The 230686-nt window shown below is 55.2% G+C and carries 201 protein-coding genes, 2 tRNA genes, 1 other RNA gene and 3 pseudogenes (1 of these 207 cut by a window edge); 123 read left to right on the forward strand and 84 right to left on the reverse strand.

Annotation, left to right across the window (positions count from 1 at the left end; translation table 11 throughout):
• Nucleotides 1–304 (reverse strand): hypothetical protein (locus tag CFT65_RS19120; protein WP_216360433.1); only part of this gene is annotated, 304 nt, incomplete at its 3' end.
• 334 nt (nt 305–638) lie between these two features.
• Here CFT65_RS19120 and CFT65_RS11085 point away from each other — a divergent pair.
• From CFT65_RS11085 to xrt, 19 genes and pseudogenes are all read left to right on the forward strand, one after another.
• A pseudogene (locus tag CFT65_RS11085) lies at nt 639–1749 on the forward strand (IS3 family transposase).
• A gap of 730 nt (nt 1750–2479) precedes the next feature.
• On the forward strand, nt 2480–3799 hold the full coding sequence (locus CFT65_RS11090) for a hypothetical protein (protein ID WP_141103814.1): 1320 nt from the start codon (nt 2480–2482) through the stop codon (nt 3797–3799).
• A 376-nt stretch (nt 3800–4175) separates the two neighbouring features.
• Nucleotides 4176–5312: a glycosyltransferase gene (locus CFT65_RS11095; protein ID WP_088828097.1), complete on the forward strand. Its 1137-nt coding sequence runs from the start codon at nt 4176–4178 to the stop codon at nt 5310–5312.
• Nucleotides 5312–6340 carry a polysaccharide deacetylase family protein gene (locus tag CFT65_RS11100; protein WP_088828098.1) on the forward strand — a complete coding sequence of 343 codons (1029 nt, stop codon included), beginning with the start codon at nt 5312–5314 and terminating at the stop codon, nt 6338–6340. Before CFT65_RS11095 ends, CFT65_RS11100 begins: the two co-directional genes overlap by 1 nt.
• Nucleotides 6337–7362 carry an O-antigen ligase family protein gene (locus CFT65_RS11105; protein WP_088828227.1) on the forward strand — a complete coding sequence of 342 codons (1026 nt, stop codon included), beginning with the start codon at nt 6337–6339 and terminating at the stop codon, nt 7360–7362. The genes CFT65_RS11100 and CFT65_RS11105 overlap by 4 nt, the downstream gene beginning before the upstream one ends.
• A gap of 494 nt (nt 7363–7856) precedes the next feature.
• A complete protein-coding gene (locus CFT65_RS11110) occupies nt 7857–8750 on the forward strand; it encodes a glycosyltransferase (RefSeq protein WP_088828099.1) in 894 nt (297 codons plus the stop codon).
• A gap of 383 nt (nt 8751–9133) precedes the next feature.
• Nucleotides 9134–10275, forward strand: a protein-coding gene (locus CFT65_RS11115; RefSeq protein ID WP_088828050.1) for an IS3 family transposase whose coding sequence is annotated in 2 segments (ribosomal slippage) — nt 9134–9386 and nt 9386–10275 — 1143 coding nt in all. Because the reading frame shifts where the segments join, the coding sequence is not laid out codon by codon here.
• Between the two features lie 151 nt (nt 10276–10426).
• Nucleotides 10427–11428 (forward strand): class I SAM-dependent methyltransferase, encoded by a 1002-nt coding sequence (locus CFT65_RS11120; protein ID WP_088828228.1) that lies wholly within the window; start codon nt 10427–10429, stop codon nt 11426–11428.
• A gap of 299 nt (nt 11429–11727) precedes the next feature.
• Entirely contained in the window at nt 11728–12855 is a 1128-nt protein-coding gene (locus CFT65_RS11125; protein WP_088828102.1) for a glycosyltransferase family 4 protein, read from the forward strand.
• 160 nt (nt 12856–13015) lie between these two features.
• Nucleotides 13016–14539 (forward strand): oligosaccharide flippase family protein, encoded by a 1524-nt coding sequence (locus CFT65_RS11130; protein ID WP_088828229.1) that lies wholly within the window; start codon nt 13016–13018, stop codon nt 14537–14539.
• Nucleotides 14540–14555: 16 nt separating this feature from the next.
• Nucleotides 14556–16523, forward strand: a complete 1968-nt coding sequence (gene asnB, locus CFT65_RS11135) for an asparagine synthase (glutamine-hydrolyzing) (RefSeq protein WP_088828230.1) — start codon at nt 14556–14558, stop codon at nt 16521–16523.
• Nucleotides 16524–17714, forward strand: coding sequence for a hypothetical protein (locus CFT65_RS11140; RefSeq protein ID WP_088828231.1), 1191 nt, complete (start codon nt 16524–16526; stop codon nt 17712–17714). It begins immediately after the preceding gene.
• On the forward strand, nt 17711–18382 hold the full coding sequence (locus CFT65_RS11145) for a hypothetical protein (protein WP_088828232.1): 672 nt from the start codon (nt 17711–17713) through the stop codon (nt 18380–18382). The genes CFT65_RS11140 and CFT65_RS11145 overlap by 4 nt, the downstream gene beginning before the upstream one ends.
• Nucleotides 18383–18419: 37 nt before the next feature.
• Nucleotides 18420–19310 (forward strand): glycosyltransferase, encoded by an 891-nt coding sequence (locus tag CFT65_RS11150; protein WP_088828233.1) that lies wholly within the window; start codon nt 18420–18422, stop codon nt 19308–19310.
• A 25-nt stretch (nt 19311–19335) separates the two neighbouring features.
• A complete protein-coding gene (locus CFT65_RS11155; protein ID WP_172408486.1) occupies nt 19336–20475 on the forward strand; it encodes a GNAT family N-acetyltransferase in 1140 nt (379 codons plus the stop codon).
• 86 nt (nt 20476–20561) lie between these two features.
• Nucleotides 20562–21686 carry a hypothetical protein gene (locus CFT65_RS11160; protein WP_088828235.1) on the forward strand — a complete coding sequence of 375 codons (1125 nt, stop codon included), beginning with the start codon at nt 20562–20564 and terminating at the stop codon, nt 21684–21686.
• Nucleotides 21687–22799, forward strand: coding sequence for a sugar-transfer associated ATP-grasp domain-containing protein (locus CFT65_RS11165; RefSeq protein WP_088828236.1), 1113 nt, complete (start codon nt 21687–21689; stop codon nt 22797–22799).
• Between the two features lie 58 nt (nt 22800–22857).
• Nucleotides 22858–23730 carry a glycosyltransferase gene (locus tag CFT65_RS11170; protein WP_088828237.1) on the forward strand — a complete coding sequence of 291 codons (873 nt, stop codon included), beginning with the start codon at nt 22858–22860 and terminating at the stop codon, nt 23728–23730.
• A 163-nt stretch (nt 23731–23893) separates the two neighbouring features.
• Complete coding sequence (gene xrt, locus CFT65_RS11175; RefSeq protein ID WP_088828238.1) at nt 23894–25441, forward strand: exosortase; 1548 nt, start codon at nt 23894–23896, stop codon at nt 25439–25441.
• 248 nt (nt 25442–25689) lie between these two features.
• Here the strand turns inward: xrt and CFT65_RS11180 are convergent, their stop codons facing one another.
• From CFT65_RS11180 to prsK, 3 genes are all read right to left on the reverse strand, one after another.
• Nucleotides 25690–28389, reverse strand: coding sequence for a tetratricopeptide repeat protein (locus tag CFT65_RS11180; protein ID WP_088828239.1), 2700 nt, complete (start codon nt 28387–28389; stop codon nt 25690–25692).
• 51 nt (nt 28390–28440) lie between these two features.
• Complete coding sequence (gene prsR / locus CFT65_RS11185; protein WP_088828240.1) at nt 28441–29814, reverse strand: PEP-CTERM-box response regulator transcription factor; 1374 nt, start codon at nt 29812–29814, stop codon at nt 28441–28443.
• Nucleotides 29815–29916: 102 nt separating this feature from the next.
• Complete coding sequence (gene prsK / locus CFT65_RS11190; protein ID WP_088828241.1) at nt 29917–32052, reverse strand: XrtA/PEP-CTERM system histidine kinase PrsK; 2136 nt, start codon at nt 32050–32052, stop codon at nt 29917–29919.
• Nucleotides 32053–32319: 267 nt separating this feature from the next.
• On the opposite strand from prsK, the gene CFT65_RS11195 reads away from it, so the two are divergent.
• Nucleotides 32320–33063 carry a PEP-CTERM sorting domain-containing protein gene (locus CFT65_RS11195; protein ID WP_088828242.1) on the forward strand — a complete coding sequence of 248 codons (744 nt, stop codon included), beginning with the start codon at nt 32320–32322 and terminating at the stop codon, nt 33061–33063.
• A 72-nt stretch (nt 33064–33135) separates the two neighbouring features.
• Here the strand turns inward: CFT65_RS11195 and CFT65_RS11200 are convergent, their stop codons facing one another.
• The 3 genes from CFT65_RS11200 to CFT65_RS11210 are packed head-to-tail and all read right to left on the reverse strand — an operon-like array spanning nt 33136 to nt 35818.
• Nucleotides 33136–34083, reverse strand: a complete 948-nt coding sequence (locus CFT65_RS11200) for an SDR family oxidoreductase (RefSeq protein ID WP_088828243.1) — start codon at nt 34081–34083, stop codon at nt 33136–33138.
• Nucleotides 34083–34898 carry a lysophospholipid acyltransferase family protein gene (locus CFT65_RS11205; protein WP_088828244.1) on the reverse strand — a complete coding sequence of 272 codons (816 nt, stop codon included), beginning with the start codon at nt 34896–34898 and terminating at the stop codon, nt 34083–34085. The genes CFT65_RS11200 and CFT65_RS11205 overlap by 1 nt, the downstream gene beginning before the upstream one ends.
• Nucleotides 34895–35818, reverse strand: a complete 924-nt coding sequence (locus CFT65_RS11210; RefSeq protein WP_088828245.1) for a D-hexose-6-phosphate mutarotase — start codon at nt 35816–35818, stop codon at nt 34895–34897. Before CFT65_RS11210 ends, CFT65_RS11205 begins: the two co-directional genes overlap by 4 nt.
• Before the next feature lie 118 nt (nt 35819–35936).
• Here CFT65_RS11210 and CFT65_RS11215 point away from each other — a divergent pair, with 118 nt between their 5' ends.
• The 15 genes and pseudogenes from CFT65_RS11215 to CFT65_RS11285 all read left to right on the forward strand — a co-directional run.
• A complete protein-coding gene (locus tag CFT65_RS11215; RefSeq protein ID WP_088828246.1) occupies nt 35937–36686 on the forward strand; it encodes a 2OG-Fe(II) oxygenase in 750 nt (249 codons plus the stop codon).
• Between the two features lie 107 nt (nt 36687–36793).
• Nucleotides 36794–36890, forward strand: an RNA gene (gene ffs, locus CFT65_RS11220) — signal recognition particle sRNA small type.
• Between the two features lie 174 nt (nt 36891–37064).
• A complete protein-coding gene (dnaX, locus tag CFT65_RS11225; protein ID WP_088828247.1) occupies nt 37065–39017 on the forward strand; it encodes a DNA polymerase III subunit gamma/tau in 1953 nt (650 codons plus the stop codon).
• Between the two features lie 3 nt (nt 39018–39020).
• Nucleotides 39021–39344 (forward strand): YbaB/EbfC family nucleoid-associated protein, encoded by a 324-nt coding sequence (locus CFT65_RS11230; RefSeq protein WP_088828248.1) that lies wholly within the window; start codon nt 39021–39023, stop codon nt 39342–39344.
• Between the two features lie 31 nt (nt 39345–39375).
• Nucleotides 39376–39978 (forward strand): recombination mediator RecR, encoded by a 603-nt coding sequence (gene recR, locus CFT65_RS11235; protein ID WP_088828249.1) that lies wholly within the window; start codon nt 39376–39378, stop codon nt 39976–39978.
• Between the two features lie 31 nt (nt 39979–40009).
• A complete protein-coding gene (locus CFT65_RS11240; RefSeq protein ID WP_088828250.1) occupies nt 40010–41167 on the forward strand; it encodes a ribonuclease D in 1158 nt (385 codons plus the stop codon).
• Nucleotides 41164–41457 (forward strand): YcgL domain-containing protein, encoded by a 294-nt coding sequence (locus CFT65_RS11245; protein WP_088828251.1) that lies wholly within the window; start codon nt 41164–41166, stop codon nt 41455–41457. Before CFT65_RS11240 ends, CFT65_RS11245 begins: the two co-directional genes overlap by 4 nt.
• On the forward strand, nt 41454–41900 hold the full coding sequence (locus CFT65_RS11250; protein ID WP_088828252.1) for a YcgN family cysteine cluster protein: 447 nt from the start codon (nt 41454–41456) through the stop codon (nt 41898–41900). Before CFT65_RS11245 ends, CFT65_RS11250 begins: the two co-directional genes overlap by 4 nt.
• The gene (locus tag CFT65_RS11255; protein WP_088828253.1) at nt 41900–42244 is read left to right on the forward strand and encodes a hypothetical protein; all 345 of its coding nucleotides are present in this window, start codon (nt 41900–41902) and stop codon (nt 42242–42244) included. Before CFT65_RS11250 ends, CFT65_RS11255 begins: the two co-directional genes overlap by 1 nt.
• 43 nt (nt 42245–42287) lie before the next feature.
• Nucleotides 42288–44432 (forward strand): VWA domain-containing protein, encoded by a 2145-nt coding sequence (locus tag CFT65_RS11260; RefSeq protein WP_228705841.1) that lies wholly within the window; start codon nt 42288–42290, stop codon nt 44430–44432.
• A gap of 17 nt (nt 44433–44449) precedes the next feature.
• A complete protein-coding gene (locus tag CFT65_RS11265; protein ID WP_088828255.1) occupies nt 44450–45292 on the forward strand; it encodes an AAA family ATPase in 843 nt (280 codons plus the stop codon).
• Nucleotides 45293–45326: 34 nt separating this feature from the next.
• Nucleotides 45327–46505 carry a vWA domain-containing protein gene (locus CFT65_RS11270; RefSeq protein ID WP_088828256.1) on the forward strand — a complete coding sequence of 393 codons (1179 nt, stop codon included), beginning with the start codon at nt 45327–45329 and terminating at the stop codon, nt 46503–46505.
• 424 nt (nt 46506–46929) lie between these two features.
• Nucleotides 46930–47400, forward strand: a complete 471-nt coding sequence (locus tag CFT65_RS11275; protein WP_228705842.1) for an AraC family transcriptional regulator — start codon at nt 46930–46932, stop codon at nt 47398–47400.
• A gap of 6 nt (nt 47401–47406) precedes the next feature.
• Nucleotides 47407–47742, forward strand: a complete 336-nt coding sequence (locus CFT65_RS19515) for a hypothetical protein (RefSeq protein WP_416376652.1) — start codon at nt 47407–47409, stop codon at nt 47740–47742.
• Nucleotides 47703–47879 (forward strand): annotated as a pseudogene (locus CFT65_RS11285) (MotA/TolQ/ExbB proton channel family protein); the annotation flags it as partial. The gene CFT65_RS19515 and the pseudogene CFT65_RS11285, both read left to right, overlap by 40 nt.
• A gap of 86 nt (nt 47880–47965) precedes the next feature.
• Here the strand turns inward: CFT65_RS11285 and CFT65_RS19455 are convergent.
• A complete protein-coding gene (locus tag CFT65_RS19455; RefSeq protein WP_172408487.1) occupies nt 47966–48154 on the reverse strand; it encodes a hypothetical protein in 189 nt (62 codons plus the stop codon).
• Between CFT65_RS19455 and CFT65_RS11295 the strand changes: the two genes are divergently transcribed.
• The 3 genes from CFT65_RS11295 (at nt 48153) to CFT65_RS19275 (ending at nt 49051) form a co-directional block, all read left to right on the forward strand.
• Complete coding sequence (locus CFT65_RS11295; protein WP_088828258.1) at nt 48153–48392, forward strand: hypothetical protein; 240 nt, start codon at nt 48153–48155, stop codon at nt 48390–48392. The two genes, CFT65_RS19455 and CFT65_RS11295, sit on opposite strands and share 2 nt — an antisense overlap.
• Nucleotides 48385–48645 carry a hypothetical protein gene (locus CFT65_RS19270; protein ID WP_228705843.1) on the forward strand — a complete coding sequence of 87 codons (261 nt, stop codon included), beginning with the start codon at nt 48385–48387 and terminating at the stop codon, nt 48643–48645. The genes CFT65_RS11295 and CFT65_RS19270 overlap by 8 nt, the downstream gene beginning before the upstream one ends.
• Nucleotides 48646–48781: 136 nt before the next feature.
• Nucleotides 48782–49051 (forward strand): hypothetical protein, encoded by a 270-nt coding sequence (locus CFT65_RS19275; RefSeq protein WP_228705844.1) that lies wholly within the window; start codon nt 48782–48784, stop codon nt 49049–49051.
• Nucleotides 49052–49095: 44 nt separating this feature from the next.
• Here CFT65_RS19275 and CFT65_RS11305 read toward each other — a convergent pair whose 3' ends face one another.
• Nucleotides 49096–49581, reverse strand: coding sequence for a MaoC/PaaZ C-terminal domain-containing protein (locus CFT65_RS11305; RefSeq protein ID WP_088828259.1), 486 nt, complete (start codon nt 49579–49581; stop codon nt 49096–49098).
• A 188-nt stretch (nt 49582–49769) separates the two neighbouring features.
• Between CFT65_RS11305 and CFT65_RS11310 the strand changes: the two genes are divergently transcribed.
• The 3 genes from CFT65_RS11310 (at nt 49770) to CFT65_RS11320 (ending at nt 56778) form a co-directional block, all read left to right on the forward strand.
• Complete coding sequence (locus CFT65_RS11310) at nt 49770–51446, forward strand: long-chain fatty acid--CoA ligase (RefSeq protein ID WP_088828260.1); 1677 nt, start codon at nt 49770–49772, stop codon at nt 51444–51446.
• Between the two features lie 124 nt (nt 51447–51570).
• Nucleotides 51571–55506 (forward strand): ATP-dependent RNA helicase HrpA, encoded by a 3936-nt coding sequence (hrpA, locus tag CFT65_RS11315; RefSeq protein WP_172408488.1) that lies wholly within the window; start codon nt 51571–51573, stop codon nt 55504–55506.
• A gap of 150 nt (nt 55507–55656) precedes the next feature.
• Nucleotides 55657–56778, forward strand: coding sequence for a beta-ketoacyl-ACP synthase III (locus tag CFT65_RS11320; protein WP_088828261.1), 1122 nt, complete (start codon nt 55657–55659; stop codon nt 56776–56778).
• Nucleotides 56779–56790: 12 nt separating this feature from the next.
• Here the strand turns inward: CFT65_RS11320 and CFT65_RS11325 are convergent, their stop codons facing one another.
• Nucleotides 56791–57198 carry an acyl-CoA thioesterase gene (locus CFT65_RS11325; protein WP_088828262.1) on the reverse strand — a complete coding sequence of 136 codons (408 nt, stop codon included), beginning with the start codon at nt 57196–57198 and terminating at the stop codon, nt 56791–56793.
• Between the two features lie 89 nt (nt 57199–57287).
• On the opposite strand from CFT65_RS11325, the gene CFT65_RS11330 reads away from it, so the two are divergent.
• The 5 genes from CFT65_RS11330 to dinG are packed head-to-tail and all read left to right on the forward strand — an operon-like array spanning nt 57288 to nt 64125.
• The gene (locus CFT65_RS11330) at nt 57288–58076 is read left to right on the forward strand and encodes a VacJ family lipoprotein (RefSeq protein WP_088828263.1); all 789 of its coding nucleotides are present in this window, start codon (nt 57288–57290) and stop codon (nt 58074–58076) included.
• Between the two features lie 29 nt (nt 58077–58105).
• On the forward strand, nt 58106–59593 hold the full coding sequence (locus CFT65_RS11335; RefSeq protein WP_088828264.1) for a DUF3336 domain-containing protein: 1488 nt from the start codon (nt 58106–58108) through the stop codon (nt 59591–59593).
• A 1-nt stretch (nt 59594) separates the two neighbouring features.
• Nucleotides 59595–61277, forward strand: a complete 1683-nt coding sequence (locus CFT65_RS11340) for an ExeA family protein (protein WP_088828265.1) — start codon at nt 59595–59597, stop codon at nt 61275–61277.
• A gap of 2 nt (nt 61278–61279) precedes the next feature.
• Complete coding sequence (locus CFT65_RS11345; protein WP_088828266.1) at nt 61280–61921, forward strand: general secretion pathway protein GspB; 642 nt, start codon at nt 61280–61282, stop codon at nt 61919–61921.
• Nucleotides 61921–64125 (forward strand): ATP-dependent DNA helicase DinG, encoded by a 2205-nt coding sequence (gene dinG, locus CFT65_RS11350; RefSeq protein WP_088828267.1) that lies wholly within the window; start codon nt 61921–61923, stop codon nt 64123–64125. The genes CFT65_RS11345 and dinG overlap by 1 nt, the downstream gene beginning before the upstream one ends.
• Nucleotides 64126–64395: 270 nt before the next feature.
• Here dinG and CFT65_RS11355 read toward each other — a convergent pair whose 3' ends face one another.
• Nucleotides 64396–67134, reverse strand: a complete 2739-nt coding sequence (locus CFT65_RS11355; RefSeq protein ID WP_088828268.1) for a LuxR C-terminal-related transcriptional regulator — start codon at nt 67132–67134, stop codon at nt 64396–64398.
• Nucleotides 67135–67380: 246 nt separating this feature from the next.
• Between CFT65_RS11355 and cysB the strand changes: the two genes are divergently transcribed.
• Nucleotides 67381–68358, forward strand: coding sequence for an HTH-type transcriptional regulator CysB (gene cysB / locus CFT65_RS11360; protein ID WP_088828269.1), 978 nt, complete (start codon nt 67381–67383; stop codon nt 68356–68358).
• 27 nt (nt 68359–68385) lie between these two features.
• On the opposite strand, the gene CFT65_RS11365 is transcribed toward cysB, so the two are convergent.
• Nucleotides 68386–69126 carry a phosphoadenylyl-sulfate reductase gene (locus CFT65_RS11365; RefSeq protein WP_267283784.1) on the reverse strand — a complete coding sequence of 247 codons (741 nt, stop codon included), beginning with the start codon at nt 69124–69126 and terminating at the stop codon, nt 68386–68388.
• Between the two features lie 213 nt (nt 69127–69339).
• Here CFT65_RS11365 and thrH point away from each other — a divergent pair, with 213 nt between their 5' ends.
• The gene (thrH, locus tag CFT65_RS11370) at nt 69340–69954 is read left to right on the forward strand and encodes a bifunctional phosphoserine phosphatase/homoserine phosphotransferase ThrH (RefSeq protein WP_088828271.1); all 615 of its coding nucleotides are present in this window, start codon (nt 69340–69342) and stop codon (nt 69952–69954) included.
• Between the two features lie 66 nt (nt 69955–70020).
• On the opposite strand, the gene pabB is transcribed toward thrH, so the two are convergent.
• The gene (gene pabB, locus CFT65_RS11375) at nt 70021–71361 is read right to left on the reverse strand and encodes an aminodeoxychorismate synthase component I (protein WP_088829537.1); all 1341 of its coding nucleotides are present in this window, start codon (nt 71359–71361) and stop codon (nt 70021–70023) included.
• A gap of 237 nt (nt 71362–71598) precedes the next feature.
• On the opposite strand from pabB, the gene CFT65_RS11380 reads away from it, so the two are divergent.
• Both CFT65_RS11380 and CFT65_RS11385 read left to right on the forward strand, forming a co-directional pair.
• Nucleotides 71599–72189 (forward strand): hypothetical protein, encoded by a 591-nt coding sequence (locus CFT65_RS11380; protein ID WP_088828272.1) that lies wholly within the window; start codon nt 71599–71601, stop codon nt 72187–72189.
• Nucleotides 72190–72345: 156 nt separating this feature from the next.
• Nucleotides 72346–73302 (forward strand): DUF6160 family protein, encoded by a 957-nt coding sequence (locus CFT65_RS11385; protein WP_088828273.1) that lies wholly within the window; start codon nt 72346–72348, stop codon nt 73300–73302.
• 135 nt (nt 73303–73437) lie between these two features.
• Here CFT65_RS11385 and CFT65_RS11390 read toward each other — a convergent pair whose 3' ends face one another.
• Nucleotides 73438–74055: a hypothetical protein gene (locus CFT65_RS11390; RefSeq protein WP_088828274.1), complete on the reverse strand. Its 618-nt coding sequence runs from the start codon at nt 74053–74055 to the stop codon at nt 73438–73440.
• A 188-nt stretch (nt 74056–74243) separates the two neighbouring features.
• Between CFT65_RS11390 and CFT65_RS11395 the strand changes: the two genes are divergently transcribed.
• The 10 genes from CFT65_RS11395 (at nt 74244) to CFT65_RS11440 (ending at nt 85351) form a co-directional block, all read left to right on the forward strand.
• The gene (locus tag CFT65_RS11395) at nt 74244–75278 is read left to right on the forward strand and encodes a DUF58 domain-containing protein (protein ID WP_088828275.1); all 1035 of its coding nucleotides are present in this window, start codon (nt 74244–74246) and stop codon (nt 75276–75278) included.
• A 5-nt stretch (nt 75279–75283) separates the two neighbouring features.
• On the forward strand, nt 75284–77350 hold the full coding sequence (locus CFT65_RS11400; protein WP_228705895.1) for a transglutaminase TgpA family protein: 2067 nt from the start codon (nt 75284–75286) through the stop codon (nt 77348–77350).
• Nucleotides 77343–78374 carry a DNA polymerase III subunit delta' gene (locus CFT65_RS11405; protein ID WP_088828277.1) on the forward strand — a complete coding sequence of 344 codons (1032 nt, stop codon included), beginning with the start codon at nt 77343–77345 and terminating at the stop codon, nt 78372–78374. The genes CFT65_RS11400 and CFT65_RS11405 overlap by 8 nt, the downstream gene beginning before the upstream one ends.
• Before the next feature lie 117 nt (nt 78375–78491).
• Nucleotides 78492–78842, forward strand: a complete 351-nt coding sequence (locus tag CFT65_RS11410; RefSeq protein WP_008171779.1) for a PilZ domain-containing protein — start codon at nt 78492–78494, stop codon at nt 78840–78842.
• A 13-nt stretch (nt 78843–78855) separates the two neighbouring features.
• Nucleotides 78856–79806: an alpha/beta fold hydrolase gene (locus CFT65_RS11415; RefSeq protein ID WP_088828278.1), complete on the forward strand. Its 951-nt coding sequence runs from the start codon at nt 78856–78858 to the stop codon at nt 79804–79806.
• On the forward strand, nt 79799–80713 hold the full coding sequence (locus tag CFT65_RS11420; protein ID WP_088828279.1) for a DUF4892 domain-containing protein: 915 nt from the start codon (nt 79799–79801) through the stop codon (nt 80711–80713). The genes CFT65_RS11415 and CFT65_RS11420 overlap by 8 nt, the downstream gene beginning before the upstream one ends.
• A 5-nt stretch (nt 80714–80718) precedes the next feature.
• Nucleotides 80719–81921 (forward strand): patatin-like phospholipase family protein, encoded by a 1203-nt coding sequence (locus tag CFT65_RS11425; protein WP_088828280.1) that lies wholly within the window; start codon nt 80719–80721, stop codon nt 81919–81921.
• Nucleotides 81922–82016: 95 nt separating this feature from the next.
• Nucleotides 82017–82919 carry a 50S ribosomal protein L3 N(5)-glutamine methyltransferase gene (gene prmB, locus CFT65_RS11430; RefSeq protein ID WP_088828281.1) on the forward strand — a complete coding sequence of 301 codons (903 nt, stop codon included), beginning with the start codon at nt 82017–82019 and terminating at the stop codon, nt 82917–82919.
• Between the two features lie 37 nt (nt 82920–82956).
• A complete protein-coding gene (gene aroC, locus CFT65_RS11435) occupies nt 82957–84051 on the forward strand; it encodes a chorismate synthase (protein ID WP_088828282.1) in 1095 nt (364 codons plus the stop codon).
• Nucleotides 84052–84145: 94 nt separating this feature from the next.
• Nucleotides 84146–85351 (forward strand): MFS transporter, encoded by a 1206-nt coding sequence (locus CFT65_RS11440; protein ID WP_088828283.1) that lies wholly within the window; start codon nt 84146–84148, stop codon nt 85349–85351.
• 3 nt (nt 85352–85354) lie between these two features.
• Here CFT65_RS11440 and CFT65_RS11445 read toward each other — a convergent pair whose 3' ends face one another.
• Complete coding sequence (locus CFT65_RS11445) at nt 85355–86227, reverse strand: LysR family transcriptional regulator (RefSeq protein WP_088828284.1); 873 nt, start codon at nt 86225–86227, stop codon at nt 85355–85357.
• A gap of 157 nt (nt 86228–86384) precedes the next feature.
• Between CFT65_RS11445 and leuC the strand changes: the two genes are divergently transcribed.
• From leuC to cobA, 20 genes and pseudogenes are all read left to right on the forward strand, one after another.
• Nucleotides 86385–87803, forward strand: a complete 1419-nt coding sequence (leuC, locus tag CFT65_RS11450) for a 3-isopropylmalate dehydratase large subunit (RefSeq protein ID WP_088828285.1) — start codon at nt 86385–86387, stop codon at nt 87801–87803.
• Between the two features lie 16 nt (nt 87804–87819).
• Nucleotides 87820–88467, forward strand: coding sequence for a 3-isopropylmalate dehydratase small subunit (leuD, locus tag CFT65_RS11455; protein WP_088828286.1), 648 nt, complete (start codon nt 87820–87822; stop codon nt 88465–88467).
• A 124-nt stretch (nt 88468–88591) separates the two neighbouring features.
• Nucleotides 88592–89665, forward strand: a complete 1074-nt coding sequence (leuB, locus tag CFT65_RS11460) for a 3-isopropylmalate dehydrogenase (protein ID WP_088828287.1) — start codon at nt 88592–88594, stop codon at nt 89663–89665.
• A gap of 129 nt (nt 89666–89794) precedes the next feature.
• Nucleotides 89795–90910, forward strand: a complete 1116-nt coding sequence (asd, locus tag CFT65_RS11465) for an aspartate-semialdehyde dehydrogenase (RefSeq protein ID WP_088828288.1) — start codon at nt 89795–89797, stop codon at nt 90908–90910.
• Between the two features lie 314 nt (nt 90911–91224).
• The gene (locus tag CFT65_RS11470; protein ID WP_088828289.1) at nt 91225–94512 is read left to right on the forward strand and encodes a FimV/HubP family polar landmark protein; all 3288 of its coding nucleotides are present in this window, start codon (nt 91225–91227) and stop codon (nt 94510–94512) included.
• 106 nt (nt 94513–94618) lie between these two features.
• On the forward strand, nt 94619–95518 hold the full coding sequence (truA, locus tag CFT65_RS11475) for a tRNA pseudouridine(38-40) synthase TruA (RefSeq protein WP_088828290.1): 900 nt from the start codon (nt 94619–94621) through the stop codon (nt 95516–95518).
• Between the two features lie 5 nt (nt 95519–95523).
• Nucleotides 95524–96153, forward strand: coding sequence for a phosphoribosylanthranilate isomerase (locus CFT65_RS11480; RefSeq protein ID WP_088828291.1), 630 nt, complete (start codon nt 95524–95526; stop codon nt 96151–96153).
• The gene (gene trpB / locus CFT65_RS11485) at nt 96146–97354 is read left to right on the forward strand and encodes a tryptophan synthase subunit beta (protein WP_416376656.1); all 1209 of its coding nucleotides are present in this window, start codon (nt 96146–96148) and stop codon (nt 97352–97354) included. The genes CFT65_RS11480 and trpB overlap by 8 nt, the downstream gene beginning before the upstream one ends.
• Nucleotides 97355–97373: 19 nt before the next feature.
• A complete protein-coding gene (gene trpA, locus CFT65_RS11490; protein WP_088828293.1) occupies nt 97374–98186 on the forward strand; it encodes a tryptophan synthase subunit alpha in 813 nt (270 codons plus the stop codon).
• 46 nt (nt 98187–98232) lie between these two features.
• Complete coding sequence (accD, locus tag CFT65_RS11495; protein WP_088828294.1) at nt 98233–99159, forward strand: acetyl-CoA carboxylase, carboxyltransferase subunit beta; 927 nt, start codon at nt 98233–98235, stop codon at nt 99157–99159.
• Nucleotides 99143–100468, forward strand: coding sequence for a bifunctional tetrahydrofolate synthase/dihydrofolate synthase (folC, locus tag CFT65_RS11500; protein ID WP_088828295.1), 1326 nt, complete (start codon nt 99143–99145; stop codon nt 100466–100468). The genes accD and folC overlap by 17 nt, the downstream gene beginning before the upstream one ends.
• 124 nt (nt 100469–100592) lie before the next feature.
• Nucleotides 100593–101264, forward strand: a complete 672-nt coding sequence (locus CFT65_RS11505) for an SPOR domain-containing protein (protein ID WP_088828296.1) — start codon at nt 100593–100595, stop codon at nt 101262–101264.
• A 92-nt stretch (nt 101265–101356) separates the two neighbouring features.
• On the forward strand, nt 101357–101926 hold the full coding sequence (locus CFT65_RS11510; RefSeq protein ID WP_008171742.1) for a CvpA family protein: 570 nt from the start codon (nt 101357–101359) through the stop codon (nt 101924–101926).
• A gap of 34 nt (nt 101927–101960) precedes the next feature.
• Nucleotides 101961–103487, forward strand: coding sequence for an amidophosphoribosyltransferase (gene purF / locus CFT65_RS11515; protein WP_088828297.1), 1527 nt, complete (start codon nt 101961–101963; stop codon nt 103485–103487).
• Nucleotides 103488–103513: 26 nt separating this feature from the next.
• Nucleotides 103514–104755, forward strand: coding sequence for an O-succinylhomoserine sulfhydrylase (locus CFT65_RS11520; protein WP_088828298.1), 1242 nt, complete (start codon nt 103514–103516; stop codon nt 104753–104755).
• Between the two features lie 6 nt (nt 104756–104761).
• A complete protein-coding gene (locus CFT65_RS11525; RefSeq protein WP_088828299.1) occupies nt 104762–107344 on the forward strand; it encodes a DNA translocase FtsK in 2583 nt (860 codons plus the stop codon).
• Between the two features lie 12 nt (nt 107345–107356).
• Nucleotides 107357–108004, forward strand: coding sequence for an outer membrane lipoprotein chaperone LolA (gene lolA, locus CFT65_RS11530; RefSeq protein ID WP_088828300.1), 648 nt, complete (start codon nt 107357–107359; stop codon nt 108002–108004).
• Entirely contained in the window at nt 108004–109341 is a 1338-nt protein-coding gene (locus tag CFT65_RS11535; RefSeq protein ID WP_088828301.1) for a replication-associated recombination protein A, read from the forward strand. Before lolA ends, CFT65_RS11535 begins: the two co-directional genes overlap by 1 nt.
• 87 nt (nt 109342–109428) lie before the next feature.
• The gene (gene serS, locus CFT65_RS11540) at nt 109429–110703 is read left to right on the forward strand and encodes a serine--tRNA ligase (RefSeq protein WP_088828302.1); all 1275 of its coding nucleotides are present in this window, start codon (nt 109429–109431) and stop codon (nt 110701–110703) included.
• Nucleotides 110691–111557 (forward strand): annotated as a pseudogene (gene cobA, locus CFT65_RS11545) (uroporphyrinogen-III C-methyltransferase); the annotation flags it as partial. The gene serS and the pseudogene cobA, both read left to right, overlap by 13 nt.
• Nucleotides 111558–111584: 27 nt before the next feature.
• On the opposite strand, the gene CFT65_RS11550 reads toward cobA, so the two are convergent.
• Nucleotides 111585–112661, reverse strand: a complete 1077-nt coding sequence (locus CFT65_RS11550) for a 3-deoxy-7-phosphoheptulonate synthase (RefSeq protein WP_088828304.1) — start codon at nt 112659–112661, stop codon at nt 111585–111587.
• A gap of 175 nt (nt 112662–112836) precedes the next feature.
• Here CFT65_RS11550 and CFT65_RS11555 point away from each other — a divergent pair, with 175 nt between their 5' ends.
• Nucleotides 112837–114660, forward strand: a complete 1824-nt coding sequence (locus tag CFT65_RS11555) for a DUF1631 family protein (protein ID WP_088828305.1) — start codon at nt 112837–112839, stop codon at nt 114658–114660.
• 25 nt (nt 114661–114685) lie between these two features.
• On the forward strand, nt 114686–115090 hold the full coding sequence (locus CFT65_RS11560) for a PilZ domain-containing protein (RefSeq protein ID WP_088828306.1): 405 nt from the start codon (nt 114686–114688) through the stop codon (nt 115088–115090).
• A 72-nt stretch (nt 115091–115162) separates the two neighbouring features.
• On the opposite strand, the gene CFT65_RS11565 is transcribed toward CFT65_RS11560, so the two are convergent.
• From CFT65_RS11565 to gloB, 7 genes are all read right to left on the reverse strand, one after another.
• On the reverse strand, nt 115163–115948 hold the full coding sequence (locus CFT65_RS11565; protein WP_088828307.1) for an enoyl-ACP reductase FabI: 786 nt from the start codon (nt 115946–115948) through the stop codon (nt 115163–115165).
• Between the two features lie 65 nt (nt 115949–116013).
• The gene (locus CFT65_RS11570) at nt 116014–117618 is read right to left on the reverse strand and encodes an ABC transporter ATP-binding protein (protein WP_088828308.1); all 1605 of its coding nucleotides are present in this window, start codon (nt 117616–117618) and stop codon (nt 116014–116016) included.
• 1 nt (nt 117619) lies between these two features.
• Entirely contained in the window at nt 117620–118648 is a 1029-nt protein-coding gene (locus CFT65_RS11575) for an ABC transporter permease (protein WP_088828309.1), read from the reverse strand.
• Nucleotides 118645–119730, reverse strand: coding sequence for a microcin C ABC transporter permease YejB (locus CFT65_RS11580; protein ID WP_088828310.1), 1086 nt, complete (start codon nt 119728–119730; stop codon nt 118645–118647). Before CFT65_RS11580 ends, CFT65_RS11575 begins: the two co-directional genes overlap by 4 nt.
• Nucleotides 119731–119745: 15 nt before the next feature.
• A complete protein-coding gene (locus CFT65_RS11585) occupies nt 119746–121569 on the reverse strand; it encodes an extracellular solute-binding protein (protein ID WP_088828311.1) in 1824 nt (607 codons plus the stop codon).
• Nucleotides 121570–121581: 12 nt separating this feature from the next.
• Nucleotides 121582–123282, reverse strand: coding sequence for a lytic transglycosylase (locus CFT65_RS11590; protein ID WP_088828312.1), 1701 nt, complete (start codon nt 123280–123282; stop codon nt 121582–121584).
• Nucleotides 123283–123450: 168 nt separating this feature from the next.
• Nucleotides 123451–124245: a hydroxyacylglutathione hydrolase gene (gene gloB / locus CFT65_RS11595; RefSeq protein WP_088828313.1), complete on the reverse strand. Its 795-nt coding sequence runs from the start codon at nt 124243–124245 to the stop codon at nt 123451–123453.
• A 96-nt stretch (nt 124246–124341) separates the two neighbouring features.
• Here gloB and CFT65_RS11600 point away from each other — a divergent pair, with 96 nt between their 5' ends.
• The 5 genes from CFT65_RS11600 to CFT65_RS11620 all read left to right on the forward strand — a co-directional run bounded on the left by CFT65_RS11600 (nt 124342) and on the right by CFT65_RS11620 (nt 128919).
• Nucleotides 124342–125136 (forward strand): class I SAM-dependent methyltransferase, encoded by a 795-nt coding sequence (locus CFT65_RS11600; RefSeq protein ID WP_088829538.1) that lies wholly within the window; start codon nt 124342–124344, stop codon nt 125134–125136.
• 28 nt (nt 125137–125164) lie between these two features.
• Nucleotides 125165–125608: a ribonuclease HI gene (rnhA, locus tag CFT65_RS11605; RefSeq protein WP_088828314.1), complete on the forward strand. Its 444-nt coding sequence runs from the start codon at nt 125165–125167 to the stop codon at nt 125606–125608.
• 23 nt (nt 125609–125631) lie between these two features.
• Entirely contained in the window at nt 125632–126342 is a 711-nt protein-coding gene (gene dnaQ / locus CFT65_RS11610) for a DNA polymerase III subunit epsilon (RefSeq protein WP_088828315.1), read from the forward strand.
• Nucleotides 126343–126560: 218 nt separating this feature from the next.
• On the forward strand, nt 126561–128267 hold the full coding sequence (locus CFT65_RS11615; protein WP_088828316.1) for a chemotaxis protein: 1707 nt from the start codon (nt 126561–126563) through the stop codon (nt 128265–128267).
• Nucleotides 128268–128271: 4 nt separating this feature from the next.
• A complete protein-coding gene (locus CFT65_RS11620) occupies nt 128272–128919 on the forward strand; it encodes a multidrug transporter (RefSeq protein ID WP_088828317.1) in 648 nt (215 codons plus the stop codon).
• A 64-nt stretch (nt 128920–128983) separates the two neighbouring features.
• Here the strand turns inward: CFT65_RS11620 and CFT65_RS11625 are convergent, their stop codons facing one another.
• The gene (locus tag CFT65_RS11625; RefSeq protein ID WP_088557218.1) at nt 128984–129298 is read right to left on the reverse strand and encodes an SCP2 sterol-binding domain-containing protein; all 315 of its coding nucleotides are present in this window, start codon (nt 129296–129298) and stop codon (nt 128984–128986) included.
• A gap of 231 nt (nt 129299–129529) precedes the next feature.
• Here CFT65_RS11625 and sohB point away from each other — a divergent pair, with 231 nt between their 5' ends.
• Nucleotides 129530–130591 (forward strand): protease SohB, encoded by a 1062-nt coding sequence (gene sohB, locus CFT65_RS11630; RefSeq protein WP_088828318.1) that lies wholly within the window; start codon nt 129530–129532, stop codon nt 130589–130591.
• A gap of 23 nt (nt 130592–130614) precedes the next feature.
• On the forward strand, nt 130615–131613 hold the full coding sequence (locus CFT65_RS11635) for a YhdH/YhfP family quinone oxidoreductase (protein WP_088828319.1): 999 nt from the start codon (nt 130615–130617) through the stop codon (nt 131611–131613).
• Between the two features lie 85 nt (nt 131614–131698).
• On the opposite strand, the gene CFT65_RS11640 is transcribed toward CFT65_RS11635, so the two are convergent.
• The 4 genes from CFT65_RS11640 to metH form a co-directional block, all read right to left on the reverse strand.
• On the reverse strand, nt 131699–132205 hold the full coding sequence (locus tag CFT65_RS11640; RefSeq protein ID WP_088828320.1) for a DUF934 domain-containing protein: 507 nt from the start codon (nt 132203–132205) through the stop codon (nt 131699–131701).
• The gene (locus CFT65_RS11645; protein WP_088828321.1) at nt 132198–133850 is read right to left on the reverse strand and encodes a nitrite/sulfite reductase; all 1653 of its coding nucleotides are present in this window, start codon (nt 133848–133850) and stop codon (nt 132198–132200) included. The genes CFT65_RS11640 and CFT65_RS11645 overlap by 8 nt, the downstream gene beginning before the upstream one ends.
• A gap of 327 nt (nt 133851–134177) precedes the next feature.
• Nucleotides 134178–134414, reverse strand: coding sequence for a DUF2970 domain-containing protein (locus CFT65_RS11650; RefSeq protein ID WP_088828322.1), 237 nt, complete (start codon nt 134412–134414; stop codon nt 134178–134180).
• Between the two features lie 33 nt (nt 134415–134447).
• Nucleotides 134448–138146: a methionine synthase gene (metH, locus tag CFT65_RS11655; protein ID WP_088828323.1), complete on the reverse strand. Its 3699-nt coding sequence runs from the start codon at nt 138144–138146 to the stop codon at nt 134448–134450.
• Nucleotides 138147–138378: 232 nt separating this feature from the next.
• Here metH and nfuA point away from each other — a divergent pair, with 232 nt between their 5' ends.
• The 3 genes from nfuA (at nt 138379) to CFT65_RS11670 (ending at nt 140797) form a co-directional block, all read left to right on the forward strand.
• Nucleotides 138379–138966, forward strand: coding sequence for a Fe-S biogenesis protein NfuA (nfuA, locus tag CFT65_RS11660; RefSeq protein WP_088828324.1), 588 nt, complete (start codon nt 138379–138381; stop codon nt 138964–138966).
• Between the two features lie 218 nt (nt 138967–139184).
• Nucleotides 139185–140384 carry a hypothetical protein gene (locus CFT65_RS11665; RefSeq protein ID WP_216360434.1) on the forward strand — a complete coding sequence of 400 codons (1200 nt, stop codon included), beginning with the start codon at nt 139185–139187 and terminating at the stop codon, nt 140382–140384.
• Between the two features lie 41 nt (nt 140385–140425).
• A complete protein-coding gene (locus CFT65_RS11670; RefSeq protein ID WP_088828325.1) occupies nt 140426–140797 on the forward strand; it encodes a hypothetical protein in 372 nt (123 codons plus the stop codon).
• Here CFT65_RS11670 and CFT65_RS11675 read toward each other — a convergent pair.
• The 5 genes from CFT65_RS11675 to CFT65_RS11695 all read right to left on the reverse strand — a co-directional run bounded on the left by CFT65_RS11675 (nt 140784) and on the right by CFT65_RS11695 (nt 142972).
• Nucleotides 140784–141110, reverse strand: a complete 327-nt coding sequence (locus tag CFT65_RS11675) for a TusE/DsrC/DsvC family sulfur relay protein (RefSeq protein WP_088828326.1) — start codon at nt 141108–141110, stop codon at nt 140784–140786. The genes CFT65_RS11670 and CFT65_RS11675 overlap by 14 nt on opposite strands.
• Nucleotides 141111–141113: 3 nt before the next feature.
• Entirely contained in the window at nt 141114–141395 is a 282-nt protein-coding gene (gene tusB, locus CFT65_RS11680; protein WP_088828327.1) for a sulfurtransferase complex subunit TusB, read from the reverse strand.
• Between the two features lie 5 nt (nt 141396–141400).
• Nucleotides 141401–141751: a DsrE family protein gene (locus CFT65_RS11685; RefSeq protein ID WP_088828328.1), complete on the reverse strand. Its 351-nt coding sequence runs from the start codon at nt 141749–141751 to the stop codon at nt 141401–141403.
• A 2-nt stretch (nt 141752–141753) separates the two neighbouring features.
• Nucleotides 141754–142170, reverse strand: a complete 417-nt coding sequence (tusD, locus tag CFT65_RS11690; protein ID WP_088828329.1) for a sulfurtransferase complex subunit TusD — start codon at nt 142168–142170, stop codon at nt 141754–141756.
• A gap of 103 nt (nt 142171–142273) precedes the next feature.
• On the reverse strand, nt 142274–142972 hold the full coding sequence (locus CFT65_RS11695) for a Bax inhibitor-1/YccA family protein (protein ID WP_014577154.1): 699 nt from the start codon (nt 142970–142972) through the stop codon (nt 142274–142276).
• A gap of 211 nt (nt 142973–143183) precedes the next feature.
• On the opposite strand from CFT65_RS11695, the gene CFT65_RS11700 reads away from it, so the two are divergent.
• Nucleotides 143184–143274: transfer RNA gene (locus tag CFT65_RS11700), tRNA-Ser, on the forward strand.
• Between the two features lie 284 nt (nt 143275–143558).
• Here the strand turns inward: CFT65_RS11700 and CFT65_RS11705 are convergent.
• Both CFT65_RS11705 and CFT65_RS11710 read right to left on the reverse strand, forming a co-directional pair.
• A complete protein-coding gene (locus tag CFT65_RS11705; RefSeq protein WP_088828330.1) occupies nt 143559–144182 on the reverse strand; it encodes a hypothetical protein in 624 nt (207 codons plus the stop codon).
• Between the two features lie 21 nt (nt 144183–144203).
• Nucleotides 144204–145345, reverse strand: a protein-coding gene (locus CFT65_RS11710) for an IS3 family transposase (RefSeq protein WP_088828050.1) whose coding sequence is annotated in 2 segments (ribosomal slippage) — nt 144204–145093 and nt 145093–145345 — 1143 coding nt in all. Because the reading frame shifts where the segments join, the coding sequence is not laid out codon by codon here.
• Between the two features lie 460 nt (nt 145346–145805).
• Between CFT65_RS11710 and CFT65_RS11715 the strand changes: the two genes are divergently transcribed.
• The 4 genes from CFT65_RS11715 to CFT65_RS11725 all read left to right on the forward strand — a co-directional run bounded on the left by CFT65_RS11715 (nt 145806) and on the right by CFT65_RS11725 (nt 152863).
• A complete protein-coding gene (locus CFT65_RS11715; RefSeq protein WP_088828331.1) occupies nt 145806–147026 on the forward strand; it encodes a HEPN-associated N-terminal domain-containing protein in 1221 nt (406 codons plus the stop codon).
• Between the two features lie 103 nt (nt 147027–147129).
• A complete protein-coding gene (locus tag CFT65_RS18955) occupies nt 147130–147546 on the forward strand; it encodes a hypothetical protein (RefSeq protein ID WP_141103818.1) in 417 nt (138 codons plus the stop codon).
• A gap of 159 nt (nt 147547–147705) precedes the next feature.
• Nucleotides 147706–152208 carry an ATP-binding protein gene (locus tag CFT65_RS11720; protein ID WP_216360435.1) on the forward strand — a complete coding sequence of 1501 codons (4503 nt, stop codon included), beginning with the start codon at nt 147706–147708 and terminating at the stop codon, nt 152206–152208.
• A 103-nt stretch (nt 152209–152311) separates the two neighbouring features.
• Nucleotides 152312–152863: a hypothetical protein gene (locus tag CFT65_RS11725; RefSeq protein WP_088828332.1), complete on the forward strand. Its 552-nt coding sequence runs from the start codon at nt 152312–152314 to the stop codon at nt 152861–152863.
• A 206-nt stretch (nt 152864–153069) separates the two neighbouring features.
• On the opposite strand, the gene CFT65_RS11730 is transcribed toward CFT65_RS11725, so the two are convergent.
• The 8 genes from CFT65_RS11730 to CFT65_RS11770 all read right to left on the reverse strand — a co-directional run bounded on the left by CFT65_RS11730 (nt 153070) and on the right by CFT65_RS11770 (nt 165621).
• Nucleotides 153070–156291: a type I restriction endonuclease subunit R gene (locus tag CFT65_RS11730; RefSeq protein WP_088828333.1), complete on the reverse strand. Its 3222-nt coding sequence runs from the start codon at nt 156289–156291 to the stop codon at nt 153070–153072.
• Complete coding sequence (locus CFT65_RS11735) at nt 156288–157559, reverse strand: restriction endonuclease subunit S (RefSeq protein WP_216360436.1); 1272 nt, start codon at nt 157557–157559, stop codon at nt 156288–156290. Before CFT65_RS11735 ends, CFT65_RS11730 begins: the two co-directional genes overlap by 4 nt.
• Nucleotides 157556–159115, reverse strand: coding sequence for a type I restriction-modification system subunit M (locus CFT65_RS11740; protein WP_088828334.1), 1560 nt, complete (start codon nt 159113–159115; stop codon nt 157556–157558). The genes CFT65_RS11735 and CFT65_RS11740 overlap by 4 nt, the downstream gene beginning before the upstream one ends.
• 717 nt (nt 159116–159832) lie before the next feature.
• A protein-coding gene (locus CFT65_RS11750) for an IS3 family transposase (protein ID WP_088826071.1) occupies nt 159833–161040 on the reverse strand; the annotation gives its coding sequence in 2 pieces (ribosomal slippage) (nt 159833–160713 and nt 160713–161040; 1209 coding nt in all).
• A 44-nt stretch (nt 161041–161084) separates the two neighbouring features.
• On the reverse strand, nt 161085–163112 hold the full coding sequence (locus tag CFT65_RS11755; RefSeq protein ID WP_088828336.1) for a hypothetical protein: 2028 nt from the start codon (nt 163110–163112) through the stop codon (nt 161085–161087).
• A complete protein-coding gene (locus CFT65_RS11760; RefSeq protein WP_088828337.1) occupies nt 163109–163300 on the reverse strand; it encodes a helix-turn-helix transcriptional regulator in 192 nt (63 codons plus the stop codon). The genes CFT65_RS11755 and CFT65_RS11760 overlap by 4 nt, the downstream gene beginning before the upstream one ends.
• A gap of 120 nt (nt 163301–163420) precedes the next feature.
• The gene (locus tag CFT65_RS11765; RefSeq protein ID WP_088828338.1) at nt 163421–164326 is read right to left on the reverse strand and encodes a hypothetical protein; all 906 of its coding nucleotides are present in this window, start codon (nt 164324–164326) and stop codon (nt 163421–163423) included.
• On the reverse strand, nt 164323–165621 hold the full coding sequence (locus CFT65_RS11770; protein ID WP_088828339.1) for a tyrosine-type recombinase/integrase: 1299 nt from the start codon (nt 165619–165621) through the stop codon (nt 164323–164325). Before CFT65_RS11770 ends, CFT65_RS11765 begins: the two co-directional genes overlap by 4 nt.
• 566 nt (nt 165622–166187) lie before the next feature.
• Between CFT65_RS11770 and CFT65_RS11775 the strand changes: the two genes are divergently transcribed.
• On the forward strand, nt 166188–167282 hold the full coding sequence (locus CFT65_RS11775) for a histone deacetylase (protein ID WP_172408489.1): 1095 nt from the start codon (nt 166188–166190) through the stop codon (nt 167280–167282).
• Between the two features lie 14 nt (nt 167283–167296).
• Here CFT65_RS11775 and CFT65_RS11780 read toward each other — a convergent pair whose 3' ends face one another.
• Nucleotides 167297–168604, reverse strand: a complete 1308-nt coding sequence (locus CFT65_RS11780; RefSeq protein ID WP_088828341.1) for an ATP-grasp domain-containing protein — start codon at nt 168602–168604, stop codon at nt 167297–167299.
• 254 nt (nt 168605–168858) lie between these two features.
• On the opposite strand from CFT65_RS11780, the gene CFT65_RS11785 reads away from it, so the two are divergent.
• Nucleotides 168859–169056 carry a hypothetical protein gene (locus CFT65_RS11785; protein ID WP_088828342.1) on the forward strand — a complete coding sequence of 66 codons (198 nt, stop codon included), beginning with the start codon at nt 168859–168861 and terminating at the stop codon, nt 169054–169056.
• 29 nt (nt 169057–169085) lie between these two features.
• Here CFT65_RS11785 and hemH read toward each other — a convergent pair whose 3' ends face one another.
• From hemH to CFT65_RS11805, 4 genes are all read right to left on the reverse strand, one after another.
• Entirely contained in the window at nt 169086–170195 is a 1110-nt protein-coding gene (hemH, locus tag CFT65_RS11790) for a ferrochelatase (RefSeq protein WP_088828343.1), read from the reverse strand.
• Nucleotides 170196–170232: 37 nt separating this feature from the next.
• Complete coding sequence (locus CFT65_RS11795; protein WP_088829542.1) at nt 170233–170664, reverse strand: TIGR01244 family sulfur transferase; 432 nt, start codon at nt 170662–170664, stop codon at nt 170233–170235.
• A 96-nt stretch (nt 170665–170760) separates the two neighbouring features.
• On the reverse strand, nt 170761–171186 hold the full coding sequence (locus CFT65_RS11800) for a YeeE/YedE family protein (RefSeq protein WP_088828344.1): 426 nt from the start codon (nt 171184–171186) through the stop codon (nt 170761–170763).
• 4 nt (nt 171187–171190) lie between these two features.
• Nucleotides 171191–171628 (reverse strand): YeeE/YedE family protein, encoded by a 438-nt coding sequence (locus tag CFT65_RS11805; RefSeq protein ID WP_088828345.1) that lies wholly within the window; start codon nt 171626–171628, stop codon nt 171191–171193.
• A 347-nt stretch (nt 171629–171975) separates the two neighbouring features.
• Between CFT65_RS11805 and CFT65_RS11810 the strand changes: the two genes are divergently transcribed.
• On the forward strand, nt 171976–172389 hold the full coding sequence (locus CFT65_RS11810) for a phasin family protein (protein ID WP_088828346.1): 414 nt from the start codon (nt 171976–171978) through the stop codon (nt 172387–172389).
• A gap of 12 nt (nt 172390–172401) precedes the next feature.
• Here CFT65_RS11810 and CFT65_RS11815 read toward each other — a convergent pair whose 3' ends face one another.
• The 10 genes from CFT65_RS11815 to CFT65_RS11860 form a co-directional block, all read right to left on the reverse strand.
• Nucleotides 172402–173031, reverse strand: a complete 630-nt coding sequence (locus tag CFT65_RS11815; protein WP_088828347.1) for a TetR/AcrR family transcriptional regulator — start codon at nt 173029–173031, stop codon at nt 172402–172404.
• An 18-nt stretch (nt 173032–173049) separates the two neighbouring features.
• Entirely contained in the window at nt 173050–173862 is an 813-nt protein-coding gene (gene xthA / locus CFT65_RS11820; protein WP_088828348.1) for an exodeoxyribonuclease III, read from the reverse strand.
• Nucleotides 173863–173943: 81 nt separating this feature from the next.
• Nucleotides 173944–174684: a hypothetical protein gene (locus CFT65_RS11825; protein WP_088828349.1), complete on the reverse strand. Its 741-nt coding sequence runs from the start codon at nt 174682–174684 to the stop codon at nt 173944–173946.
• A complete protein-coding gene (locus CFT65_RS11830) occupies nt 174681–175202 on the reverse strand; it encodes a DUF2878 domain-containing protein (RefSeq protein WP_088828350.1) in 522 nt (173 codons plus the stop codon). Before CFT65_RS11830 ends, CFT65_RS11825 begins: the two co-directional genes overlap by 4 nt.
• Nucleotides 175199–176473 carry an SAM-dependent methyltransferase gene (locus CFT65_RS11835; RefSeq protein WP_088828351.1) on the reverse strand — a complete coding sequence of 425 codons (1275 nt, stop codon included), beginning with the start codon at nt 176471–176473 and terminating at the stop codon, nt 175199–175201. Before CFT65_RS11835 ends, CFT65_RS11830 begins: the two co-directional genes overlap by 4 nt.
• Nucleotides 176461–177345, reverse strand: a complete 885-nt coding sequence (locus CFT65_RS11840) for a DUF1365 domain-containing protein (protein WP_088828352.1) — start codon at nt 177343–177345, stop codon at nt 176461–176463. The genes CFT65_RS11835 and CFT65_RS11840 overlap by 13 nt, the downstream gene beginning before the upstream one ends.
• Nucleotides 177346–177347: 2 nt before the next feature.
• Nucleotides 177348–178613, reverse strand: a complete 1266-nt coding sequence (locus CFT65_RS11845) for an NAD(P)/FAD-dependent oxidoreductase (protein ID WP_088828353.1) — start codon at nt 178611–178613, stop codon at nt 177348–177350.
• Nucleotides 178610–179410, reverse strand: a complete 801-nt coding sequence (locus CFT65_RS11850; protein ID WP_088828354.1) for an SDR family NAD(P)-dependent oxidoreductase — start codon at nt 179408–179410, stop codon at nt 178610–178612. Before CFT65_RS11850 ends, CFT65_RS11845 begins: the two co-directional genes overlap by 4 nt.
• Nucleotides 179407–179874 (reverse strand): nuclear transport factor 2 family protein, encoded by a 468-nt coding sequence (locus tag CFT65_RS11855; protein ID WP_088828355.1) that lies wholly within the window; start codon nt 179872–179874, stop codon nt 179407–179409. Before CFT65_RS11855 ends, CFT65_RS11850 begins: the two co-directional genes overlap by 4 nt.
• A complete protein-coding gene (locus tag CFT65_RS11860) occupies nt 179871–180827 on the reverse strand; it encodes an acyl-CoA desaturase (RefSeq protein WP_088828356.1) in 957 nt (318 codons plus the stop codon). The genes CFT65_RS11855 and CFT65_RS11860 overlap by 4 nt, the downstream gene beginning before the upstream one ends.
• Before the next feature lie 115 nt (nt 180828–180942).
• On the opposite strand from CFT65_RS11860, the gene CFT65_RS11865 reads away from it, so the two are divergent.
• The gene (locus CFT65_RS11865) at nt 180943–181971 is read left to right on the forward strand and encodes an NAD(P)/FAD-dependent oxidoreductase (protein WP_088828357.1); all 1029 of its coding nucleotides are present in this window, start codon (nt 180943–180945) and stop codon (nt 181969–181971) included.
• Here the strand turns inward: CFT65_RS11865 and CFT65_RS11870 are convergent.
• Nucleotides 181961–183445, reverse strand: a complete 1485-nt coding sequence (locus tag CFT65_RS11870; protein ID WP_088828358.1) for an HD domain-containing protein — start codon at nt 183443–183445, stop codon at nt 181961–181963. The two genes, CFT65_RS11865 and CFT65_RS11870, sit on opposite strands and share 11 nt — an antisense overlap.
• A 114-nt stretch (nt 183446–183559) precedes the next feature.
• On the opposite strand from CFT65_RS11870, the gene CFT65_RS11875 reads away from it, so the two are divergent.
• From CFT65_RS11875 to CFT65_RS11905, 7 genes are all read left to right on the forward strand, one after another.
• The gene (locus tag CFT65_RS11875) at nt 183560–184768 is read left to right on the forward strand and encodes a PP2C family protein-serine/threonine phosphatase (RefSeq protein WP_088828359.1); all 1209 of its coding nucleotides are present in this window, start codon (nt 183560–183562) and stop codon (nt 184766–184768) included.
• A 14-nt stretch (nt 184769–184782) separates the two neighbouring features.
• The gene (locus CFT65_RS11880) at nt 184783–185274 is read left to right on the forward strand and encodes an STAS domain-containing protein (protein ID WP_064230439.1); all 492 of its coding nucleotides are present in this window, start codon (nt 184783–184785) and stop codon (nt 185272–185274) included.
• Between the two features lie 63 nt (nt 185275–185337).
• Nucleotides 185338–186405, forward strand: coding sequence for an NAD(P)H-dependent glycerol-3-phosphate dehydrogenase (locus CFT65_RS11885; protein ID WP_088828360.1), 1068 nt, complete (start codon nt 185338–185340; stop codon nt 186403–186405).
• A gap of 43 nt (nt 186406–186448) precedes the next feature.
• Nucleotides 186449–186898, forward strand: a complete 450-nt coding sequence (locus tag CFT65_RS11890; RefSeq protein ID WP_088828361.1) for a SixA phosphatase family protein — start codon at nt 186449–186451, stop codon at nt 186896–186898.
• Between the two features lie 46 nt (nt 186899–186944).
• Nucleotides 186945–187841, forward strand: coding sequence for a radical SAM protein (locus tag CFT65_RS11895; protein ID WP_088828362.1), 897 nt, complete (start codon nt 186945–186947; stop codon nt 187839–187841).
• Between the two features lie 24 nt (nt 187842–187865).
• Entirely contained in the window at nt 187866–188432 is a 567-nt protein-coding gene (locus CFT65_RS11900) for a DUF1285 domain-containing protein (RefSeq protein WP_088828363.1), read from the forward strand.
• Nucleotides 188433–188630: 198 nt separating this feature from the next.
• Complete coding sequence (locus tag CFT65_RS11905) at nt 188631–189092, forward strand: FKBP-type peptidyl-prolyl cis-trans isomerase (protein WP_088828364.1); 462 nt, start codon at nt 188631–188633, stop codon at nt 189090–189092.
• 230 nt (nt 189093–189322) lie between these two features.
• Here CFT65_RS11905 and CFT65_RS11910 read toward each other — a convergent pair whose 3' ends face one another.
• Nucleotides 189323–190975 (reverse strand): electron transfer flavoprotein-ubiquinone oxidoreductase, encoded by a 1653-nt coding sequence (locus CFT65_RS11910; protein WP_088829543.1) that lies wholly within the window; start codon nt 190973–190975, stop codon nt 189323–189325.
• A 418-nt stretch (nt 190976–191393) separates the two neighbouring features.
• Here CFT65_RS11910 and CFT65_RS11915 point away from each other — a divergent pair, with 418 nt between their 5' ends.
• From CFT65_RS11915 to CFT65_RS11925, 3 genes are all read left to right on the forward strand, one after another.
• The gene (locus CFT65_RS11915; protein ID WP_088828365.1) at nt 191394–192143 is read left to right on the forward strand and encodes an electron transfer flavoprotein subunit beta/FixA family protein; all 750 of its coding nucleotides are present in this window, start codon (nt 191394–191396) and stop codon (nt 192141–192143) included.
• Nucleotides 192144–193085, forward strand: coding sequence for an electron transfer flavoprotein subunit alpha/FixB family protein (locus CFT65_RS11920; protein ID WP_088828366.1), 942 nt, complete (start codon nt 192144–192146; stop codon nt 193083–193085).
• 109 nt (nt 193086–193194) lie between these two features.
• A complete protein-coding gene (locus CFT65_RS11925) occupies nt 193195–194034 on the forward strand; it encodes a putative RNA methyltransferase (protein WP_088828367.1) in 840 nt (279 codons plus the stop codon).
• Between the two features lie 10 nt (nt 194035–194044).
• On the opposite strand, the gene CFT65_RS11930 is transcribed toward CFT65_RS11925, so the two are convergent.
• Entirely contained in the window at nt 194045–194518 is a 474-nt protein-coding gene (locus CFT65_RS11930; protein ID WP_172408490.1) for a hypothetical protein, read from the reverse strand.
• Between the two features lie 28 nt (nt 194519–194546).
• On the reverse strand, nt 194547–194876 hold the full coding sequence (locus CFT65_RS11935) for a hypothetical protein (protein WP_088828368.1): 330 nt from the start codon (nt 194874–194876) through the stop codon (nt 194547–194549).
• Between the two features lie 207 nt (nt 194877–195083).
• On the opposite strand from CFT65_RS11935, the gene CFT65_RS11940 reads away from it, so the two are divergent.
• Both CFT65_RS11940 and CFT65_RS11945 read left to right on the forward strand, forming a co-directional pair.
• Entirely contained in the window at nt 195084–195500 is a 417-nt protein-coding gene (locus tag CFT65_RS11940) for a hypothetical protein (protein WP_014577128.1), read from the forward strand.
• Between the two features lie 58 nt (nt 195501–195558).
• Nucleotides 195559–196800, forward strand: a complete 1242-nt coding sequence (locus CFT65_RS11945; protein WP_088828369.1) for a saccharopine dehydrogenase family protein — start codon at nt 195559–195561, stop codon at nt 196798–196800.
• On the opposite strand, the gene cydC is transcribed toward CFT65_RS11945, so the two are convergent.
• Genes cydC through CFT65_RS11965 form a run of 4 tightly spaced genes read right to left on the reverse strand, consistent with a single transcriptional unit; the run spans nt 196797 to nt 202565 of the window.
• Entirely contained in the window at nt 196797–198413 is a 1617-nt protein-coding gene (cydC, locus tag CFT65_RS11950; RefSeq protein WP_088828370.1) for a thiol reductant ABC exporter subunit CydC, read from the reverse strand. The genes CFT65_RS11945 and cydC overlap by 4 nt on opposite strands.
• Nucleotides 198406–200118, reverse strand: a complete 1713-nt coding sequence (gene cydD, locus CFT65_RS11955; RefSeq protein WP_088828371.1) for a thiol reductant ABC exporter subunit CydD — start codon at nt 200116–200118, stop codon at nt 198406–198408. The genes cydC and cydD overlap by 8 nt, the downstream gene beginning before the upstream one ends.
• Nucleotides 200119–201120: a cytochrome d ubiquinol oxidase subunit II gene (gene cydB / locus CFT65_RS11960; RefSeq protein ID WP_088828372.1), complete on the reverse strand. Its 1002-nt coding sequence runs from the start codon at nt 201118–201120 to the stop codon at nt 200119–200121.
• A gap of 2 nt (nt 201121–201122) precedes the next feature.
• On the reverse strand, nt 201123–202565 hold the full coding sequence (locus CFT65_RS11965; protein ID WP_088828373.1) for a cytochrome ubiquinol oxidase subunit I: 1443 nt from the start codon (nt 202563–202565) through the stop codon (nt 201123–201125).
• A 183-nt stretch (nt 202566–202748) separates the two neighbouring features.
• On the opposite strand from CFT65_RS11965, the gene CFT65_RS11970 reads away from it, so the two are divergent.
• From CFT65_RS11970 to CFT65_RS11980, 3 genes are all read left to right on the forward strand, one after another.
• The gene (locus tag CFT65_RS11970) at nt 202749–203390 is read left to right on the forward strand and encodes a class I SAM-dependent methyltransferase (RefSeq protein ID WP_088828374.1); all 642 of its coding nucleotides are present in this window, start codon (nt 202749–202751) and stop codon (nt 203388–203390) included.
• 75 nt (nt 203391–203465) lie between these two features.
• A tRNA-Leu gene (locus tag CFT65_RS11975) sits at nt 203466–203552 on the forward strand.
• A gap of 141 nt (nt 203553–203693) precedes the next feature.
• Nucleotides 203694–204056: a hypothetical protein gene (locus tag CFT65_RS11980; protein WP_088828375.1), complete on the forward strand. Its 363-nt coding sequence runs from the start codon at nt 203694–203696 to the stop codon at nt 204054–204056.
• Nucleotides 204057–204094: 38 nt separating this feature from the next.
• On the opposite strand, the gene CFT65_RS11985 is transcribed toward CFT65_RS11980, so the two are convergent.
• Genes CFT65_RS11985 through CFT65_RS19050 form a run of 3 tightly spaced genes read right to left on the reverse strand, consistent with a single transcriptional unit; the run spans nt 204095 to nt 206009 of the window.
• Nucleotides 204095–204898: an enoyl-CoA hydratase-related protein gene (locus CFT65_RS11985; protein ID WP_088828376.1), complete on the reverse strand. Its 804-nt coding sequence runs from the start codon at nt 204896–204898 to the stop codon at nt 204095–204097.
• A gap of 53 nt (nt 204899–204951) precedes the next feature.
• Nucleotides 204952–205830, reverse strand: a complete 879-nt coding sequence (locus tag CFT65_RS11990) for a DMT family transporter (protein WP_088828377.1) — start codon at nt 205828–205830, stop codon at nt 204952–204954.
• Between the two features lie 35 nt (nt 205831–205865).
• Entirely contained in the window at nt 205866–206009 is a 144-nt protein-coding gene (locus CFT65_RS19050) for a hypothetical protein (RefSeq protein ID WP_162841257.1), read from the reverse strand.
• Between the two features lie 186 nt (nt 206010–206195).
• Between CFT65_RS19050 and CFT65_RS11995 the strand changes: the two genes are divergently transcribed.
• Nucleotides 206196–206987: an enoyl-CoA hydratase gene (locus CFT65_RS11995; RefSeq protein WP_088828378.1), complete on the forward strand. Its 792-nt coding sequence runs from the start codon at nt 206196–206198 to the stop codon at nt 206985–206987.
• Nucleotides 206988–207012: 25 nt separating this feature from the next.
• On the opposite strand, the gene CFT65_RS12000 is transcribed toward CFT65_RS11995, so the two are convergent.
• From CFT65_RS12000 to CFT65_RS12010, 3 genes are read right to left on the reverse strand one after another with little or no spacing between them, the layout of a single operon-like run.
• Nucleotides 207013–207531, reverse strand: coding sequence for a DUF192 domain-containing protein (locus CFT65_RS12000; protein WP_228705845.1), 519 nt, complete (start codon nt 207529–207531; stop codon nt 207013–207015).
• Nucleotides 207528–208289 carry an ABC transporter permease gene (locus CFT65_RS12005; protein WP_008171593.1) on the reverse strand — a complete coding sequence of 254 codons (762 nt, stop codon included), beginning with the start codon at nt 208287–208289 and terminating at the stop codon, nt 207528–207530. Before CFT65_RS12005 ends, CFT65_RS12000 begins: the two co-directional genes overlap by 4 nt.
• A 26-nt stretch (nt 208290–208315) precedes the next feature.
• Nucleotides 208316–209236, reverse strand: coding sequence for an ABC transporter ATP-binding protein (locus tag CFT65_RS12010; protein WP_008171591.1), 921 nt, complete (start codon nt 209234–209236; stop codon nt 208316–208318).
• Nucleotides 209237–209339: 103 nt separating this feature from the next.
• Here CFT65_RS12010 and CFT65_RS12015 point away from each other — a divergent pair, with 103 nt between their 5' ends.
• Nucleotides 209340–209831: a hypothetical protein gene (locus CFT65_RS12015; RefSeq protein ID WP_088828379.1), complete on the forward strand. Its 492-nt coding sequence runs from the start codon at nt 209340–209342 to the stop codon at nt 209829–209831.
• Nucleotides 209832–209920: 89 nt separating this feature from the next.
• Complete coding sequence (locus CFT65_RS12020; RefSeq protein ID WP_088828380.1) at nt 209921–210229, forward strand: hypothetical protein; 309 nt, start codon at nt 209921–209923, stop codon at nt 210227–210229.
• Between the two features lie 167 nt (nt 210230–210396).
• Here CFT65_RS12020 and CFT65_RS12025 read toward each other — a convergent pair whose 3' ends face one another.
• Genes CFT65_RS12025 through CFT65_RS12035 form a run of 3 tightly spaced genes read right to left on the reverse strand, consistent with a single transcriptional unit; the run spans nt 210397 to nt 213394 of the window.
• Nucleotides 210397–211863 (reverse strand): PhnE/PtxC family ABC transporter permease, encoded by a 1467-nt coding sequence (locus CFT65_RS12025; protein ID WP_088828381.1) that lies wholly within the window; start codon nt 211861–211863, stop codon nt 210397–210399.
• Between the two features lie 14 nt (nt 211864–211877).
• Nucleotides 211878–212528, reverse strand: coding sequence for a phosphonate ABC transporter ATP-binding protein (locus CFT65_RS12030; protein ID WP_088828382.1), 651 nt, complete (start codon nt 212526–212528; stop codon nt 211878–211880).
• Nucleotides 212528–213394: a putative selenate ABC transporter substrate-binding protein gene (locus CFT65_RS12035; RefSeq protein WP_088828383.1), complete on the reverse strand. Its 867-nt coding sequence runs from the start codon at nt 213392–213394 to the stop codon at nt 212528–212530. Before CFT65_RS12035 ends, CFT65_RS12030 begins: the two co-directional genes overlap by 1 nt.
• A 155-nt stretch (nt 213395–213549) precedes the next feature.
• Between CFT65_RS12035 and senB the strand changes: the two genes are divergently transcribed.
• Nucleotides 213550–214536: a selenoneine biosynthesis selenosugar synthase SenB gene (gene senB, locus CFT65_RS12040; protein WP_088828384.1), complete on the forward strand. Its 987-nt coding sequence runs from the start codon at nt 213550–213552 to the stop codon at nt 214534–214536.
• Here the strand turns inward: senB and selD are convergent.
• The 5 genes from selD to CFT65_RS12065 all read right to left on the reverse strand — a co-directional run bounded on the left by selD (nt 214533) and on the right by CFT65_RS12065 (nt 220685).
• Nucleotides 214533–216809, reverse strand: a complete 2277-nt coding sequence (gene selD, locus CFT65_RS12045; protein ID WP_088828385.1) for a selenide, water dikinase SelD — start codon at nt 216807–216809, stop codon at nt 214533–214535. The genes senB and selD overlap by 4 nt on opposite strands.
• On the reverse strand, nt 216809–217477 hold the full coding sequence (locus tag CFT65_RS12050; RefSeq protein ID WP_088828386.1) for a helix-hairpin-helix domain-containing protein: 669 nt from the start codon (nt 217475–217477) through the stop codon (nt 216809–216811). The genes selD and CFT65_RS12050 overlap by 1 nt, the downstream gene beginning before the upstream one ends.
• 41 nt (nt 217478–217518) lie before the next feature.
• Nucleotides 217519–217917: a hypothetical protein gene (locus CFT65_RS12055; RefSeq protein WP_088828387.1), complete on the reverse strand. Its 399-nt coding sequence runs from the start codon at nt 217915–217917 to the stop codon at nt 217519–217521.
• Between the two features lie 172 nt (nt 217918–218089).
• The gene (locus CFT65_RS12060) at nt 218090–219610 is read right to left on the reverse strand and encodes a bifunctional GNAT family N-acetyltransferase/carbon-nitrogen hydrolase family protein (RefSeq protein WP_088828388.1); all 1521 of its coding nucleotides are present in this window, start codon (nt 219608–219610) and stop codon (nt 218090–218092) included.
• 145 nt (nt 219611–219755) lie between these two features.
• Nucleotides 219756–220685 carry a hypothetical protein gene (locus CFT65_RS12065; protein WP_228705846.1) on the reverse strand — a complete coding sequence of 310 codons (930 nt, stop codon included), beginning with the start codon at nt 220683–220685 and terminating at the stop codon, nt 219756–219758.
• A 199-nt stretch (nt 220686–220884) separates the two neighbouring features.
• Here CFT65_RS12065 and CFT65_RS12070 point away from each other — a divergent pair, with 199 nt between their 5' ends.
• Nucleotides 220885–221439 (forward strand): PaaI family thioesterase, encoded by a 555-nt coding sequence (locus CFT65_RS12070; RefSeq protein ID WP_088828390.1) that lies wholly within the window; start codon nt 220885–220887, stop codon nt 221437–221439.
• Between the two features lie 3 nt (nt 221440–221442).
• On the opposite strand, the gene recQ is transcribed toward CFT65_RS12070, so the two are convergent.
• On the reverse strand, nt 221443–223311 hold the full coding sequence (gene recQ, locus CFT65_RS12075; RefSeq protein WP_088828391.1) for a DNA helicase RecQ: 1869 nt from the start codon (nt 223309–223311) through the stop codon (nt 221443–221445).
• A 218-nt stretch (nt 223312–223529) separates the two neighbouring features.
• Between recQ and CFT65_RS12080 the strand changes: the two genes are divergently transcribed.
• Nucleotides 223530–224726, forward strand: coding sequence for a 1-acyl-sn-glycerol-3-phosphate acyltransferase (locus CFT65_RS12080; protein WP_088828392.1), 1197 nt, complete (start codon nt 223530–223532; stop codon nt 224724–224726).
• A gap of 33 nt (nt 224727–224759) precedes the next feature.
• Entirely contained in the window at nt 224760–225419 is a 660-nt protein-coding gene (locus CFT65_RS12085; RefSeq protein WP_088828393.1) for an alpha/beta hydrolase, read from the forward strand.
• Nucleotides 225420–225439: 20 nt separating this feature from the next.
• Here CFT65_RS12085 and glgP read toward each other — a convergent pair whose 3' ends face one another.
• The 3 genes in view from glgP to glgB are tightly spaced (at most 41 nt apart) and all read right to left on the reverse strand, a layout consistent with a single transcriptional unit that may run on beyond the window.
• Nucleotides 225440–227995, reverse strand: coding sequence for an alpha-glucan family phosphorylase (gene glgP / locus CFT65_RS12090; RefSeq protein WP_172408491.1), 2556 nt, complete (start codon nt 227993–227995; stop codon nt 225440–225442).
• Between the two features lie 41 nt (nt 227996–228036).
• Nucleotides 228037–229491 (reverse strand): glycogen synthase GlgA, encoded by a 1455-nt coding sequence (gene glgA, locus CFT65_RS12095; RefSeq protein ID WP_088828395.1) that lies wholly within the window; start codon nt 229489–229491, stop codon nt 228037–228039.
• Nucleotides 229488–230686, reverse strand: partial view of a 1,4-alpha-glucan branching protein GlgB gene (gene glgB / locus CFT65_RS12100; RefSeq protein ID WP_088828396.1) — the 3' portion only. Its footprint extends 688 nt past the window's final position; 1199 of the gene's 1887 nt are visible here — the last part of the coding sequence; the start codon falls outside the window, past its right edge — the gene reads right to left on this strand; its stop codon occupies nt 229488–229490. The genes glgA and glgB overlap by 4 nt, the downstream gene beginning before the upstream one ends.

The following is a 230686-nucleotide window of genomic DNA, read 5'->3' on the forward strand; positions in this document are numbered from 1 at the left end:
TTATCAGCTTTTGAATCACTCTCGGTAATCGTTGGGTCCGCGGAATGCGACGAATCTGAAAACCTGGGGTAGATTCATTGGTGGGTTTCTGGTCCAAGTTTCTGGCGATTATCGTGACGGCGTTGCCGGCTTCGTTGAGTGACTTTGCAAGCTTTTCTACGCGGACGTCCCAAGGTAGTCCTCTTTGTATACGATAAATATCTCCAAACCCAGCTAACTCCCTGTAACAGTGCTCGATATGCAAATGGGCAAATAGTGTACCAGTAACAGTTAGCTGCCAGCACGCGGTTCCCTGTTTGGTCATGGGAGCCATGCGCCGCAATGATAGGCTTTAAACCTCTGTTCCTGGCATCACCGTCTCTCTGCTTGAATTTTGCTTGGCCGCAGGTCAAGACCATTCATTCAATTATGGACAACTAGGTAGAGGTGTTGCTCAGACCTGTTAAGTCCTCCCCATTTAAACTGGGAATTCTGGCACGATAGAGTCGTGGTTCAGAGGTTATGCCATTAGGCGACCTGTAGTGGTTCAATGATTCCGGACACCAATGTAGGTGGTAATATCGCCACCATAAACGAGGTGTCTGATGACCAGAAAGTGACGTTCTTTTTCTCCTGAGTTCAAACAGGAAGCAGCCAGCCTGGTGCTGGATCAAGGTTACACGATTCCCCAGGCGAGCGTGTCCCTGGGAATTGGTGAAAGCGCTATCCGGCGCTGGGTTAACCAACTGACCGAGGAGCGTGACGGTGTCACCCCGAAGGGCAAGGCGTTAACCCCGGAGCAGCGCCGTATTGAGGAGCTGGAAGCCCTCTGCAAGCGCCTTGAACAGGAGAAAGACATACTAAAAAAGGCTACCGCTCTCTTGATGTCGGACGACATGAATCGTACGCCCTGATAGACCAGTTGAGTGAGCAAATGCCTGTTGAAATGGTCTGCAATGCGTTTGATATCAGCCGTTCCAGCTATTACGAGTACCGCCAACGGCGGAAGCACGTGGATGTTGAGCGTCAGGCCCTGAAGGCTCAGGTAAACCGTCTCTTTACCTAGAGCCGAAGCTCTGCCGGCAGTAGAACGATCAAGGGCATGCTCAATGACGACGGCGTTGTCATCGGGCGTTTCAAGGTTCGACGATTGATGAGTGAACTGGGGCTGATCTGTAAGCAGCCGGGTCCTCACGCCTACAAACAGGCGACCGTTGAGCGACCGGATATCCCGAACCATCTGGCTCGTGAGTTTACGGTAGACCGGCCGAATCAGGCGTGGTGTGGTGACATCACCTACGTATGGAGCGGCCAGCGGTGGAGCTATCTGGCTGTCGTTCTAGATTTGTATGCCCGACGCGTCGTTGGTTGGGCGATGTCATCCAGCCCCGATGCGGATTTGGTGGTCAAAGCTCTAGACCACGCCTGGGAACAGCGTGGTCAACCAGAAAAAGTCATGTTCCACTCGGATCAGGGAAGCCAGTATGCCAGTCGAAAGTTCCGTCAGCGGCTCTGGCGCTATCGAATGACACAAAGCATGAGCCGACGCGGTAACTGCTGGGACAACGCACCGATGGAGAGACTGTTCCGGAGTTCTGAAATCCGAATGGATACCGGCCCTTGGGATATCGGAATCTGCCTGAGGCCAAAAAAGATGTGGGTGGCTATCTGATGGACTACTACAACCGGCAACGACCCCACACATTCAACGACGGCATTTCGCCCGTTGCGGCTGAGGAAAACCTTAAAATACTGTCCGGGATTAGTTGACCACTACACAAGGATTTTCGCTTCGCCCCAAACGCAATAAGACAGCCAAGCACTTTCAGCCGCTTCAGCAGGCCAATCTTCCCAACCACCTTTGGGGTGTGATTTCGTTTCATTTGCGCCGTTCTAAGGCCGGTTTCTGCGTCTGCTGACGATCCTTGAGCTGTTTACCCGCAAATGCCTTGGCATCATGGCATATTTTCCGGGTGGCTCGGAGGTCTTCGAGGCCGACAACTGTTCCGAGTTCGCCGGCAAAGTCATGGACTGATTGGCGTATGAGAGTAAAATAAAAACCGACTTCTTACGACTGGGTAAGCCCATCAAGAATGCAAGTGTGGAATCCTTCAATGGGTGACTTCTACAGGAACCCTGAACGACAACAGTTTCTTGTTGTTGGCATACGCCAAGGAAGAAGATCGAAGCGTGGAGGATGTTCTACAACCAAGTCCGCCCCATCCCGCATTGGAGTGGTCCATGCCGTTGGGCAATCTAGAAAATGCGGCTTCTCGGCGCGAACAGCAACAACTGGAGTCGGATTTTCCGGCTCTGGCTGAACCTAATGTGGAGTCAGGGCCAGGCTTGCCAGATGATCAATTCTTAACGGTAACTGTCCTGAGTAATCGGTTTATATTGTGTTAAGTTTTGTGGGATGTTTGTCGTAGTGGGAACTTGGATAAAGTACTGAGTCTAAGGATTGCTATTGTTCGGCAGGCGGCAAACTTTGGAGCATTTCATGACTATGTATGAATCAAGCAAGCATAAGGTGGCTATATTTCTCGTGAGCGGTCTTTTTGCTCTTCCTTTTCATGTTCAAGCGGACCCTGTGGTGTCAGCGGTTGTTCTGCAAGACACAATGAATCGCATTTCAGTATTCGGGAAAGACTTTGGCAGCAAGAAGCAAGCCGCCCCCATACTCGTTGATCGTGTAGACATTGCCTACGAAAATGGACTAAAGAATAGTGTTTATTCTGACGTAGACGGTTCAGAAGCCGTGATTAGATCTACAGATTCGAATGAGAGCCTATGGGAAAAATCAAGCTTGAACGTTCATGTGGATAGTACCCGCGTTAAGCGGCATCCTGCTTCGCGGTCACATTATTTTTTTGAAGGAGAGAACAACTTCCTAGGCTGGCCTAACGCCTACGGGGGCCTTGATACTCCGGCCGACAATCGGCAGCTGTATGTTTCCTGGTGGTACAAGCCAAAGGTCGACCCAGGCTCCTACTGGGCTTTTACGACTGAAACTCTCATCGGAACTTTTCAGGAGTCCGAGACGTTGCTTGTAGAGGGCGGTTATGAGGGTGTTTTTCTCGGTATCGACAGCGATGGTTTAATTAACGCTGGATTTTCGGGAGTGTCAAAACAGAGTCTTGTAGGTGCTCGAATTGAAGGTGAAAAATCTGGCGCAACGGTAACTTTTCCCACAGAGTTCCGGGGCGGCAGCGGCAGCGGCTTTGAGACTCCGGGCTCTCAGAAGTTCCTTAGGATCTGGGAGGACCCATACGGTAAAGACGGTATTCGTTTCTCTTGGACACAGATGCACCAAACCGGTATGGGCGTTGTTAATTGGGACTCCCAACCACTCAAAGGAAACCAGTGGAATCATCTTGAAGTAGAGCTCGACACGGTTACAGGTAGAGTTGCCCTGGCCATTAACGGGAACTTTTTTGGCGGCTTCGACTTTGATCCCGCCCGGGACGCTGAGGGTAAATGGAGCCCGACAGTTGCGGCGTTGGGCTTAAATGGAAAGGTTGGAAAGCTTCAAGAAGGTGAGATTGACGATATATACATAGACAGGTCGCTGCAACGAGTAATCATCGGCGACTCACCAGAGTACAGCAAGCTGACACAGTATGAGGTTCAAAGGCCGATTTCTTGGGAAGACGGTGAGATTGAATTGGCACTGTTCCTTGGGGAGTTTGAGGATCGGGGAACGCTGGGTGGTCTCTATGTATATGTGTTTGATGATCAGGGTAATGTCAATCAGAAGGGGTATGAAATTTGTGAAGATTGTAAGGCTCCCCCATCCTCAACACCTCTCATAGTGGAGTAGTAACAGCCTACGCCTATTGGAATAGTTTTTGTTGAAGATGGCTTAAATAGTCAAAGCTATGATGTGTTGTAAGGGCCAGCGAAAGGGGGCTACACAAATTTACTCATATTCTGGGCGAAGAAATGATGGTCAGTCCGCATCTCTTAATCTAGCCGTTCTGAAACTCGCGGTGAGTTGGTTGCAATGCACAATTTGCAAACGAGGACCTGCTTTCCATTTTCGACTAGGCGAGAGTGCTACTGGCTGGAAGGTGGTAATCTAGAGGCCAGCGATATTTGGCAGCCTCGGGTTTGCTGGACACTGCCCATGGGCGATCTGTTATTTTGGGTTGAGAGTGGGTTTTAGCGCTACGCATTAACAGCAGGATGCATAGTTGATGTCACACCAGGAAGTTCCCCAGCCGATCCTTTTTGTTATAGACCATTTCCGTAATCCCAATGCCGGTACGGAAGGCCAGATGCTTAATCTTATTAAAGGGTTAGACAGAGCTAGGTTTGAGCCCATTCTTTTGGTGTTTCGTGATTCTGAGTATCTCCGGAAATATGGTTTCCCCTGTGACTATCATGTTCTGGGGCACACACGTTTATTCGCTCCTGTAACCTGGGCTGCATTGTGGAAGCTCGCCTGGAAGTTCAGAGCTTCCGAGATTCGCCTCGCCCATGTGTTTTTTAATGATCCCTCCGTCATTTGCCCTCCTATATTCCGGCTGAATGGTATAAAAACCATCATTTCCAGGCGCGACATGGGGTATTGGTACACTCTGGCCTATCGCGTAATGCTCGCTATATCTGGGCGGTTTGTTTCCACTGTTATCACAAACAGTGATGCGGTGAAGCAGGTGACGATAAGGGCGGAACCGTTCGATCTATCACAGGTTCATGTGATTTATAATGGCTATGGTGCGGGCGAGACATTTTGTGAGGTGCCGGCTGACCTTACGGAGCTGCGCACTAAGCATCTGAACGCCGTCTTCGTAGGGTTGGTCGCTAACATACGCCCAGTCAAGCGGATGGAAGATGCCGTTAAGGCGATTGGTCAGCTTCATCAAAGCGGCCACGATGTGCACCTCATATTGATCGGAGACGGGAGCCAGGCAAACCTCCGGTTACTGGCCTCGGAGCAGGGCGTAGCTGAAAGGGTTCATTTTCTCGGTCCAAGAGCGGACGTAAAAGCCTGCCTCAAGGCTCTGGATATTGGCCTGTTATGCTCAGAGTCTGAAGGGTTTTCGAATGCCATTGTTGAGTATATGCAGGCGGGATTACCGGTGGTTTGCAGTAATGTGGGCGGAAACCCGGAGGCGGTCGAGCATGGCGAAACCGGGTATCTGTATCCCTGCGGTGATGTTGCAGCACTGGCGAGCCATCTGCGGAGGTTGAGTGACAGTGGTGAATTACGTCAGCGAATAGGCGACAATGCTTTTAGGTGTGCCAGGGAGCGTTTCAGTATGGAGACTATGGTGGCAAAGCATCAGGAAATATATGACGGGCTTATCGGACCCGAGAGGAGCGGCTAATGGAGCTGTTGTCGAGATCAATCCGTAAGATTGGCCCGATGGGTGGGTACCAATTTGCTCGGCAGATCTGTCGAAATCAGCCCCGTATCCTGATGTACCATCGTTTCTCAGACTCACCGGTAAAAGGCTGGGCAAGCTCTGAGTGTTTCGAGCAGCAGGTCAGGCATATTCGGGAACGCTACAACCCCTATTCCCTGGTCGGGCTGATGAAATATCATCGTGAACATGGCCGTATGCCTCCGCATGCGGTCGTGATTACGGTGGATGATGGCTACCGAGACTTCTATGAGCACGCCTTTCCCATTCTTCAACGCCATGGCGTTCCCGCAACCTTGTTTGCAACAACGGGCTTCATCGACAGACGGCTATGGCTATGGCCGGACAAGATTACCTGGATTCTGGACCAGCTCTCCCATGTCAGCCGGGAATTCACTATTGGTTCCTTCAAAGTGAGCGAAGGTGCCTTAAATGGTGAATCTCGAAGCGAGCTCTGGAAACGGTTGATTGCCCACGCCCTCTCGCTGCCAGACGAAGTGAAACATGAATTCATATCCGGCCTGGCCTGCGCGCTGGGGCTTGTCTTTCCCGATGAAATACCGGAGTCTTTTGCACCATTATGCTGGAATGAGCTGAAGAGAATGCAAGAAGCGCACATTGAGATTGGTGGGCATACGGTAACCCACCCATCTTTGGGGCGGGTCACTGAGGCTCAGGCAAGGGATGAAATATTCGGTTGCCGTGATGCATTGAATCAACATCTCGGGCAGCAGGACCGCACCTTCTGCTACCCCAACGGCCAACCGTCGGATTTTCAGCCTTTCCTGCCGGATCTCGTTCGAGAGGCTGGCTTCCTGGGAGCAGTAACGGCTTTCCCGGATGCCCAAGGTATCAGCGACAGGTATCTGATGCGTCGGCACGCCAGTGGAGATAATATGTTTCAGTTCCATAAGGCTGTTTCGGGCTTTGAGCTCTTGGGGCATCGTGTAAAAGGTGATCGAAAGTTTGAGCTGGAATTTTCACCGACATGAAACAGGAAATGATGGTTTCTGTTCAGGATGAAAAGCGGAGCGCCCTTACAAAACTGGATGCAACGGTCGTAAACCAGTTCAGCTTTGTTCTGTATCTGTATTTTATCCTCGATTTCTTTCTTCGCTTCTCTGTTCGGATTCCTGGCTACGCTGTGATCCGACCAACATTAGCGGCCGTCGTCGCCATCAGTCTTCTACTGTTTTTGCAGCGTGACAAGCTAAAAGGCCGCTTCCAGGATCCGATTTTCAAAGCAATTTTTGTGCTATTCGGTTATCTCGTTATCAGCCTGCCATTGGTGGAATGGCCCGGGAGTGTCGTTCGCACAAACATTGATCCCTTCGTCAAAGCCGTTGCTTTTCTTTTCTTCACTGCCTTGATTATTGACACGGATAAGAGACTGAAATGGTTTATCGGAGTGTTTGTTTTCTGCCAGGTGTTTCGTGTGTTGGAACCGCTGTATCTCCATATTACACAAGGTTACTGGGGGAGCTCCACTCATCTGGGTGGGGGAGAATTTGCGGCTCGACTCGCCGGGGCTCCGGCGGATGTGATCAACCCAAACGAGTTGGGTTTTGTGATCGTTACTGCCATTCCGTTCCTTCACTATCTGCTGTGGCCTTCAGGCCGGAAATCTAAACTGTTGTACCTGGCCATTATGCCAGCGATGTTGTACGCACTGATTCTCACCATGTCCAGGGGAGCGTTTATTGCGCTATTGGTTGTTGCGTTTCTGGTGTTTAAAGAATCAAGGCATAAAATGAAGCTGATTTTTTTGGCTGTGGTTATTGTTGTAGGTGCTTTGAGCGTAATGACACCTATTCAGAAAGATCGGTATTTGTCCCTGGTTGATAGCGATACCGCAGGGCTGCGACTGCGGAAGGGCGTCTTAAAGGAATGGTGGGGGAGTTCAAGCTGGGCCTTACGCGGCCTGTTGTGGGTCATGGTCTTGGAACGACACCTGAAGCCAAAGCTAACAAATTGGGAAGACAGAGAGCCAGCCATAACCTTTATGCTGAGTTGATTATTGAGTTGGGACTGATCGGCTTTGCGATTTTTCTAAATTTTCTTTACCGGATTACCCGTAAGCTTTCCGTCGTTCGGTCGCAATTTGCGGCCTTGAACAGAAGGGACCAATCTTATTACTCGCGGTTGAATAAGTGCCTTATTGCGGTGTTTTGGATGTATGCGGTTTACAGTCTGAACTATTGGGGGTTGTCTCAGTACTACTGGTATCTTTTGGGGGGCTTGGTGATTGCGTTTGGGCGTCTCGTTGGACAGGAATTGCCTTCAACCAGTGATACAAAGTCACAAAACGACCAATCGAAAAAGTCCAGTTCCAGTTATACCTTAGCCGACCGTTTACGAAGATAAGGTCTTGCTGTCTTGTGATACATTGTGGGTTTTAACGAGCCAGAACCCGCTTCAAAATCTCGTGTGTAGCCAAGAAAAAATGGCTTTTAGATGTTAAATTATTTATCGAAATTTTAGACTAACCAACCGATAGCAGGTCGAAAAATGGACGGTTCAGGGAAGACATTAGTTTCCGTGGTTGTGCCGGCATTCAACCGAGTTGAGTATATTAGAGAAACGGTGGAATCGGTGCTTTCGCAGGACTATCCGCGGGTGGAGCTTATCGTCGTTGATGACGGTTCTACAGATGGAACGTACGAGATTCTTCTTGAATATGCGGAGAAGGGAGATCTGAAGCTTTTAACCCATCCAAACCGCGCTAATCGAGGGCAATCAGTCGCATTGAATCGGGCGCTTGAGAATGCGTCCGGTGAACTTATAGCCATACTTGATAGCGATGACATTTTCTTGCCAGGCAAGCTCCGCGCTCAGGTGGATTATCTTCAGGCTCACCCAGAGGTTGGGCTTGTTTATGGTATGGGTGAAGCGGTAGATGAAAAGGGGCGGTGGCTCTATAACATTCATTCGCCGAATCATATTGAGCCGAATGACCCAAATACGGTGTTGCTGGATTGTTATTTTTCTTTGCCGGTGAACGCTTTGGTGCGCCGATCTATCTATGAGCAGGTTGGTGGTTTCGAGGAAGGGTTTCGGGCCGCTCAAGATCATGACATGTTGATCAGGATCGCTGAAAAAACCAGGTTCGCATTTATTCCGGTCAAGGTTTTTCAGTATCGCCGCCATGGTGATTCGATTAGCCATAAAGGCCTGCGGAAACGCTGGGAGAATGGTTTCGAGATTCTTCGCCGTGCTCAGGCTCGCTATTCTTACAATACATCTACCATTCGAAAGCGGCGCGCGTTACTTAATTATCGAATGGCGCAGGTGTGCTGGCGTGAGAACAGGAGTTTTGCTGCGATCGGGCATTTGCTTAGATCAGGAGCGCTCGATCCGGTCCGCGCACTGAAGGTGCTTACCGGTAAGGAAAAGGTTAGGTAAGGAATCGGTCCCTATAACGCTTTGAAGTTACGCGCAGTAATGAACGGAGTTACGGGGCAATGAAGGTTTTGGTGACTGCTTTGAAGCCCGGGAGGCGGCACAGGTACTTTTTTCCGTTGTGTGTACGGTCAGCCAGTCTTTGAGGGCAATAGCTTTACCCCCAGCTCCTGATATCAAGAAAGAAACTGGAGTGCCAGCTGATGTTCCATTGCTCGGTTTTTTTGGGTGCTTCATGAGTCCCAAGAGGACCCAACTCCTGATGGATGCTATGGATGCTATTCAAAGGCGACTGAAAGTAAGTCCTATTGACCCTACCCCAGAATTTAGGTCCATTTAAAACTGGAAAATCCGGCATGATAGAGCCTTGAGCAGGAGATCATGCCATGAAGCGATCCCGTTACACCGAAGAGCAGATTGCCTTCGCCCTGAAGCAAGCCGAGCTGGGTACGCCGGTCCCGGAAGTCTGTCGGAAAATGGGCGTCTCGGATGCCACGTTCTACAACTGGCGCAAGAAGTATGGCGGCCTGGGGCCATCCGAGCTGAAGCGACTCAAGCAGCTGGAGGAGGAGAATCATCGCCTTAAGAAGCTGGTAGCGGACCTAAGCCTGGACAAGGCCATGCTTCAGGACGTGGTGGCAAAAAAGCTCTGAGACCGCCTCGTAAACGCCAACTGGTGGCTGACCTACAAAAGCGATATGGGGTCAGCGAACGCCAAGCGTGCGCGGTCTTGCAGTTTTCCAGGGCGTCTAATCGCTATCAATCGGTGGCGAGGGACTCGTCGGCGCTGTCGATGAGGATCCGTGAGATCACGCTCACGCGGCTTCACTACGGTTACCGGCGTGTGCACGTCCAGCTGCAACGGGAGGGTTGGCGTGATAATCACAAACGGGTTTACCGGTTATATCGGGACCAGGGGTTGTCACTTCGCCTCAAGCGTCCGAAGCGTAACAAGGCCGCCAAGAACCGACAGCCGCTACAGCAGGCCAACCATCCCAATCACATCTGGGGCATGGATTTTGTCTCAGACGCGCTGTTTGATGGTCGACGTCTGCGTCTCCTGACGATCATTGATCTGTTCACCAGGGAGTGCCTCGGCATTGTGGTTGGGCAGAGCCTGAAGGGCCACGATGTTCAGGAAGCCCTGACGGCGATTGCGCGCTTCCGGGGCAACCCGGAGGTGCTAAAGACCGACAACGGTTCGGAGTTTGCCGGCAAGGTCATGGATCGCTGGGCCTATGAGCGAAACATTGAAATCGACTTCTCACGGCCCGGGAAGCCTACCGACAACGCAACGGTAGAATCGTTCAATGGACGACTCCGGCAGGAATGTCTGAATGAAAATTGGTTCTTGTCACTGGCCGACGCCATGGAGAAAATCGAAGCATGGAGGACTTTCTATAACCAAGTCAGACCCCATTCCGCATTGGAGTGGTGCACGCCCTCGGACTACGCCAGAAAACATGCGGTTTCACGAAGAAAACAGAAGCAACTGGAGCCGGATTTTTCCAACTCTGGGTGGACCTAATTCGGGGTCAGGGTCAGGAGCCGGATTTTTCCAACTCTGGGTGGACCTAATTCGGGGTCAGGGTCATATGCCTCATGTAGTCATGTTTGGCTGGCGCGGTTCAGCTTCCTGACTATGTGCTTGACCGCGCAGATAAACGAGGGAAAAGCCTATGAAGACTAACTTTAATTGCCCTGTGTGCGAATCCAAAGGATGGATGTCGCTTGAGGCATATAGCATGAGGGAACGAACGGTTCCTAAGTTTTCACGGTGGCAGAGGATAGCCGAACTCGGAAAAATTGCGGCAAGAATTCTGGTGTTTGCCCGGCCAGCAAAAAAAATCTTGGAGCGAAAGTTCCTATCGAAATACGAACTCGATCGGCAGAAAATTTTCCGCGATATTTGGGGTGGGGGTAATTTATTGACCTCAATTTTATGTGAAAAGTGTGGATTTGTCTGTTATGACCCAAGGCCGACGAGCGAGGATATATCTGCCAAATATGAATCTTTGAAGGCACGCGATCCAAATGTCGGTGGACAGAATCTTGCCGATCCCGTTATGGTCAAAATGGATCGGGATAGGTCTTTTACTGTATATGAAAAGGTAAAATCGCACACAAAGGGTAATTCGGTGCTCGACTATGGTGGCGGAAACGGAAAGATTATGAATTCCTTTATTGAGCATGGTTACGCTTGCTATATAGCTGATTATTCAGACGTGCAACTTCCCAATGTGGAAAAGGTTGCTAACGATATTGAAGGCTTAGAGCATCGATATTCAATTATTATTTTGTCGCATGTCTTGGAGCATGTTGCCGAGCCGGGGGAGCTAATTTCTAGGCTTAAGGATCATTTGGAGGATGACGGAGTGGTTTATGCTGAAATTCCGATTGACATTCTCGGGGGCATACGACTGGAAGGAGACCCAGTTACACACATCAATTTTTTTACGCGAGAAAGCCTTGCGACTTTATTCAATAGGAACGGATATCAGGTTGTAAGCGGAAATACAGAGTACGGGACCTACGGAAGACACCAGTTAGAAGTAGGCTGGCTTCTGGCACAAAAGGGTGATGAAGCGCCCTCCTACAAGCCAACATCTGCTAAAAAACTATTGTGGCCAAGCCGCTGGTACGCACTCAAGAAGTTGCTGGTTGAGGCGAGTAAATCGTAGAACTTGATATCTGAATGCTTTCTTATAATGAATATCCATCATTCGATTCCTGTTTTAAGTGAATTCGAAAAAATGGGAGATACGCGCAGGATAAGTTACTCGTTGCTAAGATTTCGAATGGCCAGGTCTGTTGGCGCGAGAATAAAAAGCTTTTCTGCGCTAGGGCATCTGCTAAGGTCTGAATCGCTTGGCCCGGTTTCGGTGCATTAGGTGCTTACCTGCAAGGCGAAAGTTAGCTAGGATAGCGACCCCTCTGAAACCTTGAAGTTAAGGGAAGTAGTGAAAGGAGTTACGAGCCAGTGAAGATTTTGATGACCGCTTTGCAGCCGGGAGGCGGTATACGCACTTTTTTCCGCTATGTGTACAGTCAGCCTGTCTTTGAGGGCTATAGCTTTACCATTTTAGCGCCAGATCAGGGGGGGTTAGAAGCTTTCTTGTCAACATTTCTCCCGGCAGGCCGTATTGAACTGGTCTCCGCTGATCCCGGTAAAGCCGGTTTTATGAGGCAGGTACGGAAAATGGCGAGGCAACACTCGTATGACCTTGTGCACTCTCATGGCTTCTCGGCCGGCTTGCTTACCCAGCTGGCTTTGACTGGTAACACTACGCCTCACTTGATGACGGGGCATGATATGTTCACCAAACCTTTGTTTCTCGGTTTCAGGGGCCACGTAAAACGCCTGTTGATGGCGCAATTGTTTAATCGAATGGCTGCGGTTCATACCGTCACTGAGGATGCAAAGCGTAATTTTTTAGAGTTCTTCCCAAGTGTTGCCGATGAGAGAGTCCACCCGATTCTTCACGGGGTAGACGCCAAATTTTTCCAGTTCGGAACAGCTTCGGATATCAAGAAAGAAATTGGCTTGTCAACCGACGTGCCACTGATCGGTTTCTTTGGGCGGTTCATGAGCCCCAAGGGCTTCAGAGTGTTGGTCGAGGCCATGGATATTGTTCGAAGACGTCTGAAAGTAAGTCCTATGCCTCATATAGTCACCTTTGGCTGGGGTGGCTTTATTCGTGAAGATTATGCTTATCTTAAAGAATTGGGGCTAGGCGACTATTTCCACCAGATGGCGCAAACCGATAACATGCCCGGTGCGTTGAAAGGGGTAGACCTGATCGCCATGCCTTCTCGCTGGGAGGCTTGCGGACTTCTTGCCATGGAGGCATTGGCGGCAGGGGTGCCAATCGTTGGAAGTGACTCTATCGGACTTCGTGAAGTGCTAGACGGTAGCCCAGCCAGACAGGTGCCTGTCGGTAATGCTGCGGCACTAGCGGAGGCCTTGGTGGCAGAGATTGATGACATCGAGCGTCGACGGGAAGTCTTCCAGGCATACCAGCCAGCCGCCGTAGCGCGTTTTGGCATTGAACGTCCCGCTCGACATCTCGCAGAGCTATACGTCACGGTCGCAGCCAGTGATAAGTGATGTGTTCCGTCTTGCTCCGGACAATACCGGCTTAACTGTCTTGGTGATGATGCTACTCGCCGTGTCAATTCCCTTTATTGTCTTTACGATGATATCTGCCATCGAAAGTCGAATACCCGATGATTGCTGACAAAACCGCTTAACCGAGATTGTTTAATCGATGTTACAACGAGTTTTAATTAATACCGGGTCTAACGTTGCTCAACTTATGGTTAGCATGGTGGCGACGTTCATCATGGCGCCAATTTACCTGAAGATGATGGGGCACCACGACTATGGCTTGCGGGAAATGGTGCTCGCTCTGGTCGGCTATATGGGGATGCTGGACTTGGGCATGCGCCCAACGGTGAGTCGGTTTGCGTCCATGCATAACGCGCAGAATGATCGGGAATCCTTACTAACTGTTTATGGTACCAGTCTCGTATTTATGACGCTGGTTGGTGTAATTCTTGGATTGTTCTTCTGGCTTTGGGCGCTTTCCTTCCCTGACATACTTAACCCGGAAGGCATGGAAGGTAACACAAAGTATACATTGTTTCTGCTGCTGGTAGGCGCACAGTTGGTGTTTCTGTTTCCGGGCTTTGTTTGTGAAAGTTTTCTTGAAGGCCTGCAACGCTATTACTTCAAGAACCTGGTTAATATTTTTTCTATTGTTTTAATTTCAGTTCTGGCCTATCACTACATCACTCCGGAAAACGCTCTGGCACTCCTGGCCTTGTTGGCCGCTGTTGGTACGCTAATTAAGTTAATTATTTTTGCCGCCATACTCATGCGACCAATGGTGGGTGCAATTTATCCAAATTTGCGTCTGTTTTCGCGTGAAAAATTCAGAGAGATGCTGGCTTTTGGTTTTAAATCTTTTATTCAGGGTGCGGCCGGAAAAGTAGAAAAGATGTCTGACCGAATTGTTATCGGTACAATCATGAGTCCGGCAATGATACCTGTTTATACGATACCGGCCACACTCGTAACCTATATGGCAACAATAAGCATGACGTTGAGTCATACGTTTATGCCGCTGTTCAGCGATCTTGATGCAAGGGGCGAGCGCGAAAAAAGTAAAATTGTGTATCTTCTGGCTAGCAAGTTGCTGGTCGCGTTGGTTATACCTATGGGGGTAGGCATTTGTCTCGTAGGAGGGCCCTTCATTGCCATTTGGATGAGCGGGCAGTTTGACCCAGACTTGGTCGACGCAATTCTCATTCTATTGGTTATCTACATGGGTGTTCCAAAGCTCAACCCATTTGCCAGCCGCTATCTGACAGCTATTAACAAACACGTTATTTTTGCGAAGGTGGCACCTCCGGCAGCGCTTGTTAATCTGGGCCTAAGCATCTGGTTGGTTCTGGAGTATGGCGTTATCGGTGCGGCGTTGGGTTCGGTGTTGCCGGTATTTGTGGTAATGCCAATATTCCTCAAGGTTGTTGCTGATAATTTAGGAATCACCATGCTTCAGTACGTGAAGCATGCCATTCTGCCGGCCATTATTCCGGTGATGGTTATGGGCGGTGGCTTGGCCTGGTGGCGGGTAGAGTACGGGTTGGCTGGCTACCTCGATATTGTCGCCGCCGTTGTGGCATCTGGAGTTGTGTATGGCGTATTGTACTGGTTTATTTCCATCGGTAAGGACGAACGTGACGTACTAATGAGGCTGATGCCTGCGCGTTTCAGACAGGGTGTATGAAAAGGGAGTTTTCTGAATGTGCGGTTTCGCAGGATTTTCCGGCCCCGATTTGCCTGGTACCAGAGACCAGTGTGAAACGGTACTGAATAGCATGGGGCATGCTATTTTGCACCGGGGGCCAGATGCGGGCGGTGTCTGGTTTGACGGACAGTTGCGTTTGGGGCTGAGCCACCGACGCCTTTCTATTATCGACCTGTCTGAACTTGGTGCCCAGCCGATGGCATCTGAATCTGGCCGTTACGTGATCTCCTTTAACGGTGAGATCTATAATTTCCGCAGCCTCAGAACGGAACTGGAGAGTGTCGGCGCCCGGTTCCGCGGCCATTCCGATACGGAAGTCATGCTTGCCGCCTTCGAGGCGTGGGGTGTGGAGCGGGCATTGGGTCGCTTTAACGGGATGTTTGCCTTTGCCTTGGCAGACAGACACCAGCGCAAGCTTTATCTCGCCCGGGACCGGATGGGAGAGAAGCCACTGTATTATGGCTGGCAGGGGCGTTCCCTTCTGTTTGGTTCAGAACTCAAGGCCCTTGCGTGCCATCCCTCCTGGAAAGGGGAAGTTAATCGTGGTGCATTGCCGTTGTTGTTGCGTCACAACCTCATTCCAGCGCCCCATTCCATCTATTCCGGTATCTATAAACTGCTCCCCGCGTCATTCATTAGTCTGGACTTGGATCAGCTAGTGCCCGGGGAGCTGCCTGAACCCTCTCGCTATTGGCGCCTCGAAGAGCAGTTTGATAATGGCCGGGACTGGACTTTGGAGGGTGCCTCTTCCCATCTCGAAACGTTGCTTGAGGACGTGGTTGATGATCAGATGGTTTCAGACGTCCCTTTGGGAGCGTTTCTGTCCGGTGGTGTGGATTCCTCTACTATCGTGGCGCTGATGCAAAAACAGGCCAGTCAGCCGGTTAGAACGTTCAGCATTGGTTTCAATGAAGAGGGGTTTAATGAAGCTGTACACGCGGCGGCGGTGGCAAACCACCTGGGCACGGACCATACTGAGCTATATGTTACAGAGCAGAATGCAAGGGATCTGGTACCGCGTTTGCCGCAGATCTACGATGAACCGTTCGCGGATTCTTCTCAGCTGCCCACTTATCTTGTCAGTGAAATGACCCGCAAACACGTGACTGTGGCGCTGTCCGGTGATGGTGGTGATGAATTGTTCTGCGGGTACACTCGTTACCCAAGCATGCTTCGTGGTTGGGAGCGGCGCGGTTCCCTTGGCTCCCGCTTGAAAGAACTCTCCGGTCGGCTGCCGCCTGGCATGACCGCACTGGCCATCCGTGCTCTGGTGCCATCCCAGAAAGGGCGTAGTGCGGAAGCAATTCGGTTCCGTCTCGCGCGAGCCAGAGCTATTACGTCTGCCAGGACCTTGTCTGAGTTTTACCGGCAATCTGTGTCTTTCTGGCCCGATCCTGCCATGGCATTAGTGGAGTCAGGTGAGGGCAGTTATGGGCTGATGGGCACGCTTCCGGCCCAGGTGCCGGACAATGATCTGAAAACCCTGATGTGGCGGGACCTGAACTGGTACCTGCCAGACGATATACTGACCAAGGTGGATCGTGCCGCCATGGCCTGCAGCCTGGAAACTCGTATTCCAATGCTGGACCATCGAGTAGTGTCGTTTGCCATGGGACTGCCTGCATCTCTTAATATGAACGGGAAAGTCGGTAAGCAGGTGCTTCGGTCAGTACTTTTCCGCCATGTGCCGCGGAAACTGATTGATCGGCCGAAACAGGGTTTTGCCGTTCCGGTGGCAGCTTGGCTCAGGGGGGCTTTGCGGGAGTGGGCGGAAGAGTTGCTGGAACCGGCCAGACTGCGTGAACAGGGGTATTGGAAGGCAGACATGGTTCGGCAGGTGTGGCATGAACATCTTTCAGGCCGGGAAGACTATAGTTTTGAGTTGTGGGGTATTTTGATGTTTCAGGCATGGCTCGCGAACATGGGCAGTGCGGACCTTTTGTCATCGAACAGGTCCGCGTGAATGTCTGAATTTCCGTGCGTGATCATTACCGGAGCAGATACCCCTACAGGCCTTATGACCGCGCGCGCGCTGAAAGGCTTGCCGGTCACGGTCAATGGCATTTTTCAGGAGAGAGGCGCACCCTCGATTAAATCGATGCATTGGGATCGATTGGTTTATTTACCAGGAAGCCCGGAAGAACAGCTTGATGCACTGATAAAAAAAGCAGAAGCGGCCGAATTTCCAGGCCGTCCTATATTACTTTTTTCCCAGGATAGCCATGTAATCTCCGCTTGGGCGCGGCTTGAGGAGCTGGATCGATATTTTATTGTGCCGATTCCGCCCCAAAAGGAGGGCGAAATAATGATGGATAAAACACGGTTCCATCAATGGGCGCTTGAGAATGGGGTCGATGTGCCTCGATCTGAAATCGTGGCAAGCCTTGATGGTCTGATTGATTTGGCGGCAGATTTAAGTTTCCCCTGCATACTGAAACCTCTCGTGCGCACCTCAGCCTGGGATAGCGCGCATAAGAATAAGAAGTTTTTCTTGTTGAATTCAGAGAAAGAGTTGCAAGAATTTGTTCGCTCCGCCGACCCATTTCGTCTCTCCAACCGTTTCATTCTTCAGGAATGGGTTCCCGGGGGTGACTCTGAGGTGTTTTTCGTGCTTTTCGCTTTTGATGAAAACGGGGTGATGTTAGCCGAATATGCTGGTCAGAAGCTATGGCAATGGCCGCCATTGGGTGGGTCAACAGCAGTTTGTCGATTGATCGAAGCACCTCAGTTGATTTCGCATGCAAGATCAATTGCAATCAGGTTGAAAATGACGGGCCTCGGCTCTATCGAGTTCAAGCGGGATCCAAGAACCGGAAAGTTTCTGGTTACTGAGCCAACAGTGGGTCGAAACGACTATCAGTCAGGGGTGGCTTTGAATTATGAAAATAATCCTACCGCAGCTCTGGTAAAAACATACCTGGGACTCGACGGAGGGAGCGGATTTGCCAAAAAGACCAAAGCTAATTGCGTTTGGGTGGATGAGTTGTCAGCCTACCGGTACGCCAAGTCGATAGGGCCGCTCAAGGCTAGTGTTCGGTTAATCAGAGCGCTTGGTTTTATTCGCCATTTTCAGTTTTTGTATTTTGATCGGCGGGACACAAAACCGTTTCGAGCGCATCTAAAAAAAGCGCTTTCAAAGAAGCATCCAGTATGAGAGCGGTTAGAAGCTTTTTGCGGCGGGCATTTCGTTTTGATCTGGATGCCTACTTCCTGTTTTCTGATTCACTGGAAAGCGGGCTGTTGGCGGAATATGCGAACGTTTACCCCAAAAATTTGACAGTTGAATATTATATCGTTGAAAAGCCCTCAGAAGATGCATTGTTAATCAAGCTCTGCAAAGAGGGGGGGTATTTGGGATCAACAGACCAGCTGGTAAGGAAAAACCTGGCACTTACTTCCGGCCGGGTAGACAGGTGTATCGTTGCGAAGCATGAAAACCAGTATGTGGCAATGAGCTGGGTAGCTTTGGGTCAGCGTGTTGAATGGCCACCATTTGCGCAAGTTCCCCTCACTCAAAAGAGCGCGGGCCTCCTGCACCTCAGCTACGTAAAACCGGAATATCGTGGACATTGTTTGCAAAGATTTCTCGATTTGCAGCGTAAAAAGCTGCTGGCGGAGCATGGGTTTGAACAGTCGGTGAGTTTTGTCGGGGTCAATAACCTTAGTTCGGTGAGAAACTCTATGGCATGCAATGAGAGTTTCAAATTGATATATCACCTCTCCTTTGAAGTTCCAGGTTTGAAGAAAATCAATTTCTTTCCGAAATGGAATCAGGAGAACTGGAAATCGTGCAGGGCGCATGCAAATAGATGGATTCCGTGACCACAAAAGCAAATAAACTGTAAGCGGGTGAAGAGCAATGCTAAAGGACGAGCCACTGATCAGTATTATTACGCCGACCTATAACCGTGCGGACTTTGTCGCGCAGGCTGTGCAAAGCGTTCTAGATCAGACCTATCAAAACTTCGAGCATCTCATTGTGGACGATGGCTCTACCGACAATACCCGGGAAGTACTGGACCCGTTTCTTGCTGATCCACGCTTGCGATACTTTTACCAAGAAAATCAAGGCCAGAGCGTGGCGCGAAACCTCGCGCTTGAGCACGCCCGCGGCGAGTTCATATGTTTTCTTGATTCGGATAATGTGTGGCTGCCAATTAATCTCGAATCACAGCTAGAAGCATTTCAAGAGACACCAGACGTTGATATTGTCTATGGGGACGGCATAACTATCGACAAACAGGGCAACGAACTCGGCCGGAAAAATATAAAGAGACACTCGGGGTGTATCGCCTTCCAGATGCTTAAAGATAATTGCGTTGGTATGAATATGACGATGGCTCGACGTAAATGCTTTGAGGAAATGGGGGGCATGAGCGGAAAGCGTAGAGTGGCGGATGACTATGACCTTTGGCTGAAGTTTTCATCCCGTTATCGTTTCCGATATGTACCCCGTTATCTGGCCTATTATCGGGTGATGGATGATCAGATTTCCTCAGACAAGGAGGCCCGTTTCGAAACTAACGAGTCAATCATTCGGGATTTTCGAGAGAATTACCCCAAGGTTTTAACTGAAGCGCAATTTGATGAAGCGTTCGCGTTTTTTTACTCACGCAAGGCGCGCTACCTGGCACGGTCGGGGCATAAGTGGCTTGCCATTCGAAACGTTGCGACGGCTTTAAAATATCGGCCTTTTGTGATGGTGCCATGGCGCAGCCTCGCTGCAATTTTGCTCAAGGGCGGGCGGTAAAATGCGCTCCAACACAGACACTTTTATGGGTGAGCCCCATATTTTTGTGGAGCGCCTTACCGCTGATGATTTCAGCAAGCTCGCAGGGGAATGGCAGGAAGTGTTGGAAAGTAGCGAGGCTGACCCGCTTTTTATGAGTTGGCCGTGGCTTTTTTCCTGGTGGGAAATCTGGGGCAAAGATCTGGGGTTGGAATTGGCGCTCTTTGGGGCTTACGACGCCAATTCACGTCTTGTTGGTCTCGCGCCGTTTTATTTACATGATTTTTCATCTCCTTTTGGGCTGCGAATTCGACGCGCTCACTTTTTGGGCAATGCCTGGCATATTAGCCCGACTGTTCGCACAGAGTATTCAAGCCTCATAATCAAGAAAGGAATGGAGGCGGTTGTCACAAATGCTCTTTTGTCAGAAGTAACCCGGCTCGACTGGCATGAAATGGTCGTATGTGACCAGTTGTTGCCTGAGCTTTCCCGCTGGAAAAGGGGATTATTACTTGGAGGTAGAAAAATTGCTCTGGTACCTCGGGCGAGGGATATCGGGGTACGCGTACCGACAGAAGGGTCATTCCGCGAGTGGCTCCGTAAGCTCGGAGCTAACACACGCCTTAAACTTTATAATCGACGAGAGTACATCAAACAGAAGAGGGGAGATCTCGTTTTAACTCGTGTCACAGAGAAGCAGATGGCGGGCTTTTTCGAGCATTTAAATGAGTTCCATCGGCATAGATGGGGAAAGAGCTGTTTCGATGACAAAGCTGTCGCGTTTCACAAAAAGGTCATTGCTCGACTTCAACATCACCAATTGGGATTGACAGCTTTGGAGTTTAACGGGGAAACCGTATCGGTCCTTTATGATATTTTGGCTGGCTCCAGTAGGTACAACTTGCAAGCGGGATTTCAGGAGGGTTTTGATCGGAAGGTGGCCTTGGGAACTCTACATCTCGGATATGCTATTGAGGAATGTTTTAGTGCCGAGAGCGTCCGTTCCTATGATCTACTTGCCGGTTATGGCAAAAACAGCTTTTATAAAAGCCGCTTCCAGGGAGAAACGGTTCAGTTTGTAACCGTTCAGTTTGCGCGTCACCCGCTCATGCGAGGAATTTATCGGGCGCAGGCTTTTCTCCCGGGGGGGGTTCGCAGATCACTAAACCGACTTGCCCGGTTATGAAGTCGGATCCGCCGACGGCATTAAAGTTCGGGCTTTAAGGTAAACTAACGACCTGTTGTTTTGGTTAAAGGAATTAGGCGAAACTCATGATAATTAGCAACATCAACTCCAGAAAAATAGAAAACCAGGTGGAGGTTTCTGCCTTAATAGATGGGTATCGGCTTTGGTATCGCTTTCCCGCTAATTTTTCAGCATCGCTTTCGGTCGAACCGTTCTTGGTGGCATCATTTTTTGTGGCATCCCGGTCAGGTCAGCCTGTGGAGGTTAAAGACTCAAAGACGGCCTCGCCTCGTCTTCTTGCAAACTTTAAACGCCTGCAGTGCATCTTCGGAACCTGGAAACGAGACCTAAGACCTTTCACCGTTAATGTTCAGGCCGCTGAACTGCATGCCGACAACGCAATGGTTTGTAGTTTTTTCTCGGGTGGCGTGGATAGTCTGTATACTCTTATTAACAATGAAAGTGAAATTACTCATCTGGTTTACATCAACGGGTTCGATTTTCATGTATCGCCGGAAGAGTTTGCGATTAATGTCCAGAGACTAAGAGATTTGTCGGCACCTTTCGAAAAGGAAATTATTCCTGTAGAAACGAATTTTTTTGATTTTGATAAACTGTATGGTGTTGGACGTCACTGGAGTCATGGTGCCAGCCTTGCAAGTGTTGCTTTACTGCTTCAGCCTGCTAAATGCATTGTGCCTACCACCTTTACTTATCGGGACTTGCGGCCTTGGGGAACGCATCCGTTGACCGACAATCTCTGGTCTACTGAAGTTACAGAGATCCTTCATGATACCGCAGACCGTGAACGCCCCGAAAAAATCAGGAAAATCGCGGAGCGGTCTCAAGCCGTACTCGATAGCCTGGTGGTGTGCTGGACGTATCCGGACAAGAATTGTGGTCAGTGTATAAAGTGTATAAGAACAATGATCATATTGAAAATACTTGGCATAGAAACTAATAGTTTTCCAGGTTCTATTTCTCCTGAATATGTTTCTAGATTATCTCCATCGGAGCATTATCGAGCTTACTTTGAAGATTTACTGAGGTTTGCGCGAGAACAAGGCGATGAATCTATGGTAAAAGCTCTGCAAAAATCCCTGTCAGTTTCTATGACCAAGAAAATTGTAAAATTATTTGATGATAGATATTTAAATGGAAGTATTAGGTCCGGTTTCCGATACTTACAAAAGAAGGCGTCAAAGGCATAAATGAAAAGATTATGGAATCGATATAAAGATAATATCCTCATTATTCAAGAGTCATATCGAGTTGCTGGTCTCTGCGTAAAATATTATGGCGGCTTTAGAGTTCGAGCGTTTTTAAAGGCCTTGCGTTTCACATGGGAAACCAAGATGCGTCCGATGGAGGCACTTGAGTACGGTGCATTTTCTTCCGGGGCACGTCAATACTCAGACTACCTAAGTAAAAGGACGTGCTCGGTCCTACAGTCGCGCCTTAACCCCCAAGACTGGTTTTGGGTGACTGAGGATAAGGGGATCTTTCAGTCTTTTTGCGATGCAAATAAAATACAGACGCCTAAGTGTCTGGCTCTTCTTTTCCGCAATTCGCCGGGCATTTCCTCAGGGCGCCCGGTGCCCGCAACCAAAAGCGCGTGGGCAGAGGTAATATCCCGGCTTGATCTGGATAAAGTTGTTATTAAACCGTGCCGGCATAGTTACGGACGTGGTCTCCTGGTGCCTTTGCTCCGTGAAGACCGGATAGAAGTCAACAACATCAAATTTGACTCTGCGCAAGAGCTGGCAAATTATATGTTCGACCTGCCAGAGTTGACGAGCTGGATTGTTCAGGAACGAATTCAATCACATTCTGCGCTATCCGAGTTTTCTGGAACAAAACATCTTCAAACTATGAGAATTTATACCCACGTTGATAAACGTGGGAAGATTTTTATTATTGATGCTTTTCTAAAGGTTATTGGTGGGGATGCTGCGATCGACAACTTCCAGCATGGCTCGCTGGGCAATTTTATAGCACCGATAGATATAGAGTCAGGCCAGCTTGAGTCTGCGATTACGAGAAGTCCGGATATGCTGTGGTATAGATTTGATGTTCACCCCAGAACCAAACGAAAGTTTCAGGAATTTACGATACCGTTATGGGAGCACGCAAAAGAATTAGTCATTAAAAATGCTGAATGTTTTAAACCTATTCGATCATTGGGATGGGATGTTGCAATTACAGAGGACGGCCCTGTGGTTATCGAAACGAACATGCGTTGGGACCCGCCAAACTGGAATCCAGAGACTATATATAATGTCCGTAAAGTGCTTGAAAACCCGGATAGTGTGTTTGCGAAGTAAGTCAACTACGTTATGAAATGAACCTTTACGCCGAAGTGGAAGTTGTTGGGGACTTGCAATGGCAACCGTTAGCGTAGTGACGCCAACCTACAACAGGGCCCGGTTCCTGCCGGATGCCGTTGCGAGTGTCCTGGCGCAGACTTACGCGGATCTTGAGCTCATTGTTGTGGATGATGGCTCTGTTGATAATACGCGCAAAGTGCTGGAGCCGTTCCTGTCTGACGGGCGGGTGCGGTATTTCTACCAGGAAAATCAGGGCCAGAGCCATGCCCGCAATCATGCCATCGAGCAGGCGACGGGAGATTTTATCGCGTTTCTCGATTCTGACGATCTCTGGGCGCCATACAAACTGAAGAAGCAGTTAGCGATTCTCAAGGCAAATCCCGACGTCGATGTTATCCATGGTGACGAGGCCATGATTGATGAGCAGGGCTCAGTTATAAGCTTGGAGAACATGAAGCGTTATTCCGGTTACATCACACGTTACCTGTTGGCTGACAACAGCGTTAGCATTGCCACGGTTCTGGTGAGGCGGCGATGTTTTGATGAGATGGGTGGATTTGATACGTCAATGGGCGTGGCTGATGACTACGAGCTGTGGCTGAGGTTTTCCGCAAGATACCTTTTCCACTACGAACCGTGCATTGTCGCCTCATACCGCGTGATGGCGGATCAGATTTCCTCTGACAAGCGTAGGCGTTTCGCGGCAAACGAAAAGATTATTCGTACATTCCTGGCGCGGCATGGTGAGGTGCTTTCTGTGCGTGATCGTCGTTGGGGGTTGGCTCGATTTTTCTGTCGTAAGGCGCGATATTTCGCCAGCGTGGGAGAACGGTACGTTGCCACCGGTGCTGTGGCCCGCGCATTTTGGTATGCGCCACTGGCTCCGGTTGTCTGGCGAGCGCTCTATCGTGTAATCGTGCCGAGGTGACAACTATTAATGCGAGGGTAGTCGGATTCTATCCAAGAGACCGTTTCTCCATTCATCTCCAGAGCAATCCTGACCAGGGCCGGGTTGTGATTCAGTCGTGGCAAAAAAGGCTACATGCAGGCACAATGTTTTAATTCGGCTTAGAGGTAAGGGATGTAAGCTCATGACGATTGAAGGGATTCGCGATCGCAGTTTGGTTAACAAGATACTTCCGTTCCTGGTAATATTTGCCTTTCTTTTCCTGCTTATCTGGCCCACCGTCGGAGGAATTGTCAGCCGCTGGTTCAAGTTTGACGAATCCTACTCCCATGGCTTGTTGCTTCTGTTGGTTTCCGCTTTTCTTATTGTTCGAACGCTTAAAAGAGAGTCGCCGGTTGCCGGGTTTTATCCGATGTGGCTATTGCCTTTTGCCATTGCGTTAATTGCCTACGGCCTTGGCGATATTCTGCGCGTTCAAGCGTTGCAAGAGTTGACTGTTGTTCCCCTGTTATTGGGGACGCTTGCTATTTTGCTGGGTTGGCACCAGGTGAAGGCGTTTATTATTCCAGTCGGTATTCTTTTCTTTACCGTGCCGGTATGGGATTACCTGTCCTGGACCCTTCAGGTCATTACGGTTGAGATAAACCGGCTGTTGCTGGGTTTTTTTGATATTGATTTTGAGGTGGAAGGGGTATTTGTATACCTGATTGGCGTTGGTGCCTTTGAGGTGGCGCACGGTTGCTCTGGCTTACGATACCTCCTGGTTGGTCAGTCCCTGGCTGCGTTGTATGGAGAGCTTAATTTCAGGCGTCTGCGTTCAAGGGTCGTGTTTTTTCTGACGGCGGTTGGCTTTGCGTTATTGGCTAACTGGATTCGGGTTTTCGTAATCATTTATATGGGCTACGTAACCAACATGGAAACGAGTCTGATCCGTGACCACGACAACTTCGGTTGGTGGGTGTTTGCGGCGACTCTTGTGCCGCTATTCTTAATTGGCCGAAAACTGGAAACGACCAATGCGGAACAGGCACCTCGGGCCGAAGGTGCGATGCCTTCTACTGGCAAAGGTGGTTACCGCCGAATTTGGTCCGGTGTTTTAGCCACCTCCGCACTGCCAATTATGATTCTGGGGCTTCTATCTTCCACTGCTGGAGAAATAAAGCCCTCACCGGATTCATTTGATCTTAGTTTGAACACCGAGCGTTATGGGCAATTGTTCGGGAATCGACTGAGTGGCTGGAAACCGCAAGTGCGCAACCCTGATCTCGTCTTTGTTCAGACAATGTTTGACCGGGAGGCTGTTACCGGTGACTCGGGACCAGAGCAGCAGCTGTTTGTAGGTGTGTACAGTTATGGGTATCAACGCCACAGAGCGGAGCTTGTTCAATACCACAACCGTATCTATGACCGCGATGAGTGGTTACCAGAAAGGTTCTTTAAAGTGACATCGCCCTCCGGCATCCCCCTCCAGGGGGTATCTTTGCGAAGCTTGTCATCCGGAAAACACGTGCATCTGGCGTACGGCTATTATGTTGCGGGCTTGTGGGAGACCGACCAGTGGCGCGCAAAGCTTGCTCAGGTCGTCAGCTTTTTTAGTCCCCGGACGGACGCATCTCTGATTGTTTTCGGCACCGCCTGTGAAGACTGCGATGGTGAGACCGCAGTCGGTGAGTTGGTGCGCGACGTTATGGGGCCGATTGTTGAACAGGTTGACCAGCACTTCCAGCAATAAGGCGAAATATCTTTTATCGCTGGCTGGGATACTTGGGGCTTTAGAGAATCTCTGCAAGTTCGGCAGTCGCTGCCCAGGATAACATACACCCGAGCCTCAGAAGCCTTACCATAGCGATGAACCACCTTCCTTGCGCATAAGTACGACGTGTACAGTATTGTTGCGAGGGCGGAGCGCGCCACCACCTGATTCCAGGAATGTTTCGATATGTGGTGGCGGTAGTTATATCCTTTGTTTATTTTCTGACTTCAGCCTTGGCTACCAAACTTCTCCAATACTCGTTTTGCATCCGCATCGCGACCGTTGGCGCGATAGGCCTCTGCCAAATGCATGGCGATTTCCTCAGAATCAGGTTGCAGTTCGTGGGCTTTTTCCAGAACCGGGAGGCTTTCCTCTGTCTGCCCGCCCTGTAACAGAATCCAGCCATAGGTGTCGGCAATAGCCGCGTTATCGGGGGCAAGTTCGAATGCTTTTTTGGCCAGTTCAATGGCTCGGGCATCCCCTTTCTGGTGATAGATCCACGCCAGGTTGTTAAGAGCGACCACGTTACGAGGAGTTACCTCAAGCAGTTCTTCATAGGGTGGTATCGCTTTCTCAGGTGCGTCATTTTCCTGGTGAAGCATCGCCAGATTCATCAGAATCTGAGGGTTGCGAGAGAACTCCTGGCGTGCGTTTTCGAGTGCTTCAACAGCCTGGGTGCGCTGCCCGGATTGGACGAGCGCTCGGGCATGGGCAACTTCCAGTTCGGCGGATTGTTCCAGCTCAAGGCCAAGCTGGTAAAGCTCGGCCGCCTCCTTGTACTCGCCCTGTCTCTCAAAATAACGGGCTTCTACGAGGAAGGGGGCTGCGGACTCGGGATGTTGTTGCTTGACGTCTCTCAGGATGTCCCGGGCCTCCTTGGTATTGCCTTCCGTGAACTGGATGGCGGCGGCCTGAATACCGATCTCCTCGTTCTCTGGAAAAAGTATGCGCCCGCGGCGCAACACATCAGATGCCTGCTGCAATTGGTTCCGCTGGGCCATCTGAGTGGCAATGCCGTGATATATGGAGGCAACCACTGATTCAGCCGGGGCAGGGCGTGATTCGTCCTCACGCTCTAGCAGGTTTGCCGTCAGTTCATCGGCCAGTTGTGTGTTGTTGTTGATCAGCGCCGATTCGAGCAATATCAGCCTGGGACCATAAGCGTCCGGTTTTTGCGCCTGGATGCGCTCCATGAGTGCGGTCAGCTCCTCACGTGGCATTACTGAAGTGATTCCCTGAAGTGCCTGGCGGTTGTCGGGAGCGACCTCAATGGCGCGCCGGTAGTAGTCTTTTGCCTGCTCCGTTTCTCCGAGCAGCTGTGCGAGATTGCCGAGAGCATTAAGACCAGTGGGGTTTTCAGTATCCGCTTCTACCGCTCTCTGATAATACTGCTTTGCCTCATCGATATTCTCGGCGTTGGCGGCAACATTGCCCCGGGTCACCAGGGCGGCCGGACTTTTCGGTTGCGCCTCCACCCAATCGGACGCCGCAGCGATTGCCGCATCGCTGTTATCCGAGGACACGTGCGCTTGGACTATCAGCAATCTTGCCTGTTCTGATTCGGGATCGTTCTCCAGTACCCGGTTAGCCTGTTCGATAGCACGGGCGATCTCACCGGTGCGTACCAGATAGGTCGCATACCTCAGCCGAAGACTGTTGTTGTCAGGCGCAAGTTCCAGGGATTTCTGGATGAACTGTTCACCGCTTTCGGTATCTCCGCTGATCAGTGACGCAATACCGACGAGCGCTAGGGTTTCCGGGTCTGAATCCTGATTATCCAAATTGGCGAGAACTTCCCGCGCCCCCTCCGGGTTGCGCAATTGCAGGCGGGTAGCGGCGAGGAGCTTCCGCGCCTGATCGGAATTGCCCATATCGGCAACCGGCGCGAGGAGGGCTTCAGCTTCTTCGGCCTGGCCCTGGCGAAAGCGGATTAATCCCAACATCAGTGAGGCCTGTTGGTGGCCCGGTGCCTGCGTCAGGACTTCCTCAAGGTAGCGGGCGGCATTATCCAGTTCGCCGTTGTTGAAGGCCTCCTGGGCAGCGTTCAGGTTGCTCATCATTGTTCCCGGCGCTGACTTGGCAAGAATCTCCTCGTAAACAAAGGCCTCCGACGATTTGCCCTGTTCCCGCAAGACGTTAACCAAGGCCGACATGCTTTCAAACTTCTGGTAGGTCATAACGTCGTACTGGCCGATGGTCTCCAGCGCATTTATCAATGCCTGTTCAGCTTCTGGCCAATTCTGTCTGTCTTGTGCAATGCTGCCCTTGAGGAGCCACAGTTCGACGTGGTCCGGATCAAGTTCTTCGGCTTGAGCAATGTATTCATCCGCTTCACCTGGTTTGTTCTGACGGTATGCCGCGCTTGCCAGACCGATTAATGGCCGGACTGCATTAGGGTCAATGCTCTGTGCAGAGGAATACGCTTCTGCGGCCTGATCAATGCGGCCTGCCGCCAGGTGAATCTCCCCCCTGAGCAATGCACCTTCCAGCTGTTGAACGCGGTCCGGGTCTTCAATCCCATTAAGGGCAGACAGCGCCTCCTCGTACTCGCGTTGCATCAGGCGGGCTTCCGCACGAATCAGCGCCGCATCGTTGGCATTCTGTTGGCTGATGGACTCTTCGCCAATATCCGAAAGTAACTGATCAAGCATGCGTTCCGCATTCTGGGCATCGCCCGCGGTAAGAAGATTGTTAATGATGACAAGATATGGCTCTACTCGGTCCGGTCGCAGTTCAATCGCACTGCGGGCCTCGAGAGTACTGGCCTTCAACTCCCCCTGGCGCTGGAAAAACCGGGACTGATCCATATGACTAAGATACTGGATGTCCTCCGGGGTCATTTCTTGTTCCTCTTCGCTGCAACCTGCGAGAGAGAGAGAAATGGCAACTATAAGGAGGGTGGCACGTAATGCTGAAACTGGTTTCATGGCCCTGTTCCTTTTCCTTTTGAGTCTTATTTTGGATTCCCTGCTTGCTATTCAGGCACTTGGTGATTCAGATGAAGTTTGTATCCGGTATTTATCGGTCAAGTTGTATAGGGTTGGCCGGGTAATGCCCAGCAGGCGGGAGGCCTGGGCCATATTGAAATTACAGGACTGGAGCGCCTGTAAAATGGCTGCCCGTTCGGCGTTTTCCCGCACTTGCCTCAGGTTGAGCTGCTGGTCCTGGCTTTGTTGACCCCCGTCGAGCTCAAGATCTTCGGCGGTCACCCGCTTACTGTCCGCCATAATGATGGCTCGCTTTACCTTGTTGATCATCTCTCGAACGTTGCCCGGCCATGCGTAATTGTTAATGGCGTTGATGGCATCTTCACTAAAGGAAAGGTTGGGGCGGTCCATTTGCTTCCCTAGCGATTTCAGGAGGGATTGAGCGATAACCAGGGCGTCACCCTCACGTTCCCGAAGTGCGGGCACGTCCAAGGTGATTTCGCTGATCCGGTAGTACAGGTCTTCCCTGAAGTCCTCGCTGTCAATCAGTTGCCTTACATCTCTGTGGGTTGCGCAGACCACGCGAACATCGACAGAGATGGCGTTTACTGAGCCCACACGGTCGATTACCCGCTCTTGCAGGAAACGCAGAAGTTTGGCCTGGAGCGCCATGGGCATGTCGCCAATTTCATCCAGAAACAGGGTGCCACCGTTGGCGCTTTCAATCTTCCCTTTCTTGGATTGCGTGGCTCCGGTGAATGAACCTTTTTCGAAGCCGAACAGCTCGCTCTCCAGTAGGTTCTCGGGAATAGCGGCGCAATTGATGGCCGCAAAAGGTTTACTTGAGCGCGGGCTGAGGTCGTGAAGAGCCCGTGCCAGGAGTTCCTTGCCAGTACCGGTTTCTCCGGTGATCAGGGTGGTGACGTCAATGGGGGCGACTTTTTCCAGTGTGCGGCAGACAGCCAGCATCTGTGGGCTGGCAGCTACGATGCCCTTGATACTGGTTCCGTTGCCTGATTGAGCGAGCTCCCGATTTTCATGTTCAAGCTCTGCCAACCGGAAGGCGCGGTTAACCACAAAAGTAAGAATATCCGCATCCAGTGGTTTCTGGTAAAAGTCGGACGCCCCCATGCCGATTGCTTTCACGGCATTTTCTTTGTCTTCACGACCAGTAACAACGATAACCTTTGTCATCGGTGCCAGTTGGAGAATGTCTTCAAGCAGTCTGAAACCTTCAGTTGCCCCACCTGGGTCTGGAGGGAGCCCGAGATCCAGTGTTACCACCTCAGGCTCTTCTCGTCGCAGACAGGCCAAAGCAGATTCCCGATCTGATGCTACTGACACATCAAGGTCTTCACTGAAACACCAGCGCATCTGGCTTTGAAGGCCGGGATCATCTTCTACGATTAATAGTCGTCTGGTCACAGCAGCAACAAGTCCTTTTTATGTACGTTTCCACAATTCTGATTCTCAACTGAACATTGACACTTTGCAATGCCGGTTTTTACTCCTGTTCAATCGTGGCATTTAATTGGCGCTCTGCATCGGATCCGGTGTGCTGGAAACCGGTTTTATTGCCGTAATATCCTGGGCCGTGTTTTTCTCTGTGGCCAAGGGGATCCTCACCGAAAAACAGGAGCCGATACCCGGCTCACTGGTTACATCAATATTGCCTCCGATTTTCCGGATATATTCCCGAGCCTGGTAGGCACCAATTCCCATACCGGTGAGCCCTTTGGTGCTCTCGAACGGCTTGAACAGCTGGCTGGAGATGAACTCTTTGGTCATGCCTGTCCCCGTATCCTGGATGAACAACACCACGTTACCTTTGGCGATTTTCAGCGTAATCGATATTTCCCCATCGTTCGGGGTAGCGTCCTGGGCATTCTGGATCAGGTGGCCAAGTACGCTACGAAGTTGTTCCACATCGGCTTTTATCGTGGCATCGGGAGTATCGCCTTCAAGGTGTGGAGCAGGTTTCTGATGATGATGGTGTTCGATGAGCTCTCTGACAATGCCTGTCAGGTTCAGCAATTTAAGCTGGTCTTCATCATCGCTACCCGGTCTTCGGATATGGTCCACCAGGCTCGACATTTTGCGAACTGCATGGTCTGTTGTGTTGATCATGTCGTCGATGAAAGCCGGGTTATTTCGATGCTTGGGGGCGTTCTTCACGAGAAGTGATAACTGGGCAATCACCGTTTTGAGATCGTGGACCATAAAGGCTGAGGCTTTACTTACTGCCTCAAACTGCATGGCTCGGGAAAGCCGGTTCTGGGCATCGGCCTGGGCCAGCAGGTTGCAGGTCTGGCGAGCAACAACTTTGATCAGATCGAAGTTCTCCCAGTTCAGCTCGACCCTGGTGTAAGGATTGCCAACCAGGGCCATGCCATACAGATCGTTGCCCAGGTAGAGCGGAATGATCAGCCATGCATCCGGGGTTTTCGCGATGGCATCCGGTATATCAAGCAGGTTGTAGCTGACCGGATCTGCGCGGTATTCGTGCAAGTCAACGATCCATTCGCGGTCTGAGAAAAAACGCACGAGTTCCGCATCATGGTCAATTATTGTGTGTTTGGGCGTGGACAGATTGATAGATGCCTTCAGAATGTAGGCGTCCCTTTCGCCTTTTAGCCAGATTGCTCCTCCGTTACTTTCAACCAGGCCTGCGAGAATACGGATTACCCGTTCTGGCAGCGGGGGATCGTTGCTCAGGTCGGCCAGCTCCCGGGTCATTTTCAGCCATTCCTCTCGATAATCGTACTTGTAGTCGAAGAAGTTCTGACTGATCAGAACCATGAGTCTGGCTCTGATGCGCCTCGAGAGGAGCAGTGTCGCAAGGAACACGAGAGAGATGGTCAGGAAAAGGACTTGCAGTGCTTCGCCCCAGCTGCCGCCGAGGGCGCGAACATAATACCCGCCCATTGCCAGGAACAGCAGGTAACCGCCCGCAAATACCAGGGTGCTGGCATGAAAAAAGGCGGTTCGTGAGAGTTGAAATTCAATGGGCTGCTTGCGGGTATTGATCACGTTTACCGCGAACAGGGGTACCAGAGCGGCATTTATGAAGCCGCGGGCATTCCAGAAGGAGTCTGAGATCTGGCCAAAGAGCAGGGCATCGGTATACATGAAGAAATCAAATGCAAAGATGGTGATCACCCCGATGCACAGGTATTTCATACTGGAGCGGCCGAGACCCGTGGAGTTTCGCCAGATTTGCTCGATAACGGAGAGGCCAAGAAGAGAGAGCCCGATCTGGCCGAGAATCTTGGCTTTGCCACTGAATAACTCCAGACCAAGCACATACTCGAGTAACGCGAATACCATCAAGCCAATGATGAGAACACAAGCGGCCACCGCGATCATTGAGCGCACACGGTTGCTTATTCCTGAAGATTTGAAGGAGTCCCTCAGGATTGCGAACAGCAGCAGCAACCAGGAGGCATCCCGGAGGAGTTCGAGAAGGTAACGGATCAGGAAATCGGGTTGACCGAAGAGGCTTTGAGTAACCAGCGCCGCGGCCCATAGGAAGGAAATAATAGTTGCAAGAAAGAGCGCGCGGTCGACGTTGCGGCGCAAATAGCGAGTACCAACGACGATCGCCAGCAGTGCAAAGCAGATAGCAGCTGCTCCGTGGCTTATAACGCCCAAGTCCCTGAACATCTCGAGTTTCCCGTGGTTAATCCGCTCCTATATTGGGCGGATTATTGAGGGTGATCAAGCAGGTCGACTGTAACGAAAGTTGAACACCTATTTCCAGTCGTGTCGGTATTTTTTACATATGCAAGTTGCCTTCGGCTATTTTGCACGGCGTGTGAATATTAACCAGTTGGCCAAGTTGAAAATATCAGTTTATGGCCTGTTACCTGCAAACCGTGGAATCAGGTGAGTTTCGAAACTCGAAGGTGGTACAAGCCGAAGGAAGTAGTTATGAATAACAGGAAGATGTTGAAAGCTTGGTCTGCGGGTATTTTGTTGTCTACGGCGTCAACGTTTGCTAGTGCAACGCCGGTCACAATGGATCTTGATTACACTGGTTTCCCGGAAGGCTACCAGGGCGGGACAATTACAAACGATGGTAACGCAACAAATGTTCGTGCCGGTATGTTCCGTTTCTCGGTGAGTAATTTGCAGGGGACCTCACCGTTCCCGTTGTCGGCCGATGATGTTATTGATGCGTTTTGTGTCGATATCGATACGTACCTTGATACTACGAACACCATTTCCTACTCGCTGGAAGACGCAGGTACTTACTTCGGCGATGCGAATAAAGTGGATCAGATTGGGCGGCTTTATACTGGCTTCGAGTCTTTGGTGAGCGGAGCTGATCGGTCAGCCGCTTTTCAGCTGGCGCTTTGGGAAATCATCAATGAAGATGCGGGCTCTCTGGATCTTTCGAATGGATCGTTTTCCTCCAGCGCATTCGACTCCGCTCGTGGTATCGGCGAAGGCTGGCTTGGGTCTTTGAATGGTTTTGAGAATAATTATCAGCTTTATGTCCTCTCCTCGGAGCTGTTGGAGTCTAATGGAGGTTTGGAAAAGAAATCGCAGGATCTGCTCGTCTTTTCGCCAAAACCGCCGGTTAAAGTCCCTGAGCCGGGAACCCTCGCTTTGTTGGCCCTTGGAATCTTTGGACTTGTGCTGAGAAAGAAGGCCGGTCCTAAAAAGAACTGATACCGTCAGCTTCTTTGACACCCTTGAGAAAACCCCGCAGCCGAAACTGCGGGGTTTTCTTTTGAGGGCAGACTAAACCGGCCTCTTATTCTCCCGATAGAACCGGAAAATCTCCTTCAGTGGCCGCTTGGGCTCAAAACCGAATTCGTTAACAAACGCCCGCCCGTCAATCACCACCGGATACTTGAAGAACGCCATCAGGTATGAAGGAAAACTCTTGAGCTTCAAGGTGCCCAGTATCATCTTCGGAACCATCGGTGGAATGGAAGGCACGGGAATCCGCTTGCAGCCACAGAGTTTCAGGGCGTGTTGATAGGCGACCCAGTCTTGCGGCGCCACGTTGTACACGCCCCGTATCGGCTTGCTATAGGCCAGGACGATGGCATCGGCCATGTCATCGATATGGATAAATTGCATCATCGGTGAAAAGCCGGCCAGCACCGGCGCCCGCTCGCTGGCCAGCAGGGTGCTGATGGTGTTGCGCACGCCCGGCCCCACGATGTTGCAGGGGCGCAGGATGGTGATGTTCAGTTCCGGGTAGCGCCACAGGTAGATGTTGGCGAGGTTCTCGAGTTCCACGGAGTCGATCAGGTCGGCACTGAGCCCGGCGCTCTTCAGCGGTGCGGCTTCGTCGATAAGTGCTGGGTTGTAGGCCACCGCTCCGTACACGTGGAACGTTGAAAGCACGACCACTCGCTTGATGCCGTATTTATGGCTCAGGTCCAGCAGTTTCTGGGTGCCAAGCACATTGGCATTGTAGCGCCGCATGCGGGTGAGCTGGCTGGACATGATCCGGCCCATATGGATTACGCCATCAAACTGGTAGCGCCGGAACAGGTCTTCGAATACCCGCTTGTTGAAATCAATGCAGTAGCTGGGGATGTCGTCGCCCAGGTACACCTGTTCTCGGAAATCCACGGCGACCAGGTCGCAGGTATCCCTTAGCTGTTCGATGACCTGTTGGGCGAGGGCGCCGGCGGCACCGGTGATCAGAATGTGGGGTCTGCGTTGTTCGGTCATCAGAAAAGCCTTTTTCGTTCGCTCAGTCCCTTGTCGATCAGCCGGCTGATTTCCGCCTTGACCATCTCCACTCGTTCGGTGACCTGTTCTTCGGGAATTTCCAAGTCGTCAAAGTACATGGGGGCTCCGAAATTCAGGTGTACTTTTGCCGGCAGCACCACGGGCATGGCCACCGGGGCGTAGGGAATGCCCAGGGCCTTTGCCAGGGGCTTGATGTTGGCGATGGCCGGGATGGTTTCCTCACAGCCCACCACACCCACGGGCACGATCGGTGCCTTGTACTTCATGGCCAGGTGCATGAAGCCATTGCCAAACCGTTTAAGCTGGTAGCGATCGTGGTAGAGCTTGCCGGAACCGCGGATGCCTTCAGGGAACACGATGACGGCTTCGTTATTCGCGAGCATCTTGGCGCAGTTCACCGGGTCGCCGAGCACAGCGCCCACTTCATTCAACAAGTTTCCCAGCCAGGGCACGGTCGGAAAAAAGCGTTCAATCATTGCCCTTGGAATCCGGGCATCTTTTTCCCGGGAGGCGAGGGCATAGCCGATCAGCAGGCCGTCGATGGGCAGCTGCCCGCTGTGGTTGGCGATGATCAGCACCGGCCCATCCGCGGGAATGTTTTCGACGCCGTGGGCCTGCACCCGGAAATACTTCTCGTAAATCTGTTTGGTGAGCGAAAGCCCGTATTTCATGGCTTCGTTATTGTAGCCCCAGGGGTCGTAGCCCAGGCTCCCGATGGGTTTGCGGATGCGGTTGATATGCTCCTCCAGTTCCGCGGGAACCAGTCGGGTTTTGAGAAACGATGCCAGGCTCATGATTTCCTTCCGATGAAAACGCCTAATGTGTGGCTTTGCCCTTTATTGAGCACCCGATAATCGCTCGCCGCATTGGCGGTTTCGACACACAGCATGGACTGCCAGGCCGTATCGGGAAAATCCGAAAGCGTGGCCGCCTTGGCCGGACCGGGGTTCCAGACCACGGTGGAGTCGCTGCCAACGGCTGAGAGCTTGCGGCCAGTTCGGGGTGTCACAATGGTCATGGGTTCGCCGCTTTCGTAGATCCGGTCGGTTTCGCCCTCAAAATACACAGGGCCTTCCTGGTTGCGATATTCCCAGTTATCCAGGGTGTCGATGTATTGGCTGTTGCCAAGGCCCAGGACCCGGGTTCGGGCTAGGTCGCTGGTGGGGAAATAGGTATGGAGCGCTTGGGTAAAAGCGAGCGGGTCGTTCCCCAGATTCGTAGTGGTCAGCGCCAGTTGGCAACCCCTGATGGAAAAGCTGAACGTGAGCAGGGCGAGCGCATGGCCGATCCAGGCATCGCTGAAATCCTCATTGGCATCCAGGGACAGGCTGATTTCCACTTCGTGGGCGTTTTCCCGGACATCCTCCAGTTTCCAGAGTGCGGTGCGGGCGAACCCGTGGGCTTTCTCGGTTTTGATCCGTTTTCGCACTTCCGGCGCGTTGCGGGCTGGATCGCCAAACCAGGGCCAACACACCGGAATGCCACCACGGATAGCGCGGCCAGGTTCGTATCGGGCGGTTGGGCTCATCCACAGCCAGTCAGATTCGTTCTGGGGCTTGAAGTTTGTCAGGTGGGCGCCCTGAATAAACAGTGTGGCCTGGAACAAAGGGTGGTGTACCTCAAGGGCTTCCAGTTGCCCGATGGTTTTCCAGCGCGTGAAGGACCATTGGCCCGGAGAAAGTGAGAGCGGTGGCCTGTTACTGCTTTCTGACATGGTTATCTACTAAGTGAAACCGGTTAAGTGTATTTGCCTACACAGAGAGTAAATTAAAACTGCCGCTCCGGCGAGAATTGCGCCTAAAATACGCTCAAAATACGTACGAGGCCCGCCGATGGAAACGCCGGTAATTATCCCGATCCATGACCTCCTGATCACGCCTTTGCATAGCGCCCAAGATGCTGTAGCAGGCAGCGATGTTCAGTCGATGGACCTTGCGCCGGATCAACGCGAGCCGTTGTCTGAGGACTGGCTGGATGAACTGGCTTCGGGGTTGAGCGAGCACGGCTGGATGTCGCTGGACGTGCGGTCACGGCTGGGAACCAATCTGCTGGCGGCGCTGAAACAGGAAGTGCAGATTCTGGATCGTACCGATGCCATGAAAAAAGCCGGCATCGGACGCGGCAATGATCTGGTGCGTGACCGCTCGGTACGCCGGGACAAGATCGCCTGGCTGCAAGGCGTTACTGCACCCCAGGCGGCGTTGTTCGAGTTTTTCGAGTCGATTCGCCAGGGCCTGAACCAGAGGCTGTTTTTGGGCCTTAAGCGGTTCGAGACCCACTATGCCACCTACCACTCCGGTGATTTCTACAAACAGCACCTGGACAGCTTTCGGGGCAGGGCGTCCCGGGTGGTCAGTGTGGTGCTGTATCTGAACGAAGACTGGCAGGCAGCCGACGGCGGAGCGCTTCAGGTGTTCAATCGCGACAACGACCATGAAGTGTGCGGAACCGTGTTGCCCGAGTCGGGGCGAATGGCTGTGTTTATGAGCGAAGAGATTCCTCACGAGGTGTTGCCGGCAAACCGCACCCGTTACAGTCTGGCCTGCTGGTTCCGACAGGATGAGGTGCCGCTGCCTTTGTAAGGCGGATCCGGGCGGGCGTGCTGATTTGTCATTGTAGTGTGCAAACCCTTTTGCTAATATGCGCGCCGCTTTCAGGGAATTGTTCTGAAACGCCGTTATGGTGGCTCCATTGGTGCCTCCGCAACATGAAACCGTGAACCCGGTCAGGCCCGGAAGGGAGCAGCCGAAGCGGTGGAATTGTGTGCCGGGGTGTCGCTGATGGAGTCACCCCCAGTTTTTTCCTTCCGTAATACTATTGCCCTGATTTTTCTTTGATATCTCTGTTGAAGTCTCTCTGCTTTTACCGCCTTTTCCTTCGGTTTTCGAAACCGACTCTGCTTCTTATAGATCTGTGTCCATGCTAAGGTTAAACCCGTTTTTCACAGCAGTTGGCGGAACATGAGCTACCAGGTACTTGCCCGTAAATGGCGCCCACGCACCTTTGAGGATATCGTGGGCCAGGAACACGTGCTCCAGGCGTTGATTCACGCCCTGGAAAGCCAGCGTCTTCATCACGCTTATCTGTTCACGGGGACCCGTGGGGTAGGCAAGACCACCATCGGTCGTCTGCTCGCCCGCTGCCTGAACTGCGAAACCGGCGTTACTCCGAATCCCTGCGGTGAATGCTCAAGCTGCCGGGAGATTCAGGAAGGCCGGTTTGTGGATCTGATCGAGATTGACGCCGCCTCCCGGACGGGCGTCGATGATATGCGTGAGCTGACCGATAACGTCCAGTACTCACCCACCCGTGGCCGCTATAAGGTGTACCTCATTGACGAGGTGCACATGCTGACGAACCAGTCATTCAATGCCTTCCTGAAGACCCTTGAAGAGCCACCGGAACACGTCAAGTTCCTGCTGGCGACGACCGACCCCCAGAAGCTGCCGGTTACGGTGCTTTCCCGGTGCCTGCAGTTCAATCTCAAGCGGATGACGCCAGAGCACATCGCCGGCCACCTCCGGCATGTTTTGGGTGCCGAGGGGATTCCGTTCGAGGAGCCGGCCCTGTGGCTCCTGGCCCGGGCTGCCGATGGCAGTATGCGCGATGCCTTGAGCCTGACCGATCAGGCCATCGCCTTTGGCAACCAGAAGCTGTCAGCAAGTGATGTCAGCAATATGCTGGGCACCATTGATCAGCGCGATATCGAGCGAATCGTGAATGCACTCGTTGAAGGCGACGGCCCGGCCTTGCTGGCGGAAATCGGCCGGATTTCCGACTTTGCGCCGGATTACAGCGTGATCCTTGCCGATCTGCTGTCACTCTTTCACCGAGTCACCATGGAGCAGGTGGTGCCGGGCAGTGCCGATAACGCGCTAGGTGATGCTGAGCAGGTCCAGGCCCTGGCCCGTAAGCTCAGTGCCGAGGACGCCCAGCTTTTCTATCAGTCTGCGCTGATCGGTCGCAAAGACCTTACCATTACGCCCGATGCCCGGATGGGTTTCGAAATGACCCTGCTCCGGATGCTTGCCTTCCGGCCCGGCGCTGACCGGCGAGAGCCGCCCGCAATAAGCTCCGGTGGCCAGCCTGCCGCCTCTGAGCCACGGGATGAGCCCGACCCGGCACCGCCACCGGAGCCGGCTACGCAAATAGAGCCGAAACAGCCCGAATCGCAGGCACTAAACTCTGAGCCGCCGGCGGAAGTGGCGCCAGAGCCGGATCGGGAGAACAGCGAAGTTCCTGCACGGCCGGAGCCTGAACCTGCATCTGAGCCCGAGATCCCGGAGGCTCCGCCTGTTGCGGCGGAGAATGCATCCTGGCTGGCCAGTCTGGATGCCCAGGCCGAGGCGGCTGGAGAGTACGAAGAGAGCTATCCGTTAACTGATGAAACTCTGGTTGCAGAAGAGCAGGCGCCCGAAGTTGCCGCAGAACCAGTCGTTCAACCTGCGCCGGCTCCGGAACCGGCTTTTTCAGAGCCGGAGCCGGCGAAAGAGCCAGCAGTTGAGCAGGAGCCTGTGCCGGAGGGAGAGTTTGTCTGGCACCGCGATTTCCGGAGTCTTGGCATTGTGGGTATGCCCGGTAATCTCGCAAGTCATGGCGCCATGTCGCGGGACGGCGATGTAATCACTCTGACCATCGATGAGGGTCACGCCAGGCTGTTGAATGGCCGGCACGAGGAAAAGATTCTCGCTGCCTTGAGAAACCGCTTTGGCGACTCCATTCAGTTACGTACAGAGCAGGGCAATCCTGGGGCACACACCCCGGCGGCCTATGAGGAACGCCAGCGAAAGGCTCGCCAGGAAGAGGCGGAGGCGTCCATTCGTCAGGATCCGCTCGTAAAGTCTATTGTTGAACGATTCGAGGCGCGGGTAGTTGAAAACAGTATCCGGCCGGCCGAGACAAGCAGGAGATAAGCTATGATGAATAATATGGGCGACATGATGAAAAAAGCCCAGAAAATGCAGGAAGAGATGCAGAAGGCCCAGGAAGAAATCGCCAAGGCAGAAGTCACCGGCGAAGCGGGCGCCGGGCTGGTCAAGGTCACCATGAATGGCCGCCACGACGTTCGTAAAGTGGACATCGACCCATCTCTGATGTCAGAAGAAAAAGATATTCTGGAAGATCTTCTGGCCGCCGCGGTGAACGATGCCGTTCGGCGTGTTGAGGAAAATCAAAAGGAGAAAATGTCCGGTATGATGTCGGGCATGGGTCTGCCGCCCGGTTTCAAGATGCCGTTCTGAATTTCATCCTGCAGTCGTTTGAGGACTTTTCATGGCGTTCAGCCCGCTGGTTGATGAGCTTGTAGAATCCCTTCGTTGCCTGCCTGGAGTTGGCCAGAAAACTGCCCAGCGCATGGCTTTCCATTTGCTGGAGCGTGGCCGGTCCGGTGGCACCCGGCTTTCCGAGGCACTGAGCCAGGCCATGAACGGTGTCCGGCGCTGCCAAAGCTGCCAGAACTTTGCCGACACCGAGATCTGCGGGATCTGTGAAAATCCCCAGCGGCGTACGGGTACCCTTTGTGTGGTGGAAAGTCCGTCGGATCTGCTGGCCATTGAGCAGGCGGGTGACTATCGCGGCAGCTATTTCGTTTTGATGGGGCACCTGTCACCCATTGATGGCGTAGGGCCGGAAGAAATCGGCATTGAACGCCTGCTGAAGCGGATCCGGGATGAGGGTGTGACTGAACTGATCCTGGCGACCAACCCGACGGTGGAGGGCGAGGCGACCGCCCACTACATAGCCGATCGGCTTGATGGTCAGGGAATTCTGATTACCCGTCTGGCCCATGGCATTCCCGTTGGTGGAGAGCTGGGCTATGTTGACGGATTTACCCTGACTCACGCATTCCGCGGCCGCAAACCGCTGTCCGACTGAACCTGACCGAATAAACCTACCAGGCACGTTTATGGATATTTCTGCCCAGACCACTGCGGCTGTTGACGTTCCCCCGGCTCCGGCCAGCATCCATTGGCTCCGGGAGCCGGAAGCGCTGAACCAATGGCTGGATCGCGCACCGGGCAAGCCTCTGGCTCTGGACACCGAATTTGAGCGGGTAAACACCTTTTACCCGATACCGGGATTGGTTCAGCTTGGTCTCGACGGTGAATTCTGCCTGGTAGACCCTTCCGTTGCGGAACAATCCCGACGTTTCCGGGAAGTCCTTGCGGACCCGCATACGCCCAAGCTTCTGTATGCCATGAGCGAAGATCTGGAGCTGTTTCGCCAATGGCTCAATCTTCACCCTGCCGGTGTGATTGATCTCCAAATCGGGGCTGCGATGGCCGGCGCAGGATTTTCTCTGGGCTACGCGAAACTGGTGGAAACCCTGTTCGGCGAGACCCTGGACAAGTCTGCAACCCGCTCTGACTGGCTGGCAAGACCACTAAGCGAAGCCCAGCAACGCTACGCGATCGACGATATCCGTTTTCTGGAGCCAATGTACCAGTGGGTCAGCAAATTGTTGCGTGATCGCAGACTGGAGGAGGCCCTGGTTGAGGAATCGGCTCGCTTTGCCGATGAGCTGGCGGGGCAGGAAGATCCGGATAACCACTATCTGAAACTGCGGGGTGGCTGGACGCTTTCGGCTCAGCAACAAGGAGTACTCAGGGAATTGGTTCGTTGGCGTGAACTGGAATGTCAGCGGCGGGACCGACCCAGGAACCGCGTGCTGGCGGATGCGTTACTGATTGCCATTGCGGAAAGGCTGCCAGGCTCCCTGAAGGAGCTTTCCAACATTCAGGGCGTACCCTCTGGCGCAGTCCGTCGGTACGGCGATACCCTCATTGAACTTGTTAGCCGGGGATCGACCGCGGATAATTCGTCCCTTGAGAGGATCGCGCCACCCTTGTCCCGGGATCAGCAGGGGTTCTTTAAACAGTTAAAGCGTTTTTTCAAAAGAGCGGCGGAAGATGCTGATATTCCAATAGAATTGCTGGCGCCCAGAAAGCGTCTTGAGAAGGTTGTGCAGCATCCCGATCTGGCGGAGCATGAATTTTTCCAGGGTTGGCGGGCGCAGATACTCGCGCCGGTTCGCGATGATATCGAGGAATTACTGAAGTCATGAAAGAGCGGGAATTTGTCTCTGTTTTCCGGAGCAGCAAGAAGAATGACACCTATCTTTTTGTTCGCCGCGGACAGAAGTGGGAAGAGCTTCCCGAGAGCCTCCGGGGTATTTTCGGGCAGCCGGTTCATTCCATGGATCTGGTGCTGACACCGGACCGGAAGCTTGCAAGAACCACCGGAAAGCAGGTGCTGGAAGCCATCGGCGAGAAGGACTTCTTTCTGCAGATGCCGGAAGAGCAGGAAGGCTACGTGGTGGAATTCAAACGCAAGCTGGATCAACGCAATCCATGATTGCCCAGGTGCCGTTCTGGCAGCGTAAACGCCTGCATGAGATGACGCCGGTGGAATGGGAGTCACTCTGCGACGGTTGCGGTAAGTGTTGTCTGAACAAGCTGGAAGACGAAGACACCGGCGAGGTTTACCACACCGATCTGGTGTGTCGTTACATGGACGAGGATACCTGCCAGTGCACCGTTTATGAGGAACGGCTGCAGAAAGTGCCGGGCTGCACGGTGCTGACACCGGGCACCGTCAACGACTACCATTGGTTGCCTTACACCTGCGCCTACCGGACCCTGGCTGAGGACCGGCCCCTGGCCGACTGGCATCCGCTGCGAAGCGGGGATCCGGATTCGGTGCATAAGGCAGGCGTTTCGATCCGACACAAGGTGATGTCAGAGGACCGTGTGCCGGAAGAAGACTGGGAAGAACACATCATTCACTGGATTCTGTAATGATAGATACCGATGCACAACTGGCCTACGGGATTTTCTGGGCCGCCTATGCCATAGCCTTTGTCGTGTTTTTTTACATGATGAAGAGCTTGACACGTTTTCTTCCGTTTTATGGGGTGCGGACCCTGGTTCTTGCTGCTCTGGTGGCTTTGCTGCTTACCCCGGTTGAATCTCCCGATCTGGCTGGCTGGTGGATTCCTGCCTGGCTGTTTGGCGGTTACGAAATGATCCTTGGTGACGCGGATGCGTCCGGCCGTGCCCTGTTCAATCTCGGTCTGGCGGGATTGGTGATGCTGCTGGTCTGGGTGCTGGATCTTGTTCGCTACCGTCTCGTTAGCAAGTAGTTTGAAAAACTAAAAGAAGAAAAGGATGGATGCCTTGAGAGAGATGACATCGAGATGGTTCGGCCTGTTTGCACTTTGCTTTGCGCTCAGCCTGCCAGCCGGGCTTCACGCCCAGGAGAGTGATGACGTTCAACTGCCGGAGCAGTCGGACGTTCGGATCATTGTCGATATTTCGGGCTCCATGAAAGACACCGATCCGGAAAACCTGCGCCAGCCCGCCGTTCGTCTGCTCGCCCGGCTGTTGCCGGAGGGTGCCACTGCCGGTGTCTGGACGTTCGGCCAGTACGTCAACATGCTGGTGCCGCACCGTGAGGTAACCGAAGGGTGGCGCGAAACGGCCATCCAGCGTTCAGCGGAAATCAATTCCGTCGCCCTTAGAACCAACCTTGGTGCGGCTATTGAGACGGCCAGCGATGACTATTTCACCGATGGCGATCTGAGTCGCACTCATTTTATCCTGCTGACAGACGGCAAGGTGGATATCTCCGACGATCCGGCGGCCAATACGGTAGAGGAAAATCGGATTCTGGACACGATTGTTGCGGACCTAATCAAACGGGGCGCCACATTCCACCCGGTGGCTCTGTCCGAGGCTGCCGACACCGATTTCCTGAAAGCCCTGGCGACAGAATCCGGCGGCCGTTTCCAGGTTGCAGACACCGCGGATGCTCTGAACCTGGCTTTTCTGCAGGCACTGAACACGGCGGTTCCCCAGGAGCAGATTCCCATTGAGGGCAACGGGTTTACCGTGGACGAGGGCGTTCGTGAATTTACCGCCCTGATTTTCTGGGGGAACTCGGAGACCTCGGCAACACGGGAGCTTGCACTGGTTCGCCCAGACGAACAGACCGTGAATCTCGCCGAATTCCCCGATAATGTCCGGTGGGCAAGGGAGGTCGGTTATGACCTGATCACGGTCAATGAGCCGTCGGCCGGGCAGTGGCGTATCAATGGCGAGCTTGGCGAGGGTAGCCGGGTAACTGTGGTCAGCGATCTCAGGATGGTAGTTAATCCATTATCACCGTCGTTTACCGGGGACGACCCACTCAACATCCGGGTTGGCTTTTTCGAAGAAGGGGAGAAAATCACCAATCCTGATTTTCTGGGCGTGATCGAGGTCAGCCTCAGTATCACTTCGGAAGATGGCAGGAGTGGAACCAAGGTATTGTCCGCAGAGCAGCCGCCGGAAGATGGCACCTATCGGGATACCGTGAGTCGTTTGCCAGCGGCCGGCCTCTATACCTTTGACGTGGTTGCCGATGGCCAGACCTTCAGCCGAAAGTTCAGCGCTACCGTCGGGTTTACGGTACCTGAAGGCACAGAGCCGGTTGTGCAGCCAGCGGAGTCGCCGGAGCCTGAGGTAACCGAGCCGGAACCGGTCCCAGAGCAGTCTGAGCCGAAAGCGACAGTGTCCGAGCCGGTGCAATCCGAGCCTGAACCGGCGATTGCATCGCCCATCGATGTGAGTCAGGCCGAGGAGCCAGCGCCGACTGCCCAAGAGCCAGCACCGGCACCGGAAGAACAGGAAGAAGCTGAAACCGCCTTTGCCGTACCTTTGTGGATGATCGGTGCAGCGGGTGGTGGTCTGGTGGTGATTGGCGGCCTGGTTTGGTTTGCCCTTCGCCAGAGGAAGCAGCGCCAGAACAAGCAGGCCGAGGCGGCGGCTGAACGCGAAACGCTGGAAGATTTGGATGAAGAGCCCGAGCCAGAACCTGAGCTGGAAATGGAGCCTGAGCCCGCGGCGGAACCAGAAGAAACGGTGGAACCCGAACCGGATGAGGATCTCGAGGGGGAGGAGATTCCTGACGTCACCGAAGAAGCTCCAGAAGACGATATGGCTGAACTGGAGGCCGTGATCGATGAGCATGAGGCCACTCTGAAGTCTGAAGATGTAGCGCTCGAGGAGCGCGATGCCGAATCGGTCGTAGAGCCGGAAGAGGACATTCCGGTAGCAGATACTCGAGTGGACGAAGAGCCCGCCGAGTTGGACGAGGATATCCCCGAGCTGGAGGATGTCGCAGATCCCTCCGACGCTGATGCGCCGGAAGAAGATGACGAGGAAGAGTTCGGGCTCGAGGATTTCGATTTGTCCGAGTTCGACGATTTACCCGATTATGATCAGGATGAGTCCGGGTTGCCCGATGACGATCCGAAGAAGAAACCTGATCAGAAAGACCCGAAAAAGTAACCAACAGGATTCAGAGCATGAAGTTTACCGGTACCGAGAAGTACGTAGCCACCGATGACCTGCAAATGGCCGTCAACGCAGCGATTGCGCTTCAGCGCCCGCTGTTGATCAAGGGCGAGCCGGGCACCGGGAAGACCCTGCTGGCTGAGGAGATGGCGGCAGGCCTTGATATGAGGCTGATTCCCTGGCACATCAAATCAACCACGAAGGCCCAGCAGGGGCTGTATGAGTACGATGCGGTTTCCCGTTTGAGGGATTCCCAGTTGGGTGATGAAAGGGTCAAGGACATCGGCAACTACATCGTTAAGGGCAAGCTCTGGGAGGCTTTTGAGGCCGACGAGCAGGTGGTTTTGCTGATCGATGAGATCGACAAGGCGGACATCGAGTTTCCCAACGACCTCCTGCTGGAACTTGATCGGATGGAGTTCTTTGTCTATGAGACTCAGAAGTTGGTGAAGGCAAAGAAACGCCCGATTGTGGTGATCACCAGTAACAACGAGAAAGAACTGCCGGATGCGTTCCTGCGCCGTTGCTTCTTCCACTACATCAGCTTCCCGGACCACGACACTATGCAGAATATCGTGGATGTGCATTTCCCGGGTTTGCAGCAGGAAATCGTTCGCGATGCCCTGGAAGTTTTCTTTGATGTGCGCAAGGTACCGGGCCTGAAAAAGAAGCCATCCACCTCGGAGCTGATTGACTGGCTGAAACTGCTGATGGCTGATGAGCTGTCGGCGAAAATGTTGCAGGAGAAAGATACCAGCTCGGCGTTGCCGCCTCTGTACGGTGCCTTGGTGAAAAATGAGCAGGATGTGCACCTGTTGCAGAAGCTCGCATTCATGGCCCGTCGCCGCAGCTGATTCTCGGCAAGCTCATTGGCAAGAGTCACGTTTTATGTTGATTGATTTTTTTCTTGAAGTCCGGCGCGCGAAGGTGCCTGCCAGTCTGAGGGAGTTTCTGGATCTTCTGGAAGCCCTGCAGAAACGGCTCGCCTTTGCGGATATGGAGGAATTCTATTACCTGTCCCGTCTTTGCTTGGTTAAAGACGAGCGCCACTTCGACAAGTTTGACCGTGCCTTCCAGGCGTACTTCGAGGGCATCGAGAACCTCGACGAGCTGCTGGAAGCCCTGATTCCGGACGACTGGCTTAGAGCCGAGTTTGAGAAGCACTTGTCTGACGACGAGAAGGCCAAAATCGATTCTCTTGGAGGCCTGGAGGAGCTGATCGAGACCTTCAAGAAGCGAATGGAAGAGCAGGAAGAGCGCCATGCCGGCGGCAATAAATGGATCGGCACCGGCGGTACCTCACCATTCGGTGCCAACGGCTACAACCCGGAGGGTTTCCGGATCGGCCAGAAGAAAGGTCGCCACGGCAGGGCCGTCAAAGTCTGGGAAAAGCGCGAGTTCAAGGATCTGGACGATAGCGTTACCCTAGGCATCCGCAACATCAAGGTTGCGTTGCGCCGGCTGCGCAAGTTCGCCCGCCAGGGTGCGGCGGACCAGCTCGATATGGACGATACCATCCGTTCCACCGCCCGCAATGCCGGTTATCTGGATCTGAAGATGGTGCCCGAGCGGCACAACGCTGTGAAAGTGCTGATCTTCTTCGATGTGGGCGGCTCCATGGACCCCCACGTTCGTGTCTGTGAGGAGCTGTTCTCGGCCGCACGGCTTGAGTTCAAGCACATGGAATATTTCTATTTCCACAATTTCGTCTATGAAAGTGTCTGGAAGAACAATATCCGCCGGATGAATGAAACCACCAGCACCTGGGACATTCTTCACAAGTACACGCCCGACTACAAAGTGATCTTCGTGGGCGACGCCACCATGGCGCCGTATGAGATTTCCCATCCCGGTGGCTCGATTGAACACTGGAATGAGGAGGCGGGCGCCACCTGGTTTCAGCGTATCACCGAGCACTTCCGTAAGGTTGTGTGGATCAATCCCCTCCCGGAGAGTTACTGGGGTAGCGGTGGCTCGTTGGGCATGACCAAACAGCTTGTTAACGATCACATGTACCCGTTAACCGTGGAAGGCCTTGAGTCGGCCATGAAGCAGCTGAGTAAATAAAAAAAGCCGATGCGGTTGAGGGCATCGGCAAAGCTCGGCATATCAAGCGGGGTTGCCTGAAGGCACTCCCGCCGCTTTCCAGTCAGCAAATACAGGGCCAGTTGACTTAAAAGCTGCTAAAACAGTCGTTTAAAATTCAGCTTATCCGCTGAATCGTCCTGGCGCCCCGATACCCCTCCTGACCCTGTCAAATAACTCGACACTCTTCCGACCGCTCAAGCCTTCGCTGTGCGTTTTCCATTTGGCGATCTGTATACCGTTCTTGGCGGTTACCAAGTGTTACGCTTTCTGCCGATCTGTTACAGAAGTTTGCATGAGTTACAGAGGCTACAAGGGCAGGAGCCTTATGTTCGGCACACAATAATCGCAAAGGCGCCGGATAGCACACCAAAGGTTAGTCGCCATCGGGTCACTGATTCTGGCATTGCTGGCTGCCTCGGCGGCAGCCGCCGACGGGCTTGACGAGGAACTCGAACGCCTGAATGCTGGAATCGCCAGCCATTCCGAGCGGGTATTCGCCCTTGAACAGAAGGTCCTTCATCCAGCCAATACCCGACTGGCAGTTTTTCTGACACTTCAGAGCCGGGATGCCCTCGATCTTGATTCTGTCGAGCTTTTCGTCAATGGCCAGCCCGTGGCTTCCCACCTGTATTCCGATAGAGAGCGGGCCTCGCTTGAACGTGGCGGGATCCAACAGTTGTTCACCGGGAATCTGGAAAATGGCGAGTACGAGCTGAAAACGGTGATTACTGCCCGCTCCGCCGATGATGATTTTGTGCGTCGGGAGTCTACCCATCGGTTCAGGAAACGCCCCGGCGTGCTGCGGTTGCAGATGAGCCTGGAGGCCCGGGCGCCCGATTACGAACCTCGGGTTTCTTTCATGGAGTGGGAGTAGGGCGCGATGATTTTCCGGGTCCTGCTGATTCTATTATCTCTGACTGTTTCCGGTTATTCCTTGGCGGCTACACCGGTATTGCCGGACGACGTACGCACCAGTCTAAAGCAGTTCCGGAATGCCGGAGATGTTGGCGTCGATCTTGGGAATGGCCGACAGCAAGCGCTCTATGAAGCTGCGGAGAAGGCGCGAACCGCGGGCCGAACTGATGATGCCGGGGGAATCCTGGCCGGTATGAAAGAAGGATACTGGGCGGCTCTGGGTTACCTCAATCTTGCCAGCGATTACGCGAAAACTGATAGAAAGCCAGCCTGCTGTCCGAAAGTATTTCCGTGGCCATGAACACCACAGCCTTCGGCCTGATGTCGGCCATCCCTTTGCTCATGTTTCATGCGGTACTGCAGACCCGTACCAACGAAATCGTGGACAGTTTTGAAATGGCCGGGGTGAAGCTGCTGAATATCGTGTCTGAAGCATGAGACGCCGCCACCGAAGGTTAAGTACATCGCCGGAACTGGATATCACGGCCTTTCTCAATCTCATGATTGTGCTGGTACCTGTTCTGTTACTTGGCATGGTGTTCAGCCAGGTCCGCATGATCGAGCTGAATTTTCCGGGCATGGAGGCCGGCCAGGTGCCGGAACCTGGGGAATTCCGGCTCGTCGTTACCCTGATTCCCGATGTCTCTTTGATGGATGCGCCGAGGACAGACAGCTTGCTGCAAACGCCAGTGCTGAATCAGGGGAGGGCGCATGAAAACGTCCCGGAAGGCAAAAAGAATTCGTCGGCATTACGGCCGGATGCACAAGCCCGGCGGCCTGAACCTGATGTCGCTGGCGGTTGGGAGTCTGGCAGTCCAGGTGACTGCTGAGGCCATCATGGCGGGTCGGGATACCGATTACCGTTTGCTTCGCAAGGTAATGCAGACCTGTGTAGATGAACAATATCGACGGGTGCGGCTTGCCGTGGAAGGGGAGGTCCGCAATGGCTGATAACGGAGTTCCCCCTTCGGGTGGCTCCGGGCTGCCATGGAGTCGTGATCTCGGCGAGAGTCGACAATTTGCGGGTATTTTGCTGGTGATGCTGACGCTGTTTCTGCCGCCGGCGTTCCTTATCCCAATGCTGGATGTGACGGAAATTGAGCGCAGCGAGGCCGAGAAGATCCCCCCCCAGGCTGGCTCGCCTGGTGGAGAGGCCGCAACCGGTGGCGACCTCGGAGCCAGTCCGGCCCGATCCAAAACCTGAACCGACCGTAGCCCGTGAGTTTGCGGTCAATACAAAGCCGGCGGCGGAAACAACAAAATCGCCCGAAAATTCTCAGCAAGTCCTCAGTGGAAGCGGTGGTATTGAGGACGCTCCGGCGCCGGAAACCACCGTCGCTGTGGCTGAGCACAAGGTCAAAACGGTTGATGCGCCCGTGGAAGAATCCCGGGAAGTGGCAGACAAACCGGCAAAGCCCGAGCCGTCTATTTGCGAGCGGGCAATGAGCAATATCCGGAAAGTATTCGATGCCCAGAAAACGGAGCTCTATTCCATGTATCGGCGTGAGCTGCGGCAGGATCCAACTCTTGAAGGCAAGGTTTTGCTGGAACTGGTGATCGAGCCGGATGGGTCGGTTGTCAGATTCCCGATTGATTTCCTGCCCGGCTGAACCAGTAATCGGGCGACCAGCGAGGGCTGCCCGATTTGGAGTTCTCAGCTTTCGATGGTGATTTTCGGCAGGCGGGGTTTGTGCAAAGACACTTTTTTCGTTGGCGCGATCACCTTCGCTTCCCCGGTGACCACCTTCTGATCGTTCTGATTGCGCACGTCGCACGCCACCACAACCCGACCTTTCGGTTCCTTGCGAAGGACTTTCAAGTGGACGGTCAGGGTGTCGTCCAGTTTAACCGGACGCTTGAACGACAGGCTCTGCTCCAGGTAAACGGTGCCGGGGCCAGGCATCACGGTTGCCAGCGCTGCCGAGATCAGGGAACCGCTCCACATGCCATGGCCGATGCGCTCCTTGAACATGGAGCCTGCGGCGAATTCGGAGTCCAGGTGTACCGGGTTCACATCACCGGAGACTGCGGCAAAGAGGACCAGTTCCTCCTCGGAGAGGGTCCGCGTAAACGTGGCGGTATCGTCCTCGTTCAGCTCGTCATAGGTGATATTTTCCAGGGTATCAAGGGTATCGCTCATCGCGCGCTCCGCACTTTTGTCATTTGAGTACAGCTGTTCAGGTAAGAATCTCGAAAACTACCTCATCGGTTACAAAACTGCTATTCTCTCCCCACTTTTTTGAGGCTGATACTTTTGTAGGGTTGATTTTTTGAACAACCTGACATCGGTAAATCATTACAATCAAAAGCGCCAAACAGGAGATGGTGATGGATTTTGAGCAGTTCTATCAGGATAAATACCCCGCCGGCGTGCTCCGTGAGGTGGACCTGAACAAGTACAAAAGCATGGTGGATGTGTTCGAGCAGTCGGTCAAAAAATTTGCTGACCGCCCCGCATTCAGTGCTGTTGGCGCAACTCTCACTTACCGTGACCTCGACACCCAGAGCCGTAACTTTGCGGCCTGGCTTCAGAACAAGACAGAACTGAAACCCGGCGACCGTATTGCCGTGCAGATGCCCAACGTCAGCCAGTATCCGGTGGTTGTGTTTGGTGCCATGCGGGCGGGCATGATTGTGGTGAATACCAACCCGCTGTATACCACGCGGGAGATGGAACACCAGTTCAACGATTCCGGTGCCAAAGCCCTGGTGGTTCTGGCCAACATGGCCGAGAACGCCGAGAAGGTACTGCCCCATACCGGTATCGAGCACGTGATTGTGACCGAAATCGCGGACATGCACTCGCCGATCAAGCGCACTCTGATGAATGCGGTGGTCAAGCACGTTAAAAAGATGGTGCCGCCGTTCAATATTCCCCAGGCGCATAAACTCCCGGCAGTCCTGAGTGCGGGCGCCCGTGAAAAATTCACCCCGGTTGAATGCAAGCAGGACGACATTGCCGTCCTCCAGTACACCGGTGGCACGACCGGTGTGGCGAAAGGGGCGATGCTGACCCACGGTAACCTGGTGGCCAACCTGCTGCAGACCCGCCCGATGATGGAAGACATGGTGGTTGAGGGTCAGGAAGTGGTTATTGCGCCCCTGCCGCTATACCACATTTATTCGTTTACCCTGAACTGCGGCATCATGCTTGAGGCCGGTGCGCACAACGTACTGATTCCTAACCCCCGGGATATCCCTGGCTTTGTTAAAGAGCTGAAAAACCATAAGTTTACTGCATTCCTCGGTCTGAACACGCTGTTTGTTGCACTTTGCAACAACGAAGAGTTCCAGGACCTGGACTTCAGCAGCCTTAAACTGACTTCCTCTGGCGGCATGGCACTGACCAGCGACACCGCCAAGATGTGGGAGCGAGTCACGGGCTGTGAAATCTGTGAGGGCTTCGGTATGACTGAAACCTCCCCGGTTGTGACATTTAACCCCCATAGCGCTATTCAGATCGGTACCATCGGTCTTCCGATTCCATCCACATTGGTAAAAACGCTGGATGAAGAGGGCAATGAGACGCCTCTCGGCGAGCCCGGCGAGCTTTGTGTGAAAGGCCCGCAGGTTATGCGTGGTTACTGGCAGCGCCCGGAGGATACCCAGAAATCCTTCACCGAGGATGGCTACCTGCGCACTGGTGATATTGCCCTGATCCAGGAAGACGGCTACATCCGCATTGTCGATCGCAAGAAAGACATGATCATCGTCTCGGGCTTCAACGTGTTCCCGAACGAGATTGAAGATGTGGTCAGCAGCCATCCGAAGGTGGTCGAGTGTGCCGCCGTTGGCCTGCCCGATGCCAAGAGCGGCGAGGCGGTCAAGGTTTACCTGGTGCCGACGGCTGAAGGCGTGACGGAAAACGAACTAAAGGAATTCTGTCGCGAGAGACTTACGGCTTACAAGGTACCGAAGAAGTTCGAGTTCCGAGACGAACTGCCGAAGACCAACGTGGGCAAGATCCTACGCCGTGAACTGCGGGACGAGGCGAACAACAAGTAAGCCTCTATGGCAGTTGATCAAGGAAAACCCTGCTTCGGCGGGGTTTTTCCGTTTTTAAGAATCCGACTTTCCCGATAGACTGTCGCCCAAATCGAATCCGAGTGAGCGCTATTCCGGCAATTCAATGACAGACACCCGTTCCGATACTCCGAGCACACCGACTCCAAAACCCGATGCCGAGGCGGCCGTCAAAGCGATGATGGAGCAGCTGGACGCCTGCAATCAGCAGGAAGCGGCCCGCATCGTTAAAACGGTTGCCCGAACCAAGGGAAAGCCCGGCCAGAAAGACCGGGAGAAAATGGCCAAGTGGCTGGATCGGGGGCTGGAAAAGGTCCAGCAGCGCCATGCCCTGCACAAGCCGGCCAGTTTCCCCGAAGGCTTGCCGGTTTCCGAGCGTGTCGATGATATCCGTGAGGCCATCGAAAACCATCAGGTGGTGATCATTGCCGGGGAAACCGGTTCCGGTAAAACCACCCAGATCCCTAAAATCTGCATGAACAGTGGCCGGGGTATCCGGGGCCTGATCGGTCATACCCAGCCCCGCCGGATTGCCGCTCGCAGTGTCGCCGCTCGCATTGCCGAGGAAATCGGTGAGCAAACCGGCCAGCAGATCGGGTATCAGGTCCGTTTTACTGACAACACCTCCGAGCAGTCCCGGGTAAAGGTGATGACCGATGGTATCCTGCTGGCGGAGGTTCAGCATGATCGGTTTCTGGATCGCTACGACACGATCATCATCGACGAAGCCCACGAGCGCAGCCTCAACATCGATTTCCTTCTCGGCTACCTTCGCCAGCTCCTGCCCAAGCGCCCGGATCTGAAGGTCATCATTACCTCGGCGACCATTGAGGTAGAACGATTCAGTGAATTCTTCGACAAGGCGCCAGTGATTGAGGTGAGTGGTCGCACCTATCCGGTGGATGTGCGTTACCGGCCCCTGACTGGAGATGAAGACGACCGGGATCAGGGCTGGACCGATGGCGTACTTGGCGCCCTCGACGAAATCGAACAGCACGAGCGCAGCCAGAAACAGCCACCCGGTGACGTCCTTGTGTTCCTGCCCGGAGAGCGGGAGATCCGCAATCTCAGCAAGGTGCTGCGCCATGTGGATCTGCGGCACACCGAGGTGCTGCCGTTGTATTCCCGATTGAGTAATGCCGAGCAGAACCGGGTGTTTCAGTCCCACAAGGGCCGACGGATTGTGCTCTCCACCAACGTGGCCGAGACCTCGTTGACGGTGCCGGGTATCCGTTACGTGATCGATACCGGGGTGGCCCGGATCAGCCGCTACAGTGTCCGCTCTAAGATTCAGCGCTTACCGGTGGAACCGATTTCCCAGGCCAGTGCCAACCAGCGGGCAGGCCGTTGTGGCCGGGTGGCCCCTGGTATCTGTTTCCGGCTTTACGACGAGACGGATTTCATCAATCGCCCGGAATACACCGATCCGGAAATACTGCGTACCAACCTGGCCTCCGTCATTCTGCAAATGGCCACTTCGGGTCTTGGTGAAATCCGGCAGTTTCCGTTCCTTGAGGCGCCCGATAAGCGCCAGGTTAACGATGGCTACAAACTTCTGGAAGAATTGGGAGCGGTGGATGACAAGCGCCGCGTCACCCGGCTCGGTCGAACCATGTCGCGGCTGCCCCTGGATCCGCGCCTGGCCAGGATGCTGGTCACGGCCGCCGAACTTGGCAGCCTGTCGGAAACCCTGGTGATTATTGCCGGGCTGAGCGTTCAGGACCCACGGGAGCGCCCCCAGGACAAGCAGCAGGCTGCGGATCAGGCCCACGCGCCTTTTAATGACAAAGAATCCGATTTTCTGACGTTGCTGAATGTCTGGAACTTCTACGAAGAACAGCGTCAGGAGTTGTCCCAGAACCAGCTCAAGAAGGTTTGCCAGAAGAGCTTTCTTAGCTGGATGCGGATGCGGGAATGGCGGGATATTCATCGCCAGCTCACCTTGATTTGCCGCGAACAGAAACTCTCGGTCAACAAGGATGCGGCCAGTTACGAAGCCCTCCACAAGGCGATACTGGCGGGTCTCCTTGGCCAGGTGGCGGTGAAGGTCGAGAAAAAAGAATACCTGGCGACACGAAACCGCAAAGTGCTGATCTTTCCCGGCTCCAAGGTGGCCAAGACCGGCCCGAAGTGGATCGTTGCCACCGAGATTGTGGAGACCAGTCGGGTGTTTGCGCGAGTGGTGGCCGCCATTCAACCTGAATGGATTGAGCCTATCGCCGGTCATATCGTCAAACACCATTATTTTGAACCCCACTGGGAGCAGAAGCGGGCCCAGGTGATGGGCTATGAAAAGGTCACACTTTACGGCCTGGATATTGTCGCCAAGCGTCGTATTCCCTACGCCAAAGTGGATCCTGCGGAATGCCGTAACCTGTTTATCCGGCGAGCACTGGTGGAGGGGGATTACCGGTCAAAGGCGCCGTTTATCGCCCGAAACCGGGAAATGCTCGACACCGTTGAGAATCTGGAGAAGAAGACTCGTCGCAGGGACCTGCTCGTTGACGATGAAGTGCTGGTGGCCTTCTATGATGAACGCCTGCCTGCAGACATCATCAGCGGCCGCCATTTCGAGAGCTGGTGGAAGGGGCTCTCGGCGGAGCAATTGAAAGAGCTGGAGCTTACCGAAGCCGACATTCTCCAGCGACCGGTGGATGCCCAGGCCGCGGACCTGTATCCCGATTATCTGGAGTGGGAGGGCGTTCGGTACCCGTTGAGCTATGAGTTCGAACCCACCAGCGAAAAGGACGGCGTCACGCTTCAGGTTCCTTTGATGGCCCTCAAACAGATTCCGTCCCGTCGCCTGGAATGGCTGGTGCCGGGGCTGTTGAGGGAGAAGTGCATTGCCCTGGTGAAATCTCTGCCCAAGGCGTTGCGCCGGAACTTTGTGCCGGTACCTGATTTCGTGGATGCGGCGCTCGAGAATCTTCAGCCCTCCAACGAGCCGCTTACGCTGCAGCTGGGTGAGCAGTTGCGCCGCATGACTGGCGTCCAGATTGATCCTGAGGCCTGGTCGGACACCGAATTACCCAAGCACCTGCGGATGAACCTTCGCGTTATGGGTGACGGCGGTCGCACCATTGCCGAGAGCCGTGAAACGGCTGATCTGCAGCACCAACTTGAGGGTCAGGCCGAGCAGGCGCTTGAGTCGGCGACAAAGGATGATTCGCGCACAGAGCCAAGCGGTGAGTACACCGACTGGCAGTTCGGAACATTGCCCGAACAGGTTCAGACAGAAAAGGGTGGCATGCAGGTGACCGTCTATCCGGCGCTTGAGGATCTGGGCAAGCAGGTGCGCCAGATACGCTGTCTGGACCGATTGACCGCTGAAGACACCACCCGAAAGGCAATCGCCCGCCTGATCCTGAACCGCTTCGGCAGGACGCTCGATGATCTGGAGCGGAAACTGCCGCATTTCAAGCAATCGGCGCTCATGTTTGCTCCGGTGGGCCAGTCGAAAGTGTTGCTGGACGATCTGCTGTTGGCGACAGCCATGCAGCACTTTCTCCCGGACGCGGTTCCACGGACTGCAGAGGACTTCAACCGTGTGTTTGACGCTCACCGGGGTGATTTCATTCCGGCCCTGGAGCAGGCAGACGAGCGATTGTATCAGGCCATGTCCGGTTACCAGAAAGTGGCAAAACAGTTGAAAGGCAAAATCAACCTGGCGTTGGCCAACAGCATGGCCGACCTGAAGTTTCAGCTACAGAACCTGGTGTACCCCGGATTCCTGGTGGAAACGCCGCCCGAGTGGCTGGCGGAGTTCGGGCGTTACTTTGAGGCCGCCCTGGTTCGGCTGGAGAAGATGCCACGGGAAATGGGGCGGGAGCGTGAGTTTCTTCACGCTATTGAGCCACTCTGGTCCCGATACGCTGTCAAGCGGGACGAACAAAAGCGACAGGGCGTTCGAGACCCCGAACTGGTGGTTTACCGCTGGATGCTGGAAGAGTTCCGGGTGTCGTTTTTTGCACAGCAACTGGGTACGGTGATGACGGTGTCGGTAAAACGCCTGGACCGGCAGTGGGAGAAAACGCGGGTCTGAGGGAAACTGGTGCGCACCAATCCGGTGCCGCTGACTGATACCTGACGGGCAAAACCCCGATACTGTGTTAGTATTTCTGGCAGTAGGTCAACGAATTAACCAGACGGGACGACAGACATCCCGTTTTCACAATCATGACGTGGGGTTAGCGTGATTAAAGCCGTTATTAGCGGGACCGGTCTCTACACACCGCCAGCAACCATTGATAATGACGAACTGGTCGAAGCCTTCAATCAGTACGTTGAACTGTTCAACGCCGAGAACGCAGACAAAATCGCCAGTGGCGATGTGACGCCTCTGCAGCCATCCTCCTCTTCGTTTATCGAGAAAGCGTCCGGCATCAAGTGCCGCCATGTTATCGACAAGGATGGCATTCTCGATCCAAAACGCATGAAACCCTACATTCCCGATCGCATTAACGAAGAGCCCTCGGTGCAATGCGACATGGCCATTACCGCTTGCCGTGAGGCCCTTGAGCAAGCGGGCAAGTCGGCACAGGACGTCGATGCCGTGATTGTTGCCTGTTCCAACCTGCAGCGGGCCTATCCGGCTGTTTCTATCGAAGTTCAGGAAGCGCTTGGTATCGACGGGTTCGCCTACGATATGAATGTCGCTTGCAGCTCAGCCACGTTCGGCCTTCAGGCGGCAGTCAATTCCGTCGAGAACGGCAGTGCCCGTGCCGTTCTTGTGGTCAGCCCGGAAATCTGTTCCGGCCACCTGAACTTCCGGGATCGGGACAGCCACTTCATCTTTGGTGACGCCTGCACGGCCATCCTGGTTGAACGCGAAGAAGACACCCGTGAGGGCCAGGGGTTCGAGATTCTTGGTACCAGCCTGAAAACCAAATTCTCGAATAACATCCGGAACAATTTCGGGTTCCTCAACCGCGCCGATGATTCCGGCGTAGGCAAGCCGGACAAGCTCTTCGTTCAGCAAGGCCGTAAGGTATTCAAAGAAGTTTCGCCACTGGTTGCCGAGACAATCCAGAAACAGCTGCAAAGCCTTTCCCTGGCCCCGGATGATCTCCGTCGCATGTGGCTGCACCAGGCCAACCTGAACATGAACCAGTTGATAGCGCGCAAGGTACTGGGTCGGGATGCCACCGAGGAAGAGGCACCGGTCATTCTGGATGAGTACGCGAACACCAGCTCTGCCGGTTCGATCATCGCCTTCCACAAGAACAAGGATGACCTTGTCAGTGGTGATCTGGGGGTAATCTGTTCGTTCGGAGCAGGTTATTCCATCGGCAGCGTGGTGGTACGCCGCCGATAGGAGTGAGCTGGGTCAAGACGTTGCCAGTGCCCTGAGGGTGTCTGGCAGTGGAGCCGATGAGCGCGTCTTTCGGTCGAACCAGACGATTTTTGCATAGCCTTCCGCATATACGGCGCCGGTATCGACATCTGTCAGCAAATGGTAGGTGTCGAGACTGGTGTTACCTGCCTTGTCAGCGTATGTTTTCACCTCAACCGTTGCCGGGTGGTTCAATTCCTTTAGAAAGGTTGCGCTGGTCTTTATAATGACGGGGCCGGTGGGCTCGTCAGGCCCGCCCAGATCCAGTGATGCCAGCCACACAATGCGCGCTTCCTCAAAGAATCGGAAGTAGACTGTATTATTGGCGTGGCCGTATGCATCCATGTCTCCCCACCGGAGGGGCATGGTGATTGTGTTTACAAGATTTCCCGGTACTGACATCGGTTTCTCCGGAACAACGGTTTAATAATAAAAAGTAGCGCCGGTATTTTCGACGAATTGAAACGAATTAAACAACCCAAGAGCAGATGATGAAATACTTTTTTATCCGGCGCTGGCTTTTTACTCTGGCCATGTTGTTGTCCCTGTCTGCACTTCTGCCAGCGGGCCAGGCTATCGCCCAGAACATGCAGGAACCCGCTCCAGAGGGGTCGGTTCCGGTTGATCCCACAGATCCCTGGGAAAACTGGAACCGCAAGGTTTACAACTTCAACGAGACCATCGACCGCTGGTTCCTGAAACCGGTGGCGCAGGCCTATCGGACTTTCACTCCGCGGATTGTCGACCGGGGCGTTACCAATTTTTTCAACAACCTGACAGAACTGAGGAACTTCACCAACAGTGTCCTTCAGCTGAAAGGGGAGTCTGCGGTGGTTGCCGTGGGGCGCTTCACCTACAACACCACCTTTGGACTGGGTGGTCTGTTCGATGTGGCAACTGCCTTTGACCTGCCGGAACGGCCCGAGGATTTTGGCCAGACTCTGGGATACTGGGGGGCGGGTTCAGGGCCTTATCTGATGCTGCCTTTCCTCGGCCCCTCCACACCGCGGCACTTTACCGGGTTTGTGACCGACGGCTTCGCGTTGCCTTCGGCGTGGGATGAAGTGGAAAATCCTGAAGTGTACTATGCCAGGGCTCTGCAAATTGTCGACCGCCGGGCGGATCTGATACCCGCTGAAAGCTTCATCTCTGGCGACAGCTACGTGTTTGTGCGGAATGCCTTTCTGCAACGTCGCGAATTCCTGATTAATGACGGGAAGGTGGTTAATGATCCGTTTGCCAGCGGTGATGATGAGGACTTGATGCTTGATGATTTTTAAGCGTCAGCCGGATTGAAAGGAGATCGACGGTGCTCAAGGATCCAAGAATAGCCAAGTTCCGGAAAATGCTGGCCGAGGCGCCGAACTACGAGGTATGGAAAGCGGCAGCCCTGGAACTGGACTTTTTGGAGGGCAATGCCGAGTGGAAAGAGGATTTTGCCTCTGACCTCTATCATTATGAAGTCATCTACGACCGGCTGAGCAACCTCAAACAGTATCGCCAGCAGAATGACGTGGAACGCCTCAAGCGCGCTCTCCGTGAAGGTTTGCACCATGACCTTGGCAATATGGGCAATCCCGCACTTTATACGCGATCACGCGTCGGCACCAAGCATCTGATCGAGGAGTACATCACGCAGGTCTGTGAAGCGCTGGACTATCTTTGTGATCAACCGGTTCCGGGTTTTCCAGTTGCGGACAAGCTTCAGTTCTTCCGGGACACCCTCACAAGTTATGGCCGCCCGGCACTATTGCTCAGTGGCGGCGCGACTCTTGGCGTGTTCCACTTCGGCGTGATCAAGGCGCTCTGGGAAAAGGGACTTTTGCCCCAGGTTATTGCCGGCTCGAGTATCGGTGCCATCATCGCGGGTATTCTTGGTGTGCACACAGACGCGGAAATCCCTGAAATGCTGGTACCGGAGAACCATAACCTGAAAGCCTGGAAGTGGCGGGGTCTGCTCAGCGCGGTGCGTGGAGACGGGCTCATGGATCAGGAAGAGCTTCGCAACTGCCTGCGGGGCAATATCGGTGAATACACCTTTGAAGAGGCCTATCAGCGTACCGGGCGCTCCATTAATGTGAGTGTCTCACCGGTGCAGGCGCACCAGAAGGCCCGCTTGCTCTGCGGATACACTTCGCCTTATCTGATGGTCTGGAGTGCGGTGTTGGCCAGCGCCGCGGTGCCGGGTATATTCCCGCCGGTTACCCTGATGAAAAAAGACATTCAGGGCAATGCGTTACCGTATATGCCTCGTCTCAAGTTTGTGGATGGCTCGGTTGTAAGCGATTTGCCCATTGAGCGTCTCGTGCACCTGTACGATGTGAATTATACTATCGTGAGTCAGACCAATCCCCATGTAGTTCCTTTCCTGAGCCAGCGGGGGCGGGATGAAAAACTGTCCCTCGCTAATCTGCCTATGCATCTTCTGAAATCCGAGATCCAGTTTCATGGCCAGGGAGTGTTCGATTACCTGCGAAAAAGGGTCAGGCCGGAACTTCTGCGCCAGATGTCCGGTCAGCTGTACACCATTATGGCCCAGCGGTACTCCGGAGACGTCACTATTGCACCCTCGTATTCGTTCAAAGACTACAGCAGGATGCTGGCGAATCCCGATCCGGGCTACGTGCGGCAGATGATATTGGACGGCGAACGGGCCACATGGCCAAAAATCTCCATGATCCGCTCCCACGCTCGCATCTCGAAAACCCTTGAGCGTTGTGTGCGACGGCTCAAGCAACAGAATCGGCGCACTGCCGAGCTCAGACTGATCAGTAACGCGGATTCCGGTACGTCCTGATATGTACTACGACTTTTTCGGCTTTCGCGAACCACCATTTTCCATTGCCCCGGATCCTCGTTACCTGTACCTCAGCGACCGCCACAAGGAAGCGCTGGCACACCTGATGTATGGGGTCCAGGGGCAGGGTGGTTTCATCGTGATCACCGGTGAAGTTGGAACCGGGAAAACAACGGTTTCCCGGTGCTTTATCGAAAATGTTCCCGATAATGTGGATATCGCGCTGATCCTGAATCCAAGGCTCTCTGCGCGGGAATTGTTGTCGTCCATCTGCGATGAGCTGGAAATCCCCCACGAGATCAGTGCAACCATCAAGGAACTGGTGGATCTGATTAACCAGGACTTGCTCAAGGCCCATGCGGCAGGGCGCCACAAGGTTCTGATGATCGATGAGGCCCAGAACCTTTCGGCCGAGGTACTGGAACAGCTCCGGCTTCTGACCAACCTTGAGACGGCAGAGAAGAAGCTGCTTCAGATTGTCCTGCTCGGCCAGCCCGAGTTGCAGGAGATGCTGGCACTCCCCGAGCTGCGCCAGCTGAACCAGCGGGTTACCGCTCGCTACCACCTGGATGCCATCGGTCGGGCAGAGCTGCCGGCTTACCTTCGTTACCGACTCAGCGTGGCCGGCATGCGAGGCGACATTTTCTCGGAGCGGGCAGTAAATCGCCTCTATCGGGAAAGTCAGGGCATTCCCCGACTGATCAACCTGATCAGCGACCGGGCCTTACTGGGCGCTTATGCCGAGGGAGAGCATGAGATCACGACCGATCACATCCGCCAGGCAGCAAAGGAAGTACGCGGACAGCCCCTCGGCCCCTCGCCCTCACGCCAGTCGCCGGACAGGTCCCAGTACCTGATCGTTGCGGCTTCGATTCTCGTGGCCATCATTGGCACTGCCTGGCTGTTCGAGCGGTGGTCCACCGACGGTGTGGTTTTTAACGGCCAGTCGTCTGTTGAACCCCTGAAGGGATCGGTTGAACGGGTGGATGAGCAGCAACCCGAGCAAGTGGAGGAAACGCCAGAAACCTTGCCGGAAGTGCCGTCAGGGCCCGGTGAGCTGGCCGTACCGGATCAGCTTATGGATTCAGTCTCGGCGTTCCAGGTGCTTTTCGGGATCTGGGGGCGGGACTATCAACCTGCGGAGGCTCCCGTGGCCTGTGACTGGGCCAGAGAGAATGGGCTGGGGTGCCTGAATCGCCAGGGCAGCCGCCGAAGCCTGGAGTTTCTGGATCGCCCTGCGATGCTCCAGCTCCAGGATGACACAGGCAACACAGGCTTTGTCGTCCTCCGCCATCTGAACGGCGATACGGCAGAAGTTGCCATGCCGGCTGGCAATCAGACTGTGTCTTTTGCCAGTATCGAGCGACACTGGTTCGGTGAATATCGAGTACTATGGCGCTTGCCGGAATACCTGACGGGGGACGGCTTCTACAGTAATGGTGGCGGCGAACAACTCTGGATTGGCGCACGAATGATGGACCTGGCGGACCGGCACAGTAAATCCCGTACCGAGAGTGACCGCGTTAAACGCATGGACGCGGAAGAGCAGGTTCGCTGGTATCAGGCATTGCGGGGGCTCACTGTCGATGGCATTGCCGGCGCCATGACCATCATCCAGATCAACAATGATCTGGAAGCCTCTATCCCTCGTCTCAAGCCCCTGCAGTCGGAAGGTCGAGAGTAATCATGTCTTACATTCTTGACGCATTGCGAAAATCCGAAACCGAGCGGCGGCAGGGTCGTGTTCCGGACCTTGGCCAGCAAGTGCAGCTTATTCATCGGCCAAAGAAGAAGAGGGTGTCACCGGCTCTCTGGGTGTCGCTGGCATTGATGCTGAACGCCGGAGTCCTGGCCTTTGTTTTCTGGCCGGTAACGCCTGCAACCCAATCAGAACCGGCATTGGAAGATCCCGTCGCGGAGACGGGGGCCATCCCGGAGCCTGATCCTGCTGAGTCAACTCCACCGCCGACAGCGACGGAACCAACTGTCGCCGAGAGCAGGGAACGGGCGACCGTCATCGTTCCCTCATCAGCAATATCCGAAACCGCAGCACCGATGGTGGAACCCGAGCAGGCAGGCAGAGTACCTCATCTGGTAGAGTTGCCGCTTTCATTCCAGAAGAGCGTCCCCGATTTGACCTTTAACAGCCATATCTACTCCTCATCACCTGCATCGCGCAGGGTTATGATTAACGACACTTACCTGCGAGTGGGTGACGTCTTCGAAGGTCTGCGGGTAGACGACATAACAGAAGAGGGCGTGGTACTGAGTCGAGACGGCCGACGTTTCCGGGTTGGTGTGGTGCGGGACTGGGTGAGCCCCCGCTGATGGCACTGACCGACGAGATCAAGCAATCGATCCAGCAAGGGTATCGGGATGTGCTGGCCGGCAAGGACATACGGGCACGCTATGGGCAACGCCTGATGATTGCCGAAATTGCCAGGTACATGGGCGACATCACTGAGAATGATGGTCAGAGAACCTCCCCGGCCTCGGCTTGTGTTGTGGAGGCCGGCACCGGTACGGGCAAAACCCTGGCCTACTTGATCGCCGCCATTCCGGTGGCAAAAGCCCTGGGCAAAACCCTGGTGATATCCACCGCGACCGTAGCCCTTCAGGACCAGATTGTGCTCAAGGACCTTCCGGACCTGAAGAAGCACAGCAAGATGGACTTCAACTGGACGCTCGCCAAAGGCCGGGGTCGCTATCTTTGCATGTCCCGCCTGGAAGCCCGCCTGCACGACGAGGGAAATACCGACAGTGACACCATGCCCCTGTTCCTGTTGGATGGCCCGAAAAATGAAGAACCCGGCACCCGGGCATTCTTTGAAGAGATGCTGGCCAGCTACGGCTCAAGGGAGTGGGACGGTGACCGGGACCATTGGCCGGAGCAGATCCCGGACGATGTCTGGCGACAGGTAACCACGGATCATCGCCAATGCACCAACCGCCATTGCAGCTATTTTGACAGCTGTGCGTTTTTCGATGCCCGCAAAGACCTTGATGATGCCGATATCGTGGTTGCCAACCACGACCTGGTGCTGGCCGACCTGGCATTAGGCGGCGGGGCGATTTTGCCGGAGCCGGAGAATGCCCTCTACATTTTCGATGAGGCTCATCATCTTCCTGACAAGGCCCTGAATCACTTTGCCGCATCGCTCCCACTTAATGCCACCCGCCAGTGGCTGAAACAGCTTTCCCAGGCGCTGGTTAAAATGCAGCCTTACCTGGCCGCCGGAACTCAGGCCGCGAAATCCCTGGACCGAATCAGTTCTGCGTCAAGGGAAGTGGATCTGGTGCTGAACCGGGTTTACGAGGAAGCCGAGCAGAATACCGGGTGGGAGTTCAACGAAGAGCGCAGAACGGCCCAGTGGCGTTATCCGGAAGGCGAACTGCCGGAAGCCATGGCGGAGCTCGCAGCCGAGAGTCGTATTGCAACCGCCAATATGGTTCGACAACTGGGCGTTCTGGCGGATGAACTGCAGGGTGCCTTCGACGAGCGCAAGGAACATGAGATTGACCGGGAAACGGCGGAAGCCTGGTATCCGGTGATTGGTTCGTTTCACGCCCGGGCAGAAGACCAGTTAAGGCTGTGGACAGCCTGGTGCGAACAGGGCAACGTGAAGCCCGCCGGTGAGGCAGAAGCAGACACTGAAGCCGGGGAGGAGGCTGACGCAAGGCCAAAGACACAGAAAAGCCCGCCACCGGCCCGCTGGGCAGTGCGACAACGCTGGGATCACGCGGAAGACATTACCCTGTACAGTTCACCGGTATTGGCGGACAACCTCTTGTACTCCAGGCTCTGGTCCCGGGCCTACGGTGCTGTTCTCACCAGTGCCACACTGACTGCACTTGGCCGATTTGATCGGCTGAATGCCCGGGCGGGATTACCCCAGGGCAGCCGCTTCCTCGTGGTCCCGAGTTCTTTCCGGTATGGCGAGATGGCCACGGTAGAGGTGCCTGCTATGTCCGCCATGCCAACGGATGACGGCTTCGCTGATGAGCTGGTTAAACGACTGCCTGATTTGTGGGCGGGCGAGAAAGCGACTCTGGTATTGTTCACTTCCCGGCGTCAGATGCAGCAGGTGCGGGACGCACTGGCCCCGGAATACCCGGATTTGATCATCACCCAGGACGATATGGCCAAGGGCGAAGTGCTCAGGCAGCATTGCAGCCGGGTGGACGAGGGCCGTCCGAGTGTTCTGTTTGGTGTTGCCAGCTTTGCCGAGGGCATCGATCTTCCCGGCAAGTATCTGCACCACGTTGTGATTACTCGTTTGCCGTTTTCAGTGCCGGACGACCCCATTGAGGCGAGCCTGGCCGAGTGGGTGACCCAGCGAGGCGGCAATCCATTTATGGAAATTACCGTTCCGGACGCTTCAATAAAACTGGTTCAGGCGGTGGGTCGACTGCTTCGGACCGAGCAGGACACCGGCAGAGTGACGATTCTGGATCGCCGTATTATTGCCCGTCGGTATGGCCAGCTATTGCTCGATGCCTTGCCGCCGTTCCGTCGAATTATCGAACGCTGAGTTCCCGCTCTGGATCATTCAGCCATAAAAAAAGAGCCAGCCCCGAAGGGGGTGGCTCTCATCAAGAGGGTTCTTTCGAACCCGGGCGTCGAAACAACGCGGAACAAGAAATCTGAAGGCCTGAAGTTTCAGAATTCCTGGTGAGGCTTCCCTCACCGTGGAAATAATAATAGGGGATTAGAGGGCGTAGACGGATCGTCCAAAGGGCGTAGCGGGCGTAGATTGCTGAGGTATAGTGTGACGCGCGTCACAAATTCGATTGCTTCGGTATCAGGGTTCCAGTAGCCCCAGTTCCCGGGCCCGGGCCAGTGCTTCGGTCCTGCGGCCAACGCCCAGTTTGCCGTAGAGGTTGCGAATGTGGGCTTTTACGGTAGCCGGCGCGACCTTCATTTTTGAGGCAATTTCCTTGTTGGCATGCCCCGCATGAATCAATTCCAGCACCTCCAGCTCTCGCTGGCTGAGTGGTTCGGGTAGTGCGTCCGTCTTGAATGCCGGCCGTCCAGCGGGATTGGAAGCAGAGTCTTCGCTGGTTTCAGGATGCGCCTGGCGCAATTCTCTTTGCTCCAAGAGCATTTCCCGGACTTTGCCGTTCCAGCTGCCGGGGACATTCAGCGCGGGCAGGTCCAGCAGTAAGGCTCGCAGTTCCGGACTTTCTTCGGCAAACAGCCGCATGAATCCGGCCTCGGCAGCCAGGTTTACCGCCCGCGTCAGCATCTGTTCCGATTCGTTTTTGCGCTTCTGCTTTGCCAGCGCCTCGCCATAGACCAACAGTATCTCCACCAGGTGACGGTTATGGGCATTGCGTTCAGCCGGATTCAGCAAGGCGCTGAGTATTTCCTGGGCCCGCTCCGGCTGATCCAGAGCCACCAGCACCCGGGCTTCGCTGATCCGGCTCTGTTCAAGATGAAGCGGGTTGGTGAACTCGGCACCGGCCCGGGAATCCAGGCTGGCACGGGCTTGTTCAGGGTGTCCGGCAGCAAGATAGCACCGCGCCAAAAGGGCGGTGCTGGCAGGTGGCTCAAAAACAATCTGCTCACGGCGTTTTCGACCTGTCAGCGAAGCGTCTTCAAGGGCCTCAATGGCGTCCTGAAGGTTACCCTCGCTAAAGGCAAGGTGACCTCGAACATATTGGATGATCACGTGCTGTCCGGGTTCCGTACCCCGCTCAAGATGCTCAAGCAGAGGCTGTAAGTGGGTGGCGGCGAGCTGGGGATGGTTGCGCTCCCGTTGGATTTCACACAGGGTGCTGTTCTGCCAGCAGGATATAAGCCTTGGTTGGCTGGGGTCCGAGTAGTGCCGGTCCACCCATTGCCGGATGTCGGTGCAGGTTTCCAGCGCCAGATCGATATCGCCCCGATTGTACTGAATCCACGCCAGCAGGCCGCCGCTGGAGAGCACGGTGCTGGGTTTATGCTCGACCTGTCCGTAGCGAACGGCTGACTGCAGTGCGTCCTCGGCTTCGGTAAGCTCACCCTTGCTATAGTAATCCAGGCCTAGCCCGTAATAGGTCACGGACTTCAGCGGGATGCGAGTGTGGTCTATCTCCCTGAGTACCTGTCGTGTAAGATCGGCGGCGCGTTTGTCATCACTCCGGGTCCGGGCCAAATACGAGCGCATCAGCGAGTTCTCGCTCTGCAGCCCAAGAGCCCCTTCCGCATCCGGATGTGAATCGGCTACCTGGCGGTCCAGCAGATCCTCGAGTGCTGATAGCAGCGGTTCCAGAGTGTCCACCCGGTTGGCAAAGAATAGCCCCCAGATCCGGAGCATCTGGAGTTGTGGATTGTCGTTTACCAATTCCTGGGGCAGCGCATCGAGCCAGTCCAGCACGGGGAGGTGATAGCCACCATGGATCAGATTGTTGCCATGTTCGGCCAATACACGGGCGAGCCACGGCCAGTCCTTCTGGCGGACAATCTGGGCAATGGCTTCCTGAACATGGCCATGGGCCAATAGCCATTTCACGGTTCGTTGCCAGAGACGTGTTGCCTTCTCTGGTTCCGTGTGACTGATCCTGAGCAACAGCGCATCCCGGAACAGATCGTGGTAGCGGAACCACTCGTTCCGGGTATCCAGCGGAATCAGGAACAGGTTTTGACTCAGGAGCGTTTTGAGCATTTCCTGGCTGTCGTTGGACTCACGGATTGAGTCACAAAGGGAAGCGCAGAGCCTTGGGCAGCAGGCGGTTTCAAGTAGAAAAGTCGCAATATCCCGGGGTTGCTGTTCCAGCACTTCGCTCAGGACATAATCGCTGATATAGCGCTCATCCAGATTTATTTGGTTTCCCGATACGGCTGCGTCTTTCCCGGAGAACGTCGCCGAAAGCGCGGAAAGCTGCATGGCGGCTACCCAGCCTTCGGTTTTTCGGCAAATGGCGTGGATATCCGCGTCGGTGATATCCAGGCCCAGGCCCATGGTGTCGCGGAAAAACTGCCGGCACTCTTCCTCAGAGAAGGCCAGCAGGCCGGGGTGGATGTCCTCAATCCAGCGGCGGACGCGCCAGCGTGGGAGCGGCAGGGGCGGCTCCGTTCGGGAGGGCAGGGTTACCAGGACTCCTGGCGGCAGATAGTCGATGAAATAGGCAAACTGCCTGTGGATGGCCGGGTTTCCAATAAAGTGGAAATCGTCCAGTACCAGGGCCCAACTGCTGCCGTCCTGCGCCAGGATATTGATCAGGCCGGTAATGGCCTCGGTAAAGGTTTTATCGGATTGGTGGGCCAGCTGTTTACGCAGCTCCGCCGCACCGGTCAGTCCGGCCTGTTCGAAGGCCCCGATAACGTACTGCCAGAATCGCCTGGGCTCATCATCGTGTTCATCCAGAGAGAGCCAGGCTGTGGGTGAGGAAACCCGCGAGCACCATTGCGCCACCAGTGTAGTCTTTCCAAAGCCTGCCGGCGCAATCACCAGGTTCAGCCGTTTGGGGCCCAGGGACTCAAGCAGGTCGCTCAGCCGCTCACGCTTGACCGCGCGCGAATCTGACGTTGGCCTGAGAAACTTGGTGGTGAGCAGCATGGATTCCCTGAATACTGGAGTGTGGAATTGCCCAGACAGGGCACTAGGGATTGTGTCCTTTGTAATCACCAAGTCAAGGGCTGAGAAGCCACTTTAATCACGCCAAGGTTTTATCAGGGGCTGCGTAAATGCAATTTTGGTCTAAACTGTGTGAAAGAAGTTGTCTATATTAAAAAAGAATGAAAACCTGTATTTTTATTCGTATTCTTCTACAGGTATTTCGGTCTCCAGGGAGCAGCAGATTTAATGAAATTACAACAATTGCGCTATATCTGGGAAGTTGCGCATCACGATCTGAATGTGTCCGCAACCGCTCAAAGCCTGTTTACGTCACAGCCTGGCATCTCCAAACAGATACGACTGCTGGAGGACGAACTGGGGCTGGAAGTGTTTGCTCGCAGCGGCAAGCATCTCACCCGTATTACGCCAGGCGGTGAAATCATTATTCGGGAGGCGGGAGAGATCCTGCGACGGGTTGAGGGCATCAAAAAGATAGCCCAGGAATTCAGCAACCAGCGCAAGGGCGATCTGAGCATTGCTACCACCCACACTCAGGCGCGGTATGCGCTGCCACCAATTATCAGCGGCTTCATTGAAGAGTACCCGGACGTTTCCCTGCACATGCATCAGGGCACGCCCATGCAGATCTCCGAGATGGCGGCCAGTGGAGCGGTGGACTTTGCCATTGCGACCGAGGGCATGGAGCTGTTCAACGATCTGATCATGATGCCCTGCTACAAGTGGAATCGGAGCGTCATCGTGCCAAAAGATCATCCCCTGGCGAAACTATCCGAGCTGACGCTACCGGATCTGGCGGAATATCCGCTGGTGACCTATGTCTTTGGTTTCACTGGCCGGTCCAAACTCGATGAGGCGTTCCAGTCCCAGGGGCTCACCCCGAAGGTGGTGTTCACTGCAGCGGATGCGGACGTCATCAAGACTTACGTAAGACTGGGTCTCGGTGTCGGAATTGTCGCGAGCATGGCATTCGATCCCAAAACCGACAGGGATCTGGTCGCCCTTGATGCTCGGAAACTGTTTCGCCCCAGCGTCACGCGAATTGGTTTCCGAAAGGGGACTTTCCTGAGAGGGTATATGTATGAGTTCATCCATCGATTTGCGCCCCATCTCACCAAGGAAAAAGTGGACGAGGCTGTTTCCCACCAGGGCAGCCGGTCTGAAATCGAAGCGTTGTTCAAGGATATCGAGCTACCCACTCATTAATGGGTGAGCGGGTAGCGTAAGCCCGGGTTATTCCCGGGCGATCAAATTGCCTGCGTGAAGACCGCATTCCTTCTGGGTGGCTTCTTCCCACCACCAGCGACCCTCTCTTTCGTGCTGCCCGGGTAGGACAGGGCGAGAGCAGGGCTGGCAGCCGATGCTTACGAAGCCTTTTTCGTGCAGCTCGTTGTAGGGTGCCTCGGACATACGGATGTAATCCCACACCTCTTTCGACGTCCAGTTCGCCAGCGGATTGAACTTAACCAGTGTCTTTTCATCAGTTGAGAAAGCGGTGTCTTCCTGAACAATCGGTACATCGTTGCGTGTGCCCGGGCTCTGATCTTTGCGCTGCCCGGTAATCCAGGCATCCACGGTTGCCAGCTTGCGGCGCAGAGGATTGACCTTTCGAATGCCGCAGCACTCGCTGTGCCCATCCTCGTAGAAGCTGAACAGGCCTTTCTTGTTCACCAGATCCTGAATTTCCTGAGCATCTGGAAACAGAACTTCGATCTCGATGCCGTAATGCTTGCGAACGCGCTCGACAAACTCGTAGGTTTCCGGGTGCAGGCGGGCTGTATCCAGAGTGAAAACCTTCAGGTTGTCAGTCAGTTTGTGTGCCATCTCAATCAGTACAACATCCTCGGCACCACTGAAGGAAATGGCGATGTTGTCGTATTTTTTCAGGGCAGTTTTAAGAATCGAACGGGGGCTCTGGCCTTCGAGCTCGTCCCGCAAGGTTTGAATATCGGTCATGGCCCGGCATTGCCTTATCTGAGTGTGCAAGGGGATCTAACTGAGCGAAAAGGCTACCATTAAATCCTTCATACGCTGAAGGAATGACCATCTATATGGTTATTCCGTGGTTAAAAGCCCGGGATTACACTTTACGATGCAATCCCGCCCGGTTTTTCTTATCATACGCTCCGAATAGTGGCAGACCGACAAACCGTAGTCGCCCTTAACCAATCGAAGCAGGAGATCGTTGTGGAACTGGCATGCCTTGACCTTGAAGGAGTATTGATCCCGGAAATCTGGATCGCGTTCGCCGAAAAGACCGGCATTGAAGAGCTCAAGGCGACCACCCGCGATATTCCGGATTATGACGTACTGATGAAGCAGCGCCTGAAGCTGCTGGACCAGCACGGTTATGGCCTTCCACAAATCCAGGAAGTGATCGGCGAGCTGGACCCGCTGCCCGGCGCCCGGGAGTTCCTGGATTGGCTGCGTGAGCGTTTTCAGGTGGTGATTCTGTCTGACACCTTCTACGAATTCGCCATGCCTCTGATGAAAAAACTGGGCTATCCAGCCCTGCTTTGTCACAAGCTGGAAGTCGCAGACGATGGCCAGATCACCAATTACCTGCTGCGCCAGCGTGATCCCAAGCGCCAGTCGGTGAGGGCATTTCAGTTGCTGAATTACCGCGTGATTGCTGCCGGTGATTCCTATAACGACACCACCATGTTGGGTCAGGCCGAAGCCGGTATCCTGTTCCATGCGCCGCAGAACGTGATCGACGAGTTTCCGCAGTTTCCTGCGGTGCATAACTTCGATGATCTCAGGCAGGAGTTTCTCAAGGCGAGCGCTATTCACAACGCCTGATCCAAAAGCTGAAAGCGGGGTCAGAAGAAAGCCTGCTTCTGACCCCATTTTGACTTCATCTCAAGTTCATTCAATAACCAATTCTTCCAGAAACCGCATTAAAGACCCCACTTTTGCGAGCGTCTCCTGATACTCAGCCTCGGGATCTGAATCCGCAACAATACCGCCACCGCCCCAGCAACGAATGGTTCCCTCGCCATCGCACAGCATGGTTCGTATCGCGATATTGCTGTCCAGCGTGCCATCCAGTCCGCGATAGAAGATCGAACCGCAGTAGGGGCCACGCCAGTGGGGCTCGAGCTCCTGGATGATTTCCATCGCCCTGATCTTGGGCGCACCAGTGATTGAACCGCCCGGAAAAGCGTCAAACAGGGCCTTCATAGGTGTTACACCCTCGGCCAGCTCCGCCCGGATGTGGCTGACCAGATGATGAACGTTCCGGTAGGACTCCAGTGCAAATAGTTTGTCGACTTTCACGCTGCCTGGCTTCGCGTTCAGGCTAAGATCGTTCCGGAGCAGGTCGACGATCATCAGGTTTTCGGATAGATCCTTCTCGGAGCCTTCCAGTTCAGACGCAAAGGCTGCATCGCTCTCCGGAGTGCCACCCCTCGGCCGGGTGCCCTTGATTGGGCTGGTTGTGACGGTTCGGTCGTGTATCTCGAGAAAGCGCTCGGGAGAGACCGACAGGATAGAGGCGCCTCCGGCGCGGATGAAGCCGCTGTAGGGCGTAGGGTTAGCATCTGAAAGGGCCTGGAACGCCTGCCACGGATCCCCCTTGAATTGGCCAGAAAATTCCTGCGAGAGATTCGCCTGATAACAATCACCGGCTTCAATATACCGACGAACTGTTTCTACGCTCGCCTTGAATGCGTCCGGCGCTTGCGTGGGCTGAAATCGCGAATCCATCGACCATCCGGCGGTGGCGTCTGGTTTGTTCCCACCGAGCCACTGCTCCAGTGTATCCCGCGTCTCATCAGGGCACTCCGGATGAATCCAAAGCCAATACTGCCCGGTTTTGCGATTATGACTGGCCGTCCAGAGGTAGAATCCTGCGGACACGAGGGGAACTTCGAGGAATGGGCAGAGCTCCCGCAGTCGGCTTTCCCTGACATATCCGAGTTCATAGCCAAGAAATCCAATCCATCCCCCGGAAAGGCATTCCGGGTTGGGTTCCTGTTCGATCTGGAACTGGCTTACAAGGCTTTCCATGCTCTGAGCAAGCTGATCAGAGCAGAAATTTATGTGCACAGGGTATTGAAGCACTTCGGTTGCAAGAGCTCTGGCAGAAAAACCGCTGAAGACTCCTCGGGCCGGACCGTTTCCGACACTCCCGATATAGGCGAAATCCGATTCCCGGCAGGCATGGCTTAGCAGGCGATGGTAGCCCTCCTGATTGAGTTCACGCATGGTTGCCGGGTTCAAGGTCCCTCCGCAATGTTCGAGAATTGATAAACAGCACACAAAACGGGCGTTGTAGGTTTTGGGGACTCGCTGATCTAATGAAAATGCTCTCTGCGAACAGCGTCGGTCAAGTAATTGATGGGCATTCTATCCCAGTCGGAAGAGTCTCCCCAGCATAAAAATTAGATTGGAAGCCTTCTCCTGTGAGGGAGGCAAGAGCATTCCAGATGACATGGAGTAAATATGACGATGTATGGAATACGCAATACGTGTGTTTTTCTAGTGTTTCTTTTTCTAGCTTGGTTTTCGGCAACAGCGGGCGCCCAGGAAAACCGAGGGAGCGATGCTGGGATTTTGTCGGACGGTAAGCTCACGAAAGAGGAGCTTGCGGCAGCAATGTTAACAGCAGAAAAAGACCTTACGTCCATGCTGAAAGCATCCATGTCTAATGTGGAGCAGGAGTTGGAGAGTTCTGCGATTTTCGGGCCAGGAGCATGGATGGTTTTAAAGGATCGTAAACTGAAAAAAGTCACTATGGGCGAGGAGTCTGAAAATGCTCCGCCTTCAGCGAAGCTCCAAGTGTTCCGGGCTAGCCTTCGATCGTTGGCTCGTCACAATAAGATCGATGCCGCGTTAATTGTCTATCCCGGCACCATAACCAAAGAGGGTAAACAGGAGAGGGTTGTGGTAGTGGAGCATGAACATCGACTGGGCGTATCCGGCTTAAAATTGATTCCTCTTGAATTAGACCATGGTAAAGCCTCATTCGGAGCTGCTATTTCGCAGGACAAGTCATTTCAAATCTTTTACGACCAGAAGAAGAACGGAGTCTGAGTGTTAGGAGGAGCTTTCAGTTTCGTAGTCCGGAACTGTGCGTTCATTCACGGACTAGGACTGTAAAACAATCTTAAATGGAATTGTGAGGTTACAGAACTTCACAAAATTAAAACTCGGAAAACAATCAAAAAGAGTTTACTCAAGGAGTTAATAATGAAAGGCCTGAAGAAACTTGCTCTTGCTACAGCCGTAGCTGCTGCTCCTTTCGCAGCAAATGCAGACCTCAAAGCGCTGGATGACAGCGCAATGGGCAACGTAACTGGTCAAGCAGGTGTGACTATTGAGCTGGAAACTCGCGTTTCCATTGGCGAGTTCACCTACACCGACGAAGGCACCTTCGCGGTATCTGACATCGAAATCGGCGGTGCGAATGCCAGTGGTCTCATTCCTACAGACCCCAACACAGGTGACCCTGTTGCTGTTCCAGATTTGGCAACTCAAAGCAATCTATTGGATGACCTGAAGATCGATATTGATGTTGCGGCAGATGGCGATGCCGTTATTCATGTTGGTTCAAACACTGGTGCGCCCATTGATTGGGGTATGCAGGTAGGCGCGATGTCACTGCGTGCTGCAGACAATTCTGAAAACACCACGCTCATTTCAGACATGAAAGCTTGGGGTCTGTTGGGTGCGCTTGATATTCGTGTTGATACCACGGACGTTGCTGCTGGTGCTAATACTGGCACCCTTAATCTTGATGTCGCCTTCACTGTCGAGCAAATGGACTTCGAAGTAGACTTCCTGGCGGTTGGTATTACCGGCCTGAGCATCCAAGGTGCGAACGCAGGCGGTCTGACATACACAGACGCAGAGATTTCCGCCCTTCTGAATGATGCGAACGGTGAGGACCCAGTACTTGAAGGTACCCTGGCGGCACTTGCTTCTGGTAATAACGGCGCCAACAAATCCTTCGCGGTTGCCCGCCTGGATGTTTATAAAGGTAGCAATCTTGACGGATCACGTGCGGATGTCCTGCGCGTAGACGTTGACGATGTACTGATGGATGTAAACATCCAAGAGACCCGTGTTGGTGGAACGAACATCGGTACTATCGGTATCGACAACCTGCGCATCTCTGACACCAGTTTGGCTGTATACGGTCACTAATCTGACCTAACACCAAAGTTGGTGAGACGCCCCGCTCTGCGGGGCGTTTGTATTGGTCAGAGGAAACCCCGAACCAATAAAAAAACGGCAACCAATCCTGGCTGCCGTTTTCAAATCGAATGAATTTATTCTGCGTTACTGATCCGGCACCGCAATAGAAAGATCAAACCCACCACCGGGCCTTGGACTTAAAGTAATCGGCCCCTCGTTAATAGCCTGTGGAACCTGTATCTGATCAATCCCCGGCGGATTACCAATACTGAAATTCACATTCTGCCCATCAAACCCAATTCCCAGTTGATCGTTAAGAAACGTCTGTGTAAAAGGCTCCTCCGGAATCTGTGCCTGCTGTCCAAAGATTATCGGCGGAATCGTTGGGGTAAACTCAGCCGGAGGCTGCGCCCGGGCGAGTTCTTCCTGGGGCAGGAGTAGGGCCCGCCGGAGAAATTCCTCTTCGGCGTTCTCCAGAGCATCGGTCTTGCCGTCATCAACGTATCGTTGCAATGCGTCCCGGTAGGCTTCCTCTTCCGCTTCGGTCAGGACTGGTTCACCCGGGGAAATGGTGAGGGAGCGCAGGATGCGTTGCCGGTCGGCGTCGGATTTCTTCCGTTCTTTGGGCACAACAATAACGGCGGAATCCTTCACGTAGGTTTCCACCATTTCGTCAGAGGTCATGGTCTGAACGCCTGCAAAGGCAGGTAAAGCAACAACCAGACCGCTGATGGCGGTGGTGAGCAGGTGTCGGCGTTTCATATTCAGGCCCCTTTTGTTTAAAAAATACGCTCCCTGAATCGAGTATTCGGTTTGTAGGACAAGAGTTCAAGCTGGAAAATCCGGGATTGTGATCAGAATCTTTGATTTTTCGGTATTGTTACTAATCACAGCAAAATCATGGTCGAATACCGTGAACTTTCTGGGCAGTGCAGGGCCTCAGTGACACTATGAAAAATCCGTTCAGAAATCGCTTTAGTCGCTGGATTAACCGACGGATTCCGCGGTCCGATGTCCAGACCTTCAGTCAGAAAAACATCTTCATATTGCCTACCGGCGCCGGGGTAGTGTTTGGACTGTTACTGGTCATCATGCTGCTTACAGGCATCAATTATCAGAACAGTCTGATTTATCTGAGTACCTTCTTGTTGGGAGCCGTCTTCGTTGGCGCTATGCACCAGACCCACCGAAACCTGTCTGGTCTTGAACTGAGCCTTATTCAGCCGGGAGAAGGCTTTGCCGGTGATGATATTCCTTTCCGGTTTCGCCTTAAGGCTGGGCGGGATGACGCCATTGCCATCCTGCTCTCCTGCGAAGAATCCGATCTTGCACCGGTGCACATCCATTCAGGCCAGGCCCAGGACGTCACCCTGCCGGTTCATTCCGCTCATCGGGGCTATTTGCGCCCGGACCGGGTTCGTATTGAAACCCGCTTTCCGTTCGGTCTGCTGAAGGCGTGGTCCTGGGTACGGCCAGTATCGGCCGGTGTTGTGTTCCCAAGGCCGATCCCTGCGCCGGAGGCGTTCAGCACCGTCGAGGATGGCGAAGAGTCAGCAGAGGCACGATCCGTTGAAGGCAATGACCACGCGGATATCCGGCCCTGGCGAGAAGGCGATCTCAGCCAAAGGGTGCTCTGGAAGCGGTTTGGGCGAACCGGGCAAATGGTGGTTGCCGATTGGGAGGGTGAGCAGGGCAGTCCCTATTGGCTGGATTTCAATGCCTACCCTGGTGCGGACCATGAGCTGCGGCTGAGTTACCTAGCGTTTCTGGTAAACGAAAGGGGCAGAAGTGGTGTACGGTTCGGATTGAATCTTCCCGGGCAAATCATTGAGCCTGATTCCGGCCCGGCCCATGTAGCTCGGTGTCTCAGGGTATTGGCGACCTGGGGCAAGGAGCGGCCCCGGGACTCAATCGCCGAGCCCCATGGAACCCGAAAGAACCAGACAGGAAATGCATCCCAGTGGGCTGCGGAGGGGCGGGCTTGAGTTTTCTGGACCGCCTGAGAGGCGCCGAATCGGACGACACCACAGCGATCAATCTGCCCTCCAGGGCTCTGCTCTGGCTGATTGCCAGTTTTGCCTTGCTGTTGTCGCCCCAGTGGGACCGATTACCGCTGTGGTTGATTGCCGCCTGTGTGGTGTTAGCCGCCTGGCGCTGGTTGGCGCAATACGGGCGGGTTAGGCTTCCCGGCCGCCTGTTACGCACCGGCATCATGCTGGTATTGATTGGCGTATATGTAGCGACAGTCCAGGGGCGGTTTACGGTGGACACTGCCGCTTCGTTCTTTGTGCTGGCGGTGGGTCTCAAATGGCTGGAAACGCGGTCAGTCAGGGACTTCTATGTTCTGTTTTTTATCCTTGTCTATCTGGCCACCGTGAATTTTCTGTTCCATCAGGAGATTCTGTGGGCACTGGTGAACTTCACCGGGATAGCATTGCTGCTGGTTGGCTTACAGGTGCTGAATGCGCCTGAGCTTCCGGGTGGGCTGACCTCTGGCTGGCGCAGGCTGGGTGGGATGTTCCTCAAGACATTGCCGATTGTTGTTCTTTTGTTCGTGTTCTTCCCGCGGATGTCGCCTCTCTGGAGCGTACCGCTGGTTTCAGGTGAGGCGCGCACGGGCATCAGCGACACCATGCGACCCGGCGATATTTCGAATCTTGCCCAAAGCAGCGAACGGGCTTTCCGGGTCACGTTTGGAGGCGAAATGCCGGCCTATCGAGACCGGTACTGGCGAGGCCTGATTCTCGACTATCTGGATAGGGAGACATGGCGCCAGGGCGAGCGGGAGGGTTTTCGCCCTCTGGGCCGAGTAGCGGTTGACGGGGGGATAGGAGAGCTTGAAGCAAACCAGTATGACGTGCTTCTGGAACCGACCGATCAGCGCTGGGCGTTTGCTCTGGAGAATTCCCGAGCTGTCTCTGACAATGTTATCGAGGACAGCGCCGATCTTTTCCGTTTTCGCCGGCCGGCTGACAGTCCTGTGCGTTATCGTTTGGCTCTTGAGGGAGAGGCCCAGGCGGCTCAGGCACAAAGCCCCGCCGAATTGCGGCAGTACCTTCAGTTGCCCCGGGAAGGCAACCCGAGGGCCCGGGAGCTGGCAGGGGAGCTTCGCCGCGGCATGGGTGACGAGCAGATAATTCGGAGTCTGCTAGAGCGATTCCGTGAGCAGGAATATTTCTACACACTCAGGCCACCTGCCATGCCCGATGACGGCATTGACTCCTTGTTGTTTGACGAAAAACGCGGTTTCTGCGCCCACTACGCGGGGGCAACCACCTTCGTATTGCGGGCTGCCGGCATTCCCTCACGTGTCGTGGTTGGCTACCAAGGTGGAGAGAGCGGGGCCGGGGGCGATTACCTGATCGTGCGCCAGTACGACGCCCATGCGTGGGTTGAAGCCTATATAGATGGGCGAGGCTGGGTGAGAATTGATCCTACGGCCGCCATTGCGCCGGACCGCATTGAATTGGGCCTGAGAGACGCGATGGCTGAGGAAGGATCCTTTCTGGAGAACAACTGGGCTTCGCCCCAGCGTTATGCGGATGTGGCCCTGGTGCAATGGGCGAGTCTTCAGTTGGATCGCATCAATTATCAGTGGCAGCGCTGGGTCGTCGGCTATCAGGGCCAGAGCCAGATGGATCTGATGTCCAGGCTGCCTGGCGGTTTCGGCATGCGCGAACTGGGGTATATGACAGCGGGTATCGTTGGCACCGGCTTGCTGATTGCCGGACTGATTTCTGCATTTCAGATGCGCCGCGGAGAACGGCGTGATGCGTTTCGGAGAGTGGTCGATACCTGGCACCGGCTATGTGCCAGTGCCGGCGTGCCCGTCCGTCACGGTGAAACGCCGTCGGTTCTTGCATCAAGACTGGCAAAAGCCGAACCGGCTGCGGCAGATTCGGCCAGGCTTTTTGCCCGTATGGTGAACAGCCATTACTATAGCGCGGGTAAAGACGAGGAAGGCAGTGAACAGCTGAAGCGTATGCGCCGCTTGCTTGCTACCATGAAGCGCCAACTCCACAGATCCAGAACTCGCACAGGAAAACCCAGTGACTGATATTGCCCAAGACATGCCCTGGCTGCGCCGCGCCTGGCAAACGGTCCAGAGCCGGGTAGCAGAAGACCGCCTACCACACGCGCTCATCCTTGTGGGTGAGCGGGGTGTGGGTAAGCGGGCCTGGGCAGAAGCTGTCGGTGGATTGTTATTGTGTGATCAGCCTCTGAACAGGGATTCGGGTCAGCCGATTGCTTGTGGCCACTGTAAGCAATGTGAGCTGCTGGCCGCTGCCAGCCATCCCGATATCCGGATCTATGCGCCGGAGAAATCCCGTATGGTGAAGGTGGATCAGGTGAGGGCGCTGTCGTCTTTTGCGGTGGCTTCTCCGCAGGTGGCGCATCACAAGGTGGCTATCATCGATCGTGCGGACCAATTAAATATCAATGCGGCCAATGCGTTGCTCAAGACCCTGGAAGAGCCGCTGTCCGACGTGACCCTTATTCTGTTACAGGAAAGTGGGCGCCCGGTCCTGCCTACCATTCGGTCTCGATGCCAGACATTGACTGTTCCGGTGCCTGCTAACGGAGAAGCAAACCAGTGGCTCGCAAGGCGTGTTCGGGATCTTCCCGAAGACGCGCAGCCGTCTGCAGCTGTTCTGGCCAAAGGCCTGATGCTGGCTGGGAACGCGCCGAGACTGGCCCTCGACTATGCAACCGGCGACTTTATCAGTCTGCGTGATACCGCTCTGGAACGCTTCAAGGAATTCATGAAATCCAGAATTCCGGTAGGTGAAGCAGCCAAGGCGTTCAAGTCGATGGGCCTGGAAAATACCCTGTGGTTGTTTGAAACCTGGGCCGCAGATCTGGCCCGCCTGGTAGCCGGCGGCAATGCTCGGGACACCGAAGCGGCGGATATGCTCGGTTTCCTGGCCAGAACCACCCCGGCCTGGCGGGCCCATGAACTGCTCGACATGGTAAAGGATTCAAGGGCAGCGGGCGTTTATAACGCCAGTCCGGAGCTGGAAGCGAGTCGGCTTCTTATCGCCTGGCAAAAGCTGATGCCAGTCAAACGGCCGGCGGTATAGATGGCCGTTGCCTGCAGTATTGCGCCTTTGAGGCCAACAGCTGCTATGATTCCGGAATGAAAGGGATTTTCAGATCCCGCAAAACGTTCAAAACGATCTAAGAGAAAGGTGTCAGTTATGGGGCCCGGATTTGGTGCGCGCAGTGGCATTCTTACCCTGACAATAAAAGACAAGGCAGTACTCTACGCAGCATACATGCCTTACATCCGCCAGGGTGGTCTGTTCATCCCGACCCAGAAACAGTATCAGTTGGGCGACGAGGTTTTCCTGCTTCTGAATCTGATGGATGAGCCGGAAAAAATTCCCGTTGCCGGCAAAGTAATCTGGATAACGCCGAAAGGTGCCCAGGGCAATCGCGCGGCTGGGATCGGTGTCCAGTTTAATGGTGACGACGAAACCGCCCGCACCAAAATCGAATCCTATCTGGCAGGCTCGCTGAGTTCCGATCGCCCAACCCACACGATGTAAAAGCGGGGCCTGCATGAACGATATGGCAATGCCCATGGAAACTCTCGAAGGCCGGGCAGGGGGCAATCCAGCCGTGGAAACCGCTCAGTCGTTTCGGGAATCCGAATGGAAACTCAGGCACATAACCCTGGCAGGTCTCAGTTGGCCAACCGCTCCTGACAAGCAGGAAAACACGCCGATCATTATGCTGCACGGCTGGCTCGATAACAGCCTTACCTTCGTGAAGCTGTCACCGGAGTTGACCAATCTAGGTCCTGTTTATGCGCTTGATTTTGCTGGCCATGGCCAGTCGGGGCACAGGCCTGAGGGGCAGAGTTATCTATTGATGGACTACGTGGCGGATCTGGCGGAGCTCGTTGAACGCTATTTCCAGGAGACCCCGGACGGCAGGGTAAACCTGGTCGGTCACTCACTTGGTGGGATTGTGGGCGCCCTCTATGCGGCTGCATTTCCGGAAAGGGTGAGAAATCTGGTGATGATTGATAGCCTGGGCGCTCTCAGCCGTCCGGCTGGCGAAACCATTCCCCAGCTCCGAAAAGCCATCAAAAAGCGTATTGCCGGCTCTGGCAGGCAGGTGGTCTATCCGGATGTTGCTACTGCAGCGAAAGCCCGTGAAGGCGGACTGAGCCCGCTTAGCCCAGAAACAGCGTTGACGCTGATCCCCCGGAATATGAAACCTGAGGGCGACGGCTACGTCTGGCAGACCGATTCCCGCTTGCGGCACCCGTCACCATTGATGATGACGGAAGAGCAGGTTCTGGCCTCTCTGGAGGCCATCGACACCCGGGTGCTTTTTATCAGAGCCGATCAGGGACTTCTGTCGTACAGAAAGGATCTGGACCAACGTGTTGAAGCTATTGCCAACCTCCAGATAGTGAATGTGCCGGGAGGTCACCATTGCCATCTGGATGGGGAGACCGGCCCGGTTGTAACAGCCATCAGACAATTCCTGGAAAATGAGTAATCGCTTGCTGAAATCACTGTTCGCCCGTTTTATTACCCTGGCTTTCTGTTCCCTGGTGTTGCCTTCCGCTGGTATGGCCGCCCCGGAAGAGTTGCCCCCGCCTTTTCCACAGTCGACTCTTGAGAATACTGTGAGGATCGAGACTTCGGGCCACCTGATCTTGTTCAGCCCGCTCAGGGAGGTTAATAACGAAATCCGGTCCGAAACCATGGCCAGACTCCCGGTGAATGGAGAAGGCAGACTGTACCAGATTGCGCGGGATTCCAGTCGGGAGAGGGCTCGGGATCATTATCTGGGAATCCTGCGGCAGAGAAACGCCCAGATTCTTTTTGACTGCGAAGGTATCCGGTGCGGGCGCAGTAATGTGTGGGCGAATCAGGTCTTCGGGCAGGCTGTGCTGTTGGGGCGGGACGCGACACAGGATTACCTGGTGGCAGGTACCGTTGCTGAAAACGGTGAACGCTGGTTAACGCTGATTTACACGGTTACTCGGGGGAACCTTCGGGAATATGTCTGGGTGGAACACTTGCGGGTTGAGCCCGGGGCGCCCATACCGGGGTTTGGCAGTGTGTCCAAACGTGTTACCGGGCCGATCATCGTTCCCTGGCAAGGGGGTGTGACCTACCGTTTCAACTGGCAGGCGACTGATCGCAGGCAGGTAACAGATCTGGCACGGCAAGAAGGCACAATTGTTGCGTTGGTAGGCTATTCTGTACTGGAGGACAACGAAACCTTCTCCGAGGCCATGGACCGTGCGCGCCAGGCCACCGAATCTCTGTCTGAAGTGTTATCGAAAACTGGAGTATCCAAAAGCCAACAGGAGATCATCATCGTTGGTCCTGCGGGGATTTCCGGTGGCCCGGATCGACAGGGTGACCGGGTAGAAGTGGTTGTGATTTCGAGGTAAGGATCATGGGCTTATCTAAGGACGACGACCAGGATCGCAGGGATAAGCCCCCGGCGGGCGAAGCCAGGGATGACTTGTCCAAGGTGCTGCAAAGCTCTGACGTTTCGGCGACCCACTCGCCAGCAAACCCTGCAAAAGGCAGCGCTCCGAAAAAGCCGAGAAAAACCGTTGCCTTGACCCTTGGAAGTGGCGGTGCAAGAGGCTATGCCCACATCGGAGCGATTGAGGTTCTCGTGGAACGGGGCTACGACATTGTTGCCATCTCCGGCTGCTCCATGGGAGCGCTGATTGGCGGCATGTTCGGCGCTGGAAAGATGCAGGACTACAAGGACTGGGTCACGGGGTTGGGCCAGTTTGACGTTCTAAAGCTTCTGGATGTCACCTTCAATTCCGTAGGAGCCATTCGCGGCGAAAAGATTTTCTCTGTGGTTCGCGAGATGCTGGGTGATACCCGGATCGAAAATCTGCCCATTGCGTTTACCGCGGTAGCGACCGACCTGCTTGCCCACAAGGAAATCTGGTTCCAGGAAGGACCCCTTGATCAAGCCATTCGGGCGTCAGTGGCGATCCCTAGCGTTGTTACACCTCTGGTCCTGAACGGCCGGGTTCTGGTTGACGGTGCCTTGCTCAATCCGCTGCCCATCATCCCGACCATATCCTCCCATGCCGATCTGGTTGTTGCGGTTAACCTCAGTGGCGAGGATGACCGGCGGCGACGTATTCCGGACGCTGCTTTCTCCCCGGGTTACGGCGAAAATACGGATATGGACGAGTGGGTGGACACGATCCGCGAGAAGGCATCGCGCTGGTTTGATTGGGACGCCCTGAAGTCACTGACCGCTCGAAAGCCGGACAATGGCGACAGTCCGGAAGAAAAAATCAGCCGGGCGGTAACCAAGAAAGAGCACGATAAGAAACCGACTGACAAGAAAAGCCAGGAAGAACACGAAACTATCGACTGGGACAAGCTGGGCATCGGCAAATTCGACGTGATGAACCTCACCATCGAGACCATGCAGAGTGCCCTCGTACAGTACAAGATCGCCGGCTATCCGCCGGATTTGCTGGTCAACGTCCCCAAGAATGCCTGCCGAAGCTATGATTATCACAAGGCACCGGAACTTATACAGTTGGGCAGGGAGCGGATGGCGGCCGCTCTCGACCGGTTTGAGGAAAGTCGTAACAGTTCTGGTCCACTGGCAATCTGATGGATTTTCCGGCACTGGCTCCCGGTGGGCTGCAGTCGAAAGGATAAACAGCGTATAATCCTGCGCTGACACGCTCTCGCACAGGATTTACGTTTGTGACCAGCCCTATTGACGACCTTCACAGCGTCCGGGATTACCTCCGTTACGCCTCCTCACAGTTTGCTGCTTCGCCCCTGTTTTTCGGCCATGGCACGGACAATGTCTGGGATGAAGCCGTTCAGTTGGTCATGCGCAGCCTGCACCTTCCCCTTGAAAACAACACATTGTTCCTCGATGCCCGTCTTACCCGGCAGGAGCGAGAGCTGGTTGTGGAACGAATCCGTCGGCGCGTGGATGAGCGGGTACCTCTCGCTTATTTGCTCGGTGAAGCCTGGTTTATGGGTATGCCATTCCATGTGGACGAACGGGTGCTGGTACCGCGTTCTCCCATTGGTGAGCTGATTGAGAATGGCTTTCAGCCCTGGCTGGGCGACAAGCCGGTGGAGCGCATTCTTGATCTTTGCACCGGGAGCGGGTGCATTGGCATCGGAGCTGCGTTCGTTTTTACTGAGGCGGAAGTGGACCTGTCGGACATTTCTCCGGATGCACTTGAAGTGGCTGAGTCCAATATTGAGCTACATGGAGTCCGCGACCGGGTCCATACCGTACAATCCGATGTCTTTGAAAATATTGAAGGCCGCTACGATGTGATCGTGAGCAATCCGCCCTATGTGGATGCAGACGATCTTTCCAGCATGCCGGACGAATACTGTCACGAGCCAGCACTGGGCCTGGCCGCCGGTAAAGATGGTCTGGATATCGCTCACAGGATCATTGCCAGTGCGGCGGAGCATCTTACTCCTGGAGGGCTACTGGTAGTGGAAGTCGGTAATAGCTGGGTCGCTATGGATGAGGCTTACCCGGATCTGCCGCTTACCTGGCTGGAGTTCGAGAATGGGGGCGATGGCGTCTTTCTGATCACCGAGCCGGACCTGCGTCAGTGGCAGGCTTCCAGTTAATCTGAATTTTCATAAAAGCTGAACAAGATACTGAATTATGTCGGGAAACTCTTTCGGAAAACTGTTTACGGTTACTTCTTTTGGCGAGAGCCACGGGCCAGCGCTGGGGTGTATCATTGATGGCTGTCCCCCGGGGCTCGAGCTCTCGGAAGCGGACATGCAGCGGGATCTGGATCGCCGTAAGCCGGGTACCTCCCGGCATACGACCCAGCGCCGTGAAGCGGACGAGGTGAGAATCCTGTCTGGCGTTTTCGAGGGCAAGACCACAGGTACGCCGATCGGCCTGCTGATCGAAAACACCGATCAGCGCTCCAAGGATTATTCCAAGATCTCAGAACAGTTTCGGCCGGCTCACGCCGACTACACCTACATGCACAAATACGGTGTTCGCGACTATCGCGGTGGTGGCCGTTCTTCTGCCCGCGAGACCGCCATGCGCGTTGCTGCCGGTGCGGTTGCGAGGAAATTCCTTGAGCAACGCCTGGGAATACGGATTCGCGGGTATCTGTCCCAACTCGGCCCCATCAAGGCTGAGAAACTGGATTGGGATCAGGTTCATCAGAACCCGTTTTTCTGCCCGGATGCCGACAAGGTTGCAGAAATGGAAGCCTATATGGATGCGCTCCGTAAGGAGGGCGATTCCATTGGTGCCCGGATTAACGTGGTTGCCGACGGTGTTCCTCCCGGCCTGGGCGAGCCAATCTTTGACCGCCTGGATGCAGACCTTGCCCATGCATTGATGAGCATCAATGCCGTTAAGGGCGTAGAGATTGGCGCCGGTTTTGATTGTATCGATCAGAAAGGCACCGAACATCGCGATGAGATGACGCCGGAAGGGTTCCTGTCGAACAATGCCGGGGGTGTTCTGGGTGGCATTTCATCCGGCCAGCCGATTGTCGCCAGTATTGCTCTGAAGCCCACGTCGAGTTTGCGCCTGTCGGGTCGCAGTATTGATGTGAATGGTGATCCTTGTGAGGTAATTACCACCGGGCGGCACGATCCCTGTGTCGGGATTCGGGCGACGCCGATTGCCGAGGCGATGATGGCCATTGTGTTGATGGACCATTATCTGCGGCATCGTGGGCAAAATGCGGATGTGTCTGTTTCTACGCCGGTGATTGGTCAAGTCTAAGCCGGCTTTGGTGAAGCGGTTTCGGCGGGGCTGGCCTTTTCGATCGGCGAGCCGTCCATGTAGGTCGGATTAGCCAGAGGCGTAATCCGACAGCATGCCGAGACCCTGCCGTCGAAAATCCGGTTCTTTGGTACCTGTACGAGGTCTCGTTATCTACTGGCGCCTTTCCAACCTCTACTTCTGGTTTTTCGCCCTCCTCGGCGGGCTTCTGCCCTATTGGTCCCTTTACCTTGAAGGCCAGGGCTTTTCCTACCTCCAGATCGCCACGCTCATGGCGACCATTCAGCTCACCAAAATCGTTGCTCCCAGTATATGGGGCTGGTTAGGGGACAAAACCGGCCAGCGGGTTCGTCTGGTCCGGTTCGGCGCCATTACCGGTTCGCTGTTCTTCGCCGGTGTATTCATGGAGCCAGGGTTCTATGGCCTGCTGTTGGTAATGCTGGCGTTTACCTTTTTCTGGAATGCGATCCTGCCGCTCTATGAGGTGATCACGCTTCGTACCCTTGGCGAAAACAAAGAGAAATACGGGCGGGTTCGGCTTTGGGGCTCAGTGGGATTTATCGGGGCGGTGGCGCTGGTGGGCGGTTTGCTGGAGCTGGTGCCAATTCAGAATCTGCCGTGGTTGTTGCTGCCGGTGTTTGCAGGCATAGCCGTATCTGCGTTTCTGGTGCCTGCGGAGCGGGGAAAGCGGAAGCCGCCTGCGCCGAAGGGCAGTTTGAAGGCGATTGTCACACACCCGGCGGTGGTGACGTTCTTTCTGATGAACTTCCTGCTTCAGGTTTCGCACGGAGCCTACTACACCTTCTTCAGTATCCATCTGGAACAGCATGGTTACAGCAAGCTGTCGATTGGCCTGCTGTGGTCGCTGGGCGTTTTTGCGGAGATCGCACTGTTTCTGGTGATGCACCGGCTAACGCGTAATTTCACGGTTCGGCAGATTGCGATTGGCGCGCTTACTCTAACCATGATCCGTTGGGTGCTGATTGCAGAGCTGACCGATATTGTCGCCGTTCTGCTGTTTGCCCAGCTGCTTCACGCGGCATCTTACGGGGCATTGCATGCTATTTCAGTTCAATATATTCAGGGCTTTTTTGGCAAACACCATCATGGCCAGGGGCAGGCGCTTTACAGCGGGCTTACCTTCGGTGCTGGCGGGGCGCTCGGGGCCTGGTTGTCGGGCTTTCTGGTGGATGGGTTCAGTACCTCAGCGGCTTTCTGGGGTGGTGCTGCCGCGATGGCCATTGCCATCGTGATCACCTGGCGAGGCCTTCGGCCGCCGCCTGCTCATGGAGATGGCTGAAATTCAGCCGCTTTCTTCTGCCTGGACAATATCCAGCAGTGCCTTGCCCGCGTTGCTAAGTTGCCGCCCCGATAACCCGATTCCACCGAGTACGCGAGAAACCGGCTTGCCCACCTCCAGTACTCTCAGGCTGTCATCAACCATGCGCAGGGGGAGAACGCTCCAGCCCAGGCCAACGCTGGTCATCATTTTGATGGTTTCGAGGTAGTTGGTTGGCATTTGTGGATTCAGGTGGAGATTAGCCTCCAGAAACAACCGGCTTACAACCCGATAGGTTGCGGTACTGGTATCCGGAAGCAATGCGGGGTGATCTGCAAGGTTCGATAGCTCAGGTTTTCTCAGCGACGCCAGAGCGTGCTCCGCGCCCGCCACAAAAGCCATCTCGTCCGGCCATTGGGCAAAAACATGAAAGCTCGGCTCCATGCTGTCGCTCAACGTCACGAATGCCAGCTCGGCGTTCCGTTTTCGCATCTGCTCGTAGGCGGCGTCGGATTCCATGAATTGCAGGTTGATGGACACCTGCGGGTATTCCCGTTTGAACCGCCGGAGCCAGTTCGGTAAGTGGTGCAGGCCGATGTGATGGCTGGCGATGATCTGCAGTTCGCCTTCCACCTGCCCGGAGTCCGGTGACAACGCCACCCGGGCATTGTGGATTTCATCGAGGATCCGACGTGCATGGGGAAGCAGGCGGCTGCCGGCATCGGTCAGACGAATCTGGCGATGGCTCCGGTCTATCAGGCTGGTGCCAAGCTGGTTTTCCAGGGCGGCCAGGCGTTTCGAGATCGCGGGTTGCGTCAGGTGCAGGGTTTCCGCGGCTTCTGAAAATGAGCCCTGGTCGACAATGGTCAGAAAAGCTTTTAATGCGTTTGAATCCATGCCTGTAACCCCTCCATGTGAACTTCACGGAATCTTAAATCATAACCATAAGGAATGCGATAAATAAAAAACATGAATTGAGGTTATCCGGCCCCAAGCGGTAAGATAGGCACATCAGACGTCAGAACCAGAAACCCCCAGAGAGTGAGAGAGAACCATGGCGGGCAAAACCTTATACGATAAATTGTGGGACGATCATCTCGTCAAACAGCGCGACGACGGCTCCGCGTTGATTTATATAGATCGTCAGTTACTGCACGAAGTGACATCACCCCAGGCATTTGAGGGCCTGCGTCTGGCCGGGCGTAAGCCCTGGCGGATCGATGCCAACATTGCGACGCCGGACCATAACGTGCCCACCACCGACCGTGACCGGGGTGTTGAGGGTATCGTTGATCCGGTTTCGCGGATCCAGGTGGAAACACTGGACAAGAACTGCGACGAGTTCGGGATTCTCGAATTCAAGATTAAGGACCAGCGCCAGGGCATCGTGCACGTTATCGGGCCCGAGCAAGGCGCGACTTTACCGGGTATGAGCATTGTTTGTGGGGATTCCCACACATCTACCCACGGTGCCTTCGGTTGCCTCGCTCACGGTATTGGAACCAGTGAAGTTGAGCATGTTCTGGCCACCCAGTGCCTGGTGCAGCAGAAAATGAAGAACATGCTGGTGAAGGTCAATGGCAAGCTGGGTCCGGGCGTCACTGGTAAAGATGTGGTTCTGGCCATCATCGGCAAGATCGGGACTGCGGGTGGTACCGGGCACGCCATTGAGTTTGGCGGCGAAGCCATCCAGGGCCTGAGCATGGAAGGTCGGATGACCATCTGCAACATGTCCATCGAAGCCGGCGCGCGGGTTGGTATGGTGGCGGTTGATGACACCACCATCGACTACGTTCGTAATCGTCCGTTCGGGCCCAAGGGCGACCAGTGGGATGCAGCGGTTGATTACTGGCGCACCTTGCATAGCGATAGCGATGCTGTCTTCGACAAGGTTGTTGAGCTGGAAGGCTCGGAAATCCAGCCGCAGGTGAGCTGGGGTACGTCTCCGGAAATGGTGGCCGGAATTGATGGCAAGGTGCCTGATCCGGAACAGGAAGCTGATCCTATCAAGCGTGAAGGCATCGTGCGCGCTCTGAAGTATATGGGTTTGCAGCCGAATATGGCGATTACCGATATCAAGCTGGATCGTGTGTTCATTGGCTCCTGTACCAATAGTCGCATTGAGGATCTGCGCGAAGCCGCGGCCGTGGTGAAAGGGCGGAAGGTGTCGCCGATTCTGAAGCAGGCCATGGTGGTGCCTGGTTCCGGGCTGGTGAAGGCCCAGGCGGAGCAGGAAGGTCTGGACAAGATCTTTATCGAGGCCGGTCTGGAATGGCGTGATCCCGGGTGTTCCATGTGTCTGGCCATGAACGCCGACAAACTGGGGCAGGGAGAGCACTGTGCTTCCACCTCAAACCGGAACTTCGAGGGCCGTCAGGGCTTTGGCGGGCGTACCCACCTGGTGAGCCCGGCCATGGCTGCCGCTGCTGCGGTAAACGGCCATTTCGTTGATGTCCGCGAGCTGATGAACTGATCCACAGGAGAGAACCATGCGCGCACTCAAGCAACATCAGGGCGTAGTCGCCCCCATGGACCGTTCCAACGTGGATACGGACATGATTATTCCCAAGCAGTTTCTGAAGTCCATCAAGCGTACAGGCTTCGGCCCGAACCTGTTTGATGAACTGCGTTATATGGATGAAGGCAAGCCGGATCAGGATTCTTCCACCCGACCGATCAATCCGGATTTTGTTCTGAATCAGGACCGCTACAAGAACGCCAGTGTACTGTTGGCGCGACGCAATTTCGGCTGCGGTTCAAGCAGGGAGCACGCGCCCTGGGCTCTGGAGGATTTTGGTTTCCGGGTGATTATCGCTCCGAGTTTTGCTGATATTTTTTATAACAACTGCTTTAAGAATGGGTTGTTACCTATTGTTCTCCCAGAGGAAGTTGTTGATCGATTGTTCCAGGAAGTGGAGCAGAGCGAGGGCTATCAGTTAGCAGTCGATCTGGAAGCCAGGACTGTGACCACTCCGTCCGGCGAGACCTTCTCGTTTGAGGTGGATGATTTCCGTCGTCATTGTCTGCTGAACGGTCTGGATGATATTGGCGTCACTCTGGAGGATGCTGAGCTGATCCGGTCCTATGAAGAAAGCCGCCGGAAGACGGCGCCCTGGCTGTTTGGTGCCGGTGGGTGAATATGCTGTCGGATTACGCTGGCGCTAATCCGACCCACCTGTGATCACGCAGGATTATCAGTAAATGTAGGTCGGATTAGCCTACGGCGTAATCCGACACAAAGGAATGGAACAAGGAAACAACATGTCCAGAACAATTCTAATGCTTCCCGGGGACGGCATCGGCCCGGAAATCGTTGCTGAAGCGGAAAAGGTACTTCACAAAATCAACGATCATTTCAGTCTGGGACTCAGCTTCGAGGCTGGCCTGGTGGGCGGTGCGGCGATTGATGAAGCTGACACACCGCTGCCGGATGAAACCCTCGAAAAGGCCAGCAGAGCCGACGCGATCCTTCTGGGTGCCGTTGGCGGTCCTCAGTGGGACAGCCTGCCCATGGCCAAGCGCCCGGAGAAGGGGCTGCTGGGGTTGCGCTCTAACCTGCAGCTGTTCGCTAACCTGCGCCCGGCAATTCTTTATCCGCAACTGGCCTCCGCCTCTTCGCTAAAGCCGGAAGTGGTTTCCGGGCTGGATATCATGATTGTCCGTGAACTGACTGGCGGCATCTATTTTGGCCAGCCGCGCGGTGTGCGGGAGCTTGAGAGCGGTGAACGCCAGGGTTACAACACCTACGCCTACACCGAATCGGAAATTCGTCGTATTGGGCGGGTGGCTTTTGAGGCAGCCCAGCAGCGGGGCAGGAAGCTGTGCTCCGTGGACAAGGCCAATGTGCTGGAAGTGACTGTTCTGTGGCGGGAAATCATGAACGATTTGCGCCGGGAATATCCCGATGTGGAGTTGTCTCACATGTACGTGGATAACGCCGCCATGCAGCTGGTCCGGGCACCCAAGCAGTTCGATGTGATTGTGACTGGAAACATGTTTGGTGATATTCTTTCGGATGAAGCGGCTATGCTCACCGGCTCTATTGGCATGTTGCCGTCGGCGTCGCTGAACTCGGAAAAGCAGGGCATGTACGAGCCCTGTCACGGTTCTGCGCCCGATATTGCCGGCCAGGGTATTGCCAATCCGCTGGCTACCATCCTCAGTGCCGCCATGATGCTGCGGTACAGTCTGAATGAGGAAAAAGCTGCCGAAGCCATTGAAGCGGCGGTCAGTAAGGTTCTGGATCAGGGGCTGCGAACTGCGGACATCATGTCTGAGGGCGCAAAGAAAGTCTCCACCCGGGAAATGGGTGCGGCGGTTCTGGCTGCGCTTTAATCGTCAGGCCCTGACCAGCGTATTTGAGACCCGACGGTAACGGGACGCAGTTGCCGCGGGATCATCCATCCTGTCCCTGCCAGCGATAAAGGTAGAGGGCGGGCATAAAACGAGGTCTAAAGATCGCACATGAAGCGAGTTGGACTTGTAGGTTGGCGTGGCATGGTGGGCTCGGTCCTCATGCAGCGCATGCGTGAAGAAAACGATTTCGCCGATATCGAACCGGTGTTTTTCACCACATCCCAGGCTGGCAAGCCTGCGCCGGACGTGGGAAAAGACGACGTTCCGCCTCTGCAGGACGCGTTTGACGTCGAGATTCTGAAAACCATGGATGTAATCGTGACCTGTCAGGGTGGCGACTATACCGGTGCGGTTTATCAGAAGCTCCGGGATTCGGGCTGGAAAGGCTACTGGATCGATGCAGCGTCCACGCTACGGATGGTCGACCACTCCGTGATTGTTCTGGATCCGGTCAACCGTAACGTAATTGATGCCGCGCTCGAGCAAGGCGTCAAAGACTACATCGGTGGTAACTGCACCGTCAGCCTGATGATGCTGGCCCTTGGTGGCCTGTTGGAGCAGGATCTGGTCGAGTGGGTATCGCCCATGACGTATCAGGCGGCTTCCGGTTCCGGGGCTCAGAACATGCGCGAGCTGCTGAACCAGATGGGCGACCTGAACAAGAGCGTCAAAACCGAGCTGGACGATCCTTCCTCCGCGATTCTGGAAATCGATCGCAAGGTAACCGAAACCATGCGTTCGGATGGCTTCCCGACCGAGCACTTCCAGGTGCCCCTGGCCGGCAGTCTTATCCCGTTCATCGACAAGCAGCTCGATAACGGCATGAGCAAGGAAGAGTGGAAGGCGGGCGTCGAGACCAACAAGATTCTTGGTCGCTCCGATAACCCGATTCCGATCGACGGTATCTGTGTGCGGATTGGCGCCATGCGCTCCCACAGTCAGGCGCTGACCATCAAGCTGAAGAAGGATCTCCCGGTTTCTGAAATCGAGTCGATCCTCGCTAAAGCCAATGACTGGGTAAAGGTGATCCCCAATGACCGTGACACGACCATTGAGGAACTGACCCCGGCGAAGGTGACGGGTACTTTGAGCGTGCCCATCGGCCGTATCCGCAAGCTGACCATGGGGCCGGAATACATTTCCGCGTTTACCGTGGGTGATCAGCTGCTGTGGGGGGCCGCCGAGCCGCTGCGCCGTATGCTCCGGATCCTTCAGGAGCGTTAAGAATTGTTACACAGAGGCAATAAATGCCAACTGTGTCCGGTTTCGGTAAACCGATGAGGGGGCGGAGGCTGATTTCAGTCTCCGCCCCTGTTATTTTCAAGAGGGCTAGGCAGTTCCGTGCGATTGATAAAAAAATGGTACAAGGACTGCGGCTGATTGATTGATAAAAGAGGTTTTATCAACAATACTTGCCGGACTGAAAATTAAAAAGAACACATAATAACGAGAATTATCCAGACGGAAGTCATCCAACCTCGTCCGATTCTGTTTGTAAAAGAGCAGTAACGAATAACGGAGACTGGAAAGGAAAAAGCATGAAGGTACGCAAGCTTGCGGTTGCCCTGGCTCTGGCGGGAGGGCTCGGATCCGGCGTCGCACAGGCCCTTGGGCTGGGTGAAATTGAACTTCAGTCCTATCTGAATGAGCCACTGGACGCAGAGATCGTTTTGCGCCAGAGCAGTGGTGTCAATCCAGCGGACGTGTTCGTGAATATTGCGTCGGAACAGGCGTATGAGCGGGTGGGGCTGGATCGCAACCAGTTTCTCAGCAAGCTCAGGTTCCAGGTGGTCACCGGCAACGACGGCAGTCTCATTGTCAATGTTTCCTCGCGCGAACCACTGAGGGAGCCGTACCTCAACTTCCTGCTCGAGTTGACCTGGCCAAGCGGCCGCCTAATGCGGGAATACGCTGTACTTGTGGATCCGCCCGTATACGCGGAAGAGTCTGGCGTGCAGGAACAGGTCAGCACTCCAACAGTCTCCACCACTCAGACAGCCAATCAGCCGACCACCAGTCGCAGTGCCGAGTCCGTTCGTCGGCAGGCTCAGGCTGAGCGGTCCCTCAGCACCGGATATCAGGCCGACACCTTTGGGCCCACCGGAGCTTCAGACACTCTGTGGACGATTGCATCCCGGATGCGTCCTGATAGCAGTGTCTCCATGCAGCAGGTCATGCTGGCAATTCAGGACCTGAACCCCAACGCCTTCATGGGTAACAACATTAACCGGCTGAAGCGGGGAGAAGTTCTGCGCGTTCCGTCTCTGGATCAGATCCAGAGTCGTACTCGTGCTGAGGCTACCCGTCTGGTTGCCCAACAGAATCAGGAATTCCAGTCGCCGCAGCGTACCGTGGATGCAACCGCCGAGCAGCAGCCACCAACCGCGCCCCGGCAACAGGCTGATGCCGGAGGTGATGAGCTGAAGCTTGTAGTCTCCGAGGATACAGGTAGTGAATCCAGCGAAAGTGGCTCTGCGGGAGGCGACAGCGAACTCCCGGGCGGCGTTGATGCAGGCACAGCCGTCGCGATGGAAGAGCTTGAAAGCGCCCGTCGCGAAAACGATGAGCTGAACAGTCGCGTGGAAGATCTGCAGGATCAGGTGCAGACTCTACAGCGCCTGCTTGAGCTCAAGAATACTCAGCTTGCTGAAATGCAGCAGACAACCGGTGATGAAACGGCAGAGCAGACTGCACCTGTTGAAGGCGAAGGTGCGGATTTGACAGCTGAAGACGCTGTGGCTCCGGAAGCAACTGCGGCAGTCGAAGAAGCTGCTGAAGGTGAAGCTCCCGTAGCTGTTGATGCCGACATGACGGAGGCTGAGCCGGAACCGACTGAAGGTTCAGCCGAATCTACCGATATGGCCGAATCTGAGGCCATGGTCGATGAAACTGAGGGAATGGCTGATTCCGTCCAGGCAGCTGATGATCAGGGTGTTGCTGAAGCCGGTGAGGCGTCAGAAGAAACAGGCATGGCAGATGCGGAAGAGCCGTCCGGTTCAGACGCTGCCGAAACCGGTGAGGAGACCGTTGCAGCGGCGCCAGCTTCATCAGAACCCGGTCAGGCCGAGCAACCTGCTCCCAAAGCGGCGCCTCAGGCACCTGCGGCGGATAAAGGTTTCCCCGGTAACGTTATTGATGCCATTACCGGTAATCCGATGTATCAGATTGCCCTCGGTGGTGGTCTGATTCTTCTCCTTTTGCTTCTTTTGCTGCTAGCGCGTCGCAATGCCAATCGCGAAAAGGCGTTCTATGATCAGCTGAACAAAGAAACCGACGAAGAGACGGATTCCTTTGATCTAAGCCTGGATGAAGAAGATCAGCAGGCAGTCCCTGGTGACGCCCTGATGGAGGCTGACTCATACATTGCTTACGGTCAGCATGATCAGGCCGCGCAAACACTGGAAACCGCAATTTCCCGTGAGCCCAGTCGCTCCGATCTGCGCCTGAAGCTGCTCGGTGTGTACGCGGATACTCAGGATCGCGAATCCTTCGAGAAGCAGTTTGGTGAAATCGAGGCTCTGGAAGACGAAGAGGCGCTGACATCGGCCAACGAGCTGCGCACGCGCCTGGAAGAGGCGGAGTCGATGCCAAGCATCGATGATCTCGAATCACAATTGCGTTCAGACTCTTTTGCAACTTCCTTCGACTCCGAAGAAGCGGCTGAGGAGCCAGCCGGAAAGCAGGAGAAACCGGAATCTGAGGAGCTTCTGGCCGATCAGTTCGATGCCGAGCAGGAAGAGCCCAGGGAGAATGAGTTCGGAGACTTCGACTCGGATCTGTCAGAGACTGATCTGTCCGATTTCGAGCTTGATGAATTTGAAGAGCAGGAGGCCACGAAATCTTCCGAAGGTGAAGTTGCTGAGGGCGATAAGGAAGAAAGTCGGGACGACATGATCGAGTATGATCTGTCGGGCCTTGAGCTTGAATCTGATGAAGAAAAGGCTGCGACCGAAGATGGCTCGGAACTGGAAGAGTCCGGGGGCTGGGACCTGTCTTCGGAGTTTGAAGAAGACTCTGAAGAATCAGCTGTTGTAGAACAAAAGCTGGACGAGTCCGAAGATGACCTGAGCCTTGATCTGGAAGAGGATGATCTTGCTGAAGGTGATCTGGAAGACGAGCGGGCAACGGCTGAGCCAGAAGCGGCGTCTGAAGAGCTCGCAGAGCCGGATGCCGAAGCGGACATCGATTCCCTGGATGAGTCTTTCCTGGATGAGCTCGATGCCGAGTTGGACAAGGTCGCCGGCGAAGAAGATGAGCTGGGCGGTAGTGAGATTGAAGAGTCCTCGCTGGACGATCTGGAGCTTGATGTCTCTGATGAAGATCTGGCACTGATGGAGGAGTTTTCGGACTCTGCCGATTCAGCGAATACTGATGAGAGCGAAGAAGCGTCGCTTGACGAGGAGCTTGGTCTTGAGGACACGCTTGGTGAGGGCGATGCGGCAGAAGCTGAGCCCGAGCAAGCTGTCGAAGGTGCCGAGGAGCTCGAGCAGCAAGGAATCACCGACGAACTGGAGGAGCCGGAAGCGCCTGTTAGTGAGGAGGCATCGGCCGACGAGGATCTGGATCTGCCAGTGGCCTCTGACGAGGTTTCCGAAGGATCAGGTAAGTCACAGGTCGCTGATATTGAAGAAAGTGAACTGGGTGACGAAGACGACTTCGACTTCCTCGCAGGAACTGATGAAGCGGCTACCAAGCTCGATCTTGCGCGTGCTTACATCGAGATGGGTGACTCTGACGGAGCTCGCGATATCCTCGAGGAAGTCGCACTGGAAGGAAACGAAGATCAGAAAGCGGAGGCCCAAGACCTCCTTAAAAATCTGTCCTGATCCGTTATAATCGGGCCTGACAGGCAGCAAGCGCCGGCCGCTGGGTGAATACCCGGCGATAAGCCGGCGCTTTGTTTTTATAGAACCATTCTTTCCGGAATTGCACTTGTTTCTCGAAGCCCAGCAACTCACCACAGATAATGCCGTAGGGGAAGGCCGCGTTGCGCTAGCCTTTGAATATGATGGTCGCAGTTTCCATGGTTGGCAGCTGCAGAAATCCGGTGTTCGCTCTGTAGAAGCGGAACTGACCAGAGCGGTGGCAAAGGTTGCCGATCATCCGGTTGATCTGGTGTGCGCTGGGCGCACCGATGCCGGCGTTCATGCCAGTTATCAGATTGCTCACTTCGACACCCCGTCTGTTCGCAATCTTCGCTCCTGGGTCATGGGTATCAATACTGCCTTACCCGAAGACATTTCAGTGCACTGGGCCGGGAATGGTATCGGCGATTTTCACGCCCGATTTTCCGCAACTTACCGGCGTTACCGTTACATCATCTATAACCACCCCGTGCGCCCCGGTATTCAAAGAGGCCAGGTAAGCTGGACCTTCCGCCCACTGGATGCCGAATGCATGCACCAGGCGGCCCAGGTATTGGCCGGAGAGCACGATTTTTCCTCGTTTCGTGCTGCTGGCTGCCAGTCCCGAACACCCATTCGGTTTCTCGAGCGGATTGCGGTAACCCGGAAGCGGGAATTTGTCGTAATAGACGTGCAGGCCAATGCGTTTTTGCATCACATGGTCCGGAATATTGCCGGAGCGCTGATGGCGGTTGGTTCGGGAAAGCAGCGACCGGAATGGATTCGTGAGATACTGGTCGCCCGAGATCGGACAGCTGCAGGTGTAACCGCGCCTCCCCATGGTCTGTATCTGGTCGACGTGGGCTATCCTGCCGAACTTGGGATACCCGCAGCCGAATGTGGCCCAGGTTTTCTGCGGCCATGGTTCAGCAGGGCCGAAAACAGTCCGGTCACACCAACACACATCCATTTCAAACAGCGGGTTTAGAGCCAATGAACGCAAGGGTCAAAATTTGCGGTCTCACCCGTCCCGAGGATATTGACGGGGCCGTTCAATGCGGCGCTGATGCCTTGGGCCTGGTGTTCTATGAACCTAGCCCTCGGTCTGTGTCTGTTCAGCAGGCGGCGGAATTGGCGAAACGCGTTCCGGCATTTGTTTCGGTTGTCGGGTTATTCGTCAACCCCACTCAGAAGGATGTTGAGGCTGTGCTGCAGAAGGTGTCGCTGGACCTTCTCCAGTTTCACGGAGACGAATCCGCCGGCTTTTGTGCCGGGTTTGGGCGCCGCTGGATCAAGGCCATTCGGGTCCGTGAGGCAGGGCAGATTGAAGCCGCCTTTGAGGAGTTCCACAACGCATCCGGCCTGTTGGTAGACGCCTGGGATCCGGACCGGTACGGGGGTACTGGGAAGTCGTTCAACTGGGATCTGATCCCCGATCATCGGCCGCTCCCGATTATATTGGCCGGTGGTTTGTCATCTGATAACGTATTTGCCGCTGTGAAGCAGGTGAGACCCTGGGCTGTGGATGTCAGTGGCGGTGTTGAACAGGACAAAGGCATAAAGGACATCCAGAAAATTTCTCATTTTATTAAAGAGGTTCACCGTGTCTGTAAAACTGACTGAAGAAATGCTGAGTGGACTGCCGGACGCACGGGGCCACTTTGGGGCCTTTGGTGGGCGGTTTGTTTCCGAGACTCTGATGGATTCCCTGATGACTCTCGAAAAAGAGTACGCCCGCCTGAAAAAAGATCCGGAATTCCAGGCGCAGTTTGATAAAGAACTGGCGGACTACGTTGGCCGGCCGACGCCTTTGTATTTTGCCGAGCGCCTCAGCCGCGAAACCGGGGGCGCCCAGATCTGGCTGAAGCGTGAAGATCTTTGTCACACTGGCGCTCACAAGGTGAACAACACCATCGGCCAGGCCTTGCTTGCAAGCTTCCTCGGCAAGAAGCGGATTATTGCCGAAACCGGTGCCGGCCAGCACGGTGTGGCCACCGCCACGGTGTGTGCGCGTTTGGGGCTTGAGTGCCATGTGTTCATGGGTGCCGAGGATGTCCAGCGCCAGTCTCTGAACGTGTTCCGTATGAAGCTGCTGGGTGCAACCGTGCATTCTGTCCAGGGCGGCACCAAGACCCTGAAAGATGCCATGAATGACGCTATGCGTGACTGGGTGGCGAATGTCGATGACACCTTCTACATCATCGGTACCGTCGCTGGTCCACACCCCTATCCGCTGCTGGTCCGTGACTTCCAGTCAGTGATCGGACGTGAAACCCGTCGCCAGGCTCTGGAGAAAACCGGAAAGTTGCCGGATGCGCTGGTGGCATGTGTCGGTGGCGGCTCCAACGCCATCGGGATGTTCTACCCGTTCCTGGCTGATGAGTCGGTTGAGCTTTACGGTGTAGAAGCGGGCGGCCTGGGTATTGAAACCGGCAAGCACGCAGCGCCCCTCTGTGCTGGCCGTCCTGGTGTGCTTCATGGTAACCGCACCTACCTGATGGAAGACGAGAATGGCCAGATTGCAGGCACTCATTCGGTCAGTGCCGGCCTCGACTATCCAGGTGTCGGACCCGAGCACAGCTGGTTGAAGGATATTGGCAGGGCGCACTACGTTTCCGTGACTGATGACGAAGCCATGGAAGGATTCCGGAAACTGACCAGGGTAGAGGGCATTATGCCGGCTCTGGAAACCGCTCACGCAGTCGCTTATGCCATCAAACTGGCGGCAACCATGGATAAAGACCAGACTGTCGTTATCAACGTTTCCGGGCGTGGCGACAAGGACATCAACACGGTTGCCAAGCTTGAAGGCATCGAGATCTGAAGAATAAACAGGAGCAGGCATGAGCCGAATTGAAGGGGTCCTCAAGGCCCTGAAAGGACAAGGTCGAAAGGCACTTATTCCCTACATAACCGCCGGTGACCCCCATCCCGATGTCACAGTAGACCTGATGCATACGCTTGTGAAAGCAGGCGCCGACATTATTGAACTGGGCGTACCGTTCTCTGATCCGATGGCAGACGGTCCGGTTATCCAGTTGGCCTGCGAACGGGCACTGGTTCATGGCACCTCGCTGCGACAGGTAATAGCGATGGTGAAGGAGTTCCGGAAGTCGGACGATAACACCCCGGTGGTGTTGATGGGCTATCTGAATCCGATGGAAGCCATGGGCTACGAGCGCTTTGCCGACGCTGCAAAGGATGCCGGTGTGGACGGCATCCTGACCGTGGACCTGCCGCCGGAAGAAGCGGATGAAGTTGCGCCGTTATTTACCCAGCGTGATCTCGACGCCATCTTCCTGCTGTCGCCAACGACCACCGATGACCGGATCCGGGCAATCAGTGAGCACTCATCCGGTTATGTGTACTATGTTTCTATCAAGGGTGTAACAGGATCCGCCTCCATTAACGTGGACGAAGTTGCCGCCAAGGTGGGCCATATTCACGAACTGACGGCGCTTCCCGTTGGTGTCGGCTTCGGCATCCGCGATGCGGAAACGGCAGCAGCGGTGGGTCGGGTATCCGATGGTGTAATTGTTGGCAGCGTCCTGGTCGATACAATAGCCAGAAATCAGGCAGATACCGACCAGCTTAAACGGGCATTGACGGATCTGCTCCACCCGATGCGTGAAGCACTGGACAGTCTCGCCTCCTGATTGAAGGGGAGGAGGGCAAACAGGCGTCAAAGGACAGGATGAGACCATGAGTAACTGGCTGGACAAGATCATGCCGAGCAAAATTCGCTCGGATTCCAAGCAGAGAACCGGAGTGCCAGAGGGGTTATGGAAGAAGTGCCCCAAATGTGGCGCCTTTCTCTACAAGCCGGAACTTGAGAAAAACCTGGATGTTTGCCCCAAATGCAACCACCACCTGAGGGTTGCGGCCCGCCGTCGTCTGGACGTTTTTCTTGACCCGGAAGGGCGGGAAGAAATTGCCTCTGAGCTCGAGCCTTGGGATCGGCTTAAGTTCAAGGACAGTAAACGCTACAAGGACCGTCTGTCCCAGGCCCAGAAAGGCACTGGTGAGAAAGACGCACTGGTAGCCATGAGAGGCACGACGCTCGGTGTACCTCTGGTTGCCTGTTCTTTTGAGTTTGGCTTCCTCGGCGGCTCCATGGGTCAGGTGGTCGGCGAAAAATTCGTTCAGGCAGCCAATGTTGCCCTCAAGGAGCGAATCCCACTGGTCTGTTTCTCGGCCAGTGGCGGTGCCCGGATGCAGGAAGCCATCCTGTCGCTGATGCAGATGTCGAAAACGGCCGCCGTGCTAGAGCGGATGAAGCTTGAAGGTATTCCCTACATTTCGGTAATGACAGATCCGGTTTTCGGTGGCGTTTCTGCCAGTCTGGCCATGTTGGGTGATCTGAACATTGCCGAGCCGAACGCATTGATTGGCTTCGCTGGTCCCCGGGTCATCGAACAGACCGTTCGTGAAAAGCTGCCGGAAGGCTTCCAGCGCAGTGAATTCCTGCTGGAGCACGGTGCCATCGACATGATTCTCCATCGCCACCAGTTGCGTGAGCGTATTGCGCATGTGCTTGCGAAGTTCACGGGCCAGGAACGTCCCGGAACTGAAGAGCCGATCGAGTTTGAAGTTTCGGAAAAGCCTGAAACCGATGCCCCCGCCGAGTAACCGGCCAGACCAGTCTCCGGCTTCGCCGGCGGCTGGTGCCACTGTCGATCAATGGCTTACCTACCTCGAAGCGATACATCCCACGGAGATAGACCTCGGCCTGGATCGGGTACTTGTGGTTATGCGCCGGTTGTTCCGGCGAAAGCCGGGTGTCCGCATCATCACGGTGGCAGGCACCAATGGCAAGGGCAGCGCTGTAGCGGCGTTAGAGACGCTGCTACGGGCGGCCGGGCGCCGTACCGGGGCATATACCTCCCCCCATCTCCAACGCTATAACGAGCGTGTGCGCCTGAATGGCGAGGATATTTCTGACGACTCGCTGGTAAGTGCGTTCGAAGCCGTTGAGGCCGCCCGTGGCAATGTCTCGCTGACCTATTTTGAATTCGGAACCCTGGCAGCTTTTGTGGCCTTCGCCGACGCAGGTCTCGACGACTGGATCCTTGAAGTTGGTCTTGGTGGGCGTTTGGATGCGGTGAATGTCCTGGACGCGGATTTTGTCATACTGACATCGGTGGACATCGACCACGTTGCTTTCCTCGGCGACAACCGGGAAGCCATCGGTTTTGAGAAGGCAGGGGTCCTCCGGCCTGGTATTCCGGCAATCTACGCGGACACCGACCCACCACGCTCGGTTCTTCAGCAGGCGGCGGCCCAGAAGGTTCGCATGGCTATGTTCGGGCGTGACTATCAGTTAATACCGGAATCACAGGCTTCCCCAGGAATTCCGGCAATGGTGCTGAATTATCAAAATCAGCCGATTCGTTTGCCAGCCGGGCCGTTGCCGGTTAAAAGCGTAGCCGCCGCCGTCGTCGCCGTGCGACAGCTTGAGCCAGACTTATCGGTCACTGTGATTGAGCAGGTGCTTTCAGGTCTGTGCGTGCCCGGGCGATTTGAGCGCCTGGGGTCCTGCCCGGATATTTTCCTGGATGTTGGTCATAACCCCCATGCGGCAGGTTGGTTGGCCGAACAGCTGGGCGGCTTGAAACTGCCCGAACGGCGGGTACACGCAGTTTATGGCGCCTTGGCGGACAAGGACGTGGAAGGTGTTGGCAGGGCCATGATCGATGTGGTTGATGCCTGGTATCTGGCCAGCCTCAAGGTCCCTAGGGGGCTTTCAGGCCATGATTTGCAGGCAAGACTGGCCGGTGCCAGCATCGCTCATGCGCCAGCTTTCGAGTCAGTGCAAGAGGCGCTTGATTCGGCGTTGTCCGCAGCAGCCCCTAACGATCTTGTGGTCGTTTTCGGTTCGTTCTTCACCGTCGCCGAGGGCCGGGAAATTCTGCTCGCTGAAGAATCAGCCGGAAGCTAGGACAGGCCGCCTTAAACTTTGTCCATGGCGGCGGCTAGCACTTTGAGTTCCGGCTTCGGGGACGTTAGTATCTGCGGATAGGTGCCCGTCGGGGCGCAGTCACAACAGTTGGGAGCCTAGTAACGTGGATGGACTGAAACAGAGAATAATCGGGGCGTTGGTCCTTGTCTCCCTCGCGGTTATCTTTGTTCCCATGCTCTTTGATGAGCCTCATTCCGAACGCACTTCGACGACGATCAAGATTCCGGAAGAGCCGCCTTTCCCTGAAGTGGAAGCACCCGAATCCGAATTGGCGCCTGCGCCGTCTTATGGCCTTGAGTCCAGCGATACCACTCTTGCGGCGCCAGCGACTGAGGAAGAGGGCGGTGATTCTCCCGGGTATCGTATTCTTGAAGAGTCCCCTGGGGAGGAAGCAACGCCTGAAGTGGCAGAATCCTTTGGCGGTGGCCAGTCCGCCACTAACGCGAGTCAAGAGCCGGCCACTGCTCCGACCGAAACTGCAGATCAAGCGTCAGAAAGCTCTGTCACGGAAACCGCTGAATACGAACGGTCCCTGGAAGGTGCCTGGGTCGTTCAACTGGGAAGCTTCGGCAATTCCGATAACGCCCGAAGACTGAGGGATAAGGTCCGTGAGAAGGGTTATGATTCCCATTTGCAGGAAGTAGTCCGCGGCGACACCACGCTGACCCGGGTATTCAGCGGCCCCTTCGCCTCCAAATCCGAAGCCGAATCCGCCAAAAGGGCCCTTGACGACGCCTTTAACCTTAACAGTCTGGTCACATCCGGAGAAAAATAGCGCCGGGGCCTCCTTTTTATGTGTGTCTGGCGGTTTGGCGAGCTGGGGTTTCCTGATAGAATTCGCGCTTCCTTTTCTCCACCGGGTTTTAAATGGAAGCGCTGATCTGGATTGACTGGGTCATTATCGCCCTGATTACAGTTTCCACGCTCATCAGCCTGAAACGGGGCTTTGTAAGAGAAGCCTTGTCTCTGGTGACCTGGGTGGGCGCATTTATTCTGGCCAGAACCTTCCATCCCCAGATGCAATCCCTGCTGGAAAGCACGGTTGAAACACCTCTGGTCAGGCTCATTGCCGCGTTCGCCATACTTTTCTTCGGAACCCTCATCGTTGGTGCCATCATCAATAACATGATCGGTCATCTGATTCGGGCCACCGGACTGTCGGCTACCGATCGGGTGCTTGGCATGGGGTTCGGGCTTTTGCGCGGTGTGGTGGTGGTGATCGTTGCCATTGCGTTTACCCGTTATACGCCGCTGGCGCAGGATACCTGGTGGCGAACCTCAATCATCATCGATCGCCTGGCCGTGGTGGAAGACTGGTCCAGAAGGACCCTGGGCGATGAATTTGCGCGCTTTCTGGGACCCGCGCCTGAAAACGCGCCGGAACCGGATTCCGTTACAGAGCAGGAAGGCGTGGAACCCGCGTCCGTGTCCCGCTAACATTCAGTTTTAACACTCGGAGATACACTTATCCATGTGTGGCATTGTCGGCATCGTCAGTACTTCCAACGTCAATCAGTCGCTCTATGATGCGCTGACTGTACTTCAGCACCGGGGCCAGGACGCGGCGGGCATTGTTACTTTTCAGGATGAACGTTTTTACCTCCGCAAGGACAACGGGCTTGTACGGGATGTATTCCACACCCGCCACATGCGCCGCCTGGTGGGTAATGTTGGCATCGGGCATGTACGCTATCCCACTGCGGGCAGTTCCAGCTCCGCCGAAGCCCAGCCGTTCTATGTAAACAGCCCCTATGGGATTACCCTGGCGCACAACGGCAACCTGACCAATGCCGATGACCTGAGTACGGATCTGTTCCGGACTGATCTGCGCCACATCAACACTAATTCCGACTCGGAAGTGCTGTTGAACGTGTTCGCCCATGAGCTTCAGAAACTTGGCAAGCTGGATCCCACCAAGGACGAGATCTTCTCTGCCGTCAGCGCGGTTCACAAGCGCTGCCGGGGCGCCTACGCCGTTATTGCGATGATTACCGGCTACGGCATTGTCGGCTTCCGGGATCCGAATGGTATCCGCCCCGCCTGCTACGGTGAGCGCACTGACGAGAATGGCCGTAAGGAATACATGATTGCCTCCGAAAGCGTAGCCTTGAGCGCGGCTGGTTATACACTGGTGCGCGACATCGCGCCGGGTGAGGCGGTGTACATTGAAACCGACGGCACCCTCTACACCCGCCAGTGTGCGGAAGATCCGCATCTCTTCCCGTGTATTTTCGAGCATGTGTATTTTGCCCGCCCGGACTCCATTATTGACAAGGTGTCGGTCTACAAAGCTCGTCTGCGCATGGGCGAGACCCTTGCCGAGAAGGTACTCCGCGAGACGCCTGATCACGACATCGACGTGGTCATGCCGATTCCCGATACCAGTCGGACCTCAGCCATGCAGATGGCGCACCGTCTGGGCGTGAAGTTTCGGGAAGGCTTCATCAAGAATCGCTATATCGGTCGAACATTTATCATGCCCGGCCAGAAAATGCGTAAGAAGTCTGTCCGCCAGAAGCTTAACCCGATCGACCTCGAGTTTCGCGGCAAGAACGTGATGCTGGTAGATGATTCAATCGTGCGTGGAACCACCTGTAAGGAAATTGTCCAGATGGCCAGGGATGCCGGTGCACGTAAGGTCTATTTTGCGTCTGCGGCGCCCCCCGTGCGCTACCCGAACGTTTATGGGATCGACATGCCCTCGGCCAGCGAACTCATTGCCCATGGCCGCACCGTTGAACAAATCCGGGAACTGATCGGCGCCGACTGGCTACTCTATCAGGACCTGGAGGACCTGATAACCTGCGTCAGTGACGTGAACGATGACGTCGAGGGTTGGGAGTGCTCGGTCTTTACCGGCAACTACGTGACCGGTGATATCGATGAAGCTTATCTGAGCCGGATCGACGGCTTGCGCAACGACGAAAAGCGATCCGAGGGTGCCAGCGTCGCCAACGGGGACAACGGTATTATTGATTTGCATAACGACGAAGACTGAACGCCGCTTTCAGGCAGGAGATGTAGATGACCTTTCGCCGCGAAGAAACTGTCTGGATCCCGGAGTCCGATCTGGACGGGATGTCCGTGGACACCCTGGCCGTGAGGGCGGGCCAGATCCGCACCGGGCAGCTTGAGCACAGCGACGCCATATTCCCCACGTCCAGCTTCGTGTATGGCAGCGCTGCGCAGGCAGCGGCGCGATTTGGCGGCGATGAACCCGGCAACATCTATTCCCGATTTACCAATCCTACGGTGCAGGCATTTGAGGGGCGCATCGCCGCTATGGAAGGCGGAGAGCGTGCCGTTGCTACCGCCTCCGGTATGTCCGCGATCCTGAGTACCTGCATGGCGCTGCTGCAGGGCGGAGACCACGTGATCTGCTCCCGGGGTGTATTCGGCACCACCAACGTGCTGTTCCAGAAATACATGGCGCGTTTTGGCGTGGAAACCACGTTTGTCAGCCTGACGGATATGGAAGAATGGCAGGCCTCTGTCCGGCCTGAAACCCGGATGCTGTTTATTGAAACGCCGTCCAATCCTCTGTGCGAAGTGGCGGATATGGCGGCTTTGGGACAGCTCGCAAGAGACAACGATGCCCTGTTCGTGGTTGATAACTGCTTTTGCACGCCTGTGCTCCAGCGTCCGTTGGAGCAGGGCGCAGACATCGTGATCCACTCGGCCACCAAATACCTGGATGGTCAGGGCCGCTGCGTGGGCGGTGTGGTGGTCGGGCCTGAAAAGATGATGGAAGAGGTCTATGGCTTCCTGCGTTCGGCGGGTCCCACCATGAGCCCTTTCAACGCCTGGGTCTTCCAGAAGGGCCTGGAAACCTTACCAATTCGTATGCGCGCCCACTGTGACAATGCGTTAGAGTTGGCCCTGTGGCTGGAGCAACAGCCGGCGGTTGAACGTGTCTTCTATGCCGGGCTCCAGAGTCATCCGCAACATGAGTTGGCAAAAAAACAGCAAACCGGATTTGGTGGTGTGTTGTCCTTCCAGCTCAAGGGCGCGAGAGAAGAGGCCTGGGCCTTCATTGATGGCACTCGAATGGTTTCCATCACGGCAAACCTCGGTGACGTTAAAACCACGATTACACATCCGGCCACGACGACTCACGGGCGATTATCCCCGGAGGATAAGGCGCGGGCCGGAATTACGGAAAACCTGATCAGGCTTTCCGTGGGAATCGAAGCTGTTGAAGACCTGAAAACCGATCTGGGAAGAGGCTTTCAGGCGCTTCGGAACGCAAGCACCGATAACGTCTGAGCATTCATGGTCGAATCCGCAAAAGCGAAGAAAGCACCACAAGAACTGACAGAGAAGCAGCTGCGCTTTCGCCGCCTGGCAGCCCAGGGCGCCCGTGAAGGCGCCGTTATTGCTCTGATCGCCCTGTGTATCTATCTCTCCATGGCGCTGGTCACCTTCAGCCCGTCGGATCCGGGGTGGGCCAGTATTGGCCATGATACCAGCGTGCAGAATTATGCCGGCCGAACCGGGGCCTGGCTCGCCAGCCTTTTCATGGATTTCTTTGGCCATGTCGCCTATCTGTTCCCGGTCATGATCGCGGGTTACGCACTCATGCTTATCCGCCGGCGGAATGATTCCCTGGATCTCCACTGGCCGCTATTCATGATGCGGTTCGGTGGCTTTCTGCTGATTTTGCTCTCGGCAACCAGTCTGCTGTCCCTGTATTCCGTGTTCGGTCTCGGGGCCTCCTCAGGCGGTGTATTGGGAACGGCTGTGGCCGACGCCATGGTGCGGTTTTTCAACCTGCCGGCCACCACGCTCCTGCTGATTGCCATCTTTCTCTTCGCACTGACCGTCACCACCGGCCTGTCCTGGTTCTGGCTGATGGATCAGGTGGGTGGTTTGACGCTCAGAACGGGTCTTGCCATCAAGAGCCTTTTTAAAGGCAAGCCGAAACCGGAAAAACCAGAGGCTAATCCAGAGCCCAAATCTGAGCCACCGGTGGTCAAGGACCGAGTGCCGGCCGTGGACAGCACGCGGAAAAAAGCAGATTCCAACAAGCCGCGCTGGTGGCAACGGATCCCCGGCTTTGGACCGAAGAAGCTGAAATCCCCGAAGCCCGCGTCGAAGCCAGAAAACGGTCGAAAAGAGCCCGCATTGGATGGTCTCTCTGCCGAGGTTGACCCTGAACCTGCGAGGCTCGAAAGTTTCAGTTCACGTGATGAGGCTCCTGTCACTGACGGAACACCTGCCAAACCCGAGCCATCTCCTCAGTCTGCCGGACGGTCGCTGAAGATTTCGCCCTTCAAGAAGGACAAACAGCCGACTCAGTCGAAGGACAAGGGCAGCAAGCAACCTTCATTGCTGGAAGATATTGAGAGCCCGATTCCGCCGATTTCTCTGCTGGACCCGCCGGAGGAGCATAAGGAAAGAGGCTACTCCGAAGAATCCCTGGAACATATGTCACGGCTGCTAGAGGAAAAGCTGGGGGATTTCGGGGTGTCCGTTGAAGTTGTTGAGGTCAATCCCGGTCCGGTCATTACCCGGTTCGAGATCAAGCCAGCTCCGGGTGTGAAGGTCAGCAAAATTTCCAACCTCGCAAAGGATCTGGCCCGTTCATTGGCCGTACTAAGCGTTCGGGTGGTCGAGGTGATTCCCGGAAAGTCTGTGGTTGGTATCGAGATTCCCAACGAAGAACGGGAAATGGTTCGCCTCAGTGAAGTGCTCGGCGCGCGGGTGTTCCAGGATTCCAGCTCACCGTTGACCCTGGCGCTGGGTAACGACATTGGTGGCAATCCGATGGTCGCCAATCTCTCCAAAATGCCACACCTGCTGGTGGCGGGCACCACCGGTTCCGGTAAATCCGTCGGCGTCAATGCCATGCTGCTCAGCATGCTGCTGAAGGCGGGGCCGGAGGAGGTCCGCTTCATCATGGTGGACCCCAAGATGCTTGAACTGAGCATCTACGATGGCATTCCGCACCTGCTGGCGCCGGTGGTCACCGACATGAAGGAGGCGGCCAACGCGCTACGCTGGTGTGTCGCTGAAATGGAGCGCCGGTACAAGCTTATGGCCAGCCTCGGGGTTCGTAACCTCGCGGGCTACAACCGCAAGATCAAAGATGCGGTGGCCGCTGGCGAACCGCTGCTGGATCCGTTCTGGAAACCGGACGAATACCTTGCCAACGACGAGCAGGAGCGGCCAGAGCTCGATACCCTGCCGTTCATCGTAGTGGTTATCGACGAATTCGCCGATATGATGATGATCGTCGGCAAGAAAGTTGAGGAACTGATTGCCCGGATTGCCCAGAAGGCGCGGGCGGCCGGTATCCACCTGATCCTTGCTACCCAGAGGCCGTCGGTGGATGTGATCACCGGCCTGATCAAGGCCAACATTCCCACCCGGATGTCGTTCCAGGTCTCCTCCAAGATCGATTCGCGTACGGTACTGGATCAGGGCGGCGCTGAGCAGCTCCTGGGGCATGGTGACATGCTCTACCTGCCACCGGGGTCGGGGTTGCCGGTTCGGGTGCATGGGGCTTTTGTGGATGACGATGAAGTCCATCGCGTAGTCAGTGCCTGGAAAGCCCGGGGCGAACCGGTCTATGTGGATGACGTTCTCAATGGTGCTGAAGGCGAGAGCCTGCCCGGGGTGCCCAACCTGTCGGAAGGCGGTGGAGACAGCGAAAGTGACGCGCTCTACGACGAGGCGGTTGCATTCGTTACCGAAGGCCGCCGCGTGTCGATTTCGTCGGTGCAGCGAAAATTCAAGATCGGGTACAACCGGGCGGCCAACCTGGTTGATGCCATGGAAGCATCCGGCGTAGTAAGCGCTGCAGGCCATAACGGTGCCCGGGAAGTTCTGGCGCCGCCGCCACCCAGAGATTAGGAGTAACGAATAATGCGACAGTCTTTTCTGAAATGCCTGGCAACATTGATTATGGCGGCATTTATTGTCAGCCCTGCGACTGCCAGTGAAGAGGGCGCGAGTGCAGACGAGCTGGCCTCGCTGCTGAAGGGTTATGAATCCTACCAGGCGGATTTCATCCAGATCGTTGTCAACGAGAATGGTAACAAGGTTCAGGAAACCCGCGGCTCCCTGAAGGCCAAGCGACCGGGGCTGTTTTACTGGGAGACCAGTGAACCCCTGTCTCAGTTTATTGTAAGTGATGGCGAAACGGTCGAAGTTTACGATCCGGACCTGGAGCAGGTCACGATCCATAACCTCGACGATCGTGCGCAATCCACACCCGCGCTCCTGCTAAGCGGTGAGGTGGATAACCTCGAGGAAACCTACAAGGTTTCCGGTCGCCAGATTGGCGACAACACCCGTGAATTTATTCTGGAGCCACGCAGCCCCGATTCCCTGTTTACGTCGCTCAGGCTAACCTTTTTCAAGGGTGAACTTCAGGAGATGCGCATGCAGGATTCCTTGGCACAGCTCAGCGTATTGAGTTTTGACCAGATCAGGCTCAACGAGCCCGTTGAGGCTGGCGCATTTACCCTCAACTATCCGGAGGGTGTAGACATTATCCGGGACGGGGCCTGATGCAGGACAGCCTGTTCGCGGAATCTGCTGGCTTTCGCCCGCTGGCCGCGAGAATGCGGCCGGCAAGCCTGGATGACTATGTTGGCCAGGCCCATCTGGTAGGGCCCGGCAAACCGCTGCGGCGCGCGGTCGAGCAGGGCCAGCTTCACTCCATGATCCTCTGGGGCCCTCCCGGAGTCGGAAAAACCACCTTCGCCCAGCTACTGGCCAACGTCAGTGATCTCAGCTTCGAGACGGTCTCTGCCGTACTGAGTGGTGTGAAAGAGATTCGGGCCGTTGTGGAGCGTGCTCGAAATCGGAAGCAGTCTCAGGGCCGGGATACCTTGTTGTTCGTGGATGAAGTGCACCGCTTCAACAAAAGCCAACAGGACGCGTTTCTCCCCCATATTGAAGACGGCACCTTCATCTTCGTTGGTGCCACCACCGAGAATCCCTCTTTCGAGCTGAACAGCGCTTTGCTGTCCCGGACTCGTGTCTACGTGCTCAAGAACCTTGAGGAAGAGGACATTCTTCAGCTGTTACGCCGTGCGCTGACCGCTGAGGAAGGATTTGGTGGGCGCCTGCGGGTTGATGAGGACGTGTTGACCCTGATGGCGGCAGCCTCTGGAGGCGATGCCCGCCGCGCTCTGAATATCCTTGAAGTCGCCGCTGATCTGGCCGAGCCGGACGAGGCAGGCACTGATCGGGTTATGGCGGATCAGCTTGAACAGGTCATGCAGACCAGCCTACGGCGGTTCGACAAGGGCGGTGATGTGTTTTACGACCAGATATCGGCCCTGCACAAATCCGTTCGTGGCTCAGATCCGGACGGGTCGCTGTACTGGCTGTGCCGGATGCTTGATGGCGGCTGTGATCCGCTATACGTTGCCCGGCGCCTGGTGCGCATTGCCAGTGAGGACATAGGCAATGCCGACCCCCGTGCCCTGCAGCTCAGCATGGAAGCCTGGGATGCTCAGGAGCGTTTGGGGTCGCCGGAAGGGGAGCTGGCATTGGCCCAGGCGGTGACCTACCTGGCTATGGCGCCCAAGAGCAATGCCGTCTATAACGCCTTCAATCGGTGCATGGCGGACATCCGCCAGGACCCGGACTACGAGGTTCCGGTACACCTGCGTAATGCGCCCACCAAGCTGATGAAAAGTATGGGCCATGGGGATACCTATCGGTACGCCCACGATGAACCGGAGGCCTTCGCCGCCGGTGAGTCCTATCTGCCCGAAGCGATTCATCAGCGCCGATACTACGAGCCCGTGAATCGTGGGCTGGAGATCAAGCTGGCCGAAAAGCGCCAGCGTCTGGATTCCCGCAACGCTGAAAGCCCCCGCAAACGCTATAGCTGAGCCTTGTGCTGCGGTAGCCACGAGCGCCAGTGCAGGTATAATGGCGAGTCATTCAAAACATCGCTAACCGGAAGATTCAGGATAATCATGCTCGATCCCAAACGTGTCCGCACCCAGACAGAAGAGATCGCCCGTCGGCTGACCATCAAGAATTTCAAATTCGATTCCGTCGCCTTCGAGCAGCTTGAGGAGCGCCGCCGCGCCCTTCAGGTAAGCACGGAAAACCTGCAGAGCGAGCAGAACAAACGTTCCAAATCGATCGGTAAGGCCAAAGCTGCCGGTGAGGACATCCAGCCGCTGCTGGACGAGGTGGAAGACCTGAAGAAGCAGAAGTCTGAGGCCGAAGACGAGCTTCGCACTCTGCAAGAAGAGTTGAACGCCTTCCTTGCCGGTATCCCGAATCTTCCCGATGAAGATGTGCCCGGCGGCGAGAGTGAAGATGATAACGTCGAGATTCGCACCTGGGGTACGCCCAGGGACTTCGATTTCGAGCCCAGGGATCACGTTGCCCTGGGTGAGAACCTGAAAGGCCTGGATTTCGAGACGGCGACCCGCCTGGCGCACTCCCGGTTTGCCGTCATGCGAGGCCCGGTAGCGCGGCTGCACCGGGCGCTGGCTCAGTTCATGCTGGATCTTCACACGCGCGAACACGGGTACCTGGAGACTTACGTACCCTATCTGGTGAATGCGGATAGCCTCTACGGCACGGGCCAACTGCCCAAGTTCGAGGAAGATCTGTTCAAAACCGAAGGCGAGCATCCGCTGTACCTTATTCCAACCGCGGAAGTGCCGGCTACCAACCTTGTCTCAGACTCCATCCTCGATGCCGCAGAGTTGCCGCTGCAGATGGTTTGTCATACGCCATGCTTCCGTAGCGAGGCAGGCTCCTATGGTCGGGATACCCGGGGAATGATTCGTCAGCATCAGTTTGACAAGGTGGAACTGGTGCAGGTGGTTCGTCCGGGCGATTCAGACGCCGCGCTGGAAGCTCTGACCGGCCATGCAGAAAAGGTGCTTCAGTTGCTGGAACTGCCATACCGCGTGGTTACACTCTGCGGAGGCGACATGGGTTTTTCAGCGGCCAAGACGTATGATCTGGAAGTCTGGTTACCGGGGCAGGACAAGTTCCGTGAAATTTCTTCCTGCTCCAACACCCGCGATTTCCAGGCGCGCCGGATGCATGCCCGTTGGCGTAACCCGGAAACCGGAAAGCCCGAACCCGTGCATACTCTGAATGGGTCGGGTCTGGCCGTTGGCCGTGCACTGATTGCAGTCATGGAGAATTACCAGCAGGCAGACGGCAGCATTGTGGTTCCGGAGGTTCTCAGGCCGTATATGGGAGGCGTCGACAAAATCCAATGAGTGATCAGCAAGAACGCGCACCAGGGAAGGGCGTTGGTGCAGCCCCTGCACCGGTAAGGTACAGGGTCAACCCGGTAACTTCGAATCCGAATACATCTGCGGGTGAAGTGGCCCTCGTCGGGGCCGGACCGGGCGACCCTGAACTGCTGACACTCAAGGCCTGGAGGCTGATTACGTCTGCCGAAGTCGTGCTTTACGATCGCTTGGTGTCGCCGGAAATACTGGCCATGATTCCGGACACTGCCAAGATGATCCATGTTGGTAAGCAGCGTGCCAATCACACTTTGCCTCAGGATCAGATCAATCAGCGATTAGTGGATCTGGCCAGGCAGGGCCGGAAGGTGGTTCGTCTTAAAGGCGGAGACCCGTTTATTTTTGGTCGGGGTGGGGAAGAGATTGAAACCCTGGCCGATGCCGGCGTCCGGTTCCAGGTTGTGCCAGGTATAACGGCCGCCTCCGGCTGTGCTGCCTACGCCGGTATCCCGTTGACCCATCGGGATTACGCCCAGTCGGTCCGGTTTGTGACCGGCCACCTCAAGAATGATACCTGCGATCTACCCTGGAGAGACTTCGTCCAGAACAACCAGACTCTGGTGTTTTACATGGGTCTCGTGGGTCTGCCAATCATCTGCCGGCAGTTGGTCGCTCACGGAATGTCCCAGGATATGCCCGTGGCTTTGGTCTCAAAGGGGACAACGAGGGATCAGCGTGTGGTGACAGGCAATCTTTACAACATCGTCGAGCGGGTAGAAGCAGAGGCCGTTCAGCCACCAACGCTGGTCATTATCGGTCACGTGGTGGTCCTGAGAGAGAGACTCGACTGGATAGGTGGGGTTATAAAAACGGGGAGCTAAGGCTCCCCGTTTTCAATACTGCTTTAATCAGCCGATCTTGCGCTTGGGCAGCACGTCTTTCAGCTTGTCGCGCATATCCCGAATGGCCTTTTCCGTGGTCGGCCAGTCGATACAGGCGTCCGTCACCGATACGCCGTATTTGAGATCTGCCAGATTTTCCGGAATGGACTGGTTACCCCAGTTAATGTTGCTCTCAACCATCAGGCTCTGGATCGATGTATTGCCTTCCAGAATCTGATGGGTCACATCCTGCATAACCAGAGGCTGGATGGCCGGATCCTTGCTGGAGTTGGCATGGCTGCAGTCAATCATCATCGACTTGCGGAGGCCTGCCTTGTCCATTGCCTGCTCACACAGGGCGACGCTCACCGAATCATAGTTGGGTTTGCCACCGCCGCCACGCAGAACAACGTGGCCGTAGTTATTGCCCTTGGTGCGGATAATCGCCACCTGACCCTGCTGGTCGATGCCCAGGAAGCTGTGCGGGTGCGACACGGATTTCATGGCATTGACCGCAACGTCAAGGCTGCCGTCGGTGCCGTTCTTGAAGCCGATGGCCATGGACAGGCCGCTGCTCATTTCACGGTGTGTCTGGGACTCAGTCGTCCGAGCGCCAATGGCGGACCAGGCGATGGTGTCCTGAAGATACTGCGGGGAAATCGGATCCAGCGCTTCGGTGGCCGCGGGCAGACCCATCTCGTTGATGTCCAGTAGCAGACGACGACCGATGTGCAGGCCCTGCTCAATATCGAAGGTGTCGTTGAGATGCGGGTCGTTGATCAGACCTTTCCAGCCAACGGTAGTCCGGGGCTTCTCGAAATACACGCGCATTACGATCAGCAAGGTGTCGCTGACTTCATCGGCCAACTTCTTGAGGCGCGTAGCGTAATCCCTGGCGGCTTCGACGTCGTGAATGGAGCAGGGGCCAACCACCACAAACAGCCGATGGTCTTTGCCATCCATGATGTCATAGATGGCCTGACGACCTTTTGAGACGGTATCTGCGGCCTTGTCGGAGAGCGGCATCTCCTTTTTCAGCGCTTCAGGAGTGATCAGTGCTTCCTGGCTCGCCACATTCAGATTCTCTAGTTTGTTGCCCGACATGTTGTTCTGCTTCCCCGATTCTGATCGTTGCAGCCCTGATGGACCATGGATTATGCCAACAAGGTTGCAGATTAACGCGAATAACGCCGGCCCACGGTTGCGGTAAACCCCGGCGAGTTGGTTATACTGCGTTATTTACAGGGCCTTTTCAACGCTTCTTAAGTACGGGGAACGGATGTCGCAAAACAGGCAGAGACCGAAGGATGTGCCTTCCGTTGTAGCGGTTTCAGGCAAGATTGACGATGTCCTGGCCGGCATCCGTGTTCCTGACCTCCCATACCCGGCTGGCAAGCTTGAACCAGACGCCGTCAGCGACTGGCGCCCGCTGCTCATTTCCTGCTGGTCGGAACAGCGCGACGAGCGCGTGACCCATGTGATCCGCTCCGTTCATCTGGAGTGGTCAGCCCGACAGGTGAACGCCGCCTATGTGGCTGACCGCATCATGGACGTGTTCCTGAAGACAAGCGGCCTGCACCCGAGCCTCGCCCGCCGGGTGGCAAGGCTGCGCTTCTATCTTGCCTGGCGCATGAATCTGGAGGGCAAGAAAGCCTTCAGCAAGGCGCTACTGGAGTGGCTGGACAGCCTTCAGGAGTGGCGCGGCTGGAGTGATTCCGGAGGCCGTTCCGCCAAGGTTCTGATGGATCAGCTGGATTCGCTGGTTATCGCCGTTTCCGCAAGTTTTGAATCCGGCAAGACGGAGCCGGTGAACGAATTTTGTCATAGCTGGCAGGAAGACGCCGGGAAGAGGAATGCCCAGGTTGGAAAGCTCCGCCAACGGCTGCTGGAAACCGAGCAGGGCGCTGCAAAGCAGCGCAAGGCAGAGCAGTCTTCCCGGGCATTGATCGGTCGGGCTCTCCAGGGGCGCAAGCTGCCGCTTCCGATTGTCCGCTTTATCCTTGATCACTGGCAGGGTCTGCTGAAACAGTCGATCTGGGATTCCGGTCTCGAGGGAGAGAATCTGCGACATGGCAGCAAGTTGCTGGAATGGCTGGTCTGGATTGGTGATCCGTCGCTTTCCGACAAGGACCGTAACCGGCTCTATCACGTGGGCGAACAGATCGGTGATCGCATCCTTGATGTCTGGAAACGGGTTTTTAATGAATCACTGCCTGCGGAGTCCCTGTCCGGGATCGAATCCGCTATGGTTTCCAGGCTGAGAGGGGAGGCGCCGGATCTTGTGGAGGCTCTGCCTGCGGAGGGGAGCTTCCACTGGGACAGCACTTGGCTCAGCTTCGAAGTGCCCGCGGCAGAAGCTTTTGAACCGTATGAGGGGCAATGGTTTGTCGAGGGCGAGGGTGTCGGAGAGCAGCGCCGTTACTTCTATGCGTTCTTACCGGAATCGGCAGAAATCCTCTGGACCAACGGCGCCGGCGTGAAACTGGGGCTGCAGACCTGGGGCGAGTTTCAGAGGGCCCTTGAGCAGGAGCAGATCGGGCCATTGCCGCAGCTCACGCCGTTCGGAACGGTGTTGGCAGAAACCGTGGAACTGCTTGCCCGGGTCTGCGAGAAGCAGCGTCGGCAGAGGGAACAGGCGGCGGAAGCTGCCAGGCTGCGCGCCGAGGAATTGAGGCGGGAAAAAGAAGTCGCGGAAGAACGGCGCAGAGCCGAGGAAGCGGAGCGTGAAGCCGAGCTTGAGCGCCAGCGGCAAGCCGATGAAGAGCAACGTCTAGCCGATGAACAGGCTGAACAGGAACGGATCCGGAAGGAAAGAACGCTGCTGGCCGAGAAACAGGTGGATGCCATCAAGCTTGGTGGCTGGATTGTCGTTGAACCCGATGAAACGTCTGATGAACCTGCCCGTCTGAAACTGGCCGTGCGCATCAATGCGTCGAGAAAGCTCGTGTTTGTGGACCGTCTCGGCCTGAACCGGCGCGAATTTCTCGAGGACGCCCTGGTTGAAGGGATTGTCGAAGGACGGATCCGGGTTCTGGGAACCTCCGCGGAATTCGACGATACCCTTAGCAGGGTAGTCGGGCGGATTCGTGTTGGCCGCAACTGATATTGCCGAAGCAGGAAAAACAACAATGGCAGATAATGACTATAGCTTTGGAACCCGGAATGAACCGCCCGTTGATCAGGACAATCGGGCCGATTACCGTCTTACGGCGCGAGCCAGGGCAATACTCGAGCTTGAGTCCGGCTTGCCGGAAGAAACCGGAGCCGAGGAGCGGGACCTTGTCTGCGGTATTCGTGATATTTCCGCCAGTGGTCTTTGCCTGACAGCTGACGAACCCCTTTCCCTGGGGGCCCTGCTGCCGGCGAGCGTATTTCTTGGTAACCATGCCCAGCCTTTCGGTCTGATGGTCGAAGTGGTCTGGTGTCGACCCAACGAGTCGAGCTTTCTGGTGGGGGCGCGAATCATCGAGTCTGACGAAACCGCATACGTCGAGTGGGTGGAGGCCGTGGCCTCGGCGATGGCCCAGGATTGACTCTTGTCCGTGCAATCCAACGAAAGGAGCCGGCATAGCGCCGGCTCTTTTGTTTTCGGAAGCGGGTAAGGCTTACTCTTCCAGTTCACCCATGCCAGTGATGTTGAAGCCGCCGTCTACGTACATGATCTCGCCGGTAATACCTGAGGACAGATTAGAGCCGAGGAATGCGGCAGCATTACCCACTTCGTCGATGGTGACGTTTCGACGCAGCGGTGCCCGCCTGGCGTTTTCGGCCAGCATCTTACGGAAGCTCTTGATGCCAGAGGCGGCCAGAGTCTTGATCGGGCCGGCGGAAATACCGTTCACACGAATGCCGTCACGGCCCAGGCTGGCGGCCATATAGCGAACGTTGGCTTCCAGGGAGGCCTTGGCCAGGCCCATCACGTTGTAGTTCTGAAGAACCTTCTCGGCGCCCAGGTAGCTCAGGGTAATCAGCGAGCTGCCTTCGTGCATCATGCCGCGAGCACCCTTGGCCAGCGCGACAAAGCTGTAGGAGCTGATGTCGTGGGCAATGCGGAAGCCGTCACGGGTGGTCACGTCGACGTAGTTGCCGTCCAGCTCGTGTCCAGGCGCATAGCCCACCGCATGGACAATAATGTCGATGTTGTCCCAGTGCTTGCCCAGTTCCTTGAAGACGTTTTCAATTTCTTCGTCGCTGGCGACATCGCAGGGGAAGGTCAGCTTGCTGCCGAATTGTTCGGCGAATTTCTCAACCCGTGGCTGAAGTTTTTCATTCTGGTAGGTAAACGCCAATTCGGCACCTTCGCGGGCGAAGGCCTCGGCGATGCCGTAAGCAATAGACAGTTTGCTGGCTACGCCAACGATCAGTGCTTTCTTGCCACTGAGGATTCCCATGGGTCGTTCTCCCTGTGTTCCTGATTTGTGAGCATTATCCCCGAGTGCTCTGGCCGGGGTAACGCTCAAATAGTCGTAGTTGGTTTCTGGTAAAAGAATGCGGCATTGAGCAGCTCACGGGTGTATTCCGCCCGCGGTGCATGAAAGATCTCGGCCGCGTCACCATATTCCACAATCTGGCCATGCTGCAGCACCAATAGCTTATGGCTCAGGGCGCGCACCACAGCCAGGTCATGGCTGATAAAGATATAGCTTAGACCATAACGGGTCTGGATATCCCTTAACAGTTCAATGACCTGTTTCTGCACGGTGCGGTCCAGGGCTGAAGTGGGTTCGTCCAGGATGATCAGGTCGGGCTGCAGCACCAGGGCCCGGGCGATGGCAATACGTTGGCGTTGGCCGCCAGAGAATTCGTGTGGGTATCGATGCCGTGCCTCCGGATCCAGGCCGACATCGGTCAGCGCGCGAATCACTTTCTGGTCATGCTCGGCGGCGTTATCCGCATCATGAATTTCCAGCCCTTCCCGGACGATTTCGGCAATGGACATTCTCGGGCTCAGGCTGCCGAACGGATCCTGGAAGACAATCTGCACCCGCCGCCGCCAGGGCCGGAAATCCTTCTGGTTAAGAAACGCCAGCTCCTCGCCCGTCAGGCGGATACTGCCGGTACTGGCGGTAAGTTTCAGCAGGGCATGGCCAATGGTGGTCTTGCCGCTGCCGCTTTCCCCGACGATTCCGAGAGTTTCGCCATGGTTGAGCTGGAATTCCGCGTTCTGCACGGCGTGAAAGGATTCCTTTACCTGACCCAGGAGATTCTTGCGGACCGGGAAGCGCACGTCCAGATGTTCAACGGCGAGCAGCGGTTCCGCGCGTTTACCCAGGGCCAGGGGCGCTTCCGGAGGCTCCGCATCCAGCAGCTTCCTGGTGTAGGCGTGTTGCGGGCTTGCAAACAGAGCGTCGGTCTCGGCTTCCTCCACGAGTTTGCCGTGCTCCATAACGGCCACCCGGTCTGCGTATCGGCGAACGATAGTCAGGTCATGGGTAATCAACAGAATGGCCATGCCCAGCTTCTTCTGAAGATCCCGGAGCAACTCGAGAACCTGTTTCTGTACGGTGACATCCAGGGCGGTTGTGGGCTCGTCCGCGATAAGAAGATCGGGTTCGTTGGCCAGTGCCATGGCGATCATCACACGCTGTTTCTGCCCGCCCGACAACTGGTGTGGGTAGGCGCCAAGCTTGCTTTCCGGATTCTGTATGCCGACCAGTTTCAGCAGCTCCAGACACCGTTGCTTAGCCTGGGGCCCTCGCATTCCCTTGTGGAGCTCCAGGGTTTCGCCAATCTGCTTTTCCACCGTGTGTAACGGGTTAAGGGACGTCATTGGCTCCTGGAAGATCATTCCAATCTCCCGGCCCCGGATCTGGCGCATTCGCTTCTCGGTGGCAGCCAGCAGATCTTCACCTCGGTAGCGTATCTGCCCGCTAGGGTAGCTGGCATGGCGTGCATCCAGGAGGCGCAGGATCGATAGCGCGGAAATGGATTTTCCGGAGCCGCTTTCGCCCACCAGGGCCAGGGTCTCGCCCTCGCGAACAGCCAGCGAGAGGGATTCAACCGCCGCGGGCCCCTGATTGAAACAGATGGAGAGGTCGGAGATCTGAAGCAGTTGGCTCATATCAGCTCTTCCTCGGATCAAAGGCATCGCGCACGGCTTCGCCTACAAACACCAGCAGTGTAAGCATCAGTGACAGCGAGACAAAGGCAGAAATGCCGAGCCAGGGCGCATGCAAATTGGCCTTGCCTTGGGCAATCAGCTCGCCGAGAGATGGTGATCCGGAGGGCAGACCAAAGCCCAGGAAATCCAGGGAGGTCAAGCCCGTGATTGCGCCCGTGAGAATGAAAGGCAGAAAGGTGAGGGTGGCCACCATGGCGTTGGGCAGGATGTGCCGGAACATGATCTTGCGGTTGTCCAGGCCGAGTGCTCGGGCGGCTTTTACATACTCAAAGTTTCGGGCGCGCAGGAATTCCGCCCGGACCACATCAACCAGTCCCATCCAGCTGAACAGCAACATGATGCCCAGCAGCCACCAGAAGTTGGGCTGGACAATACTAGAAAGAATGATCAGCAGATAGAGCACCGGCAGGCCAGACCAGATCTCGATAAAGCGCTGGCCCAACAGGTCGATCTTGCCACCGTAAAAGCCCTGGATGGCACCGACAATTACGCCAACAATGCAGCTGGCAATAGTCAGGGTCAGGCCAAACAGCACCGAAATACGGAAACCATAGATCACCCGGGCCGCAACATCCCGACCCTGGTCATCGGTGCCCAGCCAGTTCTCGGCGCTGGGTGGCGCCGGTGAGGGCACCTCAAGATCATAATTGATGGTGTTGTAGCTGAACCGGATCGGTGGCCAGACCATCCACCCGTTGGCGCTGATCTCATCGGAGATAAAAGGGTCTCGATAATCCGCCTCCGTCGGCAGAAAACCACCAAAGGTCTCTTCCGGCACCGACTGCACTACCGGGAAATACAGATCACCCTTGTAGGAGACGATCAATGGGGAATCATTGGCAATCAGCTCAGCTACCAATGAGAGGCTGAACAGAGCCAGAAAAATCCACAATGACCAGAAACCCCGCCGGTTTTTCCGGAAGTTCCGGAGGCGCCTTTGTTGGATCGGGGTTAGGGATCGAAAGCTCACGCGCCCTCCCGGCTTTCAAAATCGATCCGTGGGTCGACCAGGACATAGGTGATGTCGCTGATCAGCTTCAGGATGAGTCCCATCAGGGTAAATATGTACAGGGTGCCGAAGATTACCGGATAGTCGCGGTTGAGAGCCGCTTCAAAACCCAGCAATCCAAGTCCGTCCAGGGAGAAGATCACTTCAATCAGCAGTGAACCGGTAAAGAACAGAGCGACAAGGACACCGGGCAGGCTGGCGATCACGATCAGCATGGCATTGCGGAAAACGTGGCCATACAGCACTTCTTTCTGATCCAGCCCCTTGGCGCGGGCGGTCACCACATACTGTTTCCCGATCTCATCCAGGAACGAGTTCTTGGTGAGCAAAGTCAGGGTGGCAAAACCACCAATCACGTTCGCGGTGACCGGCAGCGCCAGGTGCCAGAAGTAATCACCGATTTTCTGGTACCAGGTCAGCTCGTCAAAATTCGAAGACGTCAGACCCCGGAGCGGGAACCAGTCAAAATAACTGCCGCCGGCAAACAGCACGATAAGCAGTATGGCGAACAGGAAGCCCGGTATGGCATAGCCCACCACGATGGCTGAGCTGGTCCAGACATCGAACCGGGAGCCGTCTGTAACGGCTTTCCGGATGCCGAGGGGAATGGAGATGAAATAGATGATCAGCGTCGACCAGAGACCCAGGGAGATGGATACGGGCATCTTGTCGAGAATCAGGTCGATAACGCTTTTTTCGCGGAAGAAGGAGTCACCGAAGTTGAAGGTGGCATAATCTCCGAGCATCTTGAAGAAGCGCTCGTGGGCCGGTTTGTCGAAGCCATACATGACTTCGATTTCTTTCAGAAGCTCATCGGGTATGCCGCGGGAACCGCGCGTGTCGCCGGAGGAGTCCGCTACCTCGCCGCCGGTACCGCCGCCAGAGGCCCGGGCCAGGGCGCTGCCGCCGTGGCCTTCCATCTCCGCGATAAGCTGCTCAACCGGGCCGCCAGGCGCTGCCTGCACGATGACAAAGTTGAGCAGCATGATCCCGATCAGCGTGGGAATGATCAGCGCCAGACGCCTGAGTATGTAGATGCCCATTTAGCGGCGTTTTCCTCAGGGCTTCGCCCACCAGTTGTCCAGGTCGATGCCGTTCTTGGGCGTCTCGGCCGGACGTTGCAGATGGTTCCAGTAGGCGACGCGGTCGCTTCTCAGGTGCCAGTGGGGAACCACATAATGGTGGTGGAGCAGAACCCGGTCCAATGCCCGAACCCGGTAAACCAGTTCCTCACGGTTTGGCGCCTGAATTACCATGTTCACAAGCTCGTCGATCACCGGATCGCTCACGCCCATGTAGTTCCGCGAGCCGTTGGCATCCACGGTGGATGAATGCCAGTATTCCCGCTGTTCATTGCCCGGCGAATCCGATTGGCCAAACACCTGAGTAATCATGTCGAAATCGAATTCCCTCAGGCGCTGGATGTACTGGTTGCTGTCCACGAGGCGTACGGTCACATCGATACCGAGACGGCCGAGGTTGTTCTTGAAAGGCAGAACCACCCGCTCGAAGCTCTTCTGGAACAGCAGGATCTCGAACGCCAGTGGTTCGCCTGTTTCGCCGAGTACCATCTTGCCATCGCGGATGACGTACCCGGCGGACTTGAGCAGCTCCATAGCAGTTCTCAGGTTCTCGCGCAGCCCCTGCTGACCATCGGTAGTGGGTGGCTGATATTCCTCGGTAAACACATCTTCGGGTAACTGGTCCCGGTAAGGTTCGAGTATGTCCAGTTCCCGGCCGGTGGGAAGACCTGAGGATGCCAGGTCGCTGTTTTCGAAATAGCTGTCAGTGCGGGTGTACTGGTCAAAAAAGAGGTTCTTGTTGGCCCACTGGAAGTCGAAACCATAGGCCAGCGCTTCGCGAACGAGCGGGTCGGAAAACACCTGTCTGCGGGTGTTGAAGGCAAAACCCTGCATGCCCGAAGGCCGATGGTGCTCTATGGCTTCCTTGATAATCGTGCCGTTCTCGAACCGTTTCCCTGTGTAGGCGGTTGCCCAGTTCTTGGCAGAAGACTCCAACCGGAAATCAAAACTGCCGGCTTTGAAGCCCTCTAGTGCCACGGTGTCATCGGTATAATAGTCGTAGGTGATCTGGTCGAAATTGAATCGGCCATTACGGACGCCGAGGTCCTTTGCCCAATAATTCTCAATGCGTTCGTAGGTAATCGACCGGCCGGCTTCGAAGTCACCAATCCTGTAGGGGCCACTGCCCAACGGCGGGTTGAGGCCATTCTTGCCAAACTCCCGATCGGCCCAGTAGTGCGCGGGCAAAATAGGCATCTGGCCAAGGATCAGCGGCAGTTCGCGATTGCTGGTTTCCTTGAACTCAAAACGTACCCGTCGAGGGCCTTCTATGGTGACTGCTTTGACGTCAGCGTAGTAGTTCCTGAAGAAGGGGTGTCCCTGGGTGGTGAGGGTGTCGAAGGAGAATTTTACGTCTTCAGCGGTAATGGCTTGGCCATCGTGGAACTGCGCCTGCTCCCGGATATTGAAAATCACATAGCTTCGGTCTTCGGGGGTTTCCAGGGATTCGGCAATCAGGCCGTAGGCGGAAAAGGGCTCATCGTCCGACGACTCAAGGAGTGTGTCATACAGGTAGTTGCTGATGCCTGCGGCGGCAACGCCCCGGATATCAAACGGATTGAAAGAATCGAAGCCGTTGGCAACAACCGCCATTTTCAGGGAGCCGCCTTTCGGGGCGTCCGGATTAACGTAGTCGAAATGGCTGAATCCGGCGGGGTATTTGGTGTCGCCGTGCATGGCAATGCCATGTGTTGGCATTGCCTCGTCGGCGACGGAAAAAGGTGAGATGAGTGGTGTGGCGATAAACGCCAGGGCTGAAAAAAACGACGTAAGGGGTGAGGCTTTCCGTGTTCTTGTCATAAGTCTCGCACGTCAGGGACTGTTTCGGATATCAACGTAGAGTACCAGACTTTGCCCGGGTTGCAGATAACGGGCGGTATTCAGATCGTTCCAGCTTGCGATGTCCCGCACATTCACGGAAAACCTGCTGGCAATCCGGGCCAGGGAGTCGCCTTTGCGTACCCGGTAGCCCACTTTCCGGACCATTGCCTTGCCACGGCCACTATTGGCTGCCATCACCGTCGGCTGACTTGTTTTGGACCAGATGACGAGTTCCTTGCCCGGTATCAGAGGATCGCCTGGGGCCATGCCATTCCATGCAGAAACTTCACGCACGGATACCCGATGCTCGCGGGCAATGTCCCAGAAGGTATCGCCTTTGCGGACCGTGTAACGAACCTTGTTTCCGTCCCGCTTCCGTTCCTGTTTGCGTTCAAGCCGCTGGGAGGCGCTGAGGGCATAGGCATCGGTGCCCTTGGACGCGGAAGGGATCATCAGGCGCTGGCCAATGCGTATCAGGTCACTGTTCAGGTTGTTCACCTGTTGCAGTACCGACGGGGTTGTCGAGAATTTCTTGGAAATCGAATTCAGGCTGTCGCCTGATTGGACCTCATAGTTGCGCCAGGAAACACGCTGATTGGCAGGAATCTTTGCCAGGGCTGTGCGAAAGGTCTCGGCATTCTGGACCGGAACGAGCAACCGATGAGGACCATCCGGAGATGTTGCCCAGCGGTTGTATGAGGGGTTCAGCAGGTAAATTTCGTCCACGTCCACCCCGGCCAGTTCCGCCGCCTGCGCAAGGTCGAGCTGGGAGCCGGTGTCAACAACCTCGAAGTAGGGTTTGTCCTTCAGTGATGGCAACTCGATGCCGTAGGCCTCGGGATCATCAAATATTTTCGCCAGCGCGATCAGTTTGGGGACGTAATGGCGGGTTTCCCGTGGCAGATTAAGGGACCAGAAGTCCGTTGGCTTGTTGCTGTTCCGGTTGCGGCGCATGGCGCTGGAGACCGTTCCTCCGCCACTGTTGTAGGCGGCCAGAGCCAGGGTATGGTCGCCATCAAATCGATTTGCCAGCCTATCAAGATAGGTCAGCGCAGCGTCGGTGGCAGCAACAACATCCCGTCGCTCATCGTGCCACCAGCTCTGAGTCAGGCCAAAGTACTTTCCGGTCGACGGAATGAACTGCCAGAGACCCGCGGCCCGGCCATGGGAGTACGCAAAGGGATCGAACGCGCTTTCAACAATGGGGAGCAGGGCATATTCGGCGGGCAGGCCCCGCTTTTCGGTCTCGTTGACAATGTAATGAAGGTAACGGCTGCCCCGTTCAACCACCCGATCGATATAGCCCGGGTGACGGGCATACCAGCTCAACTGGTCCCGTACGCGGTCATTATCGATGTCATGATCCAGCACGAATCCCGACCGCAGTCTGGCCCAGAGATCCTGCTCAACGACCTTTTCTTCTACGTCCTTCTGAACCGGATTGTCTAGCTTCTCCCGGGCTTCCCTGGCGGCGACCTTCAATTCGGGTGCAATGGCCTCATCCAGCGGTTCGTTCCGGGCAGCATCGCCGTTTTCTCCGGTCTCGACAGCCTTCTTCAGCCCCTCGTCGCCTGCGGCAACGGTGACTTCCTGTGTATTCAGAGGGTTTTCCTCACCCTGACTGATCAGGCTACTGCAGCCACTGGCGAGGGCTCCGGCAAAAAATAATAACGACAATCGTCTGACCGACATAAGGGCATCCGGTTACAGGTTGAGGCCGGATCCAGAATCTGAAAACCCGGCATATTGAACAATTTACGGCCACAAAGTTGGAACGATTCTATGGGACCACTTTTCAAAGGGTCAAGAAACCTCTCGTTACGGCTGTGAGAGGATTTGTTAAGTGCGTATCGCGGGGCGTCAGAAGTTATCCTTGCCGTGGCGAATAGCCGCAAAAATCGCATTCTCGGAATCTGCCGGCAAGCCGTGACTGGCGCAATAGGCACGGGCGGAGTCCACTACAGCCGGATCGTCCCAGCGCAGAAAAGGATTCAACCGTTTCTCGTTTTCAAGTACCGAAGGAACCGTCGGTTTCCCAGCATCACGGGCGCTCTGACACTGTCGCTCGAAGTCGCGGAGACCTTCATCTTCCGGCAGCCAGCTACGGGCGAAACGGAGATTCGCGAGGGTGTACTCATGGGCGCAATAAACGGCGGTTTTGCCCGGCAGGGCTCTCAGGGTCTGAAGAGATTGGCGCATCTGCTCCGGGGAGCCTTCGAACAGACGGCCGCAACCACAAACAAACAGGGTGTCGCCGCAGAACAGAACCGGCCGGCCCTGAATCTCGACATCCGTGAAATAGGCAATGTGGTCCAGGGTATGACCGGGAACACCGAGAACCTGGAAAGTGATGTCTTCCCAGATCACCTCGTCACCGGGATGGACCAGGTTGGTGCTGCCTTTATAGGGGGAATCCGCGGGGCCGGTTACACGGCAGTCCGGAAACCGGGAAACCAGTTCTTTGACACCACCAACATGATCCGGGTGGTGATGGGTCACCAGGATGGTATCGAGTGTCAGGCCGTTCTCGGCCAGGTGGTCCAGAACCGGTTGGGCCTGGCCCGGGTCCACAATCAGAGCTTTATCGCTGGCGGCGTCGGAAAGGCACCAGATATAGTTGTCACTGAAGGCGGGTATGGCAGAAATGGTCAGCATAGGGCCCCACATGTGCTTGTCGAATGTGACTGATATGATAGAGCATTAAATACAAGGCCCCAACCACAGGTTCGAGCTTCCGGGAGTGGCGCATTGGTGAGTGAATCCGACGCAGTTGATTATTCCGCCAGACATGAAAGCTTTGAGCGCTGGTTCCAGAGCCCGCTCGGTCGGGCGCTGTTGGCCGACCAAAGGCGCTTTGTCGACGCCGAGCTCCAGAGACTGACGGGTGCCAGGCAGTTACAGGTGGGGATCAGCCACCGGTTGCCGCTGGCTACGGGGACGGACTTTTCCCAGAAGATCATGACAGCGCCGCGTTGGTATCCCCACATCCCCGATGGCGTGGCCATCTGCGATGCCGACGAGCTGGCCTTTCCGGGTGACTCCATGGATCTCGTGGTATTGCACCATACTGCCGACTTCTCGCCCTATCCGCACCAGGTGATCCGGGAGGCGGCGCGGGTGCTCCGGGGGGAGGGCACCATGGCCTTGTTTGGTTTTAATCCGCTTAGCCTTTGGGGAGCACGTAAATTGATCTCCAGAAGCAGCGAGGGCCCCTGGGGCGGTCGCTTCCTGTTGCGTGGTCGGATGGAGGACTGGCTCCACCTGCTGGGTTTCAATGTTGAAGCGTCCGTTACCCGGTTTTTCAGAACCCCACTGCAACGCAGCGGCCGTAAACCAGTCAGCCGGCTTGATAATCGTCTGTCCGGAAACCGGCTCCTGCCAGTAGGCGCCTATTACTGTATCCTCGCCAAGAAACGCGTGCATGCCCGGCTGCCCAGACGCCCTGTCTGGCGACAAAATAAGGTCATTGCGCTGCCGGGGACCGGCACTGTCGGCGCTTCCCGGGGCTGCAGCCAGAGTGGCGCACCCGTCAACAAGTTCAACTAAATTATCGATAACGGAACCAGGAGACTGAATGGCCGGCAAGGTAACCCTGTACACAGATGGCGCCTGCAAGGGCAACCCCGGCCCCGGCGGCTGGGGGGTAGTTTTGCGCTATGGCGATAACCGCAAGACCCTGCATGGTGGCGAGACAAATACCACCAATAATCGCATGGAGCTCATGGCGGCCATCCGGGGCCTGGAGGCCCTGAAACGCCCCTGTGAGGTGGAACTGTTTACAGACTCGCAGTACGTGCGCAAAGGCATTACCGAATGGATGGCAGGCTGGAAGCGCAATGGCTGGAAAACCTCTGCGAAAAAACCAGTCAAGAACGAAGATCTCTGGCGCGAGCTGGATTCAGAAGTGGCCCGTCACAAGATCAATTGGCACTGGGTCAAGGGACATTCCGGCGTTCCCGACAATGAGCTCGCAGATGAGCTCGCCAATCGCGGTGTCGAAGAGCTTTCCAACGCATAACTTAAGATAACCAGGTACAGGTAATGAGACAGATCGTACTGGACACAGAAACCACAGGCATTGATCCCGCCGAAGGCCATCGGATCATTGAGATCGGCTGCGTTGAATTGATGGAACGCCAGCTCACCGGGCGAAACTACCACGTCTATATCAACCCGGAGAGGGAAGTTGAGGCCGAAGCCATAACCGTTCACGGCATCACCAACGAGTTCCTGGAAGATAAACCCCGTTTTGCCGAGATCGCCGATGAGTTCTTCGAATTCATCAAGGGGGCCGAACTGGTCATCCACAACGCCGCGTTCGACGTCGGCTTTATGGACTCGGAATTCTCCCGCCTCAAACCGGTGCGGAAAACCGCTGACCACTGTGGAATCGTTGACTCCCTGGCTATCGCTCGGGCCCGCCACCCGGGGCAGAAGAACAACCTGGATGCGCTCTGCAAGCGCTATGGCGTGGACAACAGCAACCGTGACCTCCATGGCGCGTTGCTGGACGCGGAGATCCTGGCCGACGTTTACTTGCTTCTTACCGGTGGGCAGACTGCGCTGTCACTGGATGCCGGATCCGAAAACGGTGGCGGTAACGGCGGAATCAGAAGGCTTCCCGCTGACAGGGCACCACTTTCGGTGGTTCGCGCTTCCAGTGCAGAAAATGAAGCCCACCAGGAATTCATGTCGCTGCTCGAAAAACAGGCGGGAGAAACCGTGTGGGGTAAACTCCAGAGCGCAGAATGAGAACTGGGTCGGTCTGTACCAAATGTTACATTCCGCCTTTCTTGAGGTACTTGAGTTTTATGTTATAAGTAATGATAAGTTCGCGAGTTTTTTGCGAACTGGCTTTGGCCGGAAAAGGGGTTAACCGGCCCAGAACAAAAAGGCATGGTCCGCTATTGCAAGGCCAGTGACCACCAAAGAGGGTGCGGTAGTCTCCGCAACATTAACGGGAAGCGTTTATGGTTCAGTCGTCTCTCGCGACGAAATCGCAGTCGTTTGATCTGGTCAAAAGTGAAATAGAGCAGACCATCAAGCAGGCAGAATCCAGCCTTGAACGCTTTCAGGAAAACCGCGAAAGGGGTGAGGATCTCCAGAACTGTGTTGATTTCATCAATCAGTTGCGGGGTATTTTTATTCTGGTGGAGCTTCGGGGCGGCACCCTGCTGTGCCAGGAAGCGGTCACCATGGCCAACGACGTACCTGTTGGCGCTAATGACGACAAAAACATTCTTCTAACCACCCTTAGTAGTGCACTGTTTATCCTCCGGCGCTACGTCGAGTATTACCACCAACAACGGGAAGACCATCCCGAGCTTCTGCTTCCTGTTATCAATGATCTTCGGGAGGCTCGTCGAGAGAAACCCTATCCCGAGTCGTGCTTTTTTGATGTCGACGCCAAAGACCGTCCTGATTTCTGTGCCGGGCTGGCTTTGCAGGCCTTTGAAGGCAACGAAGCTGATTACGAAATCATGGCCCGCCGCATGCGCTTGACCTTTCAGGTGGCGCTTCTGGGCATTCTGCGCGACCGAAACGACGTGGTAAACAAGAAGCTGATCGGACGAGCGTCCCGTGGTCTTGCTCGTCTGTGTCAGGGTGCCCCCATGGGACAGGTGTGGTGTTTGGTTGGCATTGTGGCGGACACCATGCTTGATCGGGCGATGGTTTTTACCAAGGCTCGCAAGCGCATGTTCATGCGGATTGAAAAATACGCCCGGGAAGTGGTTTACGTGGGCAAGGTTGCCACCGGCAAAGACGCGCCGGATTCGCTGATCCGTGACCTGATTTACCTGCTGTACCGCAGTGGCTCCTCTAACCCTGAAGTGAGCGAAGTGCTGGCCGCCTATCATCTCGCGCCGGCCGATTTTCCGGATTCCATGCTTGAAGCCCATGCGCGCAGGTTGTATGGCCCCGGCAGCGATGTTCTCAAATCCCTGTCAGAAGCTCTGCAGGATGAGTTGAACCAGCTGAAAGACAAACTGGATATTATTGAACGCGGTATTGAACCGGATCTGGCAGAGTTGTCTTCCATTGCCGATGCCCTCGAGCGTCTGGCCAACACGCTTGTCATGCTGGACCTGAATAAGCTGGCGGGAGTTTCACGGGAAGAGGCGAGCAAACTGCGCGGTTGGGAACAAGAGTCCCGGTTGCCCGGCGATGATGAACTGTATCGTTTGGCTGATTCCGTGCTTGGCATTGAAGATGCCGTGATGCAAATCGTGACCCGGGGTATCACGTCAGAAACCGATGCTCTGGCCAGCGGCGAGCGCAAACGTGAAGAGTCTGTGTATCTTCGGGAGGCGCTGTATGTGGTTGCCGATGAAGCCCGGGGTGCGCTGACCCTGGCAAAACGCGCGATTACGGCCTTTATTGAATCCGACTATGACAAACTCCACTTGGCCAACCTGCCTGCAACCCTGCATAGCATCTGGGGTGGCCTGCAGATGGTTAACGATCGTGCGGCCGCAGGGGTTCTTGAGCGTGTGACAGCGTCCATTCAGGAGCGTTTGCTGGATGCAAAGGAAGCCCCGGCAGCTCAGGTACTTGAAGCACTTGCCGACGCTCTGACATCGCTGGAGTACTACATTGAGAGCATCGGGAAGAGCGAAGACCGCAATGTAGACCTGCTGAAACTGGCTGAATCGTCGCTGGACGATGTAGGTTTGTAGTTCCATGCCTCATACGCTCGCTACCATTGTACTGGCCGCTGTCGGCGCCGTAATGGTTATAGCGGGCCTGCTGTTTTTCAGGCATCCCCGTTGGTTGCTCACCTGGCTGAAAGGAATGGTGGTTTTCGGTGTTATTCTGGCCGGACTGTATGTCCTCGTTATCGCGGTAAATCTGACCAGCTACCAGTCGCTGGTCGGCATGCAGACCGCGGCAAGCATCTCCACGCAACGACAGGCAGAGCAAATCTGGCAGGTCTCCCTCGAAAGCCAGGATGGTTTGTCTGTGGTGAGGACGCTGCAGGGTGACCAATGGCAAATTGACGCCAGGATCATCCGGTTTACCGGACCCTTCCGATGGCTTGATATCGCTCCCGGGTATCGGCTTGAGCAATTACGCGGACGTTACACGTCTCTCGAACAGGAGCGATCGGCGCCTGGGACAGCCATTGGACTTTCCTCGGGAATCTGGCCAGATCTCTGGCAGTGGGACCGTCAGTTCAACCTGCCGTTCGTGGAGGCTGTTGGCGGGAACATGACCTTCATGCCGATGCGGGATGGGGCCGTTTTCGAGGTAAAGCTATCCTCCTCCGGCCTCGTCGCTGTTCCGGTTAACGAACAGGCGAGGGCGGCCGTCCAATTCTGGAACCAGTAGAATCTTCAGGCACAAAAAAACCTGCGTCGAAACGCAGGTTTTCTAAAGTGTTTGCAGGGGCCAATCAGCCCATCTTGAACAGTTCACCCAGCTTGGTTGCCAACATCATATCGCCTTCAGCGCGCAGCTGACCTGCCATGAATGCCTGCATACCGTCAGTCTCGCCGGAAACGATGCCCTGCAGGGTTTCAGAGTTCATGATCAGAGTAACAGAAGGGTCGTCATGTGCGCCTTCGTGCTTTTTGCAGGTGCCGTCATTGATGACGAGGTGATAGGTCTTGTCGTCTTCGATATCGAACTGGAATACCAGGTCCAGGCCTTGAGCTGCGTCTGCGTTGAAATTCTGTTCGAGTTGTTCAAATACCTGAGCTACAGACATTGTTTTACCCTTTTGATGGTTGTCTAGTCATGATCACGACGGCTTGATGTCCCTGGCTGCACGAGCCTGATCGGGTGCCCGGGTAGAGCCGACCTCGCAATCCGACTTTATGGTGAGTGGTCGGTTCTGTCAAGATCGATCGAACGCTTGTTTTAATTTTTTTGCTCTCCTTATCACCATAAATTCGGTAAGTTACACTGTTGCCTTTGTACATCCAGTTGGAGAAGCACTTTGGAGTTCCTGACAGAATACGGTTTGTTTCTAGCCAAGATCGTTACTTTCGTGGTGGCGGCCCTGGTGGTGATCTCTGTCATCATGTCTGCCGCCCAGAAGGATCGAGGCGATCATGAGGGCGAGGGAGAGCTCAAGATCCGGAAGCTCAACGAGAAATACGAGAAGCTGCGTGAAACGATTCAGTCCAGGCTGATGTCTGATCAACAACGCAAGGTGTTCCAGAAGGCCCGGAAAAAAGAGCAGAAGGCCGAGAAAAAAGCTGCCAAAGCGAAGAAAGATACGAGCGAGCAGGACGATAGTCGTGGTCGGGTTTATGTCCTCGATTTTGACGGCGATATCAAGGCCAGCGATACGGATCCGCTTCGCCGTGCCATAACGGCGGTATTGAGCATCGCTGATCCGGAGAAAGACGAAGTCGTTATCCGATTGGAAAGCGGCGGAGGCCTGGTCCACTCCTATGGCCTTGCGGCGGCCCAGCTGGATCGCATTCGCAGCAAGGGCTTACGCCTTACCGCCTGTGTCGACAAGGTTGCGGCCAGCGGCGGTTACATGATGGCCTGTGTTGCCGACCGTATCGTTGCCTCGCCGTTTGCCATTCTGGGCTCCATTGGGGTGGTTGCCCAACTCCCGAATTTCCACCGTTTTCTCAAGAAAAACGATGTAGATTTTGAAGTGCTCACTGCCGGCGAGCACAAACGGACTATGACCATCTTCGGCGAGAATACCGACAAAGGGCGTCAGAAATTCCTGGAGGACCTTGAAGACACCCATGGTCTTTTTAAAGAGTATGTAAGCGAACGACGCCCGGATCTGGATATCGCCGCAGTTGCCAATGGCGATATCTGGTTTGGTAAAAGGGCGCTGGAGGTAAAACTGATCGATGAGATCAAAACCTCCGACGAATATCTCATTGAAGCCTGCGACCGGGCAGACGTAGTCTCAGTGACATACCAGCGCAAACGGACCCTTCCGGAAAAACTTGGATTGGCCACCAGTTCGGCGCTTGAACACACTTTCTGGAAAGTCCTGGGCGCCTTCCGCAACCAGAAGTTCCAGTAAATTACCGAAAGCGGAGAAGAATGATGGCAACCAATTCCGAATTCAAGGCCTGGCGCGTTGAAGAGCAGAACGGCGAGTATGTCGGTGCCGAGAAATCTCTGAGTACTGGCGACCTCCCGGATGGCGACGTCCTGATACGGGTGAGCCACTCTTCTCTCAACTACAAGGATGCGCTGTCGGCTTCCGGCAACAAGGGCGTTACCCGTTCTTTTCCTCATACCCCGGGTATCGACGCCGCTGGAGAGGTTGTTGAATCTGCCACTGGCGCGCTGTCAAACGGCACTGCCGTTATCGTGACGGGTTACGACCTGGGCATGAATACCGACGGTGGCTTTGGCGAATACATCCGCGTACCTGCCGCCTGGTGCGTTCCCATGCCCGAAGGCTGGAACGCTCGTACCGCTATGATCTATGGCACCGCCGGCCTCACCGCCGGTCTCTGTGTCCAGAAGCTCCTGACCATGGGCGCCAAGCCGGAGCAGGGCAAAGTCGCTGTTTCAGGAGCCTCTGGTGCGGTTGGCACCGTTGCGGTCGAGCTGCTTGCCAAACTCGGGTTCGACGTCGTCGCCATCAGCGGCAAGGCCGACCATGCGGATGACCTCAAGGCTCTGGGCGCCAAAGAAGTTGTGGGCCGTGAGACCCTTGCGGAAGAAAAGAAACCTCTGGTTAAACCTGCGTTTGCCAACGCCGTGGATACTGTAGGTGGTGGCCCGCTGGCCGAACTGCTCAAGCAGATTCAGCCTGGTGGCAGCGTATCCTGCTGTGGTCTTGTAGCCGGTCCGGGCCTTCAGACCACCGTGCTGCCGTTTATCCTGCGAGGCGTGAATCTGCTGGGTGTGGACTCGGTCGAGATTCCGCTTGCCGAGAAAGAGGCCGTTTGGAAGAAGTTCGCCGGGGAGTGGGCATGTCCGAAGACTGAAGAGTCTGCCCGGGATATCGGCCGCAATGAACTCGATAGCGCGTTAAAGGCGTTTTTGAAAGGTGAGTCTTCCGGAAAGATTGTGCTGGATCACTCTAAATAAGCGCTTTAGTCGGGTTGTTTGTCGGATTACGGCTTTGCGTAATCCGACCTACAATTCCAGACCGAACCGCAATTCCAGGCCGAGCCTACAAGGCTCGGCGCCGGAACAGAGGGATCTCTGTGTCGGTTGCGGCCTGGTAGCCCTGACTGAAGAAGTTCAGGCACTTCTGCGCCTTGGTGATGTCCTTATCCGCACGCAGCACATAGGCGTCGAACCCGCAGCGCTTCATAAACTGCAGCTGATCCAGCAGCACGTCGCCGATGGCGCGTAGTTCGTTCACATAGCTAAAACGCTCCCGCAGCAACCGGCCAATGCTGTAGCCACGGCCATCACTGAATTTCGGGAAATTTACCGCAATCACCGGCAGCTCATTGACGCGACCATCCAGAATCTCGGGCTCATCGTGGCTGTCGAACCACACGCCGATATCCTTCCTTCCGGCGAAGTGCTCGTAACCGGCCAGCCAAAGATCTGCTGGAATCAACGCCGGCTGATCTGACGGAATGTCGAGTGATTCGCCTTCGGCCGGGCGGGGGACGACAACCCAGTTGTCCTTACGGATACTGCCATCCGGTGTAATAACGTTAGGCATAAACCCGCTCCTTGAAAGGATCAATTCCTACACGACGATAAGTGTCCAGGAAGGTTTCCTCTTCCGTACGCTTACCCACATAAACATCAATGATTTTCGAAATCACCTGGGGCATCTCATCCCGGGCAAACGACGGCCCCAGAATCTTGCCGATTGAGGCGTCGTGATGGGACGACCCGCCAAGGCTGATCTGATAGAACTCTTGACCTTTCTTGTCGACGCCAAGAACACCGATATTGCCGACATGGTGGTGACCGCAGGCATTCATGCAACCAGAGATGTTCAGGTCAATGTTGCCAAGGTCGTAAAGGTAGTCCAGATCGTCGAACTGGCGCTGGATGGCCTCGGCGACCGGGATGGACTTGGCATTGGCCAGGGCGCAGTAATCGCCACCAGGGCAGCATATAACGTCAGTAAGGGTATTCAGGTTCGCGGTACCAAAGCCCATGGGTGTAATCGCCTGCCACAGCTCAAGCAGTCGGTCCTGGCGCACATCGGCCAGCACCACGTTCTGCTGGTGCGTTACCCGGATTTCCCCAAAACTGAACTCTTCTGCCAGATCGGCAATCTGTTCCAGTTGCTTGTCACTGACATCTCCCGGGGGAGTGCCGGTCTTTTTCATGGTCAGGGAAACTATGGCATAGCCCGGCTTTTTGTGGGTGTCCACGTTGTGGGTCAGCCACTGATCGAAGACCCGGTTCTCAAACCGCTGGCTGGCCAGCAGGTCCGTGGCGTTGTCCAACGCTGCGTAATCCGGCTCGGTAAAGTAGGCCTGGATACGGTGTACCGCCTCGGGCGTCAGCCGGGTAGGGGAATCCTTGATGTGTTGCCACTCGGCTTCAACTCTTTCGGCAAAGCCCTCGGGAGTCAGCGCCTTCACCAGAATCTTGATCCGCGCCTTGAACTTGTTGTCGCGCCGACCATAGCGGTTATAAACACGGAGCACAGCTTCCAGGTAGGTCAGCAGGTCCATTTCCGGAAGGAACTCACGAATGACCGGCCCGACCATGGGCGTTCGGCCAAGGCCACCACCGACATGTACACGGAAGCCGAGTTCGCCGTCCCCATTACGTACCATCTGCAGACCGATATCATGCACCTGGATGGCTGCGCGATCGGTGTGCTTGGAAGCATTCACCGCAACCTTGAATTTCCGTGGCAGGAAAGCGAATTCCGGATGGAATGTGGACCACTGGCGAATGATCTCGCAATAGGGGCGCGGATCAGCGATTTCATCAGACTGGACGCCGGAGAACTGGTCTGTGGTGGTATTACGAATGCAGTTGCCGCTAGTCTGATTGGCGTGCATTTCCACTTCGGCGAGTTCCGCAAGAATATCGGGAACGTCTTCCAGTGCCGGCCAGTTTAGCTGCACATTCTGGCGGGTCGTGAAGTGCGCGTAGCCTTTGTCGTAATCCCGGGTAATTCGAGCGAGCCGTCTTAGCTGGTCTGAGCGCATCATGCCGTAAGGAACACAGATTCTGAGCATGGGGGCAAGACGCTGAACGTACAGGCCGTTCTGCAGGCGAAGGGGAAGAAACTCGTCTTCTGCCAATTCTCCGGCAAGGGCCCTTTCGGTCTGGTCACGGAACTGGGCAACCCTCTCGGCAGCTATTTGCCGATCGTGTTCATCGTATACGTACATAGTGGGAAAATCCTGCTTGAAAGCGACATATCCTGGCCGGCGGCCTTATATCTGACGGGAAGGATAGCAGCGGGTTTTTATTCTTAAAATGATTATTTCAAAATATGTTTATCGATTCAGGCGATAAGCAGGAGGAACAATGGACTGGACGAATATCAATTAACTGCTTTACTAAAAGAATAAGAAAAATACGAGACATAACTCGGAAAGAGGAACAGACATGAAAAAGACCGTACGCTCTGATAGCCAGGCCGATGCCGTGGCCGCCGTTCTGCTGGTAGTTCTTGCCGTTGCGTTCGCGGTGGTCTGGGTGGCTGGCCAGTAATCCTACTGGCTCGCCAGAACCAGATTCACGATAACGATCAGGCCCACCACAAAGCTGGCTGTGAACAGAATGCCGGCGATGATATAAGGCCAGGGGCTATGGCTTGAGAAGTCCTCTTCCCGTCGCTTGTCGGACTGAACTCCGAAAGCCCCGGCCAGAATGCTCTGCATGATTTTGAAAACGCCAGGTCCGCGCGGCTTCCGCTGTTCCTTATTTTCTGCCTCTGAAGACTCAGCCATACATCTGCCCCTGCTATTTGTATTGCCCGACGTTTATTCTGCCGGATCGTACGCCAGACTTGGCGCAAGCCAGCGTTCTGCTTCGGCCTTGGAAATGCCTTTGCGTTCAGCATAGTCCTCAACCTGGTCAGCGCCAATTTTCCCAACCGCAAAGTACTTGGATTCCGGATGCGCAAAGTACCAGCCGGATACCGCCGCAGTCGGGAACATGGCGAAATGCTCCGTTAGCTCGATACCCGCAGTATCAGTGGCCTCGAGCAGGTTGAACAAGGTTGCCTTTTCGGTATGGTCCGGACAGGCCGGATAGCCGGGTGCCGGGCGTATCCCGCGGTACCTTTCTTTGATCAGGTCGTCATTGGCTAGCTCTTCATCAGCTGCATAGCCCCAGAATTCCTGACGAACCCGCTCGTGCATACGCTCTGCAAAAGCTTCCGCCAATCGGTCGGCTAACGCCTTGACCATGATGGCGTTGTAGTCGTCGTTGGCGTCCTTGAACTCTACTGAGAACTCCTCTGCACCAATCCCTGTGGTAACGGCGAAACCGCCGACGTAGTCCACTGTGTCGGAGCCTTCAGGCGCGACAAAATCAGATAGCGCCATCATGGGTTTGCCCGGCGCCTTTTCATCCTGTTGGCGCAGGTGGTGCAGTGTGGTCAGCTCTTCGCTACACGAGTCGTCTGTGTACAACACGATATCGTCGCCGCGGCGGTTGGCTGGCCAGAAACCGATGACGCCACGGGCTGAAACCCGTTTTTCATCAATCATCCGGTGCAGAATCGTTTGAGCGTCGTCAAAGAGGTGGCGTGCCGCCTCTCCTCGCTTGGGGTCATCAAAAATAGCCGGATACTTGCCGGAAATGTCCCAGGACAGGAAGAATGGTGTCCAATCGATATAAGCCACCAGCTCATTGAGATCATATTCCTCGAACACCCGGATGCCGGTAAATGCCGGCTTCGGAGGGTGGTAGCCCTCGAATGAGATCTCCGGCGCGCGATCACGGGCTTCCTTCAGGGAGACCAGCTTGGTCCGGTCACCCCGGTTCTTCCGGCGTTCCCGGATCTCGTCGTATTCGGTGCGGGCGGCTTCTACAAATTCCGGCTTCGCAGTCTTGCTCAGAAGCTGGGATGCCACGTTCACGCAGCGGGATGCGTCCGAGACGTACAGCGCGATGTCGTTCTTGTACTGGGGCTCGATTTTTACCGCAGTATGCGCCTTGGAGGTCGTTGCGCCACCGATCATCAGCGGAATGTTGAAATCCAGTCGTTGCATCTCACGGGCCACGTGGACCATTTCGTCCAGGGACGGCGTGATCAGCCCACTGAGGCCGATAATGTCGACATCATGTTCTTTTGCGGCGGCAAGGATCCTGTCGCAGGGCACCATCACACCCAGGTCAATCACCTCGTAGTTGTTGCATTGCAGCACCACGCCCACGATGTTCTTGCCGATATCGTGGACATCGCCCTTCACTGTAGCCATGAGGATCTTACCCTTGGCCTTCTGGTCTTCCGTTTTTTCAGCCTCAATGTAGGGGATCAGGTGCGCCACGGCCTGTTTCATGACCCGGGCACTCTTGACCACCTGGGGCAGGAACATCTTGCCATCGCCGAAGAGGTCACCGACCACGTTCATGCCGTCCATTAACGGGCCTTCAATCACCTCGATGGGGTGTGTGGCTCTCTGGCGGCAGGCTTCGGTGTCGTCCACGATGTAGGTGGTAATCCCCTTTACCAGCGCATGTTCCAACCGCTTTTCCACCGGCCATTCACGCCACGCGAGGTCTTCCTCCTGGGTTTTGCCACCTTTGCCTTTGTAGCGTTCGGCGATCTCGAGCAGCCGGTCGGTGGAATCATCACGACGGTTCAGGACAACATCTTCCACCAGCTCCTTGAGCTCCGGATCGATCTCATCGTAAATCACCAACTGGCCGGGGTTCACGATGCCCATGTTCATACCCGCCTTGATAGCGTGGTAGAGGAACACCGAGTGAATGGCCTCCCGGACCACGTCATTGCCCCGGAACGAGAAGGACACGTTGCTCACGCCGCCGGATATGGAGGCATGAGGCAGGTTTTTCCGAATCCAGCGAGTGGCGTTGATAAAGTCCACCGCGTAGTTGTTGTGTTCCTCGATGCCGGTGGCAATGGCGAAGATGTTCGGGTCGAAGATGATATCGGCCGGATTGAAGCCGATACCGGTCAGCACCTCGTAGGAGCGCTTGCAAATCTCGGTCTTTCGCTCGTAGGTGTCTGCCTGCCCCTGTTCGTCAAAGGCCATCACCACCACGGCGGCGCCATAGCGCATGCAGTCTTTGGCGCGTTTAACGAACTCTTCTTCGCCTTCCTTGAGACTGATGGAATTCACCACCGCCTTACCCTGAATGCAGCGCAGGCCCGCCTCGATCACATCCCACTTGGAGGAGTCAATCATGAGCGGCACCCGGGAAATATCGGGCTCCGAGGCAACCAGATTCAGGAAGGTGACCATCACCTCCTTCGACTCCAGCATGCCCTCGTCCATATTGATGTCGATGATCTGGGCACCGTTTTCAACCTGGTCCCGGGCAACGCTCAGGGCTTCTTCGTACTGTTCTTCCTTAATCAGGCGCAGGAAGCGCTTGGAGCCGGTGACGTTGGTTCTCTCGCCCACGTTGATAAACAGGACGTTGTCGTCGCCGGTAAACGGCTCAAGGCCGGACAGGCGCAATGCCTTAGGGCGTTCGGGAATTTTCCGGGGCGGATACTTGGCGACCGCCTGGGCGATGGCTTCAATATGGTCCGGGCGGGAGCCACAGCAGCCACCGATGATGTTCAGGAAACCGTCACGGGCAAAGCCTTCGATAATCTCGGCCATTTCCTCGGGAGTCTGATCGTATTCACCAAATTCGTTGGGAAGACCAGCGTTGGGGTGGGCGCTGACATAGGTTTCTGCCTTGGCGGACAGCTCTTCCACATAAGGGCGCAGGGCGTCGGCACCCAACGCGCAGTTGAGGCCCACCGAGATCGGTCTGGCGTGCGCAACGGAGTTCCAGAAGGCTTCGGTCGTCTGGCCGGAGAGTGTGCGCCCGGAGGCATCGGTGATGGTGCCGGAAATCATGATCGGCAGGGTGATGCCACTATCTTCAAAGTACTGCTGTGTGGCGTAGATCGCGGCCTTGGCGTTGAGGGTATCGAAAATGGTCTCTATCAGGATCAGGTCACAGCCGCCCTCAACCAGGCCTTCGACCGCCTCATAGTAGTTATCGACGAGAGTCTGGAAATCGACATTCCGGTAGCCCGGGTTGTTTACGTCCGGCGAAATAGAGGCCGTGCGCGATGTCGGCCCGACCGCTCCGGCCACAAACCGCGGCTTGTCCGGGTTTTTGGCGGTGTAGTCATCTGCGATCTTCCGGGCCAGTTCGGCCGCAGCCACGTTCAATTCCCTGGCAATCTCCTCCAGCCCGTAATCCGCCTGGGAAAGCTGGGTGGAGTTGAAGGTATTGGTCTCGATAATATCCGCGCCGGCGTCCAGGTAGTCCGCATGAATGTTGCGGAGCAGGGCGGGCTGGGTAAGGTTCAGCAGATCGTTATTGCCCTGGACTTCCCGATCGTAGTCGGCAAACCGATCACCACGGAACGCCTTCTCGTCCAGCTTGAGATTCTGGATCATGGTGCCCATGCCGCCATCAAGGATCACGATTCGTTCCTGCAGGGCCTTGTGGAGCTGGTCGAGACGGGTGGTGCGATCGGTCATAGGTTTACTTCCGGATGTCGTTAAAAGCGCGGTATTAAAGTTAATGGCGCGGGATCATAGCAAAATTGCCCGAGCCCGTCTTAGTACGAATGACGATTATCAATTGCCTTCTGCAAATGCCCGCCAATACGGGAAATTCATTACCCTGGTAAAGCCCGACTATTTTACTTGGTCTTTCATGTTCCCGCGAACTCCCTTAAAATGAATTTAAACTTTCAAACGGGTTGAAAACATGGCTCAGGTTACTGTGACAGATCCCGCACGGGATTATCTTGCACAACTTATTGAAAAACAGGACGTGGAAGGCATGGGCGTACGTATTTTCGTTACCCAGCCCGGCACCAAGAACGCCGAGACCTGTCTGGCCTACTGCCCGCCCAATGAAGTAGTTCCCACGGACGAGCAGGTAGATCTGGACAAATTCACCCTGTATCTTGATCACAATTCCGTTCCCTTTCTGGAAGAGGCCTACGTGGATTACTCCAAGGACCAGATGGGCGGTCAGCTCACCATCAAGGCACCGAACGCAAAGGTGCCAAAGATTGATGACGATGCGCCACTGCCGGATCGGGTGAATTACATTCTGGCTTCCGAGATCAATCCGAACCTGGCGGCCCATGGTGGTGAGGTATCTCTTGTCGAGATCGTCGACGAATCCGTGGCGGTGCTGCGTTTCGGTGGCGGCTGTCAGGGCTGCTCTGCGGTCAGTCTGACCCTGAAGCAGGGCGTTGAAACAACCCTGAGGGAGCGCGTACCGGAAATCACTGCCGTACGTGATGTAACCGACCACTCCTACACTGAAAACGCCTACTACCAGTAAGGCCATTTTTCCCCGGTGCTGCGCCCGTATGGGCGCGGCACCAGCTCCAGACTGCCGCAATACCGTTATCAACATGGCTACACGGCCAATGTTGTGACATTTCAATTACTTCATCATTCGTCGAATACACAGAAACACCAGGCAGGTACTATTCTGTCAGGCTGTTAACGGCATTATCACCGGCTTAAACGGATTACACTCTCACACCGGGGTCAAACTTGTTCGACGTTGCGCTTCTGTCCGTGCCTCTTATGGCGGCCGTTGTTGGTTGGCTGACCAACTGGCTTGCCATCCAGATGTCCTTCTATCCGGTGCACTTCATCGGCGTGGGCCTGGTCGGGTGGCAGGGGGTGATTCCCCGCAAGGCGGAAAAAATGGCGCATATCTGCATCGACAGGACGCTTCAGCAGTTCGGCGACCTCAACGCCGTTTACCAAAAGCTTGAACCCCAGCGCATTGTTGAGCAGGTTATTTCCCAGGTAACCCCACGGATGGATGAATACATCGACGAAGTCATGTATGAGATTCAGCCGGTTCTCTGGGACAACCTGCCTTTGTTTTTGCGAAACCGGATCTACCAGTGGGCTCGGGAGCAGTTACCGTCGAGGGTAGAGGAGCTGGTAGAGGATTTCGGTGACGATCTGGATGAGTTGGTAGACCTCAAGGCTCTGCTCAGCCGCGAACTTGAGAAGCATCCGGACATGATGAACCGGATTTTCCAGAAAGCCGGTGCGGTGGAACTGCAGTCTGTGATCAACCGTGGCGCGATTATCGGTGGCGTCCTTGGTGCTATGCTTGTGCCCTTATGGACACGCTATCCGGAGCCGTGGCTGCTGCCCCTGGGTGGCTTCGTGATCGGATTCGTGACCAACTGGATTGCTATCAACCTGATTTTCGCGCCGCTCAAGCCCCGGCGAATTCTGTTCTGGAAGATCCAGGGTCTGTTTCTGCGCAGGCAGCCAGAAATCAGTGATGTCTGGGCCAGGCTGGTGGCGGAGGAGTTGATCACTGTCGAGAAAGTCGCCGACGCCATGATCAACGGCAGCCACGGCGACAGAACCCGCGCGATTATCCAGAAACACCTTCGTCCCTTGCTGGACAACTCTGTCATCATGAAGCTGACAGCGCAGGTCACCGTCGGTATGACCGGCTACACCGAGCTCAAGAAAGCCATGAACCAGAAGGCGGTACTGGCGACTCGTGATGTGTTCAGTGACCCGGCCTTCAATCGGGAGCGGGCGCCAGTGGTGGCCGAAGTTCTGTCCGTCCAGATGAAAGCGCTGAAACCCGATGAATTCCAGGACATCCTTCGCCCCGCGTTCCGGGAAGAGGAGGTTCAATTGATGATCGTGGGCGGTATTTTTGGCGCCCTGGCAGGGTTGCTTCAGTTCGTCTGCCTGAACTATCTGAATTTCTAGCCGGAGTGAATCCCGTTATCGGGAGTACAAGGAGGAAGGCCATGCCTTTTTGGTTAACACTGATAATCCAGATTCTTGCAACCGTTGGCGCCGTGCTTGTCACACTCTGGGGGTTCTGGCGTTTCGTGGTGCGTCCATACCTTGATGCCAAAGTGGCCGAACTGATTGAGGCAAGCCGTGAAATCGAGCCGGCCGTGACACGCGGCGTGAAAAAGGGTGTAGCCGATACCATCCGGGATTTGCCGGAGAGTGCCCTCGACGGCACGGTGAAGGAATCCACCCGCCAGTTTCTGAAATTCGGCTCCGGGCTGTTTGAAAACGGCCTTAGCAGCTTCCTTGGCAGTGCCGCTGACCTGGAACGCAATAGGCAGCAAAACGCGGGGAGCGCCTCAAAGGACACTAAAGGCAGTTAGTGGGTCTCGGCAGCCCGGCAATCCGGCAAGCCGTTTTTGCAGGCGTGCCGGGAAACAGTTGCATCAGGTAAATGCTGTTGCCTTTGTCTTCACCCAGTGATTCTCTGACCGCCTTTACGAACAGGCGGTTAGAGGGTGGCGACATCTCATATTCTTTATAAAAAGAACGAAGGAACCGGATGATTTCCCAGTGCTTTTCGGTGAGCTCGATCTCATCCTCGGCCGCAATGGCGACCGCGACAACCTTGGTCCAATCCTGGGCGTCTTCAAGAAAACCTTCGTTGTTTCGTTCTGGCATTGCGTTACTGACCATGGTCTACCAACTGATTACCTGTTGCGCCTCTGATGCAAGCGTGACCATCTCCGGGAAGTCCACAAAACTGGCATTGCCCGAAAGATGTGCGAGCCCGCGTGCATCAACGTCTGGGGCGAGGGCAAATAGCTTGCTGGCGTCCGGCAGCTTCCCGGTTGCCAGCAACAGGACGCCACTGCCGGTCAGCAGAAGGCCATCTCCCGCCGCCATCATGTTAATGCATCGGTCCGCCCGCGGATGTTCCGGGGATTTGTTCAATATGTGCAATGTCTGGATGTCAGTCATCGGAGCTAACCTGCGAACGCAGTGTGGTCATATTCAGAGAGAAGAGCGGCATCAATATCCACCAGTGTCACTTCCCCGATCAGCGAACTCTCCTCAAGGCCGTAGGCTTTGCAGGAGGCACGATCGGCCAGGATTGCTTCAATTCCGAAGATCGGCGCCGCAGACAGATTCTTTTCCACAGACTTCTGTCCGATCCCTGTGGCGTCCTGAGCCTGTCTCAGCCAGTTAACGCCGGCCCCGATGAAAAGTAGCGATGCCGGCTGGTCGAAGGCTGCCAGCGAAAATGCCATGTCCAGTGCTTCCCGGCCGGTCCACGCCCCGTAGGGTGGCTGGTCAATCATGATCAGAGTGCTCATGGTCAGTCTCCAGCGTGGAAGTAGAGCGTGCGCGTGGATTTGATTCGTCCTTCGACCCATTCTCCGAGACCGGCGATTTCAAACGGGGCCCGAAGATTGGCCGAAGGCAATTCATAGCGTTTCTGCTCGGTATCGTTGACCAGGCCGCGACGCAGGGCCGAGGCAATGCAGGCCACGCCGGGAATACTGTGCTGGGTCAGAAACCGCGACCATTCGTCTGGCCAGTGGGTTTCGTCAGACGGCGCCGCGCAGAGCGCAGAGGCCAGATGGACACCGTCACCGTAGAGGAACACCCGGTCAATGCGATGGCCCGCGTCTACCGCTGCCTTGGCAAAACCAAGGGCCGTCTCGGGCGCCTGGGACGAGTAGGGCGCTCCGGTGATTATCAGGGTGAAGGTTTCAGAAGCGGTTTCGGACATGGTTCCTGTTCGTTCTTGATTTGCCGTGTGGGGGCTTTCAGTTTACCGAAAGCAAAAACCCCGGCAACTGCCGGGGTTTTCAAGCGGCTTGTTCAGCCTGGTATCAATCTTCGCCACTGAACGCAGACAGCAGGTGAAGCAGGCTGACGAACAGGTTATAGATGGATACATACAGACCAACTGTAGCGATCACGTAATTGCGCTCACCACCCTTGATGATCTGGCTGGTCTCAAACAGGATCATGATGGACGCAAAAATGGTGAAACCAGCGGATACTGCCAGATGCAAAACAGAGCTCTCCATCAGGAAGGCCAGCAGCATGGCGCCGATCAGCACAAACGCCCCAGCGGTCAGGAAGCTGGACATGAAGCTGAAGTCTTTCTTGGTGATGATTGCTGTCGCAGACAGACCGACGAACGCAACGGCGGTCAGTGTCAGCGCCTGGGCAACAATCGAAGAAGCGCCGGCAGCTACAAACGCGCCGATAATCGGGCCCAGGGTGTAACCCATGAAGCCAGTCAGTGCGAATGTGGTCACAATGCCCCAGGGGCTGTTCTTCAGCTTATAGGTTGCGAATAATAGACCAATGTATCCCACGATAGTGATCAGGAAGCCCGGGTGGGTTCCGTTCATGTTCAGGAATGCTGTCAGCGCCGAGAAGGCGAGGGTCATGCCTAGCAGCATATAGGTGTTGCGCAACACCTTCATCGCATCATCGCTGATGCCAGTAGTCGCGCGCTCCGTCTGGGGAGTCGAATAGGCTCCCTGAGAGTTCTGAACGCCGAATCGTCTGTCTTCCATTGTCATCTCCGTTTATAACGACTGGATACTGTGTCACATAATAGTGTCAGATACGCAACTTTCAATCATTTACGACAGGAAACCGCTTTCCGGATTCCATTAAAAACCGTTAATGTTGAAATATGCGGCGGGTTTTATGCAGAGCGTTGACAGCACAGGCAATTCCGGTATCATGCTCACCGCTGTCGCAATGGCGGCGAATGGAAAATCCGGTGGGCTGGCAGAGTGGCTTAATGCAGCGGTCTTGAAAACCGCCGAAGGTTAGTAGCCTTCCCGGGGTTCGAATCCCTGGCCCACCGCCATTTTTCCCTAAAAAACAGTCGGTTACCTAGCATTAAAAAATCTAACTGTTTTCCTACCTATCAAAAAAATATTGTCGAAACCCAACCTTCCCGATAGCTCATTTTCCGCGATTATAGACTTTTTAAGCTTGGCTCTACCGGGCGGAACAAGCGCCTACACAATCGTTATGTCTAAGCCTGCAGTCCTCCCACTCACACAATCGCGCGAAAAACTCTTCAGTTTAACGTCGTCAATGTCGTGAAGTCGTGCTGGTTTGTGTGGTTGTGGCTCAGTTTTCAATCGCTCAGCCCCACTTGTCCAGTAATTCGTCCAACCTCCTCAGCTCTTCTATTTGAGCGAACTGGATTTCGGTGAACAGGCGTTGGTGCTTTTCCTGCAATAGCTTAAATGTTCGATGGTGCATTCCTACTGGACGCGTTCGATCCCTAGGAGCTGAGTCGTTTGGCCGACCAGTGTAGCTAGCTTCAATCAACCTCAGTTTACGGAACATTCTCTGAATTTGATTTTCTCTTTGGCTTTGGTACGCGATTCCCCAGCAGCGCCGGCAGAGCATCAAATTCGGACCGTAGAGAATTGCCACTCTTCTACCGCATTGGTCCCCCGGGCAGAGAAACCAAGCACGATTTCCGCCGAAATGGCAGGGTGTTTGAGTGATGTTGATGACTTGGGGCGGCAACTGGTTCGCCTCGTGACTGCGCGCGGTGTATCGAAGCTCAAGACAACCTGGATAAACAACTATCGAAAATATCCCGCACTTTTCACCCAGTTTGTACTTATGCAGGTTATAAGCTTCACCGGGCTCGAGCCCGTCGCTCTTCTGAAGTTTTCGAATATCGAGGGTCACGAACTGTTCAGGAAAAGGTTTTGCAGTTTTTGAAGGTTTTCTTCCGCTAAATATGCTGCCCATCGTTCTGACCCTGACCCCGAATTAGGTCCACCCAGAGTTGGAAAAATCCGGCTCCAGTTGCTTCTGTTTTCTTCGTGAAACCGCATGTTTTCTGGCGTAGTCCGAGGGCGTGCACCACTCCAATGCGGAATGGGGTCTGACTTGGTTATAGAAAGTCCTCCATGCTTCGATTTTCTCCATGGCGTCGGCCAGTGACAAGAACCAATTTTCATTCAGACATTCCTGCCGGAGTCGTCCATTGAACGATTCTACCGTTGCGTTGTCGGTAGGCTTCCCGGGCCGTGAGAAGTCGATTTCAATGTTTCGCTCATAGGCCCAGCGATCCATGACCTTGCCGGCAAACTCCGAACCGTTGTCGGTCTTTAGCACCTCCGGGTTGCCCCGGAAGCGCGCAATCGCCGTCAGGGCTTCCTGAACATCGTGGCCCTTCAGGCTCTGCCCAACCACAATGCCGAGGCACTCCCTGGTGAACAGATCAATGATCGTCAGGAGACGCAGACGTCGACCATCAAACAGCGCGTCTGAGACAAAATCCATGCCCCAGATGTGATTGGGATGGTTGGCCTGCTGTAGCGGCTGTCGGTTCTTGGCGGCCTTGTTACGCTTCGGACGCTTGAGGCGAAGTGACAACCCCTGGTCCCGATATAACCGGTAAACCCGTTTGTGATTATCACGCCAACCCTCCCGTTGCAGCTGGACGTGCACACGCCGGTAACCGTAGTGAAGCCGCGTGAGCGTGATCTCACGGATCCTCATCGACAGCGCCGACGAGTCCCTCGCCACCGATTGATAGCGATTAGACGCCCTGGAAAACTGCAAGACCGCGCACGCTTGGCGTTCGCTGACCCCATATCGCTTTTGTAGGTCAGCCACCAGTTGGCGTTTACGAGGCGGTCTCAGAGCTTTTTTGCCACCACGTCCTGAAGCATGGCCTTGTCCAGGCTTAGGTCCGCTACCAGCTTCTTAAGGCGATGATTCTCCTCCTCCAGCTGCTTGAGTCGCTTCAGCTCGGATGGCCCCAGGCCGCCATACTTCTTGCGCCAGTTGTAGAACGTGGCATCCGAGACGCCCATTTTCCGACAGACTTCCGGGACCGGCGTACCCAGCTCGGCTTGCTTCAGGGCGAAGGCAATCTGCTCTTCGGTGTAACGGGATCGCTTCATGGCATGATCTCCTGCTCAAGGCTCTATCATGCCGGATTTTCCAGTTTTAAATGGACCTAAATTCTGGGGTAGGGTCAGTTCACCATTTTTTCGAAATGAATAGCAAAATTTCCGGTTTCCAGCGTCATGTCGAAGAACAGCTGGCGTAATCGTTTACGAGCATTTTACATCTGAGTCGGTCAAAAGAGAGCAGGGTACCTAGACACCTATATTCTTTTAATTTATGCAGTGTGATTAGTGGGGTAAATGTTCGATATCAAACAATTGCTTGGCGGCGACATCGGCACTGGACTACGCTGTTGCTTTATCGTTATTTGGAGAAGGTGCGCCTGGAGTGCAGAGCGTGATCATGAGGCAGTCAAAGTTCTGTCATCACTGAGGCTTCATTCCAATTGCTGTTATGAAGTGACCGACACCTCCGGTTCTCGAGTTCAGCAACGGTCAGTCACCAAGGAGTATTATGGGTCGAGCTAAGCACGATTGGATAGAGGACCAGGAGCGTGGTTGGTCTATTCTAGGCACCTTCGTTTGCTCAGACTGTGTTGGAGACGAATTTCTTGCAGAGGTCGTGAACACGAATGCATGTGCGACTGAATGTTCCTATTGTGGCATATCTACGACCAGCGCAATCGCAGCACCGTTCGAAGAAATAATGGTCCACGTGTCGAGCGCGTTTTTTCAACACTTTGCAGAACCTGCTACAGCTGGATTGCCTAGGGATTCTGGTGACTGGGTAGGTGAAAACCTAATTATAGATACTGAGGACGCGCTTCTCAGTTTCGGTTGGCCATGCAACGATGACTTATTTCAAGATGTTTGCGGGTCGTTCGTTAACGACGATTGGGTCCAGTGCGCAAATGGGCACTGGCTTGGGAGTCACGAGCATGAGCGCCGTCATTATGCTTGGAGCGCATTCGTAGAGAAAACGAAACACCGGACCCGGTACTTCTTCTCCGATTCGAATGACACAGATTTCATTGCTGAGGACGAATATCCGCCGCAGCAGATTCTGAGAATAATAGGTCAAGATATAGAGAACTTTGACCTCTTGAAGGAGATTCCTGCCGATACACAACTATTTCGAGTTCGTGAACGCTCTTCCGATCAATCTTTTGAAACACTTGAACAAATGGGGCCTCCTCCACCTACTCTTGCTTCTGCGGGTCGCATGAATCCTCCAGGAATAAGCTATGGGTACTTTGCAATGGAAAGGAGTACCGCTGTATTCGAGGTCGTCGGTGCTCCGCCAACAGGGGTAAGTATTGGGACATTCCGAACAGTCCGACCATTACTGGCCGTTGACTTTACTTTCATTCCACAACCGCCATCGATTTTCGATACCGATAACAAGCTTACAAGAGATGCCCTCATCTTTATGAGCGAGTTTGTAGCGAGTATCTCAGATCCAGTTGCGAAGGATGGAAAGCAACACATTGAATATGTTCCGTCCCAAATTGTTTCTGAGTACCTTGGCCAAATACTGAAGACTAGCCGTGGCAGGGTAATAGATGCCGTAATCTATCAAAGCACACTTAATCCTGACGGTATTAATGTGGTTGTTTTTCCTCCACGAAGTGTATTCAAAGGTTGGGATTCACTTTTTGGACTGGTGCAAGTGGAGCATGAGGTCTTTTCCAATTGGAGGGCATTTGATGATTTCACGAAGGGAGACACCTTATAACAACCGGCTGCAAAGCGACCGATTTTCCGCAGGTTGGCGACTCCAAACCGGCGCATTAGCCGGGCGATAATCAGTTTGACGGTTAAATTAGTGAGGATTTCAAGTGTCCCAGAGGCTTTTAGCCAAAATCAATCAGGGTTGTCATGACACTGAGAAAAAGCTTCTTAACCTCATAGACAATGCAACTCGCCTAGAAAATCAGAAAATATTGAAGGCTGCGCAACAAAGACTAAAGATCGTTTCTCCTGCTAAGTACCGGCAAACCATCGGCCCAATACACGTTCGAGATCCGATGGGTAGCAGAAAGTGCTACTGCTGTATTCCCGCTTCATTGGAGCGAATAGCAGATGATATCGTTTCTGGTAACGTGCATTACGAAGCGTTGTTGTGTGATGCCTGTTGGGATGAGGATATATCAGTAGCATGGGGCACATATGGCCCGTTTGGTAAAAAATTGATAGATAAATTCACTTGGCAAGCGCTATGTACTGAAAGAGGCGACTGGAAGTTTGGAGTATGAGGTATGAGGTATGACTAACTAGTGCAGGCAAGGCTGCGCCCACAGCGGCGAACGGCTAATTTCGACTGAAGCTAACGAAATCAAGTAAACCTCTTGCAGAACCCACTCAGAGTTCTAAGTTCATGAATTTAAAGAACCCCCGAGAAGACTTAAGAAGCAATGATAGACATTAACTTTACAAACATTCGCGCTTTTGATGGTAGTCGGAACTCCGGCTTTGAAGAGCTAGTCTGCCAGTTAGCGCATTTAGAGAAACCGGCAAACGCTAAGAGGTTCATAAGAAAAGAGGGCGCAGGTGGAGATGCAGGGGTCGAGTGCTACTGGATTCTGAATGATGACAATGAAATTTGCTGGCAGGCCAAGTATTTCACGGGAGAAATGAGTTCCTCTCGCTGGGGTCAGCTTGATGAGTCATTTAAAACAGCCTTGTCCAAGCATCCCAATATGAGCAACTTTATTGTTTGCTTGCCGCTTGATAAGACCGATAGTCGAAAGACGGGCAAAGGCGGTAAGACTGTTACTTCCGTGGAGGACGAGTGGAGGAAGCTCGTTGAGAAATGGACCAAGTTTGCTGCTGGACGAACGATAAAGTTCGAGTTTTGGGGTAAACATGAACTTACGACCATGCTCGCCGTTGATGATCCGAGGTATTCGGGGCGGCTTCTTTATTGGTTTAACGAACCGGCACTGCGTTCAGAGACTCTTCGCCATCTGGCGCTAAAGAGTAGGGAGACTCTGGGTGAACGGTTCACGCCTGAGTTTCACGTAGATTTGCCGATCGCCAGACAGCTTGATGGGCTTTGCGCCAATGACGGCTGGTGGTCGGAAATCTCTGCTCAGAAAGCAGCACTTGAAGAAAAGTATGACAAGTTTATCTGGGTTGTAACTGGCGACAAGATTGAAGATGTTAGTGGAATTGATCTAACGGGGCTGGAGAGCGCATATACTGAGTTTCTTGCTCGACTAACGGCTTGGCTGAAGAATAAACCTGCCAAATATGATCTGATCGCGCTGAAACAGGCGCTGCAAAATATAGTTGAGCCGTTTCGGGAGCTTGGCGACCTGATCGAAGGGAAGACATTTAAGGAAGAGTCTGGCAGTAGAGATTTCCGTCAACATTTCGGAACCCTTTACAGCTCTCTCAGAGAAATTCAAAGATTTCTTCAATCCCGTAAAGCTCATGCATACGAAATAGGGGCAGGACTCCTCTACGGCGAAGCGGGAATTGGGAAATCACATCTTCTATGTGATCTGGCACTTCACAGGGCCAATGAGAGTCTGCCAACTATTTTCTTACTCGGGGCACAGTACGGCGGCGGAAACCCTCTCGATTTTGTGAGGCAAAGCCTCGACCTACATCAATTTAGCAATAATCAGGTTTTAGCCGCAATCGATGCGGCCGGAGAGGCTAGAAAACGCCAGGCATTGATCGTAATCGATGCCATTAATGAAGGACCTTACCGTGATCAATGGAGGGACTTTATAAGAGGTTTTTTGTCCGATATCTCAAGGTTTGAAAATGTCTCACTACTGATTAGCTGCCGCTCGACCTATTGCGGGTATATGTTGCCGGATAGTGTCGATGAAACTTGTCTCATTCAATTTCATCATCAGGGGTTCCAGGGGTTTGAGCACCGCGCCGCAGAGAAGTATCTCTCTGCACAGGGGATTTCCAAACCTAGTGCACCGATTCTTGCGCCAGAATTTTCAAATCCGCTTTTCCTGAAAGCCTGTTGTAAAGCTCTCAGAAGCTCAGGACAGAGCTCGTTCCCCAAGGGACTGAGTGGACTGACACAGTTATTCGAGTTCTACCTGAAAAGTGTTGAAAAGACGATTGCAGTGAGGAAGCAGTACAGCCCTGCGGAAAAAATCGTGCAGAGTGCGTTGGCCGGATTTTCTTCGAGGCTTTATCCCGATTATCTATCGGGAATTCCTATCGGTGATGCACGCAAGCTCGTTAATGATTTTGATATCTCTCCCCAAAAGGGCGGAGATGATCTTTTCGGTCTTCTTCTACATGAAGGGGTCCTTGCCGAAGATATTTCCTACGAAAACGATAAGGACGGTCATCCCGTCATACGTTACACCTATGAAAGGTTTAGTGACGTGCTCGTGGCTCGGCAAATAATCGCCGGCCATGATAGCAAAACCGTTGCAACGATATTCGATGAAGAGGAGCCTCTCGGCCAGATATTGGGGGATCGAGGTGTTTATCAAGTTGCCGGTATACTCGAGGCTTTGTTCATCGCTATTGCCGAGAAGTTCCAGATTGAACTCATCGATCTAATTCCCGAGGGCGTTAAGGTTTCACCTTGGGAAATCAGGGAGCTATTTGAAAATACTGTTCTCTGGCGCTCACCCGATTCCTTTTCTGACAGAACACTCGAAATTTTGAACAACAATGTTGGTACTACGGAATATTCGAGTCCGGCTTTAGATATTTTGCTTAAGCTTTCTACCGAACCAGACCATCCGTGGAATGCGGAGCGTCTTCATAGAAACCTGAAAGACAAAGAGATTGCAGAGCGTGACCATTTCTGGTCTATCCACGTTGCGAGGGGCGATAGCTCAGAAGAGGATGGGCATGAGTCGACTGAGCGGACACTCATTGAATGGGCCTGTTTTGGCGATATTCGTAATGCCGAAGATGAGCGAATTCGTTTATGCGCAATTGTTTTGTTGTGGTTTCTGACAACATCGAACCGTAAGGTAAGAGACTGCGCTACAAAGTCGCTCGTGCGTCTGTTTGTTGAAAGAACCCAGATTATCGAAGGCCTGTTTTCCGGATTCTGTGATGTCAACGATCTATATCTTGTTGAGCGGCTGTACGCGGCTGTTTACGGCGCCTTATGCAATATCGAGGAACCTACAGTTATTACTGATATTGCAAAGCTTGTGTTCGATAAAATCTTCGCGGACGGGCAGCCTATCCCTCACATCCTTCTGAGGGATTACGCCAGGGGCGTGCTCGAAATCGCGCTATCTAAAGGCCTGTTGCCTAAGGGAATAGAGCCTCAATCATTCAGACCTCCATACAAGAGTTCCTGGCCCCTGGACAATCCAACGAAAGAGGAAATCGATGAGCTCATAGGCGATGACGATTATTCAGATATCAAGAGTTCCTTGATGGGATTTCCGGGCGATTTTGGGAACTACACAATGAGTTGTGTTCATGACTGGTCTTGCACACCCATAGATCAAGATGAGATTCAAAATGGCTACGAGTTAAAGGTCCGGTTTGCCGAAGAGTTACTCGATGGCGACCTTAAAGAGGAGTTTCTCGCATTCATCGGGCCGGAGGAACGAGAGCCTGTCGATATCAAAAAGTGGCTGGCTCAAGTAAAAGGCGAAGTCGAGCGCGAGCGGCCTTCTGATGAAGATATTCGAAGAAGAAGGGATGAGCGCGAAGCGTTTTTGGACAGAATTAGAGAAAGTTTAGATAGTCAAGGACAGGAAGATTTACGGTGGCTAACCGGCCTCGCTAATGATCGACCTGCGGCCTTTAGCCGCAAATGGGCGCAGCACTGGGTATGCAAGCGCGCCTATGAATTGGGGTGGAATAAAGAACTGTTCTCATCGTTTGAAAGTTCTTGTTCGCGCGGGCGCGGCGGGGGTTCCATGGAGCGCGTCGGCAAGAAGTATCAATGGATAGGGTTTCATGAATTTCTTGCTCACTTATCAGACAATATGCACTGGATCGATCGGGAGTATAGTGATGTTGAAGATCGAATTTACTATGGACCATGGCAACTCCACAGACGTGATACTGATCCAACTAATTGGCTTCGAAAGAATGGCGAGTACCGCACGTTCCACAATGAACAGACGACGTGGTGGCAACCCTACCGCTTTCCTATCGATCAGTTGCAAGAGTTAGAAGCTCAGAAATTCTATCTATGGGATCGGAAAAAGGTACCGGATTTTCCTCAACTCCTGACCGTTAGTAAATCTGCTGGAGAACAAGAATGGTGTGTTCTAAGGGGATTTTGGTCGCAGAAACAAAGGAAATTAGGGGAAAATAGTAAGGCCCCGTATCTCGATTGTTGGTTCAGGATAAATTCCGTCATAGTGACTGAAGGCGACTTTGACAAAATTAAAGAGATGGTCTCCAACGAGAGTTTGATTGATCCCGATACTGTCTCGATTCCTAAAGTTAGCGATGGATTTCTCGGTGAATATCCATGGCATCCTGTTTACGACCAGCTATCCAATTGGCAGGAAGAGGGCTCTGACGTTCGCAGTCTTATTTCCGAAAAACATATGGTCCCTGTGTCGGAATATTCGTGGGAGCGGGGAAACGTCGATCATTCAATAGATGAAACGTTGTCGATTTACCTGCCAGCCAAGGAGTTGGTTAATGAACTTGGAATGGAAAGAATGCCAAATGAGTTCGGCAGCTGGAGGGTGGGAGAAGATATTGTTTTCACTGACCCGAGCGTTGAAGAATACGGACCAAGCTACGCCTTGATGCGGACAGATGCACTGAACGAATGGATGGCAGAGAATAATATGAAGATTCTCTGGCTCATCGGAGGGGAAAAGCAGCTTTTCGCTTCGGATTTTGGATCGAGCGAGTTCTTTGGCCGCCTTGTCTACTCCGGCGTCTATTGGTTGGAAAATGATCGCCCCGTTGGGAGTTTGCATTTTCGGAAAGAGGAATAACTCATCGGCCTAACAGTAGATCGAAGAGCTGCGCTTAGAAAACGGTCTATAGAGAGGAGCAGGTCAATAGGTCACAGTATTCGGCTCGAATAAGATTAAGATTATGGAAAAATTTATAGAATTTGAGGATATTACGAAGCCAGATGAGCGACATGGGCTGATTGATGATTTAACCGGCACAAGGTTAACTCTTGAGTCTATGTATCAGGCTCTAGATGAAATAAAGCTAGTGGGGTTCGTTCCGGAGGAGATACAGTCTCAATTCAATGTCACGAAGAATCTAACTATATATACTTGGTACTCCTATTCGCTAGATCCGGTCGCTCAGCTAAAAACCTATATTCTCATTGAGCATGCGCTAAAACTAAAATTTGATAAGGAAAATTGGTCGTTTCCAAAGTTGATAAGAAAAGCCATAAGCCGGGGTTGGATTAAAGATAGCGGGTTCTCACATATAGAAGTTGATCCTGAAGACGACACAAAATATGTGCGAAAAATGATTGGGATTTTACCCAGTCTTCGAAATTCAGCTGCTCACGGTAGTAATGGTCTACACCAGAATGCTGTTGGTCATATCAAGATCTGCTCAGAGTGGATTAATCAGCTTTTCAGCCAAGAGGATGAGCATGACCAAGCAGGGAAGGCAGATGAGTGACTCGCGACGTGGCAAATACTCGATACAGTAGAAGACTGATACCTTTAAATTAAACGCAGATATAAATGCATTGGTAATGAGCGAAAATTAGATACTCTGAAGAAGTTAGAACTCAGATGGTGAGGCGGGTTCCGGAAGCGCAAAACTTTACAGGGGCGGTTTGAGATTTCTGCGAAATTCAATTGACCCTAAATATTTTAGCCCGGTCACCGCATTCCCGCTGAGGAGTAAACGCTTTGGCCTCCACCATAGTAGCTGGTCATTAGATGACGAAAAGCGGCATCGCACTTCTCGTTGTATATGTCTTCATCGAAGCTGTCCGGCAATCCCTGGTCGAAAACGATCTCCAGAGTCCGGCGCACATCGCCCTTAGCTTGAGCCTTTTTACGCCAGTCCAGAACTAACTTCTCTCTCTTGAGGGTATCCAGAAGCTCTCGGCACATGACCTTCACCTGCGCCACCTCCTTCTTGGTCATCTCCGGGGCAGGTCTGGTAATGATGTCGAAAAGCGCGAGCTCTTCCTCGCTGAGGCCCTCGCGGATTGCCCGCTTGTCTTCTTCCTGTAGCTCCTCAGTAAATTCCATTAGTTCCTGAAAGAAGGCCTCGATGTTCATACTGCCGGAGTTGTAATTGTCGATCAGCCTCTTCAACTTTTCCATGAAGTCACTGCGGGTGGGGTTCTTTGCCATCATACTTTCTAGCTTCTGATTCAGCAGGGCTCGCAGCCTTTCGGTTTCTGTGCGCTTCTTGCCCTTACTGAATTTCGCCTTGAGCTTTTCGAAGTCTATCTGGCTTAGGTCGAACAGTTTGTCTTCGTATGTATCCTCAATGACATAGGGAACCGGTGCTACGGACCCATCGAGCAGGTCGTCTACATCTCGCATTACCTGTGAGATATCGACTTCCGGTTCCAGTGCTTTGATCTTCTGAGCGAGAACGGATAGCAGCACAGCATCGGGAGCGAGATCGTTGGCAGCAGGATCTGGCAAGATGGCCCGGTAAACTCTGGATGTGGCTCTGGCGAGGCTCAAAAAGCCTTTCTTGGTCTCTTCGTTCTCCAATAGTTTCTCCACTGCATCGTCTAGCAGCGCCACTTTGTCGAAGCCACCAGCAGCCTTAATCGCTTCAGCGTCGATCTGCTTTTCAGTCAGGAAGGTAATAGCTCTGGCCAGCAGATGTCTGAGGTACTCGACCAGCTCGGATTTTTGCTGAATCGGGGAATCAGTACCCGATCCGCCTTCACCTCCATAGGGTGGATGGTCGTCCTTGGCCTGAGGGGCACCACCATAAATGGCCAGGGCTTCCTGTAGTTTTCGGAAAACTCCTGCGTAATCGACGATCAAGCCCGCTTCCTTGCCAGGATACTTACGGTTGGCCCGGGCGATGGTCTGCATCAGAGTGTGGTTCTTCATCGGCTTGTCGAGGTAGATGGTCGAGCAGGAGGGTACATCGAAGCCGGTGATCCACATCGCGCAGACGAACACCAGCCTCAGCGGGTCGCTGGCATCCTTGAACTTCTCGTCGAGGTCTTCTTCTACCATTCGCTTTCGGTGGGGCAGAATGTCGAGCCCCCTGTCCGCCAGATCTTTCACTTCGTTCTGGCCCTGAGAGACGATCACCGCCATGTCGGTCTGATCCAGAACCTTGATCTTGTGCTTGAGCGACTCCTGCTGCTCCAAAGGGGCGGACTTAAGGTGGGCCTGTAGTTGGGTCAGGTATTCCCTCAAGTGAGTTTTTACCTTGTCGTACATCCTCACAGCGGTGGCCTTGTCGATGCAGACCATCATCGCCTTGCCCTGATGACCCCTGCCGACGAAGTGTTGAACGAGATCCTCGGCGATGGCTTCCAGTCGGTCGTCACGAGTGATGAGGTGGTATTCACGGCCGAATACGCGCTCAACCTTCTTTTCCTGATCCTCGTCCAGTTCGGCGTCTTCCAGCAGGCGGGTCAAATCATCGTTTAGATTTTCGTTGATCAGTTGGAGCTCGGGGATACGGTTCTCGTAGTAAAGGGGAACCGTGGCGCCATCGGCGATGGACTGGCCGAAGTCATAGACCGAGATGTAATCGCCGAATACCTCCTTCGTCTTCTCCTCGCCAGCCATTAGTGGCGTGCCGGTGAAGCCCAAGAAAGCGGCATGGGGCAGAGCCGTCCGCATGTTCATGGCTAAAGTGTCGTACTGCGAGCGGTGCGCCTCATCGGTAATGACGATGATGTCCTGTCTGTCGGAGAGCTTGGGGTAGGCCTCGCCAATCCTCGTGCCAAACTTCTGGATCAACGTGAAGACGTATCGGTGATCTTCATTAAGTAGCTGCTTGAGATGGGCGCCGCTCTCTGCGTGGGCCTCCACCTCGTTGACCGCTCCTGTCGCGGCGAAGGTTTTGTAGATCTGCTCGTCCAGCTCATTCCGGTCGGTGATGATAACGAAGGTCCAGTTGCCCGGAATCGTGCGGTGGATCTTCTGGGTGAAGAACACCATCGACAATGACTTACCCGAGCCCTGAGTGTGCCAGAATACCCCTAATCGACCAGCCTCTCCGGCAGGGCGATCCTTGATCCGCTGCAGCTCAGCAATGGCTTTGTTCACACCGAGGTACTGGTGGTTCTTTGCGATCTTTTTGAGCGTGCCGCCTGCTGCCTCCTCAAACACCGTGAAATTCTCGACGATGTCCAGCAACCGCTCAGGCTTGGCGATGCCGCGAATGGCGGTCACTAAGGACACCACCCCTTTCTCACCTTCGTCATTGATGCGCTTCCACTCGAAGAGGTGCTCCCAGGGGGAGAAGGTACTGCCCACCACCGTCTCTGAACCGTTGGATAGCATAATTACCATGTTGTAGGTGAACAGCTGGGGGATGACCGAGCGATAGTCCGTCAGGTTGCCATCATAGGCGGCTTTTAGGGTCTTATGGCTGGCTTTCAGCTCCACGAACAGCAGCGGCAAGCCGTTGACGAAGCCGACCAGATCCGTGCGCCGGGTATGCAGCTCACCTTGTACCCAGAACTGCGAAGTCAGCAGGAAGTCGTTCTGCTCAGGTTGGTTCCAGTCGATTATCCGTACCGTTTCGATAGCAGTGCCACCATCTTCATCCCTAACTTCGACCTTCACGCCATGCTTGAGGAGCTGGTAGATCTCGAGGTTGGCGTTCACCGGCAGCAGGGTCGCGCGATCGCGGGTCAGCTCTTCGATGGCCTTCTCCAGAGCATCAGTCGGAAGCTCGGGGTTGAGCATCTCCAAGGCCACCCGCAGCCGAGGCACCAGTACCACATCCCGTTGGGTCAGCCGTCCCTCGCTCGATACCGTTCCCGACCATTCCCCGTAGAGATTAGCGGTGTCCCAGCCCAGGTCGCCGAACAGCTCGATGGCGGGCTGCTCGACCAGGGCATCCTCGGAGTAGGCATAAGTGTGGGATGGCGGAGGTGTCATGCGGCTTCTACCTCCTTGTCTTCGGGCATGGGAATGTCGGATACATCGACCTCACCGGAGATCAGCTTGGGGATGAGGAGGTCGCGTTGGGCGCGGAGGTTAGCGTTTTTCCTCTCCAACCTGTGAATCAGGCTTCTCATGGGCGCGACCGAATCATCGAAATGAGAGAGAATGTCTCCTTGCGGCACTATGATCACCGCCTCTTTGAAGTCAGAAGCCTTAACGGCCGGGTAAGCAGCCCCCGTCGCTCGATTGACTAAGTAGCTAACAAACTGGTCAGCTCGGACATACTGATATAGGTAGTGTTTGGAAATGCTCTCCGCTCTCAATACTGCAAAACCAGTTGAGGCAACTGTATCTTTCTCCGGTTCAATGATCATGGCACATGAGCGCCGGTTAGGCCTGACACACGACCACAATACATCGCCCGATCTTACGATTCGTCTTGCACGACCAGGAGCGTTAGAGAATTGCATCGTCTCAGCTTTATCAATTCTTCCCGGCGATACAGAGGCGATATCAATGTAATGGACATCATCCGGTGCAGATTTCGGCTTAATCGCCTCTGGGTTAATCTGAGCAACATTACCAAGCTCCTGAACCTCCCACCCCTCAGGAATCTCCCCAAGCTCGCTCTCCTTGAACCCCATCTCCTCATGCCCAGGGAAGCGGAAGTAGACGAACCACTCTTCGTAAAGCCGTTGGGCGATCTCTTCGAGGATCTCGATACGGCGCGTATTGTTATCGATGAGGTCGTCGTAGGCGGAGAGAATGGAGGCAATTCTTTGCTGAACAGCCAGAGGTGGTAGTGCAATCTCAATGTCTTTCAGAAGCACTATTGTGAAGGCGGGCTGTGAAGAGCCGATTGTGCAGCGTTTCAGCTCGGCTTTGCCTGATGGAGAAAGGAACCAGTAATACAGGTAGTCGCTTATGATCTTATCAAATTTACGAAACCAAGTTAGATTCCCATCTTTGAAATAAAACCGCTCTCCGGGCTTAACCACATAAGGAACCCCCAGTGTTCCAACTGACGTAAGAAGTAGATCTCCAGCAGAGGGGGCGCCATTCTTAGCGCAGACTTCTGAAAACCTTTTCTCAGAGATAAAGAGATCTGTTGTTACTTTCAAAGCGCCGTTGTGTTTCTCAATGATCTCCTTGCCTCTGTAAAAAGGCACACCACTTTTTGTGTACTCATGGGCACGAATTCTTCTGCTGGAAGATATGTCACAGATTTCTTTCAGTCGAAAGCTGGGCCACGTCTGGATCATACGGACTTCTCCATGACCTTAACCACACTCTCTCCAATCAGGTCTTCCAGTTCCCTCGACTCCGCGTTCAGCACCTCCAACTCCTCGGCCAGCTCCTCCAGTCGCTCTGTAAAGTCCACATTCTCGGCCTCTCTCGCTGCAGCTCCAACGTACCGCCCAGGATTTAGTGACCAGCCCTGAGCCTCGATCTCGGCCCGAGTCGCTACCTTACAAAACCCAGGCACATCGGCGTAGCCCTCGCCTAAGCCCTTCTCAATCAGAAGCGGCTCGCTGCCCTGATCGAGCTCTACGGCTTCACCACGATGTAGGCGGACGACATTAGCCAAGAACTCGATCTGCTCTGGTAGCCAGTCTCGATGCGCCCGGTCGATCTGGTGGTAGAGGTGGCGGGCGTCGATGAACAGCACCTTGTTGCCACGATCGGTCTCGCTCTTGGCCCGGTCGAAGAACCACAGGGTGCAGGGCAGCGTGACGGTATAGAAGAAGTTCGGCCCTACTGAGACGATCACATCAACAGCACCGGACTCGATCAGTCTCTGGCGGATCGCCTGCTCGCTGCCGCGGGCATCACCCGCCGAGTTGGCCATGACAAAGCCAGCCCGGCCATTAGGCTTCAAGGCTGCGTAAAACAGCTGGATCCAGAGGTAGTTGGCATTATCAGTCCTGGGCATCCCGAGGCGGAACCGTGGGTCGCCTTCCAGGCGCTCTTTGTCCACTCCAGAGACATTGAATGGGGGATTGGCCATCACGAAATCGAAGAAGCCTTCACCTTTGCTGTCGATTGTCCCATGCGGGTCCTCGTAGTACGTATTGGATACCCGCACATCTCCGGATAGGCCATGCACCGCGAGGTTCATCTTGTTGAGGTTGACGGTGGTCTGATCCTTCTCGGTGCCGAAGATCGAGATTTCGTCCATTGCCGTCTTGTGGTGACGCTCCACGAAGTCTGCCGAGTGGACGAACATGCCGCCTGACCCACAGGCCGGGTCGAAGATGCGTCCGTGGTAGGGCTCGATGATCTCGACGATTAGCTTGACGATGGATTCTGGGGTATAGAAGACGCCGCCTTTCTGACCTTCCTTGAGGGCGAAGTTACCGAGGAAATACTCGTAGACCTTGCCAAAGGCGTCGCCCGATAGATTCACTGGGCCCAGCTGTTTGAGCAGTTCCTGCAGCACCCAGTTGTCCAGGGCCGTGTAGTTACGGGGCAGCGCACCTTTCAGGTCGGGATTCTCATCCTCGATGGCCTTCATGGCATCGTTGATGGCCTTGCCGATATTGTCGCCCTCGGTGAGGGACTGCAGATAAGAAAAGCGGGCGGTTTCAGGGAGAAAAATTACGCCCTCGGCCAGGTAGTCATCTTTGCTCACCTTTCGGCGGCCACCGGATCCCACCAGACCGAGCTTCTCCTCGGCTGCGGCATACTTGTTATCGGCGTACTTGAGGAAAATCAGGCCCAGCACTGGGGCCGAGAACTCAGCGGGCTTGAGGCCGGTGTTGGCCCATAATTGGTCGGCGGCTGCCCACAGGCGTTTCCCTACATCTCCATTAACCAAGATTTACTGCTCCTGATGTTTGTTCGGAATTATGTGAATGATGCTAGTTTAGTAGGATACTATAGCAAGCAATTTGGTGTTGCAGTCCACCACAAAACGACGTCAGGGCCTGAGACTCAAGGGCTCGCCTGAGCTAGGTGAGGTACGTTGAGTGCGGTGTGAATTCTTCGGCCTGTACACACTTTCTTGGCCATCGTTGCTGGGCGCTGTTTCTGGCATCCTCAGGTGTTGTGCAGGTGCTGAGCATTATCCCTATACACTTACCATCAATGAATATACGCCATGGTGTAAGCGGGTCGCTGTCGTTGTGTTGAAGTTCCCTAACTAGCTCGGGTTTGTGCTCGATAATCCAAAGTTCGAGAGCGGGCGTGATAGCCTCCTCCGGCCAAACCGCAATTCGATCGCCAGTAAGACTTTCTGCCTCCAATCCATGTCGGCGCAAGTAGGCAAGGGCGGTCATCAGAAAACCCTCCGACTTCCGGTTCGAATGGAAGGTTTTTCCGGCCCATCTATAGAAAGTCCCTGGCTTGAAGTCGTGAAAGTCTTAATGTCGTGCTGATTCGCTGAGTTGTAGACGACTTCAAGACATTGACGACTTGGCATCAAAGACTTTTTTTGGCCGATACACCATTTAACTGTCGATCCGATTTTGCCCAAGCATTTACATTCGATGCCAAGTTGGCGCATGTAGTTGCCCCCGCTAAACCAGACACCACCTCATTCATTTGATGCCAGTTCCGCCCGGTATTCCCAGGGCGATTTCATTTTCAGTCCCTTGTGTGGGTGACTGCGGTTATAGTCCTCGATCCATTCCGGCAACTTCGCCATCACAGAGGCGGCGTCGGGAAGATCGTTCAGGTAAATATAGTCCCTTTTGAACGTCTTCACGAAGGCCTCAGCCATGCCGTTGCTCTGCGGGCTTCTCACAGGCGTAGTGCACACCACAAAGCCCAGAGAAGATGCGAACGCTCGCGTTTCTTTGGCAATGTAGCAGCTGCCATTGTCCGTCAGCCATTCCAGCGGGTGTGGAACATGCTCTGACTGGCCGAAGCGGTATTCCAGGCTTTCCAGCAACAGGTCCTGGACCATCTCAGCGGTGACTCCCCCGGTCGTCGCCACATAGCGCATCAGTTCCCGATCACAGCAGTCCAGGCTGAAGGCCACGCGAACCACCTCCTTATTCCAACAGCGGATCTCGAAGCCGTCTGAGCACCAACGGAGGTCCGGCTTCAACGTAATGACCTGGCCGTTGTGACAACGCTCCTGAGGCCGGCCCGTGTAACGGGGCAACAACAGCCCATCCTGCTTCATCAGCCGGTACACACGCTTGTGGTTCACTCGCTCATCGTTGGCTGCAAGCAACCGATTCAAGCGTGCCGTAATCCTTCGATAGCCATTGGCCGCACGGACTTCACACAGCTCTCTGATAACCGGCAAATGCCGGTCATCGTCCTGTTTTTTGTATCTGGGACATCTACCTTTCTGGCGGCCGTGAAGGCGATCCAGAAGGTTGGAGCGCGATACCTTCAGTACCTCCGCTACCCGCTTCAGAGGGTATCGTCCGGTGGCAGCAACGGCATGCGCGAGATCAACTTTTTTGACTGAGCCACCTCCAGAGCTTCCCGGAGTATTTCAGCTTCCATCGTCTTGCGGCCCAACATCCGCTCCAGGTCCCGAACCTTTTTGTTCAGGGCCTTCACCTCGGATGCACTGACAACCTCATCACCGGATTCAATCGCGGACATGCCACCGTCTTTCATCAGCTTCTTCCAACGGAACAACAGACTTGCTGATATACCATGACGTCGCGCTACAAGCGACACTGACATGCCTGGCCGCTCACACTCAGCAACCATGAATGCCTTCTCCTGTGCGGAATACCGGCGACGACGTTGCACTCCGGTTATGACTTCGATTCTCTCCACCTTGGACACTCCTTTGCACTAGGTCTATGCCTAGGCCTTTGCTTCTACCAAGGTGTCCGGTTTAAATGGGGGCTACTACAGCGCAAGGCAGGGGCAGCCCGGCGCATTGCATCACCTAATCCCTTCGGTGAACGGGGCCACGAGTCACAATTTCGAGGTTTGAAATATTCCAGAGTATTCAGCCAATGCTTTGCTGAGTGCTCCTCTACTTGAGTCGGATTTGTTTCTGCCCAGTCCCGAATGGCTGAGGCAATCGGGCTGGCGTCCAGAGTTCGCTCCAGTCCGTCCTGGCGGGCGGCGTTGAATTGCTCCATGAAGGCTTCGGGCGCGTGGTTCATGGCTTTGGCCACGGCCATGCCGAGATAAGCGAATTCCGCCAGACGCGGGCGTTGTTCTGCCGGCAGTGTCATGGTTGGCAGGTATTCAAGGGCTTTTGCCGCAATATCCAGCAGGCCACCGAGAATACCGGCCTGATTTTTTTCGTAGTCAGCGTCCAACTTATCCTTAGGGCTCGCATCAGTTATCACCGGCAGCTCGATACTGATTGCCCGTGATACCGCGTCTTGCTGAGTAATGGCAGCCACTATGCCGTTGAGGATTGCTGGGCGCTTGAGGGTAATAACGATCTCGTCACTGTCGCTGTATAGCTTGCGCTTGGCGAAACCTCCGCCGGTCGCAATAACGCATAGCGCATCCTGAATGGGTGCAGGCAGGTAGCTCACATTCTCGATACTGATTACGTGGTTTGTTCCGCCGGTTACATAGAGATCTTCGGCAGACTTTGGCACTGCTCTCAGGTCGGCGGCGTTGGGATCAATCAGCCTTCTTAGCGCGGCCTGGGTTGTGCTTTTTGCGCACCCTTGTTCACCGAACATTTCCAGTATGGGGAAGGGTGTATCTGTTCTCAGGCATTCCACCAGCCAGGCAATCACCAGGATTCTCTGGTTTGGCGCAATGTTGGCGATTTGCCATAAAGGCTCGATGCTCCCGCCGGAAATCGGGCGAGGTAGCGCCTGGGCGCTCTCAGATCGGGCAAACATCACCGGAGCGTCGTCATGGATTGCCCACTTTCCAGGCATGATGACTAAAGCGGTGCTTTGACCGGATTCTGCCAGATCCAACCAGTGCTGGCCTGATACCGTTGCAGCGCGTACGTGCACTGGGCGGTGCTCCTGCATTGCGATACCCTCCAGAGTCATCCTGGCTTCGCGCAAAGCCTGATCCCTTACAGCCTTTTCGTTCTGCTCATAAAAAGCAGCTGTTAGCCAGTGCCTGAAGGCCTTACCGGCAATCGGTCGGACCTCCCCAGAATCTAAATGCCGGGCGTAAGCAATGTCGTTGTGGTCGTGGAACATCTCATTGAAGGTTTGAACGAAAGCAACAATCTTGTCGGATTGCGCCTGGCGTTCGTCATCAGCTTGCTCTGGGATCTGCGTCTCTGCCTTTGCAGCGGGGGTTATCCCATCCTCAAACTCTGCCAGCACAGCATCAGATCCGAATTCCTGATAAATATCACTCCAGTCTTTTGCCGATTTTGGGCATGTCCAGTTACATCCGGAATTTTGGCCAGCCGACTTGCCAGGCTTGTCATTGTCTACTGCGGCAATCAGGTGCAAATTCGGATTAAGTTTGGCAATTGCAGATGCATTGCCGGGTATGGTCTGTTCACCGACCCCACACGCCACTGGTAGCCCCATTGCCTCATGCAATCGGTATCCATCAGCAAGTCCAGCACAGACGATCATTTTGCCGGTCATGGTTTCCAGATCGGCCATCTTGAAACCAATCGGTGTGCAAGATCGGGCTGTTTTGGCACCCTTGGTCGCAAACTTGTTGTTTGGCTTCTCGTTTGGATTACGCTGAACAGGCTCAGAGAGAATTCGCTCATGCCCGCAGGGTTCTCCCGTAGCAATCAGGTAAAGAGGTCGGAATACAGCATCGCCCTCCCACGGTCCAATTGGTTTGTCGTCACTGCTGAAACCGAAAACTTTAGTCCGTTTGACGGTGCAGCCTAGACATTCCATTGCCTGCCAGTCGATTGCTTTCTTGGTGAGGTAAGGATGAGCTTTCATGCTGCAGCCTCTCTGCTAGCTTCCCAGGCTTTAACGTCTGACAGCTTCCAGCGGGTGCAATTTGGGCCTAGCTTGATGGGGGTGGGAAATTTGCCTTCTCGAACCCATCGCCAGATTGTCTGTCGACTGACTTCAAGAAATTCGGATAGTTGTTTATCCGATGCGTAGTAAAGGGATTGCTTGCTCATGGTTGCGCCTTCCTGTTACGGGGCTGGTTGAACACATGAGCAGTTAATCAGGTGAAATAAATACAAGAGACACGCGTCCAAGGGACGCGGTTCGCTAACCTTGGGACAATGAACAGTCTCCTAGGGAGGAGGTAATCTAAGCCTAATTCCATTATCTTTGGCGTATTGACGAATCCAATTCGTAACGGTCCGAGGCTCGTAATCGAAACCCTTTTCTCTAAGCCAGTCAGCATAGTAAATCCCGGCCTTTTCAGCGCTGCGAAAAGTAGTTTTATTTTGGTCCCAATCTTCGGTCACGAGGCTACGTGCTTCATTTCGCCTAGCATGGCGGACTTTGTTCCCTGAGTCGGACTTCTCCCATTTTGAAAATGTCACGTGTCGATCAATAGCGTCCCTTGTTCTTAGATAACTGTCGACCTTGTCGAACCAGTAAAGTGCCAACTCATAATCGTCCTTGTAAGCATCATCAAGTGACTGGAACACAGCACTATTATCGATTTGGCAAAGGGTAAAATAGGCGGCCACAAATTCGCGATCATATGGCCAATAATTTAATCCTTGCTCTAGGTTTACGACCTCAATAATGTTGTCAAGAAAACGGATGTACGGCTCGATCCGGTGCCCAAGAGCGGTCCACGGATCGGTTTGATCTACACAGATAGACGTCTGATCTGAAACCAACTCCTTTGACTCAGATTTGATCATAGGTATGTGGCCGCCCTCGATCCGCGGTTCTAAAATTTCTGCGTGCCCGTTCCACACGTCAACCAGAATGCCAAGGGTCTCGTAGAAGACAATGTCAATAACTGTTCTCGTGATCTCCCGATCCAATTTCGATGCCAAACTGTCGAATGCTCGTTTTCCTAGTTTCCACAAAACCGGATCATGAAGAAGTCGCGGGGTCCTCCCGGAAATAACTAGAGCATGATTCTGCTCACCTTCCCCCCCATCAACAAAGGACTCAATAGGATCGATTGCCCAGAACAACCATGTTTCGCCGACGTCTTTCGCTCCGGGATCTTTCATGCGCCAACCTCGGAAATGGAAATCACTTTTCCGCCTTCTTGCTTCTTATCTCCGTGACTACAAAACCTTTCCCAATCGGCCATGAGTAGCCGGCGCTTGTCTATCAGTTCTGAACGGGCATAGGCAGCTCGGGTAGCGTCACTATTCACATGGGCCAGGGCGAGCTCTGAAACTTCGTCACGATAGGCTGTGTTCTCTCTGGCCCAATCTTTGAAAGTCGAGCGGAAGCCGTGGGTAGTGATCTTAAAGTCCATTCGTTCGATCAGTTTTGTGAGGAAGTTGTTGGAGGGTATACCGCCTTTCGAGCCTGGAAATATTAATGAGTCCGGATCGCCAGGTGTCATCCCTTTCAGCAGATCCACGGCAGCTTCAGAGAGCGGAACACGGTGTCCTTTGCCAGATTTCATGCGGTCGGCGGGCACAGTCCAGATCTTCTGTCTCAAGTCGATTTCCTGCCATGTTACGCCAGCCTTGTTGATGCGTTTATCGCCTATTACCTCATTCGTTCGGGCAGCGGTAAGAATGAGGAACTCCAAGGCTCGGGCAGAGGTGCCAGTACGCTTCTTCAACGCTGCCATGAAGTTGGGCATTGCATCCACTGACAAGGCGGTGAAGTGTCCTTTCTTCTTGATCTTCTCGGGTGAGGGGTAAACTTCATCGAGATAGCCTTGCCACTTGGCCGGATTCTCATTGGAGCGGTAGCCGTGGATCGCACACCAACCGAGTATGTTCTCCATTCTTGCCCTAACACGGTTAGCGGTTTCGGTTTTTTCATGCCAGATGGGATCAAGTACTGCTTTGATGTGGGGGAGTTCTATTTCTCGGACAGGTACCTTGCCGATGTGCGGGATAGCGTAAGTGTTCAAGCTATTTTCCCACTGCTGCCGCTGTCGGGGATTCCTGAATTCCTTGGCCTTCATATCGATATAATCGGCCATCGCATCGGCAAAGGTCACAGTGCTCAACCTAGCTGCCAGTAGGGCGCGTCTATTAGCCTGCTTTTCCTGAACCGGGTCGATACCAGCGGCGATCTTGTCCCGAGTCTCTCTCGCTTTGTCGCGGGCTTGAGTCAATGTCACGTCTGGGAAGGCACCTAAACCGATACTCCGACGCTTTCCTGCAATCTGGGTGCGGTAGATCCAGGACTTTGCATTACTGGGAGTAACTTGGAGAAGTAAACCGGACACACCACCGACCGAGTGCAAAGCGTTATATGGTTTGCCGGTTGTCTTGCTGACAGCATGAGTCAGTCTTCTGACCTCAGTGGCGCTTAACTCTTTGACCTTTTTGGGCATGGCTGCTGATTCCAATTTCGACGACTTAAGCGTTAAACCAAGACAAGTGCGGTAAAGCTCTAATCAATGGCCTATTAGAAGCAGGGAGCTAGACGGATGAACCGACCAAAGCCAGTGGATGACCGTGAAACCTTAAGTCGTTCTGTTTTAACGAACCTGACTACCTACCTATCAATAGGATTGTCATTGGAGGTTACAGGATGTTACAGAGTGTTACAAGGACGCTGGGGCACGCCCAGGAGTGCTGGGTATTCTGCAAAAAAATTCGTAAAGAAACCGATGCTTACAGACATTTTGGAAGGTCTGGCCCACCGCCATTTTCCATAATCTCAGTAACTCATATCTTCTTCTGAACACTTTCCTGCAATGGTGCTCCGGGCCAACCAGGTTTCATGTTCACTGATTTCTGCATTAAACTCCGTTACGATCTGCACTTTCTATTTTGGCTCTGTGTTGGTACGTGCTTGTTTGAGCATCATCCACGCTGGCGAGATGGGTAGGTCAAAACATGATGTCTTTTGATGACAGCTATGACCGCGACCTTATTGCTCTATTACGACTTCCGTATGCTCGGTCACAATCCACATGGCTGGGATCCTGACCGTCCCGAATGGACTGACGTCGTCAAGGCGATGATTAAGCGGCAGTATCCCAATGCCAACCTGGACACCTATAGCCATCCTGAACGTCCTGAGCGCCTGACAGCGATCGTCGATCGGCTGCTTCTCGAGCCCATCGACGGCGTGCGCTGGATGCTACCGTCCCCGGCCAGCGCCCCTCAACTCGAGCGGGTACATGATGCAGCCTATGTGGCCCATATTGAGTCGCTGGATGGGCAATCCGGTTGGCTGTCTCAAGACACGACCGCAGTATCGCCGGGAAGTGTGATAGCGGCCCGCTTGGCGGCCGGCTCCGGAATCAGCGCGATCGAAGCAATCGCCGCCGGTGAAGCCGAGCGAGCGTTCTGTATTGTGCGTCCGCCCGGGCACCACGCTCCCGCAGATCGTGCCCGTGGCTTTTGCCTTTATAACAACCTGGCGGTCACCGCGGCGCATGCTCGCAAAGCCCTCGGCTACGAACGAGTCATGATCTGGGACCTGGACATGCATCACGGCAACGGCACCCAGGCTATTTTCTATGACGATCCTACCGTCCTGGTGGTCGATAGCCACTGCGCGGCACCGTTCTACCCGGGCAGCGGCCTGTTGAACGAAACCGGAGCTGGACCGGGCCTTGGTTACCATCTCAACGTCCCACTGCCCACGGGTTTTGGCAACGCCGCGCTACTGAAGGTGTTCGAACAGGTGGTTAGGCCGGCAGCACGTGCATTCCGGCCCGATATTCTGCTGGTATCCACTGGTTTCGATTGTCATTACCTCGACATGGTTTGCAACATGAACGAAACCGGGTATGCCGCCGTCACCCAGCGCATGAGCAACCTGGCCGACGAACTTTGTGAGGGGCGCCTGGTACTGATGCTGGAAGGCGGCTACAGCGCCAAGGCTTTGGCTGACAGCGCCTATGCTGTCAGCCAGGCGCTGGCGGGAAAACCGGTGAATACATTTAATGTTCTGGCAAACGACCCCGGTTGCGCGGCCGCGTCCGATGCAGCGGCGTTCCATGCCAGCTCTATCGCCGCGCTAAAGAACCAGACGCACTGAACAGCGCCTCTACTCTAAATGTAGAAGTCCAGATCTTCCTGGGCTTTCAGGAGGTCCCGCATCTTGATGGGGTCGTCACCGAAGAAGAAGATCAGGCCCCAATGAGTCCCATAGGCTAACCGTTCAGGAACTATCTCTTCTTTAGGCGCGATCAATTCGTGAGACTCGAAGTAGGGGTGTTCAACCGTTTCCTTGGGCATTTCCAGCCTGCTGATTACACGACGTCTTGGATATACGCCGAAGCACCCAGCGTAGCCTTTCGCGTCAACCACCTCACGGGGGAAGAAGCTATCTACCTCCTCTTTGGTGGTTTTAGGATCAAACACCAACATAGAAGCCTGGTACGCACTAAAGCCATAAGCTCTCTCAATAAGTTCAAAAGCCTTGAATCCCGGCGGACGATACGCAACTTCCCCAAAATACATTTCGCCGTCAGCGGTAACGAAGTACTCGGGATGGATAAACCCGAATTTGATGTCGAAGGTTTTGATCAGCAGTTCGATCTGCTTGGTGATCGCGTTGCGCCAGCTCTCGAGCTCATTTGTAGCGGGGACGAACACCGAGTAACCCAGCGTGACGTATTCGGAAATATTAAGGAACTTGATTTTCCCGTCGTGGATCCAGGCCTCAACAGCAAACTCCCAGCCACTCAGATGACTCTCCATCAACAGGGGATACTCTTCCGGCGGAATGGCGTCAATGTCTTCTACCTTGCGAATCATGCGATGGCCGAGACAACCGGCTTTGTCGAAGGCCTTGACGTGAATCGGGTCGTCCGGGTCACCCTCAAGGTGCAAGAGTGTCTGATTGACGCGCCTCATGAAACGGACAATGTCGTCTTTTTCATACGCCTCCTCGAAGATCCCGACGCGAATACCGCCGAGTTGTGCGCGGCGCTTCATCAGGGCTTTGTCACGGAACAAAATAGACTGGCCGTACATATGAGGTTCTTTAAACAGGACTGAGTTGATCGCCCCGGACCACTCGACGGTTTCCTCGAAGAGAGGTAGCGCTACATCAACGCCTTCCGCTTTTAGCCTTTCTGCAATCTCCATGGACCGGTCATTCAGGCGGGTAAAATCCCATGAAATGAAAGGTATCTTGTTAGCGGTGCAGAAATCCGCAGCCCAATCGGGAGCGACCACAATATAGCGACGGTCGAACTTCTGCGCGGCCTTGACCGCATTCAGGCTCCAGCCAAGCAGGGCAATGTAGCCTTTGTTGGGATCCTTGGGCGTTTCCGTGCCGCGTACCGAGTCCATTTTTGGGTCGAGCCAGCCTGATACATCTTTGGATAATTGAGTTTCTGAAGTTATTGACATGCTAGTTTCTCCTTGCCGGTCAGCGCAGAACCACGCCAAAGCGAATGCACCAAGTGATCGGAACCGTTAGGCGGGGCGGTTCTCACTGGGCGATTCACTAGATCGGTGAACTCGGTAATTCAACATAGGATTTAACCGGTCTGGTTACAAGATATCTGTGCCCGATCCCGGTGTACTTGCCCAGTGGTTTTCCCTACTTGGTTTAATGCCAGATTACGCTCATCATCAGAGTGTCGATATCAGGAGGGCTCGCTATGACAGACTCACAAAATAGTTCAGTGGAACGTCGGGACCGGATGTTTTCTGTATCTGCCAATCGGGGCAAGGCCAGCCACAAAGTCCGATATGTGGAAGCCGGGGGTGCTGCTGTGGATACGGAGGAGTGTGCTTTTTGCCAGGCGGTGCCTGAGCTTTCCGGGGGAGAAGAAAAGGGGGAAGACCGGGGCAATTGAATCCGCCCCGGTGTTCGATCAAAGCCAGATCAGAGGTCCCGACCTGGATAAATGAGTTTTTTCTGTTCGTCGGCTCTCTGCTGGCATGCGGCCAGGGCCTCAGGCTCGTTCTTTGGCACCTTCCAGCCCTCCAGATTCTCTTCGATAAGTTTTACCAGGGCTTCGATGTGCCCGGGCGTTGCGTTCAGCGCGGTGATATAGCTGAACCCTTCGCCGCCGGCCTCCATGAAGTACTCGCGGTTCTCCTCGTCGATTTCCTCAATGGTTTCCAGGCAGTCCGATGAGAAGCCGGGGCAGAATACGTCGATGGATTTCACGCCTTTGCCCGGTAGCGATTTCAGGGTCTCATCCGTATAGGGCTTGAGCCACTCCTCCTTGCCGAATCTGGACTGGAAGGTGGTCATGTAGTCTTCCTTGCTCAGGCCCAAGCGTTCGGCCAGCAGCCGCGACGTTTTGTGGCACTCACAGTGGTACGGATCGCCCTTGGTCAGGTACTTCAGTGGCACCCCATGGTAGGAGAACATCAGCTTCTGGTTGCGCCCATGGTTTGCCCAATGCGCCTCAATATGGCGTGCCATGGCTTCGATGTAGGGCGGGTAATCCGGGTAGTGGGAAATAAACCGGAAATCCGGTAGCCAGCGCCGTTTGGTGAAATCTTTGGCAATCGCATCGAAGGTGGATGCAGAGGTTGATGCGGAGTATTGGGGGTAAAGAGGCAGAATCAGCAGTTTCCGCACCCCCTGTTCCTGCATCTCATCGAGGACCCGGGCAATCGACGGATTGCCATAACGCATTGCAAACCCGACCACCACATTGGGGCCGTACTTGCGCTTGAGCGCCTCTCGTATGCCCTCAGCCTGCTTTGCGGTATGCAGGAGCAGGGGAGAGCCTTCAGGCTGCCAGACGCTGGAATACGCCTCTGCACTCCGCTTGGGGCGAATGCGCAGGATTACGCCGTGCAGGATCAGCCACCAGAGTGGCCGTGGCAGCTCCACCACCCGAGGGTCCGAGAGAAATTCAGCCAGGTAACGACGGAGCGCCGACGTGGTCGGGGCATCCGGGGTACCCAGGTTGGTGACCAGCACCCCCAATCGGTCAGGCTGATTGTGGCTGAAATTCTCTGTACCTTTGTATTGCATGCGGTGGATCCTGAACGTTGATTGGGCAGTTGGATTGTCAGCCTTTGTCGGCGGCCTGTTGTGCCATCCGTGGTGCAAGGCCGGAGATGTCATAACCGGCGTTGCGTGCCTTGGTAAAGATTTCATTGGCCGACGTGTTTCGGGCCGCACTCAGTGCCCAGAGAACAGTACAGCGGGTCCCGGAGCGGCAGAATGCCAGTACGGGTTTTTCGGCGTCCCGGATCATTGGTGCGAAGCGGTTTACGTCGTCATCGGTAATGTTGCCGGACTCCACCGGCATGTATACCCACTCAAGACCCTGTTCCCGGGCGGCTGCCTCAATATCCGCCATTGAGGGCTGCCCGGGCTCTTCGTGATCGGGGCGGTTTGCAACCAGGGTCTTGAAGCCCAGCTTCGCGGCTTCTGCCACGTCTTCGACGGAAATCTGGGGAGCCACCGAAATGTTGTCGTCAATCTTTCTGATATCCATGGATGTCTTCTCCGAATCGGGTAATGGAGCTGCCGCCATGATCGCACAGCCTCCGGGCTGTGTCAGAGTGACGGCAGGGAAATTAACAGAAACTACTTACGCCTTCGCGCGGTTGCGCTCAATCACTTCGAAGATGGCCATGCCAGCGACCATGGCCGCCACAAACACGGCCGCCTTGGTTTCGCCGGCACCGAGTGCTACTAACCCGGGACCGGGGCAAAAGCCGGCAATACCCCAGCCAACACCGAACATAAGGCCGCCCAGTACCAGCCGTTTATCGATGTGGGTACTGGGAGGCATTTTCATGTGGAAGCCAAGGAAGGAAAGAGTGCGCTTGCGAGCAACGGCAAACGCGACTACGCCCACCAAGATGGCGCCGCCCATGACAAAGGCCAGTGACGGGTCCCAAAGACCGGCGATATCAAGGAAACCGAGCACTTTTTCTGGGTTTGCCATGCCGGAAACGATGAGGCCCAGACCGAACACCAGGCCGGCGAACAGGGAAGCAAGGGAAAATTTCATGGCTTCAGACTCCCAGAAGATGACGAATGACATACACAGTGACAAACCCCGCAGCCATAAAGCTAAGGGTGGCCGCCAGCGAGCGAAGCGAAAGCCGGGACAGACCGCAAACTCCGTGTCCGCTGGTGCAACCGGAGCCGTACCGCGTACCGACACCCACCAACAACCCGGCAATGATGAGTGCGGGATAGCCGGCCTCGATTTCAATGGGGGGAAGCTCGGTTGCCAGTATCCAGACGGCCGGTGCTCCGATCAGCCCGGCAAGGAAAGCCAGGCGCCAGGCAATATCACCCTTGGCCGGGGACAGAAGCCCACCAAGGATTCCACTGATGCCCGCAATCCGCCCGTTGAGAAGCAGAAAGCTGGCGGCCGCAATGCCCACCAGAATGCCACCCGCCAGCGCAGACCAGGGGGTGAAGTTATTCCACGCAATTTCAATCATCTGATACTCCGAGTGTTAAAGCTGTCTATTTTGGAATAAGCATATATCTTGGGGCAATAATACCAAAAAAAAGCCCGGCAAAGGATGCCGGGCAGAGGCGTGCGAGTAGTATCCATGAAAGACTTCCAGACAAACCGGCATCAGCAGGGACGCCGGTATTGAGAAGTATTGACCATATTTTGAACACTTCAAGCGAGAGTCACTTTCGTTTGAAAACATTTTTTCATATCGGATACGTCTTTATACTGCGCCCTGTCGCTGTGCGGCTTCCAGGCCGACTGAAATCCGGCCAAAGCTGTAATACAATAGGCTTCCGAAAGAAATATCCGTACCCCCGAGGTTGTAACATGTCTGACGAGAACGACAATAAGCCGGAGAATGATCCGCAACTGGCGGCAAAAATCAAGGGTTCTGCCCGCCAGATCTGGTTGGCGGGGCTCGGAGCCTACACAAAGGCCGAGGAGGACACCGGTCGCTTTTTCGATCGTCTTGTTCAGGAAGGTGAGCAGTTGGAGAACAAAACCCGGGGCGCGGTCGAAAAACAGATCAAGTCCGTGGAGGACCGTGTTGAAGGTGTTCGCGAGCGTGCCACCGGCACCTGGGACCGGCTTGAACACATGTTCGATGAGCGGGTATCCGGGGCTCTGAGACGCCTGGGGATCCACCGTCGGGAAGAGATCGAATCCCTCGAACGCCGGGTTGAAGCTCTTGAATCAGAACTTGCCTGCCTGCGCGATCGTGCCGGCGATGACGAAGAGTAATAGCTCCGCCGCTCAGAGGTAGTCCCGGCTCATGAGCCGGGCTTCTTCCCGGTCGTCGGGTGTCAGGTAAGGAATGACCAGGTGCATCATCTGGTAAACACCGCGGCCCGGATCGACCGACTCCCTGTCTTCCAGGTGGGAAATAGTATCAAAAGCGCTCCAGTAACAGGCGGTTAGCGTCAACTGTTCACACAAAGATTCAAGTTCTTCCGGATTAATTGCCATGATGCCCTGGCGCCGGAAGCTTTCACAAATCGTTCGAAAGGCGACCATTTTCTTCTTCTGGATTCGCTTGAACCGCACCTGCAGCTGATCGTAGCGGGACAAAACGTTGACCAGGTCCTGATACAGAAACCGGTAGCGGGCCACGGTCTCGAACAGCAGGTGCAGGAAAAAACCCTGTTGGTCGAGGCTGATGTCGGCATCTTCTGGAACCGCGAGCAGATCTACCATATCGTGCTCGTACTGGTCGAAAAGCTCCTCGACAATGTCGCCCTTGCTCTTGAAGTGGTAGTAGAGGTTGCCCGGACTTATATCCATCTCATCGGAGATCAGTAACGTGGTGACATTGGGCTCACCGACGCTGTTAAACAGCGCCAGGCTAGTCTGCAGAATACGGTCGCGGGTTTTGATTTTTTTCATGTCGCGCCGGGCCAGTCCCTAGAGTTCGAAGCTCGCCCAGACCGGACAATGGTCGGACGGCCGTTCCATGGCGCGAATGTCGTAGGAAACGCCAGCCTGCCTGGCTTTCGGCAGCAGGCTGTCACTGGCCATGATCAGATCGATCCTCAGGCCTCGCCTTGGATCCCGCTCAAATCCTTTGCTGCGATAATCAAACCAGCTAAAAGTGTCCGCTTCCTCAGGGTGCAGGTGTCTGAACACATCGGTATAGCCCCGCGATTCAACCTGCCCCAGCCATTCCCGTTCTTCCGGAAGGAAAGAGCATTTGCCGGTCCGCAACCAGCGTTTGGCATTGTCTGCGCCGATACCAATGTCCTTGTCGGTTGGGGAGATGTTCATATCTCCCATGACCAGCACGTGGCCGCCGGCTTGCTTGAGCTCGTCCAGGTAGCGCATCAGGTCGGCGTAGAACTTTTCCTTGGCAGGGAACTTCACGGGGTGGTCACGGCTTTCGCCCTGGGGAAAGTAACCGTTAATCACCGTCAGGTTTTCACCATTGACGGTGAAATGGCCGGTAATCAGTCTACGCTGGGAATCCTCGCCGTCCCAGGGATAGCCTTTGACAACCGCTTCCGGTTCTGCCTTTGACAGCAGGGCAACGCCGTAGTGGGTTTTCTGGCCGTGGAAATGCACGTGGTAGCCAAGCTCCCGGACCGCCTCGACCGGAAACTCATGGTCCTGAACCTTGGTTTCCTGAAGACCGATAACATCTGGCGCAAGGGCGTCGATAACGGCCTCAAGCTGATGCAGGCGGGTGCGGATACTGTTGACGTTGAAAGAGACGAACATCATTGCAAAAAACTCTCCGGCGTTGATTCCCGCCGGAGTTTAACACACTGGCCCCAGAGATCTGCCTTGGCAGGGGCGACAGTTTCAGAGGGTCAGTTCACAATCCGGGCTGGTTTCCACGGCATAGCGGATATGGGCGGTGTAGTTTTCGTCCAGGTTTTTTCGGATATTGGTCAGCCCAAGATAATCGGAGAGTGCACCGGAATCGTCGTAACCCAATACGATGGGATCCACCAGGAACCTGAGCACCACGCCGGTCGGGCGTATCTGTACCACGTGATCGGCATTCACCCGTTCATTCTCGACCTGTTCCATGACGAAGCCATAGTGCTCGCCCCGGGTCGGCCCAAGGAACCGGAATTCCACGGGGTCGCCGGCCACCACACTCTGCCAGTTCTGGCGGACAAAGTTATCGAACCCTGAGTCCACTACGGTGCTGGGCGGATAGGCCACCTGGAATCGCTCGGAGTCGCCCCTGGGCGTCTGCCAGTTAATAACCAGGGTCTCCGCCTTGGGGTATGTGATCTCCATTTTTTCATCGAACATCGGCTGCACGAAGTCTACGGTCGGGCGAAGCACTGTTGCATCATATGCCAACGCCTTGCGGGCGAACGACTCCTCTGCATCCGGTTTGAGATAGGCCACCTCATGCTGTTGGGGCCGGAAGACTCCATCCTCACAGGTGCCGTCAACGGCGTGGCGCTCCTCGTAGATCACCGTGCCATCACCGGTGGTCGCGGTACCGGTAAACCGGAAATCCTGCGCAAGGGCCGGCAGGGCCGCAACCATCAAGGCAAGGGAAACTGTCACGGTCGCGTTTCTCATCGCACCAGCTCCGGATAAAGCGTTTTACGGGCGAACAAGAGCAAGGGGAAAACAACCAGCCACCCAAATGCCAGCGCCATCAGCGAGGGCATCAATTCGGGCAGCTCCACTGCGCCGAGCTGACTTGCAGACCAGTAGGCAAACGGCCCGGCGAAGGGCGCAAGCACGAACGGCAGCCAGGCCTTCTTGCTGATCCAGTCCAGAGAATGACTCAGGGTGGTCATGAAGATGGCCCACATAGCCACCAGCCAGGGTGGCGTCAACATCACCTGCCCGGAACCGTCATCCAGAATTCCGGTATGGAACCAGATGCCATCCAGAACGGAGCCGACCACGGTTCCCAGGCCAATGAACTGAAGCTCCGTCATCCGGTTCTGGCTAACCAGCACAAAATGCAGGACCAGAAACACCACCACGACGCCGGCACCGATCAGACCCGGATAAGACACACAGGCAAACCAGCCGGCCTGGAACAGGAGGAAGTTCAGTACGTTACGGGCAGTTTCTGAGGCGATCATACGCTCAAGATGTTCTCGCGTTTGTTACCGGGCTTGGCGAAAACCAGCTGCGCCACGCCAATGGCGCGTTCGCTGAAGCCCGCCTCACAATAGGCAAAGTAAAAGTGCCAAAGCCGCCGGAACGCCTCGTCGTAACCCATGGACTGCAACGTCTCGCGCTGGGCCATGAAGCGGTCACACCAGTCTCGGAGCGTACGGGCGTAGTGAAAGCCGGTATCTTCGGCATGGGTCAGCACCAGTTTGCTTTCCTTGCGAACCGACTCCAGGATCGCTCCGAACGAGGGAATAAAGCTGCCAGGAAATATGAAGCGCTGAATGAAGTCCACGTTCTTCAGAGCCCTCTGGTAACGCTGTTCCGGCATGTTGATGGCCTGCACAAGCGCCAGGCCATCCGGCTTGAGCAGGGCGTTAATCTGGGAAAAGTAGCTGTCCAGGAATTGCGGGCCAACGGCTTCGATCATCTCGATGGAGACCAGTTTGTCGAACTGGCCTTCAAGATCACGGTAATCGTCGAACAGGAGGGTGATACGGCCTTCCAGGCCCTCTTTCTGAACCCGCGCTTTCGCCAACTCCAGCTGTTCCCTGGAAATGGTCGTGGTGGTCACGTGGCAGCCATAGTGCTTGGCAGCGTGGATCGCAAAACCGCCCCAGCCGGTGCCGATTTCAATCACCTTGTCTCCCGGCTGGAGATCCAGTTTCCGGCAAATGGTGTCCAGCTTGTGAACTGCGGCCTCTTCGAGCGTGGATTCGGCGCTCGCGTAGATGGCCGAGGAATACATCATGGTCGGGTCGAGGAAGGTCTCGAACAGGTCATTGCCCAGGTCGTAATGAGCGCTGATGTTCTTCCGCGAGCCTTCCTTTGTGTTCCGGTTCAGCCAGTGAAGGCCTTTCAGGGCGGGCTTGGTAACCCAGCTGAATCGGTCTTCAAACTCGTTCATGCGATCGACGTTGCGGGTGAAGAACCGGAGCAGGGCAACCAGATCGGGCGTAGACCAGTCACCTGCCACATAAGCCTCGGCTGCGCCGACACTACCGCCGGTCAACAGGTCCCGCCAGGTGGAGTGATCGTGGACAATCAGTTCGGCAGGCGGGTATTGGCTATTGCCGTCTCCGAATACGAGGTCGTCAAATCCGGATTCTCTTACCGTCAGTTGGCCTTCGCCCAGTAACCGGAGTTGCTGAATCACCAGGGTTCTCGCAAACCGGCTGAGAGCCGGCAGGCTGCCCGAGCCGGATGTGGTGTTTTCAACCGAAGTATTCAGGTTCTCCATGAGCTTACCCTTCCACGAATCTTGTCATTGGTCTCAGAGCTGGTGACGTCCAGCCCGGAATCATCGTGCCCACGGCGGTAGGCGGTATCGTCTTCGGGCAGCTTGTCGGGGTGGGTGTAGAACGGTGCCCCCTTGAGCTTGAGGCGGAGAGCGTGCCAGTAAATACCTGCCACAACCTTGAACGCCTCAAGCGGAAACTTTCGAAGACTTCTATGCACATCTTTACGAGTGAGAGGGGTACGTTGGACTACCAGAGTGGCATCAAAATGCTTGCGGCCCTCTTCCAGAACATTCATGTGAATTCTGAGCTCCGGGCCACGGAAACTGAACGTCCACTCGTAATGCTGGTCCATGCCATTGAACGGCGACACATGAAAACGCTTGCTGAAGCCAAACTGCTCGGTGCGCCAACCGGCCTGGTTGGGCTCAGCTCCCGTGGTTTCCAGGCAGTAGGCATGGCGATCGTGCCAGGGCGTGTTGGTAATCTGGGCGACGATAACTTTGGGAACCACGCCATCAGCGGGGCATTCCCCGGATTGGTAGCAGAAATAGAAACTGACCGGGTTGAACACATAGCCGAAGTAGCGGGGGTGGGTGATCAGTTCCACTTCACCGTCCGGGCGCCAGCCGGTGGCTTCTTCTACGCGATCGCGAACAGCAACCGACAGGTCATCAGTGTCCGGGCGAAAATAATCACTGCGCTTCAGGGAGATCCAGTTGAACCGCTCCAGGGAGAAAAGCGGACTGACTCCGGCAACCTGACCCCACTCATCGGTGTCCAGGGCCAGCATGCCGGTGCTGTAGCTGAATTCATGTTGGACCGGGTACTTCCGTCTGTGCCGGACAGTACCCTCCAGCCACTGGCTGTTCATAGTCAAAGCTCCACCCCGAAGGCCCGGGTGACCCGCAGCGCACTGCGAACGCCGTCTTCGTGGAACCCGTTGAACCAGTAGGCACCGCAGTAATGGGTGCGATTCTGGTCACCGATCTCATCGTAGCGTTCCTGGGCGGCCACCGCGTCCAGGGTGAACACAGGGTGAGCGTACTCGAAGCGTTTGATAACTTTTTCGGGGTTGATATCCCGGCTTCGGTTGAGGGTCACACAGAAGGTTTCCGGTGCATCGTGGAAATTCTGCAAAATGTTCATATTGTAGGTAACGGAGACAGGTTCCGTGCTGTGGGTCGGAATAAAGTAGTTCCAGGCAGCCCAGGCGCGGCGGTTATCCGGCAACACGCTGCTGTCGGTGTGGAGCACCACATCGTTGTTCTGATAGGCCATCGCACCCAGGATATCCCGCTCCTTGTCTGTCGGGTCTGCCAGCATGGCAAGCGCCTGATCGCTGTGGCACGCAAAAATCACCTGATCGAACTGATGATCGTGGCCCTTTACCGAGACGGTCACGCCATTTTCATCCCTGACCACCCTGTCGACAGGGCTGTTCAGGTGCGTAGCATCGCCCAGGCGTTCCATCATCTTTTTTACGTACTGGGCGGAACCACCGGATATCACTCGCCAGGTGGGGCGGTCATCCACGGACAGCATGCCGTGATTGTTAAAAAACTGCAGGAAGAATCGGATTGGAAACTGTTCCAGAATGATCTCCGGCGCTGACCAGATGGCCGCACCCATGGGAACGACATAGTAATTCCTGAAATAACGGGAATAACCATTCCTGTTCAGATATTCGCCAAGGGTCTCATCATTGTTAATGTTACCCGCCTCCAGGTCTGCCCGGGTTTCCTTGTTGAAGCGCAGAATCTCCCGCACCATTTTCAGGAACGGCAGATTCAGCAGGTTCCGGCGCTGGGCGAAGAGGGTGTTCAGGCTGGTGCCGTTGTATTGCAGGCCAGTGTTGCTGCAATCCACGCTGAAGCTCATGTCGCTGACTTCCGAGGGCACACCAAGCCGCTCCATCAACTTGATGAAATTGGGGTAGGTCCAGTCGTTGAATACGATAAACCCCGTGTTTACCGGCCAGGTTTGGCCACCGGCTTCGACCGGCTCGGTATTGGTGTGACCGCCGGCATAGTCGCCTGCCTCAAAAACCTGAACCTCGTGTTTCTCGGCCAAAAGCCAAGCAGCCGTGAGGCCAGAAACGCCGGCCCCAATGACAGCAATCCGCTGACGCTCACTACTCATCCATTGTTTTCCTGTTCGGTGTTGCTTTTACGGGCCAAGGAGGCCGATATACGGTCGATCAAAGGCCGAGGAAGGGCGCCCAGCGCTTTCAACATCCAGGTAAAACGCTTGGGGAAGGCTATTTCGTTCTTACCACGCGCCAGGCCACTGACAATTCGTTCCGCCGCATCCTCGGCCGAGACCAGAAAGGGCATGGGGAAATCGTTGCGGTCGGTCAGTGGGGTCTTCACAAACCCGGGTGAAACCACCACAACGTCGATGCCTTCGGCGGCAAGGTCTGCCCTGAGGGCATGGGCAAAGTAGGTCAGGGCAGCTTTGGAAGCGCCGTAACCTTCTGCCCTACCAAAGGGAAACCACCAGGCCGACGAACTGACAATCACCAGAGTGGCCGGCTGGCCCTTTGCCCGACTGCGCCGGAGCGCGGGCAGGGCAATATCCAGGCATCTAGCGGTTCCAATCACGTTGGTGTAAATGTTTTTTTCGATCACATCACTGCTGTAATGGGCAATATCGAGATATTCACAGGTGCCAGCGTTGAGAATAACCATGTTCAGGTCGCCATTATTCTCCAGCGTCCCGGCGATGGTCTGAAGATCTTCCTTGCTGGTGGCGTCTGCGGCGGCGGGGATGATCCGCTCGGGCGCCACGGACGCAAGCTCCTCGAGCACTCCCTGGCGTCGACCAGTGATAACAAGCCGGTGACCACCGCGTGCAAGTGCGCGGGTTACGGATTCGCCAATACCTGAGCTGGCTCCGGTAATCCAGATGTTCGAGGTTTCCTGAAGTCGATCACTCATCCTGCCTGATCCTTGATCCAGCGAATCAACCTGCCAACCACCGGCAGGTTTTCGTAGAGCATTTCCCCTGCATCGAAGTAATCGCGGTGGTAGCAGACCATGCCATCGCGGATCTCCAGGTGGCTGATGCCTTGAACGTGAACTTCTTGGCCTTTGCGAATGCGCTTGTGACGCAAATGCATGACCCAGGGCACTGCAGCACACTCCCCTTGAACAACTGCTTCACCGAATTCGAAGTGACAGGAGATTACGTTGGCATAGGCCCCGGCAAAATAATGAGTCAGTTGGTCAAGCCCATTTACCGTGCTAAGGGGATCCTGGAATCGGATATCCTCGCTGTAGACCCGGGAGAGCTTGTTCAGATTACCCTTGTCCAGTTCGTTGAACAGGGCCCTGAAACTGTCGAGAGTTGCCGGCACCGCCGAGTTACGCGTACCTACTTCTATCTTAGAGGCGGTTGTCATTGCCTGCTCCTTCTCATTCTATCCAGTTCGCGTGTTTCTTCCTGAATATGCTTGGGTATGGGGTTCAGCTCCCAAATGATGCCCAGCTTGGACATCAACCACAGTCCATACCAGGTGATGTCAATTTCATACCACCGGAAACCCTGGCGAACGGACTGAGGCCAGCGGTGATGATTGTTGTGCCAACCTTCTCCAAGGGTAAGCAATGCCAGCCAGAAGTTATTCCGGCTGTCGTCCGAAGTCTCGAATCGGCGCTTGCCCCAGACATGGGAGAGCGAATTGATCGAAACTGTGGCGTGAAACAGCACCACTGTTGAGACAAAGAAGCCCCAAACGAGCAGCTGCAGGCCAGTGGTCCCGAGGCCTGGCGCCCAGGCTGCAAGAGCTTCGCCCAGGGCGTAGATGCCGACGGCGGCCAGGGCAGGTACGAGCGCATCGAACCGGTTTATCAGCTTGAGTTCGGGAAACTTGAGCCAATCGCGAATCCGGCGTTCGTCGGTCGCGAAGCCGGCGTCACAGGTGAACCAGCCCATGTGCGACCACCAGAAACCACCCTGATGAGGCGAGTGGAGATCCTGTACGTCATCCGAGTGCTGATGATGATGCCGGTGATGAGCCGCCCACCATAATGGACCGCGCTGGGCAGCGCTGGCTCCAAGAACGGCGAACACAAACTGGGCAGGACGGCTGGTTTTGAACGTCTTGTGGGCAAAGTAACGATGGTAGAATCCGGTAATCGCGAACATGCGCACGAGGAAAAACGCGATCGCAAACCCGATGGCGAAGGCGCTAACTCCAGTGTAAAAGGCCAGAAGGCATGCCAGATGGAGCGCAATGAACGGAATAACCCGTAGAAAATTGAGTGATCTGGACGAGGTGTCTATGTGATCCGAACCCGCTTCGGAATCGAACCACCTCAGAATGTTTGTAAGCCAATGCTGCATTCGGGTCATACCCTGATTGCCCTTTCTCTCTAATGGAACCTTGATCGCACACTCAGCCATGTTGCCGCTGAAGTTTCAGGTGAGTTGTACGATCTCACTACCGTAATTGGATGCACGATAAACCATGTTTAATCAAACCTTTGATTCTCCACTTATACGCCGTATCGCTATTGTTGGTTCAGGCCTCGCCGGGCTGACAGCCGCGATCCAACTGCAGGGCCTCGGCCATCACATCACCGTTTTTGAAAAGAGCCGGGGACCGGGTGGCAGGCTAGCGGCAAAACGTGTAACCGGCGGATCAGCCGACTTGGGCGCGCAATACTTCACCTCCCGAAATCCCGAATTCCTGCCTTTTCTTCGCAAATTTGCCGGGCCAGACAGTTTCGGACGTTGGCAAGGCCGGTTTGGTTTCCAGGCGGATGCCGATAAGTGGGAATCCTTCCCTCAGGAAACCCGTTACGTGGGTACACCGCGCATGACGGCCATAACCCGGGCGCTGTCCGAGCACGCAAGGGTTGTCACTGAAACGCGTGTTGGCAAATTGGCCCGAAACGACCAGTCTTGGGCCATCTCCGATACCGACGGGAACCATTTGGGAGACTTTGATGCGGTGATCATTACCGCGCCACCGGCACAGGCCCGGGAGCTGCTGGCGGACAGTGGCCTTAAAAATCTGGCTTCCCATCTTGACGATCCGGTGAGCAGGGTCCTGCCGTGCTGGGCCGTTGCAGCCCATTTCCCGGTGTCGCCCTGGGTTTATCATGAAGGTATGCGCTGCCGGCACCCGGCGTTGTTCTGGGTGGCCAACAATTCCAGCAAACCGGGCCGGGAGGATGAGGGTCAGTGGTGGGTGTTGCACGCCAGTCCGGCGTGGACGGAAGCGCATGTTGATACACCCGCCGACCAAGTTGCCGACAAGCTTCTGGCGGCTTTTCGTGAAACTACCGGCTTTGATACCGGCCCGGATGAAGTTGTCACGCATCGATGGCTTTATGCCCGCTCCGAAGGCGGAGAACAGCCCGGCCACCTCTGGTTCCCGGATTACAGGCTTGGGTTGGCCGGCGACTGGCTCAGCGGTGGTCGGGTTGAGGGCGCGTTCGACAGCGCCTGCGGGCTGGTTGCCGAGCTGAACGCCTTGGCTGCTACTCGGTGAGCGAAGTCGGGCTGCCGGTGGTGACATCCGGGCGAGTGTAGAAATGGGTGATGGTGCCGTCACTGAATTTGCTGAAGAAGGCGCTCACATCGGTGATTTTCCTCAGTGAACGGGTGCGGTGAATGGGTTCGCGCACCAGCACTTTAATCCCGTTGAAATTGTCCTGGATGTTGGAAAACCGCGCCCGCATCGAACAGGTCACGACCTGGGCCGGATTAAGGGAGAGTTCTCCGGCCAACCAGGCGCTGTGCCGCTCAATACCTCTGGCTGAAAAGTCTTCCCCGGTATCCAGATGGTTCAGCTTCACCCGGTTCACAATGCAGAAGGAGAAGCTCTTCGGGTGTTTGCGGGCCACTTTCCGGAATGCCTCCCAGAAAAAGTTGTCGGTAAGCTCCGCAAAATAGGCCATATCGCTCAGGCAGGTATCCACCCATTCAAAATTCTCCGGGTCATCCAGTACTTCATTGATTGCTTCCCGAAGCAGCCAGTCAAAGCCGAGTGCAGTCTTGTGGGCATACACCTTCCGGTACATTTGGTGCCGGCTATAAACAAAATCCTCAAGCGCACCCAGGCCTTTCTGGGTGATCGCCAGTCCGAGCCAGGGCTCGGACACATCCCAACCGAAACGCAGGTTGCTCAACAGGTGATCCAGATTGAAACCGCCGATGGTGACTGACGAGTGGAATCCGTCACGGAGCATATAATCGGCGCGGTCGGCGTCGATCTCACCGGATACAATGGACGACAGAAGGTCCATCACCAGGCCCGGAATGTTCTCGCTCAGAGGTGATCCGGCGGCGGCATCCTCTCCGGCAATAAAGGCCCAGAAAGTCCGGGCATGGCGGCAAAATGTCTCGCTGGGTCTTACCGTTGTGGTTTCCATAATGCCGATAACGTCCCGGGCGAAGAGACCGGCACTCTCAAGATCTACTGCCATGAGCACATCGTGGGCCACACGCACTGAATAGTGTTCGTGCTCCAGTTCATCGGGCTCTTCCGGGTGATAGGCAGAGTAATCCACGCCGCGCCAGAGATCCCGGAAACGACCGGGCCGCGACATCAGTTTCCGGATCCGTCGGGCCTGGGTGAACTGGTGGGAAAAGCTGGAATGGCCACTGTCGTGCAGCAGGCAACCCAGCCGAATGGTTTTGGCCAGGTAGTCGATCGCGTCCAGCTGGCTCAGGCTCAGGTCCGTCTGCTCGCTCAGCTGGCGTTCTCTCAAATAGGCGTCAATCATCGACCGGAACATCCGGGTGCCCACATGCATCACGCCGATACTGTGCAGGAACCGCGAGTGGGTCGCGCCCGGAAAGACCAGGCTCAGAATGTCGTTCTGGCAGATGTTTCGAAGTCGCTGGAAAAGCGGGTGGTCGATCACCTGGATTTCATGCCGGTAAAGGGGAATCCCTCCGTGAACCGGATCCATGATCAACTTGTCATAGGCTCCGAGAAGATCGTTAACGGCACGTCGCATCAGATGGAATCTCCCAATTTCATAAAACTGGCCTTGTTATATCACAGGGGCGTGCCAGAATAGGCTTATTCATGCCAATTTATCGTTTATCGCTGGTAGTTTAGGGCTGTCGCCATGACCTCGCGCACCGAGCGCATACTTATAATAGACGCCGATGAAAAGGCCCGTACGGATCTCGCCCGGTACCTTGAAGCGAGGGGGTTCTACGTGACCGGTTACCCGGATCTTGCCGGCGCAAAGGCACTGTTTGACGATAACATTCCCGACGTCATCTTTGCAGATCTGTCTCCGGAGGCCATCCGGGACCTCGCCAATCGTCTTGAAGAAGCCGAAACCTTCACCCCTATTGTCGCCTGTTCATCGAGTGAAGCCAGTGCTGATGTGGTCAGCGCGCTCCGGGCCGGCGCCGCGGATTTTGTCCTGAAACCCTGCAACGACGACAAGGGCGCTCTGGATGATGTCCTCGGGAAACTGTTTGACCGGGTCCGGGTCAACCGGCTGAACCAGCTTTACCGGCAGGAATTGGAAGAGGCGAACCGGGATCTTCGGGACGGCATTGCCGAACTCAGGGCAGACCAGCGGGCCGGCCGGAAGGTCCAGTTACGGATGCTGCCTGAGCACGAGCAGGTAATGAGTGGCTTGCACGTGGATCACATGATCAAGCCGTCGCTCTATCTGAGCGGTGACTTCCTGGACTACTTCCGTATTTCAGACGACAAAGTGCTGGTTTACATCGCTGATGTCTCAGGCCACGGCGCCAGCTCGGCGTTCGTGACGGTACTGCTGAAAAACCTGACGAACCGGCTGCAGCGAAACCTGCGTCGCGGTTCCAGTGAGGACATCCTGTACCCGGACCGCTTCCTGGAGCGCATCAACACAGAGCTGCTGGATACAGGCCTCGGGAAACACGTAACCGTGTTCGTTGGCATTATTTCCCTGAGTGAGCGTAAATTGAATTACGCAGTGGGCGCACATTTCCCGATGCCCATTCTGTCCTTCGAGGGAGGGGAGACGGCCTTTCTCGAGGGTAGCGGGCTGCCGGTGGGGCTGTTCGAGACCCCGGAGTGGGAGGTGTATGAAGTACCCCTGAACAAACCCTTTCACCTGACCCTTTTTTCGGATGGAATTCTGGAAGTTATCCGGGAAAAAGGTTTGGATGAAAAGGAACGGACACTACTTGAACTCGTATCGGGAGGTCGTCACACTATCGCCTCCCTTGGCGAAGCTCTGAGTCTCGATCAGATCACAGAGCTACCGGACGATATCGCTATCGTATCGGTAACTGATACCATTAATGGATCAGATAACACCCCGTCGAAATAGTGGCAGTGTGAAACATGGCTGGTTACAAGATCCTGCAAGCTGAAAAACAGGGCATTTATGTCCTGAAGTTTATCGGGGAAATCCGGCTGAACCTGTGTTCGACGCTGGACAATCTGGTTGAGTCCATCACTCAGGACCCGCAGTTCAAAACCGTGGTGATCGACCTGACCGAAACCGAGATTATCGACAGCACTACCCTGGGCCTGCTGGCCAAAATAGCCATGGCGGCCCAGAAACAGAGCCATTTCCTGCCCACGCTGATTTCGACCAACCCTGACATTACCCGCATTATCACTTCCATGGGATTCGACAAGATTTTCATCATTGTCCGAGAACCCGCGTCCCGTATTGAAGAGCTTGAAGAAATACCTGTACTCAGGGCCAGCGAACAGCAGGTTCGGGACAAGGTTCTTGATGCCCACAAGGTTCTGATGGGGCTGAACAACCGAAACAGGGAAGAATTCAAGAATCTGGTGCGCGCTCTGGAATGTGAAGAGCCCGGTTAACGCCCACGCCGAATGTGCGCGGCCTTGCCGGTTTCACACCTGATCTGAAAAAATGGAAGAACTATGTCTGAACAATCGATGCCTCAGAACTCTGGGGCAACCGGACCGATGCACGACGTGGCGGTTCTGGGCGGCGGCAGTTTTGGCACCGCCATGACCAAGGTGCTGGGCGAAAACGGTCATCGCGTGCACTTCTGGATGCGCGGTGAGGCCCAGGCCGAAGAGATTCGCACCACCCGTGTTAACAGCCGCTATATGCCGGGTATTGAACTGGCCGGTGATATACAGCCCACCACCGATCTTGCGGATGCCGTCAGCAAGGCAGAAACTGTGTTTGTCGCCATTCCCAGCAAGGCCTTTCGGGCCGTCATCCGCGAAAACTGCGATAAATTCCACGATGACCAGATTGTTATCAGCCTGACCAAGGGCATTGAAGAGCACGGCTTCAAGCTGATGAGCGAGATTCTCCAGGAAGAGATTCCGCGCTGTCGCACAGGCGTGCTAAGTGGACCCAATCTGGCGGGTGAGATTGTCAACCGGGACCTGACCGCTACCGTGATTGCCGCCAAGGACCCCGATGTGCGCCGTGCCGTTCAGGATCTGCTCGGCTGCGAATACTTCCGCGTTTACGCCAATGTGGATGTTTATGGCGTGGAACTCGCCGGAGCATTGAAGAATATTTATGCGATTGTCGCCGGTTTGGCGTCCGCCCTCGAGATGGGAGAGAACGCCAAGGCCATGCTGATCACCCGGGGCCTTGCCGAAATGAGCCGGTTTGCAGTAAGCCTTGGCGCCAACCCCATGACCTTTATGGGGCTGGCAGGTGTTGGCGACCTGATTGTGACCTGTACGTCCTCCAAGAGCCGAAACTATCGTGTGGGCTACGCAGTGGGGCAGGGCCAGAAGCTGGACGACGCCGTCGCCGACCTTGGGCAGGTTGCCGAGGGTATTTACACCCTGAAGCTGGTAAAGGAAAAGGCAGAGGCGATTGGCATCTACATGCCATTGGTCCGTGGGCTTTACGAGATTCTGTACGATAATGCCTCAATTAAAGCGGTTATCAACAGCCTGATGATGTCGGTCCAGAATTCCGACGTAGAGTTTATATTGCCGCGTACCATTAGCCAGTAGAGCTGCCAGGAAACGCCGGAGACGGTCTGAAAGGAGAGAGCCCTTGCAACTGCTCATCATGCGCCACGGCGAAGCTGGCTGGCATACGCTGGATCAGGAGCGTGAACTGACCGAATCCGGCAGGCTGGGTGTTGCCGAGGTTGCTGCCCGTATCGCGGAGTCTCCCTGGCGACCAAAGTTGATCTGGAGCAGTCCCTATGTAAGGGCCCGGCAAACCGCCGCTATTGTGTCCGAGATCCTTAATTGTCCCGTTGAAGAGAAGATGTTCATTACCCCGGATGACGACCCCGGCGAATGCCTTGACGCGCTGATCGAACAGCACGAATCGCCCTTAATGATTGTCTCCCACATGCCGCTGGTCGGGGGGCTGGCCACCCTTCTGGTAGATGCGCACCGTAGGGGCATCCCGTTCATGACCTCCCAGGCGGTGATGCTCGACATGCCAGTGGTTGGCCCCGGTTGCGCAGACTTGAAAGCGCAGTTTCTGCCCTGATAGTCCCGTTATTCGATTTCTGGATCCTCAAAACTCGAGCCTGACTATGTACAGCTTTCCGATTGACTACGTAGAGCCGGTATTTCGGCCTCCAAGCGAAGCAAAATCACTGATCCTGCCAGTTACCAACGGCTGCTCCTGGAATAAGTGCACCTTTTGCGAGATGTATACCCAGCCGCAGAAGAAATTCCGGGCGCGCAAGCCTGAGGACGTGATGCAGGACATTCAGAATGCGGCCCGCAGCTTGGGCGGCGTGCGCCGGGTTTTCCTGGCGGACGGTGACGCCATGGTGCTTCCCACCCGTCGGCTGCTGGAGATTCTCGGCCAGCTCCGGGAGGCTTTTCCGGACCTGCAGCGGGTCTCCAGCTACTGCTTGCCTCGCAATCTTGCCAAAAAGACAGTGCAAGAGTTGGCACAGCTGAAAGAGGCCGGCCTCCAGATTCTCTACGTTGGAATGGAATCCGGCGATGATGAGGTTCTGCGCCGCGTAAACAAGGGAGAAACCTGGGAATCCACCCGCTCGGCGCTGGTTAAGATTCGCGAGGCGGGCCTTACCAGTTCTGTGATGGTGCTGAACGGCCTTGGGGGTGAGAGTCTCTCGCGTCAGCATGCTATCAACACCGCCACACTCTGCAACGAGGCTCAGCCGGATTACCTTTCGACTCTGGTGGTCAGCTTTCCTCAGGGAGAAGAGCGTTTTCGGGAAGGTTTCGGTGATGATTTCGTTCAGCTCTCGCAGCAGGGACTGTTCGAAGAAATTCGGCTCTTTCTTGAGCATCTTGAGCTCAACAAAACCATTTTCCGCAGTGACCATGCGTCCAATTATCTTGTACTCAAAGGGACGCTGGGCAGGGATAAGCAGAAGATGCTGGACCAGGTTAACCTGGCCATCACCAACCCCGGCGCCGCCCCGTTGCGCGCGGAATGGATGCGCGGGTTGTAATTCACGGAACCGGGAGCCACCGTTATGAATATGAATCCAGAAAATCTTGCCAAGCAGGTGGAGGAAACCGTGAAGAATGCCGGGAATCCACCCGTTGATCAGTGGAACCCTGAGCTCTCCGGGGATATGGATCTGCGTATCAGCCGTGATGGTCAGTGGATCTTCAAGGGCGAGCCGCTGGCTCGCGAAGCTATCGTACGTCTGTTTTCCACCATTCTTCGCCGGGAAAGTGATGGTGAATACTATCTGGTGACGCCCGTTGAAAAGTGGCGCATACAGGTTGAGGATGCGCCGCTGCTCGCTCACTCACTGCACGTGTCCGGAGAGGGCAACCGGCAGGTGATTTCCCTGACCACCAATGTGGGCGAAACCCTCGAGATTGGCCAGCACCATCCGCTGGAAGTGGGGATCTATCCTGATTCGGACGAACCCCGTCCCGTTGTGAAGGTTCGCCATGGTGTCGAAGCACGACTGGTAACCGCGGCCTATTACGACCTGGCCGAGCATGTGGTCGAGCGAAATGAAGACGGCCATCCGGTTCTCGGCGTCTTTAGTCACGGAATTTTCTACAAAATCGGGCAGGGTGGTTGAAAACCCGTACCGCGGCCCCAGAATTACGGTAGAAAACGCATTAGCTCAGTTGTTAAACTGTGTTTTCATACTTGTTACGAGCCTGGCTCTCTAACGAGGCCCGGTGGTCGTTAGTCCCTCTGTGCAGTCTGGCTGTTCACGATCACTTTCGATTGCCTAAATCAATTAAACAGTCATTGCGACACGCAAGGAGATCACATGGCCCAACCTCGTGTTGTCACCATCCATTACACGCTCACCAACGATCAGGGAGAGCAGCTTGACTCCTCCCGTGTAGAAGGTCGCGAGCCTCTGTCTTATCTGGAAGGTGCACAGAACATTATCGGTGGACTGGAAAGTGCACTGAACGAAAAGAATGCAGGCGATCAGGTTAAGGTGTCTGTAGAACCTGGTGAAGGCTACGGCGAAGTTAACGAAGAGCTGATCCAGCCGGTTCCGCGTTCTGCATTCGAAGGCGTCGATACCATCGAGCCGGGCATGCAGTTCCAGGCGCAAACCCCGGGCGGCCCCCAGGTTGTTCGTGTGGTTGAAGTTGGCGACGAAACCGTCACCATCGACGCCAACCATCCGCTTGCCGGAGAGACTCTGCACTTCGACGTAGAAGTGGTAGAAGCTCGCGATGCGACTGATGAAGAGCAAGAGCACGGCCACGCTCACTAAGCTTTTCTGAAGCGCGATCAAAAACGGCTCCCTAGGGAGCCGTTTTTTTATGTACGTGAAAATTTTGTCGGAGGAGTAAGAATTGTCGGATTACGGCTTCGCCTAATCCGACCTACGGGGTTGGTGTGAGGTTTCGAATGGCGTCTTTGTAGGTTGGATTAGGCGCAGCCGTAATCCGACAGCAAAAAGAAACGGCCCACGAGGGGCCGTTTTATCACCGGAATCCGAACTTACATGTTCGGATAGTTCGGGCCACCGCCCCCTTCCGGAGTCACCCAGTTAATGTTCTGGGCAGGATCCTTGATATCACAGGTCTTGCAGTGAACACAGTTCTGGGCGTTGATCTGGAAGCGCTTGCCGCTGCCGTCGTCTTTCTCGACAACTTCATAAACACCAGCCGGGCAGTAGCGCTGCGCAGGCTCATCAAATTTCGGCAGGTTGTCGCGAATCGGGAGCTCCGGATCAGTCAACTTCAAGTGAACCGGCTGATCTTCCTCGTGGTTGGTGTTCGAAATGAACACCGAGGACAGACGATCGAAGGTCAGGGTGTTATCCGGCTTCGGATAGGTCACCTTCTTGCACTCGGCTGCCGGCTTCAGGGTGGCGTAATCCGGTGTGGTGTCGTGGAAGGTGATCGGCAGACTGCCACGCAGGATGTTCTGCTCGACGAAGGCGATAGCGCCGCCAACTATATTGCCGAACTTGTGCATGGCCGGGCCGAAGTTACGCTCGGCGTAGAGCTCCTTGAACAGCCAGCTATCCTCAAACTTCTTCTGGAAGCTGCTGATCTCTTCGCCGCTCTTGCCGTCTTTGAGCGCTTCAAAAACAGCCTCGGCGCCCAGCATACCGGACTTCATGGCGGTGTGGGAGCCCTTGATCTTGGAACCGTTCAGGGTGCCGGCGTCACAGCCCAGCAGCAGACCGCCCGGGAAGCTCATCTTGGGCAGGGCGTTGTAGCCGCCTTTGGTAATTGCACGAGCGCCGTAAGAGACACGTTTGCCGCCTTCCAGGTGCTTTTTGATCTCCGGATGCAGCTTCAGGCGCTGAAATTCCTCGAACGGGCTCAGGTGCGGGTTGCTGTAGGACAGATCGGTGATCAGGCCCACGTAGACCTGGCCGTTCTCAAGATGATAAAGGAAGGAACCACCGGTGGAACCGGTCTCTTTCAGGGGCCAGCCAGTAGTATGAACCACCAGGCCCGGCTCGTGTTTGGCCGGATCAATGTCCCACAGTTCCTTGATACCGATACCGTAGTGCTGAGGGTCCTTGCCTTCATCAAGCTTGAATTCGTTGATCAGGCGCTTGCCCAGATGACCACGGCAGCCCTCGGTGAAGAGGGTGTACTTGGCGCGCAGTTCCATGCCCGGCATGTAGCCGTCTTTTTCGGAACCGTCACGGGCGACGCCCATGTCGCCGGTAATGATGCCTTTTACCTGACCGTCTTCAACGATGGTCTCGGAGGCAGCGAAGCCAGGATACACTTCTACGCCCAGGCCCTCGGCCTGTTCGGCCAGCCAGCGGCAGAGGTTGCCAAGGCTGATGATGTAGTTGCCATGGTTGTGCATGTTTTTGGGCACAAACGCATTGGGGATCTTGGTGGCGCTTTCCTGGTTTTTCAGCAGGAAAATGTCGTCACGGGTAACCGGTGTGTTGAGCGGGGCGCCTTTCTCTTTCCAGTCCGGAAAGAGTTCGTTGAGGGCAGTGGGCTCGAATACGGTACCGGCCAGAATGTGGGCGCCGATCTCAGAACCTTTCTCTACAACGCATACGGTGAGTTCCTCGCCAGCTTCCTGTGCCATTTGCATGACACGGCACGCTGCCGACAGGCCCGCCGGGCCGCCGCCGACGATCAGAACATCAAATTCCATCGATTCGCGTTCCACGTTGGTCTCCTCAAACATCTTTAGTGGATATTATGTGCCCGCAGGCCAATTATTCTGGGCGGCCATCATACCGGTAAAACTGCCTATAGACGACTACCCCAAGCCGGTCTGACCGACTTGCATAACCAAAAGGATACCGTACTTGAAGAATCAAACAAACGTTTGTTTGAAATTCGCTCTGTCCTTTGGCATTGTAAGAGCACACTGAAACATCGTGTGTTTTGAGTCGAAATCTAGTATCGTCTCATTGCCGTCCCCGGTCAATACTGGGGAATTGGCTGAAAGTTCAGTCCTGGCGCGTCCTTTGAGGCTATTGATTCTGCTGAGTGTTGCCTCCATCATTAGTGCGCATTGAATGTCGGCAGGCTCTGCGCGAGGACTGCAAGTCATAAACCCATCGTAGAAGAACGAGGAATCTATGAAGGTTCTGGTCGCTGTAAAACGAGTAATCGACTACAACGTAAAGGTGCGCGTCAAACCGGACAACACCGGTGTTGACCTCGCCAACGTCAAGATGGCAATGAACCCGTTCTGCGAAATCGCGGTTGAAGAAGCCGTTCGCCTGAAAGAGAAGGGTGTTGCCAGTGAAATCGTGGTGGTATCCATCGGCCCGAAAGCCTCCCAGGAGCAGATCCGTACTGCACTGGCGCTGGGTGCTGACCGTGGTATCCACGTCGAAACAGACGAGGAGGTTCAGTCTCTCGAAGCGGCCAAGCTGCTCAAGGCTGTTGTTGAGAAAGAAGAGCCGAAGCTGGTTATTCTTGGCAAGCAGTCCATCGATTCCGATAACAACCAGACTGGCCAGATGCTGGCCGCGCTGACCGGCATGGGTCAGGGCACTTTCGCTTCCGAAGTGGTTGTTGAGGGCGACAAGGTTAACGTAACCCGTGAGGTGGACGGTGGTCTGATGACCGTTGCCCTGAACCTGCCTGCGGTTGTTACTACCGACCTGCGTCTGAACGAGCCGCGCTACGCTTCTCTGCCCAACATCATGAAGGCCAAGAAGAAGCCGCTGGACAACATGAGCCCGGCCGATCTGGGTGTCGACATCGCTCCGCGCCTTTCCACCCTGAAGGTTGAAGCGCCTGCTTCCCGTCAGGCGGGTGTGAAAGTGGCCGACGTTGCCGAGCTGGTCGGTAAACTGAAGAACGAAGCGAAGGTGATCTAAATGAGCATCCTTGTAATTGCTGAACATGACAACAGCAGCCTGAAACAGGCTACCCTGAATGTTGTAGCGGCTGCCAAGGCCATCGGCGGAGACATCGACTTACTGGTTGCCGGTGAGAACTGTGGTGCCGTTGCTGAAGCAGCTGCCAAGGCCGAAGGCGTTAACAAGGTACTGGTTGCCGATAACGCTGCTTATGGTCACTTCCTCGGTGAAAACCTGGGCGAGCTGGTTGCCGAAGTGGGTAAGGGCTACACCCATATCCTGGCCGCCGCTGGCACCGTGGGCAAAGACTTCATGCCGCGAGTTGCTGCACTGCTGGACGTTGCCCAGGTTTCCGACATCATGCGTGTGGAGTCCGAAGACACCTTCGTTCGCCCGATCTACGCTGGTAACGCCATTGCCACTGTAAAATCCAGTGACAGCATCAAGGTGGTTACTGTTCGTCCGACCGCTTTCGACCCGGTTGCTGGTGAAGGTGGCTCAGCTGCTGTTGAACAGCTGGACGTTGCAAAAGACGCCGGCCTGTCGCAGTTCGTAAACGAAGAGCTGGCCAAGTCTGACCGTCCTGATCTGGCAAGCGCCGGTATTGTTGTTTCCGGTGGTCGCGGCATGCAGAACGGCGACAACTTCAAGATGCTGGAGCAGGTAGCCGATCTGATGGGTGCTGCTGTTGGTGCATCCCGTGCTGCTGTTGACGCTGGTTTCGTACCGAACGACATGCAGGTTGGCCAGACCGGTAAAATTGTTGCTCCGCAGCTGTACGTCGCTGTGGGTATTTCAGGTGCCATCCAGCACCTGGCCGGTATGTCTGACTCCAAGGTGATCGTTGCGATCAACAAGGATGAAGAGGCGCCGATCTTCCAGGTTGCCGATTACGGCCTGGTAGCGGACCTGTTTGAAGCGGTTCCGCAGCTTGAAGAAGAGCTGAAGAAAGTTCTGTAACTTTCTGCCTGGCTTGAGAAAAGGCACCTTCGGGTGCCTTTTCTTTTGGGTGAAACCAGAATACCTGCCATGATATCTGACCCCGACGGTTGAACCGGATACACGAACCATGACCACAGTGCCGTTTGATGCCTTAGCCTGCCCTCTGGACGGCTGCACGTTAGTGCCAGGCGAAAAGACCTGGCGGTGCGAGAATGGACACAGTTTTGATGTTGCCCGGCAGGGCTACGTGCATCTGTTACCCGTTCAAAAGAAACGCACCTTGGATCCCGGTGACAGTAAGGAAATGGTTGCGGCAAGGCAACGATTTCTGAATGCGGGGTTCTACATAAAGATCGCCGACTTAGTTAGCGATCAGGTACTGCAGTGGCTCCCGAGCGAGGGGACTGGATCGATTCTGGACGCAGGCTCCGGCGAAGGTTATTACCTTCGACACCTCGCGAGCTTGGCTGGCGCCAGAGATGTTTCCATGATCGGCGTCGACATCTCCAAGTGGGCGGTTCTGGCCGCGGCCAAACGGGACAAACAGACCCGATGGGTGGTTGGCAGCAATGCAAACCTGCCAATACTGCCGGAATCCCTGGATCTCGTGCTTTGCCTGTTCGGTTTTCCGGTTTACAGCGAATTCGCCCGGGTGCTCAAGCTTGGCGGGAAGGTGATACAGGTGGATGCCGGTGCAGACCATCTTCGGGAATTGCGCGAAATCATTTACCCAGAACTGAAACCGCCCGCAGACACCGAGAGTACTGATCCCGGGGGTTTCCGGACGCTGGAATCAACCGTGGTACGGTTCCCGCTGAGCCTTCCGGACCGGGAAAGCATTGCCGACCTTCTGGCCATGACTCCGCACCTTTATCGGGCCAGCTCAGAGGGCCTTGAGAAGGCAGCGGCACTCGAATCACTGGAGGTGACCGTCGAGGTGGTTCTGAAGTGTCTGGAAAAGTGCTAACCGCTGAAACTCATTGATCGTCGTCGGAACCCTGAGTTTTTTCGCGCTTGCGGGAAGCGAGCCGCTTTTCGGCCTTGCCGATGATCAGGGTATCGGCAAGGATGTGCAGTGCCTTGTTGGTGGTGCGTACAGTTCGATAGATTTGCTGACTGGTCTGGTCATGGGTAACTCGCGCTTTACGGGCAGACTGCCGGAATTCTTCGTCCTTCGAGAAAAGATCAATCAGGCCGAACGTAGTGTTGGAGATTGCCTTATGCAGCTTCTCCACCGCGCTGGCACCACCCGAGACCGAGTCCTCCAACAGTCTGGCGCGATTCCGGACCTCAAGAAGATCCATTCTGCTTTTCTGGATGGCGCTGTGCGCCGCCACCCGATGGGAATTGAGAATCCGGGCTTCCCGGCGGCAGAGCAGCAGCTGCCAGTAGGCGATGCAGAATCCGCCCAAGGCCAGTAGCAGCAACAATACGATTGCGGCCAGATTCATGAGAGGGCCCTCCAGTCACTCATTGCGATCACCGATACTCAATCTGCATATCAACGTCGATTTCGCGCTCTTGCATCTCTTCCTCGAGCTCTTTCATCACTTCCTGATACACCATTTTGCGAACCATCACGGGCAGTTTGTCGGCAAGCACACGGGCTGAGCGTGATTCCCGCTTGGCCAGGGAAATCGGATCCAGTACCCGTAGCGTAATGACCAACTCGGGTTCCTGCTCGGAATCTGCGATATCGTCGTTCTCCATCATTCGCGCGATCACTTTACGCTGTTCAAGAACCTGCCAGCAGAGAAAACCGCTGAACAGGACAAGCAATATGCTCAGTACCATCAAAAAGGTGATCAATTCGAACCTCCGGAAATCGTTTCGTGCACTGCTTGGCAGTGTGCCCTATGTAGTGTGACAAACGATTGGCCGTGACGACGGATTCAAGAGTGCGGCCAGGAAAGTAGAACGAGCGCTCAAAACTGTTAACATTGGTTGCGGTTGTTCAATGAGCTGCGCAGAATCAACGGGTTAAGGCCAACTATTCATACCAACAGAGGATTGTTCATGGTTTGGTTCAAGGCGTTTGCAAGTGGTTTTCTCGCGACCCTGGTATTTCATCAGGGCCTGTTCGCATTGTTCTGGCTAGGCGGCATTGTGCCCGCAGCGCCCTTCAATCTGTCACCCGTGCCGCCGCTCGGTGTGCCGCAGGTGGTATCCCTGGCGTTCTTTGGTGGCCTGTGGGGTATGTTGCTGTGGCTGATTCTTGGCCGTCTGGCAGGGGTGAAGTTCTGGCTGGGGCATGTCATTGTAGGGGCAGTAGGTCCGACGGCTGTCGCCATGCTGGTGGTGTTCCCCCTGAAAGGCCTTGATGTCTCTGCCCAAACGTGGGTGGGCGGACTTCTTCTTAACGGATTCTGGGGCCTTGGTGTCGCCGTATTCATGCGTCTGATGGGCGAGAAAGCGGTTGCCGGGCTCCGCTGAGTTATCAATCGACTATTTATCAATTCTTGTTATAACGACTGTTTACTAAGGAAGAGCAATGACCAAATCTACAGAAACAGCCCATGATCTGGTGGTGTTCGGTGCGACCAGTTTCGTTGGCCAGATTCTTACTCGTTACTTGCTCGAAACCTACGGAGTGGGTCAATCGGTGAAGTGGGCGATTGCCGGTCGCTCCGAGAGCAAGCTCAATACCCTTAAGGGCGAACTTGGCGACAACGCCAAGGATCTGCCGGTGATTCTGGCTGACGCGTCCGATGAAGCCGCCCTGAAAGCCATGTGCGACCAAACCCGCGTGATTATTTCCACCGTCGGCCCTTATGCCTTGTACGGTGAGCCGCTGGTGAAGGCGTGCGTGCGCAGCGGCACGGATTACTGCGATCTGACGGGCGAAGTGCAATGGATCCGCAAGATGGTGGAGCGCTACGAGGAGGAAGCTAAAGCCTCCGGTGCACGCATTGTTCACTGCTGCGGCTTCGACTCGATTCCCTCCGATATGGGCGTGTGGTTCCTGCAGAACCAGGCAGAGCAGACCTTCGGTGCGCCATGCCGGGATGTCCGCATGCGGGTGAAAACCGCCAAGGGCGAGTTCTCAGGCGGCACGGTTGCCTCCCTGATGAATGCGGTAAAGGAAGCGGCGGCCGATCCAAAACTGCGAAAACAAATGGCCAATCCGTTCTCGATCTGCCCGCCGGAGCATCGCTCCAAAACCCGTCAGCCCAGCCTGAAGGGCGCCGAGTTCGACAAGACCTTCAACGCTTGGCTAGCTCCTTTTGTAATGGCAGCGATCAACACCCGAGTGGTGCATCGTTCCAACGCCCTGCAGAACGCTCGCTATGGCAAGGAGTTCACTTACGATGAAGCCATGATGACGGGTCGGGGTACCAAGGGCCGACTGGCAGCTTATGGAGTCACCGGTGGCCTGGGGGCATTCTTGATGGCCTCGGCGATCAAACCGACCCGCTGGCTGGTTGAGAAGTTCGTACCCAAGCCGGGCGAAGGCCCAAGCCCAGAAGCCCAGAAAGCCGGCTTTTATGACCTTCGGTTTGTTGGTCGCACAGAAGATGGCAAAACCATCATCACCAAGGTGACCGGCGATCAGGACCCGGGCTACGGTTCCACCGGCAAGATGTTGGGCGAGGCGGGTATGTGCCTGGCGTTCGATATTCCCGCGGATCAGCCCGGCGGGTTCTGGACACCATCCTCATTGTTGGACGGCAAGCTGATGGACCGTCTCACCAGCAAGGCAGGGCTCAGCTTCGAGGTTCTCGAAACCCGCTAACCGCTCAGATAGATCACACGGTCGGTGCCCGGCAGGGCATCCGACCCGTGTGCCAGGCTAACCACGGTTTTTCCTTCCAGAATTGCTTCCATCCGTTTTGAAATCCGCGCCCGGGTTTCCGCATCCAGGCCGGTGAACGGCTCATCCAGTATCACCAGCGGGGCTGGGTTCAGTAACACCCGCGCCAGGGCCACACGCCGGGCCTCGCCGCCAGAGAGTCGGCTACCAGCACTGCCCAGCCAGGTATCGAGCTGATCCGGTTCTGTGGCAAAGCGCTCACCCAACTCCACCTGTTCCAGAATGCTCCAGAGCTCCGTGTCCGAGGCCTCAGGCCAGCCCAATAACAGGTTGGCTCTGAGGGTGTCCTCGAACAAAACGGTTTTCTGGGTGAGGTAGACGCAATCCTTTCGCGCCAGGCTCCCCTGGCCATGAGGTAAAAGGCCAGCGAGCACATCCGCCAGAGAAGACTTGCCGCTGCCGGAATAACCGAGAATACCAATGCGTTCGCCTTCGTCGACTTCCAGATTGAAGCGCGTGAACAATGGCGCGTAACCCTTATGTTTTACAGCGATATTTTCTGCCAGAAGAGCGGTTCTCGGTGGTAATTCTGAAGCGATAGCGGCAGCAGAATGTTCGTCTTCGCGACAGTCCCGATTCAATCGCACAGCCGAAGCCACGGTTGCTCCAAGCTTGCCAAAGACATCCGGCAGCATGGCATAGACCTCGGCCAGACCGAGCAGAGCAATGGGCAGTAACACAAGTACCGGGCCGGAAACCGAACCCGACTGAAACAGGGAAAAACCGGCCCAGAGCGCCAGAACCGCAGAAAGATTGACGAAAAGATGGGAGCCGGCTAGATGCCAGCCTATACGCGTGTCCGCTTTCGCCTGCTCCGAGGTCACCTGATGGGCCTGTCGCATAAGCCAGGCGGCATGTTTACCGGTGCGCCCGGCGGCGGTCAGCTCCGGGAAACCTTCAATATGTTCGATCACCGCGGTTCGAAGCGCTTCCTGCCGGTCGCTTTGCCGCGCGGCCAGGCGCCAGGTTCTCAGGTAAATCCCGACGGTGGCGATCATCAGAGCAATGACCAGGAACAGCCCGACCAGCAGGGCGGTACCGAAATCAAAGAGAACCGCAGCCAGAACCACCACCAGAAGTGTTACCAGGCCCGCAAGCGCAGTGGGCGCGATTAAACGCAGGTAGAGGGTGTCCAGGGCATCCACGTCACTGGTTAGCCGGGACAGCCACTGTGCGCCGCTCAGCTCCCCACGACGAACGCGACTGGCTCGGGACAAGCGCTGGAACAGAGTCACGCGAATATCTGTGAGCAATCTCAGAACGGTATCGTGATTGTAGACCCGCTCCAGGTACCGGAACACGGTGCGGGCAACGGCGAAAAAGCGGATGGCGCCGCCGGGCACATACAGATTGATGGTGGCCGCCACACCGGCAGCCAGAAGCAGCCCCACCAGCGCCGTTTCGGTAATGAACCAACCCGAAACCGCCAACAGGCCAATGCCGGATAGCAAGGTGGCGAGAATCAGGAAACCGCCTACAACCAGACGGCCCGGGCGCCTGAAAATCAGATCCAGCCACGGCTTCAGGTCACGCATCCCGCACCTCCCCGCCAGATACCAGCAGCACACGGTTCGCCAGGGTGAGCAAGGCCTGGTGGTGGGTCGAGAAGATCAGGGTTTTGCCGGCCACCGCCAGTTTGTGCAGGGCTTCTAGTACAAACACCTCACTGTCGCTGTCGAGGCCCGCGGTGGGCTCGTCCAGAAGGATCAGGTCGTAATCCGCGAGAAAAATCCGGGCCAGGCTCAGCCGCCGGGCCTGGCCGCCGGAGAGTCCCTGGCCTTCCTCAGATACCGGGCTATAGATTCCCTGTTGGCGGCTGTCCAGCAGCGAACCGAGACCGACATTGCGCAGGGCAGTTTCAATGGCAACATCAGAGGCATCCGGAGTAGTCAGCCTGAGATTATCGGCCCAGGTGCCCTGAACCAGGAAGCCTTTCTGCCCCAGCCAGCCAAACCGGAAACTGCCCGGTGTTTCGCCAAACAGATGAATCTCACCGCTATCTGGCGCCATAAACCCGGCTAGCAGGTGCAGCAATGTGGATTTGCCACCGCCGGACGGACCTGTGAGAGCAATCACTTCTCCCTTACGAATGGTCAGGAACAAGTCGTGTAACACAACCTGATCCGACCGGAAGGTTTTCGTGACCGAATTCAACTCGATTCGATCTTCTGCACCCTCTACGGATGCCATTTCGATGGTGCTCTCGAGGTTCACCGTGGTTTCCAGTCGCTCAAGAATCTCGTTACCAGCGCCCATGGCGGCGGCACGATCGTGGTAATGCTGGGAGAGCGTCCGCAACGGCTGGAAAAACTCCGGCGCGAGCAGAAGAATCAGCAACCCGGAAAACAGGGTCAGATCCTCGGAAGGGCCGTAGGTGATGTACCCCAGCAAACCAAACCCGATGTAGATGGCAATAACGGCAATGGCTACCGAGGCAAAGAACTCCAGAACCGCCGAGGACAGAAAAGCCACCCGTAGCGTTTTCATGGTGATGCGCCGGTAGTAATCCGAGCGTTTACGAATGAGCTCGGCTGCCCCGGCGGTCTGGCCAAACAACTGAAGGGTTGTCAGGCCACGCACCTTGTCGAGGAATTGCCCTGATAGACGGCTGATGGTTTCAAAGTGCTGCTGGTTCAGTTTCTCCGCGCCCATGCCCACAAGCGCCATGAACAAGGGAATCAGCGGGGCGGACAGCAGCAGGAAGATGGCGGCCAGCCAGTCCAACCAGAACACAAGGGCGAGAATCAGCAGCGGCACAATCATGGACAGGGTCATTTGCGGCAGAAACCGCGCAAAGTAACCGTGCAGGGCTTCCACGTGGTCAATCCATTCCCGGGCAAGAGTGCCTGCCGAGGATTGGCCCAGTTCGATCGGGCCAGTGGCCTGCCAGTGCTTGTGGAGCTGACGACGGGCATCACGCCGAACCTGTTCGCTACAGCGTGCGGCAAACCGGGCCTGAAAGCCTTGGCCCAAGGCACGAACAACCAGCGCCAGAATCAGGCCGAGAAAAAGGGGAGTGAGGTCTGCAACGGGAACCTCGTCAATCACGCCCAGGTGAATGATCCGGGCCAACAACACCATCTGAATGATGGTGGCAATGCCGGCAACAGTGCCGGCGGCCACGGTACTGCGGATCCAAAGGCGGCTACCACGAGCCAGATGGGCAAGCCATTGCTTGACGGCTTTCTGATCCGTGGCGGAGGTATTCTCTCCGCCACGACTCGCCCGTGGCTCCGACACTTAGTGGTAACCCTCGCCGGCGCGGACCTTGCCCCGGAAGACCCAGTAGGTCCACGCAGTGTAGGCCAGCACGATCGGGATCACGAACAGCAGCCCCAACAGCAGGAACAGCTGGGATTCATAGGCGGAGGCGGCCTCCCAGAGCGTGTATTCCGGCGGCACCACATACGGCCAACGGCTGACCACCAGGCCGAAGTAGGTGGTGATGAACAGCCCCATGGTGGCCACGAACGGCATGCCGTCCCGGCGATCACGAACCGAACGATAGATCTGGATAGCGCACAGCAATGTCAGAACCGGCAGAACCCAGATAATGGTCAGGTTGGAGAACCAGCGCTCACGAACCATGTCATCCACAAAGGGCGTCCAGACGCCAATGATGCCGAAGACCACAAGAACAGCGAGAAGTAGCGGCAGGGTGATCTTGTAGGCCCACTGCTGCAGATAACCCTCGGTTTTCATGATCAGCCAGGTGGAACCCAGCAGGGCGTAGCCGGCCAGCATGCCCAGGCCCGTCAGCACCGTGAACGGCGTGAGCCAGTCCAACGCGCCGCCGACGTAGACTCCGTTGGCGGTTTCAAATCCCTGGATGTACGCACCAACTACGGCACCCTGGGCGAAGGAGGCGACGGTAGAACCGCCGGCAAAGGCCCAATTCCAAAGATACCGGGAAGTCCGGGCCTTGAACCGGAACTCGAACGCCACGCCCCGGAAAATCAGCCCGGCCAGCAGCAGGAACACACCAATATAGAGTGCGGGCAGGAAGATGGAATACACCATCGGGAAGGCCGCCAGAAGGCCGGCGCCACCGAGCACCAGCCAGGTTTCGTTACCGTCCCACACCGGGGCCACCGAGTTCATCATGGTGTCCCGGCTTTCCTCGTTCGGGGCGAAGGGGAAAAGAATCCCCACGCCCAGGTCGAATCCGTCCATCAGCACATACATGATGATGCCGAAGCCGATAATGAAGGCCCAGATAAGGGGCAGATCGAAAAGTTCCATAGTCAGTGACCTCCCTCGTTAACTGGCTTGGCGTTTCCTACAGTATCTGTTGAACCCTGCTCAATCTCGAAGGACACATGGGCAGCAGAGAACGGACGTTTCGGTCTATCGGCTTCGTGCTCGTCCTCATCCTGGTCTTCAAGACCTACATACAACACCCGCATCAGGTAATACACGCCGGCTGAGAACACCAGAGCGTACACCACGACATAACCGATGAGTGTGAACAGCGCCATACCACCGGTGAGTGACGGGGTCAGGGCTTCGGCCTGAGTCATCTGGCCATAGACCAGCCAGGGCGCCCGGCCCACCTCGGTTACAAACCAGCCAGTCAGCACCGCGAAGAAGGGGGCAATGCTCATGAAGCGCATGCCCTGCAAGAACCAGCTGGTGCGCCAGTACCGACCGCCGGCACGCAGAACCAGGCCGGTAACTGCAAAGGCAATCATCAGCAGGCCAATGCCGACCATGATCCGGAAGGACCAGAACACGATCGCCACCGGTGGCTGTTCTTCCACAGGAACGGCGCTCACGCCCGGCACCTCACCATCCCATTCGTGGGTGAGAATGAAACTGGCCAGGCTGGGAATACCAATTTCGAAAAGGTTTCGCTGGTTCTCCTGGTCGGGAATGGCAAACAGCAGCAACGGCACATTGCGGGACGTTTCCCAGTTACCTTCCATTGCGGCCACTTTGGTGGGCTGATGCTCCAGAGTGTTCAGGCCGTGGAAATCACCCAGTACCGCCTGGGCGGGGGCAATGAACAGCAACAGCCACAGGCACATGGACAAGGCTTTTTTGTTGGCCTCAACCTCGCGACCGCGCAACAGGTACCAGGCACTAACGCCCGCCACCACGAAACCGCCGGTCAGGAAGGAGGCCAGTGCCATATGAGCGAAGCGATAGGAGAAGGAGGGGTTGAAGATCGCCTCGCTCCAGGAAGTCACATAGAACACCCCATCACGGAGCTCTGTGCCGGCCGGAGTCTGCATCCAGCTGTTGGCCGACAGAATCCAGAACGAGGAAATGAAGGTGCCCGTAGCAACCATGATGGCGGCAAACAGGTGAACACCTGCAGGCACCTTGTCGCGACCGAACAGGAGCACGCCGAGGAATGCCGCTTCAAGGAAGAAAGCCGTCACCACCTCATAACTCAGAACAGGGCCAAGGAAGTTGGCAGAGGCCTGGGCGAAGTTACTCCAGTTGGTTCCGAACTGGAACGACATCACGATGCCAGACACCACCCCCATGCCGAACACCACCGCGAATACTTTGGTCCAGAAGGCAGAGAGCTTCACCCACAACGGATTCTCGGTTTTGAAGGCCAGGCCTTCGAGTACCGCGATGTAGGAAGCAAGGCCGATGGTAAACACCGGAAAAATGGCGTGAAATGACACCACAAACGCGAATTGGATTCGCGATAAGATGAGAGGATCAAGTTCCATGGGAACCCTCCGGTAACGTTCACATCATAACAAACGGGCCCAGCGAACCCGTTCAGCCGCTGCCTTAGCTCTGTTTGTTATACTGTTATTACCGGCAGATGGTTACTATGCTACTAAACACGGTAGCAGATACGATAGGGCCGATTGTCGCACCCTTGATTTGTAACAATTATGGTGATGCCGATGAGCTTTTACGAAGACAGAATACTGCCCCACATAATAGACCGCGCATGCTCAATGGGCCAGGTTATGAAGCTTCGTAGCCAGGTAGTACCCCACGCCAAAGGGGTGGTTCTGGAAGTGGGTATGGGCTCCGCCATCAACATGGAATTCTACAATTCCGATCACGTCGACATGGTGTATGGCCTCGAGCCCTCAGAAAGCATGCGTCGAAAGGCTCAGATCAACTTGGCAAGATCCCCCATAAAGGTAGAGTGGCTGGACCTGCCGGGTGAGAAAATCCCGCTGGAAGATCACTCCGTGGATACCGTACTGTTGACCTTCACCCTGTGCACCATCCCCGACTGGCAAACAGCCCTCCAACAAATGTGGCGGGTACTCAAGCCGGGCGGCGAACTCCTGTTCCTGGAACACGGCGAATCTCCTCATGACGGCACCCGCAAGTGGCAACACCGCATCACCCCCGGCTGGAAAAAGTTGGCCGGCGGCTGTCACCTGAACCGCCACATCGCCGACCTGATCCGACACGCCGGCTTCGAAATCCGGGAGCTGGAAAACCTCTACATCCCAAAGGCACCGAAAATCGCGGGATACATTTACAAGGGCAGGGCAACCAAGCCCGCAGAGGCCAGCCCAGCCGCTTGAGGGCGAGGGAAGAATCCGAATTGCGTTACCCAACGCAGACTTATACAATTCTGCCCGTCAAAACCTCCCCCGAATGCTCCGGTGGTGAAATTGGTAGACACAAGAGACTTAAAATCTCTCGACCGTTAGGTCGTGCCGGTTCGATTCCGGCCCGGAGCACCACCTCGACCCATGATCCGTTTGCTTCTTGCCGCTTTCCTCTGCATCTTGTCAGTTTAGAGCGATAAAGTGCGCGGTGATCGGCGTCTTAACTCCCGGCGTAAGCATTAACTCAATGTTTTCCGCACAAGGAGACAGAACGCCATGGCCGAAGTTGAAGCTATCGGTAAGCAAATCGCAGATTATGTGAAAGATCCCATCGAGAAAGCCAAACGGCTGATCGTGACGCCAGTGGGGCAGGCCAGAATGATTGTCTGTACGCCATCACCCGGCCAGGGTGCCTCGCCGGCGATTGAAGCGGCAAACAGTCTGCTTTCGGAAGATGATCAAATAGCGCTGGTCGAAGATGTCAGTGAGCTGACAGATCCGGCGCAGGTGGTTTCCATCATAAATGATGGCGGTATCGAGACTGAGAAGGGGTTCCATATGGCTTTCAGTCTTTCTGACGAGACCATTGCAAAGCAGGTCGAGAAAGAACTCGACCTGAAGGTTTTCACTGAGCAATAGTTCCGCCTTTCAGATAGGCGGCCAGAAGGCCGCCGTCATTATTTCTTCGACATCGCTTCCAGCATTTTGTTAACCGCTTCCAGGTGCTCTGGCTCGTTGTGGCACATGCCCTGGAAGTTGGCGCACACATCCAGAAAATCCTTCAGCTCCATTCCCGGCGCCATCTTCATCAAGCGTTTGGTGAGGCGGGTGGCTTTCGGTGGCTGGCCGGCTATGCGGCTGGCCATGGCATTGGCTGCGGTTAACAGTTCGTCCGCTGGCACGACTTCCAGAACAATGCCGAGTTCTTTTGCTTCGGTTGCATCGATTACACGGCCGGTGAGCGTGAGCTCGAACGCGCGTTGGTAGCCGATAAGGCGTTGCATAAACCAGGCGCCGCCGTCGCCGGGGATAATGCCGAGGTTGAGGAAGGTTTCGCCGAACTTGGCGCTTTCCGAGGCAATGCGGATATCCGCCATGTTGGCCAGATCGAAGCCGGCGCCGATGGCCGGGCCGTTGACCGCAGCGATGATGGGCACCTCGACGTTCTGGAGGGCCAGGGGAATGCGCTGGATGCCTTTGCGGTAGCGGTCGGCGCATTCGGCCACGTCACCGGCGAAATCGCCACTGCGGTTGGCCATATCCCGGATATTTCCGCCAGCGCTGAACGCAGAGCCCGCCCCGGTGATCACCAGTACTGAAACATCGTCGCACTGGTTCACCCATTCTGCCGTGGCCACGATGTCGTCGATCAGGTTTGAGCCTGTCAGCGCATTGCGGAGGTCGTGGCGATTCAGGGTGAGGGTGGCTACACGGTTTCCCAGGGTAAGCAGTGCATCGGTGAGCTTAGGTGCAGTGGACATTGTTGCGGTTCCTTGTTTTTGATCAGCGCGTATCTTCGCGCGCGGGAACCGGGTTAATCAACTACCAGCCGTGCCTTTCGGTAACGGTTTACCTCCGTCCAGCCGTGCACCGCCAGGGCAGAGAACACGATAACACCACCCACCAGACTGAGCTTTGGTGGCACTTCGCCGAGAAACAGCCACACGAGGAAGGACCCTAGCACAGTCTCCAGAAGCAGCATCAGGCTGACTTCTGCCGCAGGAATGTAGCGGGGGCCAATCTGGATCAGAATGCAGGCGGTTGGCAGGAATACCAGGCAGAGCAGGGCGATAAAGAAGAAGTCCCGGCCTGATGGCATCTGGGCTCCTCCAAGCAGGGCGGCCACGACAGCCAGTGCCAGAGCACCGAACATGAGCATCACGCTCATATCGCTGTCGGGTTTGGATCGGGCTACATTGAGGTTAGAGGCCAGGGCTGTAGCTGCAACCACGGCCATTAGAAGGCCCAGCGGGTCGCCCTTGCCAAATTCGCCCACCGCCATGAGGGTCGCGCCAGTAACGCACACCAGGATAACTGACCAGGTTCGCAAGGGAAGGGTTTCTTTCCAAACCGCCCAGGCAATGACGGCGGCGATAACAGGGGCGGTGTTGAGGATTACCAGTACATTGCCTGCGGCCGTGTTCTTCATGCCCACCACGAATCCGAGGGTGCTGATGGCAAAGGCACCGGCGCAGAACAGCCCTTTAGGGCCGCATTTCCGGATTTCCGGCACCAGCCGGGAACGGTATCTGGCCCAGCTGATCACAAAGAAACTGATGGCCAGCAATAAGCCCCGCCAAAACAGGAACACCAGCGGGTCCACGGAGGTGATTTTCACAAGCAGCGCATCCGGGACGATAAAAAGCACGCCGAGGGCGGCGATCGTCAGTCCTTTGATTCGGTTTGTCTGCAATCTGGGTTCGCCTGTTTCGGTGCGGTCCGTCTGGTTTACGGGTTGTCCTGCTCCGGCAATGGCTGAATGCTGTTGATGTCGCCGGTGGGTGTTGCTGGTTCGTCTTTGATAATTATGAAGATTGCTCCGCCGATTACTGCGATAGCGAAGATGGCTTTGAGGATTATCGATTTCGACATGCGTTCCTCCTCTCTGCGTTTTGGCCTATACCAACAGACTATGGGCGGCAGATGACTATAACAACCTCAAGACCCGAAAACTGAGCATCCTACAAAAGTCGCTTCGACAGTATAGACGCAGTCAGCAATACTCTGGGTATGTTTCCAGGTTGCCCGGTGCAGCAACGATTAAAATGGAGTGTCCTCATGACCGAACAAACAGCAGAACTGGTGCACAAGTACAGCGAAAATAGCATTACCACGCTCACGCTCAACCAGCCTGAGAAGAAAAACAGCCTTTCCATGGCCATGCTCGAGGCCTTGTCTGAAGAGCTCGACATCATTGCCTCGGATACGGAGACCCGGGTTGTGGTTCTGGCGGCCCATGGCAACGTGTTCTGCGCTGGCCATGATCTGCGGGAAGTCCGGGAACAGTTCGATAGCCACGAATTCCAGCTGGCGTTGTTTAACCAGTGCAGCAAGGTGATGCAGCAGATCGTGAATCTGCCCAGGCCGGTGATTGCGCGGGTGGCCGGCGTTGCCACTGCTGCGGGCTGTCAGCTGGTGGCCAGCTGCGACCTGGCAGTAGCAGCGGATACCGCGCGCTTTGCCACCCCGGGCGTGAATATCGGGCTGTTCTGTTCCACGCCGATGGTGGCGCTGTCGCGGAATGTCTCACGCAAGCACGCCATGGAGATGCTGCTGACCGGCGAGTTGATTGGCGCTGTGAAGGCCGAACGAATCGGACTCGTCAATCAGGTCGTTGATGAGCAGCATCTGGACGAAATGGTTTACAAGCTGGCCCGCACTATTGCCGAAAAGTCCGGCCACACCCTGAAAATCGGCAAGGAAGCCTTCTACCGGCAACTAGAAATGCCTCTGGCAGATGCCTACGAGTACACCTCCGAAGTGATGGCCGACAACATGATGGCCAACGATGCCCAGGAGGGTATCTGCGCGTTTCTGGAGAAGCGCAAGCCGGAGTGGAAAGACAGCTAGAATAGCTTGCGAGCATCAGCCCGGCCTATCGCGCCGGGCAATTTTCCTTTCCCAGGTACAGATGGTCGCCCGGCCTGATTCCATACTCCCGATAAAAGCCGGCGTTCATCTCCACCGCCTGAATAAAGGGCACACCGGCCGGGTAGGTGGGGCAACCGGAGCCGCTGGCCGAGGGGCAGGGCACCATCTTGCGAATGCTGCCAATCTTGCCATCCTCGCTCAGGTAGGCGATGTCGAGGGGAATCAGGGTCTTGTACATCCAGAACCCGTGGCTGGCTGATCTCGGCTCGCGGTATTTAAACAGCATCCCGGCATCGGCTGCCATGGACGTACGGCCCATCAGTCCTTTCTGGCGTTGCTCGGAAGTGCTGGCAATCTCGAGTTTTACTGGCACCACGCCCGACGCAGACACAAAGCAGGCCTCGACAACCGGCAGGCCGTCCTGCGGCGCTGCAATGCCTGAGGAGCAGCCGTAGAGCATTGAGCTGGCTGCAAGGAGGGCCCAGACTCCCGCCCCCCGAACCAGGCCTGATGCGAAGGTCACGAGCGCAACCGGTAGCCGGTCTTGAAAATCCACCAGATGCCGACCATGCAGGCCGTGAGGAACACGAGGGTCATCCCCACACTGATGGCAATATGAACGTCAGACACGCCGTAAAACGCCCAACGGAAACCGCTGATCAGGTAAACCACCGGATTGAACAGGCTCACCGTCTGCCAGACCTCTGGCAGCATGTCGATTGAATAGAAGGTACCGCCAAGGAAAACCAGCGGTGTGACAATCATCATCGGCACGATCTGGAGTTTTTCGAATCCATCGGCCCAGATGCCAATGATGAAACCGAACAGGCTGAAGGTCACCGAGGTAAGCACCAGGAAGGAGAGCATCCAGAAGGGGTGCAGTACGTCGTAGTCTACAAAGAACTTGGCAGTCGCCAGGATGATAAGCCCCAGAATGATGGACTTGGTGGCAGCGGCACCGACATAGCCGAGCACTACTTCCACATAGGAGACCGGGGCAGAGAGCACTTCATAGATGGTGCCCGAGAACTTGGGCATGTAGATCCCGAAGGAAGCGTTGGAAATGCTCTGCATCAGCAGCGACAGCATCACCAGGCCGGGGATGATGTAAGCGCCGTAGGCGATGTTGTCGATATCGCCCATCCGCGAGCCGATGGCTGAGCCGAACACCACGAAATACAGGCAGGTGGAGATAACCGGCGAGAGCACACTTTGCATCACAGTGCGCTTCATGCGGGCCATTTCAAAATTGTAGATTGCGCGGATACCGTACAGGTTCATGCATTTCTCCAGAATAGCCGGCAGTTTTACTCGTGCACCAGGCCGACAAAAATCTCTTCAAGGGAGCTTTCCCGGGTTTGAAGGTCTCGGTATTCGATACCGAGATCGCCAAGCGTGCGGAGCAATCGGGTTACCCCTGCCTGCTCTCGCTGGGAATCGAAGGTGTATATCAGCTCGTAACCATCCTCTGACAGCTCTATCGGCTCCAGAGTAAGTTCACCGGGCACCTTGTCCAGTTTGTGCTGCAGCTGCAGTCGCAACTCTTTCTTGCCCAGCTTGGTCATCAACTGGGCCTTGTCCTCGACCAGAATGATCTCGCCACCGCGAATGACACCGATGCGATCCGCCATTTCCTCGGCTTCTTCGATGTAGTGGGTGGTGAGGATGATGGTCACGCCATGTTCCCGAAGTTTGCGCACCATTTCCCACATGTCCCGGCGCAACTCAACGTCGACGCCGGCCGTGGGCTCATCCAGGAACAGTATCTGGGGCTCATGGGAGAGCGCCTTGGCAATCATCAGACGGCGCTTCATGCCACCGGAGAGAGACATGATCCGGTTGTTGCGCTTGTCCCAGAGAGAAAGATCTTTCAGGACTTTCTCTATGTGCGCAGGTTTCGGCGCCTTGCCGAATAGCCCACGACTGAAGGAAACGGCATTCCAGACCGTCTCGAATGAATCGGTGTTGAGTTCCTGTGGCACCAGGCCGATGGTCTCGCGGGCCTTGCGGTAATCTTTGACGATGTCGTAACCGGCGGCCGTTACCTGTCCGGAGGAGGCATTGACGATACCGCAGATGATACTGATGAGCGTGGTCTTACCAGCGCCATTGGGGCCGAGGAGGGCGAAGATCTCGCCACGGCGGATGTCCAGGTTAATGTCTTTCAGGGCCTGAAAACCGTCGCCATATACCTTGCTCAGGTGCTTAACGGAAATATCCGGCTGCACGGGCGTGTCCTGTGGTCAGAAATGGGTCGAATTGAAGGCGCGGTATTTTCTCATGAGTAGCGCCAGTTTAGAAACCTTTGCCTCGGCCGGAGAAAACCCCATAATGCCGGCCAGGTTTGTTCGGGAAGCGATTATGTTACGCGCTATTGCGGTTACAGGATTGATTCTGGCGGTGGTTGTTGCCGGTGTGTTCGGTTGGCGCCTGCTCGGAGACACTGGCGAAACGTCCGGCGGAGAGAGCCAGACCGTTCAGTGTGATCTACTGGAAAGCGGTCCGTGCCAATGGTCGAACGGGGCCGGAGATTGGCAGGTTGCCCTCAACACCATGGGCGTGGGCGCTCAGGGCACCGAATACCAGCTAACCGTTGCCACACCGGAACGTCCGGAACGCTTTCTGGCTGTTCTCCGGGGTGAGTCCATGTACATGGGCGAGTACCCGGTGCCACTCGGCAAACAGGCGGAAAACCAGTACTCCGCCCGCTTCACAGCCCCGTTTTGCACCGTGGACGGCACAATGACCTGGCGCATTGATCTGCAACAGGGCCAGGAACCCATCGACAACATCCCGGTTAAGCTGGTTTTTCAGGCCGAATAGCAGCGGGACAGCTGAACCGGCAACTGGTCGGCTGACAACGGTCCGGGATTGTGTAAAATCATCTCATCGCCATTTGCAGGGACAACGTGATGGATTACGGAGATAGCGTTCAGAAGGTACTGCTGAGAAAAATTCGCAAAGCCGAGCAGGATCTGATTCAGTTGAAGCTGGATTACTGCCGGTTTGTCTTCGGATTGACTCACCGTACAAAAGTGCTGGCCGGCGGCATAACCTATGTGGTTCGTTCCGTGGATGTGGAAAGCATGGCTAATACCGATGATGGCGGGTTCAGCCGGCCCGAGATTACCGGTACCCGCGCAGACGAACAGGATCACGCCGAGCCGGTGGACCTTGGCACCGACTGGGTACTTGAGACCGCACCGAAGCAGGCCAGGTGAACCGTACTGGCCGTTAATGTATTTATTTCCTGATCAGATTTTCTGATGGCTTGCAGCCAGGGGCTCTGAGCGGACCAGCGTGATCATCCGCACAGCCAGCAGGACAAGCAGGCCTACCTGAATAAAAAGAATCAGTCCGTTAACTATCATCACCAGAACTCTGAGTGCTAGCAGGTGGGCATGGTCTGCAAGGCCAGCTTGCGGCGAATATAGCGACCAAGAATGTCTACGCCGATGTTCAGCATGGCGGTTATCAGGATCAGAACCATTGCCTGGTCGAACCGGATGCTCTGAATAGCGCTGTCAACGTAAAAGCCAAGGGTGTAGATGCCGAGAATACCGAGGATGGCGGTTTCTCTCATGATGATTTCCCAGCGATAAAACAGAAACGCCAGAAATGAGCGGTAGATCCGGGGCACGAGTTCCCAGCCATAGCGATTAAAGCCTGTGGGAGCATCGGATCTCAAACGGATGGTGTTGGTTTGTCGGCCAATCAGGTGGCCTATGATGCCGCCATTGTGAAGCGCCAATGCAACTACAGCAGGCAGCATGGAAGGCCCCCACAGTTGCAGGAGAATATAGGCCAGGATGTATTCAGGCGTTGATCGGGCAATAACCAGGAAGACATGGCCGGAAGTCCGGCGAATCGGGCCACCAAAGTGATTTGAGATCAGCGGGAACGCGAGCAAGGCAAGGATGCCTGTGGCCACCAGCGCAATCTGAGTAAGGATGACCGTATTCCAGATGCCCGGCAATGCCTGTTCGACCATCAGTTCATTCAGCCATGGCAGAAGGCCGGCCAGGCCCTCATCATCCCTCAGTGGGCTGGGCACGATATCTTCAGTGAAAAATCGTTCTACATTGCCCCAGACGATGGGCAAACCATCCCCGAGGAAGAAAGGAGCGCCCAGAATATACACGGGTAGCAGTTTGGGTTTTACCCATAGAGGGATGGTGGCAATGAGCACGTAGAACATTATCAACATCGCACCGGCATCGGAGTACATGCCCTGCGAAAAAGACGTTTCCAGGTAGAACCCCAGAGTGGGCAGGCCAACGAAGCCGAGAATAGCGCTCGACCGAAGCCCGCATTCCAGACGATAGGCGGTGTAGGTTCTCAGCTGGACCCAGCAATCAGGAATTCTGGTGTAGAGGAATGCGGCGATGGTCCCTGTGCCCGGAGGCAACAGCCGGCCTGGTTCCGGATCGGCTTCCTCAAGAATCTCGGAGTAAACCTTGGCGAAAATGCCGGAGTAGGGTATTGCGATCGCCAGCACGCCCGTCAGGGGATGGAAGCCGAAGAACTGCAGGAAAATCAGTGCCCAGAATAGCTCGTGAATCGCCCTGATGAACGCGCAAAAAATGCGCACCGGGAGAAATCGGTACACCAGTGCCAACAGAAATCCGCAGATAGCACCAACCGTTACGCCAACAAATGCAAAGGCCACGGTTCGCAGCAACGCTGTAAGAAGCCCCTCGCTGCTGAAGAAATTAGGCGTAAGAACACCCAGGAAGAAGTTGCCAAGGTCCCGCCAGGGATTGTTGGCGGTTATCGCTATATCAGCAAAAAGGAGTCCCACGAGCGCAATGGCAAGAAAGATCAGGCTGGTGCGAACCGTTGGGTAGGAGAGCATTGAATCGATGAATCCTAATAAAGCGACATGATGTCTGCGGCTGCCAGCCTGTCACTGGCCTCATCCAGGGTTATCTGCCCATCCTGGATGCCAACGATTCGGTTGCAGTACTTCATCGCCATTTCAACGTCGTGCAGCGCAATCACGCTGGTTTTGAAGCGCTCCTTGAGCAGTTGCATTACGTGATGCGCCATGGGGTCATCCAACGCGGAGATCGGCTCATCAGCAAGTAATACAGGCGCGTTGCGATACAGGGCTCTGGCAATGGCTACCCGCTGTCGCTGGCCACCGGAAAGGGAGGCCGTGGGAATCCACAGTTTCTCCGACATTGTGAGTGCGTCCAGCAACTCTTCAACCTGCCTGCGATCCTCTTTGAACGGGCGAATGAGCGTGATGGTGTTGTACCAGGTGGAATGCTTGTCCAGCTGCCCCATAAACACGTTATGAAATACGGGCAAGGCGCTTACCAGGCCGAGATCCTGGGGAACCAGGGAAGACTCCCGGTTGACCCTTTGATGGATAAGCCGGATCAGAGTGGACTTACCGGCGCCACTCTTTCCGACCAGAGCGACCTGATCTCCTTCTTTTACATCAAGGGCAACGGGTCCAATGACCCGTTGACCCCCAAAAGATGCCGTCAGGCCTGAGAGTTCAAACCCTGCCATCAATCAATGATTCCGATTTCTTTCGCGACTTTGCGAATCGGCTCATAATCGTCGTTTGAGGCGGGAATAAATGCAGAACGTGGGAAGCTCTCAAGCAACTCGGGATCATCAAGCGCGAGCAGGGCCTCACGGATGCGATCGGTAAAGCCCTCGCCGTAGTTTTCATCCACGTCGCCACGAATGCTCCACTGATAATTCGGGAAGCCGGGTGTCTTCCAGATGACCTTCACAGCGTCGGTATTAATGTTTCCGTTTTCCAGTTCTTTTTCCCAGACCGCGTAGTTCATCGCGCCCACTTCATAGGTGCCGGACTCGACCAGACGTAGGGTGCGAGTATGGTTGCCGCTGAAGCCGACTCGGGAAAAGACATCCTCGGGTGCTTCTCCAAACGTCTCGCGGATGTGGTACTCGGGAATCAATCGCCCGGAAGTTGAGCCCTTTGATCCGAAGGTAAAGGTCTTGCCACGTACGTTGTCCGGCAGGTTGTCCTGACGATCCAGGCCGGTGCTCTCATGAGCAATAAAATAGACATAGAAGGCCTGATCTTCGGTGCCCTGCGCGATTGCCTGCGATCCGGGGACGAGTGATCTCGCCTGAACGCCGGACAGACCGCCAAACCACGCCAGTTGCACCTGGTTGTTCCGGAATGCAGAAACGGCAGCTGCGTAGGACTTGACGGGTATGTACTTCACATCGGCATCCAGTTCCTCGGACAGGTAGTCCGCTATGCCCTGGAAGCGCTCCACGAGTTTGGTTTCATCCTCGTCCGGAATCGCGGTGAAAATGAACGTTTGGGCAGAGGCAGTGGCTGCAAACAGAGAACAGAGACCAATAACCAGTAATTTCCGTATAAGATGGTGGGTCATGGTTTTTCCTTGTTGAATCGGATATTTAACGAGCGGAGTCTGATCAAGCGACTCCTGTTACAGAAGGATACCTGTATTCGCGTTAACTCTGAACAGCTATACGGTATAAGGATTTAATTGGCTCAGGGCGGCACTTTTCGTTTCAGGCGGTTGCGATGCATTTAATCCTGATCACACCGGCGAAGCCGGATTCCAAAGCTGGAAACAGGGCCACGGCAGAACGCTGGAAAGGCCTGCTGGAAACGGCCGGGCACTCGGTTGATGTCGTTACTCATTATCACGGTGAGGCCTGCGATGCGTTTATTGCGCTCCACGCATGGCGCAGTTTCGATGCCATCCGACGTTTCCGGGAAACCTGGGCCGAAAAGCCGCTGATTGTGGCGCTGACCGGCACGGACATCTATCACCATCAGCACGAGTACCCGGAAGACACCCTGTATTCCATGGACGTGGCGGATACACTCATCGGCCTGCATGACCTTGTCGCCGAAGACATACCCGCCTGTTTGGCCGGCAAGCTGGTTACGCTACACCAATCGGCCGACGCGCCGGAATCCTTTCCAGCGCCCGCCGCGGATGGCAGCAGCGAAACGTTTGGCGCATGTGTGATCGGCCATCTGCGGGACGAAAAGGACTCCCTGCGGGCGGCCTATGCAGCGCGATTGCTGCCGGAAGACTCGCGTGTCCAGGTTTTCTGCGCCGGCAAGGCCCACAACGAAGAGTGGCAACGCAAAGCCGAGCAGGAAATAGCGGAGAACCCACGCTTTCACTGGCTCGGCGAATTGGATAAAGCCGACACCCGACAGTTGATGGTTAACAGCCAGGTGATGGTGATCAGCTCGATAATGGAGGGCGGCGCGAACGTTGTATCCGAGGCCTGCCGGGCTGGCTTGCCGGTATTGGCATCCGATATCCCGGGAAATGTCGGTTTGTTGGGACGGGACTATGCCGGATATTCCCCCGTTGGGGACGAACAAGCGCTGGCCGATCTGCTTCACCGCGCAGAGACCGATACCGCGTTTCTCGCTTCTCTTAAAAAACAGGTGGGCAAGCTCGCCGAACGTTTTCTGCCAGAAAAGGAGCAGGCATCCCTGGAGCAGGCGCTACAGCTTGCGGTGCAGCGCTGCTCAGAGAGACGTTAGTCCCGCAGGGAAATGGGCTCGATCGGGCCGGTCTCATCCTGGGCCGTAATTCGCCCGATGATAGCAGTGTGCGGATAACCCAGGGTTTTCAGTTCCCGTACACATTCTTCCGCCTTGTCCGCGGCGACGCTTGCGAGCAGACCGCCCGCCGTTTGCGGGTCAAAGATCAGGGGAAAACGGGCATGATTAACCCACCTTTCCTGATCCCGGATACCGCGGCGCAATCGAATGTTTGCCGGTTGAAGCGAACTGAGAATCCCTGCTGCTGCTGTTTCCTCCGCGCCGGGGAGGATCGGGATAGCAGAAAGATCCAGCTCGGCATCGACGCCCGAGGGTTTGGTCATTTCAACGAGATGCCCGAGCAGGCCGAACCCGGTGACGTCTGTACAGGCTTTGGAGCCGAACTTCCGGAGACAGTCCGCTGCCACCTTGTTGGACTGAACCATGGAGGCCAGGGCGGAATCGATCCACCGGCCTTTGGCGGCCAACTTTGCGTGGGCGGCGAACAAGGTGCCGGTGCCTATGGGCTTGGTGAGAATCAGCGCGTCTCCGGCTTTCAGTCCACCCTTGCTCATGACTTCTTCCGGGTCGATCAAACCGTTCACCGCGAAGCCCAAGGCAAGCTCCTTGCCCTCACCGGTGTGTCCACCTACAAGCGCGCATCCGGCTTCGTTCAGGACTTCCACGGCACCGGACATCATCTGGTAGACCACGTCCTCAACCTTCGATTCAATGCCGTAGGGCACCGTGGCAACGGCCGTGGCACTCTGTGCCTCGGCACCCATGGCAAATACGTCACCCAGGCTGTGGTTGGCCGCAACCTTGCCGAAGATAAAAGGGTCATCAATAAAGGCGCGGAAAAAATCCACGGTGTGAACAACGGCCTTGCCCGGGGGTACTTTTAAAACGGCAGCATCGTCCGGGGCGTGGAGGCCGATGAGGATATCGTCCCGCTCGATGGGCTTGAGTTCGCCCAATGCCTGCGAAAGAACGGTGCTGCCCACCTTGGCTCCACAACCACCACAACGCATGGCGACCGCCGAGATCGCCTGGGATGCTTCCTCGGCGTTCTGGGCCGCGGCGGTATCCGGTAGTTTGGATTCTCCCTCCATGGGAGGCAGATCGTTGAATTTCCCCATGAACCGGCGATCAATCCAGTCCTTCCAGCGCCAGACGAGGGCGCCATCAAACTGCATGTCTCCTCGGGAGGCGACGGCATACTTATCGCCAGTGCTGATCAACGCCAGCCATTTTTTCTGGGGGTAGAAATCTCTCGGATCCTTGCCGGTCGCCAGACGCTTGAGATTGTCGGCCAATGGAGGACCTTGCCTCACCGCGAACACCCCCGCTTTTTCGCGGGGGTGGTTAAGCACATTGGCGATGTCGCCAGCGGCGAAGATGCTGTCGTCGTTCTCAACCTGCAAGGTATCGCGTACCCGCAGGAACAGCCCGTCGTCCAGAGCAAGGCCAGTGTCTTTCAACCATTCCGGACCACCGGCTCGGGTCACCCAGAGCACTTCGTCCGTTTGTAGCGTTTCTCCGCATTCGGTAATCAACAACCCTTCCTGAACCTTGCTCACGGGAGATCCGAGGTGGACCTTCACACCGCGATCCGACAAGGTCTTTCGGAAAACCTCACGAACCTTCGGATTGTGAGTCGGAAGGATTTCGTCTGCGGCGTCAAAGAGGTGAAAGTGAAGCTGGCCCGGGTCTTTGCCCCGCTGCTTCAATTCTTTCTTCAGGCGGAACTGCATCGCCAGGGTGAGTTCCACGCCGCCAGCGCCGGCCCCGACTACAGCCACAGTCAGTGGCCCATCGTGGTTTTCAATACGGGAGAGCAGGGCAAGCCAGCGGTTATTGAACCCGGTAATGGGCTTTACCGGTACAGCATGGTCTGAGGCGCCCTCCACTTCATTGACCCGGGGCGAGGAGCCAATGTTGATGGAAAGAATGTCGTAGGGCACATCCGGACGGCCACGGCAGATAACTCGCTTGCGGTCACGGTCGATGCCCATGGCCTCGGCACGATAAAACCGGGCGCCTGCGTATTCGGCCAGACGGCTCAAGTCGATGTGAACATCATCGTAGCTGTAATGGCCGGCCACGTAGCCAGGCAACATGCCGGAATAGGGGGTGTGGGTGTCGCGGCAGATGAGGGTCAGGCGCACGCCGGGAACCGGGTTCATGGCGAACCGTTTAAGTACCCCGACGTGGCTGTGCCCGCCGCCAATCAGGACAATGTCCCGTAATACAGGCTGGTCAGGCGCTCGCATCAGCTAATTTTCTTGGCTTCAGCGGTAAATTGGCTGTATCCCTTAACGCTTGAGAAGGCCTTCAGCTTTTCCAGGTCTTCTGCAGACGGATTGGCGATCTGGTCGATTGACGTAATGCCAGCATCTTTCATCTTCTTGGCGGTTGCCGGTCCGATGCCTTTAACCAGCGTCAGGTTGCTCTTGTCAACTGGCTTGGCAGTTTTTGCCGCTGGTGCTTTCTTGGCAGCGGGCTTCTTCGCGGCTGGCTTCTTGGCCGCAGGCTTGCTGGTCGACGCTTTTGCCTTAGAGGCCTTTTTAGCGCTTTTCTTCGGGGCGGATTTCTTGGCGGCGGTGCTGGCTTCTTTGCTTACTTCATCGGTGAGTTTCTTAACCTCCTCACCCGCCTCCTTGGAGGCCACACCCAGTCGCTCCAGAACGCTGCTCTGCAGTTCGTGGAATTCCTCAAGGCGGCGTTCAAACTCTTCGTGGAAACGCTTCATCTCACGATCGCGAAGTTCGTCAATTTCCTTGAGCAGCTTGCGCACCGGCTCCTGAACCTGATTCTGCAAGCTGTCGAACTGCTTCAGCGCATCGTTCACCAGACCTTCGATCTGGGAAGAAGTCTTTTCGAACTCCTTGTTGACCTTTTTGACGATCTTATCAACGTTCTGTTTGGCTTTCTTCGCCATGGAATGTCTCCTTACGGACAGGTTTCAACAAAAACTCAGGGTCAGGCCATCTGCCGGAAACCGGAAATGGAGCCTGGGGAACGACGTGATTTGAGTGACTGCTTTTTCGATACCACTTCCCGGATTCTGCGGAGCTTTTCCGCCAAAGAGGAACTCCCGTTGGAGTCGAGTTCCACAAAATCGATGGAATAAAAGAAATTGCTGCAATGTTTTCTGCGTTCGGTTACCAGGCCAGAGAGGCCTTCCGCCCGGATCTTGTCAAACGGCATATCCATGATCAGGTCCAGTACCACGGTATCACCGGGATTGAACACCTTGTCGGTTTTCATAACACACCCGTAACCGTCCAGTTCGTAAAGGGCGGCCTCGACAAGTTCCTTACGGAAAAGGCCCTGTCTGACGCGGAATCTGGCGACAAGATCCGGCAATGCTTCGTTCATGAATCAGGTTCTCTGGTGATTTCCGTATCCACAGCAACCTGTCTCAACGGGAGACAGGCTGGATATTGATTAAACAATAGACACTGAAATTTGGTTTTGCAACGCCATCAGTGCCATACGCTCGACCGCTAACGCAGTTATTTAACAATCTCACCTGGCCAATCAGGTCAGTTTACTTTGTTTTCAACTCGTACATATCAACTCGGCGATCTTTCAGGTTGGTGACAGAGCCTTCGTTGCGCACCAGCTTCAACTTCTCCAGATCCATATCGGAGAACATGATCATCTCTGTATTAGGCGTCGTTTCGGCCATCACCGCATCGTGGGGGAAGGCGAAATCCGAAGGCGAAAACACTGACGATTGGGCGTACTGAACGTCCAGGTTTTCGACTTTCGGCAAGTTACCGACACTGCCGGTGATTACGACGTAACATTCATTTTCGATTGCCCGCGCCTGGGCACACTGGCGAACCCGAAGGTAGCCGTTCTTGGTGTCTGTCCAGAAGGGAACCATGATGATATCGACTTCCTGACTGGCAGCGATACGCCCCAACTCCGGGAACTCAATGTCATAGCAGATCATGATGGCAACCCGGCCGGCATCGGTTTCGAAAACCTCAAACTGGTTGCCGCCCTCAATAACCCAGTCGCGACGCTCGTGCGGCGTAATGTGGACCTTGCGCTGCTCATCCACGCGGCCATCCCGGTGGCAGAGGTAGGACACGTTGTATACCCGGTCATTCTCGATCAGCGGCATGGAACCGGTGATGATGTTGATGTTGTAGCTGACTGCCATTTCGGACATTTCTTCACGGAACTGCTGGGTGAACCCGGCAAGGAAGCGGATGGCCCGGGTCTGGTCCATCTGATCGGTCAGGCCCATCAGCGGCGCGTTGAAAAATTCCGGAAAGATGGCGAAGTCGCTCTTGTAGTCGGACAAGGCATCAACAAAGTATTCAACCTGCTCAAGCACTTCTTCAACCGAGGTAAACTCACGCATTTGCCACTGAACGGCGCCAAGCCGCACCTGGGTTTTTTTAACGCTCAGAACCGGTGAGGGCGGGGTATAAAGAATGTTCCGCCACTCAAGAAGTGTCGCGTAGCCCTGGGATTTTTCATCCTCCGGCAGATACTTGTGCATCAACCGGGTAACCTGGAAGTCGTTCGACAGCTGGAAGCTCAGGATAGGATCGTAGATTTCCTTCCGGTCTACCCGCTGAATGTACTCTTCCGGGGAATACTGTTCAGCGTACTTGAAATAGCTCGGTATGCGGCCGCCGGCGAGAATGGCCCTCAGGTTCATGGAGCGACAGAGTTCTTTTCGCGCTTCATAGAGCCGGCGGCCAAGGCGATAACCCCGGTAGTCGGGATGGATGAAGACATCCAACCCATAGAGAGAATCGCCATTGGCGTTGTGCCAGATCTTCTCGTTCCGGAGGATCAGGTCGTCATAGGTGTGCGGGTTGCTGAAGCGCTCGTACTTCACGCATACAGTAAGCGCGACCGCAATGAGCTGCCCACTCTCCTCAATGCAGATCTGGCCGTCCGGGAACTGTTCCACCAGCGCCTTGATGGTGTCTTTGGGCCAAGCGCCTCCGATGTCGTCGTACACCCGGTCCATAAGCTTTTGAAGCTGTTCGTAATCTTCAAGCTTCAGGTTCCGGAGGTTGAGGTGCAGTTCTTCATGGGCCATTCAGTTCGGCTCCCGTTCGTTTTGAAGTGAGGACAAGCTCAAGTTTTGTATCGATACGGTAAAAGTTTAACAGAAGCCGCTAAAGACTTCGCATAGGTACAGTGCTCAACCAGAATGTATCCCGGTTCCGGTGTAGTGGGAGAATCTAGCGGCCGAGCAGGTCGAGGCGCCGGCGCAGGTTTTCCAGTGTGCTGCGCCCCACATGGCGGGATTCCTCACTCAGGAACGGGTTTTCGAGGGCAATGACCCGGCGCGTTTTGAGGTTGAGAGCTTTGACTGCGTGGGCGTAATAGTTGCGGAGGAACTCGCTGAAACTTCCGTCGTGAAGGGCGCGCTCAATCCCCAACTGCAAACGATGGGCGGTCTCCTGATCGTCAGGGCCGACAAAAAGATAGGATGGCATGGGGTAGGCGATCAAAAGATTGGGTTCGATCACAAGGTTCGGTTCCTGCTCCATTTCCAGATCGTACAGGACTTCACTGACACCGCGGGCGAAACAATCAAAGCGTTCGTTACGGAGCATCCCGAACAGTATCTCGTATCGGGAGTGGGTCACTACCGGAACACCATTTGCCTCCAGCACCGGCGTGTCCGGCCAGTGAGAGCCCTGACCGATCCAGATCTGACTGGCTTGAAGGTCATCCAGATTCTTAATGTCTGCGAACTTCGGTAGGGATTCCGGCAAAACCACGCAGACCCTGAAACCCAGAAGGCCGCCATCAACCGGGAAGGGAATTGCGGTCAGAAACTCCTCCCGCTCGGCCGAGGTGGCCACATTGGCAATATCAACCAGGCGGGATTGGCCATCTGTCAGTTCGCGAAGCACCCGGCCCTGGCTCAACTCTTCGCTTCGGATAATCCGGAAGTCGCCATACTCCGGGGTCTTCTTCAGGGCCAGCTCTACGAGCGCCCGAATGGCCGGGCTGTCAAAGTTGCGGTACCAGAGTACATAATCACGGCTGGTAATTTGCACTCCGTCCGTGGCTGACAACGGTGCAGTAAAAAGACAGAGGCTCAGAATAGCGAAACGGAAAACCAGTTTCCGGAGCCGGTAGCAGGCCACTAAAGCGGGCATAGAACATTCCAAATCAGAAATCCTTTCTTAATCCTGGAAAAGCCGGCCGATTGGTAGTTGTGATTGAGGCGAGCACCTCTCACTTTAGAACACAAATTCAAAAATAAATCGGACAATGCGCTAAAAAATTGTAAAAGATTCTTGCGACCACCGCAGACCGTTGTAATCATCGGCTCCAACGAAACAACGGAGCATGCTAATGGCAATTATCGACAACCTCATCGGTGCCACCGGCCAGTGGGTGGCCAGCACAGACCCCAAAGCCACGTTGACAAGCCCCCTGGCCTGGCTAAAGAAGACCGGCGGCTACGCTGCGGTGAATAAAATCATCGGTCTGTCCATTCCCTTTGCGCCCCGGAATAACTTCAGTGTGGAAGAGGTGAGGCCCGGCTATGTCCGCGCGAAAATCCGGCTGAAAGGCAACAAGAACCATTTCGGCAGCCTGTATGCGGGTGCCTACTTCCTGGTGGCTGAAATCCCCGGCGGCGTGCTGACGCTGTTTGATTTGGGCCCGGCCTACACCCCGATCCTCAAAGAAATGAACCTGCAGTTCCTGCAGCCGGCCAATAGCGATGTCACCGTGGAGTTCACGCTACCGCCGGAAACCATAGCAGGCATTCTGGCTGACGCCGACGAAACCGGCCGCGCCAAATTTACCCTGGAAGGGAAACTCGTGGATGAGGAGGGCAACCATGTGGCTACCTCCATCGCTCATTATCGGGTGCGCAAGAAGGGCTTTAAAGCAGAGGCCTGACGATCACTGCTGATTCAGGCCGGCAATGGCCTCCAGGAAGATCTCACCGTATTTTTCGAGCTTGGCGGCGCCCACGCCGCTGACCTCTGCAAGCTCCTCGAGCGAGCGGGGCTTAAGTTCAAGCATTCCGAGCAGTGTGGTGTCATGAAAAATAACGTAGGGAGGCACGCCCTGTTTGTCGGCCAATTCCTTGCGACATGCCCTCAGGGCATTCCAGCCTGCCTGGTCGGTAATCTGGTCCTTCGCCGGGCCGCTGGAACGGCCAGCGGAAGTCCGGCCTGCCGCCTTCTTCACTACCGGGTCCTTGCGCAGCTCGATGGCCTGCCGACCTTTTAGTAGTGGCCGGCATTGCTCCGTCAACTGGAGTGCGCCATAACCCTCAGGATCGGCCCGGAGATAGCCATTGGCCACCAGTTGGCGAAAGACCGATTTCCATTCGTTGGCACTGAGCTCTGTGCCGATGCCGTAGGTGGAAACCTGATGATGGCCGGATTGTAGAACCCGTTCGTTTTCCGAGCCCCTGAGCACATCAATCAGGTAGGTCACGCCAAAACGCTGGCCGGTGCGGAACACACACGACAGGGCTTTCTGTACGGCCACGGTGCCATCCCAGGTTTCAGGCGGATTCAGGCAGGTATCGCAATTGCCGCAGGGTTGCTCGAGCTGGTCCCCGAAATAACGCAGCAACACCTGACGACGGCAACTCGTGACCTCACAAAGACCCAGCATGGCGTCCAGCTTCTGGCGCTCCACCCTTTTGAAATGGTCGTTACCCTGGGAGCTCTCGAGCATCTGCCGCAGTTTGATCACATCCTGCAGGCCATAGACCATCCAGGCAGTCGAAGGCTTGCCATCCCGTCCGGCCCGGCCGGTTTCCTGGTAGTAGGCTTCAAGACTCTTGGGCAGATCCAGATGCGCTACAAAGCGCACATCGGGTTTATCAATACCCATGCCGAAGGCGATGGTGGCAACAATAATCACCCCGTCTTCGCGCAGGAAGCGCTCCTGGTGATGGGCGCGTTGCTCCGATGACAGGCCGGCATGATAGGGCAGAGCGCTATAGCCTTTCTGGGCCAGGGTTTTCGCGGTAGCGTCCACCTTGTTCCGTGAAAGACAGTAAACAATGCCGCAATCGCCATCATGTTCGGCTTTAATAAAGTCTAGTAACTGTTTGTTTGCGTTTGTTTTTGGCGCAATTCGGTATTGAATGTTCGGGCGATCAAAGCCGCTGACGAAGTGTCTGGCCTCGGTCAGTGAAAGCCGTTCCGCAATCTCCTTTCGGGTCCGTTCATCGGCTGTTGCCGTCAGAGCGATGCGCGGGACACCGGGAAACTGCTCGGCCAGCATGCTGAGCTGGAGGTAATCGGATCGGAAATCATGCCCCCATTGGGACACACAGTGGGCCTCGTCGATGGCGAACAGCGAGATGGAGGCGTCATGAAGCAGTTCGATAGTGCGTGGCTGTATCAGCCTTTCCGGCGCACAGTACAGCAGGTCCAGCTCACCCGTCATCAGCGCGTACTCGGTGCCCCGGGCCTGCTCAAAATCCATGGTGGAGTTGAGGAACGCAGCTCGCACACCGAGCTCTTTCAGTGCCGCAACCTGATCCTGCATCAACGCAATCAGGGGCGAAATAACAATCGCCGTACCTGAGCGCACCAGTGCCGGTACCTGGTAGCAGAGGGATTTACCACCGCCAGTGGGCATTAGCACCAGGGCGTCACGGCCTTCCGATACTTCCTGGATGATGTCACCCTGCAGCGGCCGGAACGATTCGTATCCGAAGACTTCGTGCAGCACCTGTTCCGGATCCCGTCCCGAGTTGGTGGGTCGCTCGGTGGAAAGCTGTTCGAAATCCTGATCAAGATACATAGAGTAACCGGTTCATCGGCCTGGAGCCGCTGTATTGATTCGGGTGGAATGCCGGGTTCGGCGTGGTGGCCAATGATACCAGATTACCCCTGACGATTGGCCAGCAAACCCATGTGCCAGATGGAGGCAAAGTAGTGTAAGAAACGCTACAATACCGCGTTTTTTGAACCACCGTTTCACGCCATACTGTGACAGACACTGATAACAACAGGGCTTCCATGCAGGAATTTGATGCCATCCGTCCTTATTCGGACGAAGAAACCGGCGCTGCTATCAACCGCCTGGTCAACGACCGGGAATTTCTGGATATGGTCGGTCGCTTCAAGTCACCGACCCTGGCACGCTGGGCGCCGGCCATGTTGCGTATATTTACCCGTCGCTGGCTCAGCAGCCATTTTGGTCACTACACCCGTGTCGATGATCTCCAAGCCGGACTTTCCGGCTATGTGGGTGAGCTGGTCGATAGCACCACCACAAGAGTAACGTCCAGCGGACTTGAGAGCCTCGACAAGCACGGCGCCTATCTGTTTATTTCGAACCATCGGGACATTGTGTTCGACCCCATGGTAGTGAATTACCTGTTGTTCCAGAACGGTTTTCACACCACCCGGATTGCCATCGGCGACAATCTGTTGGCGAACCGGGTGTTCGCCGAAATGATGCGCCTGAACAAGAGCTTTGTGGTGCGCCGCAGCATGACCAGCCCGCGCGAGATGCGTGATGCCTACATCACGCTCTCCGGCTTTATTAACCACAGCATTGATACCAATCACAGCATCTGGATAGCCCAACGGGAAGGTCGGGCGAAGGACGGCCTTGATTTCACCGATCCGGCCATCATCAAGATGTTCTACATGAGCCGCAAAAAAAGCGGGCTCAGCTTTGGCGACGCCATGAACCGTCTGCACATCGTGCCGGTTTCCATCGCCTACGAGTACGACCCTTGCGATGCCGACAAGGCTCAGGAACTGGAAACCCGGGCCAGAACCGGCAGATACATCAAGCGTGAGGGCGAAGATACCGAGCAGATCATGAAGGGACTGACCGGTTTCAAGGGTCACGTGCATGTGCACTTTGGTGCGCCCATTCATGATTCTCCGGAAAACCCGAAAGATCTGGCAGCCCGAATAGACCGGGAGATGCATGCGAACTATCACCTGCACGCGTCGAACCTGGTGGCTTACCAGCAACGCGGCTTTCATCCCCATGCCCACGATACTCCGGATACCGTCAGCGATTCGGTAGTCACCGCCGAAACCTGGTCACCGGCGGAGATGGAAGCCGCCGAGGCGGAGATGGAGAGACGCCTGGAAGCCTGCGATCCTGCCATCCGGCCCTATTTTCTGGATATGTATGCCAATCCAGTGGTGACCGCCCTTGAGGCCAATGCCGAGAAAACCGGCTATTCCGACTAAGCCGGCACACAATTTTCAGACGAGAGGTAAACCGTGCAGGATCTTCAGTACATCGAGATTGAAACCGGAGAAAACCCGACCGCAGCCGTAATCTGGCTCCATGGCCTGGGTGCCAGCGGCCACGACTTTGAGCCAGTGGTGCCGGAACTGGGCCTGCCGGAAGACGCCGCGGTGCGGTTTATCTTCCCCCACGCGCCCAACCTGCCAGTCACCATCAATGGTGGAATGTCCATGCCGGCCTGGTACGACATCAAGGCCATGGATATTGACCGGGTGGTAGATACCGAACAGTTGCGGGCCTCAGCCGATGCCGTGGCCAAACTGGTGGAGCGTGAGAAAGAGAAGGGTGTCCCGGCAGACCGGATCATCATCGCCGGATTTTCCCAGGGCGGGGCGGTTGCCTACGAGTTGGGCCTCAGCTATCCGGAGCGTTTTGGTGGCATCCTGGCGCTTTCAACCTATTTTGCCACCGCCGACACAGTTCAGCGTTCAGAGGCAAATGCTGATGTTCCGATCAGTGTGTATCACGGAACGTTCGATCCGATGGTGCCGGAATCTCTGGGCGTGCGGAGCGTCGAAGCCCTGAGAGAAATGGGCTACGACCCTTCCTATCAGACTTTCCCTATGGAGCACAGCGTGTGCCTTGAGGAAATACAGGATATCGGCCGGTTTATTCGCCGGCACGTGATTTGACGTTCAGTCATGCCCGGGCGTCAGACCCATAGCATGGCGCCCATTTCCAGCGGATGGGTCAGTGATTCGTGATACGGATACATCCGCAGTCGTAGCGTCTGCAAGCCAGGATACGGTGGCTGCACGCGGGTGGCGAAGACGGTCCGGCCCTCAGCTTCACTCTCTTTCTCAAGCAGGAAGCTATCAGGGCCCGGACTGCCGTCAGTGCCGGTACATTCGGGACTGACCAGGCATTCCACCCGAACATCATCCGCTGACAGGCCATTGAGTGCCGCCTCTACCCGAAGCTCCACGTCGCCATCATGGGGACACGAGGAATTAACGCAGCCCACCACCCGCAATTCTACACCCGGCCAAGCGTGCCTTACCCTTGCTTTCCACTCTGCCAGGGCAATCGCGACCTGGCCGCCATGGGCCATAAGAATCGCACCCTGGCTTGAGGCTGGCCGGTAATAATTATTCACGTAGTCCATCACCATGCGTCTGGCATTGAAGCGCGGAGTAATGGATTTCATTGACGCCTTGGAGCGTTTGACCCAGCCTTTCGAGAAGCCCTGGGACGCGCGATCGTAATAGACAGGCACCACCTCGAATTCGAGCAGATCAATCAAGTCCCTGGCCTCTTCCTCGTTCCGGAACTCAGCATCCAGCCCGGTATCCCTGGGCGGAATCCCCCAGCCGTTATCGCCGTTATAGCCTTCCCCCCACCAGCCATCGAGTACGCTGAGATTCAGGGCACCGTTCAACGCGGCTTTCTCGCCTGAGGTACCGCTGGCTTCCTTCGGGTATTCCGGCGTATTCAGCCAAACATCTACGCCACTGAGCAGTCGGCGCGCCATGGCCTGATCATAATCCTCCAGCAGAATCAGGTGCCCCATCAACGAGGGGTGCATGGACAGATCATGGATTACCTTGATCAATTGCTGACCGGGTTTGTCTTTCGGATGGGCCTTGCCTGCGAAAACCAGTACTACCGGGCGATCCGGATCGGTCAGAATCCGTTCAAGCCGCTCAAGATCTGAAAAAATCAGTGTTGCGCGCTTGTAGGTCGCGAACCGCCTGGCAAAACCGATAACCAGAGTGTCTTTTTCGGAAGAAACCAGCTGACGAGTCATCCTCTCTGTCACGGAGTGGCCAGTGCCATTGCGATTGTGCTGGCGCTTCAGGCGTTGGACAACATACTCACCCATCTGTTGTTTGAGCGCCTTATGGACGCTCCAATAGTGATAATCTGGAATCTGGTCAACAAACTCCCAGAAATCCGGGTTCCTGAGCTCGCTCTTCCAGGTGGGCGCCTGTATGTCAAACAGACTGGACCATTCGGGAGCCAGAAAGGTGGGTACGTGCACACCATTGGTGATGTACCCGATGGGGTTTTCTGCCGGCGGGACCTGAGGCCAGATATCGCCCTCCATCTGAGAAGCAACGCCACCGTGAATACGGCTAACGCCGTTGTGATGGCGGGAGCCACGCAACCCCAGGCTGGTCATATTGAAGCTGTCACCACCATCTTTTGCGCCCAGGGCAAAAACCTGGTCAAAATCCAGCCTGGCATCTTCCAGATATCGACCAAGAGCGTGCTGAACAAGGGCTCTAGGGAAAATATCGTGACCGGCAGGTACGGGTGTATGGGTGGTAAACAGGGTAGCGCCGGCAACCGCTTCAAACGCCGCTTCAAAGCCAAGCCCCGAACTGATCATGGTGTTCCGGCAGCGCTCAAGAATCTGAAAGGCAGCATGGCCCTCGTTAATGTGCCAGACCGTTGGTTTCAGGTTCAAGGCTTCCAGAACCCGCGTTCCGCCTATGCCGAGCAGCATTTCCTGGCTGATACGGGTGGATTCGTCGCCACCATACAGCTGGAGGGTGAGGTCCTGATCCTCGAGGCCGTTTTCCTCGGTATTGCTATCCAGCAGGTACAGACGGATATGACCAACCCGTGCCTCCCAGACCCGTGCCACCACGTCGCGATCAGGGAAGGGAACGGAGACCTTGAGAACCTGGCCGTCGATCTCCACCGGGGTTATGGGCAGTTCATCGCTGGAATGGGACTGATAGCGCGCAATCTGCTGGCCGTGGGCATCAATACTCTGAATAAAGTAACCCTGTCGGTACAACAGGCCGACCGCCACAAAAGGAAGGGCGAGATCACTGGCGGCCTTGCAGTGATCCCCGGCCAGGATGCCGAGGCCGCCGGAATAGATCGGAAAACTTTCGTGGAAGCCAAATTCGGCACAGAAGTAGGCCACCAGAGCCTGTTCCGGATCCAGCTTTTCCGTCACCTCAGGGCCGGGACCAGCCTCCAGATAGGCATCGTAGCTGCTCAGGACTCGACGATACTCGGCCAGAAACGCCCTGTCTTCAGAGGCTTCGTCGAGCCGGTCCTGGGCCACTCGACGCAGGAAAAGCTTCGGGTTGTGCTCCACCTTCTGCCAGAGTAGAAGGTCAATCCGGGCGAAAAGGCTGCGCACCCCATGGTCCCAGCTGTAGAACAGATCATTGGCAAGCTCTTCCAGTCGTTCCAGGGGTTCTGGAATCAGGGGGTGGGCTTCAAGTCGGAATTCCGTTGCTTTATGCATTTTGGTTGCCTCCAGGCGGGCAAACGCTCGCACTAATCCAGCTATTGTTGTTCACGTTCTTTGAGAATGCGCTGATACAGATCGCCATAGGTGCGAGCCCGCTGCTTCCAGGAATAATCGATTGCCATGCCGTTATCCTGCAACCGGCGCCACTGTTTGCGATTTTCAAAAAACTGGAGCGCCCGGCTTACGGTGGCCAGCAGGGACTCGGCGCTGGCGCCGGTAAAAACGAATCCGTTGGCCTTATCGATTCCAACCTCCTGAGGGTCCTGAACCGTATCGGCCAGTCCGCCGACACCGTGCACCAAGGGAATGGTGCCGTACCTGAGGCTGTACATCTGGTTGAGCCCGCAGGGTTCGAATTTCGAAGGCATCAGGAACAGGTCACAGCCGGCCGTGATGCGATGGGACAACCCCTCGTTGTAGCCCAGGGTGAGGGACATCTGCCCCGGCCATTGCCGTGAGAGTTGTTTCAGGGGTTCCTCGTAGCGGTCCTCCCCGGAACCGAGAATGACAAACTGGCAGTCCTGTTCGAGCAAAGCCGGCATCACGGACAGCATCCAGTCCACGCCTTTCTGTTCCACCAATCGACCGATAAAACCCAGTAACGGGCCACCGTTCACCTCCAGCCCAAGCTCTTGCTGCAGATTGGCCTGGCACTGGGCTTTGCTCTTCAGATGATCACGACCATAGTGAAACGCCAGCTCCGGATCTTCCTCCGGGTCCCAGACCCGAGTATCGATGCCGTTGAGAATGCCGGTCAATACGTGTTGCCTGTGCCGTAGCAGGCCATCAAGACCATTGCCGAATTCCGGAGTCTGAATCTCGCGAGCGTAGGTTGGGCTGACGGTGGTAATCCGGTCACTGAACACAAGGCCACCCTTGATGAAGGAGAGCTGGCCATAGAATTCCAGCTGCTCAAGACTCCAGAGTGAGTCAGGCAGACCCAGGGCACGGAACGTCTCCTGGGAGAACAGTCCCTGGTAGGCGAGGTTATGAATGGTAAACACGGTGCCGGGCCGGTCCTGGTATGCTTCAAGGAACACCGGTATAAGCCCGGTCTGCCAGTCATTGCAGTGCACCAGATCCGGCCTCCAGTTCAAACCTGCTTCGCCCATGGCGATCATGGCGCCCACTTTGCCAAACAGCTCAAACCGGTGGGCGTTGTCCCACCAGTCTTTCCCTTGCTCGTTTTTGTAGGGGTTGCCGGGGCGATCAAAAAGGGGCGGGCAGTCCACCAGCCAGAGTGTAACTGCGGTGCCCGGTAGCCTGGTTTGCCAAAGGCTGACATTGTACTGGCCGAGCTGGAAGCGGGCTTTTCTGCGGGAACCGGCCTTTCTGGCAGCCCTCACAGCGTCCGGGTAGCCGGGTAATAGAATCTGAACATCGTATTCGAGGCGGCAGAGCGCTTCCGGCAAGCTGGCAGAGACGTCGGCAAGACCGCCGGTCTTCACCAGTGGATAGACCTCACTGGTGGCAAAAAGGACCCGGATCATAACGCTGGCCTCAGGATAATCGCTCCCAGAGGTGGCAGGGTAAGCTCCAGCGACCAGTCCCGGTTCATCCAGGGCTGCTGGTCGGCAGGCATGGGATAGGGGTTACCGAGGTTGCTGCCACCATAGTACTCAGAATCGGAATTGAAAATTTCCCGCCAGTTACCGCCCTGGGGCAGCCCGATCCGGTAATGGTGTCTGGGCATTGGGGTGAAATTGACCACAATAACCGATGTCTCGCCTTTGGCCGTGCGCTGGAAGCTGATCACGGACTGAGGGGAATCATGGCAATCGATCCAATCGAAGCCGTCCGGGGTGAAGCAGGCACCGTGCAGCGAGACTTCTCGCCGGTATACGCCGTTCAGATCCTGGACCAGTTTTTTGATTCCCTGGTGTTCAGGATGCGCCAACAGTGACCAGTCCAGTTCCCGGGATTCGCTCCATTCACGGCGCTGACCAAATTCACCGCCCATAAACAGCAGTTTGGCGCCCGGATAGCTGAACATGTAGGTGAAGAGCAGCCGTAACGTTGCCCGCTGCTGCCATTCGTCGCCGGTCATTTTATTGATCAGGCTGCCTTTGCCATGCACCACCTCATCGTGAGACAGCGGCAGCAGGAAATTTTCCGAGAACGCATATAGTAGCCCGAACGTAAGCTTGTCGTGATGGTACTGGCGGTACACCGGATCCTGCGCCAGATAATCCAGGGTGTCGTGCATCCAGCCCATATTCCATTTGAGGTTGAACCCCAGGCCGCCAATTTCCGGTGGTCGTGTGACACGCGGCCAGGAGGTGGATTCTTCCGCACACACCAGCGTTCCCGGAAAGCGGCTCTGGCAGACCCGGTTCAGTTCCCGCAGAAACTCGATGGCTTCCAGGTTTTCATTGCCGCCATGTTCGTTGGGCAACCACTCGCCTTCCTTGCGGGAATAGTTGAGGTACAGCATGGACGCCACCGCATCCACACGCAGCCCGTCGATATGAAAGGCATCCAGCCAAAAGAGCGCACTGCCGATCAGGAAGTTCCGCACCTCGTGCCGGCCGTAATTGTAAATAAGAGTACCCCAGTCCTGGTGGCGCCCTTTGCGGGGATCTTCATGTTCATAAAGCGCGCTGCCATCAAACCGGGCAAGGGCGTGTTCATCGGTGGGGAAGTGCCCCGGTACCCAGTCCAATATCACGCCGATGTTGTGCCGGT

This window comes from Marinobacter sp. es.048 (genome assembly GCF_900188435.1).
Lineage (GTDB): Bacteria > Pseudomonadota > Gammaproteobacteria > Pseudomonadales > Oleiphilaceae > Marinobacter.

What these genes read in the sequence shown, in the direction of transcription:
- CFT65_RS11620 (WP_088828317.1), top strand. Translation starts at nt 128,272, where the DNA reads ATGCCTCATACGCTCGCTACCATTGTACTGGCCGCTGTCGGCGCCGTA.
- CFT65_RS11250 (WP_088828252.1), top strand. Translation starts at nt 41,454, where the DNA reads ATGATTGCCCAGGTGCCGTTCTGGCAGCGTAAACGCCTGCATGAGATG.
- CFT65_RS11725 (WP_088828332.1), top strand. Translation starts at nt 152,312, where the DNA reads ATGGAAAAATTTATAGAATTTGAGGATATTACGAAGCCAGATGAGCGA.
- purF (WP_088828297.1), top strand. Translation starts at nt 101,961, where the DNA reads ATGTGTGGCATTGTCGGCATCGTCAGTACTTCCAACGTCAATCAGTCG.
- CFT65_RS11870 (WP_088828358.1), bottom strand. Translation starts at nt 183,445, where the DNA reads ATGCGACGTGCCGTTAACGATCTTCTCGGAGCCTATGACAAGTTGATC.
- xthA (WP_088828348.1), bottom strand. Translation starts at nt 173,862, where the DNA reads ATGATGTTCGTCTCTTTCAACGTCAACAGTATCCGCACCCGCCTGCAT.
- asnB (WP_088828230.1), top strand. Translation starts at nt 14,556, where the DNA reads ATGTGCGGTTTCGCAGGATTTTCCGGCCCCGATTTGCCTGGTACCAGA.
- CFT65_RS11245 (WP_088828251.1), top strand. Translation starts at nt 41,164, where the DNA reads ATGAAAGAGCGGGAATTTGTCTCTGTTTTCCGGAGCAGCAAGAAGAAT.
- CFT65_RS11195 (WP_088828242.1), top strand. Translation starts at nt 32,320, where the DNA reads ATGAATAACAGGAAGATGTTGAAAGCTTGGTCTGCGGGTATTTTGTTG.
- CFT65_RS11140 (WP_088828231.1), top strand. Translation starts at nt 16,524, where the DNA reads ATGTCTGAATTTCCGTGCGTGATCATTACCGGAGCAGATACCCCTACA.
- tusB (WP_088828327.1), bottom strand. Translation starts at nt 141,395, where the DNA reads ATGACTGACATCCAGACATTGCACATATTGAACAAATCCCCGGAACAT.
- CFT65_RS11260 (WP_228705841.1), top strand. Translation starts at nt 42,288, where the DNA reads ATGACATCGAGATGGTTCGGCCTGTTTGCACTTTGCTTTGCGCTCAGC.
- CFT65_RS11165 (WP_088828236.1), top strand. Translation starts at nt 21,687, where the DNA reads ATGAAAAGATTATGGAATCGATATAAAGATAATATCCTCATTATTCAA.
- CFT65_RS11965 (WP_088828373.1), bottom strand. Translation starts at nt 202,565, where the DNA reads ATGGAACTTGATCCTCTCATCTTATCGCGAATCCAATTCGCGTTTGTG.
- cydC (WP_088828370.1), bottom strand. Translation starts at nt 198,413, where the DNA reads ATGCGTGACCTGAAGCCGTGGCTGGATCTGATTTTCAGGCGCCCGGGC.
- cysB (WP_088828269.1), top strand. Translation starts at nt 67,381, where the DNA reads ATGAAATTACAACAATTGCGCTATATCTGGGAAGTTGCGCATCACGAT.
- CFT65_RS11170 (WP_088828237.1), top strand. Translation starts at nt 22,858, where the DNA reads ATGGCAACCGTTAGCGTAGTGACGCCAACCTACAACAGGGCCCGGTTC.
- CFT65_RS11100 (WP_088828098.1), top strand. Translation starts at nt 5,312, where the DNA reads ATGGAGCTGTTGTCGAGATCAATCCGTAAGATTGGCCCGATGGGTGGG.
- CFT65_RS11675 (WP_088828326.1), bottom strand. Translation starts at nt 141,110, where the DNA reads ATGGTCAGTAACGCAATGCCAGAACGAAACAACGAAGGTTTTCTTGAA.
- serS (WP_088828302.1), top strand. Translation starts at nt 109,429, where the DNA reads ATGCTCGATCCCAAACGTGTCCGCACCCAGACAGAAGAGATCGCCCGT.
- CFT65_RS11390 (WP_088828274.1), bottom strand. Translation starts at nt 74,055, where the DNA reads ATGAAACGCCGACACCTGCTCACCACCGCCATCAGCGGTCTGGTTGTT.
- CFT65_RS11705 (WP_088828330.1), bottom strand. Translation starts at nt 144,182, where the DNA reads ATGGGCAGCATATTTAGCGGAAGAAAACCTTCAAAAACTGCAAAACCT.
- CFT65_RS11470 (WP_088828289.1), top strand. Translation starts at nt 91,225, where the DNA reads ATGAAGGTACGCAAGCTTGCGGTTGCCCTGGCTCTGGCGGGAGGGCTC.
- glgP (WP_172408491.1), bottom strand. Translation starts at nt 227,995, where the DNA reads ATGCATAAAGCAACGGAATTCCGACTTGAAGCCCACCCCCTGATTCCA.
- CFT65_RS11670 (WP_088828325.1), top strand. Translation starts at nt 140,426, where the DNA reads ATGCCTTTTTGGTTAACACTGATAATCCAGATTCTTGCAACCGTTGGC.
- CFT65_RS11310 (WP_088828260.1), top strand. Translation starts at nt 49,770, where the DNA reads ATGGATTTTGAGCAGTTCTATCAGGATAAATACCCCGCCGGCGTGCTC.
- CFT65_RS19050 (WP_162841257.1), bottom strand. Translation starts at nt 206,009, where the DNA reads ATGTCGAAATCGATAATCCTCAAAGCCATCTTCGCTATCGCAGTAATC.
- dnaX (WP_088828247.1), top strand. Translation starts at nt 37,065, where the DNA reads ATGAGCTACCAGGTACTTGCCCGTAAATGGCGCCCACGCACCTTTGAG.
- CFT65_RS11090 (WP_141103814.1), top strand. Translation starts at nt 2,480, where the DNA reads ATGACTATGTATGAATCAAGCAAGCATAAGGTGGCTATATTTCTCGTG.
- metH (WP_088828323.1), bottom strand. Translation starts at nt 138,146, where the DNA reads ATGACCGATCGCACCACCCGTCTCGACCAGCTCCACAAGGCCCTGCAG.
- tusD (WP_088828329.1), bottom strand. Translation starts at nt 142,170, where the DNA reads ATGTCCGAAACCGCTTCTGAAACCTTCACCCTGATAATCACCGGAGCG.
- CFT65_RS12015 (WP_088828379.1), top strand. Translation starts at nt 209,340, where the DNA reads ATGCCGGCCAGGTTTGTTCGGGAAGCGATTATGTTACGCGCTATTGCG.
- CFT65_RS11340 (WP_088828265.1), top strand. Translation starts at nt 59,595, where the DNA reads ATGTACTACGACTTTTTCGGCTTTCGCGAACCACCATTTTCCATTGCC.
- CFT65_RS11580 (WP_088828310.1), bottom strand. Translation starts at nt 119,730, where the DNA reads ATGGGCATCTACATACTCAGGCGTCTGGCGCTGATCATTCCCACGCTG.
- CFT65_RS11380 (WP_088828272.1), top strand. Translation starts at nt 71,599, where the DNA reads ATGACGATGTATGGAATACGCAATACGTGTGTTTTTCTAGTGTTTCTT.
- CFT65_RS11155 (WP_172408486.1), top strand. Translation starts at nt 19,336, where the DNA reads ATGGGTGAGCCCCATATTTTTGTGGAGCGCCTTACCGCTGATGATTTC.
- CFT65_RS11645 (WP_088828321.1), bottom strand. Translation starts at nt 133,850, where the DNA reads ATGTACGTATACGATGAACACGATCGGCAAATAGCTGCCGAGAGGGTT.
- CFT65_RS11830 (WP_088828350.1), bottom strand. Translation starts at nt 175,202, where the DNA reads ATGATCGCCTCAGAAACTGCCCGTAACGTACTGAACTTCCTCCTGTTC.
- dinG (WP_088828267.1), top strand. Translation starts at nt 61,921, where the DNA reads ATGGCACTGACCGACGAGATCAAGCAATCGATCCAGCAAGGGTATCGG.
- CFT65_RS11395 (WP_088828275.1), top strand. Translation starts at nt 74,244, where the DNA reads ATGAAAAATCCGTTCAGAAATCGCTTTAGTCGCTGGATTAACCGACGG.
- CFT65_RS11905 (WP_088828364.1), top strand. Translation starts at nt 188,631, where the DNA reads ATGGCCCAACCTCGTGTTGTCACCATCCATTACACGCTCACCAACGAT.
- CFT65_RS11095 (WP_088828097.1), top strand. Translation starts at nt 4,176, where the DNA reads ATGTCACACCAGGAAGTTCCCCAGCCGATCCTTTTTGTTATAGACCAT.
- CFT65_RS11555 (WP_088828305.1), top strand. Translation starts at nt 112,837, where the DNA reads ATGTCGCAAAACAGGCAGAGACCGAAGGATGTGCCTTCCGTTGTAGCG.
- CFT65_RS11695 (WP_014577154.1), bottom strand. Translation starts at nt 142,972, where the DNA reads ATGGAAGACAGACGATTCGGCGTTCAGAACTCTCAGGGAGCCTATTCG.
- CFT65_RS11810 (WP_088828346.1), top strand. Translation starts at nt 171,976, where the DNA reads ATGTCTGACGAGAACGACAATAAGCCGGAGAATGATCCGCAACTGGCG.
- CFT65_RS11345 (WP_088828266.1), top strand. Translation starts at nt 61,280, where the DNA reads ATGTCTTACATTCTTGACGCATTGCGAAAATCCGAAACCGAGCGGCGG.
- CFT65_RS11305 (WP_088828259.1), bottom strand. Translation starts at nt 49,581, where the DNA reads ATGAGCGATACCCTTGATACCCTGGAAAATATCACCTATGACGAGCTG.
- CFT65_RS11895 (WP_088828362.1), top strand. Translation starts at nt 186,945, where the DNA reads ATGTACAGCTTTCCGATTGACTACGTAGAGCCGGTATTTCGGCCTCCA.
- rnhA (WP_088828314.1), top strand. Translation starts at nt 125,165, where the DNA reads ATGGCCGGCAAGGTAACCCTGTACACAGATGGCGCCTGCAAGGGCAAC.
- CFT65_RS11980 (WP_088828375.1), top strand. Translation starts at nt 203,694, where the DNA reads ATGGCCGAAGTTGAAGCTATCGGTAAGCAAATCGCAGATTATGTGAAA.
- CFT65_RS11855 (WP_088828355.1), bottom strand. Translation starts at nt 179,874, where the DNA reads ATGACAACCGCCTCTAAGATAGAAGTAGGTACGCGTAACTCGGCGGTG.
- asd (WP_088828288.1), top strand. Translation starts at nt 89,795, where the DNA reads ATGAAGCGAGTTGGACTTGTAGGTTGGCGTGGCATGGTGGGCTCGGTC.
- CFT65_RS11425 (WP_088828280.1), top strand. Translation starts at nt 80,719, where the DNA reads ATGGGCTTATCTAAGGACGACGACCAGGATCGCAGGGATAAGCCCCCG.
- leuB (WP_088828287.1), top strand. Translation starts at nt 88,592, where the DNA reads ATGTCCAGAACAATTCTAATGCTTCCCGGGGACGGCATCGGCCCGGAA.
- CFT65_RS11145 (WP_088828232.1), top strand. Translation starts at nt 17,711, where the DNA reads ATGAGAGCGGTTAGAAGCTTTTTGCGGCGGGCATTTCGTTTTGATCTG.
- CFT65_RS11825 (WP_088828349.1), bottom strand. Translation starts at nt 174,684, where the DNA reads ATGAGAAACGCGACCGTGACAGTTTCCCTTGCCTTGATGGTTGCGGCC.
- aroC (WP_088828282.1), top strand. Translation starts at nt 82,957, where the DNA reads ATGTCGGGAAACTCTTTCGGAAAACTGTTTACGGTTACTTCTTTTGGC.
- CFT65_RS11510 (WP_008171742.1), top strand. Translation starts at nt 101,357, where the DNA reads ATGGAAGCGCTGATCTGGATTGACTGGGTCATTATCGCCCTGATTACA.
- CFT65_RS11780 (WP_088828341.1), bottom strand. Translation starts at nt 168,604, where the DNA reads ATGTCAATAACTTCAGAAACTCAATTATCCAAAGATGTATCAGGCTGG.
- leuD (WP_088828286.1), top strand. Translation starts at nt 87,820, where the DNA reads ATGCGCGCACTCAAGCAACATCAGGGCGTAGTCGCCCCCATGGACCGT.
- CFT65_RS12070 (WP_088828390.1), top strand. Translation starts at nt 220,885, where the DNA reads ATGGCAATTATCGACAACCTCATCGGTGCCACCGGCCAGTGGGTGGCC.
- selD (WP_088828385.1), bottom strand. Translation starts at nt 216,809, where the DNA reads ATGCGAGCGCCTGACCAGCCTGTATTACGGGACATTGTCCTGATTGGC.
- CFT65_RS11945 (WP_088828369.1), top strand. Translation starts at nt 195,559, where the DNA reads ATGACCAAATCTACAGAAACAGCCCATGATCTGGTGGTGTTCGGTGCG.
- CFT65_RS11635 (WP_088828319.1), top strand. Translation starts at nt 130,615, where the DNA reads ATGGCAACCAATTCCGAATTCAAGGCCTGGCGCGTTGAAGAGCAGAAC.
- CFT65_RS11230 (WP_088828248.1), top strand. Translation starts at nt 39,021, where the DNA reads ATGATGAATAATATGGGCGACATGATGAAAAAAGCCCAGAAAATGCAG.
- CFT65_RS11760 (WP_088828337.1), bottom strand. Translation starts at nt 163,300, where the DNA reads ATGAGCAAGCAATCCCTTTACTACGCATCGGATAAACAACTATCCGAA.
- CFT65_RS11720 (WP_216360435.1), top strand. Translation starts at nt 147,706, where the DNA reads ATGATAGACATTAACTTTACAAACATTCGCGCTTTTGATGGTAGTCGG.
- CFT65_RS11850 (WP_088828354.1), bottom strand. Translation starts at nt 179,410, where the DNA reads ATGAGTGATCGACTTCAGGAAACCTCGAACATCTGGATTACCGGAGCC.
- CFT65_RS12035 (WP_088828383.1), bottom strand. Translation starts at nt 213,394, where the DNA reads ATGACCCACCATCTTATACGGAAATTACTGGTTATTGGTCTCTGTTCT.
- CFT65_RS11270 (WP_088828256.1), top strand. Translation starts at nt 45,327, where the DNA reads ATGTTGATTGATTTTTTTCTTGAAGTCCGGCGCGCGAAGGTGCCTGCC.
- CFT65_RS19455 (WP_172408487.1), bottom strand. Translation starts at nt 48,154, where the DNA reads ATGCGCCCTCCCCTGATTCAGCACTGGCGTTTGCAGCAAGCTGTCTGT.
- CFT65_RS11585 (WP_088828311.1), bottom strand. Translation starts at nt 121,569, where the DNA reads ATGACAAGAACACGGAAAGCCTCACCCCTTACGTCGTTTTTTTCAGCC.
- CFT65_RS11785 (WP_088828342.1), top strand. Translation starts at nt 168,859, where the DNA reads ATGACAGACTCACAAAATAGTTCAGTGGAACGTCGGGACCGGATGTTT.
- CFT65_RS12080 (WP_088828392.1), top strand. Translation starts at nt 223,530, where the DNA reads ATGCAGGAATTTGATGCCATCCGTCCTTATTCGGACGAAGAAACCGGC.
- CFT65_RS11525 (WP_088828299.1), top strand. Translation starts at nt 104,762, where the DNA reads ATGGTCGAATCCGCAAAAGCGAAGAAAGCACCACAAGAACTGACAGAG.
- CFT65_RS11795 (WP_088829542.1), bottom strand. Translation starts at nt 170,664, where the DNA reads ATGGATATCAGAAAGATTGACGACAACATTTCGGTGGCTCCCCAGATT.
- leuC (WP_088828285.1), top strand. Translation starts at nt 86,385, where the DNA reads ATGGCGGGCAAAACCTTATACGATAAATTGTGGGACGATCATCTCGTC.
- CFT65_RS11880 (WP_064230439.1), top strand. Translation starts at nt 184,783, where the DNA reads ATGGCTGGTTACAAGATCCTGCAAGCTGAAAAACAGGGCATTTATGTC.
- CFT65_RS11920 (WP_088828366.1), top strand. Translation starts at nt 192,144, where the DNA reads ATGAGCATCCTTGTAATTGCTGAACATGACAACAGCAGCCTGAAACAG.
- CFT65_RS11330 (WP_088828263.1), top strand. Translation starts at nt 57,288, where the DNA reads ATGAAATACTTTTTTATCCGGCGCTGGCTTTTTACTCTGGCCATGTTG.
- CFT65_RS11875 (WP_088828359.1), top strand. Translation starts at nt 183,560, where the DNA reads ATGACCTCGCGCACCGAGCGCATACTTATAATAGACGCCGATGAAAAG.
- CFT65_RS11550 (WP_088828304.1), bottom strand. Translation starts at nt 112,661, where the DNA reads ATGTCGGGCAACAAACTAGAGAATCTGAATGTGGCGAGCCAGGAAGCA.
- CFT65_RS11640 (WP_088828320.1), bottom strand. Translation starts at nt 132,205, where the DNA reads ATGCCTAACGTTATTACACCGGATGGCAGTATCCGTAAGGACAACTGG.
- CFT65_RS12050 (WP_088828386.1), bottom strand. Translation starts at nt 217,477, where the DNA reads ATGGCGAAGAAAGCCAAACAGAACGTTGATAAGATCGTCAAAAAGGTC.
- CFT65_RS11775 (WP_172408489.1), top strand. Translation starts at nt 166,188, where the DNA reads ATGCTCGGTCACAATCCACATGGCTGGGATCCTGACCGTCCCGAATGG.
- hrpA (WP_172408488.1), top strand. Translation starts at nt 51,571, where the DNA reads ATGACAGACACCCGTTCCGATACTCCGAGCACACCGACTCCAAAACCC.
- CFT65_RS11440 (WP_088828283.1), top strand. Translation starts at nt 84,146, where the DNA reads ATGCCGAGACCCTGCCGTCGAAAATCCGGTTCTTTGGTACCTGTACGA.
- CFT65_RS11940 (WP_014577128.1), top strand. Translation starts at nt 195,084, where the DNA reads ATGGTTTGGTTCAAGGCGTTTGCAAGTGGTTTTCTCGCGACCCTGGTA.
- CFT65_RS11295 (WP_088828258.1), top strand. Translation starts at nt 48,153, where the DNA reads ATGAAAACGTCCCGGAAGGCAAAAAGAATTCGTCGGCATTACGGCCGG.
- CFT65_RS11415 (WP_088828278.1), top strand. Translation starts at nt 78,856, where the DNA reads ATGAACGATATGGCAATGCCCATGGAAACTCTCGAAGGCCGGGCAGGG.
- CFT65_RS11840 (WP_088828352.1), bottom strand. Translation starts at nt 177,345, where the DNA reads ATGAACAGCCAGTGGCTGGAGGGTACTGTCCGGCACAGACGGAAGTAC.
- CFT65_RS11200 (WP_088828243.1), bottom strand. Translation starts at nt 34,083, where the DNA reads ATGACCGAACAACGCAGACCCCACATTCTGATCACCGGTGCCGCCGGC.
- CFT65_RS11240 (WP_088828250.1), top strand. Translation starts at nt 40,010, where the DNA reads ATGGATATTTCTGCCCAGACCACTGCGGCTGTTGACGTTCCCCCGGCT.
- CFT65_RS11730 (WP_088828333.1), bottom strand. Translation starts at nt 156,291, where the DNA reads ATGACACCTCCGCCATCCCACACTTATGCCTACTCCGAGGATGCCCTG.
- CFT65_RS11565 (WP_088828307.1), bottom strand. Translation starts at nt 115,948, where the DNA reads ATGGGAATCCTCAGTGGCAAGAAAGCACTGATCGTTGGCGTAGCCAGC.
- CFT65_RS11845 (WP_088828353.1), bottom strand. Translation starts at nt 178,613, where the DNA reads ATGAGTAGTGAGCGTCAGCGGATTGCTGTCATTGGGGCCGGCGTTTCT.
- CFT65_RS11865 (WP_088828357.1), top strand. Translation starts at nt 180,943, where the DNA reads ATGTTTAATCAAACCTTTGATTCTCCACTTATACGCCGTATCGCTATT.
- senB (WP_088828384.1), top strand. Translation starts at nt 213,550, where the DNA reads ATGCATTTAATCCTGATCACACCGGCGAAGCCGGATTCCAAAGCTGGA.
- CFT65_RS11420 (WP_088828279.1), top strand. Translation starts at nt 79,799, where the DNA reads ATGAGTAATCGCTTGCTGAAATCACTGTTCGCCCGTTTTATTACCCTG.
- xrt (WP_088828238.1), top strand. Translation starts at nt 23,894, where the DNA reads ATGACGATTGAAGGGATTCGCGATCGCAGTTTGGTTAACAAGATACTT.
- CFT65_RS12030 (WP_088828382.1), bottom strand. Translation starts at nt 212,528, where the DNA reads ATGGCAGGGTTTGAACTCTCAGGCCTGACGGCATCTTTTGGGGGTCAA.
- CFT65_RS11255 (WP_088828253.1), top strand. Translation starts at nt 41,900, where the DNA reads ATGATAGATACCGATGCACAACTGGCCTACGGGATTTTCTGGGCCGCC.
- CFT65_RS11120 (WP_088828228.1), top strand. Translation starts at nt 10,427, where the DNA reads ATGAAGACTAACTTTAATTGCCCTGTGTGCGAATCCAAAGGATGGATG.
- CFT65_RS11685 (WP_088828328.1), bottom strand. Translation starts at nt 141,751, where the DNA reads ATGAGCACTCTGATCATGATTGACCAGCCACCCTACGGGGCGTGGACC.
- CFT65_RS11105 (WP_088828227.1), top strand. Translation starts at nt 6,337, where the DNA reads ATGAAACAGGAAATGATGGTTTCTGTTCAGGATGAAAAGCGGAGCGCC.
- recQ (WP_088828391.1), bottom strand. Translation starts at nt 223,311, where the DNA reads ATGTATCTTGATCAGGATTTCGAACAGCTTTCCACCGAGCGACCCACC.
- CFT65_RS11535 (WP_088828301.1), top strand. Translation starts at nt 108,004, where the DNA reads ATGCAGGACAGCCTGTTCGCGGAATCTGCTGGCTTTCGCCCGCTGGCC.
- dnaQ (WP_088828315.1), top strand. Translation starts at nt 125,632, where the DNA reads ATGAGACAGATCGTACTGGACACAGAAACCACAGGCATTGATCCCGCC.
- gloB (WP_088828313.1), bottom strand. Translation starts at nt 124,245, where the DNA reads ATGCTGACCATTTCTGCCATACCCGCCTTCAGTGACAACTATATCTGG.
- folC (WP_088828295.1), top strand. Translation starts at nt 99,143, where the DNA reads ATGCCCCCGCCGAGTAACCGGCCAGACCAGTCTCCGGCTTCGCCGGCG.
- CFT65_RS12065 (WP_228705846.1), bottom strand. Translation starts at nt 220,685, where the DNA reads ATGCCCGCTTTAGTGGCCTGCTACCGGCTCCGGAAACTGGTTTTCCGT.
- CFT65_RS11615 (WP_088828316.1), top strand. Translation starts at nt 126,561, where the DNA reads ATGGTTCAGTCGTCTCTCGCGACGAAATCGCAGTCGTTTGATCTGGTC.
- CFT65_RS11860 (WP_088828356.1), bottom strand. Translation starts at nt 180,827, where the DNA reads ATGACCCGAATGCAGCATTGGCTTACAAACATTCTGAGGTGGTTCGAT.
- CFT65_RS11355 (WP_088828268.1), bottom strand. Translation starts at nt 67,134, where the DNA reads ATGCTGCTCACCACCAAGTTTCTCAGGCCAACGTCAGATTCGCGCGCG.
- CFT65_RS12060 (WP_088828388.1), bottom strand. Translation starts at nt 219,610, where the DNA reads ATGGCCCATGAAGAACTGCACCTCAACCTCCGGAACCTGAAGCTTGAA.
- CFT65_RS11985 (WP_088828376.1), bottom strand. Translation starts at nt 204,898, where the DNA reads ATGTCCACTGCACCTAAGCTCACCGATGCACTGCTTACCCTGGGAAAC.
- CFT65_RS11755 (WP_088828336.1), bottom strand. Translation starts at nt 163,112, where the DNA reads ATGAAAGCTCATCCTTACCTCACCAAGAAAGCAATCGACTGGCAGGCA.
- CFT65_RS11410 (WP_008171779.1), top strand. Translation starts at nt 78,492, where the DNA reads ATGGGGCCCGGATTTGGTGCGCGCAGTGGCATTCTTACCCTGACAATA.
- CFT65_RS11805 (WP_088828345.1), bottom strand. Translation starts at nt 171,628, where the DNA reads ATGATTGAAATTGCGTGGAATAACTTCACCCCCTGGTCTGCGCTGGCG.
- CFT65_RS11210 (WP_088828245.1), bottom strand. Translation starts at nt 35,818, where the DNA reads ATGTCAGAAAGCAGTAACAGGCCACCGCTCTCACTTTCTCCGGGCCAA.
- pabB (WP_088829537.1), bottom strand. Translation starts at nt 71,361, where the DNA reads ATGCGTGAACTCAATCAGGAGGGCTACCATCGCCTGCTAAGCCATGCC.
- CFT65_RS11800 (WP_088828344.1), bottom strand. Translation starts at nt 171,186, where the DNA reads ATGAAATTTTCCCTTGCTTCCCTGTTCGCCGGCCTGGTGTTCGGTCTG.
- CFT65_RS11715 (WP_088828331.1), top strand. Translation starts at nt 145,806, where the DNA reads ATGGGTCGAGCTAAGCACGATTGGATAGAGGACCAGGAGCGTGGTTGG.
- CFT65_RS11570 (WP_088828308.1), bottom strand. Translation starts at nt 117,618, where the DNA reads ATGAGCCAACTGCTTCAGATCTCCGACCTCTCCATCTGTTTCAATCAG.
- CFT65_RS11180 (WP_088828239.1), bottom strand. Translation starts at nt 28,389, where the DNA reads ATGAAACCAGTTTCAGCATTACGTGCCACCCTCCTTATAGTTGCCATT.
- CFT65_RS11215 (WP_088828246.1), top strand. Translation starts at nt 35,937, where the DNA reads ATGGAAACGCCGGTAATTATCCCGATCCATGACCTCCTGATCACGCCT.
- nfuA (WP_088828324.1), top strand. Translation starts at nt 138,379, where the DNA reads ATGGCTCAGGTTACTGTGACAGATCCCGCACGGGATTATCTTGCACAA.
- recR (WP_088828249.1), top strand. Translation starts at nt 39,376, where the DNA reads ATGGCGTTCAGCCCGCTGGTTGATGAGCTTGTAGAATCCCTTCGTTGC.
- CFT65_RS11930 (WP_172408490.1), bottom strand. Translation starts at nt 194,518, where the DNA reads ATGAATCTGGCCGCAATCGTATTGTTGCTGCTACTGGCCTTGGGCGGA.
- prsK (WP_088828241.1), bottom strand. Translation starts at nt 32,052, where the DNA reads ATGTTCAGGGACTTGGGCGTTATAAGCCACGGAGCAGCTGCTATCTGC.
- CFT65_RS11900 (WP_088828363.1), top strand. Translation starts at nt 187,866, where the DNA reads ATGAATATGAATCCAGAAAATCTTGCCAAGCAGGTGGAGGAAACCGTG.
- CFT65_RS12025 (WP_088828381.1), bottom strand. Translation starts at nt 211,863, where the DNA reads ATGCTCTCCTACCCAACGGTTCGCACCAGCCTGATCTTTCTTGCCATT.
- cydB (WP_088828372.1), bottom strand. Translation starts at nt 201,120, where the DNA reads ATGGAACTTTTCGATCTGCCCCTTATCTGGGCCTTCATTATCGGCTTC.
- CFT65_RS11885 (WP_088828360.1), top strand. Translation starts at nt 185,338, where the DNA reads ATGTCTGAACAATCGATGCCTCAGAACTCTGGGGCAACCGGACCGATG.
- CFT65_RS11160 (WP_088828235.1), top strand. Translation starts at nt 20,562, where the DNA reads ATGATAATTAGCAACATCAACTCCAGAAAAATAGAAAACCAGGTGGAG.
- CFT65_RS11520 (WP_088828298.1), top strand. Translation starts at nt 103,514, where the DNA reads ATGACCTTTCGCCGCGAAGAAACTGTCTGGATCCCGGAGTCCGATCTG.
- CFT65_RS11385 (WP_088828273.1), top strand. Translation starts at nt 72,346, where the DNA reads ATGAAAGGCCTGAAGAAACTTGCTCTTGCTACAGCCGTAGCTGCTGCT.
- CFT65_RS11205 (WP_088828244.1), bottom strand. Translation starts at nt 34,898, where the DNA reads ATGAGCCTGGCATCGTTTCTCAAAACCCGACTGGTTCCCGCGGAACTG.
- CFT65_RS11915 (WP_088828365.1), top strand. Translation starts at nt 191,394, where the DNA reads ATGAAGGTTCTGGTCGCTGTAAAACGAGTAATCGACTACAACGTAAAG.
- CFT65_RS11480 (WP_088828291.1), top strand. Translation starts at nt 95,524, where the DNA reads ATGAACGCAAGGGTCAAAATTTGCGGTCTCACCCGTCCCGAGGATATT.
- CFT65_RS11150 (WP_088828233.1), top strand. Translation starts at nt 18,420, where the DNA reads ATGCTAAAGGACGAGCCACTGATCAGTATTATTACGCCGACCTATAAC.
- CFT65_RS11590 (WP_088828312.1), bottom strand. Translation starts at nt 123,282, where the DNA reads ATGTCGGTCAGACGATTGTCGTTATTATTTTTTGCCGGAGCCCTCGCC.
- CFT65_RS11130 (WP_088828229.1), top strand. Translation starts at nt 13,016, where the DNA reads ATGTTACAACGAGTTTTAATTAATACCGGGTCTAACGTTGCTCAACTT.
- CFT65_RS11110 (WP_088828099.1), top strand. Translation starts at nt 7,857, where the DNA reads ATGGACGGTTCAGGGAAGACATTAGTTTCCGTGGTTGTGCCGGCATTC.
- CFT65_RS11835 (WP_088828351.1), bottom strand. Translation starts at nt 176,473, where the DNA reads ATGGAGAACCTGAATACTTCGGTTGAAAACACCACATCCGGCTCGGGC.
- CFT65_RS12020 (WP_088828380.1), top strand. Translation starts at nt 209,921, where the DNA reads ATGGATTACGGAGATAGCGTTCAGAAGGTACTGCTGAGAAAAATTCGC.
- CFT65_RS11925 (WP_088828367.1), top strand. Translation starts at nt 193,195, where the DNA reads ATGACCACAGTGCCGTTTGATGCCTTAGCCTGCCCTCTGGACGGCTGC.
- trpA (WP_088828293.1), top strand. Translation starts at nt 97,374, where the DNA reads ATGAGCCGAATTGAAGGGGTCCTCAAGGCCCTGAAAGGACAAGGTCGA.
- glgA (WP_088828395.1), bottom strand. Translation starts at nt 229,491, where the DNA reads ATGATCCGGGTCCTTTTTGCCACCAGTGAGGTCTATCCACTGGTGAAG.
- hemH (WP_088828343.1), bottom strand. Translation starts at nt 170,195, where the DNA reads ATGCAATACAAAGGTACAGAGAATTTCAGCCACAATCAGCCTGACCGA.
- CFT65_RS12005 (WP_008171593.1), bottom strand. Translation starts at nt 208,289, where the DNA reads ATGAACCTGTACGGTATCCGCGCAATCTACAATTTTGAAATGGCCCGC.
- CFT65_RS11735 (WP_216360436.1), bottom strand. Translation starts at nt 157,559, where the DNA reads ATGATCCAGACGTGGCCCAGCTTTCGACTGAAAGAAATCTGTGACATA.
- CFT65_RS11625 (WP_088557218.1), bottom strand. Translation starts at nt 129,298, where the DNA reads ATGTCTGTAGCTCAGGTATTTGAACAACTCGAACAGAATTTCAACGCA.
- accD (WP_088828294.1), top strand. Translation starts at nt 98,233, where the DNA reads ATGAGTAACTGGCTGGACAAGATCATGCCGAGCAAAATTCGCTCGGAT.
- CFT65_RS11970 (WP_088828374.1), top strand. Translation starts at nt 202,749, where the DNA reads ATGAGCTTTTACGAAGACAGAATACTGCCCCACATAATAGACCGCGCA.
- CFT65_RS11445 (WP_088828284.1), bottom strand. Translation starts at nt 86,227, where the DNA reads ATGGATTCAAACGCATTAAAAGCTTTTCTGACCATTGTCGACCAGGGC.
- CFT65_RS11815 (WP_088828347.1), bottom strand. Translation starts at nt 173,031, where the DNA reads ATGAAAAAAATCAAAACCCGCGACCGTATTCTGCAGACTAGCCTGGCG.
- lolA (WP_088828300.1), top strand. Translation starts at nt 107,357, where the DNA reads ATGCGACAGTCTTTTCTGAAATGCCTGGCAACATTGATTATGGCGGCA.
- CFT65_RS11995 (WP_088828378.1), top strand. Translation starts at nt 206,196, where the DNA reads ATGACCGAACAAACAGCAGAACTGGTGCACAAGTACAGCGAAAATAGC.
- CFT65_RS12055 (WP_088828387.1), bottom strand. Translation starts at nt 217,917, where the DNA reads ATGAACGAAGCATTGCCGGATCTTGTCGCCAGATTCCGCGTCAGACAG.
- CFT65_RS11560 (WP_088828306.1), top strand. Translation starts at nt 114,686, where the DNA reads ATGGCAGATAATGACTATAGCTTTGGAACCCGGAATGAACCGCCCGTT.
- CFT65_RS11265 (WP_088828255.1), top strand. Translation starts at nt 44,450, where the DNA reads ATGAAGTTTACCGGTACCGAGAAGTACGTAGCCACCGATGACCTGCAA.
- CFT65_RS19270 (WP_228705843.1), top strand. Translation starts at nt 48,385, where the DNA reads ATGGCTGATAACGGAGTTCCCCCTTCGGGTGGCTCCGGGCTGCCATGG.
- CFT65_RS11325 (WP_088828262.1), bottom strand. Translation starts at nt 57,198, where the DNA reads ATGTCAGTACCGGGAAATCTTGTAAACACAATCACCATGCCCCTCCGG.
- CFT65_RS11765 (WP_088828338.1), bottom strand. Translation starts at nt 164,326, where the DNA reads ATGAAAGATCCCGGAGCGAAAGACGTCGGCGAAACATGGTTGTTCTGG.
- CFT65_RS19515 (WP_416376652.1), top strand. Translation starts at nt 47,407, where the DNA reads ATGATTTTCCGGGTCCTGCTGATTCTATTATCTCTGACTGTTTCCGGT.
- CFT65_RS11650 (WP_088828322.1), bottom strand. Translation starts at nt 134,414, where the DNA reads ATGGCTGAGTCTTCAGAGGCAGAAAATAAGGAACAGCGGAAGCCGCGC.
- CFT65_RS11770 (WP_088828339.1), bottom strand. Translation starts at nt 165,621, where the DNA reads ATGCCCAAAAAGGTCAAAGAGTTAAGCGCCACTGAGGTCAGAAGACTG.